Source organism: Neptuniibacter pectenicola (assembly GCF_001597735.1).
Lineage (GTDB): Bacteria > Pseudomonadota > Gammaproteobacteria > Pseudomonadales > Balneatricaceae > Neptuniibacter > Neptuniibacter pectenicola.
Map to the genome: position 1 here is coordinate 1 of NZ_LUTS01000004.1, position 230,686 is coordinate 230,686.

195 protein-coding genes, 6 tRNA genes and 2 pseudogenes (1 of these 203 cut by a window edge) are annotated in these 230,686 nt (G+C 44.8%); 155 read left to right on the plus strand and 48 right to left on the minus strand.

The features are described 5' to 3' along the window. Positions 1-292: 292 nt before the first annotated feature. Positions 293-778, plus strand: coding sequence for a DUF2489 domain-containing protein (locus A3773_RS06330; protein ID WP_067984229.1), 486 nt, complete (start codon positions 293-295; stop codon positions 776-778). 4 nt (positions 779-782) lie between these two features. After that, positions 783-1,151, plus strand: a complete 369-nt coding sequence (locus A3773_RS06335) for a hypothetical protein (RefSeq protein ID WP_067984230.1) — start codon at positions 783-785, stop codon at positions 1,149-1,151. On the opposite strand, the gene A3773_RS06340 is transcribed toward A3773_RS06335, so the two are convergent. Genes A3773_RS06340 through A3773_RS06350 form a run of 3 tightly spaced genes read right to left on the minus strand, consistent with a single transcriptional unit; the run spans position 1,137 to position 6,829 of the window. Next, complete coding sequence (locus A3773_RS06340; RefSeq protein WP_067984232.1) at positions 1,137-3,779, minus strand: ATP-binding protein; 2,643 nt, start codon at positions 3,777-3,779, stop codon at positions 1,137-1,139. The two genes, A3773_RS06335 and A3773_RS06340, sit on opposite strands and share 15 nt — an antisense overlap. Next, positions 3,776-4,729 carry an ABC transporter substrate-binding protein gene (locus A3773_RS06345; RefSeq protein WP_067984235.1) on the minus strand — a complete coding sequence of 318 codons (954 nt, stop codon included), beginning with the start codon at positions 4,727-4,729 and terminating at the stop codon, positions 3,776-3,778. The genes A3773_RS06340 and A3773_RS06345 overlap by 4 nt, the downstream gene beginning before the upstream one ends. A 30-nt stretch (positions 4,730-4,759) precedes the next feature. After that, a complete protein-coding gene (locus A3773_RS06350) occupies positions 4,760-6,829 on the minus strand; it encodes a TonB-dependent receptor plug domain-containing protein (protein ID WP_082800560.1) in 2,070 nt (689 codons plus the stop codon). 375 nt (positions 6,830-7,204) lie between these two features. On the opposite strand from A3773_RS06350, the gene A3773_RS06355 reads away from it, so the two are divergent. The 4 genes and pseudogenes from A3773_RS06355 to A3773_RS06365 all read left to right on the plus strand — a co-directional run bounded on the left by A3773_RS06355 (position 7,205) and on the right by A3773_RS06365 (position 10,305). Next, positions 7,205-7,447: a hypothetical protein gene (locus tag A3773_RS06355; protein ID WP_067984238.1), complete on the plus strand. Its 243-nt coding sequence runs from the start codon at positions 7,205-7,207 to the stop codon at positions 7,445-7,447. A gap of 433 nt (positions 7,448-7,880) precedes the next feature. After that, positions 7,881-8,054: pseudogene (locus tag A3773_RS19020) on the plus strand (DUF6538 domain-containing protein); the annotation flags it as partial. Positions 8,055-8,108: 54 nt separating this feature from the next. After that, complete coding sequence (locus tag A3773_RS06360; protein WP_156473455.1) at positions 8,109-9,434, plus strand: site-specific integrase; 1,326 nt, start codon at positions 8,109-8,111, stop codon at positions 9,432-9,434. 100 nt (positions 9,435-9,534) lie between these two features. Beyond that, positions 9,535-10,305 carry a recombinase family protein gene (locus A3773_RS06365; RefSeq protein ID WP_067984242.1) on the plus strand — a complete coding sequence of 257 codons (771 nt, stop codon included), beginning with the start codon at positions 9,535-9,537 and terminating at the stop codon, positions 10,303-10,305. Here A3773_RS06365 and A3773_RS17535 read toward each other — a convergent pair. Next, a complete protein-coding gene (locus A3773_RS17535; protein ID WP_075109500.1) occupies positions 10,261-10,608 on the minus strand; it encodes a class I SAM-dependent methyltransferase in 348 nt (115 codons plus the stop codon). The genes A3773_RS06365 and A3773_RS17535 overlap by 45 nt on opposite strands. A gap of 666 nt (positions 10,609-11,274) precedes the next feature. Here A3773_RS17535 and A3773_RS06370 point away from each other — a divergent pair. From A3773_RS06370 to A3773_RS06395, 6 genes are all read left to right on the plus strand, one after another. After that, on the plus strand, positions 11,275-13,422 hold the full coding sequence (locus A3773_RS06370; protein ID WP_075109501.1) for a type I restriction-modification system subunit M: 2,148 nt from the start codon (positions 11,275-11,277) through the stop codon (positions 13,420-13,422). Between the two features lies 1 nt (position 13,423). Next, a complete protein-coding gene (locus A3773_RS06375) occupies positions 13,424-14,806 on the plus strand; it encodes an anticodon nuclease (RefSeq protein WP_197462730.1) in 1,383 nt (460 codons plus the stop codon). Further along, positions 14,803-17,910, plus strand: a complete 3,108-nt coding sequence (locus A3773_RS06380; protein WP_067984244.1) for an HsdR family type I site-specific deoxyribonuclease — start codon at positions 14,803-14,805, stop codon at positions 17,908-17,910. The genes A3773_RS06375 and A3773_RS06380 overlap by 4 nt, the downstream gene beginning before the upstream one ends. A gap of 68 nt (positions 17,911-17,978) precedes the next feature. Then, positions 17,979-18,503 (plus strand): hypothetical protein, encoded by a 525-nt coding sequence (locus tag A3773_RS06385; protein WP_156473456.1) that lies wholly within the window; start codon positions 17,979-17,981, stop codon positions 18,501-18,503. A gap of 89 nt (positions 18,504-18,592) precedes the next feature. Further along, complete coding sequence (locus A3773_RS06390) at positions 18,593-19,285, plus strand: recombinase family protein (protein WP_067984247.1); 693 nt, start codon at positions 18,593-18,595, stop codon at positions 19,283-19,285. Positions 19,286-19,304: 19 nt separating this feature from the next. Then, positions 19,305-20,162, plus strand: a complete 858-nt coding sequence (locus tag A3773_RS06395; protein WP_067984249.1) for a toll/interleukin-1 receptor domain-containing protein — start codon at positions 19,305-19,307, stop codon at positions 20,160-20,162. A 252-nt stretch (positions 20,163-20,414) separates the two neighbouring features. On the opposite strand, the gene A3773_RS06400 is transcribed toward A3773_RS06395, so the two are convergent. Beyond that, a tRNA-Leu gene (locus A3773_RS06400) sits at positions 20,415-20,501 on the minus strand. Positions 20,502-20,638: 137 nt separating this feature from the next. On the opposite strand from A3773_RS06400, the gene queA reads away from it, so the two are divergent. The 7 genes from queA (at position 20,639) to serB (ending at position 30,161) form a co-directional block, all read left to right on the plus strand. Continuing rightward, a complete protein-coding gene (gene queA, locus A3773_RS06405) occupies positions 20,639-21,691 on the plus strand; it encodes a tRNA preQ1(34) S-adenosylmethionine ribosyltransferase-isomerase QueA (RefSeq protein WP_067984252.1) in 1,053 nt (350 codons plus the stop codon). 27 nt (positions 21,692-21,718) lie between these two features. Then, positions 21,719-22,840, plus strand: a complete 1,122-nt coding sequence (tgt, locus tag A3773_RS06410; protein ID WP_425461971.1) for a tRNA guanosine(34) transglycosylase Tgt — start codon at positions 21,719-21,721, stop codon at positions 22,838-22,840. A gap of 52 nt (positions 22,841-22,892) precedes the next feature. After that, entirely contained in the window at positions 22,893-23,225 is a 333-nt protein-coding gene (yajC, locus tag A3773_RS06415) for a preprotein translocase subunit YajC (RefSeq protein ID WP_067866595.1), read from the plus strand. A 68-nt stretch (positions 23,226-23,293) separates the two neighbouring features. Further along, the gene (gene secD, locus A3773_RS06420) at positions 23,294-25,147 is read left to right on the plus strand and encodes a protein translocase subunit SecD (RefSeq protein WP_067984255.1); all 1,854 of its coding nucleotides are present in this window, start codon (positions 23,294-23,296) and stop codon (positions 25,145-25,147) included. Between the two features lie 10 nt (positions 25,148-25,157). Beyond that, positions 25,158-26,078 (plus strand): protein translocase subunit SecF, encoded by a 921-nt coding sequence (secF, locus tag A3773_RS06425; RefSeq protein WP_067984257.1) that lies wholly within the window; start codon positions 25,158-25,160, stop codon positions 26,076-26,078. 134 nt (positions 26,079-26,212) lie between these two features. After that, entirely contained in the window at positions 26,213-28,855 is a 2,643-nt protein-coding gene (gene rnr / locus A3773_RS06430) for a ribonuclease R (protein WP_067984259.1), read from the plus strand. A gap of 85 nt (positions 28,856-28,940) precedes the next feature. Then, entirely contained in the window at positions 28,941-30,161 is a 1,221-nt protein-coding gene (serB, locus tag A3773_RS06435; RefSeq protein ID WP_067984261.1) for a phosphoserine phosphatase SerB, read from the plus strand. Positions 30,162-30,232: 71 nt separating this feature from the next. On the opposite strand, the gene A3773_RS06440 is transcribed toward serB, so the two are convergent. From A3773_RS06440 to A3773_RS06490, 11 genes are all read right to left on the minus strand, one after another. Further along, positions 30,233-32,374, minus strand: a complete 2,142-nt coding sequence (locus A3773_RS06440; protein WP_067984263.1) for an EAL domain-containing protein — start codon at positions 32,372-32,374, stop codon at positions 30,233-30,235. A gap of 154 nt (positions 32,375-32,528) precedes the next feature. Further along, positions 32,529-32,603, minus strand: a tRNA-Gln gene (locus A3773_RS06445). 206 nt (positions 32,604-32,809) lie between these two features. Then, positions 32,810-32,884, minus strand: a tRNA-Gln gene (locus A3773_RS06450). A gap of 15 nt (positions 32,885-32,899) precedes the next feature. Next, positions 32,900-32,976, minus strand: a tRNA-Met gene (locus A3773_RS06455). 128 nt (positions 32,977-33,104) lie between these two features. After that, positions 33,105-34,196 (minus strand): redox-regulated ATPase YchF, encoded by a 1,092-nt coding sequence (ychF, locus tag A3773_RS06460; RefSeq protein ID WP_067984265.1) that lies wholly within the window; start codon positions 34,194-34,196, stop codon positions 33,105-33,107. 21 nt (positions 34,197-34,217) lie between these two features. Continuing rightward, a complete protein-coding gene (gene pth / locus A3773_RS06465; RefSeq protein ID WP_067984267.1) occupies positions 34,218-34,808 on the minus strand; it encodes an aminoacyl-tRNA hydrolase in 591 nt (196 codons plus the stop codon). 23 nt (positions 34,809-34,831) lie between these two features. Continuing rightward, positions 34,832-35,422: a 50S ribosomal protein L25/general stress protein Ctc gene (locus A3773_RS06470; RefSeq protein ID WP_067984268.1), complete on the minus strand. Its 591-nt coding sequence runs from the start codon at positions 35,420-35,422 to the stop codon at positions 34,832-34,834. A 127-nt stretch (positions 35,423-35,549) separates the two neighbouring features. Next, positions 35,550-36,491 carry a ribose-phosphate pyrophosphokinase gene (locus A3773_RS06475; protein WP_067984270.1) on the minus strand — a complete coding sequence of 314 codons (942 nt, stop codon included), beginning with the start codon at positions 36,489-36,491 and terminating at the stop codon, positions 35,550-35,552. Between the two features lie 65 nt (positions 36,492-36,556). Then, positions 36,557-36,631, minus strand: a tRNA-Gln gene (locus A3773_RS06480). Positions 36,632-36,756: 125 nt separating this feature from the next. Further along, positions 36,757-37,350, minus strand: a complete 594-nt coding sequence (gene lolB, locus A3773_RS06485; RefSeq protein ID WP_067984272.1) for a lipoprotein insertase outer membrane protein LolB — start codon at positions 37,348-37,350, stop codon at positions 36,757-36,759. Positions 37,351-37,383: 33 nt separating this feature from the next. Beyond that, positions 37,384-39,078: a tetratricopeptide repeat protein gene (locus A3773_RS06490; RefSeq protein WP_067984274.1), complete on the minus strand. Its 1,695-nt coding sequence runs from the start codon at positions 39,076-39,078 to the stop codon at positions 37,384-37,386. Positions 39,079-39,335: 257 nt separating this feature from the next. On the opposite strand from A3773_RS06490, the gene hemA reads away from it, so the two are divergent. The 4 genes from hemA to A3773_RS06510 are packed head-to-tail and all read left to right on the plus strand — an operon-like array spanning position 39,336 to position 43,409. After that, positions 39,336-40,610, plus strand: a complete 1,275-nt coding sequence (hemA, locus tag A3773_RS06495) for a glutamyl-tRNA reductase (protein ID WP_067984700.1) — start codon at positions 39,336-39,338, stop codon at positions 40,608-40,610. Continuing rightward, positions 40,607-41,695 (plus strand): peptide chain release factor 1, encoded by a 1,089-nt coding sequence (prfA, locus tag A3773_RS06500; RefSeq protein WP_067984276.1) that lies wholly within the window; start codon positions 40,607-40,609, stop codon positions 41,693-41,695. The genes hemA and prfA overlap by 4 nt, the downstream gene beginning before the upstream one ends. Before the next feature lie 55 nt (positions 41,696-41,750). After that, on the plus strand, positions 41,751-42,584 hold the full coding sequence (prmC, locus tag A3773_RS06505; RefSeq protein ID WP_067984278.1) for a peptide chain release factor N(5)-glutamine methyltransferase: 834 nt from the start codon (positions 41,751-41,753) through the stop codon (positions 42,582-42,584). Positions 42,585-42,623: 39 nt separating this feature from the next. After that, positions 42,624-43,409 carry a molybdopterin-synthase adenylyltransferase MoeB gene (locus A3773_RS06510; RefSeq protein ID WP_067984280.1) on the plus strand — a complete coding sequence of 262 codons (786 nt, stop codon included), beginning with the start codon at positions 42,624-42,626 and terminating at the stop codon, positions 43,407-43,409. A gap of 95 nt (positions 43,410-43,504) precedes the next feature. Here the strand turns inward: A3773_RS06510 and A3773_RS06515 are convergent, their stop codons facing one another. The 7 genes from A3773_RS06515 to ftnA form a co-directional block, all read right to left on the minus strand. After that, positions 43,505-44,092 carry a hypothetical protein gene (locus A3773_RS06515; protein ID WP_067984281.1) on the minus strand — a complete coding sequence of 196 codons (588 nt, stop codon included), beginning with the start codon at positions 44,090-44,092 and terminating at the stop codon, positions 43,505-43,507. A gap of 35 nt (positions 44,093-44,127) precedes the next feature. Beyond that, a complete protein-coding gene (locus A3773_RS06520) occupies positions 44,128-45,084 on the minus strand; it encodes an AEC family transporter (RefSeq protein WP_067984283.1) in 957 nt (318 codons plus the stop codon). 100 nt (positions 45,085-45,184) lie between these two features. After that, on the minus strand, positions 45,185-45,691 hold the full coding sequence (locus tag A3773_RS06525; RefSeq protein ID WP_067984285.1) for a SixA phosphatase family protein: 507 nt from the start codon (positions 45,689-45,691) through the stop codon (positions 45,185-45,187). A gap of 288 nt (positions 45,692-45,979) precedes the next feature. Continuing rightward, positions 45,980-47,632 carry an acyl CoA:acetate/3-ketoacid CoA transferase gene (locus tag A3773_RS06530; RefSeq protein ID WP_067984287.1) on the minus strand — a complete coding sequence of 551 codons (1,653 nt, stop codon included), beginning with the start codon at positions 47,630-47,632 and terminating at the stop codon, positions 45,980-45,982. Between the two features lie 160 nt (positions 47,633-47,792). After that, positions 47,793-49,166, minus strand: a complete 1,374-nt coding sequence (locus A3773_RS06535; protein ID WP_067984289.1) for a sigma-54 interaction domain-containing protein — start codon at positions 49,164-49,166, stop codon at positions 47,793-47,795. An 88-nt stretch (positions 49,167-49,254) separates the two neighbouring features. Then, positions 49,255-49,464, minus strand: coding sequence for a hypothetical protein (locus A3773_RS17780; protein WP_156473457.1), 210 nt, complete (start codon positions 49,462-49,464; stop codon positions 49,255-49,257). Positions 49,465-49,629: 165 nt separating this feature from the next. Next, entirely contained in the window at positions 49,630-50,166 is a 537-nt protein-coding gene (gene ftnA, locus A3773_RS06540; protein ID WP_067984291.1) for a non-heme ferritin, read from the minus strand. 514 nt (positions 50,167-50,680) lie between these two features. On the opposite strand from ftnA, the gene A3773_RS06545 reads away from it, so the two are divergent. Together A3773_RS06545 and A3773_RS06550 are read left to right on the plus strand one after the other, a co-directional pair. After that, a complete protein-coding gene (locus A3773_RS06545; RefSeq protein ID WP_067984293.1) occupies positions 50,681-51,778 on the plus strand; it encodes a WD40/YVTN/BNR-like repeat-containing protein in 1,098 nt (365 codons plus the stop codon). Next, positions 51,775-54,138, plus strand: a complete 2,364-nt coding sequence (locus A3773_RS06550) for an efflux RND transporter permease subunit (RefSeq protein ID WP_067984294.1) — start codon at positions 51,775-51,777, stop codon at positions 54,136-54,138. Before A3773_RS06545 ends, A3773_RS06550 begins: the two co-directional genes overlap by 4 nt. A gap of 60 nt (positions 54,139-54,198) precedes the next feature. Here the strand turns inward: A3773_RS06550 and fliT are convergent, their stop codons facing one another. Continuing rightward, positions 54,199-54,510 carry a flagellar protein FliT gene (gene fliT / locus A3773_RS06555; RefSeq protein ID WP_067984296.1) on the minus strand — a complete coding sequence of 104 codons (312 nt, stop codon included), beginning with the start codon at positions 54,508-54,510 and terminating at the stop codon, positions 54,199-54,201. 240 nt (positions 54,511-54,750) lie between these two features. Between fliT and A3773_RS06560 the strand changes: the two genes are divergently transcribed. The 17 genes from A3773_RS06560 to A3773_RS06640 all read left to right on the plus strand — a co-directional run bounded on the left by A3773_RS06560 (position 54,751) and on the right by A3773_RS06640 (position 77,294). Further along, entirely contained in the window at positions 54,751-56,502 is a 1,752-nt protein-coding gene (locus tag A3773_RS06560) for a flagellin N-terminal helical domain-containing protein (RefSeq protein WP_067984299.1), read from the plus strand. 106 nt (positions 56,503-56,608) lie between these two features. Further along, positions 56,609-56,977 (plus strand): flagellar protein FlaG, encoded by a 369-nt coding sequence (locus tag A3773_RS06565; protein WP_067984300.1) that lies wholly within the window; start codon positions 56,609-56,611, stop codon positions 56,975-56,977. Positions 56,978-57,024: 47 nt separating this feature from the next. After that, entirely contained in the window at positions 57,025-59,142 is a 2,118-nt protein-coding gene (gene fliD / locus A3773_RS06570) for a flagellar filament capping protein FliD (protein ID WP_067984302.1), read from the plus strand. 55 nt (positions 59,143-59,197) lie between these two features. Beyond that, on the plus strand, positions 59,198-59,596 hold the full coding sequence (gene fliS / locus A3773_RS06575; protein ID WP_067984304.1) for a flagellar export chaperone FliS: 399 nt from the start codon (positions 59,198-59,200) through the stop codon (positions 59,594-59,596). 35 nt (positions 59,597-59,631) lie between these two features. After that, entirely contained in the window at positions 59,632-61,410 is a 1,779-nt protein-coding gene (locus A3773_RS06580; RefSeq protein ID WP_067984306.1) for an O-linked N-acetylglucosamine transferase, SPINDLY family protein, read from the plus strand. Beyond that, on the plus strand, positions 61,407-62,414 hold the full coding sequence (gene rfbB / locus A3773_RS06585; protein WP_067984308.1) for a dTDP-glucose 4,6-dehydratase: 1,008 nt from the start codon (positions 61,407-61,409) through the stop codon (positions 62,412-62,414). Before A3773_RS06580 ends, rfbB (A3773_RS06585) begins: the two co-directional genes overlap by 4 nt. A gap of 26 nt (positions 62,415-62,440) precedes the next feature. Continuing rightward, positions 62,441-63,322 carry a glucose-1-phosphate thymidylyltransferase RfbA gene (rfbA, locus tag A3773_RS06590; RefSeq protein ID WP_067984310.1) on the plus strand — a complete coding sequence of 294 codons (882 nt, stop codon included), beginning with the start codon at positions 62,441-62,443 and terminating at the stop codon, positions 63,320-63,322. Beyond that, positions 63,303-64,439, plus strand: a complete 1,137-nt coding sequence (locus A3773_RS06595) for a DegT/DnrJ/EryC1/StrS family aminotransferase (protein ID WP_067984312.1) — start codon at positions 63,303-63,305, stop codon at positions 64,437-64,439. The genes rfbA (A3773_RS06590) and A3773_RS06595 overlap by 20 nt, the downstream gene beginning before the upstream one ends. 36 nt (positions 64,440-64,475) lie before the next feature. Continuing rightward, complete coding sequence (locus A3773_RS06600; RefSeq protein WP_067984314.1) at positions 64,476-65,528, plus strand: Gfo/Idh/MocA family protein; 1,053 nt, start codon at positions 64,476-64,478, stop codon at positions 65,526-65,528. A gap of 2 nt (positions 65,529-65,530) precedes the next feature. Next, positions 65,531-66,676, plus strand: coding sequence for an ATP-grasp domain-containing protein (locus tag A3773_RS06605; RefSeq protein WP_067984315.1), 1,146 nt, complete (start codon positions 65,531-65,533; stop codon positions 66,674-66,676). Between the two features lie 172 nt (positions 66,677-66,848). Further along, a complete protein-coding gene (locus tag A3773_RS06610; protein WP_067984318.1) occupies positions 66,849-69,131 on the plus strand; it encodes a glycosyltransferase in 2,283 nt (760 codons plus the stop codon). 49 nt (positions 69,132-69,180) lie between these two features. Continuing rightward, positions 69,181-70,230 carry a class I SAM-dependent methyltransferase gene (locus A3773_RS06615; protein ID WP_067984319.1) on the plus strand — a complete coding sequence of 350 codons (1,050 nt, stop codon included), beginning with the start codon at positions 69,181-69,183 and terminating at the stop codon, positions 70,228-70,230. A gap of 112 nt (positions 70,231-70,342) precedes the next feature. Further along, positions 70,343-71,791: a sigma-54 dependent transcriptional regulator gene (locus tag A3773_RS06620; RefSeq protein ID WP_067984321.1), complete on the plus strand. Its 1,449-nt coding sequence runs from the start codon at positions 70,343-70,345 to the stop codon at positions 71,789-71,791. A 1-nt stretch (position 71,792) separates the two neighbouring features. Continuing rightward, positions 71,793-72,893, plus strand: a complete 1,101-nt coding sequence (locus tag A3773_RS06625) for a sensor histidine kinase (protein WP_067984323.1) — start codon at positions 71,793-71,795, stop codon at positions 72,891-72,893. Positions 72,894-72,918: 25 nt separating this feature from the next. After that, positions 72,919-74,289 carry a sigma-54-dependent transcriptional regulator gene (locus tag A3773_RS06630; protein WP_067984325.1) on the plus strand — a complete coding sequence of 457 codons (1,371 nt, stop codon included), beginning with the start codon at positions 72,919-72,921 and terminating at the stop codon, positions 74,287-74,289. A gap of 230 nt (positions 74,290-74,519) precedes the next feature. After that, a complete protein-coding gene (gene acs / locus A3773_RS06635; protein ID WP_067984327.1) occupies positions 74,520-76,472 on the plus strand; it encodes an acetate--CoA ligase in 1,953 nt (650 codons plus the stop codon). A 156-nt stretch (positions 76,473-76,628) separates the two neighbouring features. Next, positions 76,629-77,294 carry a response regulator transcription factor gene (locus tag A3773_RS06640; protein WP_067984329.1) on the plus strand — a complete coding sequence of 222 codons (666 nt, stop codon included), beginning with the start codon at positions 76,629-76,631 and terminating at the stop codon, positions 77,292-77,294. 83 nt (positions 77,295-77,377) lie between these two features. On the opposite strand, the gene A3773_RS06645 is transcribed toward A3773_RS06640, so the two are convergent. Further along, positions 77,378-81,319 carry a NahK/ErcS family hybrid sensor histidine kinase/response regulator gene (locus A3773_RS06645; RefSeq protein ID WP_067984330.1) on the minus strand — a complete coding sequence of 1,314 codons (3,942 nt, stop codon included), beginning with the start codon at positions 81,317-81,319 and terminating at the stop codon, positions 77,378-77,380. 318 nt (positions 81,320-81,637) lie between these two features. On the opposite strand from A3773_RS06645, the gene A3773_RS06650 reads away from it, so the two are divergent. From A3773_RS06650 to A3773_RS06805, 32 genes are all read left to right on the plus strand, one after another. Then, on the plus strand, positions 81,638-81,898 hold the full coding sequence (locus tag A3773_RS06650) for a DUF4212 domain-containing protein (protein ID WP_067984331.1): 261 nt from the start codon (positions 81,638-81,640) through the stop codon (positions 81,896-81,898). A 31-nt stretch (positions 81,899-81,929) separates the two neighbouring features. Further along, positions 81,930-83,747 carry a sodium:solute symporter family protein gene (locus tag A3773_RS06655; RefSeq protein ID WP_067984332.1) on the plus strand — a complete coding sequence of 606 codons (1,818 nt, stop codon included), beginning with the start codon at positions 81,930-81,932 and terminating at the stop codon, positions 83,745-83,747. A gap of 82 nt (positions 83,748-83,829) precedes the next feature. After that, positions 83,830-85,662, plus strand: a complete 1,833-nt coding sequence (locus A3773_RS06660) for a putative nucleotidyltransferase substrate binding domain-containing protein (RefSeq protein WP_067984333.1) — start codon at positions 83,830-83,832, stop codon at positions 85,660-85,662. A gap of 3 nt (positions 85,663-85,665) precedes the next feature. Continuing rightward, positions 85,666-86,295, plus strand: a complete 630-nt coding sequence (locus A3773_RS06665; protein ID WP_067984334.1) for a 3'-5' exonuclease — start codon at positions 85,666-85,668, stop codon at positions 86,293-86,295. A gap of 174 nt (positions 86,296-86,469) precedes the next feature. Then, positions 86,470-86,823 (plus strand): flagellar hook-basal body complex protein FliE, encoded by a 354-nt coding sequence (gene fliE / locus A3773_RS06670; protein WP_067984335.1) that lies wholly within the window; start codon positions 86,470-86,472, stop codon positions 86,821-86,823. A 22-nt stretch (positions 86,824-86,845) separates the two neighbouring features. After that, complete coding sequence (gene fliF / locus A3773_RS06675) at positions 86,846-88,519, plus strand: flagellar basal-body MS-ring/collar protein FliF (RefSeq protein WP_067984336.1); 1,674 nt, start codon at positions 86,846-86,848, stop codon at positions 88,517-88,519. Then, positions 88,512-89,522, plus strand: coding sequence for a flagellar motor switch protein FliG (gene fliG / locus A3773_RS06680; protein ID WP_067984337.1), 1,011 nt, complete (start codon positions 88,512-88,514; stop codon positions 89,520-89,522). Before fliF ends, fliG begins: the two co-directional genes overlap by 8 nt. Positions 89,523-89,529: 7 nt before the next feature. Continuing rightward, entirely contained in the window at positions 89,530-90,303 is a 774-nt protein-coding gene (locus A3773_RS06685; protein ID WP_067984338.1) for a FliH/SctL family protein, read from the plus strand. Next, complete coding sequence (gene fliI / locus A3773_RS06690; RefSeq protein WP_197462731.1) at positions 90,296-91,687, plus strand: flagellar protein export ATPase FliI; 1,392 nt, start codon at positions 90,296-90,298, stop codon at positions 91,685-91,687. The genes A3773_RS06685 and fliI overlap by 8 nt, the downstream gene beginning before the upstream one ends. Continuing rightward, positions 91,684-92,127 (plus strand): flagellar export protein FliJ, encoded by a 444-nt coding sequence (fliJ, locus tag A3773_RS06695; RefSeq protein WP_067984339.1) that lies wholly within the window; start codon positions 91,684-91,686, stop codon positions 92,125-92,127. Before fliI ends, fliJ begins: the two co-directional genes overlap by 4 nt. 53 nt (positions 92,128-92,180) lie before the next feature. Continuing rightward, entirely contained in the window at positions 92,181-93,926 is a 1,746-nt protein-coding gene (locus A3773_RS06700) for a flagellar hook-length control protein FliK (RefSeq protein WP_067984340.1), read from the plus strand. A gap of 209 nt (positions 93,927-94,135) precedes the next feature. Continuing rightward, positions 94,136-94,657: a flagellar basal body-associated FliL family protein gene (locus A3773_RS06705; RefSeq protein ID WP_067984341.1), complete on the plus strand. Its 522-nt coding sequence runs from the start codon at positions 94,136-94,138 to the stop codon at positions 94,655-94,657. A 32-nt stretch (positions 94,658-94,689) separates the two neighbouring features. Continuing rightward, positions 94,690-95,667 (plus strand): flagellar motor switch protein FliM, encoded by a 978-nt coding sequence (fliM, locus tag A3773_RS06710; protein ID WP_067984342.1) that lies wholly within the window; start codon positions 94,690-94,692, stop codon positions 95,665-95,667. Between the two features lie 31 nt (positions 95,668-95,698). Further along, entirely contained in the window at positions 95,699-96,139 is a 441-nt protein-coding gene (fliN, locus tag A3773_RS06715; RefSeq protein WP_067984343.1) for a flagellar motor switch protein FliN, read from the plus strand. 6 nt (positions 96,140-96,145) lie between these two features. Then, on the plus strand, positions 96,146-96,622 hold the full coding sequence (fliO, locus tag A3773_RS06720; RefSeq protein WP_067984344.1) for a flagellar biosynthetic protein FliO: 477 nt from the start codon (positions 96,146-96,148) through the stop codon (positions 96,620-96,622). Then, positions 96,615-97,364: a flagellar type III secretion system pore protein FliP gene (fliP, locus tag A3773_RS06725; RefSeq protein ID WP_067984345.1), complete on the plus strand. Its 750-nt coding sequence runs from the start codon at positions 96,615-96,617 to the stop codon at positions 97,362-97,364. Before fliO ends, fliP begins: the two co-directional genes overlap by 8 nt. 24 nt (positions 97,365-97,388) lie before the next feature. Then, the gene (fliQ, locus tag A3773_RS06730) at positions 97,389-97,658 is read left to right on the plus strand and encodes a flagellar biosynthesis protein FliQ (RefSeq protein WP_067984346.1); all 270 of its coding nucleotides are present in this window, start codon (positions 97,389-97,391) and stop codon (positions 97,656-97,658) included. 4 nt (positions 97,659-97,662) lie between these two features. Further along, positions 97,663-98,436 carry a flagellar biosynthetic protein FliR gene (gene fliR, locus A3773_RS06735; protein WP_067984347.1) on the plus strand — a complete coding sequence of 258 codons (774 nt, stop codon included), beginning with the start codon at positions 97,663-97,665 and terminating at the stop codon, positions 98,434-98,436. A gap of 9 nt (positions 98,437-98,445) precedes the next feature. Next, positions 98,446-99,585 (plus strand): flagellar biosynthesis protein FlhB, encoded by a 1,140-nt coding sequence (flhB, locus tag A3773_RS06740; RefSeq protein ID WP_067984348.1) that lies wholly within the window; start codon positions 98,446-98,448, stop codon positions 99,583-99,585. A 142-nt stretch (positions 99,586-99,727) separates the two neighbouring features. Beyond that, entirely contained in the window at positions 99,728-101,836 is a 2,109-nt protein-coding gene (gene flhA, locus A3773_RS06745; protein ID WP_067984349.1) for a flagellar biosynthesis protein FlhA, read from the plus strand. 42 nt (positions 101,837-101,878) lie between these two features. Then, complete coding sequence (flhF, locus tag A3773_RS06750) at positions 101,879-103,303, plus strand: flagellar biosynthesis GTPase FlhF (protein WP_067984350.1); 1,425 nt, start codon at positions 101,879-101,881, stop codon at positions 103,301-103,303. Between the two features lie 10 nt (positions 103,304-103,313). After that, the gene (locus tag A3773_RS06755; protein ID WP_067984353.1) at positions 103,314-104,144 is read left to right on the plus strand and encodes a MinD/ParA family protein; all 831 of its coding nucleotides are present in this window, start codon (positions 103,314-103,316) and stop codon (positions 104,142-104,144) included. Positions 104,145-104,156: 12 nt separating this feature from the next. Then, positions 104,157-104,867 (plus strand): RNA polymerase sigma factor FliA, encoded by a 711-nt coding sequence (locus A3773_RS06760; RefSeq protein WP_067984355.1) that lies wholly within the window; start codon positions 104,157-104,159, stop codon positions 104,865-104,867. A 91-nt stretch (positions 104,868-104,958) separates the two neighbouring features. Beyond that, the gene (gene cheY / locus A3773_RS06765; protein WP_067984357.1) at positions 104,959-105,330 is read left to right on the plus strand and encodes a chemotaxis response regulator CheY; all 372 of its coding nucleotides are present in this window, start codon (positions 104,959-104,961) and stop codon (positions 105,328-105,330) included. 21 nt (positions 105,331-105,351) lie between these two features. Then, positions 105,352-106,143: a protein phosphatase CheZ gene (locus A3773_RS06770; protein WP_067984358.1), complete on the plus strand. Its 792-nt coding sequence runs from the start codon at positions 105,352-105,354 to the stop codon at positions 106,141-106,143. A 12-nt stretch (positions 106,144-106,155) separates the two neighbouring features. Beyond that, positions 106,156-108,261: a chemotaxis protein CheA gene (locus A3773_RS06775; RefSeq protein ID WP_067984360.1), complete on the plus strand. Its 2,106-nt coding sequence runs from the start codon at positions 106,156-106,158 to the stop codon at positions 108,259-108,261. Positions 108,262-108,285: 24 nt separating this feature from the next. Next, on the plus strand, positions 108,286-109,476 hold the full coding sequence (locus A3773_RS06780) for a protein-glutamate methylesterase/protein-glutamine glutaminase (RefSeq protein WP_067984362.1): 1,191 nt from the start codon (positions 108,286-108,288) through the stop codon (positions 109,474-109,476). 3 nt (positions 109,477-109,479) lie between these two features. Continuing rightward, entirely contained in the window at positions 109,480-110,220 is a 741-nt protein-coding gene (locus A3773_RS06785; RefSeq protein ID WP_067984364.1) for a flagellar motor protein, read from the plus strand. Positions 110,221-110,223: 3 nt separating this feature from the next. Then, positions 110,224-111,159 (plus strand): flagellar motor protein MotD, encoded by a 936-nt coding sequence (gene motD, locus A3773_RS06790; RefSeq protein WP_067984366.1) that lies wholly within the window; start codon positions 110,224-110,226, stop codon positions 111,157-111,159. Next, positions 111,160-111,951: a ParA family protein gene (locus tag A3773_RS06795; RefSeq protein WP_067984368.1), complete on the plus strand. Its 792-nt coding sequence runs from the start codon at positions 111,160-111,162 to the stop codon at positions 111,949-111,951. Further along, complete coding sequence (locus A3773_RS17935; RefSeq protein ID WP_067984370.1) at positions 111,948-112,751, plus strand: chemotaxis protein CheW; 804 nt, start codon at positions 111,948-111,950, stop codon at positions 112,749-112,751. The genes A3773_RS06795 and A3773_RS17935 overlap by 4 nt, the downstream gene beginning before the upstream one ends. A gap of 30 nt (positions 112,752-112,781) precedes the next feature. Beyond that, the gene (locus A3773_RS06805) at positions 112,782-113,189 is read left to right on the plus strand and encodes a DUF2802 domain-containing protein (RefSeq protein WP_067984372.1); all 408 of its coding nucleotides are present in this window, start codon (positions 112,782-112,784) and stop codon (positions 113,187-113,189) included. Positions 113,190-113,199: 10 nt separating this feature from the next. Here A3773_RS06805 and A3773_RS06810 read toward each other — a convergent pair whose 3' ends face one another. Continuing rightward, on the minus strand, positions 113,200-113,532 hold the full coding sequence (locus A3773_RS06810) for an EscU/YscU/HrcU family type III secretion system export apparatus switch protein (RefSeq protein ID WP_067984374.1): 333 nt from the start codon (positions 113,530-113,532) through the stop codon (positions 113,200-113,202). Then, on the minus strand, positions 113,529-115,457 hold the full coding sequence (locus A3773_RS06815; protein ID WP_067984376.1) for a flagellar hook-length control protein FliK: 1,929 nt from the start codon (positions 115,455-115,457) through the stop codon (positions 113,529-113,531). The genes A3773_RS06810 and A3773_RS06815 overlap by 4 nt, the downstream gene beginning before the upstream one ends. 207 nt (positions 115,458-115,664) lie before the next feature. On the opposite strand from A3773_RS06815, the gene ccmA reads away from it, so the two are divergent. The 14 genes from ccmA to A3773_RS06885 all read left to right on the plus strand — a co-directional run bounded on the left by ccmA (position 115,665) and on the right by A3773_RS06885 (position 128,233). Then, entirely contained in the window at positions 115,665-116,324 is a 660-nt protein-coding gene (ccmA, locus tag A3773_RS06820; protein WP_197462732.1) for a cytochrome c biogenesis heme-transporting ATPase CcmA, read from the plus strand. Then, complete coding sequence (gene ccmB / locus A3773_RS06825) at positions 116,324-117,043, plus strand: heme exporter protein CcmB (protein WP_067984378.1); 720 nt, start codon at positions 116,324-116,326, stop codon at positions 117,041-117,043. The genes ccmA and ccmB overlap by 1 nt, the downstream gene beginning before the upstream one ends. Positions 117,044-117,055: 12 nt before the next feature. Next, entirely contained in the window at positions 117,056-117,814 is a 759-nt protein-coding gene (locus tag A3773_RS06830; RefSeq protein ID WP_067984380.1) for a heme ABC transporter permease, read from the plus strand. A gap of 10 nt (positions 117,815-117,824) precedes the next feature. Then, entirely contained in the window at positions 117,825-118,004 is a 180-nt protein-coding gene (ccmD, locus tag A3773_RS06835) for a heme exporter protein CcmD (RefSeq protein WP_067984382.1), read from the plus strand. Then, complete coding sequence (gene ccmE / locus A3773_RS06840) at positions 118,001-118,462, plus strand: cytochrome c maturation protein CcmE (RefSeq protein WP_067984384.1); 462 nt, start codon at positions 118,001-118,003, stop codon at positions 118,460-118,462. Before ccmD ends, ccmE begins: the two co-directional genes overlap by 4 nt. Next, positions 118,459-120,414: a heme lyase CcmF/NrfE family subunit gene (locus A3773_RS06845; RefSeq protein ID WP_067984386.1), complete on the plus strand. Its 1,956-nt coding sequence runs from the start codon at positions 118,459-118,461 to the stop codon at positions 120,412-120,414. Before ccmE ends, A3773_RS06845 begins: the two co-directional genes overlap by 4 nt. A gap of 43 nt (positions 120,415-120,457) precedes the next feature. Next, positions 120,458-121,003, plus strand: coding sequence for a DsbE family thiol:disulfide interchange protein (locus A3773_RS06850; protein WP_067984388.1), 546 nt, complete (start codon positions 120,458-120,460; stop codon positions 121,001-121,003). Beyond that, positions 121,000-121,476 (plus strand): cytochrome c-type biogenesis protein, encoded by a 477-nt coding sequence (locus A3773_RS06855; protein WP_067984390.1) that lies wholly within the window; start codon positions 121,000-121,002, stop codon positions 121,474-121,476. Before A3773_RS06850 ends, A3773_RS06855 begins: the two co-directional genes overlap by 4 nt. Then, the gene (gene ccmI / locus A3773_RS06860) at positions 121,473-122,720 is read left to right on the plus strand and encodes a c-type cytochrome biogenesis protein CcmI (RefSeq protein ID WP_067984391.1); all 1,248 of its coding nucleotides are present in this window, start codon (positions 121,473-121,475) and stop codon (positions 122,718-122,720) included. Before A3773_RS06855 ends, ccmI begins: the two co-directional genes overlap by 4 nt. Before the next feature lie 64 nt (positions 122,721-122,784). Further along, positions 122,785-124,635: a cell division protein ZipA gene (gene zipA / locus A3773_RS17685; protein WP_067984393.1), complete on the plus strand. Its 1,851-nt coding sequence runs from the start codon at positions 122,785-122,787 to the stop codon at positions 124,633-124,635. A 36-nt stretch (positions 124,636-124,671) separates the two neighbouring features. Then, complete coding sequence (gene ligA / locus A3773_RS06870) at positions 124,672-126,711, plus strand: NAD-dependent DNA ligase LigA (protein ID WP_067984394.1); 2,040 nt, start codon at positions 124,672-124,674, stop codon at positions 126,709-126,711. Then, a complete protein-coding gene (locus A3773_RS06875) occupies positions 126,708-127,271 on the plus strand; it encodes a transglycosylase SLT domain-containing protein (protein WP_067984397.1) in 564 nt (187 codons plus the stop codon). The genes ligA and A3773_RS06875 overlap by 4 nt, the downstream gene beginning before the upstream one ends. Before the next feature lie 16 nt (positions 127,272-127,287). Continuing rightward, positions 127,288-127,500, plus strand: coding sequence for a YheU family protein (locus tag A3773_RS06880; RefSeq protein WP_067984398.1), 213 nt, complete (start codon positions 127,288-127,290; stop codon positions 127,498-127,500). 58 nt (positions 127,501-127,558) lie between these two features. Continuing rightward, on the plus strand, positions 127,559-128,233 hold the full coding sequence (locus tag A3773_RS06885) for a DUF4126 domain-containing protein (RefSeq protein WP_067984400.1): 675 nt from the start codon (positions 127,559-127,561) through the stop codon (positions 128,231-128,233). On the opposite strand, the gene A3773_RS06890 is transcribed toward A3773_RS06885, so the two are convergent. Together A3773_RS06890 and mnmC are read right to left on the minus strand one after the other, a co-directional pair. Further along, on the minus strand, positions 128,202-128,843 hold the full coding sequence (locus tag A3773_RS06890; RefSeq protein ID WP_067984402.1) for a CBS domain-containing protein: 642 nt from the start codon (positions 128,841-128,843) through the stop codon (positions 128,202-128,204). The genes A3773_RS06885 and A3773_RS06890 overlap by 32 nt on opposite strands. Positions 128,844-128,915: 72 nt before the next feature. Next, on the minus strand, positions 128,916-130,871 hold the full coding sequence (gene mnmC, locus A3773_RS06895) for a bifunctional tRNA (5-methylaminomethyl-2-thiouridine)(34)-methyltransferase MnmC2/FAD-dependent 5-carboxymethylaminomethyl-2-thiouridine(34) oxidoreductase MnmC1 (protein WP_067984404.1): 1,956 nt from the start codon (positions 130,869-130,871) through the stop codon (positions 128,916-128,918). A gap of 292 nt (positions 130,872-131,163) precedes the next feature. Between mnmC and A3773_RS06900 the strand changes: the two genes are divergently transcribed. The 36 genes from A3773_RS06900 to murJ all read left to right on the plus strand — a co-directional run bounded on the left by A3773_RS06900 (position 131,164) and on the right by murJ (position 168,495). After that, positions 131,164-132,351 carry a UDP-N-acetylglucosamine 4,6-dehydratase gene (locus A3773_RS06900; RefSeq protein WP_067984706.1) on the plus strand — a complete coding sequence of 396 codons (1,188 nt, stop codon included), beginning with the start codon at positions 131,164-131,166 and terminating at the stop codon, positions 132,349-132,351. Between the two features lie 14 nt (positions 132,352-132,365). Continuing rightward, complete coding sequence (locus A3773_RS06905) at positions 132,366-133,526, plus strand: LegC family aminotransferase (protein WP_067984406.1); 1,161 nt, start codon at positions 132,366-132,368, stop codon at positions 133,524-133,526. 14 nt (positions 133,527-133,540) lie between these two features. Beyond that, positions 133,541-134,386 (plus strand): 3-hydroxyacyl-CoA dehydrogenase family protein, encoded by an 846-nt coding sequence (locus A3773_RS06910; protein WP_067984407.1) that lies wholly within the window; start codon positions 133,541-133,543, stop codon positions 134,384-134,386. Beyond that, positions 134,376-135,203 carry a GNAT family N-acetyltransferase gene (locus tag A3773_RS06915; RefSeq protein WP_067984410.1) on the plus strand — a complete coding sequence of 276 codons (828 nt, stop codon included), beginning with the start codon at positions 134,376-134,378 and terminating at the stop codon, positions 135,201-135,203. Before A3773_RS06910 ends, A3773_RS06915 begins: the two co-directional genes overlap by 11 nt. After that, complete coding sequence (neuC, locus tag A3773_RS06920; RefSeq protein ID WP_067984412.1) at positions 135,203-136,360, plus strand: UDP-N-acetylglucosamine 2-epimerase; 1,158 nt, start codon at positions 135,203-135,205, stop codon at positions 136,358-136,360. The genes A3773_RS06915 and neuC overlap by 1 nt, the downstream gene beginning before the upstream one ends. Then, on the plus strand, positions 136,347-137,024 hold the full coding sequence (locus A3773_RS06925; RefSeq protein ID WP_067984414.1) for a PIG-L deacetylase family protein: 678 nt from the start codon (positions 136,347-136,349) through the stop codon (positions 137,022-137,024). The genes neuC and A3773_RS06925 overlap by 14 nt, the downstream gene beginning before the upstream one ends. Position 137,025: 1 nt before the next feature. Further along, the gene (neuB, locus tag A3773_RS06930; protein WP_067984415.1) at positions 137,026-138,099 is read left to right on the plus strand and encodes an N-acetylneuraminate synthase; all 1,074 of its coding nucleotides are present in this window, start codon (positions 137,026-137,028) and stop codon (positions 138,097-138,099) included. Between the two features lie 54 nt (positions 138,100-138,153). Next, the gene (locus tag A3773_RS06935) at positions 138,154-139,209 is read left to right on the plus strand and encodes a nucleotidyltransferase family protein (protein WP_067984417.1); all 1,056 of its coding nucleotides are present in this window, start codon (positions 138,154-138,156) and stop codon (positions 139,207-139,209) included. Beyond that, on the plus strand, positions 139,209-140,186 hold the full coding sequence (locus A3773_RS06940; RefSeq protein ID WP_067984419.1) for a Gfo/Idh/MocA family protein: 978 nt from the start codon (positions 139,209-139,211) through the stop codon (positions 140,184-140,186). The genes A3773_RS06935 and A3773_RS06940 overlap by 1 nt, the downstream gene beginning before the upstream one ends. 1 nt (position 140,187) lies before the next feature. Continuing rightward, positions 140,188-140,877 (plus strand): acylneuraminate cytidylyltransferase family protein, encoded by a 690-nt coding sequence (locus A3773_RS06945; RefSeq protein ID WP_067984421.1) that lies wholly within the window; start codon positions 140,188-140,190, stop codon positions 140,875-140,877. Next, positions 140,874-141,638: an oxidoreductase gene (locus A3773_RS06950; protein ID WP_197462733.1), complete on the plus strand. Its 765-nt coding sequence runs from the start codon at positions 140,874-140,876 to the stop codon at positions 141,636-141,638. Before A3773_RS06945 ends, A3773_RS06950 begins: the two co-directional genes overlap by 4 nt. A gap of 20 nt (positions 141,639-141,658) precedes the next feature. Further along, positions 141,659-142,804 (plus strand): N-acetyl sugar amidotransferase, encoded by a 1,146-nt coding sequence (locus A3773_RS06955; RefSeq protein ID WP_067984422.1) that lies wholly within the window; start codon positions 141,659-141,661, stop codon positions 142,802-142,804. Next, positions 142,801-143,412, plus strand: coding sequence for an imidazole glycerol phosphate synthase subunit HisH (gene hisH / locus A3773_RS06960; protein ID WP_067984424.1), 612 nt, complete (start codon positions 142,801-142,803; stop codon positions 143,410-143,412). The genes A3773_RS06955 and hisH overlap by 4 nt, the downstream gene beginning before the upstream one ends. An 80-nt stretch (positions 143,413-143,492) precedes the next feature. Next, entirely contained in the window at positions 143,493-144,185 is a 693-nt protein-coding gene (locus A3773_RS06965; protein WP_231902159.1) for a HisA/HisF-related TIM barrel protein, read from the plus strand. A gap of 33 nt (positions 144,186-144,218) precedes the next feature. Beyond that, positions 144,219-145,316 (plus strand): dTDP-glucose 4,6-dehydratase, encoded by a 1,098-nt coding sequence (rfbB, locus tag A3773_RS06970; RefSeq protein ID WP_067984427.1) that lies wholly within the window; start codon positions 144,219-144,221, stop codon positions 145,314-145,316. 80 nt (positions 145,317-145,396) lie between these two features. After that, positions 145,397-147,178: a carbamoyltransferase C-terminal domain-containing protein gene (locus A3773_RS06975; RefSeq protein ID WP_082800563.1), complete on the plus strand. Its 1,782-nt coding sequence runs from the start codon at positions 145,397-145,399 to the stop codon at positions 147,176-147,178. Positions 147,179-147,180: 2 nt separating this feature from the next. Further along, on the plus strand, positions 147,181-148,695 hold the full coding sequence (locus tag A3773_RS06980) for an oligosaccharide flippase family protein (protein WP_067984431.1): 1,515 nt from the start codon (positions 147,181-147,183) through the stop codon (positions 148,693-148,695). Beyond that, the gene (locus tag A3773_RS06985) at positions 148,695-150,527 is read left to right on the plus strand and encodes a hypothetical protein (RefSeq protein ID WP_067984433.1); all 1,833 of its coding nucleotides are present in this window, start codon (positions 148,695-148,697) and stop codon (positions 150,525-150,527) included. Before A3773_RS06980 ends, A3773_RS06985 begins: the two co-directional genes overlap by 1 nt. Further along, complete coding sequence (locus A3773_RS06990; RefSeq protein ID WP_067984434.1) at positions 150,508-151,161, plus strand: CatB-related O-acetyltransferase; 654 nt, start codon at positions 150,508-150,510, stop codon at positions 151,159-151,161. Before A3773_RS06985 ends, A3773_RS06990 begins: the two co-directional genes overlap by 20 nt. Beyond that, complete coding sequence (locus tag A3773_RS06995; protein WP_067984436.1) at positions 151,154-151,750, plus strand: acyltransferase; 597 nt, start codon at positions 151,154-151,156, stop codon at positions 151,748-151,750. Before A3773_RS06990 ends, A3773_RS06995 begins: the two co-directional genes overlap by 8 nt. After that, positions 151,732-152,727 (plus strand): WaaS/CpsH family glycosyltransferase, encoded by a 996-nt coding sequence (locus A3773_RS07000; protein WP_067984437.1) that lies wholly within the window; start codon positions 151,732-151,734, stop codon positions 152,725-152,727. Before A3773_RS06995 ends, A3773_RS07000 begins: the two co-directional genes overlap by 19 nt. 12 nt (positions 152,728-152,739) lie before the next feature. Then, positions 152,740-153,636, plus strand: a complete 897-nt coding sequence (rfbA, locus tag A3773_RS07005; protein ID WP_067984439.1) for a glucose-1-phosphate thymidylyltransferase RfbA — start codon at positions 152,740-152,742, stop codon at positions 153,634-153,636. Further along, a complete protein-coding gene (gene rfbC, locus A3773_RS07010) occupies positions 153,626-154,201 on the plus strand; it encodes a dTDP-4-dehydrorhamnose 3,5-epimerase (RefSeq protein ID WP_067984442.1) in 576 nt (191 codons plus the stop codon). Before rfbA (A3773_RS07005) ends, rfbC begins: the two co-directional genes overlap by 11 nt. Continuing rightward, entirely contained in the window at positions 154,194-154,928 is a 735-nt protein-coding gene (locus A3773_RS07015; RefSeq protein ID WP_067984444.1) for an NAD-dependent epimerase/dehydratase family protein, read from the plus strand. Before rfbC ends, A3773_RS07015 begins: the two co-directional genes overlap by 8 nt. A 134-nt stretch (positions 154,929-155,062) precedes the next feature. Further along, the gene (gene rfbF / locus A3773_RS07020) at positions 155,063-155,836 is read left to right on the plus strand and encodes a glucose-1-phosphate cytidylyltransferase (RefSeq protein ID WP_067984445.1); all 774 of its coding nucleotides are present in this window, start codon (positions 155,063-155,065) and stop codon (positions 155,834-155,836) included. Continuing rightward, positions 155,805-156,938 carry a CDP-glucose 4,6-dehydratase gene (rfbG, locus tag A3773_RS07025; protein ID WP_231902160.1) on the plus strand — a complete coding sequence of 378 codons (1,134 nt, stop codon included), beginning with the start codon at positions 155,805-155,807 and terminating at the stop codon, positions 156,936-156,938. The genes rfbF and rfbG overlap by 32 nt, the downstream gene beginning before the upstream one ends. Further along, a complete protein-coding gene (locus tag A3773_RS07030) occupies positions 156,938-157,369 on the plus strand; it encodes a dTDP-4-dehydrorhamnose 3,5-epimerase (protein ID WP_067984448.1) in 432 nt (143 codons plus the stop codon). Before rfbG ends, A3773_RS07030 begins: the two co-directional genes overlap by 1 nt. 3 nt (positions 157,370-157,372) lie before the next feature. Beyond that, on the plus strand, positions 157,373-158,308 hold the full coding sequence (locus tag A3773_RS07035; protein ID WP_067984450.1) for an NAD-dependent epimerase/dehydratase family protein: 936 nt from the start codon (positions 157,373-157,375) through the stop codon (positions 158,306-158,308). Further along, entirely contained in the window at positions 158,298-159,110 is an 813-nt protein-coding gene (locus tag A3773_RS07040) for a glycosyltransferase family 2 protein (protein ID WP_082800564.1), read from the plus strand. The genes A3773_RS07035 and A3773_RS07040 overlap by 11 nt, the downstream gene beginning before the upstream one ends. 3 nt (positions 159,111-159,113) lie before the next feature. Further along, positions 159,114-160,040: an NAD-dependent epimerase/dehydratase family protein gene (locus A3773_RS07045; RefSeq protein WP_067984454.1), complete on the plus strand. Its 927-nt coding sequence runs from the start codon at positions 159,114-159,116 to the stop codon at positions 160,038-160,040. Positions 160,041-160,076: 36 nt separating this feature from the next. Continuing rightward, positions 160,077-161,210 (plus strand): glycosyltransferase family 4 protein, encoded by a 1,134-nt coding sequence (locus tag A3773_RS07050; protein WP_082800565.1) that lies wholly within the window; start codon positions 160,077-160,079, stop codon positions 161,208-161,210. Between the two features lies 1 nt (position 161,211). Then, a complete protein-coding gene (locus A3773_RS07055) occupies positions 161,212-161,823 on the plus strand; it encodes a sugar transferase (protein ID WP_269454489.1) in 612 nt (203 codons plus the stop codon). Beyond that, entirely contained in the window at positions 161,820-162,452 is a 633-nt protein-coding gene (locus tag A3773_RS07060; protein WP_067984458.1) for an acetyltransferase, read from the plus strand. The genes A3773_RS07055 and A3773_RS07060 overlap by 4 nt, the downstream gene beginning before the upstream one ends. After that, on the plus strand, positions 162,453-163,628 hold the full coding sequence (locus tag A3773_RS07065) for a DegT/DnrJ/EryC1/StrS family aminotransferase (RefSeq protein ID WP_067984460.1): 1,176 nt from the start codon (positions 162,453-162,455) through the stop codon (positions 163,626-163,628). A gap of 1 nt (position 163,629) precedes the next feature. After that, entirely contained in the window at positions 163,630-165,540 is a 1,911-nt protein-coding gene (locus A3773_RS07070; RefSeq protein ID WP_067984462.1) for a polysaccharide biosynthesis protein, read from the plus strand. Positions 165,541-165,858: 318 nt separating this feature from the next. Continuing rightward, entirely contained in the window at positions 165,859-168,495 is a 2,637-nt protein-coding gene (murJ, locus tag A3773_RS07075) for a murein biosynthesis integral membrane protein MurJ (protein ID WP_156473460.1), read from the plus strand. A gap of 157 nt (positions 168,496-168,652) precedes the next feature. On the opposite strand, the gene A3773_RS07080 is transcribed toward murJ, so the two are convergent. Beyond that, positions 168,653-170,041 carry a sensor histidine kinase gene (locus tag A3773_RS07080; protein WP_067984466.1) on the minus strand — a complete coding sequence of 463 codons (1,389 nt, stop codon included), beginning with the start codon at positions 170,039-170,041 and terminating at the stop codon, positions 168,653-168,655. Beyond that, positions 170,038-170,697 carry a response regulator transcription factor gene (locus A3773_RS07085; protein ID WP_067984468.1) on the minus strand — a complete coding sequence of 220 codons (660 nt, stop codon included), beginning with the start codon at positions 170,695-170,697 and terminating at the stop codon, positions 170,038-170,040. The genes A3773_RS07080 and A3773_RS07085 overlap by 4 nt, the downstream gene beginning before the upstream one ends. 204 nt (positions 170,698-170,901) lie before the next feature. Here A3773_RS07085 and A3773_RS07090 point away from each other — a divergent pair, with 204 nt between their 5' ends. From A3773_RS07090 to A3773_RS07105, 4 genes are all read left to right on the plus strand, one after another. After that, positions 170,902-172,245: a ferredoxin reductase family protein gene (locus A3773_RS07090; RefSeq protein WP_231902161.1), complete on the plus strand. Its 1,344-nt coding sequence runs from the start codon at positions 170,902-170,904 to the stop codon at positions 172,243-172,245. A 79-nt stretch (positions 172,246-172,324) separates the two neighbouring features. Then, the gene (locus tag A3773_RS07095) at positions 172,325-172,714 is read left to right on the plus strand and encodes a PepSY domain-containing protein (protein WP_075109504.1); all 390 of its coding nucleotides are present in this window, start codon (positions 172,325-172,327) and stop codon (positions 172,712-172,714) included. Between the two features lie 19 nt (positions 172,715-172,733). Then, complete coding sequence (locus tag A3773_RS07100; protein ID WP_067984470.1) at positions 172,734-173,204, plus strand: DUF2271 domain-containing protein; 471 nt, start codon at positions 172,734-172,736, stop codon at positions 173,202-173,204. 22 nt (positions 173,205-173,226) lie between these two features. Next, positions 173,227-175,449, plus strand: a complete 2,223-nt coding sequence (locus A3773_RS07105) for a PepSY domain-containing protein (RefSeq protein WP_067984472.1) — start codon at positions 173,227-173,229, stop codon at positions 175,447-175,449. A 68-nt stretch (positions 175,450-175,517) separates the two neighbouring features. On the opposite strand, the gene A3773_RS07110 is transcribed toward A3773_RS07105, so the two are convergent. From A3773_RS07110 to rpsU, 5 genes are all read right to left on the minus strand, one after another. Then, positions 175,518-175,594: transfer RNA gene (locus tag A3773_RS07110), tRNA-Ile, on the minus strand. 148 nt (positions 175,595-175,742) lie between these two features. Next, a complete protein-coding gene (gene rpoD, locus A3773_RS07115) occupies positions 175,743-177,554 on the minus strand; it encodes an RNA polymerase sigma factor RpoD (RefSeq protein ID WP_067984474.1) in 1,812 nt (603 codons plus the stop codon). Between the two features lie 203 nt (positions 177,555-177,757). After that, entirely contained in the window at positions 177,758-179,725 is a 1,968-nt protein-coding gene (gene dnaG, locus A3773_RS07120) for a DNA primase (RefSeq protein ID WP_067984476.1), read from the minus strand. Between the two features lie 33 nt (positions 179,726-179,758). Next, positions 179,759-180,208, minus strand: coding sequence for a GatB/YqeY domain-containing protein (locus tag A3773_RS07125; RefSeq protein ID WP_067984479.1), 450 nt, complete (start codon positions 180,206-180,208; stop codon positions 179,759-179,761). A 47-nt stretch (positions 180,209-180,255) separates the two neighbouring features. Beyond that, positions 180,256-180,471 (minus strand): 30S ribosomal protein S21, encoded by a 216-nt coding sequence (gene rpsU, locus A3773_RS07130; RefSeq protein ID WP_067865199.1) that lies wholly within the window; start codon positions 180,469-180,471, stop codon positions 180,256-180,258. Between the two features lie 209 nt (positions 180,472-180,680). Between rpsU and tsaD the strand changes: the two genes are divergently transcribed. Further along, positions 180,681-181,709, plus strand: coding sequence for a tRNA (adenosine(37)-N6)-threonylcarbamoyltransferase complex transferase subunit TsaD (gene tsaD, locus A3773_RS07135; protein ID WP_067984481.1), 1,029 nt, complete (start codon positions 180,681-180,683; stop codon positions 181,707-181,709). Between the two features lie 19 nt (positions 181,710-181,728). Here the strand turns inward: tsaD and plsY are convergent, their stop codons facing one another. Then, positions 181,729-182,319: a glycerol-3-phosphate 1-O-acyltransferase PlsY gene (plsY, locus tag A3773_RS07140; protein ID WP_231902162.1), complete on the minus strand. Its 591-nt coding sequence runs from the start codon at positions 182,317-182,319 to the stop codon at positions 181,729-181,731. An 18-nt stretch (positions 182,320-182,337) separates the two neighbouring features. On the opposite strand from plsY, the gene folB reads away from it, so the two are divergent. Then, positions 182,338-182,694, plus strand: coding sequence for a dihydroneopterin aldolase (gene folB, locus A3773_RS07145; protein WP_067984484.1), 357 nt, complete (start codon positions 182,338-182,340; stop codon positions 182,692-182,694). Next, on the plus strand, positions 182,694-183,206 hold the full coding sequence (gene folK, locus A3773_RS07150) for a 2-amino-4-hydroxy-6-hydroxymethyldihydropteridine diphosphokinase (protein ID WP_067984486.1): 513 nt from the start codon (positions 182,694-182,696) through the stop codon (positions 183,204-183,206). Before folB ends, folK begins: the two co-directional genes overlap by 1 nt. 11 nt (positions 183,207-183,217) lie before the next feature. Here folK and A3773_RS07155 read toward each other — a convergent pair whose 3' ends face one another. From A3773_RS07155 to A3773_RS07195, 9 genes are read right to left on the minus strand one after another with little or no spacing between them, the layout of a single operon-like run. Continuing rightward, positions 183,218-183,949 carry a pteridine reductase gene (locus A3773_RS07155; RefSeq protein WP_067984488.1) on the minus strand — a complete coding sequence of 244 codons (732 nt, stop codon included), beginning with the start codon at positions 183,947-183,949 and terminating at the stop codon, positions 183,218-183,220. Further along, complete coding sequence (locus A3773_RS07160) at positions 183,946-185,049, minus strand: tRNA nucleotidyltransferase/poly(A) polymerase-related protein (RefSeq protein WP_067984490.1); 1,104 nt, start codon at positions 185,047-185,049, stop codon at positions 183,946-183,948. Before A3773_RS07160 ends, A3773_RS07155 begins: the two co-directional genes overlap by 4 nt. Beyond that, positions 185,049-185,369: a thiosulfate sulfurtransferase GlpE gene (glpE, locus tag A3773_RS07165; RefSeq protein ID WP_067984492.1), complete on the minus strand. Its 321-nt coding sequence runs from the start codon at positions 185,367-185,369 to the stop codon at positions 185,049-185,051. Before glpE ends, A3773_RS07160 begins: the two co-directional genes overlap by 1 nt. After that, the gene (locus tag A3773_RS07170; protein WP_067984494.1) at positions 185,366-186,229 is read right to left on the minus strand and encodes a symmetrical bis(5'-nucleosyl)-tetraphosphatase; all 864 of its coding nucleotides are present in this window, start codon (positions 186,227-186,229) and stop codon (positions 185,366-185,368) included. The genes glpE and A3773_RS07170 overlap by 4 nt, the downstream gene beginning before the upstream one ends. 21 nt (positions 186,230-186,250) lie before the next feature. After that, positions 186,251-186,637, minus strand: a complete 387-nt coding sequence (gene apaG / locus A3773_RS07175; protein WP_197462734.1) for a Co2+/Mg2+ efflux facilitator ApaG/CorD — start codon at positions 186,635-186,637, stop codon at positions 186,251-186,253. After that, positions 186,637-187,455 carry a 16S rRNA (adenine(1518)-N(6)/adenine(1519)-N(6))-dimethyltransferase RsmA gene (rsmA, locus tag A3773_RS07180; RefSeq protein ID WP_067984495.1) on the minus strand — a complete coding sequence of 273 codons (819 nt, stop codon included), beginning with the start codon at positions 187,453-187,455 and terminating at the stop codon, positions 186,637-186,639. The genes apaG and rsmA overlap by 1 nt, the downstream gene beginning before the upstream one ends. A 3-nt stretch (positions 187,456-187,458) precedes the next feature. Beyond that, positions 187,459-188,457 (minus strand): 4-hydroxythreonine-4-phosphate dehydrogenase PdxA, encoded by a 999-nt coding sequence (gene pdxA, locus A3773_RS07185; RefSeq protein WP_067984497.1) that lies wholly within the window; start codon positions 188,455-188,457, stop codon positions 187,459-187,461. Positions 188,458-188,462: 5 nt separating this feature from the next. After that, positions 188,463-189,755 carry a peptidylprolyl isomerase gene (locus tag A3773_RS07190; RefSeq protein WP_067984499.1) on the minus strand — a complete coding sequence of 431 codons (1,293 nt, stop codon included), beginning with the start codon at positions 189,753-189,755 and terminating at the stop codon, positions 188,463-188,465. Then, entirely contained in the window at positions 189,745-192,636 is a 2,892-nt protein-coding gene (locus A3773_RS07195) for an LPS-assembly protein LptD (RefSeq protein ID WP_067984501.1), read from the minus strand. Before A3773_RS07195 ends, A3773_RS07190 begins: the two co-directional genes overlap by 11 nt. A gap of 241 nt (positions 192,637-192,877) precedes the next feature. On the opposite strand from A3773_RS07195, the gene A3773_RS07200 reads away from it, so the two are divergent. Genes A3773_RS07200 through djlA form a run of 3 tightly spaced genes read left to right on the plus strand, consistent with a single transcriptional unit; the run spans position 192,878 to position 195,430 of the window. Then, entirely contained in the window at positions 192,878-193,930 is a 1,053-nt protein-coding gene (locus A3773_RS07200) for an aminoglycoside phosphotransferase family protein (protein WP_067984503.1), read from the plus strand. Beyond that, a complete protein-coding gene (gene murU / locus A3773_RS07205) occupies positions 193,927-194,616 on the plus strand; it encodes an N-acetylmuramate alpha-1-phosphate uridylyltransferase MurU (protein ID WP_067984505.1) in 690 nt (229 codons plus the stop codon). The genes A3773_RS07200 and murU overlap by 4 nt, the downstream gene beginning before the upstream one ends. Beyond that, entirely contained in the window at positions 194,606-195,430 is an 825-nt protein-coding gene (djlA, locus tag A3773_RS07210) for a co-chaperone DjlA (RefSeq protein WP_067984507.1), read from the plus strand. Before murU ends, djlA begins: the two co-directional genes overlap by 11 nt. Before the next feature lie 31 nt (positions 195,431-195,461). Here the strand turns inward: djlA and A3773_RS07215 are convergent, their stop codons facing one another. After that, on the minus strand, positions 195,462-196,547 hold the full coding sequence (locus A3773_RS07215) for a DUF3530 family protein (protein ID WP_067984508.1): 1,086 nt from the start codon (positions 196,545-196,547) through the stop codon (positions 195,462-195,464). Positions 196,548-196,634: 87 nt separating this feature from the next. Between A3773_RS07215 and rpe the strand changes: the two genes are divergently transcribed. The 13 genes and pseudogenes from rpe to A3773_RS19130 all read left to right on the plus strand — a co-directional run. Next, positions 196,635-197,309, plus strand: coding sequence for a ribulose-phosphate 3-epimerase (rpe, locus tag A3773_RS07220; protein WP_067984510.1), 675 nt, complete (start codon positions 196,635-196,637; stop codon positions 197,307-197,309). 2 nt (positions 197,310-197,311) lie between these two features. After that, positions 197,312-197,986: a phosphoglycolate phosphatase gene (locus tag A3773_RS07225; protein ID WP_231902163.1), complete on the plus strand. Its 675-nt coding sequence runs from the start codon at positions 197,312-197,314 to the stop codon at positions 197,984-197,986. Positions 197,987-198,655: 669 nt separating this feature from the next. Further along, on the plus strand, positions 198,656-200,149 hold the full coding sequence (gene trpE, locus A3773_RS07230) for an anthranilate synthase component I (protein ID WP_067984512.1): 1,494 nt from the start codon (positions 198,656-198,658) through the stop codon (positions 200,147-200,149). A gap of 571 nt (positions 200,150-200,720) precedes the next feature. Then, on the plus strand, positions 200,721-208,883 hold the full coding sequence (locus tag A3773_RS07235) for a type I polyketide synthase (RefSeq protein ID WP_067984514.1): 8,163 nt from the start codon (positions 200,721-200,723) through the stop codon (positions 208,881-208,883). Positions 208,884-208,908: 25 nt separating this feature from the next. After that, on the plus strand, positions 208,909-213,687 hold the full coding sequence (locus A3773_RS07240) for a type I polyketide synthase (RefSeq protein ID WP_067984516.1): 4,779 nt from the start codon (positions 208,909-208,911) through the stop codon (positions 213,685-213,687). 51 nt (positions 213,688-213,738) lie between these two features. Then, the gene (locus A3773_RS07245; protein ID WP_067984518.1) at positions 213,739-214,803 is read left to right on the plus strand and encodes an alpha/beta fold hydrolase; all 1,065 of its coding nucleotides are present in this window, start codon (positions 213,739-213,741) and stop codon (positions 214,801-214,803) included. After that, entirely contained in the window at positions 214,800-216,248 is a 1,449-nt protein-coding gene (locus A3773_RS07250) for a hypothetical protein (RefSeq protein ID WP_067984520.1), read from the plus strand. The genes A3773_RS07245 and A3773_RS07250 overlap by 4 nt, the downstream gene beginning before the upstream one ends. A gap of 55 nt (positions 216,249-216,303) precedes the next feature. Then, on the plus strand, positions 216,304-218,718 hold the full coding sequence (locus tag A3773_RS07255; protein ID WP_067984522.1) for an HlyD family secretion protein: 2,415 nt from the start codon (positions 216,304-216,306) through the stop codon (positions 218,716-218,718). Between the two features lie 111 nt (positions 218,719-218,829). After that, positions 218,830-219,738, plus strand: a complete 909-nt coding sequence (locus A3773_RS07260; protein WP_067984524.1) for a sulfotransferase family protein — start codon at positions 218,830-218,832, stop codon at positions 219,736-219,738. A gap of 25 nt (positions 219,739-219,763) precedes the next feature. Further along, entirely contained in the window at positions 219,764-220,183 is a 420-nt protein-coding gene (locus tag A3773_RS07265; protein ID WP_067984526.1) for a hypothetical protein, read from the plus strand. A gap of 13 nt (positions 220,184-220,196) precedes the next feature. Continuing rightward, positions 220,197-221,075, plus strand: coding sequence for a CE1 family esterase (locus tag A3773_RS07270; protein ID WP_082800568.1), 879 nt, complete (start codon positions 220,197-220,199; stop codon positions 221,073-221,075). Positions 221,076-221,139: 64 nt separating this feature from the next. Beyond that, positions 221,140-222,651 (plus strand): efflux transporter outer membrane subunit, encoded by a 1,512-nt coding sequence (locus A3773_RS07275; protein ID WP_197462735.1) that lies wholly within the window; start codon positions 221,140-221,142, stop codon positions 222,649-222,651. 425 nt (positions 222,652-223,076) lie between these two features. Next, positions 223,077-223,808, plus strand: a pseudogene (locus A3773_RS19130) (sulfotransferase family protein); the annotation flags it as partial. Positions 223,809-223,955: 147 nt separating this feature from the next. Here the strand turns inward: A3773_RS19130 and A3773_RS19135 are convergent. Further along, positions 223,956-224,018: a hypothetical protein gene (locus A3773_RS19135; RefSeq protein ID WP_369094799.1), complete on the minus strand. Its 63-nt coding sequence runs from the start codon at positions 224,016-224,018 to the stop codon at positions 223,956-223,958. 240 nt (positions 224,019-224,258) lie between these two features. Here A3773_RS19135 and A3773_RS07285 point away from each other — a divergent pair, with 240 nt between their 5' ends. From A3773_RS07285 to A3773_RS07320, 8 genes are all read left to right on the plus strand, one after another. Next, on the plus strand, positions 224,259-224,843 hold the full coding sequence (locus A3773_RS07285) for an aminodeoxychorismate/anthranilate synthase component II (protein ID WP_067984535.1): 585 nt from the start codon (positions 224,259-224,261) through the stop codon (positions 224,841-224,843). Between the two features lie 24 nt (positions 224,844-224,867). Continuing rightward, entirely contained in the window at positions 224,868-225,890 is a 1,023-nt protein-coding gene (gene trpD, locus A3773_RS07290; RefSeq protein WP_067984537.1) for an anthranilate phosphoribosyltransferase, read from the plus strand. Positions 225,891-225,893: 3 nt separating this feature from the next. After that, on the plus strand, positions 225,894-226,703 hold the full coding sequence (gene trpC, locus A3773_RS07295) for an indole-3-glycerol phosphate synthase TrpC (RefSeq protein ID WP_067984539.1): 810 nt from the start codon (positions 225,894-225,896) through the stop codon (positions 226,701-226,703). Positions 226,704-226,720: 17 nt separating this feature from the next. After that, positions 226,721-227,128, plus strand: a complete 408-nt coding sequence (locus A3773_RS07300) for an OsmC family protein (protein WP_067984717.1) — start codon at positions 226,721-226,723, stop codon at positions 227,126-227,128. Between the two features lie 202 nt (positions 227,129-227,330). Continuing rightward, positions 227,331-228,974 (plus strand): cache domain-containing protein, encoded by a 1,644-nt coding sequence (locus A3773_RS07305; protein ID WP_067984541.1) that lies wholly within the window; start codon positions 227,331-227,333, stop codon positions 228,972-228,974. A gap of 214 nt (positions 228,975-229,188) precedes the next feature. Continuing rightward, the gene (gene rpsF / locus A3773_RS07310; RefSeq protein WP_067984542.1) at positions 229,189-229,626 is read left to right on the plus strand and encodes a 30S ribosomal protein S6; all 438 of its coding nucleotides are present in this window, start codon (positions 229,189-229,191) and stop codon (positions 229,624-229,626) included. 23 nt (positions 229,627-229,649) lie between these two features. Continuing rightward, positions 229,650-229,877 carry a 30S ribosomal protein S18 gene (gene rpsR, locus A3773_RS07315; protein ID WP_067865336.1) on the plus strand — a complete coding sequence of 76 codons (228 nt, stop codon included), beginning with the start codon at positions 229,650-229,652 and terminating at the stop codon, positions 229,875-229,877. 16 nt (positions 229,878-229,893) lie between these two features. After that, on the plus strand, positions 229,894-230,686 hold the 5' portion of the coding sequence (locus tag A3773_RS07320; RefSeq protein WP_067984544.1) for a hypothetical protein. It continues 59 nt past the right edge of the window; only the first 793 of its 852 coding nucleotides appear in the window; its start codon is at positions 229,894-229,896; its stop codon lies off the right edge, out of view.

Here is a 230,686-nt window from a genome sequence, read left to right on the forward strand (position 1 = left end):
GCCGATGGTAGTGTGGGGTTTCCCCATGTGAGAGTAGGTCATCGCCAAGCATTTATTTAGAGAAACCCCGGTTACTATGTAGCCGGGGTTTTTTGCGTCTGGTGCTTTATTAATGACTGAGTGTTAGATCGGCCATCCTGAAACCCACATTGCTTTGTGATTAAAGACTGTTTTTCGTCAGGGTAGGCGTTTATAGTTGATCTCTTTTATGGTGAAGGGTGAACTGTTTGTTCAGTTTTGACGATACCTTTACAACGATAAATTTTACTTTACGGTAGACGGTTTTAATTTTATGTCTAAAGAATATATCTACTTTCTTACAGCGCTTTTGCTATGTGTGTGTGTGGTTCTGTTGATCTATATCCAGCGGAAATTTAAGCAGATGAAAGCGGTTAAGCGTGAGGAGGAGCTGCAGAAAAAGCGGGTAGCTGAGCGCTACAAGGAGCAACGGGCATACCTTATTGAGAGTATAGGGGTGATTGCTAAAGCGTATGGGAGCGATGAGCGTTTGAGCTGTACTGAAGCATGTATGCGTCTATCGACCTTATTATCTGCATTGTCTCCTACATTATTAGATAAGCCTGAGCTTTCTGTGATTCGTGAAGTGCATCGTAAAACTGAACATATACCGGTTAAGGATAAATGGAAAGCACTCTCAAAGCAGGAGCGCTGGGGCTTTAGTAAGGAGATGGCTAAGGTTGAGTCCGAGCATGAAACTGATGTGATAGCCGCTGCTACATATTTGACGACCTATGACTTCGATTTAATTGTGCACTAGTTGTATGGAGTTTATTTTAGTTTTTGCGATTAGCTTATTTGTTTTGTTAGGTGTGGCGTTAGCTTTGGCGTTTGGCCAGGCACCTACATACCGGCCGAGCAGAGAAAGCGTATTAGCATTGCTTGTCGATGTAATGGAAAAGAAGTCATCGGTAGAGCGTTGGGAGATGTTTTTATCCTTACCGATTAATCATGACCCAGAGTTAGAACAGATTCGACAGCAATGTTTAGTTTTAGCGAGTGGTTGGGAGGGTGAGTTGAAAGAGGGAATCAATGGTGCCTTGTTAAATAAGGCGACAATGGAAGAGCTTAGGGTTATTAGTGCTCGTTTACATCACCTTATTAAAGCCGCACCGACCTCAAGGCTCTTCTGAGAGGTCGCAGGGATCTTGTCCAATTATACGTTTGATTTGCCATAATGCTTTCCAGATATTTCTGTAGTTCTCTTCAAGCAGACTCCCATGTAAATTATGACTAGCCGCTTCCAGTTCTGGCATTTGGTAGAGTCCAGAGAGCCCTAAAAGTTGATGGCAGTGGTGCCGCATTAATTTACTATCCGTGTTGATAAAACCAGACATTAATCCCGATAACTGTTTGGCTAATTCGTCTGTTAAGTCGTCATGTTGTAGCGCGTATTTTTCTAATTCTATGGGGGCTTGTTGGCTTGCGGGCAAGGCGGGGACCGCATGATCGGAGAGAAAGCGTTCTATCGTGTGGCACAGTTCATGGTCATTTATGGGTTTGAGCAAGACATGGTTAACGCCAACATTGATCAGCTTCTGATGTTCACTGGTGATAACATTTGCGGTGAGCGCAATAATGGGTATTTTTCTATCCAGCAGGCGTATTTGTCGGGTTGCTTCTATCCCATCCATGATCGGCATGTGTACATCCATTAAGATTAAATCAGGGTGGTGCAGCAGGGTTTGTTGTAGGGCTGCCTCGCCTGTTACGGCTTCAATCACATTGACGTCGGCTTGCTCAAGAATTTTACGGACGAGTAAACGGTTAAAGTCATTATCTTCAGCGACCAATATGGTGCTTTTCTTTTTGACGGATAAGCATTGTCCCTTATCTTGCTGCGGCAGCTTGTAGGATGCAGGCGAAAGCGCATTAAGTAGTAGTTGAGTTCTCGCTGGTTTTCTCAGTTGTATTACATTATCTCCTACCGATAGGGGGAGGGGGTGTCCGCTCAGTAATATCAGGGTTCCATTGAAGGTGGTCAATAATGTTTGAATGTTATTGAGGCTGTTGATGGATACCTCTTTTGTATTTAATCCCCAGATAATGGAGTGACTCTCTTTCAAATCTTGTCGCTTGAGGAGTTCTTCTTCGCTCGTTACTTCGGTGACCTGCGCATTAAATTGCTTAAGTTGTTGTTTTAGACCGGCTCGAACTAATGGGTTTTGGTCAAACAGAACAACGTTGTCCATTTGCTGGGATGACGTGTATTTTTGACGTGGACTTACCGTGAACGGAATATTTAAGCGTACACGGGTTCCTTGCCCTTCCTGGCTTGTTAGAGTGATTTTTCCTGCCATGAGTTCAGTTAAGCGTTTGGCGATGACTAAGCCTAAGCCCGAGCCCCCAAAGCGCCGTGTTATGGATGTGTCGGCTTGGCTAAACGCTTGGAATAGGCCGTTTATACTCTCTTTTGGAATCCCTTCGCCTGTATCTTCAACGGTTATTTCTAGTTCCGTTTTAATGGCTTTGTGGCTTTTTACTTCGACATGTATGCAGACATATCCTGTGTTTGTGAATTTAACAGCATTACTCACTAAGTTGGATATGATTTGTTTAAGCCTGACGGGGTCGCCAATTACATATTGTGGTGTGTTAGAGGCGAGGTTGGTAATGAGTTCGAGTCCTTTTTCGTGAGCGACAGCGGTTTGCATCTCGAGTACATCGAGTATGCAGGCTTCAAAATCAAAAGGGATCTCTTCCAGTATAACGGCATTAGACTCGAGTTTTGAGTAGTCGAGTATGTCATCGATGATGGATAGCAGTAGACCCGATGTTAAATTAATAATTCGGGTATATTCTTTTTGTTCTAATTTGAGCTCGGTTTGGTCGAGTAGGCGAGCGAAGCCTGAAACCGATGTAAGCGGCGTTCTTAACTCGTGGCTCATGCGTGCTAAAAACTCATCCTTGGCGAGGTTTGCACTATCGGCCCGTTTACGTGCTTTATCTAAGGCTTGGTTCTGTTTTTCAAGATGCACGAGTGTTGATCGGAGCCTTTTTGTGGCTTTATCGACTCTGCTTTCTAAGGTTTGGTTGGATTCTTGTACTCTCTGGGCAAGCCGGTTTATGCCTTGGGCTAAAGAGCGAAGTTCTCCTGTACTGGACAAGCTTGCCCGTGTTTCTAAGTGACCGTGTTGTAGCATTTCAATAACATGTGTCAGGCCGAGAATAGGGTTGGTTATGCGCTGGCCAAAACGTGAGGCTATGAATACGGTAACGAGTAAGCCGATGAAGGCGAGGATAATCCCTTTGATTAGGATCTCGAACTGTCGTGCTTGTGTAGGCTTTTCAGACAGTACGATAACAACCCAGCCGATAAATTCTGGCTCTTGCTCTTCAATAAGAAAGTCGGGGGTATCGGTTATATCAACGCCAGTGGCGACGACAGGGTGGAGAAAATAGACCTGATTATTTTTGCGTAGAGGATAGCCCGCATTTTTATTTAGGGGCTCACCTTCCGTATTGCCTCTAACTAAGGTTTCAAATGTAGGGGTAAGGAAAACAATATCGTCGACCTCATTGGTTTTGGTCGATGATCTTATTAACCCCTGCAATATTTCAGTATTACCAACCAGTAAACCAAACTCGGCTGAGGTAGCCATCATTTGAGCCATTGTTTGGCCCTTTTCAATTAAGGCGCTCTGCGCGTCATCGAGTCGAGTGTTGATGAAGTAGCCGCCGAGTAACAAGGTAATCATTGTTAAAGGCAATAAGGTGATGATGAGGACTCGTTGCCTGATGCCAAATGAATAACGTCTCATTTTTCAAGCTCGATCAGTTGTTTTGTGAGCGTTTCCTCTGAGGGAATATTCAAGTGTAATGAATGAGCGGCGGTTGGATTGGTGGATACATGGAAATATTGTGGATAAGTCGGTTTGGGTAATGGCGCGGTGTTTGTGTACTGGTTAGCGAGTTCTGCTGTTTGTCGGCCTAAGTCGGAGGGTGAAGAATACACCGCCGCTAAAGCACCCGCTTCAACGTATTTTTTAGAAAAGCCTATCAATGGGATACGCTGCTTAAATGATATATATAAGATCCATTTAGCGGTTGTTCGGTTAAAAACTGATTTATCGGGCAGGGATAAAAAGATATCTGCGCTTTTTATTAAGGGTTGTAGCTTATGAATGGGGTTATCTGTTTCTTGCAGGGTTTCATATTTTAATTCTAGGTTGTGACCCTGCGCGGCGCTTCGTAACAGGTTAAGGTCATTGGCCGAATGAGGGCCTAAAGCTGTTGCAACAGACTTTGCTTGCGGTGCTATCAGCTTGGCTAATGCTAGCTGTCGCGAGTAGGGTTGGTCTAGGTAGATGGCTGTGACCGCACCGTTTGCTACGCGTGGGTGGTTTTTGTGTTTGAGTAGCAGTGCATTGTAGGTCTGCCTAGGGATGAAACTGATAATTAAGTGCTTGCCTTCAGGCACGGTCTGAAATAGGGCATCCCCCGCACTTGCACCTAAAGCGATTACTTGCTGATATTTGCTATAGTCATAGTTCTGACGTTTAAGTTCGGATAGGGTTAATATCTTAGAAGGTGTTGTGAGCTTAGATGCCAGTGTATCGGCGACTTCTTGATAGCTTGGGAGTTGGCGACTGAGCACAATGAGATGATCAGCCCTTGATTCAGGTACGGCGAAAACACAAGACAAAACAAAGCCAATCAATAGGGTTAGCCATTGATGAAGGGTGGGCTTTTGCTGATATCTATGGTTCATCTACAATCCATTGTAGTTATAAAAAGATAATTAAAACTCTAGTTGGAACTCAATATAGGCTCTTCGATCAAAAATATTGTATTCATAAAAATCTTCATAGGGATCATCAAAAATGTTTTGTACGATCAACCGTGCATTTAATGATGTATTTTTCAATTTAAATGAATCACTTATAATTAAGTCGGTTCGGCGATATTGTTCTCTATAACTCCCCTCTAGCCAATTTACATTAGACATATAATATTGGGCAGCACTAATTGATAATGTGTTAGTTGCTTGCCACGCCGTAAGCAAGGCTGCGGTATGCATCGGGGTTCTATCATCTAATGAGTCTATGCCCCTACCATCACCGCGGTCACGCTGGCCTTTTGTGTTGATATAACTGTAGTTCGTTAAGATTGAAAAATCAGGGTGGGGCTGAAATTTAAATTGGAACTCGGCCCCGAGGTTTTTCCATTCAGCTGAGTTTGTTAAAACGCGATAGCCGTCATCAACATCATCGACCCCGGATACATTTAGGTAATAGCTGTTAAAGGCGTTATCAATTTTCTCAGTGAATACACGTATATCTATAAAGCTGCCCGTCTCTTTCCATTGTTGAAAGTAACCGAGCTCATATGAGGTGAGCTCTTCGGGTTCTAAATAAGGGTTAGGTAGACTAATAAGGTCATAGTAACCACCACTATCATTAAGGAAGGCCGATCGGCTATTTTTCTCTAACAATGAGGGGGTTCTATAGGCCTTGGTGGCGGAGGCCCGTAGGGTGGAATTTGGGGTCAGTGCATAGTTTACAGCAATGCGTGGTGAGAATACCGATGCCGCAATACTGGTAGATTCGAACATGCCACCAATGTTTAAGGCGAGTCTTTGTGCAGGTTTCCACTGCATGTTGCCAAATAAACGCCATTTATCTTCTGTAACGGTGCCTTGGTTTAAGAGCAGGGTATCACTTTCTGCTGACTCGCTTCTGTAACCTACGCCCCAAATTGTCGAGAGGGTTGAGTTTGGCTTGAAACGGTGTTCTAGCTCTAAATCATAAAGGTTCATCGTCCCATGCTCAGAACCTAACGGCTGTATAGGCGCTAAGCCAAGTCCCGCTGCAATAGCATCAGCATTAGGGTAAAGGTTAGAGGGAATCAGTTGGTTGAAAATTAATGCATCACCCGCTGATGCGAACTCTTCGTTTAAGTCTAAATAGTTGTGTGTAAAGCTAAGCCTTAACTCATTTTTGTCATCTAAAATTCGGTTCCAGCGAAGGTGCTGGAAGTTCGAACTATGTTTGCGTGGCGAGAAGTTATTATCGATATTGTCGCCTTGGCCTAAATAAATAAAACCACTGCTAAAACCCATATTAAAATCGATGGTGTCTGAAAAAGAGGGCGTATAAGTACCTGATAGGTTTACGACACGGTTGAGAAAGCCATCGTCGTAAATGTGGTAGCCATCATTTTCTTCGAAATGTGTTGAGAGTCTATAGGCAACGGAGTCGGATGTTTCGCTGTGCGAAAAATGATATTTCTGTGTATTGAGGGCGCCTTGGGTCGTGCTGAGTTGATTGTTTTGGTCGGCAATGGGGCTTTTCGTTACTATATTGATGGCGCCTAAAAATGCATTAGACCCATAAGCTGGCGCGTTAGAGCCGCGAACAACCTCGATATAGTCTATGTCTTGTATGGTTATACCTATCGTTTCCCACGCAACGGTAGATAACAGTGGTAGGTAAACCGAGTGGCCATTGATCATGACTTCCATACGGCCGGGGTGATCATCGGACATGCCGTGATAGGTTGCTGCAGAGCGATTAGCGACTACGTTGTAACTCTGCATTCCTGGCACCATGCGTAGTACGTCAGTAATCTGCATAGCGCCCATTGCGCGTATATCTTTTTGCGAGAGGATAGTAATAGAAGCGGGCGCTTCCGTTAATTTTTGTGTCTGTCTTGTTGCAGAAAACACCTGTGGGATATCAATGAAAATATCCTCTTCGGTAAAGCCGGGAAATGGGCTCTCTTCAGCCGCGACCACAATGGATGATGACATGATAAAAAGAGGCAGTAACGCGCTGTATCGAGCCTTTCTTACTATCCAGTCTTGATTCATTTTTTGCTTTTCCAATTCGCTTAAGCGGATTTATGGGGCCAGTGGTTTGGTTGTGTGCCCATCTTTTTTTATTGTTTTTATATTTTACGACCGATGTAAATAATGATGATGCCCATGATGATCGCCTCAAGGATAAAACCATTGTTTTCTAGTATCCAGGTCATAATAGTTATGCTTTGTGAACAAACGAGTTACCTATAATAACGAATTCTTACCCCTAATTGTATATGGGTTTGTTTGATTAGCCGAATGGAGCGTTAGGAGCTGTAAATGAAGTGAATAATTGGCTGTTTTAACGCCGAAGGTTAATAGAGAGATCGCTAGGATCGATGTATATTGTAGATATAGTGAGTAGTCAATCATTTGGAGTGTTTTATGTGGTCGTTACAGGGGCGGCAAGTTGTTCATCAGTCGGGGCTCGTGGTCGAGGTCACGGAGGGTAGTTTTAGCAACCCGATGGATCTGGCGATAAAAGGGGGTAATGGGTTTGCCGCGAGAGAGTTGGCGCTATTGATTCGGGAAGGGATCGATTTTGCTACGCGGCGTGAAGAAGATAGACGTTGTGTGCGACCCCAAACACCTAAGCGGCCTATATTGAAATTGAAAAGAGACTCGTAGTTAGTAAGCAGTAAACTACATTATTACTTAAAAGGATTTATAGAGCTCAAAGTTATTCTCGGGCATGCTCTTGATTGTGAGTTATATCGATCACTGCTTCCGTAGCCATTCGTATCTGCTTCACTGTGCACTGAACTCTGTGGGAACTCTTCCTGCAAGTGCATCACCCCAGCAATATGTTTGACCGTGATATGAAGGTCACCCTTCCAAACGCAAAAGTTGTATAAGCGAATAGAGTCAGGTTTATAAGGATAAAGTTGGTTGGACAGATACAAAAAAGCCCCGTTGTAAAACGAGACTTCTTAGTAATGGTACCAGCGGCCGGAACTGGTACTAAACATGCTCAGAGGCCTTCTGAGGCGCTCGATGCCACTAAATCAATAGGTTAGGTCTATTAAAGTCTGACACTCAGCTCTGTCACCAGAGGCTGAAAATGAGTATTCCATTCACCTATAAAGACTCGCATGGAACATACTATGTACGGTATGTTATTCCATCTCGTATACGTAGACAGCTGCCGGGGTTACGGCGGGATTTACGTAAATCACTCAGGACAAAAGATCGACACCAGGCCCGCCTGATAAGTCGCAGGTTTATTGTCGAGATCGATCGTCTTATAGGAGAGTTTGAATTGCAGGGGTTCCGGGACAAAGCATATTACATGGCTTTAATCACAACCATTGATCCGTTTGGGAATGAGATAAAAATTGAAGGCAAGGATCTTCAGGAAGAAACGCAGGCTTACATCGAGCTACAAGCGGCTTGGGCTAATATGAGCCAGAGTCACAAAGATGCGGTTCAGAATGCTGATTACTTTCGTGCCTACCCAGAGTGCCAGAGGGGAGCTCAGTCCATCGACGATATGATTGATGTTTTCTTTAGGGATAAGAAGGGGAAATTGAAAGAGAACTCTCTGACAGAGCTATTTGGTTCATTGGAATTATTTCGCAAATTTGTTGGTAACAGACCGATTAGGTCGTTAACTAAAGACGATATGCGCGATTATCGTGAAAGTGTGCCGAAGGTACCTTCGCGTTACTATCAAAACAAAGGCCTGGCACAAATGACATTCGAGGAACTGGTCGATAAAACTGAGAAAGATGGCCTTCCAAAGCTCAGTGCTCGCACTGTCGGGAAAAAGATAGAGGCTGTGCGTCAGCTCCTTACATGGGCCTATGAATCTGCAGATTTCTTGGCTGAAGACCTTTCTGGCCCCCTTAAGTGGAAGTATGTTGATACTACTCAAAATGCTGAGTCAGGTACCTACATAGCATTTACTGACCAGCATCTCGAGAATCTTATAGGAAGCTACCTTTACAAGGGTGAAATTCCGAAAAGGCTGCATCAGATGTCAGCGTTTAAGTTTTGGCTGCCATTGATTGGTATGTATTCAGGAGCTCGTTTAGAAGAAATATGTCAGTTGTATCTTCAAGATATAGTAGTAAAAGATGGCCTATATATGATCCGTATATCCCCTGACGACGATGAAGGTGTAGGCAAAGAAGTTAATATCAAAAATAAAGCTTCGCACCGTAATATTCCGGTTCATAGCGATCTCATCAGAATTGGCTTTCTCGATTATGTTAATGAGTTGCGAGCTGATGGTGAGATCCGCCTGTTTCCTGATCTCAATAAGGACAATCCGAAAAAGCGCTTTGGATACTCTGTGTCAAAGTGGTTCGGAGATACGATGCGTAAAACTATTGAGTATGAGAAGAGTTGTGGCTACGGTATTCATAGCTTCCGGAAGCTGTTTGTTCAACGGCTTCAGAACGTTACTGATGTCCCCCGAGAAGTGCGGATGGCCTTAGTTGGGCACTCGGTTGGCAAAGGTGATTCACATGAGATCTACGAAGGTGAATACAGCGCAGAAGTTTTGAAGCGCAATATTGAAATGCTTACTTATGATGAGCTTGATATGAGTTCGGTCAGTTGGCAGGATTTTAAGTCGCGAGTAGATGATTGGTGTAATCGTAGACGCAAATAGTTTTTGTTAAAATGCGAATGTTAATTGTGCTTGTATTCTTGACTCAGTGGAGGTTTATACGGATGATAATAACCAATAGTTCCTAATCTAGATTATTATTATGTTTAAACAACTCAACAGACCTCTCGTGTACATTCGTGTTTCTTCAAAAGAGCAGGAAGGTAATACTTCTATCGAGTCTCAGACTTCACGAATTGATGAGTTCGCGAGTGTTCATCAATTGCAGATTGAACCCGATGATCGCTACATCGAAATTGCATCAGGTATTCGTCAGAATCAGCTTACAAGGGTTGGAGAGCTTCGACAGGTAGTTAAGCGTGCTATTGAGGAGAAGCGACCAATAATCGTTACTCACATAGATCGCTTGACTAGATCTATTGATGTTGTGAATGAGATTTTTGATGCCGGTATCACAATTATTGAAGCGAAATGTAATGATACTATCAATCGGGAGCGGGCAATTTCTTACCTGAATGGAACCGTTATTGAGCGCGAGAAGAAGACGGAGAACCAGCAGATAGCGTATGACCGGAAGCGTGCGGCAGGTGAGCCAATGGGAAACCCTGATATAGATAGTGTTCAAAAGCTTGGAGCCGCTTCTGTAAGGAGCAAAGCCGATCTGTTCATGCAAGAGATGATACCGCTAATTCAGCCCCTGTTGGATCAGGGTATGAACCCCAATCGCATTGCTGCTGAACTTAACAACCAGGACGTACCCACACTTCGCGGAGCCCCATGGAGCCGTAATGCAGTTGTTAACATCATCAAACGTCACGAGAAGGCGCTGCAGGATAGTCAGCCGGATAAGTATACTCATGATTTGGATTCAGCTGATTACGCAGATCATCCTGAATATGGATTGTTCTCGTAACTCTTCTAGTTCAACTAGTTTGAGGTAGCAATACATCATCCCATCCGGCTTAAGAGATCGAATCAGAGCAGACATCGAGTCTGCAGGCTCGCTTCTAGGAATATGTAAAAGAGAGGCGCACGCCCAAGCAGCATCAAACTCTCCCTGCCGCTTTATCTCATTGAAACGCATAACATTTGCGGCTTGAGTAAGCGCCTCTGAGGCAAGCTTACAGAGCGTTTCAGACGCATCAAATGCAGTGACTTTATAGCCTTTGTTTCTAAAGAAAAGAGCATCACGCCCTGACCCACATCCGGCATCCATTTTGGCGATTCTTCTGCACAACTAACAGACAACACCATCTGTCATAGTCTTAGATGAGATGAAAGAGGTAAGACCCGGGTGAGCCCTGTCTGCATGGAGGTTACAGAGCAACCCTTATAGTAATGAATCGAGGAATAAGTTGATAAAAGGTTGTCGAAAGTTGTCGGGTTTTTGCGTTTTTATCAACATTCCCCTAAGAGCCAAGTATAAAAAATTACCCAGATCAGGGTTGTTTTCTTCTGGCTGATGTCAGCCATGATTTTACCCTTATATTTACTAAGTATGTGGTCTGAACCCTCATGGTTAAAGGGAAGATAGGTGGCCAGCCCGTACGTTTAGCTGTTTTAGGCGCCCTTTTAGCAAACTTAAAACAACTTCACATCAACTGCGTAGACAGAAGTTGGTGACTGAGCAGAGTAGATAAAGGTATAGTTTGATCCTGATTTAAGTCTTCATTTGAGCATAGTGGAACGATAACGGCGCTATGTTTTTCACCAGTATAGGAAGCTCGTTAACAAGGATTGGCATGTCATTATCGCTTTATCAACTCGAAAGCTATCTATATAAACGGATTTCCACAAGCAGGGCTGTTGCGTGTTTAGCTTTAAAGCCGCTTTGGCAACGCAGGGTAACGGATTGTAACTGGACAGATAACAGGAAAAAAGTATGACAAGCTCACAACAACGCGCTGCCCTGCAACGTCAGATTTGGGCCATTGCCAACGATGTACGCGGTGCGGTAGACGGCTGGGATTTTAAACAATACGTTCTGGGTACTCTGTTTTATCGTTTTATCAGCGAAAACTTTGCCGCTTACATTGAGGGCGGCGACGACAGCGTCAACTATGCCGAATTGCCCGATAGCGTGATCACGCCCGACATCAAAGACGACGCCATTAAAACCAAGGGCTACTTTATCTACCCCAGCCAGCTGTTCGCCAACGTGGCGAAAGATGCCAACAACAATGAAAGCCTGAATACCGATCTGGCGGCCATCTTTGCGGCTATCGAGGCTTCGGCCAGTGGTTACCCTTCCGAGCAGGATATTAAAGGCCTATTTGCCGATTTCGATACTACCAGTAACCGCCTGGGCAATACCGTAATAGATAAAAACAAACGCTTAGCTGATGTACTCAAAGGCGTGGCCGGGCTAGAGTTCGGTGACTTTGAGGGCAGCCATATCGACCTGTTTGGCGATGCCTACGAATTCCTTATCTCCAACTATGCTGCCAATGCCGGTAAATCCGGTGGTGAGTTCTTCACCCCGCAGCATGTGTCTAAACTCATTGCGCAACTGGCCATGCATAAGCAAGCCAGCGTCAATAAAATTTATGACCCGGCGGCGGGTTCTGGCTCGCTGTTGCTGCAAGCCAAAAAACACTTCGACGCCCACGTCATTGAAGAAGGTTTCTTCGGCCAGGAGATTAACCACACCACCTACAACCTCGCTCGTATGAACATGTTTTTGCATAACATCAACTACGACAAATTCAATATGCAGCTGGGTAATACCTTAACAGGCCCGCACTTTCTGGATGACAAGCCTTTTGATGCCATCGTCTCTAACCCGCCGTATTCGGTGAAATGGATAGGCAGTGACGACCCAACCCTGATTAACGATGATCGTTTTGCCCCCGCCGGCGTGCTCGCGCCTAAATCCAAAGCCGACTTTGCCTTTGTGCTGCATGCGCTCAGTTATCTTTCCAGCAAAGGCCGCGCCGCCATTGTCTGCTTCCCCGGTATTTTTTACCGAGGCGGTACTGAGCAGAAAATCAGAAAATATCTGGTGGATAATAACTACGTGGAAACGGTGATTTCGCTCGCACCCAACCTGTTTTTTGGCACCACCATCGCCGTTAATATTCTTGTGCTCTCTAAACACAAAACCGATACCACTACCCAGTTTATTGATGCCAACGGTGAGGCCTACTTCAAAAAAGAAACCAACACCAACGTACTCACCGATAAACACATTGAAGACATCATGAAGGTGTTTGATAGTAAAAAGAACGTTGAACACTTTGCTCTTTCCGTGCCCTATGAGCAGATTGCCGCCAACGATTACAACCTGTCAGTCAGCAGCTATGTAGAAGCTAAAGACACCCGCGAAGTGGTGGATATCAAACAGCTGAATGCCGAACTGGAAACCACCGTCGCAAGGATTACCCAGCTGCGCAACGACATCGATGCGATTGTGGCGGAAATTGAGGGTGAGGAGCCCCGCGACCAGCTACTGAGTTTTGACGAAGGGGAAGTGGAATGGAAGACGTTGGGAGAGTTATCTGAGAACCTCGACTCAAAAAGAAAGCCAATCAAGAGTGGCTTGAGGGAAGCAGGAGACATTCCTTATTACGGAGCTTCAGGAGTCGTTGATTACGTTAAAGACTACATTTTCGATGGAAACTTTTTACTCGTTTCTGAAGATGGTGCTAATCTATTGGCGAGAAATACACCGATAGCGTTCAGTATCAGTGGCAAAACTTGGGTTAATAATCATGCTCATGTGCTTAAATTCGATACCTATGCGGAGAGAAAGTACGTTGAGTACTACCTGAATAGTATTGATTTGACGCCCTATATTTCCGGTGCGGCACAACCGAAACTGAACAAGAAAAACTTGGAGAGCATCCGCATTCCAAACCCGTCACTTATCGAGAAAGAAGGAATCGTCGAAATTCTCGATAAATTCGACGCTCTGACCAATTCCATCAGCGAAGGCTTACCCCGCGAAATCGAGCTGCGCCAGAAGCAATACGAGTATTACCGAGATTTGCTGTTGAGCTCCCCTAAACCGGATGCAGAGGTGGTGGCCTGATATGAGCATGACGCTAACGGATATAGCTAAGCAGTTGAGTGAGCCAGTAACCGTCACTAAGAGGGTTAAAGCGAAAGGAAAGAAAGGCAAGGTTCAAGTGAAAGAAACAAAGCCTCTCCCTAAAGTGCAGCTCATTTATGCATTTAATGGATCAGGTAAAACCCGCCTTTCGCGTGAGTTTAAACAGTTAGTTGCGCCGAAAAACGCTTATGAAAAAGATGGTGGCGAGGCAGAAAAAACGGAGCTGTCGCGTAACAAAATACTCTATTACAACGCCTTCACCGAAGATCTCTTTTACTGGGATAACGATTTAGAGGCTGACTCAGAGCCTAAGCTAAAAATACAGCCAAATACGTTTACAGGCTGGCTAATTGAGCTGCTCCAGGAATTGGGTGAAGACGGCAATATCGTTACGAACTTTCAGAGATATACAGGCAGCAAAGCCACTCCGACCTTTAATGAAATGTATAAGCACAAGACTAAATACTTCAGTGAGAAAGAAGTGGAAATCACTATCCCTGCTTTTTCTGAAGTTACCTTCCAAGTAGCGGCTAACCAACCTATTGAATCTGATAACCCAAATGTAACAACCGGCGACGATAATGGAATTGTTCAAGGGCAATACGAAAGAATAAAAATCTCTAAGGGTGAGGAAAGTAATTTTGTTTGGAGTGTTATATACACTCTTTTAGAACAGGTAATATCTACGCTTAATGAGTCTGATAAAACAAACAGAATAACTGATAAGTTTGATGGCCTAGAATACGTGTTTATTGATGACCCGGTGAGCTCTCTGGATGATAGTCATCTAATTGAGTTGGCGGTCGATCTGGCTGGATTGGTCAAGTCGAGCAAATCTGATCTTAAATTCGTCATCACAACTCATAGCCCACTATTTTACAACGTGCTGTTCAATGAGCTGAGCAACAAAGCTTATGAACAGCAGGCTGATGGAACATACAAGCTTTCTTACAACGCGAATAAGGAATTTAAGAAGCACCGGTTAGAAAAGCAGGCGGATGGTAGTTTTGAACTGTTAGAGCAGCGAACAGATTCGCCTTTCTCTTATCACTTGTTTCTGCTATCCGAACTTCAGAAAGCCATTCAGAACGGGCAGGTTAGGAAATATCACTTCAGTTTTGTTAGGAATGTTTTGGAGAAAATGGCAACTTTCCTTGGTTATAACCACTGGCCTGCTCTGCTACCGAAAACAGCTGAAGATAAGCCCGATCCATTTGCCAATAGAATTATAAATCTATCCAGTCACTCTGCTCATGCTGGAGAGGAGGTCGCAGATGTTGAAGATGAGGACAAAGAAAAGCTGAATGAGTTAGTGAACCATCTGATCGACACATATGGTTTCAACAAGCAGGGTGCACTATGACCAAGTACAAAACCATCGCCGAATCGAACAACTTCATCGTTCTGGATAAATACAAAAAAGAGTGGAAAGTGGCCGAGAGCTACCAGAGCGAAGATGCGCTGGAGCGCGAGCTGATTCAGGATTTGGTGAATCAAGGCTATGAATACCTGCCTGCGCTAAATAACCCCGAGGCGATGCTGGTCAATGTACGGGCTCAACTGCAACATCTCAACAACGTCGAGTTCTTAGAGGGTGAGTGGAAGCGCTTCGTAGAGACCTATCTAGACAAGCCCAGCGATACTATCGTCGATAAAACACGCAAGATTCACGACGACTATATCCATGATTTTGTTTTTGACGATGGCCGCATCAAGAATATCTACCTGGTGGATAAAAAGAACATTGCCCGCAACAAAGTGCAGGTGATCAAACAATTTGAGCAAACCGGCAGCCATGCCAATCGCTACGATGTAACCATTCTGGTGAATGGTTTGCCCTTGGTGCAGATCGAACTGAAAAAGCGTGGCGTTGCCATTCGCGAAGCCTTTAATCAGGTGCATCGCTACAGCAAAGAGAGCTTCAACAGCGAGCATTCGCTATATAAGTACTTACAGCTGTTTGTGATTTCTAACGGTACGGATAGCCGCTATTTCGCTAATACTACCCAGCGCAATAAGAACAGCTTCGACTTCACCATGAACTGGGCAAAGGCCGATAACAGTCTGATTAAAGACTTAAAAGACTTTGCCGCCACCTTCTTCCAGAAGAATACCTTGCTGAATGTACTACTGCACTATTCGGTGTTTGATGTCAGCGATACCTCGCTGGTGATGCGCCCCTATCAGATAGCGGCCACGGAGCGCATTTTGTGGAAGGTGAAAAGCGCGTTTGAGGCCAAGAATTGGAGTAACCCCGAAAGCGGCGGTTTTATCTGGCATACCACAGGGTCGGGCAAGACCTTAACTAGCTTTAAAGCGGCACGCCTGGCGACGGAGTTGGAGTTTGTCGACAAGGTGTTCTTTGTGGTCGATCGTAAAGATCTAGACTATCAGACCATGAAGGAATACCAACGCTTCTCCCCCGATAGCGTGAACGGTTCGGACAGTACGGCAGGCCTCAAACGCAATCTGGATAAAGACGATAATAAAATTGTTGTTACCACCATTCAGAAGCTCAACAACCTAATGAAGAGTGAAGGCGACCTGTCTATCTACAGTAAGCAGGTCGTGTTTATCTTTGACGAATGCCACCGCAGCCAGTTTGGTGAGGCGCAGAAAAACCTGAAGAGGAAGTTCAAACGCTTTTACCAGTTTGGTTTTACCGGTACGCCCATCTTCCCGCAGAATGCCTTGGGTGCGGAAACAACCGCCAGCGTGTTTGGTAGGGAATTGCATTCTTATGTCATCACCGACGCCATCCGTGATGAAAAGGTGCTCAAGTTCAAGGTGGACTACAACGATGTGCGTCCGCAATTCAAGGCAGTTGAAACCGAGCTGGATGAGAAAAAGCTCAATGCTACGGAAAACAAGCAAGCACTGTTACACCCTGAGCGTATCGGGGAAATATCTCAGTACATTCTGCATAATTTCCGTCAGAAGACGCACCGATTACAAGCTAATGCTAAGGGCTTTAACGCCATGTTCGCGGTCAGTAGTGTGGATGCCGCCAAGCTGTATTATGAGTCTCTGAACAAGTTGCAGGCCGGCAGTGATAAGCCGCTGAAGATTGCGACCATTTTCTCTTTTGCCGCCAATGAAGAGCAGGATGCGGTGGGTGATATTCTGGATGAAAGCTTTGATGTCTCTGCTATGAACTCAAGCGCCAAGGAGTTTTTAGACGCGGCTATCACTGACTATAATGCTTTCTTTAAGACCAACTTCAGCGTGGACAGCAACGGCTTCCAGAACTACTATCGCGACTTGGCCAAGCGGGTAAAGTCCAAGGATATTGATCTGTTAATCGTAGTGGGTATGTTCCTTACCGGCTTTGATGCGCCAACTCTGAACACCTTGTTTGTAGACAAAAACCTGCGTTACCACGGTTTGATGCAGGCTTATTCGCGCACTAATCGCATTTACGACGCCACTAAGACCTTTGGCAACATCGTCACCTTCCGTGATCTGGAGAAGGCTACAGTGGATGCCATCACCCTGTTTGGTGATAAAAACACCAAGAACGTGGTGCTTGAGAAGAGCTACAAGGAATACATGGAAGGCTTTACCGATGTCGTTACGGGTGAGGCGCGTCGTGGCTTTATGGATGTGGTAAGTGAGCTGGAACAGCGCTTTCCTGATCCTTCGGCTGTTGAAAAAGAGTCAGATAAAAAAGCCTTTGCAAAACTCTTTGGCGAATATCTGCGTGTAGAGAACGTGCTACAAAACTATGATGAGTTTGCCAGCCTTAAAGCCTTGCAAAGCGTGGATATTAGCGACCCAGAGGCGCTGGAAGTATTCAAAGCCGAACACTATCTGGATGATGAAAAACTGGCAGACCTGCAAACCATACGCTTGCCCGCTGAGCGCAAGATTCAGGATTACCGTTCATCCTACAATGACATCCGCGACTGGCAGCGTCGCCAAAAATCTGCTGAAGAAAAAGAGCAGTCCACCATCGACTGGGATGACGTGGTATTCGAAGTCGACCTTCTTAAATCACAAGAGATCAATCTTGATTACATTCTAGAGCTGATCTTTGAGCACAACAAAAAGAACAAGAGCAAGGCTGATCTGGTGGATGAAGTCCGTCGCGTAATTCGTGCAAGTCTTGGGAACCGTGCTAAAGAAAGTCTGGTGGTCGACTTTATCAATCAAACTGACCTTGATCAGATTGGAGATAAGGCCAGTGTCATCGAGGTCTTTTTTGCCTTTGCACAAACTGAGCAGCAGCGCGAGGCGGAAGAGCTGATCAATGCAGAGAACCTCAATGCGGAAGAAGCCCGTCGCTACATCACTACTTCGCTCAAGCGTGAGTATGCCAGTGACGCAGGCACAGAACTGAACGCCCTGCTGCCTAAGATGAGCCCTTTAAACCCGCAATACCTTACCAAGAAGCATAGCGTGTTCCAGAAGATCGCAGCGTTTGTTGAGAAATTCAAAGGAGTGGGCGGAAGCGTTAAGCAGCAGTAAGTCACTGAATACTTAGTTGTTTTTTTGTTGTTCTGATCTATCGTAATCCATGGGTTAATAATGGAGTTATGATGGATTCACTTTATCAGTCAGGTCTAAAGGTAGTTGTTACTGCGCAAGTGCGTTTTCTTGAAGCGTTGCTTCGTCGGTGGCTAATCGGCCAGGGAGACCTGTACGGCCATATAAAGTTTCTTTATCGGATTGAGTTCGAAAAGGATGCGGCGGTTTATGTCGGTACTGGTTCAGCAGCTCGTCTGGCTAGTCGGGTATCTGGCAAGGTGCTGCAGTACGATAACCCAGATCTGGAAGCCCACACTATTGCGGTGCTTGAAGCTGGGAAAGAACGGCAGCTTGTATGTGCAGGGTTATTTCAGGTTCGATACCCGAGCGATGTTGGCTCAGACATAGAGCGGTTAGAAAAAAGTAGACTTCGGGATGCCGGATTAACTTTATTGAACAGGTATGACCTGTTCAAGCCTATTGACGACTATCAGTTAATCAGTAGACAGGTCTGGATGAGCGAATCTGAAATGTATCTATACCGCCGACTTGGAACAGGTGAAATAAAGCTTCGTGATGCTCTTCGGATGTAAACCGAAAAAGCCCGCATTCCTTCTGGCGGTGCTGTATCGTTCTGTTAAATGTTCGTTTAACTGTTTGATACACACGCCGGAGGCCAGGAATGAATGACGATAAATTGATCGCCTACTACAGGGTTTCAACGTCTAGGCAGGGCAAAAGCGGTCTGGGTCTTGAAGCGCAGCGTCGTGATGTTGAAGCGTTCGCTGAAATGACCGGTCAGACTGTCAGTGCCGAATACACTGAAGTAGAATCAGGTGGCAACAGTGATCGTCATGAATTACTGGCAGCAATTGAACGGTGTCAGTTGATTCGAGGCCGCTTAGTTATTGCGAAGCTGGATCGTTTATCTCGCTCTGTTGGATTTATCGCACAACTTCAAGATTCCGGAGTTCCGTTTGTAGCCTGTGATATGCCAGAGGCTAACGAAACGATGGTTCAGTTGATGTCTGTAATGGCTCAGGCCGAGAGAAAGGCTATCTCGATCCGAACTAAAGCTGCATTGCAGGCTGCGAAGGCGAGGGGAGTGAAGTTAGGTAACCCTAAACTGTCAGAGGCTCGAGCAGCGCGAATAGGCGACGTAACTCTGAAAGCTCGTACAGTTCGTTCAGAGAATGCGGAGAAGCATGCTTCGCTGGTGATGCGTGAAATTCAGCGAGCACGAGCGGGAGGGATTTCGAGTTTGGGGCAGTTATCAGACTGGCTCAACCAGCAGCAAATCACTACGCCCAGAGGGTGTTTATGGACAAGAACTGCAGTAAGTCGAATATTAAAACGGTCTTCGAAACTAAGTTGATTAGGAGAAACTAATACGTATGCCAATTTTTATAAGCTACTCACACGAAAATAAGGAGTTTGTGGACCAGTTGGCGATGCAGCTGGTGCAAAGGAATGTAAATGTGTGGCTTGATCGCTGGGAGTTAAGCATCGGTGATTCGATTATCGATAAGGTGCAAGAAGCGGTTGATGGGGCAAGCGCGCTTCTAGTTGTCCTATCCAAGGCTTCGATTGCATCTGAATGGTGTAAAAGAGAGCTATCATCTGGTTTTTTGAGAGAGCTGGAAGAGAAGCGTGTTGTTGTCATGCCTGTACTGCTTGAAGACTGCGACATACCTCTCTTTGCCCGAGGTAAAATGTATGCGGATTTTCGAACGGATTTTGATGAGGGGCTAGGTACCGTAGTGGCGGGTATCGCGAAAGTTACCAGCCCTTTTCTCGCTAGGGCAAAAGAGCCGGATTACCATGTGGATTGGTCTGTTGATTGGGGTGATGTAGATGGATTGTTTGCCGTAGTGTTGAACTTTGTTGAGCAGGCCCAGAATCAGCCATACTCATGTCTTACCAATATTGAGATCCTGTGTTCCCCGGCGGCAACACAGAAATATGAAGCTAATAAAGAATTAATGGGTGAGGAGTTTGCTCGAGCCTATATCGTTAAAGTGATTAATGATCATTTTCAAAGTCGTTCAGATTTTCGCCCGTTGCTAGTATCTGAAAGAGAGAAAGTTGAGATAGTCCTGGTTGATGGGGATGGTTTGGGTGAGGAATATAGCCTTAGAATTGGTGCTCGCAGGCTTGGAGAAGATACTGGGCGCGATGTGTTAGTAAATACGACTACTTTAATTGCACAATCATACGAACATATAAGTGCTGTTTTAAAACAGAAGGGCTGAAAGTTGGCATGGTACGGGTGGGCGTTATATCCCTCCGCCATGTGCTAGAGGTAAATGTCACAAAGTATGAAACTAGGTTTAAGAGGGTGATGAAAGGAACCTTGCACTGGTACCAAACATCTATAAAGATAATAAGACGAATTTCTAACTAAAGGCTGAGTGCCGGAGACTGACATAAACGTCTGACACTGTTGATATATGGGGTATTCTGAAACGCCACAGAACTCGCTGTCTGGGACGTTTAGAATTTTATGGTACCAGCGGCCGGACTCGAACCGGCACGTCCTTGCGGACAAGGGATTTTGAATCCCTCATGTCTACCAATTTCATCACGCTGGCACTAAGGAGAGGCGTATTATAGAAATCTGAGCGCTTTCGTCAATCAATACCGACGAAAAACTGAAAAAAAGTCTTCTTTCCGTTACAATCCGCGCCCTCTGGTTACATTTTAAACTTTATTGTGAAGAATTCTCCGCATGCAGGTAAAAGATTTTTATTTTGAGCTTCCTGAAGAGCTTATTGCAAGCTTTCCGCTAAAGGAACGCAGTGCTAGTCGTTTATTATCCTTAAATGGGGAGAGTGGCGAGTTAATACATGGTGTCTTTCGCGATGTTCTGCAATTTATACAGCCTGGGGACCTGATGGTTTTCAACGATACCCGTGTCATACCCGCGCGCTTATTTGGTCAGAAAGCGTCCGGTGGTCGGGTGGAAGTGTTGATTGAGCGGGTTTTGGATCGTCAGCGGGCATTAGCGCATATTCGCTCGAGTCGTTCGCCTAAGCCTGGAACCCGGTTGACCCTTGATGGGGGAATCAACGCTGAGATGGTTGCACGCCATGACAATCTGTTTGAACTCAAGTTTTTTATTGATGGCAATATTGTCGATCTATTGGAAGAGCACGGGCATATGCCTTTGCCTCCCTATATGAAACGAGAAGATCAGCTATCAGACCGAGAACGCTACCAAACGGTTTATAACAAGAAGCCCGGCGCGGTTGCTGCACCTACGGCAGGATTGCATTTTGATGATCAGCTATTGGCTGATTTGGATGCTAAAGGCGTCAAACGTGCCTTTGTTACGTTGCATGTTGGCGCGGGGACCTTTCAGCCGGTTAAAGTGGATAACATCGATGAGCATGTTATGCACTCTGAGTATATTGAAGTGAGTCCCGACGTTTGTCAGCTTGTGCGTGAAACGCGCGCAAACGGAGGCCGCGTTATTGCGGTAGGGACAACGAGCGTACGTAGTTTAGAAAGTGCTAGCCAAGGGGGTGAGATTGAACCTTTCTTTGGTGACAGTGATATTTTTATTTTTCCCGGATACAGGTTCAAATCCGTTGATGCCATGATCACTAATTTTCATCTGTCTGAATCAACGTTACTGATGTTAGTGAGTGCTTTCTCCGGCTATGAGCATATTAAAGCGGCGTATAAAGAAGCGGTTGAACAGCGATATCGCTTTTTTAGTTATGGCGATGCTATGTATTTAACACGAAAATTAGATTCGCAATCGGAACTGCAAGGTTAAGAGGTAATGATGACTAGACAATGTTTTATGCAGTTTGAAAAGATTGCGGAAGATGGTAAAGCGCGACGCGCACGTTTGACGTTTCCCCGTGGTACGGTTGAAACGCCTGCATTTATGCCAGTAGGTACTTACGGTACCGTAAAAGGTATGACTCCACGGGATATTGAGGCGACGGGTGCTCAGATTCTTTTAGGTAATACCTTCCACTTGATGCTGCGTCCAGGTACAGAGATCATTAAGCAGCACGGTGACCTACATGATTTTATGCAGTGGAAAGGTCCAATCTTGACTGACTCTGGTGGCTTTCAAGTTTTCAGTTTAGGCAAAATGCGTAAAATTACAGAAGCAGGGGTTACGTTTCAGTCTCCTGTTAATGGCTCTAAAGTGTTTATGGGGCCGGAAGAGTCAATGCAGGTACAGCGTGATTTGGGTTCCGATATCGTTATGATATTTGATGAATGTACGCCGTATCCTGCGACAGAATTGGAGGCGGCAGAGTCCATGCGCCTTTCTATGCGTTGGGCTAAACGGTCAAAAGATGCGCATGGCGATAACCCTTCCGCGTTGTTTGGCATTGTTCAAGGTGGTATGTATCCCCATTTGCGTGATGAGTCGATGCAGGGCTTGGAGGCGATTGGTTTTGATGGCTACGCGATCGGTGGCCTTTCCGTCGGTGAGCCTAAAGATGAGATGGTCAAAGTGCTGGACCATCTTGCACATAAGATGCCGACAGATAAGCCGCGTTATTTGATGGGTGTTGGTAAGCCAGAGGATATTGTTGAAGCGGTACGCCGTGGTGTTGATATGTTTGATTGTGTCATGCCTACGCGTAATGCTCGAAATGGGTTCTTATTTATCGATACCGGTGTGGTAAAAATACGAAATTCAGTCCATAAAACGGACACGAGCCCGCTCGATAGTACGTGCGATTGTTATACCTGTAAGAATTTCAGTCGGGCTTACTTGCACCATTTAGATAAGTGTAAGGAGATTTTAGGCGCCCAATTAAATACTATCCACAACCTGCATTATTATCAGGTACTTATGGCTGGATTGCGTCAGGCCATTGAACAGGGTAAATTGGGCGACTTTGTGGATGAATTTTATAGCAAGCGAGGGCTTGAAACTCCTCAGCTTGACTCCATATAGATTTAATAGTTTATAACGATAATATTTATATTTTACTTTTTAGGAGTAACGAATGAGCTTCTTTATCTCTCCAGCTTTTGCTGAAGGTGCTGCCGGTGCCCCAATGGAATCTGGTATGTTCAATATTTTGTTTTTAGTGGGCTTTGGTCTTATTTTTTACTTCTTTATGTGGCGCCCTCAGGCTAAACGTGCCAAAGAGCACAAAGAGCTATTGAATGGCATTAGCAAAGGCGATGAAGTGATCACAGCTGGCGGTGTTTTAGGCAAAGTGGTTAACCTGAACGATGATTATGTTGTCCTTGAAGTGTGTGAAGGTACGGAATTAACGTTCCAGAAATCACATGTATCAGCGGCTCTGCCAAAAGGCACTCTTAAGAGCATTTAAGCTAATTCACAGGCACCGCCCACCTAAAGGTTGGCGGTGTGTCTGTTTCTAATTGGGAAAGGGCACCCATGCTCAATCGATACCCCCTCTGGAAAAATCTTCTTATTCTATTTGTTTTGGTTTTTGGCGGTTTATATGCAGCGCCTAACCTATACCCTGATGACTATGCGGTACAGTTAACAGGTAGCCGAGATGTTTTCCAAGTTGATCAAGTTTTATTAGATAAAGTTACGGCTTCACTGCAACGTGAAGGTGTTACTGTTAAGTCTTCAGAGCTTAGCAAAAATGCTGGTTTAATCCGTTTTCCTACAGGCGATGACCAGTTAAAAGCTAAAGATATTATAAGTAAGACTGTTGGCGACGATTATATTGTCGCGTTGAACTTGGCACCCACAACACCTAGCTGGTTAACAGCGATAGGTGCAGGTCCTATGAAATTAGGCTTGGACTTACGTGGTGGTGTGCATTTCTTGCTTGAAGTGGACCTACCTAAAGCGGTCGCGCAAAAATTGGAAAATTATGCATCTGAGATTAAGGGGCGTTTTCGTGAAGAAAAGCTTCGTTATCGCAAGATGGATAGCTTAGATAATGGTGCTTTAGCTGTTAAATTTACAACAGCAGAATATCGAGATAAATCGATTGAGTTGCTGCGTAAAGAGTATCAAGAATTTACGGTTTCAGGTGAAGATCGCGATGGCGATTTCTACACGATCATTAATCTGACCGAACAAGCTGTACGTGATATCGAAACCTATGCGATCAAGCAGAACTTAACCACACTGCGTAACCGTGTGAATGAGTTAGGTGTGGCCGAGCCGTTAGTACAACGTCAAGGGCGTAACCGTATTGTTGTTCAGCTACCCGGTATTCAAGATACAGCCGCAGCAAAACGTATTATTGGTAAAACCGCAACGCTTGAGTTTCGTTTAGAAGCTAAAACCGCTGCAAGTTCGGCCAGAACCGAGGTCTATGAGTTTCGTAATGACCTAGGGCGTAAAGCAACGCTAGAAAAAGATATCATCATCAAAGGTGATAACGTTGCTAATGCGCAGTCATCGTTTGATGAAAATGGTCAGCCTCAAGTTAATATTACCTTGGACTCTAAAGGTGGTGAGCTTATGGCTCGAACCACTAAAAATGCCGTTCAGCGTCGTATGGCCGTTCTCTTTGTCGAAGATAAAGAGCGGACAGTTTACAAAAATGTCGGTGGGGAGCAGGTTGCTGAAACGATTCGCTACCAAGAGAAAGGCATTATTTCTTTAGCGACGATTCAATCAGTACTGGGAAACCAGTTCAGAATCACAGGGCTTGATGGTGCGGGCGAGTCGTCAGAGTTGGCGCTTTTACTCCGCGCGGGTGCACTTGCAGCGCCGATCTACTTTGTAGAAGAAAGAACCGTTGGTCCTAGCTTAGGTGCTCAAAATATCGAGATGGGTGTCATGTCCGTTCAGATTGGTTTAGCACTTGTGCTTATCTTTATGATTCTTTACTACCGAGTGTTTGGTCTGTTGGCTAATATCGCGTTGGCTTTTAACTTGATGTTATTGATTGCCGTTATGTCGATGTTATCAGCCACACTGACGTTGCCCGGTATCGCAGGTATTGTGCTGACCGTGGGTATGGCCGTTGATGCTAATGTGTTGATTTTTGCGCGTATCAAAGAGGAGCTGGCGAATGGCTTGCCGCCTCAGTCAGCAATAAATTCGGGCTTTGGTCGTGCATTTACAACCATATTGGATGCCAATATCACCACGTTACTGGCTGCGGTTATCTTATTTGCGATGGGCACAGGGCCAGTTAAGGGCTTTGCGATCACTCTATCCGTAGGTATTTTAACCTCTATGTTTACGGCCATTTTGGTTACCCGTGGTTTGGTTAACCTTACTTATGGCAATCGTCAGCTCACTAAGCTGTCTATTTGAGGGTCTGATGATGTCTACATATAAAATATATAACTTCATGGGGCTGCGTAAGGTAGCCGTGTTGTTTTCCATTATTATGCTAGTGGTGTCTATCGGCGCCTTAGCGGTTAACGGTCTTAAGTTTGGCTTAGACTTTACCGGTGGTAGTTTGGTGGAAATTGGTTATGAGCAATCGGCTGATCTGAATAAAATTCGTGATCAACTAAAAGTGGTTGGTTATAACGATGCGGTTGTACAAACCTTTGGTTCACCTACCGATATATTGATTCGTTTAGGGCAGGATCATGATCCTAAGCTGGGCGATAAAGTACTTGCCGCACTGCAAGATGGCGAAACACAAACGCTAACATTACGTCGTAATGAATTTGTTGGTGCTCAAGTAGGTGAAGAACTGCGTGAACAGGGTGGTTTAGGCATGTTGCTTGCCTTGTTCATGATCATGCTTTACGTCGCTTTCCGTTTTCAGCTTAAGTTCTCTATCGGTGCTGTTGCGGCGTTGGCCCATGACGTATTGATCGTGCTGGGTTTCTTTGCCCTCTTTAAGCTTGATTTTGATTTAACTGTATTAGCCGCAATTCTTGCGGTTATTGGTTACTCGCTTAATGACACTATCGTTGTGTCCGACCGTATCCGCGAAAACTTTCGCAAGATGCGTAAGGAAAGCGCGATCGAGATCATGAACGCCTCATTAAGTCAGACGCTTGGGCGTACCGTGGTTACCTCATTAACCACATTGTTAGTGCTTGTTGCGTTGGCTGTGTTTGGTGGTGAGATGATACATGGCTTTGCGGTTGCCTTGCTCGTAGGTGTGTTTGTGGGTACTTATTCATCGATTTATGTCGCAGCCAATGTGCTGATGGCTATGAATGTATGTAGGGAAGACCTTATGCCGCCGGAGGAAAAAGAGCAGGAGATCGATGATCGTCCTTAACCCTTTAAAAAAGCCGGCAAAATAGCCGGCTTTTTTAATTTCTGCTATTTTATAACCATAGTGATTGCTTTTAATACAGCATGCTATGCTGCAATGATTAGAGCCCTTTTGATTCTATTTGCTTTGAGACTTTTATGAGTAACGATTGGACTAAGAATGATCCCCAGGCCGCATCCGAAGCGGAAAAATACAGTAACCCGGTGCCAAGTCGGGATTTTATTTTGCAGTTTATGCAAGAGAGAGGTGCGCCGCTAGGGCATGCTCAGCTGTGTGATGGGATGGGGATTAAAGAAGAGGAAAGTCGTGATGCTGTTTTTTTCCGTCTGAAGGCAATGTGTCGAGATGGGCAGTTGATGACCAATCGACGCAATGAATTTGCGTTAATGGATAAGATGTCTTTTATCAAAGGGCGCGTGATCGGCCACCGGGATGGGTTTGGTTTTGTGAAGCCCGAAGATGGTAGTGACGATTTAAAACTGAGCCCTCGGCAGATGCGCCAAGTTTTCGATGGGGACCAGGTCCTAGTGCAAGAAACAAACGTGGACTTCAAAGGGCGAAGGGAAGGTAAAATTATAGAGGTGTTGGCGCGTAATACCCGTAAGCTCGTTGGGCGCTTTAGTGGGCAAGAGGGGTTTGGTTATCTGCGGCCAGAAAACCAGCGCATTACGCAAGAGATCATGATTGTGCCTGATCCAGAAACGCCTGTGACTTATAAAGACGGCCAGTTAGTGGTTGCAGAGTTGTTGAGACAGCCGGGCAAAAGAGATCTGCCTCAGGCGAAAGTAGTGGAAGTGTTAGGTGACCACCTTGCGCCGGGGATGGAAATCACTGTTGCTATCCATAATTATGAAATACCGCATGAATGGACAGATCAAGTTCGTCAAGAGATCGGGGAGCTTTCCGCTGAGGTGGAAGAGAGCGCTAAAACAAACCGAGTAGACTTGCGTGACCTGCCTCTCGTAACGATTGATGGCGAAGATGCAAAAGATTTTGATGATGCGGTGTACGCAGAGAAAAAAGCCGGCGGTGGATGGCGTTTATGGGTCGCGATTGCTGACGTATCTTGGTATGTGAGACCTGGCACAGAGTTGGATAACGAAGCGTTTCAACGCGCGAATTCAACTTACTTCCCCGAATTTGTTGTACCTATGCTGCCGGAACTGCTCTCTAATGGCCTATGCTCGCTCAATCCTGCGGTGGATCGCTTAGCGATGGTCTGTGAGATGACGATTAGCGAGAAGGGGGTTCTATCAGGGTATAAGTTTTATGAAGCTGTTATCTGCTCCCATGCACGTTTGACCTATACAAAAGTGGGCAAAATGTTGATGGAGCCTGATGAGGGCGAATCTAAACAGCTGCGCGCAGAGTACGCCCATGTTGTCCCTCACCTTGAAGATCTGTATAGCTTATATTTTGCCTTACGTAAGGCGCGGGAGATCCGCGGCGCGATTGATTTTGAGACCACTGAAACGCGCATGGTCTTTGGTGAAAACCGTAAGATAGAGCAGATCATTCCGGTTCATCGTAACGATGCGCATAAATTAATAGAGGAGTGTATGTTATGTGCCAATGTGGCAACCGCACGCTTCTTAAGTAAATTAGATATCCCTGCAATTTACCGTGTACATGAGGGGCCAAAAGAGCAAAAGCTAGAAAATCTAAGAGCTTACCTAGGCGAGCTGGGGTTGAATTTGGCGGGTGGGGATAAACCAGAGCCTAAGCATTACCAGGAGCTGGCAGAATGGATTGAGGGGCGCCCTGATCGTCATCTAATTCAAACGATGATGCTGCGTTCCATGCGGCAAGCGGTTTATAGTCCAGATAACCAAGGCCATTTTGGTTTGGCTTACCCAGCCTATACACATTTCACTTCACCTATTCGCCGTTACCCTGATCTGCTTGTACATCGCTTGATTCGATCAGCGATACATTCGAATAAAGCAGATAGCTCTATCCAGCGACCAGCAGACTTTGTCGCTAATGCTGACTTTGTTTGTTCTTATAGCATGGAGCAACTGTTAGCCTTAGGTGAGCATTGCTCTATGACTGAACGCCGCTCGGATGATGCAACGAGAGATGTGGTTGCATGGCTTAAGTGTGAATACATGCAAGAACATGTTGGCGATGAGTATGAAGGTGTTATTGCTGCGGTAACCGGCTTTGGTGTCTTTGTTGAGCTGGATGAGCTATTTGTTGAAGGGCTGGTGCATATTACTGCCTTACCGGGCGATTATTATGTGTTTGACCAAGCGAAGCAGCGTTTAGTGGGTGAGCGCACACGTAAAACGTTTAAGCTAGGTGATCGTCTAAGCGTTAAAGTGGTTCGTGTCGACCTTGATGAACGTAAGATCGATTTTGAGCTTGCAGATCAGCAGCGGGAAAAGAAAAAGACGACCCGTGAGCTTTTGGCTGAAGGAAAAATAGGGGATCAGAACGGGAAAGGAAAATTACCTGGGCAGCGAAATGAATGGGGTAATCGTCCGATGAAAAGCGGTGATGATAAGTCCCATCCACGCAAAGGTTCTCAGCGTGAGGCGCTGGCGAAGTCACGTCGTAAAAGCGCCGCGTCTGATGATAACGGCCCGAAAAAACGTATAGCGCCGACTAAAACGAAACCTTCGGCTAAAAATGCGCTATCGCCTGCAGAACAAGAGTTGATGGCGTTTAATGCAGGAGAAAAAGGGCGCAGTAATAAAGCGAAAAAAAGAAAAGTCGCCGCTAAGCCTAAGTTGAAAGGTAAGCAAAAAGGGCTAAAGGTTAAACAAGAAAAAAGATAAAGACGTTATTACGGATGTAATAGGCCCTGCATAAGGGCTTTGATATAATCAGCGCCAATATAAGCTTCCACTGGAACCGCTTTTGATGAAAGAGATTATTCTGCTTAATATCTCGGGTGACGATAAGCCCGGGGTTACCTCTGCTATTACCAATATACTTGCGCAATTTCAGATCAATATCTTAGATATAGGTCAGGCGGTTATTCATGACACGCTGTCGTTAGGCATTTTGATCGAAGTGCCTAAAGCCGCCGAGTCTTCACCGTTGCTGAGAGATATTCTTTTCAAAGCGCATGAGTTGAATATGAATATCCGTTTTCAGCCAGTTGATGAGCGTAATTATGAGGCGTGGGTTGCGGGCCAAGGTAAGTCACGTCATATCATCACCTTGTTGTCACGCAAGCTAAGTTCGGTTCAAATTGCACGGGTCACCGAAATTGCGGCGCTCCATAGTTTGAATATCGATAATATTAGTCGTTTGTCCGGTCGTATTAGTTTAAGTGATAGCTGTGAACAAACGAAAGCCTGTGTCGAGTTTTCAGTACGCGGTGCCCCGGCTGATGCGGCTAAATTACGATCAGAATTTTTGACAGCGGCGAGCGATCTTGATGTGGATATCGCCTTCCAAGAAGATAATATCTACCGTCGTAATCGCCGCTTAGTTGTGTTTGATATGGACTCTACGCTGATCGAAGCGGAAGTGATTGATGAGCTAGCCAAAGAGGCGGGTGTCGGTACTCAGGTTGCTGAGATTACGGAAGCAGCCATGCGTGGAGAGATTGATTTTAATGAAAGCTTCCGCCGTCGTATGGCGCTTCTAAAGGGCTTAGACGTCTCTGTACTGGAACGTATTGCTGAGCGGTTGCCGATGACTGAAGGGGCCGAGGAGTTGGTTTCCAACTTGAAGGCGTTAGGCTTTAAAACAGCGATCCTATCGGGCGGTTTTACCTATTTTGCATCCCGTTTGCAAGATAAGCTAGGGTTTGATTATGTGTATGCGAATAAGCTTGATATCGATGCGGATGGTAAAGTAACCGGCGAAGTCAAAGGCGTGATTGTGAATGGCGAACGTAAAGCTGAACTGCTACGTGAGATCGCGCAGAAAGAGGGGATTCGCTTAGAGCAAACAATTGCGGTCGGTGATGGTGCTAATGATCTACCTATGCTCTCTATTGCGGGGTTAGGGATCGCGTTTCGTGCTAAACCTTTAGTGCGTGAGAGTGCGAAGCAAGCAATTTCCACATTAGGTTTAGACGGCATTCTCTATCTTATTGGTTTTCGTGACCGAGATACGCTGCAAGAGTAAGACGTATATCTATTAAAAAAAACAGCCCTTCATAGGGCTGTTTTTTTATGGGCGCGCACCCGTTTAGCGGGTTACTGCTCGGCGAAAAAATCATAATCCATTTTTTCTTTGGGCGGCTGTAAATAGTTACCCTGTACGTAATCGACGCCGGCTTTCCACAATGATGCCATTGTTTTTGTATCTTCTACCTGTGGGGCTATAGATACTTTCTCAAGGCTGGATAGCTGTTGAATGAGGCTATAAAACTGCTCATCCAGTTCGGGTGTGTTGTTCAGATCTTGTATATAAGATGCGTCTAGTTTTACAAAGTTAGAGCGAACCATTGAGAGTATGTCGTTGGCATTGAGGGCGTTACCAAAATGCTTAATACAGACTCGGCAGTGGATCTTATGTAGCTTCTCAGTAAATGCCTGTGCTTGGCGTGGTGAGATCGCTATGTCCGATTCGCTAATTTGGAAAACAAGTCGGTCGGCGGGGATCTTATTCTTCCGTAACACACCAGAGAGCCAAGTGAGGAGTTTCGCATCACTTAAGGCTTGGGCCGAGATGTTGAGAAAGAGTGTGTTTTTGACCTTACTGTTAAGGGATCGTTTTAATTGTATCAGGCTATGTTCAATCACCCAGCGGTCAACTTTTATCGCTGTCTCTGAGTCTTCTACTGTATTCATGAAGTCACAAGGTGCAACGAGGCTTTGGTCTTCATTGAGAAGGCGTAGTAGAACTTCGTAATACTGCTCATTATGGTCATCCGACGTAAGGTTCACGATCGGTTGATAGAGCAGCTTAAAGTTTAGGTTTTCTACCGCGCAGCGAATCGCATCAAGCTCATCATCTTTCTCTTCAGTGATGGCTGCTTGAGGTATATGGAGTTTTACGCCATTTCCGTTGCCGGTTTCTTTTCTTAGGTCACTAATGGCTGCCCTCGCACGGTTTAACAGCTCGTCCTGGGGCGGTGTGCTGTCGTTAATAATAGTGATGCCTATTGAGCAGGTAGACTGTACTTCGACGCCAGCGACCGTTGAGCAGGTGTTTGCGATGCATTGGCACAGCTTTTTAGCAAAGGCTTCTGCCTTCTCTACGTGGGGGTCTTTGAAAACGATAACAAATGCATTTTCTTCTGGGTGGGTTAGTAGATGGGCTTTATTTACTTTCTTATGTAACAGCGCCGAAACATCACGTATCAGTTGGTCACTGCCTTCGTGGCCCCGTTTCTCTTTTATTTGTTCAAGCTGGTCCAGCTCAATGTAAAGTAAAGAGCAGTCATTGCCGCCCCGTTGCGCCCGTTGGGTTATCTGTTCAAGCTGTTTATGGAGGTGGTGTTTGTTAAATAGACCTGAAATATAGTCTAGGTCTTCGTTTAATAGTCCGCCTACATGATGGTCATCGACTCGGAACAGCACACGAATAAGCGGCTTCTCGTTTCGCTCGATAACGGAAAGCTCTACGTTTGCTGTAAATTCTGTGCGATCGCTTCTCTGCACATTGAGCTGTAACTCTGATTCGTTTAGATGCTGCGCATCCATTTTATTCAGTTGCTCTGTAAATTTTTTCCGGTCCTCAAAGTTGAGGAGGTCAATCAGAGGTTTTCCTTCTACTTGTTCATTGCTTTCAAAGCCAAAAAGATCAAGAAAGCTTTCGTTAATACAGATAAGTGTGCCTTGGTCGCAACATGCAATCGCGTTTTTCGAGCTGAGCATCAGTTGCTCAGCACGCTTTTCTGCTTCAGCTAATGCCACTTCGGCGACCCTTAAGCGGCGGCGGTTATCGAGATGGTCAAGCTCTCGTCTAATGTTGATTAGCACAAGCTCTTTTTCATCTAATGGGACGACCGCCTGAATATGGTTCTTTAATCCTTGCAGCAATAAATGGCTATCTGAGCTAGGAATGATCTGTATAACGGGGATGTCTTTGTCTAAGCGCTTCAAATGGCTGATCGCTTGTTTAGAGGTGAACTCGCCTCGATCTATAGTGCATAGAATTAAATCCCAAGAACGCTCGCTGAGGGCGCTGAGGAACTCTTGTTCATTATTGATCTGCTTGCCGCGGGGAGAGATTCTGGATGTTCTTAATAAGGTAATGAGTGGCGCGGTCTCTTCAGCGGATAACCCGAGGAAAAGGAGCTGTACGTTTCTTCTTAGGCGCTGTTTGCGGGGCTGATTGCTACTATATTTTTCCAGCAAGGTGCTGTCATCAACTTCAATAACCTGAGACATGTGTACATAAGCTCCAGAATTTAATTCCTTTAAAATCTACCAGCCCATTAATCATATGAGCAATGTTAAATATATCCGGTTTATTGGTTGTTGTCAGGTTTCTAAAGCAGATAGAGGGGTCAAATTGTCGATGCTGTTTGAGGTGGGCGATAAATGGCTGGGGTAGGAGGATTCGAACCTCCGCATACTGGTATCAGAAACCAGTGCCTTACCGCTTGGCGATACCCCAACAAAGACTACGTAGAACAGCAGATGATAAGTTTATAATCACGTTAGATTTAAAACCTATATCTATTTTAGGCTGAGAAGGTCTACACATCGAAGGTGTTAGTGTAAACACTAACAGAAGATTTCACGTCGGTTGTTAATCATAAGATTGTAACCAGTTGAGTGTCTTGCCACTCAGATTAACTCTTAGAGTTAATGTATAAATAGTGGCTGGGGTAGGAGGATTCGAACCTCCGCATGACGAGATCAAAACCCGTTGCCTTACCGCTTGGCTATACCCCAGCATTATCTGAAACATGGTGGCAATAGCGGGACTCGAACCTGCGACCCTCGCATTATGAATGCGATGCTCTAACCAACTGAGCTATATTGCCAACGCTTCAGAGGCGCGCATTATTCGCTTTTTCGGTTTATCTGTCAATAGGTTATCTAGGAAAAAATAAGAAAAAAATGAATAAAAAAAACCGGCAATCAATGCCGGCTTTTTTTGGATGTTTTTTGTTCAGACATTAAAGCGGAAATGAACAACGTCGCCATCTTGGATGATGTAGTCCTTACCTTCGAGACGCCATTTACCGGCATCTTTTGCGCCGTTTTCGCCATTGAATTCAATAAAATGTTCATAGCTCACAACTTCGGCACGGATAAAGCCTTTTTCAAAGTCGGTATGGATAACACCGGCGGCTTGTGGGGCTGTTGCGCCAACTTTAACCGTCCATGCGCGAACCTCTTTTACGCCCGCGGTGAAGTAGGTTTGTAGGCCTAATAAGTTGTAGCCTTCACGGATAACACGATCTAATCCAGGCTCTTCCATGCCAAGGTCTTCAAGAAACTCGTTACGCTCTTCGTCATCTAGCTCTGAAATCTCAGCCTCAAGCTTGTTGCACACCACGACTACACCTGCTTGCTCTGTCGCGGCTAGTTCACGTACTTTATCTAGATGAGGGTTGTTTTCAAAACCGTCTTCATCAACATTGGCAATATACATGGTGGGTTTAACGGTTAGCATATGGAACGTCTTGGCGATGGCCATTTCGTCATCGTTAAGGCCGAGCGCACGAACCGGTAGCCCTTCCTCTAGATGAGGAATTAGGCGCTCTAAAATAGCTTTTTGTGCGACGGCTTCTTTGTCGCCACCTTTCGCTGCTTTTTGGATACGCTGTAGTTGCTTCTCTGCTGAGTCTAAGTCAGCTAAAGCGAGCTCTAAGTTAATGATTTCTATGTCAGCTAGGGGGTCGATACGGTTGGCAACATGGATAACATTGTCGTCTTCAAAGCAGCGTACCACGTGTGCAATAGCATCGGTTTCGCGGATGTTAGCCAAGAATTTATTGCCTAGCCCTTCACCTTTTGATGCGCCCGCTACGAGGCCTGCGATATCGACAAACTCCATCGTTGTGGGTAAAACGCGTTCAGGGTTAACGATGAGCGCTAATTTATCTAAACGGGGATCAGGCATTGCAACCGTGCCTGCATTCGGCTCGATGGTGCAAAATGGGAAGTTCTCAGCGGCAATGCCGTTTTTGGTTAGCGCATTAAAAAGTGTAGATTTGCCTACATTAGGCAGGCCAACAATACCGCATTTAAAACCCATGATTGATTCCTGTAATTGAAACTAGCTGGCTGAAAAACTGTGTAACTGGTTCATTGCTTTGGCCCAGTCGCCAGTAATGGCTAACTCCAAGTGACGCTCCGCTTCATCTATGGCTATCAGAGTGGCATCGCGTTCTTTTGCTGGAGCTCTATTTAATACAAATCCACTCACTTGGCTGCTGTGACCTGGGTGGCCAATACCAATACGTAAGCGGTAAAAATTCTTGTTGTTGCCTAGTTTACTGATGATATCCCGTAAACCATTGTGTCCACCGTGTCCGCCGCCTAGTTTAAAACGGGCAACACCTGGGGGCAGGTCAAGTTCATCGTGTGCGACTAAAATTGATTCGGGTGGGATCTTAAAAAAGTTAGCTAATGCTGAAACGGACTGGCCGCTCAGGTTCATAAAAGTCGTAGGTACAAGTAGGTGTACAATGGAACCCTTAATATTAGCTTTAGCGTAAAGCCCATGGTATTTCTTTTCGGGCTTTAGGGGGGCGAGATGTCGAGCAGCAAGCTGCTCGACAAACTCTGCACCAGCATTGTGACGAGTTTGTGCATATTTATCGCCCGGATTACCGAGGCCAACAATTAGCTGGATCTTGTCTTTCATGCTAGTGCATTGTTACCGGTAAATTACTTGTTGCCGCGAGGCGCGTAAATGTAACCGATACCTTGATCATGGTCACCGCCACGACGAAGAGATACGATCTCAACACCTGCAGGCAAAGTGATGTCTGATAGGTGAAGTACTTTGTCTGTTTCGCAATCAGATAGGTCAACAACCAACGTATCTGGAAGGTCTGTTGCTAGGCAAAGGATTTCAACTGTGTTTTTCTCAGATGCAAATTTGCAAGCAGCTTTAGATGCAGGTGATTTTTCAAAGTTGATAAATTCAACCGGAACAGTAATTTTGATCGGGCTGGATTTAGTTACACGTTGAAAGTCAGCGTGTAGTACAACAGGTTTAGCTGGGTGACGCTGTAGATCTTTTAGGATCACTTGCTCATCTTTACCATCTAGTTTTAGTGTAACAATAGATGAGTAGAAAGCATCGTCTGCTAGTAGTTTGATTAGCTCGTTGTTTGGCATAGCGATGGCAGTTGGCTTTTTGCGCTTATCACCACCGTAAACGATACCAGGAACAAGACCTGTGCGACGTAGGCGGCGGCTCGCACCTTTCCCTTCATCTTCACGTGCTACTGCATTTACTTCAAAGTTAGACATTTTAATACCTTTAAATAAACAAACTGCAAAACCTTGCGACCAAGTTTTGCAGTATTTGGCCCTTTGTGGGCAATATGCTCGTCAGTGTGTGGCGAGCGCTGTATCAGCGATTGTTGTAAGTGTTACCTTAGCGGAACATTGCGCTGATAGATTCTTCGTTGCAAACACGGCGAACGGCTTCTGCAAGCAGTGGCGCGAGTGTTAGCTGGCGAATTTTATTGCAGCCTGCAGCTGCTTCAGAAAGAGGAATTGTGTCAGTGACAACAAATTCATCTAAATCTGAATTAGTGATGTTGCTAACAGCAGGGCCCGAAAGAACCGCGTGAGTCGCGTAAGCAACAACGCGTGCTGCGCCGTTTGCCTTCAGCGCTTTGGCGGCTTTACATAGGGTGCCTGCGGTATCACACATGTCATCGACAAGGACGCAGGTACGGCCTTCAACATCACCTATAATATTCATAACTTGTGATTCATTTGCCCGTTCGCGACGTTTGTCGATAATGGCAAGATCACAATCAAGTTGTTTAGCAACCGCTCTGGCACGGACTACGCCGCCCACATCTGGCGAAACAACCATGATATTGTCGTATTCTTGGTCAACGATATCATCCAGCAGTACGGGTGAACCGTACACGTTATCCACAGGAACACTAAAGAACCCTTGGATCTGGTCTGCATGCAGGTCAACCGTAAGCACGCGGTCGATTCCAATAGCATCCATCATGTCGGCAACCACTTTTGCCGTGATAGGTACACGAGCAGAACGGGGACGACGATCTTGGCGAGCGTAACCAAAGTAAGGTACAACCGCTGTAATACGTGAAGCTGATGCCCGGCGAAGAGCATCCGCAAGTACAATCAGTTCCATTAGATTGTCGTTCGTTGGCGCGCAGGTAGATTGTATAATGAAAACATCTTTTCCTCGGACGTTTTCTTGAATCTCGACGCTTACTTCGCCATCACTAAAACGACCAACATTTGCTTTACCCATAGGGATATCAAGGCGATCAACTACTTTTCGCGCAAGTTCCGGGTTAGCATTGCCGGTGAAGACCATCATCTTGGACACGGCGTGCACCTTTTCGAATATAATTTGTTCGGAATCTATAGATTGGGAACCGTTCATAGGCTTTTTGGCTGGGGTAGGAGGATTCGAACCTCCGCATACTGGTATCAGAAACCAGTGCCTTACCGCTTGGCGATACCCCAACATATTCCTCTTGGAGGACCGGCCTCCCATTGAAAGAGGCGCAGATTATCTAGGATTGGCTTTTTAATGTCAAACCTTAGGCGGCACTGAAGGATGAATATTCTTTATCTAAGGGGGTTGTGCCTTACTGTTTAATCCAACTATTAATAACGACCGTTATTTTTAGGTCGTTTCTGGATAGGCTTAGTTTGTTCGGTAAGGCGGGGGTTAGGCTGTTATAGCGCAGATATTGAATCTCCCAACCATCTTGCTGTAGGTTTTTTAGTCGATTGTTTTCAAGGCTATGTGTATAAGGCTTTGCTGGTGAGGGTAGGCCGCGTATCCACCAGTAAATGTCGCTGATGGGAAGGTCCCAGCCGAGCTTCTCATATAAAATTTGCTCAGGGCTGACCCCTGTATACTGTTTGTCACCGGATACGTTAACGGTCACTTCACCTGGCATACCCGCAATCGATGCGCCACCTTGTCCCCAAGGGCCATGAATATCAATTTGGTAGGTCTGCTTTATTTGTAGCCATTTAAGGCTAGCGGTTTGGTTGTCTTCGGGGGTGCGAATGCCAACCTTTCCGCTGAGTTCCCAGCTCGCGTACTGTTTTAGTAGGGCTTGGTGATCTTGCCAGGATAAGGTTGGACCAAGCGGTAAAGCGGGTTGTGTCTTTTGTAGGCTACAGCCCGCTAAATAAAGGCAACCGAGTGCTATGAATAGGTGTTTCAACATATATGTTTAATATCTGTTTGGTTAAGTAATGGGCTATTGCGTGTTAATAGCTTGCATTGCTTCATCTAAAAAAGGGTTGTCGGGGTTATCTTTATGCGCTGCTTCCAGTAGAGATTTTGCTTTCTCTTCGTGGCCGGTTGCCCAGTACACTTGGATGAGGTGGCTAGATACTTCTGGATCTGAGTATAGCCCGTGCGCTTTTTCAAGATAGGGAAGTGCTTCGTGTGAACGGCCCATTTTGTGTAATACCCACCCCATAGAATCTAAAATGGCAGGGTCTTCGGGCTCCGTGTTCAGTGCAGATTGAATCAGCTGGTGCGCTTCGTTAAAGCGATCAGTATGAAGGAGTAAGGTATAGCCTAATGCGTTTTGGACTGTCGCATTGTCGGGCTCGAGTGCTAAGACTTGGCGTAAATCTTTTTCGGCCTGTGGGAAGTCGGTTGACTCGATCATCATCGCACGAGTATAGAGCAGTGTCGTATCGTTTGGCGTGATGCTTAACGCATCTTCAATTAAGGTAAACGCTTCATCACTATAGTCATGAAGGTTTAGCCACTCGGCTTCTATGGTAAATATTTGAGTAGCTTGCATTGGTAACGAAGCACGGGCATCACTCAGTATTTGTTGGACGCGCGCTTTGTCGTCAGCATTTTTTAATAATGCGATTGCGCGGGTTAAGGCCTGTAATACATTCGGGCCATCTTCAACGGCTATATAGTGCTCAATGGCTAATTCGTGCTCTTTTTTGGCTTGTGCGATGTGGCCAAGATAGAAATGGGGTGAGCTATCACTCTCTTCTAAGGTAAGTAGGTGTTCAAACGCGCGCTGGGCACCGTTTAATTGCTCATTCTCCAGCAGTAGTAGTGCTAGATAGTAGGTGAGCTGCTGGTCTTGAATGTTGTGCACTAACAGGCTCTTTGCTTGTTTTGTGGCGTCTTCAGTATGATTTGTTTGGAAGAGCAGCTGTGTATAGAGAATATGAAGCTGTCTGTTTTCTGGTTGTTGTTCAAAGGCTGATTGGATCAGCGCAAGTGCACCCGTTAAGTCTTGCTCTAAACGTAGGAGCTCGGCTTTTTGTATTAACGCTTCAGGGTTCTCTGGGTTGATCAGTAGGGCGCGATTAAATGCAGCCAGTGCCTGCTCTGTTTGATTCGATGTTCTATAAAGTAGCGCCAGTGTCAGCTCAAGGTCGGACCGTGGTGCGTGGTTTTTTTTGTAAGCTTCTAGCATTGAGATGTAATCGGAACCGACCTGTGTGTCGATCTTTTCACTTTGGCCGCGAATAAGCGCTAAGGTGCGCAATGCATCGTATTCGAGCGCTTTTTCGATTAAAGGTAGCGCGGCTTCATATTGGCCTTTATGCAGCAGCATATTGGCTTCGATCTGGTAGGGCTCAGGATTTTCGGGTGAAATTTCACGCCACAGGCGGGCGCTACTGATAATTGTGTCACTGTCTCTAACGTACTGCGCGATGCGAGTGGCTCGCTCGGCAACACCGGGATCTTGTGTCTTTTGGGCTTGTACTGAATAGTTTTCGAGGGCGACAGGAAAAAGTCGACGCTGTCCTGCGATCTCTGCAAGTAGAAGGTCATACAGAGACTCTTGATTGAATTCCCCTGTGACGTAGGGTGTAGGTTCTGGCGCCACGGTTTGTTGCGGCGTCGGATTGCTCTGGCAGCCGGGCAAAATTAGCAGCGTTAAAATAATAAATATAAAAGATCTATTCATTGAGAAATACACTTAATGTCTATGCCATCCCTGTAATTGTTAGGTCACTATAGTTGAATCAGCAACTGCTTGTCAGCTACTTGAGTCGCTTTTACCTAGTATTAAGGGGCTATTTCTTACAATAAGTTCCCATAAATGTTCTGTGGTGTTTTAACCTTTGGGGTAAAGCGTTGTATCATAGCGCGCTTATTTGGGTTAGTTACCATCAGCCTGTTGTAATTGCGTCTTTATGGCTATGGGTAGTAGTGGCGGAAAAAATGGCTTTATTAGCATTAGGCATCAATCATAAAACTGCACCGGTTGAAGTGCGTGAGCGCGTAGCGTTTGCGCCTGAACTCTTATCGGATGCGATGCTGGCTGCTCGGGATTTTGCAAGTCTTAAAGAGATCGCTATTCTTTCAACTTGTAATCGAACCGAGCTGTATTGCTCTTCGGGTATTGAGGGGAGCCGTGCTTTATTAGAATGGTTAGGTGAGTATCATAACCTGGACGCTAATGAGTTACAGAAATGCTCCTACGCACTTTGGGATGAAGATGCGGCACGGCATATGATGAGAGTGGCCAGTGGGCTGGATTCTCTGGTGTTGGGTGAGCCTCAAATACTAGGGCAATTGAAATCGGCCTATAGTCTGTCTCAAGAGCATGGTCATGTCGGTGCGGAACTCGGGCGCTTATTTCAACAAACGTTTTCTATTGCTAAGCAAGTACGTACTGATACCGCGATCGGTGAAAACCCTGTGTCAGTCGCTTATGCTGCGGTGAGCTTGGCTCAGCATATCTTTGCAAATTTAAGTGAGAGTAAAGCGTTACTGATCGGTGCGGGCGAAACGATTGAGCTGGTGGCTCGTCACTTATCTCAAGCGGGTGTTAAAGAGCTTACGGTGGCCAATAGAACATTGAGCCGTGCGTTATCGTTAGCGGAAGAGTTTGATGGTCAGGCGATTCTGCTCGGTGATATACCTGATGCTTTAGCTAAAGCGGATATCGTGATCTCTTCTACCGCGAGCCAGTTGCCGATTTTAGGTAAAGGTGCGGTTGAGGCGGCGCTTAAAAAACGTAAGCACCGGCCTATCTTTATGGTTGATATTGCCGTGCCTAGAGATATTGAAACCCAAGTCTCTGAATTAGACGACGTATATTTATATACGGTGGATGACCTCAAAGAGGTGATCGAAGAGAATCAGCGCAGCCGAGAACATGCGGCGCGTCAAGCTGAAGAGATTGTTGAGAGTGGTGCCCATGAATTTATGCGCCAACTGCGCTCTTTAGATGCTGTTGATCTGTTAACCGCTTTTCGCAGTCAGGCCGAGGCGGTACGTGATCAGGAAATGGAAAAAGCGCTTAAGCAACTCGCGAATGGTAAACCCGCTGATGATGTAATACAGATGTTAGCGCGCGGATTAACCAATAAGTTGCTCCACCATCCGACAATTCAGATGCGTAAAGCAAGTGCTGAAGGTCGTACTGATCTATTGGATCTCGTGCAGGAATTGCATCAGATCAGTGATCCCTTTAAAAATGAGAAACAATGAAAGAATCAATCGTAAGTAAGCTCGAAAAACTCAGCGATCGTTATGAAGAGCTTGCGGCTTTGCTGTCAGATGCTGACGTGATTACAGATCAAAATAAATTTCGTGATTATTCGAAAGAGTACTCCGAGCTTGAGCCCGTTGTTCAGGCGTTCTCTGCGTATAACCAAGCCGCTGACGATATGGTTGAAGCGGAAGCTATGATGAATGATAGCGACCCTGATATGCGTGAGATGGCGAAGGAAGAGTACCCAGAAGTTAAAGCGCGCATTGAGCAGCTTGAGGCTGAGCTGGAAGTCTTGTTGCTGCCAAAAGATCCAAACGATTCGCGCAACGTGTTTTTAGAAGTGCGAGCGGGTACGGGAGGAGACGAGGCTGCTATCTTTGCGGGAGACCTGTTCCGTATGTATTCTCGTTTTGCCGAGGTGCAAGGCTGGCGTGTTGAGATCGTAAGCGTCAATGAAGGTGACCATGGTGGTTACAAAGAGGTGATCTCGCGTATTGTCGGCACCGATGTTTATTCTAAGCTGAAATTTGAGTCAGGTGCTCACCGTGTACAGCGGGTACCTGAAACGGAGTCTCAAGGGCGGGTTCATACCTCTGCTTGTACGGTTGCGGTGATGCCAGAAATGGATGAGTCAGCTGAGATTGAAATTAATAAAGGTGATCTGCGTGTTGATACATTCCGCGCCTCAGGTGCCGGTGGTCAGCACGTCAACAAAACAGACTCTGCTATACGTTTAACTCATATCCCTACAGGGGTGGTCGTGGAGTGTCAGGAAGAGCGTTCGCAACATAAAAACCGTGCGAAGGCGATGTCTTTGCTGGCGTCCCGGTTGCAGGCGGCTGAAGATGAGCGTAACGCGGCAGAGATGGCGAGTACACGTAAAGGTTTAGTGGGTAGCGGAGATCGTTCTGAACGTATCCGTACTTATAATTATCCACAGGGCCGAGTAACGGACCACCGTATAAACCTGACACTGTATAAGCTACAAGAGATTATCGGTGGTGAATTACAGCATGTGGTTGATCCGTTACTGCAAGAATATCAGGCCGAGCAGTTAGGGGCTTTGTCGGAAGAAAGTTAAATGTTAAGGGCCATTATGGCCCTTTTCGTTATCTGGGTTAATTAGGTGTGATGTTATGCAGATCCAGCAAGCACTTGCGTTGCATACGCAGTTAGCGCATCAGTCAGAATCCGCTGCACTCGATATTGAATTGATGCTGTGTGCTTTATTGGATAAGCCCCGTAGTTATCTTTTTACTTGGCCAGACAAAGTACTGCCTGAACCTGTTGTTACTCAATTAAACCGAATGATTCAGCGCCGTTTAAAAGGTGAGCCTGTTGCCCATATTTTGGGTACGCGCGGTTTCTGGGATTTTGACCTAGACGTTTCGCCTCACACTTTGATTCCTCGTCCAGATACGGAGTGCTTGGTAGAACATGCATTGACGCTTGCGTTGCCGTCCTCTGCGCGCGTGGCAGATTTAGGTACAGGGAGCGGCGCGATTGCATTGGCGTTGGGTTGGGAACGACCTGAGTGGGAGGTTGTGGCCTCGGATTATATCGCTGATGCAGCGGCTCTTGCCGAACGAAACCGTTCCAAGCTCCAGCTCGATAATGTCAGGGTGCTGCAAGGGAGTTGGTTTGAACCTCATGTAGGTACTTATGACCTGATCGTTAGTAATCCTCCTTATATTGATCCCGATGACCCGCATTTGACGCAAGGTGATGTGCGTTTTGAACCGTTGTCTGCATTAGTGGCGGATAACAAAGGCATGGCGGATATTGAGTTGATCAGTGATCAGGCGCGTGCCTTTCTTCGATCAGGCGGCTTTTTGTTGTTTGAGCATGGTTATGACCAAGGTGACATGAGTCGAACGCTTTTAACTGAATTAGGTTACGAAAAAGTGGAAACGCTTCGAGACTATGGCAATAATGAACGGATAACTTTTGGGCAATGGCTTAAAAGTTAAGCCCTAAATGTAAATAAAAAGCATTGTTGGAGAGCCTTAATGCTGAGTGATGAGCAGTTACTGCGTTACAGTCGTCAAATTATGTTGCCTGATGTGGATATTAACGGTCAGGAAACATGGCTGAATTCAACTGTTTTGATTGTTGGCTTAGGTGGGCTAGGTAGTCCAGTTGCGATGTATCTGGCAGCGGCAGGCGTTGGCGAGCTGGTTTTGCTCGATGATGATGATGTCGAACTGTCTAATCTCCAGCGTCAGGTTATACACAATACTAAACGTATTGGTCAGCCTAAGGTTGATTCTGCACGGAATACGATTGCCGCGTTAAATCCTGATATTCGTGTTAAAACTATCTATGAGCGTTTAGATGAGAGTGCGCTTCAGCGTCTCATTGCGACAGTCGATCTTGTGGTGGATTGTACGGATAATTTTAGTACGCGCTTTGCGATTAATCGGGCCTGTTTTCAGCACAAAAAACCGTTAGTGTCCGGTGCGGCTATTCGTATGGAGGGACAGGTCGCTGTGTATGACCCGCTAACGTTAGGCTCACCTTGCTACCAATGCCTGTATAAAGAGGGAAGTGATGAGGCGCTGACCTGTTCTGAATCGGGTGTGCTGTCTCCGCTGGTGGGTATTATTGGATCGATTCAAGCAATGGAGGCGTTGAAGGTGCTGGCCTCTGTGGGTGAAAGCCTAGCGGGACGATTAATGCTCTTGGATGCTAAGTCTATGGAGTGGCGAACGCTAAAATTGCGTAAAGACCCGCACTGTACGGTGTGCTCCCATGCCGCGATGGCTGTTCATGAGCATAAGCAAGGAGATGACTAGGCCCTCCTGTCTAGTTTGAAAAGTAAATGACCCGTGAGCCTAGGGCAGTGAGCCCTATCTTGAGGTTAAGGTTTTATCGGCCGTACGGGTTTCTTCTACAGAAACATCTGTCTGATTTTCAAGTCATCTACACATTTTTTCGCGTACGTTAGTATATCCTCACTTACGTTGTTTTCATCATACTGCGTGGGTAATGTCGCGCCAGAATTAAGTAGAAAATGTATGAGGGCTTGCTCGCCTAACTCTAAGGCTTTGATGACAATACTGTCGCTTATTTCAGCACCGTATTGCGTCAATAACGCGATATGCAGCATCAGCTGGTTGGTTGGACAGTATTCGAAACAGGCCGTCATTAATTGGTTTTTATCTTCGCTGTTTCCGGCCGCTAAGAGTGCGGTAAGGAGCGGCAAGCTCTGTTCCTGTTGGAGTGAGAGTAAGCCGAAAGGTTGTGCGTGAGCATTATGGCCGGATGCTGAAGCGCCATAGTCGAGGACGAGTGACAAGTGTTTAGGCTGTTGCTGGAGAATACAGGTTTCGACTAAGCTCGGCGCTGTGCTAGAGGCTGGCTTATCAATATCGGATGGCTTTATTCTCTTTAGTTGTTTAATGAGCTTGTCGCGGTCATCACTCAAAATAGCATTGTGGGCTTGAGCTAAGGGGTCGCTTCTAAATAGATTTAGCACGGATATTAGGCCTGTTTTTATCAAGTAAGTTTAGCTTAAATAATAGCAGTGACTCTGAGAAGGTAGATACCTGCACTGAGTGTAAGTACCGCCCCTAATGTGGTCATCAAAATGATATTGGCTGCAAGTTCAGCATTACCTCCCATACCTTTTGCCATAACAAAACTCGCGGCGGCCGTTGGGCAGCCGAATAGTATCATCATCATGGCCAGATCTTGTCCTTTAAACCCGTAAACCCATGCGGCAAGGGTGAGCACAAGTGGGATAAAAACCAGCTTGCTAAGTGTGGCCCATGTGGCTTGTGATGAGGTGTTTCTTAGGCTGGTGAGGTTGAGTGAACCACCGATAGCTAAGAGTGCTAAAGGTAAGGTTAAATTAGCAAAGTAACGGCCTGTGTTTTGTGCGATTTCAGGTAGTTGAAAGCCAAAATAAGAGAATGGCAGCGCAAGCAATACGGCAATGATTAATGGGTTTTTGATGATCTCATAAAGGGTGCTGCCTAAGCTTGAGGCACCGCTTCTTTTAGCGGGAATACTTAAGGCAACAATAGATAATACATTGTAAAGCGGGATGACTAAGGCAAGTAGCAGAGAGGCTTGCGCCAACCCTGAGTCTGAAAATAGGTTGTAGCTTACCGCGAGTCCGATGATGCCGTAGTTGCTACGAAATGCCCCTTGAATAAAAACCCCAAGATCTTCTGGTCGCTTAATCCAATATTTACCCGCCCCCCACAGTGCGACAAACGATGCAAAGGTACCCATTAAAACAAACCCTAGTTGCTGCGGGTTGAATACCGCATGGAAGTCGGTACGTGCGATCGACATAAATACGAGAGTGGGCAGGGTGATGACAAAGACGAGCTTTGACGCGGTATGGATAAAGGCCTCGTCGATTACTCCCATACGTTTGAGTAAGTAACCTAAGAATACAATAAAGAAGATAGGTGCAACGATGTTGGCAGTAAAGCTAAGGGAGTGAAGATAAAGTTCCACTGTGGGCTACCTTATGAGTAAAAAGTGCCGCTATTTTAGCATAAGTGATTAATGCTAAGGGATAGGTTTTCGTGATTTGCCCCAGTGTGTAGGGGCTATTTTACTCGTGTGTGTGTTGATGTTTTTTAGGGTAATCGAACAGGGTTAGTGTGGCACAGCCATCCGCGAGTTCGTGCCAGTTTTTAATGCTTAAATGTAAGTGAATCACTGCTGCGGTCGGAAACTTAGTGATCGATTGTTGGCATAAGAGAGAGGCGAGTCGCTCTAAGCCGGGGCTGTGACCTACGAGCATGATATGTTTGTAAGACTCAGACATGTTTTGTAATACGAGTAGGAGTGTTTCGGCGCATGACTCGTAGAGTTCAGGTATTTCAAGGATATGATGCTGAGGTATCGCCAGTCGGCTGCTAATCGCTTTTGTGGTAAGGATTGCACGCGTTGCACCACTACTTAGCAAGGTGTCGGGTATCAATTGGTGGTTCGCCAAGCGTTCAACCATGGCGGGAAGGTCCCGTTTTCCTCGTTTGTTGAGTGGTCGCTCGAAATCAGTTAGTTCAGGATGCTTCCAGCTGGATTTTGCATGGCGAACTAACGTGAGCTTTTTCATTTAAAGGTACTCAAAGGTTCAATAAACGTGTCTTGTTAAATCTTAATTGATATTTGTGTAAATGCGAGCCTTCTTCGATTTATTTAGTGGGCTATGCTGATTTTTCTGGATTGATACCATCCAGAAAACAGGGGGGTAGTTAGGCAGGCCGTTTAGTCTGCCTGGTAAGTGCCCCTGTTTTCTTTTGATAGGTGTGGTAATGCTTACCCTCTGCACAATAGCGCGGCACAAGCGTTATATAGATAAGCAGTTTATTGACACCTAAATGGATGGACGGTTCAGCATCGCTTAGTTGGCGGTTTTTATGGCCAAGGGTGATGGGTAAGGTCGTTCTAAAACCTTTTTCATCAGCGAGCGCATCTGCTTCATGGAGCGGCTGCCGGGGTGCTCTAGGTGCATCGGTTTTTCTTGGAAAAGCCGCGCATCCATCAAGGTTAAATCATCATCAATTAACGGCACAAACTCCATGTGATCTAAAATATCGGTTTGTAGGTCTACTCCGGGTGCTATTTCAGTGAGTAATAGGCCTTTTTCGGTGAGTTTGAAAACTGCTCTTTCGGTGATGAAAGTGACTTTTTGCTGGCACTCAATAGCGTAGTGGCCATTAAACGTGATCTGCTGCACGGCTGTTTTGAACTTTTTCAAAGGGCCGTTAGTGATAATGTTGAGTTCGCCATTAATAACGTCTAACTGCTGTTTGCCGGAGGTGAATGTGCCTAAAAAATAGATGTCGTTTGTGTTCTGGGTTATGTTTATAAACCCTCCTGCTCCTGCTAATTTAGTGCCAAAACGACTGACGTTTACGTGACCTTCTTGGCAGGTTTCCGCAAGTCCAAGGAACGCTTGATCTAGCCCGCCGCCGTCGTAAAAATCAAATTGAGCGGGTTGGTCGATAATCGCTTGGGCATTGCTGACGGCACCAAAACTTAGCCCGCTTGCGGGTTGCCCGCCAATGCCGCCGGGCTCTACCGTTAAGGTAAAGTCGTTAATTTTTCCCTCTTCGGCTGCAACTGTCGCAAGCATTTCAGGCATGCCTATACCTAAGTTAACAATCGCATCTTTTTTTAATTCGATTAAGGCGCGACGGGCGATGATTTTACGGGCGTCTAAAGGCGCATGTGCAGATTGTTGTGCGGTTGTGCGGGTTTGCCCAGAATAGGCAGGATTAAAGGCCTCGGCAAAGGTTTGCGGGTGATCTTCAGGTGTTGATAGTACAACATGGTCAACAAGGATGCCTGGAATACGCACGCGATCAGGTGTGAGTAGGTGTTCGTCGGTGATCTGTTCTACTTGTACTAAGACGGTACCGCCGCAATTTTTAACGGCTTGAGCGATGGCTAAAGAGTCGAGGGGGAGTGCTTCCCGTTCCATCGAGATGTTGCCATTTTTATCAGCGGTGGTTCCGCGAAGGAGTGCAATGTTGAGGGGGACGTGTTTATAAAGCAGGCACTCTTTGCCGTTTATATCGAGAAGTTGAACCATCTCTTCTGTTGAGCGGGCATTGATTTTTCCGCCTTCAATACGGGGGTCTACGAAGGTATGGAGTCCAACCGTTGTTAATGTGCCCGGCTTGCCTGCCGCAATATCTCTAAACATGTGGCATATGACGCCTTGGGGTAGGTTGTAGGCTTCAATTTTATTCTCTATAGCGAGCTTTCCAAGGGTGGGCGCCAGTCCCCAATGGCCGCCGATCACGCGTTTTACCATGCCGGGGTGGCCAAAATGGTTTAGCCCTCGGTGCTTAGTATCTCCCTGTCCTGCGGCATAGAGAAGCTGTAAGTCATTGGGTTGCCCTTCATCTAAAAAGCGCTTTTCAATAGCGGTGGCTAAGGTTTCAGCGAAGCCAATGCCGATAAATCCACCGGTCACGATCATGTCATTAGATTTTATAAGGCGGGCGGCTTGTTGAGCGGTAATTAGCTTATTTTTGCTTTGATGCATAGGAGAACCTAAGGTGTTTATTATTATTTTTAAGAGTGTGTATAGAGCAAATGCAAGGCCAGTAATTTAAAGTGTTTTAAAAACAGTAGGTTAATGTTTTTGTGAAGGGTGTTATATATCGGATATGTCTATTTTTGTATACAGTGTCTGTTTTTGTGTCTTATTTTATAGACGCTTTTTGTTTGAGGTGTAAATAGAGGCTAGCCCTTGAGATGCCAAGCAGTTTTGCGGCGGCTGTTTTGTTGCCGTGGCAGGTTTGAATTGCCTGTTCGATCGCATCGATCTCTAGTTGTGCTCTTTTGCTTTTTAGGTCAGTGGCTTGGGTTGTGGGTGTGTGTGGTAGATCGTCCAGTGCACCAAGGTCTTTGGCTTCTATACAGGCACCCTCAGCCATGACGCAGCCGCGCTCAATTCTATTTCTTAACTCTCTAATGTTGCCGGGCCAATGGTAGGTGTGTAGCCATTGAAGGGCCTCTGGTGAAAGGGAAAGTTCGGGCAGCTGTGATTGGTGTTGAATCTGTTGCAGCATATGTTGAGAGAGCTCATTTATGTCATCGAGCCGGTCGCGTAAAGGGGGGAGCTTGATAGGTAATACATTAAGTCGGTAATAAAGGTCCTCTCGGAAGGTGCCTTGATCTACGAGTTCGCGCAGGTTTTTGGCGGTGGCGGCAATGATGCGGACATCGACTTTTTCTAACCGATTGGAGCCGAGTGCTTCTACTTCTCTTTCTTGGAGGACCCGTAATAATTTTGCCTGCATGGCGAGTGGCATCTCGGCGATTTCATCAAGGAAGAGGGTGCCGCCATCGGCGAGTTGTACTTTGCCTATTCGGCCTTTGCTATTGGCACCCGTATAGGCGCCGGGTGCGCTGCCGAATAATTCCGCTTCAGCCAGTGCTTCAGGCAATGCACCCATGTTAATGCCAACGAAAGGTGCGCTTCGTCGGGTGGATGCGTGATGGATGCCCTGTGCTAGGAGTTCTTTTCCTGTGCCGGTTTCTCCAAGCAGTAGAAGGGTTGTGTCTAATTGTGCTGCGCGTAGTGCTTGTCTTCGTAACAGTTCGGTGGGATGGGAGTGGCCGAGCATATCATCTAAAGCATACCGGCTGGGTCTGAGGATTTTTTCATCCTCAAATTTACGGCGTAAGCGTGCAAATTTGTCGAATAGGGGTTGTAGGCTATCTAAGTCATCATAAAAGACAAAGCCGATTGCACCGATGGTTTGTTGGTGTTCATTTTTGATGGGTAGGCGTGTAACGACGCACCAGCGCTGTTTAATCTGCATTAGGTCAACAAAGCTGGGTTTGCCGCTTTTTATAACACGTGGCAGTTTGGTCGTTGGGAGGACTTGCTCGACGTGGCAGCCAGTAGGATCCGTATCTTGCGGTAGGTCGATCAGCTCTTTATAGGCATCGCTCATCCATAGGATGTTGCATTGCTCATCTACAGCAATAGACCCTTGGCATAGGCTCGACAATAGATCTAAAAGATTATGGTTGTTATCTTGATCGATCAGTTCGCGTAGAGAATCCATAAGTAGCGCAGTTTTATCCTGTTTCAAATAGGGATAAAACTACGCGTAGAGATGCTCGCTGCCAAGCTGTTTTTGCAAAAAGTAATGATTAAGCGGCGTTTCTTTTATTCAGCTTTTGGCGGCGAGAAACAGAACCTTTAAGTACTATTTCCCATTCGCCAGCGGTGCTCATGACTAAAGAGCCGCATTCACCACACTTGCATATTTGTGAGTGGCCAAGGTCGCTGACGGTTTTTAATGAAGGGTGTTCTTTCCCTGTTTTAACTAACTCAAAACAATGTACACAATCAGTATTCACGCTTTATTCTCCTTCCCTGTATTAGGCATGAGAGGCTGCTTTGAAAGTAATTATCGGACAGACTATCAAAATCTTTAGAATAAAATCCATAAAAAACAGAAAGTTTTTGATAAAACTTGTTGTTATTTATAGGGTTGTCGTGTAACTAATTGATAATTAATGTTTTTATATTTTGTCTGATGCGCCATCCATGATGCTGCCACCTGAACCATTTTTAGCCAGTTCGCCAATCTCTTTATCAATAAAGAATAAGCCTTTGCCATCTTCGCCAATAATTTTGATTTTATCCAAAATGCCATTGAAGAGTTTTTCCTCTTCATGCTGTTCTGCAACATACCATTGAAGGAAGCTGAAGGTAGAATAGTCGTGGTGTGTAAATGCGGTATGGGCTAACTCATTAATTTTTCCAGTAATAAAGCACTCATGCTCATAGACTTTATCGAATAGGTCTTTAATTGAGTTGTATTCAGCACTGGGGGCGTCAATTGCGCCGATCATCGCAGTCGCGCCGGTTTCATTCACATAAGTGAATAAGCGCTTCATGTGCGACATCTCTTCGTCGGCATGCTTATATAAAAATGCGGAGCAACCTTCAAAACCTTTAGATTCAGCCCAAGCACCCATCTGAAGATAGAGGTTGGAAGAGAAAAACTCTAAATTAATCTGTTCATTCAGTTTTTCAAGCATTGCTGGGCTTAGCATAATAGTTGGATCCTTTTGAATAAGCTTTAGCGGATTTTAAATCATTTCTGGCTTGCATAACCACTTTTTAGCGTTAGCAGAGCGTGCGCATTTCTTGCATAAGTAGCAGCTTGAACGAGTATAGCTTGCGAGCGTCTTAAATTGCTCTTCTATATCGGCCTTTTTAAATTTACATAAGGTTTTTGGTTTTGACATAGAAAGCTCTACCTAATTTTTGTTAATGATAATCAATCTCAAGCAGTATGTGAAACACTATTTGTTAATAGGTCGTTAGGGGTGTTGTTGTGAAAGTGAGGTTGAACCCTATTGCTAATACACTTGGGTTTTATTGTATGGCAAGGCGTGTAAGTGTTTGCTGTGAGGGCATGAATAGCGCGATTCATTAGCGGATATTGTTATAGTGACCTATATTGTTAGTCATTATGGGAAAGAATGTTATTGCTGTGTTTACGTTAAAGGTGGATGCTTTTTAGCTATTAAAACTCCCGACAAAAAAATAATAACTGGGCTTTAGATGAGCAATATAACGTTTTCTTACAGTGTAATCTTTGGCTGCCTCTTAACATTATCTCAATGGATATGGGCGGATCGTCTTTTTCAGCCTGCGATAGAGCAGGCGGCACCGGAGCGTTCGCTCTTACTTGCTATTTCGCGGGCGGGTGATCGATTGGTTGCGGCGGGTGAGCAGGGTGTCATTATTTATTCCGATGATGAGGCCTTAACATGGCAACAAGCCCGTGTGCCGAGTAGTACCCTGCTTACGGCAGTGCACTTTTTTGGTAAGCAAACAGGGTGGGCTGTTGGTCACGATGGTGTGGTGTTGCATACGCAGGACGGCGGGCAGTCTTGGGTGATGCAGTTGGATGGCGCTAAGGTTAATCAGCTTAGAGTTGATGCTGTTACTGCGGAATTACAATATCAGAGGAGCCTGGAAACGGTCGATCCTGAACGGCTTGAGAATCTTGGTTATCAGTTAGATGATGCAAAAGCCGCGTTAGATGGAGTGCCAAGTACTCCGCTACTGGATCTGTTTTTTGTCGATGCGCAGACAGGGTATGCGGTAGGTGCTTACGGTTTGTTTCTGGTAACCCATGATGGTGGACAGCATTGGCGTTATAAAGGGCAGATATTGCCGAATCCTGATAGCTTGCACCTCAATCGCATTATTAAAACAAAACAGGGACGCTTACTGATACTGGGTGAGGCTGGGTTGTTAATGCAGAGTGAGGATAAGGGCGAAAATTGGCAAGCGATCGATCTACCTTATCAAGGGTCGTTCTTTTCGACCGTGGAGGCGGACGATGGTTTGTATCTAATGGGGTTGCGAGGAACTGTTTTGAAACGCTCAGTGGATAATGAGGGTGTGACGGTTTGGGATTATGTGGATAGTGGTTTAACGGCGACGATTAATGATTCCGTTATTATTGGTCACCATGCCTACCTTGTGGGTCAAGGTGGCGCGTTATTAAAAAAACAAGGTGATTCGTTCGAGCCCTTTTTGCAAAGGGGGCTGAGAAGTTACAGTGCGGTTGAGTCGGTCGGGCATTATCTCGTTGTCGTCGGTGAAGGTGGTGTGTCCCGCATCGATGTAAGTGGAGGGGCAGGCAAATGAAACGTCTTTCCTCTATCTTGTTATGGCCAATTAATACCAGTGAGAAATTGGCAGAATATTTCCTGTTTACTTACCGAAAAATGTTGTTGATCTTTTTTCTGCTCGCCACGGTGTTTTTTACGTGGCAAGCATCACACATTCGTCCCGATGCGAGTTTTGTGAAAATGATACCTGCACAGCACCCGTTTGTTGAGAATTACATACGTTATAAAGATGACTTGGCGGGTTTAGGTAACAGTATTCGTGTTGTTGTTGCTGCAAAGGATGGCGATATCTTTAGTGCAGAGTTTCAGTCGACCTTAAAGCAGGTGACCGATGAGCTGTTTTTTATTCCTGGGGTCGACCGTTCTGCGTTGAAATCTATCTGGACGCCTAATGTTCGTTGGACGGAAGTGACTGAGGATGGTTTTGTCGGTGGTCCCGTGATTCCGGCTAAATATGATGGTTCAAAAGAAAGTTTAGAGTGGGTGCGTACCAACATACTACGCTCGGGTCAGGTGGGGATATTAGTCGGTAATGATTTTCGCTCGGCGATGGTGCAGGTGCCCCTTTTTGATAAAGACCCAGAAACAGGGGAGAAACTTAATTACAAAGCGTTTTCAGCTCTGTTGGAAACGTTGGTCAGGGATAAGTACAGCTCTGATACGGTTAGTATTCATATTACTGGGTTTGCAAAAATTGTAGGCGATTTGATTGATGGTGCGTTTGAGGTTGCCCTGTTTTTTGCTATCGCGTTTGTTATTACTATGGTTCTGCTCTACCTCTACTCAGGTAGTGTGATGGGGACTATTATTCCTTTAGTGTGCTCCCTTGCAGCGGTGATTTGGCAGTTAGGCATATTGAACTTACTGGGTTATGGCATTGATCCTTATTCCATGCTTGTGCCGTTTTTGGTGTTTGCCATTGCCGTCAGTCACGGTGTTCAGATTGTAAATACTATCACGCTTGAATCGGCCATTAATGGCGCTGAAAAGCTGCCGGCGGCAAAGCATGCGTTCAAAACCATCTATATTCCGGGTTTAACCGCACTGATTTCAGACGGCATTGGTTTTATTACGTTAATGGTTATCGAAATCCAAGTGATACAAGATCTTGCTGTCGCTGCTTCTATTGGTGTTGCGGTGATTATCTTGACCAATTTAATGTTGCTTCCTTTGTTGATGAGCTATGTGGGCGTGGGTCGTAACGCTATCGCTAAAGCGAAGCGGGGGATTGAAAAGAAAAATTCCCATTGGCACCTGCTGAGTGTCTTTGCGACCAAAAAGGGCGCTATCGTAGCGGTTCTGGTCGCGATTGGTTTGGCGGTGTTGGGGCTGTATGGCAGCAAAGGGCTGCAGATCGGTGACTTGGATGTGGGGGCGCCCGAGTTGCGCGCTGATTCCCGTTATAATATTGATAATCATTTTATTACCTCTAATTACTCTACGTCGAGTGATGTCTTTGTTGTGATGGTGTCTACGCCCGAGGAGCACTGTAGCCGCTACGAGACCTTGGCCTTGGTTGATCGTTTTCAGTTTTACTTGCGAAATGTCTCCGGGGTGCAATCCAGTATTTCGCTGGTGGATGTGTCGGAACGTGTAACAGCTGGATTAAATGAAGGAAGTCTTAAGTGGCGTTCGGTGATACGAAATCAGTATGTGATCAATGCCTCGCTTTCATATGTGCCTGCAGGGTTGATGAACAGTAGTTGTTCGTTGTTACCCGTGATTATTTTTCTTGATGATCATAAGGCGGAAACACTAAAAGCAGTGACGGTGGCTGTCGATCGCTTTGCCGCAGAATATGAGACCGATGAAATAACGTTCAATATGGCGGCGGGGAAAGCGGGTTTTGAAGCGGCAACGAACGAAGTGATTGAGATGGCCCAGTATGAGATGTTGATTTGGGTTTACTCTGTCGTGAGCTTTTTATGTTTACTGACGTTTAGGTCTCTGCGTACGGTGGTCTGCATTATCGCGCCATTGGTCTTAACATCCATCTTGTGTCAGGCATTAATGGCGAAGTTAGGTATTGGCGTGAAGGTGGCAACATTGCCGGTTATTGCGTTAGGTGTAGGTATAGGTGTGGATTACGGTATTTATATCTATTCCAAGATGCAGACTTACTTGCAGCAAGGGCATAGCTTACCAGCTGCTTATCTTGAAACGCTACAAAGTACAGGTAAATCGGTTGCGTTTACTGGTCTGACGTTGGCTATAGGGGTTATTCTTTGGACATTATCCCCTATTAAATTTCAGGCGGATATGGGGGTTCTTCTGACCTTTATGTTTATCTGGAATATGCTAGGTGCGTTGATTCTGTTGCCTGCAATTGCCTGCCTATTACACCCCAAAGAAGCGGTTATAGAGACTGCTGATTAATGCGTCGCTAGTGTCTTAGTCGCGATAATAGATAGGGGCGTCACGATGCTGGGTCCCTGTCTATTTAAGTGCATTTAACATTTTTTGCATTTTTGCGCCCTGTCCCAAGGTCTTTTTCTCTTTCACCAAGGTTTTTTTGAAGTCGTTCGCTAAGCTTATTGTGCGGTTGTTGGTTGCTTTGATCTCTAATAGCAGTGTGCGTAGTTGTGCTTTTATATCCTCTTCAGCTTCGGTGAGCATGATGGTTTCAACCGTTTTCGTGTGAACCGCCTGCACGTCAGTTAATTCATCCCATTTCCCCTGTTGCGCACAGGTTTCCATATGCGTGGATTGTTCTAGCGCTTCTTCTGCGAGCTTTATTAAAGGGTTCATGCTTTTCTCCAAAAAATATTAATGATCAGTGTGAGGGTGCCGATAACAAAAATCAACGAGGCATTGAAACACTTCAAAAAATGCTTGGGAAAAAAGTGAATATTTTTTCTAAAGGGTTTTTGTAAGCGGTCGATAACCTACACAAGCTTGGATTTCCTCTCTCTTGAAAGTGGATGTTCAAAAAGAAAATATTTTTATTACGGTCGGTCAAATTCGGCTGAGTATGAGGAGAATAAACTCATGTCAATGGTAATTAATTCAAACATCATGTCGCTGAACGCTCAGCGTAACCTAACGCTTTCACAGAACGATCAGAACCAGGCAATGGAGCGTTTATCCAGTGGTAAACGTATCAACTCTGCAGCAGATGATGCGGCGGGCTTGGCAATCACTAACCGTATGACCTCACAGGTTCGTGGTTTGGATCAGGCTGTACGAAATGCAAACGACGGTATCTCTCTAATTCAGACGGCTGAGGGTGCGTTGGACGAAACAACTAACATTCTACAGCGTATGCGTGAGCTATCTATCCAGTCTGCCAACGGTACATACGATGATGGTAACCGTTCTACATTGGATGCAGAGGTTCAGCAGTTGATTGCTGAGATCGATCGTATCTCTGAAACAACTAAATTTAACGGCCTTAATATTCTTGACGGCACGTTAGGTCAAGTTGATCTGCAAGCCGGTGCTGATGCCAACGAAACTATCGCGCTAAACATTGGTGCGACAGATACTCAATCTTTAGGTAACGGTACTGGCGCATCGATCATTGGTGCAACAGATTCGGGCAATGATCTATTGACTCAGCTGCAGACATTCGATGGTACAGAGACAATGTCTATTAACGGTATCGATATCGGCGACTTGTCTGCTGAAACAGTTCTGCAGGATGCTATTGATACAGTTAACTCGAACGTTGCTGGCGTGACTGTGGGTACATTGGCTGAAGCTACAGCGACGACATCGGGTGATGGTATTGTTGCTTCAGGTGAATACATTCAGTTTGCAGTAACGATGGCGAATGGTGATGTGCAGACGTTCCAGGTATCTGAGACGGGTTCTCTTCAAGAGCTAGCAGATAAAGCTAACGAAGTATCTAACGGCCTTATACAGGCTGAGATCAATGATGATGGTTACCTGACTGTATCGGTAGAAGGTGCTGATAATGTTGCGCTTACGGCAAATGGTGCAACGTTAAATGATGCGATCGGTACATTTACGAATGCAACGTTTGAAGCTGCGCTTACCATCTCTGCAGATTCTGGCGATGCTGTAACCATTGAATATAATGATGCCGCTCATGCCGATACTGTTGGTTTAGATACACGTTTAGAAGCTGGCACTGTAACAGGCTACCAAGCACAAGCGCAGGCTGATGTTGATGCGGGCCAGGTAACTATAAACGGTGTTACGCTGGGTGAGTATGACTCAAGTGTTGATTATGACGGTAACAGCACTGCTGGTGAAGAAAGTGACTTGGTTGCTTGGTTGAACTCGTACACAGGTGAAACGGGTGTGACAGCATCTCTAGATGGTGCTAATGGCATAACTGATGCATTAAAACTGACCTCCGTTGATGGTGGTGATATCTCTATCTCATACAAAGATGGCGATGAAGCTGCAATGGAGACTATATTTGGTCTTAATGAAACAAATGCTGCAGCGGGTGCAGGTGGTAGTGTCTCTAGCATCGATATTTCGACGGCTAATGGTGCACAGGAAGCTATCGACATTATTGACTCCGCACTTGAGCAGATTAACGCTACCCGAGGTGATTTAGGTGCGGTAAGTAACCGTCTAGACTTTACTGTGAATAACTTGTCAAACGTATCTGAAAACGTATCGGCTGCCCGTTCACGTATCGAAGATGCTGACTTTGCTTCAGAATCTGCTGCCCTATCAAGAGCTCAGGTTCTACAGCAGGCAGGTACTGCAATGTTGGCTCAGGCTAACGCTGCACCACAGCAAGTACTATCTCTACTTCAGTAAGATAGCAGCTATACTATTAAATAAAGTACCTAGTAGAACATGGATCCCCCTGAGTCTGTAAAGATGACGGGGGTGTTCTCAAAGGGTTAATTAAGAGGATTGAGTTATGGCTATTGAGTCAATAGGAGCAGCCGCTGCTAATGTAATTCAGCCGACACAGCAGACTCAACAAACCGGAAGTCAGGTAGCTAAACCCCAGCCCGTTGAAGCACCGCAAAAGAATGAGCAGTTTCAGCAGACTCAAGAGGTTTCAGCAGAGAAGTTAGATGCGGCTATTAACCGTCTTAATGAGATGATGGAAAGTAGTCAGCGCTCTTTAAGTTTTTCCGTTGATAAAGCGTCAGATCAAGTTGTTGTTGAGGTACGTGACCTAACAACGGATAAAGTAATACGTCAGATTCCAAATGAAGAAGCCTTAGCGTTTGCCGAATCATTGGATCGGATGATAGGATTCCTTTTTGACAAGAAAGCCTAAACGTTAAGGGCTTTCTTCCACCCACTTAAAAACCAGAGGCAAAGGCCATGAGTGATAGTATTATTAGCTCACTGGGAGCCGGTTCTGGTATCAATACCTCCAGCCTTGTTTCCCAGCTTGTAGATATCGAGAAGGCTCCTAGAGAGGAGCGTTTAGATGCCACAGAAGAGAAACTGGAAGCGCAGATATCAGCGTACGGAACGTTACAGAGCAGTTTATCTGAGTTAGCCGCAGTACTTGATCCCCTATCGGATAACGACACCTTTAATGCGCGCACCGTTTCATTTCCTGATACCGATGTGATTACCCCTAACTCGGTCGACCCCGGTGCCCAGACAGGTACCTATCAAATAGAGGTGGTCGAAGTCGCACAAGCACAGTCTTTAGCGACGGGTGCGTACTCAGATAAAGATCAGGCGTTGAATGAATCCGGAACACTGACCATTAGTTTTGGGACATGGACTTATGATGAAGATGCCGACCCTGGTGCGGATGCCGATGCTGATCAAGACCCTTACTCTTTTGCGACCAACGATGAACGCGCTTCGCTAAACATTACCGTTGATGCTGGAGATTCTTTACAAGATATTGCCGATAAAATTAATGATGAAGATGCAGATGTTCAGGCATCGGTATTATTGGTTGATGGGCAGTATCAGCTGTTATTAACCGCCCCATCGGGCGCCGATAATGCGCTTCGAGTGACCAGCGATGATGCCACTAAAGGTGACACCACGGGGTTGAGCGTTTTTGAATTTAATGAAACTGAGTCATCACAAGTCACTGAAACTCAGCAGGCAAAAGATGCCGAACTAAAGGTAAATGGCCTTAGTGTTTTCCGTGAAACAAACGAAATTGATGATGTGATTCAGGGGTTTAGCTTTTCATTAAATAAAGCTGAGCCGGGTAGTAGTTTTACGTTTACCGTGAGTGAAGATACCTCTATAGCAGAACAAGCCATAAGAGATTTTGTTGAAGCGTATAACCTGTTTTATGAAACGGCACAAAATTTAACCGGCTATAGTACGGATGAGGATAACCAGACTGTAAAAGGTGACTTATCCACTGACGGTACAGCCAAAGCACTGCTTAATCAGATTCGATCAACAATCGGATCCTTAGTGCCAGGGATTGATGAAGGTTTTACTGCGTTAACGAATGTTGGCATACGTACCGAGCTCGATGGGACACTGTCTATTGATGAAGATGACTTTAGTCGCGCAATGGATGAGAATTTTGACTTGGTTGAAACCCTATTTGCCACTAATACAGGGTCATCTAATGGTGAAGTGTCTGTTTCGGTTGGGAGTTATGCTTCTGGCACCGTTCCAGGTAGCTACGATGTTGTTATAACCACGGATCCAGAAAAAGCATCGGTGAGCGCTGACGCGATGGCTGATGGCGGTGCAATTGGTTTTGACAGCGCAGCTGATACGGTTGCTATAGCCGATGCAAGTTTGTTGGATCTATCCTTTAAGGTGACGGTTGATGGTGTTAAGTCGGATACGATTACACTGACGGGTAGTTATACTAGCGCAGACGAAATTAGAGCGGATTTACAGTCATTGATAAACGGTGATAGTAATCTTAGCGGAGCTAACGTTGCAGTTGATGTAGCCTATGATGAGGCGACTGATCAATTCTCTTTTACCTCTAGAAGTTATGGTATCGCGTCTAGCGTCGTTTTTGATGCGACGGATTTCGGTGCGGATATTGCGGAACTCGGATTTATTACACAGTCGGACAATGGTGTCGATGTTGTCGGTACTATTGACGGTGTGGCGGGGTTTGGTTCAGGTAATGTTTTATTGCCAGCGATCGATTCCGACCCTTATGGGTTGAACTTTACGATCGGTGAAAATGCGGTTGCTGCGGGCACAACGACAATTGATTTTTCCCGTGGGTTTGCCGGAGAGCTTGATAAGCTTATCGCAAGTTTTCTGTCGTCCTCAGGGAGTATTCAGCTACGTGAAGACAATATTAATCAAGCCTTAGAAGACGTTGCTGATGATCGCATTGAATTAGATCGTAAAATGGAAACACTTGAGTTACGTTTATCGGCACAATTTTTAGCGATGGAACAAATTGTAAGTAGTTTTCAAAGTACAGGTAACCAATTAGACGGTATACTTGATCGCTTACCATTTACCTCTACAAGTGGTTAACACGCGTTTATTGTTAAGCACGTTTTTAGAATATTTTATTAGATAGGTAGGTTTTATGAGCGTCAATTTAAACGCCCTAAAAGAGTATAAAAGTGTGGATCTTAGGGCAACCGTAGAAACAGCGAGCCCACATAAACTTATTTCCATGTTGCTAGAAGGCGCATTAACTTCTTTAGCTAAAGCGAAAGGCTCTATCGAACGTCAACAGATTGAAGAGCGAACTACGCACCTTAATAAAGCGTCAGATATTATTGTTGGCCTGAAAGGCTCGCTAGACCTTGAACAGGGTGGCGAGGTTGCGCTTAACCTTGATGAGCTTTACAACTATATGATACGTCAGATAGTGCTTGCGAATCGTGAAAATAGCGCTGATAAGGTTCAAGAAGTTATGAGCTTGATTCTAGAGATAAGACAGGGCTGGTCGAGTATGCCGGTTGAGCTTCAGAACGATTAATTTTCAGTTTGTAACATGATGTGTAGTAATTGCCTGTGAATCAGAAAAATGATCTTGTAAAGAAGGCTCTCGCGCTTGGGGTTTCAAGTTACCAGAGTGCAAATTTCCCGCAGGCAAAATCGTTATTTCAAAAAGTACTTCAGCTTGATGATAATAATTTTTATGCACTTCACTTCCTCGGCATCATTCTTCTTCAAGAGCATAATTATAAAATAGCGCATCTACTGTTGGTAAAAGCCCAGAGCTTGAAACCAAAGGATGCCGAGGTTGCTCACCACTTAGGTTTAGCATTTAAAGGCCTAGGTGATGCAAATAAAGCGAGTTATTGCTTTGCCAAAGCGGTGAAGTTGCAGCCCTCTTTAGCGGTAGCGCATCTAGGTTATGCGGATGTCGTATCGAGTATGGGGCGATATGAAGAGGCGATTAAGGCTTATCTCGCGGCCTTAAAACACGATTCAACGCTTATTAAGGCCCATAATAACCTCGGTACTGTCTACCGCAAAAAGGCGGACTTGGCTTCAGCAATAGCCTTTTACAAATCTGCATTAGTCTTAGATTCTTCGCGACTGGATATTCATAGTAATTTACTCATGTGTATGGCTTCTAGCGATGGTGTTTCTCCGAGTGAGTACTTGAAGGAAGCGCTTTGTTATGGCACTCAAGCACAGAAAACAGCGGATTCTTATACTGATTGGCCTTTATTGGATAAGTCGTCGGGTAAAACATTAAATGTGGGCTTTGTCTCAGGCGATCTTCGTAATCATCCGGTGGCAGCGTTTATTGAAAGCTTTATTGGCTGTTTTGATGACGGAAAAATATCTCTTACTGCTTTTTCAACAACATCTCAAGTTGATAAGGTTAGTGAGAGGCTTAAAGGCTATTTCAAGGATTGGCATTGCATAGAAGCATTAACGGATAAGGACGCAGCTACGCTTATCTATCAAAGTAAGGTGGATATTCTTATTGATCTATCGGGTCATACGGCTGGAAATCGGTTGTCTCTTTTTGCTTGGAAGCCCGCGCCAATACAGGTGAGTTGGATTGGCTATTTTGCCAGTACAGGGGTGTCCGAAATAGACTATATACTTACAAGTAACGCGCTATCTCCTCCAGAATATGAGTCGCATTATATTGAGCAGCAGTGGCATATTGATTCTGCTGGTTGCTTGAAGGTTCCTAGTGTTGATGTAGTGGTTGAGTCATTGCCTGCACTGAAGAACGGTTATGTAACGTTTGGTAGCTTTCATAGTTTGGCTAAACTCTCAGATGCGGTTATTGAAACATGGTGCGAAATTTTACACAGAGTACCTAATTCAAAGCTGTTTTTTAAATGTAAAGAATTAGTTGATAGTGCTTTTAGAGAGCGCTTAATTGCGAAATGTGAAGGCTTTGGTATTGACGGTAATCGTTTGCTTTTAGAGGAAGCATCTCCGCTACCTGAGTATTTCGAAGCATATAATTCTATCGATATTGGTTTGGATCCATTTCCTTATAACTCGGGTACTGTCAGCTACCATAGTTTGTGGATGGGTGTGCCTTATATTGCCTTGAAAGGGGATAGAATTTTGTCTCGGATAGGTTTTGCAAACCTTTCTCAAGTTGGGTTGGGGGCCTTGGTTGCTAATGACCGTGAGGGCTATGTGGAGCGTGCAGTTCAGTTCGCATCAAATATTGAAGAGCTTGCCTCTATAAGGGCTGGCTTGCGTGAAAAAGCGGTTCGTTCTGGGCTGTTTGATGGTCTAAAAATAGCCAATGAACTCGAGCATGTCTTCAGGGATATGTGGCAATGTCATTTACAGAAAGATAATAAATGAAGATACTTGTGACAGGTGGTTCAGGCTTCATTGGTTCTGCATTTATTCGTTATTTAATGATGCAAACCCAGCATGTTGTAATTAATGTAGACAAATTAACTTATGCTGCTAATAGTGCTTGTTCAGTTTATGAAGCTAATCTTCAACGTTATCGCTTTTATCAGGCAGATTTGACTAACCTCTCAATCATCACGCAGGTCATTGAGTCAGAAGCACCTGATCTGATTATTAATTTTGCCGCAGAAACTCATGTTGATAGATCTATTCATGGTCCTAATGCTTTTTTTCAGTCCAATATCGTAGGGACATATAATCTATTGCAGGCTGCTTTAGCCTACTGGCAAAGCTTATCAGTCACCAAACAGGCTAGCTTTCGGTTCCATCAAGTTTCAACTGATGAAGTCTACGGTGAGTTGATTAATGAGTTTGATCCCCCATTTACGGAGTTATCACCGATTAAACCAAGCTCTCCTTATTCCGCTTCTAAAGCAAGTGCGGATAATTTAGTACAGGCTTGGGGAAAGACGTATGCTATGCCTACTTTAATTACACGTTCATCTAATAATTACGGCCCATGGCAATATATGGAGAAGCTTATTCCCGTTGTTATTAACTGCATAGTAAAGCAAGAGCCTATTCCTATTTATGGAAAAGGAGACCAGCAACGTAATTGGTTACATGTGGATGATCATGTCAGTGCGCTTTATTGCGTGCTTACACAAGGCGATGTGGGACAAATTTATAATATAGGTTCAGAGGATGAACTGAAGAACATAGACCTTGTAAAACGCGTGTGTCGAATATCTGCATCACTGTTGAAGGCAGAGATCGACGATGTCCTTAAATTAATTACACATGTTGATGATCGCCAAGGGCATGATTTCCGTTATGCTTTGTCCAGTGAAAAAATAAAAAATGCGTTAGGCTGGGAGCCCACCATTAGTTTTGATGCAGGCCTTGCTCAAACCATTGAGTGGTATCTTGCATATTATGATGAGCGATAAGGCTTAGTGCCACAAAGGGTCTAGTTATGAAGGCTATTTTATTGGCAGGGGGGTTAGGATCGCGTTTATTTCCTGCAACTAAAAATATATCAAAGCAGTTACTACCCATCTATGATAAACCGATGGTTTATTACCCGCTATCGTTGCTCATGTTGGCGGAAATTCGCGACGTTCTTATTATTACCTCACCTGAGGATAAGCATAGTTTTGTGAGTATGCTTGGCGATGGTAGTCATTTAGGTATGCGATTGGAATATGCGGTTCAAGAAACCCCAAACGGTATAGCTAAAGCCTTTGAGATCGGAGCCGATTTTATAGGCAATAGTAATGTATGCTTAGTGCTAGGCGATAATTTATTTTATGGTCATACGCTCAAGCCTTTAATGCTGCAAGCTAAAACTGTTCAGCATGGCGCGACTGTATTTGGTTATAAAGTACCAGATCCAGAAAGGTATGGGGTTGTGGCATTTGATCAGTCCTGTAATGCAGTGTCGATTGAGGAAAAGCCGATTGATCCTAAATCAAACTTTGCAGTGACGGGGTTATATTTTTACGATCAAAATGTTGTCAGTATTGCTCAACAAATAAGCCCTTCTGCTCGAGGGGAATATGAAATAACGTCTATTAATCAAGCTTACTTACAGGCAGGTGCATTACGAGTAGAGTTATTAGGCGACGATGTGTCTTGGTTTGATGCGGGTACCCATGAAAGTTTACTCGCGGCAACTAATTTTGTGGCAGACGAACAGCGTGATGAATGTAAAATCATAGCAAGCCTTGAAACGATAGCTTTCCAAAATAATTGGATAACAAGAGGTGACTTGCTATCCCTTGCTGATAGTTATCCCCAGAGTACTTATAGTCAGTACCTCAAAGAAATTGCCTTGAATGAAATATCAGTATTATAAGCCTGCGATTCTTAATCACACGAAGCTTATTCAATATATTGAAGGCATCAACGATCGTCGATGTTTTACTAATAACGGCCCGCTTGTTCGAGAATTAAAAGAGCGCCTCGAAGCATACTTAGGTGTAAAAAATCTATTACTTGTTTCAAGTGGGACGGTTGCATTACAGGTCGCTTATAAAGCGTTAGGGTTAAAAGGTAAGATTATTACAACGCCTCTTAGCTTTGTTGCAACAGCTAGCGCATATAAATGGCTGAATCAAAACCTTTGTTTTGCCGATATAGATCTAGATACGCTTAATCTAGATCCTAGCGGTGTTACCAAGCATACCTTTCTTAGCTGTGATGATGCTGTTGTTGCCACTCACTTGTACGGTAACCCTTGTGATATTGCTTCTTTTAAGCGACTTTCTCTGCGTTTTGAGAATAAAACCATTTATGATGCTTCTCATGCGTTTGCAACACGTTATGGCGGGAAAAGTGTGCTATCTGAAGGCGATGCTTCAGTGATTAGTTTTCATGCCACAAAGCTCTTTCATACCATTGAAGGTGGGGGAATTGTTTTTGCATCCAATGAAGATTACAAACGTGCCGAAAAGATGGTTAATTTTGGTTTTGACCATCAAGGTCAGGTAATGGAGGTTGGCATTAATGCAAAAATGAGTGAGCTCCATGCTGCTGTTGGCCTCACGGTGTTAGATGATATTGAATTAATGGTTGATCAGCGTTGTGAAATGGTGGAGCACTATTTAACGTGCTTGGCGTCCTATGGTATAGCGTTTCCAAAACGGCAAGAAGGCGTTGATCGATATTCGCCTAGTTATATGCCTCTGATATTGGAGAGTCCAAAAGAGCGTGACCTTTTATGTAATATGTTGCGTGCGGAGGGTATTGAGACACGCAAGTATTTTGAGGGTTTACTCCATAAACAGACCGCTTTTACCCGTTTGTCGGTTAACTTGCCTAAGGCTGAGATAATCGAGAATAGGCTGCTTTGCTTGCCGTTGTATATGGACCTCAAAAAAGCTGATATTACTTATATATGTGAACAGGTTGTGGTGATACTAAATAAAATTAGGCAAAAACGGCTAGCCGAGAAAACGTGTAAGGGCCTTTGATGAGGGTTATTTTGTTATCGATTAGAGTAACTACTTATGCTTAATATAGTTGTTGTCGGCCCCGGCTTGATGGGAAAACAGCATATAGAAAGGATTGAGGCGACATCGGGTATGGTGTTGTCTGCGGTGGTTGCTCCAGCGTCCTCAGTGAATCGCGATTATGTGGCTAGGCTGAACGTTCCTATGTTTAGTGACTTAGGCCGTTGTATCGAATTTCAGAAGCCTGACGGGGTTATTATTGCTAGCCCGAATAAGTTTCACACAGAGCAAGCAATCGTATGTATAAAACATGACATTCCGGTATTGATAGAGAAACCTTTATCGACCTGCCTTAAAGAGGGTAGGCGTATTGTGGATTTTGCTAAAGAAAGGGACTTTGTTCATAAAGTGATGGTTGGGCATCACCGTGCTTATAGTCCATTGATTCAACATGCGTGTCGAATTATTGAAAGCGGACGTGTAGGTAGTCTTGTGACTGTGCAAGGTAGTGCTCAGTTTTATAAGCCTGAGTATTACTTTGTAGAAGGGGAGTGGCGTACACGTCTTGGTGGCGGTCCAATATTGATCAATATGATCCATGAGGTTGGTAACCTACGTAAACTCATTGGTGAAATAGAATCGGTTCAAGTCATTAGCTCTTCAGAAAGAAGAGGTTATGAGGTCGAAGATACAGCAGTGATGAATTTCCGTTTTGAAAATGGAGTCCTTGGGTCATTTGTACTATCTGATACGGCGGCGTCAACTCAAAGCTGGGAATTAACATCAGCCGAAAATCCAAGTTATCCACATTATGCGGAAGAGAATTGTTACTCAATATCAGGGACATTAGGGACACTTGATATCCCTACTATGAATATTAAAGCTTATGCCTCTTCTGATACGGCTTCTTGGATGGAAGCTTTTGATGAATATGATGCTCCTGTGGATCGACAAGATCCCTTGTTACTACAGTTAGAACATTTTAAACAGATGCTAAATGGCGATGAAGGTCCAGTCGTTTCTGTTTGGGATGGCTATTGTAATTTAGCGGTTGTTGAGGCGATCAAACAGGCTGAAGAAAGTGGTTGTCTTGAGCGAGTGGTATATTAAATATGTCTCAGAAAGTACTTTTAGTTGATACGGGGTTTTCTTCGCAGCCAATTTACCAATCAATACTTGATTTAGGTTATGACGTTCACGTGGTGGGTGGGCGACCCGATGATGCGTTGGCTAGAATTGCAGAGCAATATTGGTGTCTAGACTATTCCGATACCGATAAGCTATCAGAGCTAATCAAGCAAGAAAATTATCAATATATAGTGCCTGGGTGTACTGATCGTTCTTATACTTCATGTTCTGTGGTCGGGGGGGATGGCGCTTCTCAAGGCATCGAACCACCAGAAAATGACGCAACGATTAATTTAAAACACTGCTTTAGACGTTTGTGTAAAGATTTGCGTATATCAATTCCGGAGGTGGTTACCCAATTTCAGCACCACGTCTTTCCACTAATAGTGAAACCAGTAGATGGCTATAGCGGAAACGGTATTTCTATTGTCGACAGAACAGAGAAAATGGAAGAGGCAATTGCGCTAGCTACATTGGCGTCTCCCACCCAGCGCTATGTATGCGAACAATACATAAAGGGGCAGCTCTTCAGTCATTCTGCTTTTTTAGGACAGGGGCGGGTCGTACAGGACTTTATTGTTCAGGAAGACTCCACGGTTTCCCCTTTTGCTGTTGATCTGAGTTTTGTGATTCATGATTATCCTAAAAAATATTTAGACCACCTGAGAGAATCGGTAGAAAAAATAGCAGAATATCTTGGTTTGCAGGATGGTTTGGTACATACACAGTTTATTCAATCAGGTGATCAGCTCTATCTGATTGAAATGACACGACGTTGCCCTGGGGACTTGTATAGCCAGTTAATTGAACTTCAGACTGGATTTCCTTATGTGGAAAATTATGTAAGGCCTTTTCTTGGCATGGAGCTTAATATTGCCCCTTTGAGTAGTGAGCCGCATTTTGTAATAAGGCATACAGTCTCTGCTAGCCAAGGGCAGGTTTTTACTGGGTTAAAGTTTAGTGATGATTTTAATCTCGATCGGTGGGTGCCATTGGCTGTTGCGGGGGATTGGTTAGATGAAGGGCCTCGAGGTCGAGCGGGTATTGTGTTTATTGGTTGTAAAGATAATGATGACCTGAAAAGTACCTATAGCAAGTTTAGTGAACGAAAGGCGTATCAAATGCTCTGATTCATGCGTTCTTGATTGATTTATATAGAGCATATAAATGTTTGCTGGTTTTTTTAAATAGAAATGACTTAACGTTAGACTTTAAAAGCGATCATTTAGTACTGTCCGTAAAGCTCCGTTTGAGCGTGCGTTTTTAACATAATTGATAAACCGGCTGTGGTGGTTTCTTGTAATGTTACTCTCCATTATTGTTCCAACATATAATCGTGCTGATCGCTTGTGTGCCGTAATTCAAGCTTACTTGAATCATATCGCCGATGCCTTGGGGGGTGAACAGTGTTTTGAGTTGATTCTGGTGAATGATGGATCAACGGATAGTACCGCTTCTCGAATAGAGCAGTTGAGTGAATATGAATCAGCGATTATTTCAGTCAATTTATCGACTAATCAAGGTCCTGGATTAGCAAGAGACCAGGGTTTAAAGGTAGCTAGCGGTAAATGGGTTTGGTTTTTAGATGATGATGATCAGCTTCTCAAAGGTTCGCTCCATGCCTTGCTAGACCTCCTTTTAAACGTATCTGAAAGCACCACAACCATTGCACACTCTCTGAAGCAAAATTATTCAAAAAATAAATGTGGAGGCAATATAAGCTTTGGGCTTATATCAAATGTTCTGAACTATCAGGAGCAGCAAGAAGTTTTTAACTTTGTTATTAAGCGCCAGATAATATTGGATAATAATATAAAGTTTAGTTCGGGAGTACATGAAGATATTCGTTATGTTTTTGATGTGCTTCGGTTCAGCTCTTCGATTACCGTTCTGGAAGAAAAGGTTGTTGAGAAAAAGTGCTCGGATGATTCTATAACATTGGGGATGAGCACTCGGCGTATATCCGGGTATTTGAATGCGGTAGCAGAGGTGGTTCTCAATCTTGAGCTGTTGCATTTAAAAAGTGGTATGGAGTCATTAAGCCTTAACTCTATTTTGACCCAAACCATAGGTGTTATTCTCTATCAAATTGATAAAGAAAAGACTCAAAATGTAAGGGTTAGCTTATATCGATTTCTGGGAAAGGCTCTAAGGTCCAAAAATTTTTCTGCCTTGATGCTAGACGAATTGAGTCTAATCCGAGATGAGCCTCGAAGGGCTAGTACAACTAACTTCAAATTAGCAACGTGCATTTTTTTGGAGTATATAAATACTCTGTCGCCACAATGGAGTAAGGTCGATACCTCGATTAAAGATGTTTATGCGAGTAGGTTATCGTGTCGTGATTTGGACAAGTCTATCTTCCTTGGGCCTAATGAAATTCGGGCTTGCTGTAAGCGCTTTTATTTTCGGGGTAAAAGGGAGGGGGATGTTGTACTTCTTAAGTCAAACTCGGATGTTACGTTTGAAGATGTCCAAAATGCTAAGTCGGATCTGCTGTCAAAGATTAATAGTGGTGAGCCTAATTCCTGTGATGGATGCCCATACCTTGAGCGTAGAACGGTTGAGAACGAGCGCATTAATTACATTTCATTAGAGAACTTTTCATATTGCAACATGCGCTGTGATTACTGCTCTCCAAAGTATTATGGTGGCAGCGAATCGAGCTACTCAGCGTTGGGTATGGTTAAAAATCTTATGCGTGATGAATCTTTATTAGATGAGCGCTGTCAGGTGGTTTGGGGGGGCGGTGAGCCAACGCTTAGTCCTATCTTTAAAGATGTAAACAGACAGTTAGTTAGTAGCGATAAAATACAAAAAATCCGAGTTTTGACAAATAGCCTGAAATTCTCAGAAGAGTTATTTAGCCTTTTGGAAGATCCCCGCGTTCATATTGTGACAAGTATTGATGCTGGCAGTGAAGCAATATTCCGTAGTATACGAGGGCGCGGAACGATTAATGCTGTCTTGGATAATTTGCAAAAATATCAACAGGCAATGAGTGATATTCGTCGCCTCACCATAAAATATATAGTCCGCTCTGATAACTGTAGTAGTAGTGAGCTTGAAAATTTTGTTGCAAAAATAGTGAGTCAAAATCTGATTGGGTCCGTTTTTCAGATTAGTTGTGATTTTCAGCTTAATCGGGCAGGCATGGATGTGATTAAGGGGATTTATGAACTTTCAACACGCCTGTTGAGTGCTGAAGCTCATGTGGTCGTTTTTGATGATTTAATAAGAGACCGGGTTTCAGTGAATAAAGCCCAGCTGCACGAAATAACGCGGCATTTGGATTCCTTAGGTTTGAATAACCGTTTTTTAGTGAGCGCGGATCATCCTCAAGAGGTTGTACTGTGGGGAGTAGGTCTACAGTCTGAATGGTATCAGAATCATACGACAGCGGGCGACGCAGGGCTGTTGGATGCTGCTGTATATAATCAAGATGATCTGACAAAACTAGGAAGTGAATTTCTTAAGAACGAAGCGCTAATCCTCCCCTGTGGAGTGCAAAGCTTATATGAAATCCTTCAGAATATTGAGACAGGAGGACTTTCATCAAGACTGGCGCGAGTCGTTATTGCATGATAGTTAATATATTATTTTTTAGCCGTGACTTTTCAGGTACGCATCACTCATGAAGTTATTAGTATTTCCAACAGACTGTGAAGCAAATACTGAGTTATATGTACTCCTGGAGAGGCTAGGTATACCTGTGGTGGGGGCGAGCTCAACCAAAGGGCAGAATTTTCTAGGGAAGCATACATTCCCGCTTCCATACATTACCGCTGATGGATTTCTGGAAAAAATTAAGCTTTTAGTCTGTGAACATGAAATTACGCATTTCCACACATCTCATGCGGGAGTTTGGGGGGTGTTAAAGGGGCTTGTAGAGAGCAATGAACTTTCTCAAGAGGTTACTCTTTGCTCAGAGTTTCCTTTTGATGCTGAGTGGTTAAGATTCGAGAAATATGCGTTTTGGGCTAAAGCATTTTTACGGCATCAACATCTTTCCGGTAGTCACTGCACCTTGAGAGAGGATGAGTTGGCGGCTTTATGTAAACAATATAATGAAATCCCTGGACAGTGTGACAATCATAAATTGGAATCATTAATTTCAATTGCACCAAAAGTCCCAGTAGGGGATTGGGTTGAAATTGGCTCCCTGTATGGGCGTTCATCTTTTGCTCTGGGCTTTCTTGCCCAGCATTTCTGTCAAGCCAGCCTTATCTGTGTTGACCCATGGGACTCAGTTGAGGTTTTAGGGCAGAAGGGGAAGGCTGAAATATTGGATAAGCAAGGGGCCCAGATTGATTACAGTAAGATTTTTAAAATTTTTCAATCGTCAATCGGGTTGTTGAGAAATGTAAGTTATATAAAAGCGTTGTCAAAGGACGGAATTAAACGCTACTTGAAATCTGATTTGGATGGGTCGCCCGTAAATATTGATAAGGAGATTGCATTTTTACATATAGATGGTAACCACCACTTCGATGAGGTGAGTAAAGACATTGCTCTGTGGGAACCTCACGTATGTGTAGAGGGTTGGGTCGCAATCGATGATTACCTTTGGGCTTTTGGGGATGGGCCTAAGAGGGCTGGAGACCTGCTTCTAGCAAGTAAGCGCTTTGACCTAGCTTTTGTTATGGGTGACACCTTATATATGAGGAAGTCACAAAAAGAGTAAGTGACAAAAAACAGGCGCGTATGTTTTTTTGTGGTCTTTGTGCCATTTATTTGACATTTTGTCGTGCGGTTGCCACTATTGCTCTATCTAAAGCAGACAGAGATATGCAGGAATGGCTGCCCAGCCCCAACTATTAATTATTGATGATGACCTAAGCCGCAGGGAGTTGATCTCCGCTGCGCTTTCCTTCTTAGGTCGCCCTTTCAAATTTTATGGCTTTGTTGACTGGTTGCAGTCGGATGATCAAGCGTTGAGTGGCGATATCGTTTCTTTGGTGTTGCTTGGGCAGAGTCAATTACCGATCTCGTTGGAAAAGTTATTACGGAACCTACAGCAGAAGACCCCTTATGCGGCGGTGGTGACGTTGGGGGAATGGTCAGAAGTTGCTGAACTATCAGATGATTTGAAAAACTGCGTAACCGGGCAGCTAACGGTTCCGTTTAGCTATCAACAGCTGCTTGATCAGCTGCACAAAGCGCAGTTGTATACCCAGCACTCGCTGGGTGGCGAAAACGCAAGTCAAGTGAATTCACGGTTATTCTCTAGTTTAGTGGGCACCAGTAGGCCGATGAGGCTTGTTCGCCAAGCGATGTCCCAAGTCGCAGGGCGTGATGTTAATGTGTTGATTACCGGTGAATCGGGGACGGGCAAAGAGGTCGTTGCCCGTAATTTGCATGATTATTCTGTGCGTAAGGGCGGGCCATTTGTGCCTATTAACTGCGGTGCAATCCCTGCGGACCTTTTGGAAAGTGAACTGTTCGGCCATGAGCGGGGTGCGTTTACGGGGGCGATTTCTAGTCGTGCTGGACGATTTGAGTTGGCCCAAGGGGGAACGCTTTTTCTTGATGAGATAGGGGATATGCCTTTATCTATGCAGGTTAAGTTGCTGCGTGTCCTTCAGGAACGAAAGTTTGAGCGCATCGGGGGGACCAAAACCCTTGATGCGGATATTCGTGTGATTGCCGCTACACATAAAAATCTTGAGGATATGATAGAGGCGGGCACTTTTCGTGAGGATCTCTACTATCGACTCAACGTTTTCCCTATTGAAATGCCACCGTTAAGGGAACGCACAGAAGATATTCCATTATTACTTGAGGAGTTATTGGGTCGTTTAAAAACTCAGGGCTTTGACTCCGTACGATTTCAAGCCAGTGCTCTAGACTCGTTGAAGGCCCACCCTTGGCCGGGCAATGTACGTGAACTCTCAAACCTTACTGAGCGACTTGCGATTCTCTTCCCTAATGGGATTGTGGGTGTATCAGAGCTGCCCAAACGTTTTCAGCATATCGAGGAACCTGATCCAGCACGATACAGTGATGCCAAGGCCGTTGAAGAGCAAACTAATCAAAATAGTATGGCGGCTGGGCTCGCCCCGCTTGATCGCTTACCCGAAGAGGGGTTAGACCTTAAAGCTCACTTAGAGGCGATTGAACGGGCATTGATTGAGCAGTCATTGGCGGTACATGACGGGGTTGTTGCTAGAGCGGCTGAACTGTTAAATATTCGGCGAACGACGCTCGTAGAAAAAATGCGTAAATATGGGATGCAGCGTAAGTAATATGAATGATATTGAACCTTATAAGGCCCGTATTGCGGAACTAGAAGAGGCGCTGAACCAAGCGCAAGAATCGTTGTTAAATGAGTCTCTTCAGCGGCAAAAAAATGAAGATAAAAATGTTGGGCTGAGCGATCGTTTCCAGAACCTATTATCAATTTTGCCCGCCGGGGTTGTCCTAATTAATGGGGCAGGCAAAGTGGCGGAAGCGAATCCAGCGGCTGAGAACTTTCTGGGTACGCCTTTGATTGGTCAGCCTTGGTTTGAAATCATCAGTCGCAGCTTTGCCCCGCGTGGTGATGATGGTCATGAGGTGTCGTTAAAGGATGGTCGCCGCGTGAGCTTAATGACACGAGCGATGGATAGCGAACCTGGTCAGTTAGTGTTACTGACGGATCAAACCGAGACACGGTTGCTACAAGGGCGTGTTTCACATTATCAGCGTCTTTCGGAGATGGGGCGGATGATGGCGTCGCTCGCACATCAGATACGAACGCCGCTATCGGCAGCGCTGCTCTACGTTGATCACTTAATGCGTCCCGATTTAGTGCTTGAGCAACGCCAGAAATTTGCCCGTAAAGCCAAATCACGATTAACCAACCTTGAGCAGCAAGTCCGAGATATGCTGATCTTTGCGCGGGGCGAGATGCGGTTAGATGACGTGGTTTCCTCCGCTGCATTTATGCGAGAGCTAGAGGATATGCTTGACCTGCCTCTGGTGAACTATGATGCCGATTGCGATTGTATTAACGAAGTGCCCCATTATGAGTTTCAGTGTAATAAAGAAGCGTTACTAGGGGTATGCATAAACTTGGTAGAAAACGCCTTGCAAGCCAGCGGTAAAGGCGGGGAGTTAACGATTCGTTTTACTGATGAAGCGGGGCGTATAGGTCTTCATATTATCGATTATGGTCAAGGTATGGAGCCTGCACAGATTCAGCGTGCGTTGGAGCCGTTTTATACCACTAAGTCACATGGTACTGGGCTTGGCTTAGCTGTTGCTCAGGTGGTTGCTCATGCTCATCACGGTGAATTTAAAATACAGTCGGTTCTGGGGGAGGGCACAGTGGCAACGATTCTGCTGCCCTGTCTGTCAGCTAACTAAGGTTAATGTCTAAGCGATAAACAACATGCCTAATAAAATAATGATTGTTGAAGATGATAATGAGTTGCGCGAAGCGTTGTGTGACACATTAGAGCTGGCAGGTTTTGCATATATAGAGGCACCTGATGCTGAAGAAGCGTTGGTGCTGCTGGCGAACCATCAGGTGGATATGGTGATCACCGATGTCAATATGCCCGGTATGGATGGTCATCAACTCTTAGATGAGATTCGCAAACTACACCCCGGGCTCCCTGTGATGTTGATAACGGCATTTGGTCAAGTGAGCAAAGCGGTTGATGCGATTAAAGCGGGTGCGGTGGATTACTTGATGAAGCCTTTTGATTCCGAGGCGCTTATCTCGGCTGTGCGTCGTTTTGCCTCGGGGACGGTTGTCGCACCGGAAGCGCAGCAGCCTATTGCGGAAGACAGTAGTAGTAAGCAGTTACTACAGTTAGCAAGACGCGTTGCCGCCTCCGACTCGACGGTGCTGATTTCAGGCGAGTCAGGTACAGGTAAAGAGGTGTTGGCGCAGTATATACATAATCATTCGTCACGCTCTGATAAACCGTTTATCGCGATCAACTGTGCGGCTATCCCAGAAAACATGCTAGAAGCAACGCTGTTTGGTCATGAAAAAGGCGCATTTACGGGGGCCTACGCGAGCTCTCCCGGTAAGTTTGAGCAGGCAGACGGAGGAACATTGCTGTTAGATGAAATCTCCGAGATGGATCTGGGTTTGCAGGCGAAACTATTACGTGTTCTGCAGGAGCAAGAGGTTGAACGTATTGGCGGGCGTAAAGTGATCTCGCTTAATGTACGTGTTGTTGCCACGACAAACCGCCAGTTAGATGCCTATGTCTCTGAAGGTAAATTTCGTGAGGACCTTTATTATCGACTCAATGTGTTTCCGCTGCAGTGGCGGCCATTAAGGGAGCGGCCTGCGGATATTGTGCCATTAGCGGAGCTGTTATTTAGTAAGTACTGCCAAAAAATGCAACGCTCCCCAGTGAGTTTGTCGGTTGAGGTGGTGAATGCTTTGGTTGACTATTCGTGGCCGGGTAACGTGCGTGAGTTAGATAATGTTGTGCAACGTGCGTTGATTTTGCAGGCGGGCTCTGAGATTAGAATGGCCGACCTTATGCTGAACCCGTCCGATATTTCTGCGTGTGAGATATCAGAGACCGAGGCTTCACTGGACGAGGACGATTTAGTGGGGCAGTTAGGTGAAGGTATGCGCCAGCATGAATTCCAATTAATAATCGATGCCTTAAAGGCAACCCATGGAAGTCGTAAAGATGCAGCCGAAAACTTAGGGATTAGTCCACGAACATTACGTTATAAATTAGCAAAAATGAGAGAGTTGGGTCTAGACTTGGACAAATTACTTGGTCGTTAGGCTATAAAGCGCAGATAATAAAATTCTTTTAAATCAATTGGTTGGGTGTTCGGCGAGACTAAGGTCTTATCTTGGATATACCAAGGTCTAATTCAGGGTATTGCTCTCCCTTCTGTATAAACCTATAACAGATATTTAACCTCGTTTGCGTCTGATAATAAAAAAATACGGAAAACATAGACGATCTGAGGGTATTTGATAATTACAACAATCAAGCTAAGGGCATCACGATGAGTGAAAAAATATATCCAGTTAGTCCGGAGATTGCGGCGCAGGCGCACATTGATAATGATAAATATTTAGCAATGTATGAGCAGTCTGTAACTGATCCCGACACATTCTGGGGTGAAGCAGGTAAACGCCTAGATTGGTTCAAACCATATACTAAAGTAAAAAATACATCGTTCGATCCACATAATGTTGATATTCGTTGGTTCGAAGACGGTACATTGAATGCATCTTATAACTGCCTAGATCGTCATCTTGAAACACGCGGTGATCAGGTTGCTATCATTTGGGAAGGCGACGACCCAAGTGAGTCCGAAAATATCACGTATCGCCAATTACATGAACGTGTTTGTAAATTCTCAAATGCGCTAAAAGCACGCGGTGTTAAAAAAGGCGATGTTGTAACGCTTTACATGCCAATGATCCCTGAAGCTGCTGTTGCTATGCTTGCATGTACGCGTATTGGTGCGGTGCACTCAATCGTATTTGGTGGCTTCTCACCAGAAGCACTTGCAGCGCGTATCGAAGGTGCGGATTCCCGCGTTGTTGTTACGTCAAACTATTCACTACGTGCAGGTAAATCTGTACCGCTTAAAGCCAATGTTGATAAAGCATTAGAGCATGAAGCAGCGAAAGAGCGCGTTGAAAGCGTTATCGTTGTTAATCGTGTCGATAAAGACGTTGCTTGGAATGACAAAGTCGACGTTTGGTATGAAGACCTTGTAGCGGATGCGTCTGCTGAGTGTGCACCTGAAGAGATGGAAGCCGAAGCGCCCATGTTTATCCTTTACACATCAGGTTCTACTGGTGCGCCAAAAGGTCTTGAGCATACAACAGGCGGTTACATGGTTTACGCGTCTATGACGCATGAGTATGCCTTTGACTATAAAGATGGCGATATCTACTGGTGTACTGCCGATGTAGGTTGGGTTACAGGCCACAGTTACATCGTGTATGGACCGCTTGCTAACGGCGGCACATCCTTGATGTTTGAAGGTGTTCCAAGCTACCCAGATAACAGCCGTTTTGGTCGTGTTATTGAAAAGCATAAAGTTAACCAGTTCTACACTGCGCCAACCGCTATTCGTGCGTTGATGCAGCAAGGTGAAGATGTTCTGGGTGATTCAGACCTATCTTCATTGCGTATTTTAGGGTCTGTAGGTGAGCCAATTAACCCAGAAGCGTGGGAATGGTATTACCGTGTTATCGGTCAGAGCCGTTGCCCTATCGTTGATACATGGTGGCAGACTGAAACGGGTGGCATGATGATCTTGCCTCTACCTGGTGCGACTGCGGCTAAGCCGGGTGCTGCTTCTCGTCCATTCTTTGGTGTTCAGCCTGCATTGCTTGATGCGGATGGTAAAGAGCTTGATGGTGCTACAGATGGTAACTTGGTCATTAAAGATTCATGGCCGGGTCAGAGTCGTTCTATCTGGGGCGATCATGAGCGCTTTATTCAGACCTACTTCACTACGTATAAAGGCTACTACACTACGGGTGATGGCGCGCGTCGTGATGAAGATGGCTATTACTGGATTACGGGTCGTGTAGATGACGTGATTAACGTATCGGGTCACCGTATGGGTACAGCTGAGGTTGAATCAGCACTTGTGGCGCACCCTGCTGTAGCTGAAGCTGCGGTTGTAGGTTATCCGCATGAAGTTAAAGGCCAAGGTATCTACGTATACGTGACGTTACAGTCCGGCTTTGAGCAGTCTGATGAACTACTAAAAGAACTGCGTATGCATGTTCGTTCAGAGATTGGTCCGATTGCGTCTCCTGACTTGATTCAGTTTGCACCTGGTATGCCTAAAACACGTTCAGGTAAAATCATGCGTCGTATCTTGCGTAAGATTGCCGAAGACGATTTTGATGCACTAGGTGATACGTCAACGCTTGCTGATCCATCTGTTGTAGATGATCTAATCAACAACCGTATGAACCGTTCTAAATAATATATTTTTAATATTTAGTCTAAAAACTCCCGTAGGACTCGGAATACCCGAGACTTGCGGGAGTTTTTTGTTTTATAGTAGTAGCTACATCACTGGAAAACCGTTCCATTTGCGGTCGGCGTTCGAGTAACAGTTTCTTAAGGGGGAATTGAACGCATGCAGTTAGCTCAAAAAATTATTATTGCAGATGATCATCCACTATTTCGTGCGGCCTTAAAGCAGGCCGTGGCTCAAGCGTTACCTGGTGTCGAGACTATCGAGGCTGATTCGTTACCGGCGGTGCAAGAGGCTGTTGATCAGCACTCTGATGCTGATCTTGTTTTGCTTGATATTCATATGCCGGGAACAAATGGTTTCTCGGGCTTAGTTTTTCTTCGTGGTCAGAACCCAGGTATTCCTGTGGTTGTGGTTTCTGGGAGCGAACAGCCGCATATTATGAAACGCGCGATAGATTATGGTGCGTCTGGCTTTATTCCAAAATCGTCTTCTCTTGAAACAATTGCTGACGCTATTGTTGCTGTACTTAAAGGGGAAGAGTGGCTGCCACAGGAGGTTGCGGATAACCTACCTGATGTCAGTGAAGATGATCAAAAATTTGCTGTTGCCTTGGCGGCGTTGACGCCACAGCAGTTTCGCGTGTTAACCATGTTAACTGAAGGTTTGTTGAATAAGCAGATTGCGTATGAACTGAGCGTTTCAGAAGCCACAATAAAAGCGCATGTGACAGCTATTTTACGTAAGTTGGGTGTTCATAGTCGTACGCAGGCAGTCATCGCGGCACAGCGTTTAGGTGTAGAACCACCAAAAACGGATCTTGAATGATCTTATTTTCTAAATAATGTTAGATTGAAAAGGCGCTCTGAGCGCCTTTTTTATGGCAAAAATAAGTTATGCCGTGGGGTGTACTAACTTTCACTGGCCCGTGCTGTTGCAATGGTTTTGTTAATCATTGCGCGGAGTGCCGCAGGCCTTATGGGTTTAGTGAGTAGTTGTGCGCTGTGGGATGCAATCTCTTCTTTCACCTCTTCTGTGCGATCCGCGGTAATGATAATGGCGGGTACTTTTCTGCTTAACAGTGGCTGGATCTCTTCGAGTGCCATAATGCCAGTGAGGGTTTCTGAAAGGTGGTAATCCGCTAAGATGATTTCGGGCTCGAGCCCTTGGTTAATTTGCGCTACCGCATCGATCGTTGATAGGGCGGTATGGACCTCGCACTCCCAGCCATTAAGGAGCGCTGACATCCCTTCAAGGATTTTCGGTTCGTTATCGATCACTAATGCTTTGATGCCTTTGAGCCCTTTACTGTGTATCCAGCCGCGCTTTTCAGGTTTAGGCTTGATTGCCTTTTCGGGATCGCCTAAGGGTATCTCAACGCTAAAGACGGTGCCTTTGGTAGGCCATGAGCGAACATTTAATCGATGACCTAGCATGTTAGCTATACGCTCGGTGATGGCTAAGCCAAGCCCTAAGCCCTGCACTTGGGAGTGGCGTGGATTATCAATCCGTTTGAACTCTTCAAACACTTCATTGAGCTTGTCTTCAGCAATACCGACACCGGTATCCCAGACCTCAACCCTAAGCATGTTGTTGTCCCTACGGCAGCCCAGCAGTATCTTGCCCTCTTGGGTATAGCGAATGGCGTTAGAGAGAAAGTTTTGTATTATGCGTCGTAAAAGTTGTTGGTCGGAGTGAACCACTTTCTTACAAGGAACAAAGCGAAAAGTGAGGTTTTTCTTCTCTGCAACGGCAGTGAATTCAGTGTTTAACGCGTTAAACATGTCACTCAAACTGAAGTCGCTGACCGATGGAACTAAGGCGCCTGCATCAAGCTTAGAGATGTCTAAGAGTGCAGTGATAAGCTCTTCTGCTGCGGTGAGTGAGCCGTTTAGGTTCTCTACAAGCTGACTTGTTTCTTCGCTGTTATGGCTCTGTTGCGCTAACGCTGATGTAAAGAGACGTGCGGCATTGAGAGGCTGAAGTAAATCATGGCTTGCTGATGCTAAAAACCGTGTTTTACCGATGTTGGCATCATCTGCATCGGACTTGGCTTGGCGAAGCTCATCTTCCATCAATGAACGAATGGTGTTTTCTTTCCGTAGCTCTTTGTTGACAACGGAGAGGGCGTGGGTTCGTTCTCTTACCCGCTGCTCTAGGGTTTCATTGGTTTCTTTAAGTGCTATCTCGGCGGTTCTGCGCTCTGTAATATCTTGGTACAGAGAAAAATAACCTAACACATCGCCATAATCGCCAATATGCGGTATGTATTTGACCTCTGCATAGCGTTTGCTGCCGTCGCTGGTGGGTAGGGTTGTTTCAAACCGCTGCTGCTTACCTTTCAGTGCTTCAGTGATATAGGGGCTTCTTAGTTCATACTCAGCGTCAGACATAATTTCATAACAGGGCGTGCCTGAGATGGACTTGCGATCTAAATGGAACGTTTCCGCATAGGCTTTGTTGATAAAGAGATAGCGTCTTTCTGGGTCTAAGTAGGCGATGAGGACCGGTACATTGTCAGTATAAATACGAATGTTCTGTTCGCTTTCTCTGAGTGCTTCTTCAACATGTTTGTAGGTCGTGATATCCATATAGGTATTAACATAGCCGCCGTTGGGCATAGGATTGCCGCGGACTTCGAGTACGGTGCCATTAGGGCGGAAACGTTCATAGCTATGACGCTGGCTTGATTTGAGCAGTGATAAGCGTTTTTTGACTTGCTGCTCGTTGTTGCCGGGGCCGTACTCCCCTTGTGCGGCATTAAAGCGGAAGACCTCTTCTATTGGGCGTCCAACACAGATAAGCCCTTCCGGGTAATCAAACATTTCGACATAAACCCGGTTCCATGCAACAAGTCTCATCTGCTGGTCGACTACGCTGATACCTAAGCTAATATTTTCGATGGTGGATTGTAGGAGTGAACGGTTAAAGCGTAAGGCCTGTGACGCTTCATCAACGATGGTGACCACGTCACCGATATGCATATCTTTCCCGCGCAGGGTGGAGACTAATACAATGCGGGCAGACGAGGCACCAATAACGCCGGCCAGTAATCGTTCTGTAAATTGGATGAGCTCGGGTGTCGCCTTATCATCGGATAAGGGTGGATCCTCGTCCCGCTGTAGCGCAAATCCGGTAAATGCGTGCTGGGTACGGCTAATGCCGAGAAAGCGTTCAGTAAGCATTTGGAGGTCGCCGACTGTGACCTGCCCGTACTGTCGTGAGCTTTCGGTTAAATCTTTGTTGTAGACGTCAACAAACGCGCTGGCTTGTATGCGGTCCACAAGGCGGGGGGTTGCATAGCGCGAGATGAGCACATAGAGGCTCGTGTTGACGAACAGTGACCAGAAAACACCATGGGATAAGGCATCGAGGCTGTCGACGCCGAATAGGCGGGTTGGGGTTAGCCAGTCGATATTGAAAATACCACTATTCAGATACTCAGGGCCTAAGAGTCCGGCTTCACTGAATGAGGGTAAGACAAGGGTATAGAGCCATAGGATAAAGCCGCCAATTAATCCTGCTAATACGCCATTTCGGGATCCAGCTTTCCAGTAAATACCGCCAATGATGGCGGGTAGGAACTGTGCCGCAGCGACGAAGGCGAGTAGGCCGAATGAGGCGAGTGGTGATTGATCACCAAGAATACGATAGTAAAAGTACGCAAGAATCATCAGGCATAAAATGGTGATGCGTCTTACGCGAAGCAGCAGGGAACCGACATCTTTATTGTCGGAGAGTCGAAGCCAAGAGATTCGGAAGAGCAATGGCATGATGATGTCATTGCACACCATCGTAGCTAAGGTGATGCTGGCAACGATCACCATGCTGGTGGATGCGGATAAGCCACCAATAAACGCGAACGTTGCGAGCTGTTTGTAGTCAGCGGCTAGGGGCAGCATGAGTACGAATGTATCCGCATCCACATTAGTGCCATCAAAGTAGAGCACCCCGGCGGTGGAAATGGGGAGGACAAAAGCGGACAGCAGAATGAGATAGAGGGGAAATAACCAGCGGGCGAGCTTTAGGTGGCCGGCATTGGTGTTTTCCACGATAGTGACGTGAAATTGACGCGGCAGGCAGATGACGGCCGCGCAAGCCAGCAGTGTTTCTGTCAAAAAACTGCCTTCAAGGAGCGAGGTTGTGTAATTGTTGTTGTTATTGAGCTGTAGGGCGATATTGTAGGCTAGGTCATCAAACCCGTTAAACACTTCAAATGTCACGAACAAGCCGACCGCGATAAATGCGGCAAGTTTTACAATAGATTCGAAAGCCACTGCGAGCACTAAGCCTTCGTGATGCTCGGTGGCGTCTATCTGTCGCGTACCAAAAAGGATGGCGAAGATAGCCATGACAATGGCGACAAAGAGCGCCGTGTCGCTCCCTTTACTGATGACCTCCTCTGTTCCAGGGGTTAAGGCGTTGTAGCTTATCGCTACCGCCTTAAGCTGCATAGCAATGTAGGGCATAGTGCCAGTGACAGCGATGATGGTTACAAGTACGGCTAAGGCCTGACTCTTACCGTAACGGGATGAGATGAAATCGGAGATGGTTGTTATATTTTGCTGCTTACTGATCAACACCATCTTTTCAATCAGCTGCCAGCCAAAAATAAATACGATAACGGGGCCGAGGTAGGTGGCCAGAAATTCCCAACCGTTTGTGCTGGCTCGGCCTACCGCGCCATAAAAAGTCCAAGAGGAGCAGTAGACGGCAAGGGAGAGTGAGTAGATGACAGGTCTACTGACAGATCGGATGTTGCTGTGGGCTTTTTTGTCACCGTAGTAAGCGATGGCAAACAGCAAGCCTAGGTAGGCAAGCGATATAAGAATTATCGACCAACCTGAAAGCATAAACGAAATTCCTTGGTGAAATTATCAAGTGGTTAGTTTACTTGTTTTTGGCAGGAACCCAATATTTACCTGATTTTTGCAGAATAACTCAGATATATGTATCTAATTGACTAATACTTTTGTATAGGTGGTTGTTGTTAATAGGTTTTTCTGTTCTGGGCTGGACTCGGCGGAAAACGGTTAATCGGGGGTGATTGATGGGGAATAAGGTTATATCGAGTCGACTAAAGTTTAGCTTTGTTTGGCGGCGCTGTCTGATAGTCTCTACCTGTCTTAAATTTTCACCAATTTTTCAATAACAAAAATAAGGATGGTGTTATGTCAATTAGTAATGAGCAGGCGCAAGCCTACTGGCGCGAAAATTTGCGCATCATTATGACTCACCTTGCGATCTGGTTCGTAGTTTCCTACGGCTGCGCAATCCTGTTCGTTGAACAGCTTAACGAAATTCCGTTCTTCGGTTTTCCATTAGGTTTTTGGTTCGGCCAACAGGGGTCAATCTTCGTATTCGTCGTCTTGATCTGGACTTATGTGTTCAGTATGAACAAGCTTGACGAGAAGTATGACGTTCACGAATAACAATAATAATTTCAATTAGGACGGCATTGCTATGAGTCTCGACGTTTTAACTTTTCTCTTTGTAGGTGGCTCCTTTGCGCTATATATCGGTATTGCGATATGGGCGCGTGCAGGATCAACCAAAGAATTCTACGTGGCAGGCGGTGGTGTACCACCAATTGCAAACGGTATGGCGACAGCCGCTGACTGGATGTCTGCAGCTTCGTTTATCTCTCTAGCCGGTTTAGTTTCCTTTATCGGTCGTGATGGTTCAGCTTATTTGATGGGTTGGACTGGCGGTTATGTACTGCTAGCGCTTTTGTTAGCGCCTTACCTACGTAAGTTTGGTAAGTTCACAGTGCCTGACTTTATCGGTGATCGTTACTATTCACAGACTGCTCGCGTAATTGCAGTAGCATGTACAATTGTAATCTCTTTCACCTACGTTGCTGGTCAGATGCGTGGTGTTGGTATCGTGTTCTCTCGTTACCTACACGTTGATATCAACACGGGTGTCATTATCGGTATGGCGATCGTATTCTTCTACGCCGTATTAGGTGGTATGAAGGGTATTACTTATACTCAGGTAGCGCAGTACTGCGTACTTATCCTTGCATTCACCGTACCTGCACTTTTCCTATCTGCACAGGTTACAGGACATATCCTGCCTCAGATCGGTTTGGGCGCAACACTCGATAATGGTATGTCTGTATTGGCGACGTTGGATCAGCTTTCAGTTGATTTAGGCTTTAGTCAGTATACTAGCGGTAAGAAGTCTACGATTGATATCTTCTGCTTAACGGTTGCACTAATGTGCGGTACTGCAGGTCTTCCTCATGTAATCGTACGTTTCTTCACTGTACCTCGTGTTAAAGATGCACGTATCTCTGCAGGTTATGCATTGATCTTCATTGCACTTCTTTATACTGCGATTCCTGGTGTAGCGGGTTTTGGTCGTGTAAACCTTATTCAAACACTGAATGGTCCTGATGGTTCTGGTGCGTCTTATGAAGCGCTAAAAACCGATGCTAAGTGGTTCCAGCAGTGGGAAAATACAGGTCTGATCGGTTGGAATGACCGTAACGGTGATGGCAAAGTTCAGTATGCTGCTGGCGATGCGTTTAATGGCGCTAAAGGTAAGCCTGCGTTCCTTGAAGAGCGTGGCGAACACGGCCAGCGTCTAGCAACTAACGCTAAAGATGATGCTAACTTTGATCCAGCTAAACAGCCGTTTGCTAACGAAGTATATGTCGACCGAGACATTATGGTGTTGGCTAACCCTGATATTGCGCAGCTTCCTAACTGGGTAATTGCGTTAGTAGCAGCGGGTGCGGTTGCGGCAGCACTCTCTACTGCAGCGGGCTTGTTGTTGGTAATCTCAACAGCTATCTCCCATGACTTGATGAAGAAAACTATCAATCCGAATATCAGTGATAAGCAGGAGCTTCTTTATGCTCGTCTAGCTGCGATTGTTGCGATTTGTATTGCCGGTTACTTCGGTATTAACCCTCCAGGCTTTGTGGCTCAGGTTGTTGCCTTGGCATTTGGTTTGGCGTGTGCATCAGTATTCCCTGCAATTATTATGGGTATTTTCTGGACGCGTCATAACTCACAAGGTGCGATTGCCGGTATGCTTGTAGGTCTGGTATCTACAATGTGCTACATGTACTACTTCGCATTCGGTAGTGGTACGCCTGACCAGTACTTCTTGGGTATCTCCCCAGGTGGTTTCGGTACGGTAGGTGCGGTGCTTCATATCGTTGTTGGTTTCGTAGTATCTAGTATGACTGCGGCGCCACCAAAAGAAATTCAGGAGATTGTAGCGGATCTACGTATTCCACGTGGCGCTACTGAGGCTCATGATCATTAAGATCGAGTAATCACCTTACTGAAAGGGCGCCCAGCGTAGAGTTGGAGCGCCTTTTTTTGTGAATAAAATAAGGATTATAGATATGCCTGATTCTTTCAAAATGACAAATCTACCGTTTAGTTTGTTGGATGAAAAAGAGGAGCAAACCCTGCGCTCAAGTCTGGATATAAGTTACTACCAGAAGGGCGAAGTGATTATGGCGGCCGGTGAGGAGCCAGAAGGTGTGTTCATCATTTTGAAAGGAAGGGTGGGTGAAAGTGAGGTTGTTGAAGAGGGTGAGACGAGCCGTGAACAGATCTTTGTATATTACACAAATGAGGATTATTTTGGCGGATGGTCAGCCATTCGTGGGAAGGCGATTCACAATTTTATAGCGGAAGAGGAAACGATCTGCCATATCCTACCCACGAAAACATTATTGGATTTAATGTCCACAAACAGCCTGTTTGCTGATTATTTTCAGCAAAACCTTTCCGCTAAAACTGAAATCATGCAGCAGCATGGTAGTAAAGATCAGGATATGGCTGAGTTTATGCTGGCTAAGGTGTCTGATGGCTTAGTACGTGAGCCGTTAGTGATTGTGGAAGGCACCTCTATTCGCGAAGCAACGCTGATTATGCGAGAGCATAAATCTGACTGTTTGCTGGTTAGGCGTGGAAGTCGATATGGCATGGTGACCGGCACCGACTTGCTGGATGCGGTGATTGTCAATGAGATGCCGATGGACACAGACCTTGCCGAGATTGCCAGTTACCGTCTGATAACAGTTGAGCCGGATGACTATCTTTTTAATGCCCTAATTATTATGACTCAACAGCGTATCGAACGTGTTGTGGTGATGGCGGGGGCGGAGATGAGTGGGATTGTAGAGCTCACTGATGTATTGAGTTATTTCTCTAGTCACTCCCACGTTATTGGTTTGCGAATCGAGCGAGCACAAACGGTTGAGGATCTTAAAGAGGCCGCGCAAGGTTTAGATGATTTAATCAAGGCCTTAGTTTCACATGGTGTTAAAACGCGTTTTGCTATGGATCTATTAGCCGCCATGAATGGTCGGATCATCGCTAAATTATTTAATATCATTATGCCTGCGGATATGCAGCCTCACGTCTGTCTTTTGGTCATGGGATCGGAGGGGCGTGGTGAGCAGATAATGAAAACGGATCAGGATAATGCTGTCATCTATCGTGATGGGTTAGTTTGGCCCAAGATGCAGGATACATTAAATCGCTTTAGTGAGACTTTGATCGGGTTCGGTTTTCCTCCCTGTCCGGGTAATATTATGGTGTCAAACCCAGCTTGGGTTCGCTCCTTAGGTGAGTGGACGCAGATGTTGCGAGAGTGGGCTGATAAATGTGATAGTGAGTCGCAGATGAACTTGGCGATAGCGATTGATGCTAAGCCGGTAGCGGGTAACCCTGCTATATTTAAAGCGAGCCGAAATTGGTTTATGCGTCACCTGCGTAACAATGATGTTTTTTTCTCTCATTTTGCAAAAGCGTCGTTAGAGTTTGATACGCCGCTAACATTCTTTGGTAATTTAAAAGATAAAGGCCATTTAGATATTAAAAAAGGCGGCATATTTCCTATTGTGCATGGCATTCGCACAATTGCGCTTGAGTACCGTATTAAGGCAACCAATACCTTTGAACGGATAGAGGCGTTAGTTGAGCAAGAGCAGTTACAGCAAAAGCATGGTAGTGAACTGGCTGAGGCGTTAAGTTTGTTTATTAGTTTACGGTTGAGGCAGCAAATTAAGCGAATAGAGTGTAGTGATACGGGGCATGATCAGACACCTAACTTAATTGAGTTGCAGTCGTTAGATAAAATGGAGCGTGATCTGTTGCGAGATGCTTTGCATATAGTGAAAGGTTTTAAAAAGCATCTTGAGCTTAGATATCACCTCGGGGGTTAGTTGATGATAATACCCAGAGCGGTTAGACGAATAAAAGAGAAATATGACCATAAATCAGGCCCGTTTGCGCACCTGTTTGAGTCTTATAATGGTGATGAAGTTGTATCGCTGGATTGCGAGACGACTAGCTTAGATGTAAAGCAGGGCGAGATCGTATCTATAGGTGCGGTTAAAATTAGGGGACGCAAGGTACTCACCAGTGATCGGCTTGATATTAAATTAAAACCGCCAAAATCACTGACGGGCGATTCAATAAAGATCCATAAAATCCGTGAAAGCGATTTGGCTGAAGGGATTGATATCCAAGATGCTTTGCAGCAAGTGCTGGAGTTTGTCGGTAATCGCCCTATTTTAGGTTACTACGTAAATTACGATATTAGGATGCTAGACAAATTCATCAGGCCGTTGTACGGGTTTGGTTTGCCGAACAAGGCGGTTGAGTTGTCTCATGTCTATCACGATATTATTAAATGGAAGTCTGTCGGCGGAAATGTTGATTTACGTTTTGACACTATATCCAAAAAATTAGACATACCAATGCTTGAGCGCCATACCGCTATTGGGGATGCGTTAACCGTGGCGCTGATGTATGTGCGGTTAAAATACGGTGATCCGCCTGAGGCGCATTACTAACAGATTGATATGTCAAAAGATTAACGGGCCTAATGGCCCGTTTTTTGCTTTATTTGTACCATAAGTGCTCATTAATGGATTAAATAGACAAAATAATGACATTAATTTGTTATCCTCTATTGATGAAGCGCTAAGTGTGATTATAATGTCAATAAATTGCCGCTTGGTGTTGGTATGATCGAAAGAGCAGATATAAACAGCGTTCTTATGCAGATGCGGACGATTAAAGCGCAAGTTCAGGCTACATCTTCAGACGTTTCGCATGTGGCGCCCCAAGGCTTGAAAGAAAGTAATGGTATTGGGCGTACATCGTTTGGCGATATCTTAAAAACAGCGGTTGATGGTGTTAATGATGCGCAGGCAGATGCCAAAAAGTTGGCGGTCGCATATGAGCAAGGTGATTCGAGTATTGATTTACCGCAAGTAATGATTGCGGCCGAGAAGGCTTCTGTGTCTTTTCAAGCTATGACTCAAGTAAGAAATCGCTTGGTGTCGGCTTATGAAGATATTATGAAAATGCCTATCTAATAAAAATAGAAATTCAAGGTGAATGGCTGTGGCTGGTGGTCCTGAAACGTTAAGTGGAAACCCAATGCAAGGTTTTAATAAACTGGGCATTGTACGTCAAATTGGTTTGATGGTTGGGTTGGCTGCCAGTGTTGCTATCGGTTTTGCTGTGGTTCTTTGGTCACAAAAACCGGAACAGCGTGTTCTCTTTAGTAACCTTTCTTTTTCTGATGCGAATCAGATCATCGAACAACTTCGTTTATATAATGTACCTTATAATTTTGATGCGGATGGTCGAGCCATACTGGTCCCTGATGAGTATGTTCACCAAGCGCGTTTAAAGCTAGCCGCTGAAGGTTTTACCGCCGATAAAACGGTTGGCTTTGAAATTATGGATAAAGAACAAAGTCTAGGTACGAGTCAGTTTATGGAAACGACACGTTATAGACGAGGTTTAGAAGGTGAGTTGGCGCGTACTATATCCAGTATGACCTCAATTCGTAATGCGCGTGTTCATCTCGCTATACCTAAAGATACCGTGTTTATTCGCGATACCCGTAAGCCTACGGCTTCTGTTTTTCTAGAGCTTTTTTCCGGTCGAGCACTAGAGCGTGATCAAGTTGCCTCGATTGCTAACCTTGTGGCCTCCAGTATTCCTTCGCTTAATGTTAAAGACGTGACCGTTGTTGATCAGCGTGGTCGCCTGCTTAATATGCGTGATAAAGATGTGAATGTGGTTTTAGCGGCAAAGCAGCTTGAATATACGCGCAGTCTTGAAGGTACGTTGCTAAATAGAGTTAACAGTATTCTGCAGCCGGTTGTAGGTATGGGGCGCTTTCGTGCAGAAGTGTCAGCAGATGTCGACTTTACAGCCGTTGAGCAGACCGATGAACTTTATAACCCTGATCTGCCTGCGCTGCGTAGTGAGCAAACCATGGATGAGTCGCGTGTAGGCGGTAATGCTGCGGTGGGCGTGCCTGGTGCGCTTTCTAATCAGCCGCCGGGGCCAAGTAGTGTGCCTGAGCAAGCGGGAGCGGGTGAAGGTGGTGCTGACGCGGTTGGTGCACCGGGCTCTGCGCGTAAACAAGCGACGCGTAACTATGAATTAGATCGCACGATTAGCTACACAAAACACCAGCAAGGGCGTGTAAGGCGCCTAACGGTAGCAGTAGTGGTCGATGATCTCTCCAGTATTAATCCAGAGAGTGGCGAAGCGGTTAGAACGCCATGGGATCAGAATGAGCTTCAGCGGTTACGTATTCTTGTCCAGGATGCGGTTGGATTCTCTGCGTTACGTGGTGATAGCGTGAATGTCGTTAATACCCCGTTTGTTGCTGAAGAGCCGATAGTGACTGAAGATACGCCCATTTGGAAACAGGATTGGATTTGGGATATTGTTAAGCAAGCGATGGCTGTTATTTTTGTTCTAGTGTTGGTTTTTGGTATTTTAAGGCCGATTCTACGGAACTTAGCAACGGCAGGTACCGCTGGAAATGTTGCAGGTTTGGGTGCGGCGGGTGATGTGAGTGCCGAGCTTGCTGGTTTAGATGGCGCTGATTTTTCTTCCGATTCAGTGACCTTTGGTAGTGATGATGAGCTGTTGCCTACGCCCAATGAAAGTTTTGATTATCAGTTAAATGCAATTCGCAGTATGGTCGCTGAAGACCCTGCAAGAGTGGCGCAGGCTGTTAAACAGTGGGTAGGTGATAATGAGTGATGGAGCAGATCAGGGCGGAGGTGAAATTGATAAAGCCGCCATTCTGCTGATTAGCTTGGGTGAAACCGATGCTGCAGAAATCCTCAAGCATATGGGGCCGAAAGAGGTCCAAATGATTGGGGAGGCTATGGCTCAGTTAAACAACGTCCCCCAAACCAAAGTGGAGTCTGTTATTGGTGACTTTATGGGGTTGGTGAGTGATCAAACGGGTATAGGTATTAATAATGATATCTATATTCGTTCTATGCTTAACCAAGCACTGGGTGAAGAGAAAGCGAAAACCCTTCTTGATCGTATTCTTATGAGCACAAACACATCTGGCCTTGATACGCTACGCTGGATGGAGCCTCGACAAATTGCAGAAATTATTCGTTATGAACATCCCCAGATACAAGCGGTTGTTGTGGCGTATCTTGAGCCGGATGCGGCAGCGGGTGTTTTAGGTTGTTTCGATGAAAAGCAGCGCCTTGATATTTTAATGCGTGTGGCCGCGCTAGATCGTATTCAGCCTCAGGCATTGCAAGAGTTAAACGATATTTTAGAGCGCCAATTTGCGGGTGCCGGTGGTTCAAGTACTGCCACTTTAGGGGGCGTTAAATCCGCCGCTAATATCATGAACTTTATTGACTCAAGTATTGAAGTTGAGCTGATGGAGAGCATAAAAGAATCGGATGAGTACCTTGCGTCGAGTATCTCTGATTTGATGTTTGTTTTTGATAACCTGCTTGATGTTGAAGATATGGGTATTCAGGCGATCTTGCGTGAAGTATCGACCGATGTCTTAGTGGTCGCACTGAAAGGGGCAGATGTCGCCTTGCAGGATAAGGTCTTTAAGAACATGTCTAAACGTGCAGCTGAGTTGCTGAAAGATGACCTTGAAGCGAAAGGGCCTGTGCGTGTAAGTGACGTGGAAGGGGCACAAAAAGAGGTGCTTACCATTGCTCGCAAGCTGGCTGATGATGGTGAAATTATCCTTGGCGGCGGTGGCGAGGCAATGGTGTAATTAATGTATGTCTAACGAAACAAAGGCGTATAAGCGTATTAGGGCTGAAGATGTCCATAACGCTCAAAGTTGGACCCTCCCTCAGATGGGGCGGACTACCTCAACCCAGTCGACAGCGCTTCAGCATAAAAAAATTACTGAAGTTACCGTCGTGGATGAGGTTATCGCCGCCGAAAAAATCACGGTCGCTGAGCTCGAAGCCATTAGAGAAACTGCTCGTATTGAAGGGCTGGCTGCTGGGTTGGAAGAGGGGCGAAGCCAAGGTCGAGATAAGGGGCATGCCGAAGGTTTGCTGGCTGGGCGGGAGCTCGGTTATAAAGAAGGGTTTCAGCAGGGCGAAACCGAAGTGGCTCGTCTTCAAGCGCTGCTTCAGGATCTGTTGGCCGAGTTACAGACGCCGCTAGAAAAATCGACGAGTGCTGTCGAGGACGCGTTGGTTAAGTTGGTTGTTTTATTGGCAGAAAAAACGGTAGGCGTTGAGCTGGAAACGCGGAAAGATCTCTTGCTCGCCTCTATTCAAGAAGGGATGCAGCAACTACCTGAACCCATAACGACCGTGCTTGTAAAGGTGAGCGAAGATGATGTTGAATTTGTCCGGCAGTCTCTCGTTGTGCCAGGTGCCTCTCTTGTTGTTGAGTCCGCAGCAGATATGACTTCAGGTGGGTTCCGTCTTGAAACTGAAAATACCTTGATTCAGGATGAGGTGGAAACACGTTTTTCCAATGTTGTAGAGCAATTCTATAATAATCTTAGCCATGAAGTCGCTGGCGATCATGAGTAAGCTCCTAGAAAAACTATCCCGTTATTCCCAATACCGAATAGATCCTCCCTGCCCACGTGTCGAAGGGCGCATCACCCGTATGATCGGCTTGACGATTGAGGCTGTCGGTATTAAGTGTGCTGTGGGGGCATGCTGTTTTATTGAGTTATCCAAAACAAATAAAGTTGAGGCTGAGGTGGTGGGGTTTTCGGGCGATCGTATCTACCTAATGCCGTTGTATCCGATTGATGGGTTGCAATCAGGCACCCGTGTGATTGCCTCATCTGAGTCCGGTAAAGTCCCCGTTGGAATGAATCTGCTAGGCCGTATCCTTAATGGGGTAGGTAAACCTATTGACGGTAAGGGGCCTTTGCAGCCAGAAGCTGAAACCGGCTTGGCTGGGGAGATTATTAACCCGCTGATGCGTGAGCCAATAAAGCAGCCACTTGATGTGGGTATTCGTACGATCAATGGCTTACTGACCGTGGGTCGGGGGCAGCGAATGGGACTGTTTGCTGGTAGTGGGGTCGGTAAGTCGGTTTTACTGGGGATGATGACACGCTTTACCGAGGCGGAGATCATTGTTGTTGGTTTGATTGGTGAACGAGGCAGGGAAGTAAAAGAGTTTATTGAACACAGCTTAGGTGAAGAGGGGCTCAAGCGTTCCGTTGTTGTTGCCTCCCCGGCGGATGACTCGCCGTTGATGAGATTGCGTGCTTCACAGTTATCTACGCGTATCGCAGAATATTTTCGTGATCAAGGTAAAAATGTACTGCTGTTAATGGACTCCTTAACCCGTTATGCCCAAGCTCAGCGTGAAATAGCCTTGGCCGTCGGGGAGCCGCCCGCAACGAAAGGTTATCCACCATCGGTATTTGCTAAGATCCCTAAATTAGTTGAACGAGCAGGTAATGGTGAGGAGGGCAGTGGTTCTATTACTGCGTTCTATACTGTATTGACCGAGGGTGATGATCAGCAAGACCCAGTCGCAGACTCGGCGCGTGCAATTTTAGATGGGCACATTGTTTTGTCACGCCGTTTAGCGGAGCAGGGGCATTATCCAGCAATCGATATTGAAGCCTCGATCAGTCGTGCGATGCCGCAAATTGTAGAGCCCGACCATCTTCAGATGGCTATGCGATTTAAGCAGCTATACTCAAAGTATCGTCAAAATGAAGACCTGATCAATGTGGGTGCTTATGTTAAAGGGAGTGATCCTGATACGGATTTTGTGATGGAGAACTTACCGTCCATTGGTGCTTACTTGCGTCAGGGTATGAATGAGTCCTTCACGCTGAAAGAGTCGATGCAGCAGATGATCATGGTTATTTCGGCACCGCCGACACCGCAAGCTGAATTAAATCAGCAGATTCGTCGACCCGTTAGTAATGGTTTACAAAAATGAGCAAGCGTTCGAAAAGACTACAGTTGGTGCTTGATCTTGCTGAGCGTAAAAAGAAGCAGGCGGATCAGTTTCTTGCGGCCAGTCGTCAGAGGGTTGAGCAAGATAAGAAAACGATGGGTCAGCTTGATCAATACTTATCTGAATACCATCAAAATTATCTGGGCGTCAATGCCGAAGGCTGTACGGGTGCACAGCTGCATGCGCAGCAAGCTTTTATGCAGAAAATACAAGATGCGAAGGATACTCAAGTGAACGCAATGGCTCAAAACTTGAAAGAGTTGGAGGCGGTTGAGAAGCACTGGAAAACATCATATGCCCGCATGAAGGGTATGCAAAAGTTGACCGATAAAGCGCTTGAAACAGAGATGCAGGCGGAAGAAAAAGCGCTGCAAAAACAGATTGATGAGCGCGCTCAAACAATGATTAACCCCTTTCTATAGTATTGGCCCTTTTTTTGCTTTTATTGTTTTAGGCATATTCATAGGAGCCTAGAATGAGCGAGCAAATTTCAATGCCTGCCGGTGGTGGGCTATTAACGTTAAACCTTTCTATATCTTCACAAGCGGGTCCTCCTCTAGGCTCCAGCGGTGCGTTTTTTGGCGGTTTTGGTGCGGTGCTGGGTCAGCAGTCTGGGCAAGGGACCGAGTTAGCTGCCGGCGCTTTCTTGCCGCAATCGGGTATCTCTTTGCCGCAATCTGTTGAAGACGGGGTCCTTCCTGACGTAACGATGCAGCAAAAAATGCTCTATATTGCTCAAATGTTAGAGCAGCAGTATGGCGACGGAGCTGAGCTTCCATCTGAGATTACCGCTGAACTTGCTCATGCGCTCAAGCAGTTCGCAGAACAGCAGTCTCCGTTATCCTCTGATGAGATTGATGGCGCGGTCTCTGCTGATGGTGTGCAGGATGATATGGCGACGGCAACGGTCGTTGGTCCGCCTATATTGTTATCAGACCTAGAAGCGCGTTTTGGCAGTAGTGCTCTATCAGACGCCATTAAAGCAACGTATAGCGAGATGGCGAGTGCTGATGCGGATGGATCAGATTCGTCTGAGGTGCTTGAGTTTTTTAAGGGTATTATGGGGCAGGCCGGTGCTGCGCGTGGCACGTTGGCTGAAGAGGGCTTCAATCCAGCACCTAATGCTGGTTTGCTTGATGCTCAGGTGTCCCAACGTTCAGGTGTTGAATCTGCGCTGTTAGATGCTGAGCAGTTAGCTCGTTTAAAGGGTGATGAGGGTGAGCGTGCGGCTCAGATTCAAGCGCAGCGGACGGTAACTGACACATCTGATGTTGCTGTGCAACCTCTGCAACCTCTGCAACGTTCGATTGATGAGGCGAATAAAGCTAACAAACCTGTCACTCCGTTTGTCGCTCAGCAAGCGTCGACTCAGTCTAATAATGAAAAAACACCGAGTACAGTCGTTTCTCCGTCGATCAGTGACGGTGTTGAAGGTGTCGTTGATGTACAGGCTAAAAAAGAACCCCCTATTGCTGGACGCATGCCTGAAACGGTTGACTTGATGGCGGCTAATCGTCAAAAAGAGATCGCGGCAGAATTGAATGCTAAATCGGACACAGCGGTGAAATCGACCGCTAGCAATCTGCTGCCTGAACGGTTTGAATCTGCTTTAGAGTTATCTAAACAGTTGTTGCAAAAAGTAACCGCGAACGAAAAGGCCTCAGACAGTAGTTTTAGTCAGCGTATGGAAACATTAGCGCTGGCCCAGAATCAGACCCAGCAGTCAGTGGCTATGGCTCAGCCGAGCCCAACGCAAAAGGTGGTGGCGGACGCTCAGAACCTTATGATGCCGCAGCAGGTCCAGATTAATACGCCTGCGTGGAAAAATGCATTAGGTGAGCGGGCGATAATGGTGTCTGCGCAAAACGTAAATGTTGCTCATATTCAATTAGATCCTCCTGAACTTGGTTCTTTGAGTATTAGGGTTCATATCAATCAGGATCAAGTTAGCCTTAGTTTTACATCACCCCATGCACATGTCCGTGACGCAGTAGAGCAAAGTTTGCCGCGATTACGTGAGATGTTTGAGGAGCAAGGGTTGTCTTTGCAGGACTCATCAGTAGATGATCAATCGGCGGATCAGCAGCGAAGAGAACAGCTTGCTGAGCAGAATGGTGATGCTGCGGGAGGGTCATATATGGGAGCCGGTGAGGTTGGTGATGACACAGGGGTATCCCCGTCTGCGTCTAAACCACTCTCGTTAGTTGATTATTACGCCTAGTTGCTTTGTTAAAGGACGGGAGCTGCCCCGTTCGGTACATGACTTGCCGAGGATCTCAGCTACCTAGGTAGGTCGTTTAATGTAAAAACAGTAGTTTTTGTTGTTCTTGATCTTCAGCCTTAAAATCAGTGTGTTATATTAGGCATAATACTATTTTTACCATAGGGCAGTGGTTAACAGTTTGCCTAGATGTTGTTGAGGATCTATAGATGGCTGAAGAGCAAGGACCAAGTGCAGAAGAGGGCGAAAAGCAGAAACCGTCTAAGTTGAAACTGATTATTATTGTTGTACTTGCGCTCGTTGTTGTCGGTGGCGGTGGCGCTGCTGGTGCTTGGTTTTTCCTGAGTGGGGATGACGCCCAAGAAGAGGTTGCGCCAGCTGAAACGGTTAAGGCTGAGGCTATTTATACGAAAATTAGAACCATGAATGGGAAACCCATGTTTGTGGTGACGCTCCAGTCCGATGATAATCGCCCCCATTACATGCAGCTTTATGTTGAAGCGAAAAGTCGTGAACAGGACGTGGCTGACGCATTGACGCTTCATATGCCCTTGATTGTGTCTAGACTTAATAACTTGTTTAGTACGCAGGATTTTAGAGTTTTGCAAACGTTAGAAGGTAAGCAGGCCTTGAGAGAGAGCGCAACCGATTTAGTGCGTGAACTTATGCAAGAAAAAATAGCTAAACCCGGTGTTGAAGCCATTCTCTTTACTAATATGGTTATGCAGTAATGGGATTGTGTGTGATTGAGGAATCTTGCTAGATGTCAGTCAAAGACCTACTTTCACAGGATGAGATCGACGCCCTTTTACATGGGGTGGATGATGGTGATGTTGAAACGTCGGAAGAGGTTGAAGTTGAAGAGGGTGATGTTCGCCTTTATGACTTGGCAAGCCATGAGCGTATCGTTCGTGGCAGGATGCCTACCCTTGAGATGGTTAACGAGCGTTTTGCCCGCTATACCCGTTTAAGTCTTTTTAACCTGTTACGCCGCGCGGCGGATGTCACTGTAGGTGGTGTACAGGTTATGAAATATGGCGATTATATTCATACGCTATATGTGCCTACCAGTATGAACCTTGTGCGCGTTACTCCTTTGCGTGGCACCGCGCTTTTTATCATGGATGCTAAGTTAGTCTTTAAATTAGTGGATAACTTTTTTGGAGGGGATGGCCGCCATGCCAAAATTGAAGGGCGAGAGTTTACACCAACAGAAACCCGTCTTATTCATAAAGTATTAGAACAGTTCTTTTTGGATTTAGAAGAGGCGTGGCATCCTGTTAAAGAATTAAGCTTCGAGCACCTCGGTCATGAAATGAACCCTGCGATGGCTAACGTGATTAATCCGACTGAAGTTGTGGTTGTCAGTACGTTTCAAGTTGACCTTGAAGGGGGCTCTGGCGAATTTCATGTGGCGATGCCTTACTCAATGCTTGAGCCGATTAGAGATCTGTTGGTCTCTGGTTTCCAAAATAACGAAGATGAAAAAGATGAACGCTGGCAGATCGCCCTTCAACGCGACATTTTGATGGCTAAATTGCCATTAGATATGGTTGTGGCGCAGCAAGAGATGACCTTGCGTGATGTGTTGGAGTTGGAAGCTGGCGATGTGATCCCTATAGAGTTGCCGTCTACGTTTGAGTTAAAAGCTAACAAGGTTCCCGTATATCATTGTACTATGGGCGTTGCTCGGGGTAACTTGGCTGTAAAAATTGTTGATCAAATAATACGCCCTAAATAAACGGCTGATAAGATCATTAGAGAGCAAATAGATGAGTGATGAAACTGAAGACCAGCAAGCGTTAGCTGATGAATGGGCTGCCGCGATGGAAGAACAAGTCACCGAAGAGGGTGGTGACACGGTTGATCCGGATGCCTTGCTTGCTGCAACAGGTGTTGTTGGAACATCGGTTGAACTTGATGAATTAAAGGATGAAGGTACGCCCGTATCTGACCCTAAATTGGATGTAATTCTTGATATTCCAGTGACCTTGTCAATGGAAGTAGGTCAGACTGATATTCCAATTAGTAATTTATTACAGTTAAACCAAGGGTCTGTTATTGAACTTGATCGCGTTGCGGGAGAGCCCCTAGACGTCATGGTCAATGGAACCTTGATTGCGCATGGTGAGGTTGTTGTCGTCAATGACCGCTACGGCATCAGACTTACGGATGTTATTAGTCCGCAAGAACGTATCAAGCGACTGAAATAGCAGGCTATGCGTTCACTATTTTTTCTAGCGTTCTTAGCGATATCGCAACAGATTTGTGCAGAGGGGAGCGCCTCCTCTGCTCAAATGTCTACGCAAACAGCTATCCCGCCTGCATTTAAAGAACCCTTCTCTGGAGAAGCCCTCATCCAATTGGTGATAGGGTTGCTTGTCGTTGTTGTTATTATCTTTGTTTTATCGTGGGTGGTGAAGCGTTTTTCTGGTATATCACCTCTCACAAAGAATATGCGTGTTGTGGGTGTCTTGCCGTTGAGTGCGCGAGAAAAGGCGGTACTGGTCAAAGTGGGTCAACAGCATTTGTTGCTGGGTGTTGCCCCTGGTCGGGTGTCACGTCTTCACGCTTTTGAAGCGGGTGATATTGAAGAGTCGAGTGATAAAAAAGCAGACAGTTTTTCCCATCGCCTTGCTGATGTGATGAAGCAACGTCGAGCATCAGAACATAAAGCTGGGGGCGAAGATGAGTAAGCTATTTTCTGCTCTTATTGTGCTTGTTTTTGGCTCGATGGCTTTTACAGCTGAAGCTGCAGATGTCGGTATCCCTGCCTTAACACTAACAACGGGTGAAAACGGCGAAACCAATTACAGCGTAACACTGCAAGTGCTTGCGTTGATGACCATGCTGACGTTCTTGCCAGCGATGGTGATGATGATGACGTCATTTGCACGAATCATTATTGTTTTTTCAATTTTACGGCAAGCGCTGGGTCTGCAACAAACGCCTTCTAACCAAATTATGGTGGGTATGGCGATGTTTTTGACGTTGTTTATTATGACGCCTGTTTTAGACAAAGTGTATGTGGACGCGGTACAGCCTTACGCTAATGAAGGGATGCCGCTGCTGGAAGCATTTCAGAAGGCCAGTGTTCCGTTTCGTGAGTTTATGATGTTACAAACCCGAGAGAGTGATCTTGGGTTGTTTATGAAGATATCAGACACACCTGAAGTGAATAGTGCGGATGAGATTCCGTTTACCGTGCTGGTACCTGCGTTTGTCACCAGTGAGTTAAAAACAGCATTTCAGATAGGTTTTATGCTGTTTATTCCTTTTTTGGTGATTGACCTTGTGGTGGCGAGTGTCTTAATGGCAATGGGTATGATGATGCTCTCGCCGGTAATTATTTCCCTTCCGTTCAAGATAATGCTATTTGTACTTATAGATGGCTGGGCGCTAGTGATCGGTACCTTGGCGGCGAGTTTTGGAATTTAAAAGCGTAAAATCAGGACGTCTACTATGACCCCAGAAGTTGTCCTTGGCATATTTGGTGACGCTTTTTGGCTAATTGTTTTGTTGGTCTCGGTTATTATTGTGCCGAGTTTGATTGTTGGTTTGATTGTTTCAACGTTTCAGGCGGCAACACAGATCAATGAGCAAACGTTAAGTTTCTTGCCGCGCTTATTGATGACCATCCTTGTTATTATGTGGGCGGGTCCTTGGATCCTGAATACCTTGATGGAACATTTTTCAGGGTTGATCAAAAACATTCCTTATCTTATAGGTTAGCCTCTTGTTTGAACTCGATGTTCTACAGATTGAACAATGGGTCTCAGCCTTACTTCTGCCTTTTTTCCGTGTGGCTTCATTTTTCATGGCGGTTCCTTTGCTGGGTAGCCAGTTGATTAATGCCCGTGTCCGCTTAATGCTTGCGTTAGCTGTATCCTTTGTTGTTGCGCCATTGCTGCCTGCTATGCCAGCGATTGATGGGTTGAGTATCAATACCTACCTAGTGATCGGTCAGCAGATTTTAGTTGGTGCGATGTTAGGCTTTCTGTTTCAGGTTTTTTATCAAGTATTCGTCCTAGGTGGACAGATTATTGCCATGCAGATGGGGTTAGGTTTTGCATCGATGACCGACCCTACTAACGGTATTTCTGTTGTTATGCTTGGGCAATTTTATCTCACCTTAATTATGATGATATTTATCTCGCTTAATGGTCATTTGGTGATGGTTGAGATTTTAGTGCGAAGTTTTGATGTTGTGCCTGTGAGTTTGTCCGCTTTAGATCGTGAAAGTTATTGGAAGATAGCGATGGCGGGGAGCTGGATGTTCTCTGCTGCCATGTTGATGGCGCTTCCTGCGGTGACCGCGTTATTAGTGGTTAATATGGCGTTTGGTATTATGTCCCGTGCGGCGCCGCAGTTGAATATTTTGGCGGTTGGCTTTCCCTTTACGATGGTATTGGGGTTGTTTATTAACTGGGTGAACTTGGGAGGCTTTCTCGATCAATATATGAGAATCTCTAGTTTTGTATTAGATTATATTGAGCATTTGTTTCTTTAAGAGGTCTTCATGGCAGAAGATTCCGGCCAAGAGAAAACAGAAGATCCCACCCCCAAGCGAATACGTGAAGCTCGGGAAAAGGGCGATGTTCCGCGATCAAAAGAGCTGGCGACGACGCTGGTTTTAATGGCGGCTGTGTTCTCCGTCATTATTTTCGGTGCCCAGCTTGCTGAGCATCTTCTGGGGATGATAGAAAGCAACTTTGTATTGGATCGCCAAGCCATTTTTGATCCGAATAAGATGCTTTCGCATTTTGAAGTGTCGGTTTGGGAGGCGCTGTTAGGGTTGGCTGGCGTGTTTTTCTCTTTAGTTGTCGCTTCTATCGTTGGGCCTATCGCCTTAGGGGGGTGGAACTTTAGCGGCGATTCCATTCTGCCGAAAGGTAGCCGTATTGACCCGCTTGCGGGGATAAAGCGGATGTTCTCACTTAAATCCCTTGTTGAGTTGTTCAAGGCCATTGCAAAGTTCTCCTTAGTGGGTGGGTTTGCCATTCTTATATTGTGGAATATCCGAGGGGATATTTTGGCCTTAGCGACATTTGAGCCGCGACCGGCAATCGACTCCGCACTAGAGATCATTATCTGGGTGTTTATGGCCTTGAGTGCGGTGCTTATATTGGTCGCGTTGGTTGATGTGCCTTATCAGCTTTATGAATACACAGAAAAAATGAAAATGACCCTTCAAGAGGTCAAGGATGAGTTAAAAAATACGGAAGGTAAGCCTGAGGTTAAAGGGCGTATTCGACAGTTGCAGCGTGAAATAGCGCAAAGACAGATGATGACAGCGGTGCCTGATGCTGATGTTGTCATTACCAACCCGACCCATTATGCCGTCGCTCTGAAATATGAAGGCGATGATCGTAATGCGCCGATTATGGTGGCTAAAGGCGTAGATTTTGTTGCCCTGAAGATTAGAGAGATAGCGGAAGCGAACGACGTGCCTATACTCTCAGCGCCCCCCTTGGCGCGTGCGATCTACAACTCTACTGAAATTAATGATGAGATCCCTTCTGGGTTGTACATGGCTGTCGCTCAAGTGTTGGCTTATGTCTTCCAGCTTAAGCGATTTAAGAGTCGCCAAGCGGAGCGGCCTACCGAAGTTAAGGTTGATGAATTGCCCATTCCTGATGAGTTCAAAGATAACCTCTAAGTGGCTCGAAAATTGCATTTTCTAGCCATTGTTTAGTCATTCGTCAAAAAAACAGCGTATTTTTCCTTTGTCTGTGTAAGTATGTGCTGTATTGGTCGAGTGGTCTCTTTTTGTGATGTTTTTTTGACGGTCTGGAGTTTGGGTGGATAAAGCGGTAATTCTCGATAATGTTCGCGGATTAAGTAAAGGCAATATAGGTGTGCCTTTGCTGCTGCTTGTTATCTTGGCAATGGTAACGCTGCCTGTCCCGCCTTTTTTATTAGATGTGTTATTTACGTTTAATATCGCCCTTTCTATTGTTGTTCTGCTGGTCTGTGTTTACTCCGATCGCCCCCTCGATTTCGCTATTTTCCCAACCATTATTCTGATTGCAACCTTGATGCGGCTCTCGTTGAATGTGGCGTCAACGCGTGTGGTGCTATTGGCGGGGCATGAAGGGGGTGATGCGGCTGGTAAAGTGATTGAAGCCTTTGGTGAGGTGGTTGTTGGCGGTAACTATGTTGTTGGTTTTGTTGTTTTCCTTATCCTGATTATTATCAACTTTGTGGTAGTGACGAAAGGTGCTGGCCGTATATCAGAAGTAAGCGCTCGATTTACGTTGGATGCGATGCCGGGTAAACAGATGGCTATTGATGCCGATTTAAATGCAGGGCTTATTGGTCAAGAAGAGGCGCGTGCGCGTCGTCAAGATGTAACCCAAGAGGCTGACTTTTACGGTTCAATGGATGGTGCTTCAAAATTTGTTCGTGGCGATGCTGTAGCGGGTATTTTGATTTTGGTCATCAACTTGCTGGGCGGTTTGGGTATAGGGATGCTTCAGCATGACCTAGATTTTGAAACCGCTATGCGTTTCTACTCGTTGCTGACCATCGGTGATGGCCTGGTCGCACAGATCCCATCATTGTTACTGTCTACTGCTGCTGCGATCATGGTAACTCGACAAAATGTTTCCCATGATATGGGTAAACAGGTTATCTCGCAGATGTTTGCTTCGCCTAAAGCGCTTGCCGTTTCTGCGGGGATTATGACCATTATGGGTATTATTCCGGGTATGCCCCATGTGGCTTTTTTGTCATTAGCAGCGGCGTCGGGTGGTGGTGCATGGTGGATTATTCAGAAGGAAAAACAGAAAGTTTCTGATGAGGCGCAGTTGGCGCAAGAGCAAGCAGAACTGCCGCTGGATGATGAGGCTGAGAAGAAAGACCTGGATTGGGACGATGTGATGCCGGTTGATATGATCGGCCTTGAGGTGGGTTATCGTTTGATCCCTATGGTCGACAAAATGCAGGGCGGACAGCTGCTGAGTCGTATTAAGGGTGTGCGTAAAAAACTATCCCAAGACCTTGGCTTTTTGGTCCCATCTGTCCATATACGGGATAACCTTGATCTGTTGCCCGGCGCTTATCGTATCACTTTGATGGGTGTGGTTGTCGGTGAATCAGAGGTCTACCCTGACAGGGAACTGGCGATAAACCCCGGTCAGGTTTTTGGTAAATTACAAGGTGTTGAAGTTAAAGACCCTGCTTTTGGGCTTGATGCCATCTGGATCGAACAGTCGCAAAAAGAACAGGCTCAGTCGCTAGGTTATACCGTTGTTGATGCATCTACCGTTGTAGCTACCCACCTTAATCAACTACTTCAGGTTCATGCCCATGAGTTGCTGGGCCATGAAGAGGTACAGCAACTGCTTGATATGTTGACTAAGACGTCACCTAAGTTGGTTGAAGAGCTGGTGCCAGGGAAGGTGTCTTTCAGTGTGTTATTGAAGGTGCTGCAGAACCTGTTGATGGAACAGGTTCCGTTAAAAGATTTCAGAACGATCGCAGAGTCGTTAGCCGATGCAGTGAACCGTACACAGGACCCGCTTGGATTGACGGCCGCGGTGAGGATCTCCCTTGCACGTTTGATCGTGCAGAATATCAATGGATCAGAAGCGGAACTGCCTGTTATTACATTGGCGCCGCAGTTAGAACAGTTGCTATTAAACTCTGTTCAGCAGGGGCAGGATAACGGTTTAGTGTTAGAGCCGGGCATGGCTGAACGGTTGCAATCGTCCCTTTCTGAAACCGCGACGCAGCAAGAGATGATGGGACGCCCATCCGTGTTGTTGGTGGCGGCTCCGGTACGGCCGTTAATGTCTAAATTTGTTCGTTATGGGGAGCATCATATCCACGTGCTTTCCTATCAGGAAATTCCTGAAAATAAAAAGGTCACTATCGTTGCGACGGTGGGAGGTGAAGTTAATGGTTGAGTATAGTTTAGCTACGCCTTATGTGGCCGATAAGGAATTGATATGAAAGTAAAACGTTACTTCGCGCCAGATATGCGACAAGCCATGCGTAGGGTTAGGGATGAGATAGGTCCTGACGCTGTGATCGTATCGAACCACCGTGTCGCCGGTGGGGTTGAGGTTGTTGCTGCCCATGAGAATGATTACGAAGCGGCGCAACAAGCGTTCTCGCGTAAGAAAAAGACTGAGCAAAAGCGTCAAAGCCAAATTGATGTTTTAACTCAGGGGCAAAACAGTAACCTTGCCAGTGAGTTGCAGAAAGCGCGTATGCAGATTGCTGAAGCAGAGATGGGAGGGAGTCAAAATTATGACACCTCAGGCAAGGTCAATCGGCAGCTGGATAATGATGATGAAGAGCTGCGTGCCATTCTGACATCGCTTAAACAGCGACAGAAAGAAAAAGCAGATGCAGCCCACCGAAATTTTATGACCAGCTCTGTGCTTGATGATGCTGATCTGGGGCTTGATTTACGTGAAGAGCTATCCATGCCACCGCCTCAAGAGGAGGTGGGGGATAACTTGATTCGTTCTATGCAGAATGAGATCGAACAGCTAAAAAATCTTTTAAATCAGCAAGTGTTAGCGACAAAAAATGTCGCGCCTTCCGACACTAAGCCGCCGTTGCAACGAAAATTAGAGATGCTAGGTGTGAGTGAGAAGTTATCAGCTCACCTACTAGGCTCTATGGAAGTGGGGCTTCCGCCGAATAAAGCATGGAAAAATGCCCTGTCTCGCCTGTCGGATTCAATACCTGTTTTGGGCGAAGACTTTATTGAACGCGGCGGAATGATCGCGTTCGTTGGGCCTACCGGTGTGGGTAAAACAACCACTATAGGTAAGCTGGCGGCGCGCTATGTGTTGAAATATGGCAGCTCAAGTTTAGCCTTAGTGACGACGGATACGTTTCGTATAGCGGCCCATGAGCAATTACGTACATTTGGGCGCATTTTAGATGTTCCGGTTAGGGTTGTTGATGCGGCGAACAGTTTAGATGATGTGCTGCACTCGTTGAAAAATAAACGTTTGGTCTTAATCGATACAGCAGGGCTGAATGCCCAGGAGCCGCACAGCGAAGCGCAGTTAGAGATGCTTGAAAGTGTGACGTTGCGGTTGAAAAAGTTGTTAGTGGTTTCTTGTAGTAGCCAGCGGCGGGTTGTAGAACAGGCCTTCAATGTTTATAAAAGCTTGGGTCTTAATGGGTGTGTTTTAAGCAAGATGGATGAGTCGGGTAGTTTGGGTGAGGCGATTTCGCTTATTGTTGAAAAACGTCTTCCTGTGACCTATGTCACCGACGGTCAGCGTATACCGGATGATATCGATATTGCCCAAAAACATGAACTCGTCAGTCGAGCTGTAATTACGGCGCAAAGAGCAATTGAGGCTGAAAAAAATACAGTAGCGTTAGATTCAGCTTATAAAATGGGTTAGTGGTGAAATAATGATAGATCAACATAGGCCCGTTAAGGTAATTGCTGTAACTGGCGGTAAAGGCGGGGTTGGTAAAACGAACGTCTCTGTTAATTTAGCGATCGCATTAAGTGACTTAGGGCACCGTACGGTTTTGATGGATGCCGATTTAGGCTTGGCCAATGTTGATGTGTTGCTGGGTTTGCGTCCCAAAAAGAATATTTCAGATGTGTTGAGTGGTGAGTGTGGCTTAAAAGAGGTCATGCTGGATGTCTGTGAAAATTTAAAGATCGTTCCTGCGTGCTCCGGTACGCAAGAGATGACGGCTCTTTCACCCCATGAGCATGCTGAGCTAGTGCATGCGTTTAGTGAAGTTTCTGATGATATTGATGCGTTAATCATTGACACTGCGGCAGGTATTTCGGATTCTGTGGTTAGTTTTGTTAAAGCGGCTCAAGAAGTGTTGGTGGTTGTGTGCGATGAACCTACGTCAATTACAGATGCTTATGCTTTAATTAAACTGTTAAATCGTGATTATAAGATGACCCGCTTTCGTGTTCTGGCCAATATGGTAAGAACGGATACCGAAGGTAGAAACATGTTTGGTAAGTTATTAACGGTTACTGATCGGTTTCTTGATGTCACGCTTCAATATGTGGGTTCAATCCCTTATGATGAAAATGTTCGTAAAGCGGTACAACGCCAAGTAGCTGTTTTAAAAGCTTTTCCAAAGAGCAAAGTATCCTTGGCATATCGTCAATTAGCGAATAAGGTAAACGGGTGGCCAGTGCAGACTGTGCCCCGGGGACATTTAGAGTTTTTTGTTGAGCGGCTTGTACAGGGAGCGCGCCCATCGGATTGATAAAGAGGCAGTATGTACAACCAGCTGCAATTACAATCGAGTGATGAGTTAATTCAGCAGTATGCGCCGCTAGTTAAACGTATCGCCCATCACTTACTGGCAAGGCTGCCAGCGACAGTGCTGCTCGATGATTTAATACAAGCCGGTATGATTGGCCTGCTTGAAGCGGCTAAGCGATATGATGCTGCGAAAGGTGCTAGCTTTGAAACTTATGCAGGGATCCGCATTCGTGGCTCCATCATTGATGAAGTGCGTCGGGGTGATTGGACTCCGCGGTCAGTGCACCGGAATAGTCGAAGGGTAACTGAAGCTATTCAGCAAGTAGAATCACGTACAGGCCGAGATGCCAATGACGCTTCTGTTGCAAAAGAGCTTGGGATATCTGTGGATGAATACCATAATCTTTTAAAAGATACCCTCGACAGTCGTTTATTTAGTTTTGAGGAGATGATTAACCCTCAAAACGAAGGCCCAGGGGAGTCATTTGCTAATGACGATCCGGGACCTAATCAGCTTTTTGAGCGAGAATCGTTTCTCAAGGCACTTAGTGGCGCTATAAATAACCTACCTGAACGGGAAAAGTTAGTATTAGCACTCTATTATGATGAAGAGCTTAATTTAAAAGAGATTGGTCAGATTTTAGGGGTTAGTGAATCTCGGGTAAGCCAGATTCACAGTCAAGCAGCATTGAGATTGCGTTCGCGATTAAGCGAATGGCAATGATTGCTTGCGAAGACTCAACGTAATTGCGGTAATTTAGTGTAGACTCAATGGGTTGCGCAGTGTTAATTGGAGGCTGGTCTTGAATAAAGACATGAAAATTCTTGTGGTGGATGACTTCTCCACGATGAGACGAATTATAAAAAATCTATTACGTGACTTGGGCATGACTAATGTTCTTGAAGCGGATGATGGGCAGACTGCTCTACCAATTCTGAAACAGGGTGGTATTGATTTCTTAGTGACTGACTGGAATATGCCGGGTATGACTGGAATTGACCTTCTGAAAGAAGTGCGTTCTGATCCTAACCTAGCTGCTATGCCTGTGCTCATGGTTACGGCCGAAGCTAAAAAAGAACAAATCATTGCTGCTGCTCAGGCTGGGGTGAATGGTTATGTTGTTAAACCGTTTACAGCTGCAGTACTGAAAGAGAAGATCGATAAAATCTTTCAGCGCCTGGGTTAAATAACAAGAAGGTCAGTTTTAATGATTTCAGATACAGGCAGTGGATTGAGTCACTTCGAAATGGAATTGCAGTTGAAGGCACAGGAACTTGTTTCTGTCCTCAACGAAGGCAAGCTATCTGATGCGATGGAAATTATTCGCGAACTTCATGAATTTCGTCACCAAACTTTTTTTAGTGAAGTTGGGCATCTTACCCGCGGACTCCATGAAGCGATAAAATCCTTTTCAAGTGAGCTAGGACGTAGTCTTGATGTTGATGGCACACCTCAAACTGAGACTGATGCTGCCGAACGCTTGAATTATGTTATAGAAATGACAGAAAAAAATGCCCACGAAACGATGGATCGTGTTGATAGAGCCCTGACATTTGTTGATAAATTAGATAAACAGAGTGAGCGCTTTAAAGATCTATTGTTACTCGTTGGCCAGTTAGAAAAAGAACATGACTCCCTCAATGGCGTTTATGATCGAACATGTGCTTTAAAAGAAGAATCAGAACAAACAATTAGCACCCTACGTGAAGAACTAACGGATATTGTTGTATCTCAGAGCTATCAAGATATTACCGGCCAGCTAATTCGTCGTGTCATTAACCTCGTTACCAATGTTGAAGACCATCTTGTTGCTTTAATGGGCATGGCGGCGCAGGTTGAAAGAATATCAGGCGTCGAAATGTCGGCAGAATCTGAAGATGAGCAAACCAATAATAAGAATCCTATTCAGGCTGAAGGGCCACAAATCAAGAAAGAACGCGCTGATGTAGTCAGTGACCAAGATGAAGTTGATGATTTGTTATCCAGTCTGGGTTTTTAAGAGGAGCGCCATATGAGTTTGGAAGTGGATCAGGAAATTCTTGAAGACTTTCTTGTCGAAGCAGGAGAGATCCTCGAGCAATTATCCGAACAGTTAGTCGATCTGGAACAGCGTCCAGACGACAGTGATCTGCTCAATGCAATTTTCCGAGGTTTCCATACGGTAAAAGGCGGCGCAGGTTTCTTGCAGCTAGAGCCGATGGTAGATTGCTGTCACAATGCTGAAAACTTGTTTGATATGCTGCGTAACGGCGATATCAAAGTTACCTCTGAACTCATGGACGTAGTGCTTCAAGCGTTAGATAGCGTCAATGTTATGTTTGAAGCTGTACGTAATGGGGAGGTTCTCGCACCCGCTGACCCACAATTGATTCAGGCCTTGATCGCTTGCACGAAAGGTAGTGCCCCTCAAGCAGCACCTGCTGCTGAAACCGTTGCGGCGGTCCCTGAGCCTATTGCGCAAGAAACACCCTCAGTGGCAACAGATTTACTTGATCCAACGATTGATGAATTTGATATGTTGTTAGAGGATATTGGTGATGTGCCTGAGCTTAACGAGCCACTTATTGACGATTCCCCTGTAGATGATGGTCTAATTACCGATGATGAGTTTGATGCCTTGTTGGACGAACTGCATGGCCCCGGTAAAGGCCCTAATGTACAGGTAGAGACCAAACAGCCTACGGTTGAAGCAGAGAGTGCTGAACCTGAACTGATTACTGATGATGAGTTTGAAGCACTGCTTGATGAACTTCAAGCGCAAGGAAAAGGTGCGTTTGTCGAAGCGCCTGTAGCGGATAGTCCCGTGGCGCCAGCATCGACCCCAGCACCGACCCCGGCCCCTGTTGTTGCTCAACCCGCTCCCGCCCCAATTGCACCTGCCCCGGTGGTTGCGAAAAAAGAAAGCGGAGTGGCAGCGGCGGTTAAAGCGGCGCATCAACAAGCCAAACCTCAACCGGAGAGTAATGTACGTGTAGATACGCGGTTGCTCGATGAAATTATGAATATGGTTGGGGAACTCGTACTTGTCAGAAACCGACTCGTTCGGCTTGGGGTGAGTAGTGAAGACGAGGATATGGCAAAAGCGCTAGGCACCTTGGATATGGTGACGGCTGATTTGCAAATGTCGGTGATGAAAACCCGAATGCAGCCGGTGAAAAAAGTATTTGGTCGCTTCCCTCGTTTAATTAGGGACCTTTCTCGTAACCTGAAGAAAGAGATCAGCCTTGAGCTTCGTGGTGAAGAAACCGATTTAGATAAAAACCTAGTGGAAGCGCTGGCAGACCCGTTAATTCACTTAGTACGTAACGCGGTTGACCATGGTATTGAAGCACCCGATGTCAGGGCGGCGGCCGGCAAACCTCGAGAGGGGCATGTACTGCTCTCTGCGGAACAAGAAGGCGACCATATTCTGTTAATTATACAGGATGATGGTGCGGGCATGGATGCAGAAAAACTGCGGCAATTGGCGATAGATCGCGGCATGATGGATGCTGAAGCCGCTCGTCGATTAACGGAGCAGGAGTGCTTTAATCTAATCTTTGCTGCGGGCTTCTCAACCAAGACAGAGATTTCAGATGTGTCAGGCCGTGGCGTCGGCATGGATGTGGTCAAAACGAAGATTACTCAGCTTAACGGTACATTGAGTATTGATTCTGTTATCGGCCAAGGCTCACGTATTGCGATTCAGGTTCCATTGACCTTGGCGATTATGCCAACGCTGATGGTTATCTTAGAGGAGCAAGCTTTTGCGTTGCCGTTAGTGAATGTAAACGAAATATTTAACCTTGATCTAACGAAAACCAATGTGGTTGATGGTCAGCAAGTGATCATTGTGCGTGACCAAGCGTTACCGCTGTTCCACCTTAAACGATGGTTAATCGAAGGGCAGAAAGGCGCAGACCTCCCAGAGCAAGGCCATGTGGTGATTGTCACTGTCGGTACTCAACGGGTTGGCTTTGTGGTCGATCAGTTGGTAGGTCAAGAAGAGGTCGTGATTAAACCATTAGGTACGATTTTACATGGTACGCCTGGTTTATCAGGCGCCACGATTACCGGGGATGGTCGTATTGCATTGATTATTGATATTCCTAACTTACTTAAACATTACGCTTCTTGATAATTTCCGATAGGAGCGTGATTTATGCCGGTTAGAGTGTTAATTGTTGATGATTCTGGGTTTTTTAGGCATCGCATCAGTGATTTGCTATCTGGAGATAGTCGTATCGAGGTTGTGGGTACGGCTCAAAACGGTAAAGAAGCGGTAGAGCAAGCGAAAAAATTACGTCCTAGTCTTATTACCATGGACGTTGAAATGCCTCAGATGAACGGCATTGAAGCTGTCGGCATCATCATGCGTGAATGCCCAACCAATATACTCATGCTTTCCTCACTAACGTCCGAGGGAGCGAGGGTTACCTTGCAAGCACTTGAGGCAGGAGCGCTTGATTACCTGCCGAAAGATATGCGTGCTTGGATGGCGCATTCAGGTTCACTAGAAAAGCAGTTACGGGATAAAGTAGTGGCGCTCGGTCGCTCTACGCATGCTCGCTTACGGGGTACGTTTACTGATCAGTCTTCATTAGCACAGGCGAATAAGTCTAGAGTCTTTAGTGCTGAAGCCTTATCAACATCAAAAGCTACGTCCACTGCGTCGACACCTGCATCGACACCCGGCCGAGTCAGTTCAACGGATCCACAGCGCTTGCCGGCCACGGGTGGGCTCCGTAAACCTTCAGAGCGTTCGCTCAGTAACATAAAAATTCCTGACTGTAAGGTGGTGGTTATTGGTGCATCTACCGGTGGGCCTGCCGCTTTGCAGCAAATTTTGACGCAAATTCCCGCTAACTTTCCCCATCCGATCTTATTGGTACAACATATGCCGAAAGCGTTCACAACGGTTTTTGCAGCGCGCTTGAATCAGCAATGTAATATTGAGGTGAAAGAAGCCGAGGACGGCGATAAATTAATACCGGGCCGAGCTTTGCTTGCGCCGGGTGGGCATCAGATGATCATCGATCCGCGTAGTACGGATAAAATTAGAATTATGCCTGGAGATGAACGACTTACCTATAAGCCCAGTGTTGATGTGACTTATGCATCAGTGGGGAAAAGCTTTGGGAAAAAAGTATTGGCGGTCATTTTGACCGGTATGGGGGCTGATGGTTGTGATGGCGCGGGGATATTGCGCCAGCAAGGTGCAACCATTTGGGCTCAAAATCAAGACAGTTGCACTATCTACGGTATGCCTAAAGCGATCGTTAATGCAGGACTGGCTGATGCGGTTCTGGACCTCAATGAATTGACTTCTATTTTTAGTGGTAAAAGGCCTTAAACGATGGATTTTACAGCAATACTCGGTGTGCTAATTGCCTTAGGCGCTGTTCTTGGTGGTAATTTCCTAGAAGGGGGACAATTACAAGAGTTACTGAACGTGCCTGCTGCCGTGATTGTTATTGGCGGTACGTTGGCTGCGGCAATCATTCAATCGCCTCGTAAAGATGTTGTTAGGGCGTGTAAGCTTTTAGGGTGGGCTTTTGGTCGTAATCAGCCTGACCTTAGTAAGAATGTGGACAATCTTGTTAGCTGGTGTGTAATCGCGCGCCGCAAAGGTTTGCTTGCATTAGAGGCAGAGGCGGAGAAAGAGAAAGACCCTTTTGTTCGGGTTGGACTTTTTTTGCTTGCGGATGGTAAAGGTCCTGACATTATTCGCAGTACCTTAGAGGTTGAGCTTGTAACGCAAGAGCAACGAGACCTTCAAGGCGCTAAAGTGATCGAAAGCATGGGCGGCTATGCGCCGACCTTGGGTATCATTGGTGCGGTACTGGGATTAATTCATGTGATGAGTAATCTTTCCGACCCTGCAGGGCTCGGTGCCGGTATTGCAACGGCGTTTGTTGCTACAATATACGGCATAGGTATTGCGAACCTGTTTTTGATTCCGGTCGCTAATAAAATTAAAAGCTTAGTGTTAATGCGTTATCAACACCAAGAGATGGTTTTAGATGGATTGATGTCTATCGCAGAGGGGCAGAATCCAAAAGCAATTCAGCAGCGTTTACAAGGGTATTTGGATTAACCTATGCCACGTCGACAACAGATAGATAGCGGCCCAAGAAATGACCGATGGGTTATCTCCTATGCGGATTTTATTACTCTGCTGTTTGCGTTTTTTGTTGTCATGTATGCGATCTCATCGGTAAATGAAGAAAAATATAAGCACTTAACGGAAGCGCTATCCGGTGTTTTTGTCGGCGTAGATCAAGGAAAAAAAGAGAACCAAACCTCTACGGATGGAAGTAGTAATAGTGGGTTTGGGGTGTTTACGGGTGGAAAAACAACGGTTGATGCCCCTGAAATAACCATTTCTCGACCTGATCAGAAAGAAACAGATGCGTTAAAAGCTTTGCGCGAGGAGATGGAAGTTAATTTTGCCTCGTTGATTGATGAGGGGCGGATTAAAGTCACCGGTAATGATCTTTGGCTTTCCATTGAATTGCGCTCAAACTATCTCTTTCCGTCCGGTGGCGCATTGCCAGATGCGGCGGCAGATAGCTTGTTAGATGCGATCGCTCAAATGTTGAAGGGCAAGCAAAACCCGATTCATGTTGAAGGTTTTACGGATAACCAAAAAATATCGACCGATGCGTTTCCGTCCAATTGGGAGTTATCATCCGCGCGTGCTGCTGCGGTGGTGAGGTTGCTTGCCTATTTTGGCGTAGAGCCTGAACGTATGGCTGCTGTAGGTTACGGTGAGTATCAGCCGGCTTACAGTAATAGGACAAGAGAGGGGCAACGATTAAATCGCCGAGTGCTTATTGTCGTTTCCCGAGATGAAAAAGTGCGACGAACAGTCTCTTCATTTGGTAGTCAGCAAGTAAGTGCTGATGCCGTCTCAACTGTTTTCGCCAATCCAGATAAAAAAGAGATGCCTGCTATCGAACAAGTTGAAACCGATGGCGGAGATGTTTTATTCAGACAAGCTGAACCCGATGCTTCACAGCAGGAAGAAAGATAAATGCATGTATGGTCTGTCGCCAATCAGAAAGGTGGGGTCGGTAAAACAACGACCGTCGTAACAGTAGCTGGACTACTGGCCGAGGTCGGTTATCGTGTTTTATTGGTTGACCTTGATCCTCATGGTTCGTTAACCAGTTATTTTGGCTACGACCCTGATGAACTAGAGCATAGCGTGTATGACCTGTTTGCCACTAAACATAAAATCAATCGGGAAGGGGTTGAGCGTTTGCTGCTCAACAGTAGCCACGACCGTATTGATCTCATCCCTGCATCAACCGCCATGGCAACCTTGGAACGAAAAGCGATAGGCGAAGAAGGCATGGGGTTGCAAGTGGCGAAGGCATTGGCACAGGTCCGTGATAGCTATGATTATGTTTTAATTGATAGTCCCCCCGTGTTGGGTGTGCTGATGGTTAATGCGTTAGCGGCCTGTCAGCATCTATTAGTGCCTGTACAGACGGAATTTTTAGCGTTAAAAGGTTTAGAGCGAATGGTACGCACCATTAGCATGATCAACCGAGCGCGTAGCAAAAGTAAAAAGTTATCCTTTACGATTATTCCCACGTTCTATGATCGGCGCACGCAGGCTTCTGTTAGCAGTTTGCGCGAATTACATAATAAATACCCTAATGAAATATCGAACGCTGTTATACCGGTTGATACTAAATTTCGTAATGCCAGTATCCGCGGGCTGGTTCCCTCGGTCATGGATTCTAGTAGTCGCGGAGTTCACTCATATGCGCGCTTACTTCGTTCGTTGCTTGAGCGTCAAAAGCAGGAGGTTCTATGAGCAAGTCTAAAAAGAACCTAGAGGCATTGGATGAAGTGCACGGCGTTCAGAAACTGGTTTTTGATTATTTAGAGTCGCTTCTTTCTGATCCCGACGCGGGCATTGATACTGAGGCTGAAATTGCGGCAATCAATGCGCAAATGGCGGCGGACAATGACGAAATTATCGATATTGCAGAAGAAATACCTGTTGTTATGGCCGCACGGGACAATACTCTTGTAGAGCCAGAGCCAGAGCCAGAGCCAGAGCCAGAGCCAGAGCCAGAGCCAGAGCCAGAGCCAGAGCCAGAGCCAGAGCCAGAGCCAGAGCCAGAGCCAGAGCTGATATTGGAACCGGATCCACCTGAGCATGCGGGTTTCTCAGGTGCGACGAGTCGAGAGATTAACTGCGTGTTGATAAAAATGCATGGGCTTAATTTGGCCATACCTTTTGATCATATCGAAGGGGCCGTGCATTTAAATTCAGTGGCGCTTACGTTAGATGGAACCCATGATTGGTGTTTAGGGCGCGTGGCTGGAGGTATGGCTGCGGAGACGAATGTGATTGATACCGCGTTATGGTTAATTCCTGAGCGTTATAAGCCAGAGCTGGCGAAATATAATGAACTGATTATTTTACGTGGCCGTCATTGGGCCTTAGCATGTGATGAGCTCGTAAAGTCAGTGCGTATACCAGCAGATAAAGTATCTTGGGCGAGCAGTGACAATCCTCGCGCATGGTTATGGGGAACGTACATGGAAGAGCGTTGTGCGATCCTTGATATTCCAGAACTTATGAAACAGTTTGATCAGTCTTTCTGATTAAGTAGCTAAAACAACGTTAGGGAAATAATGACAGTGTCTTGGTTGAGTGTGGCGTCATTGATTATAGCTTTGGGAGCGAGCGCTGCCTGTTTCGTTTTATTTCGTCGTTTACAGCAGCATGAGCGCCGTCACCAAGCACTGATTAATGTGCTTAGGAATGAAATACAGGCGATGACAAATAGCTCAATTGGTATGGGGCGCCGTTTAATCGGCGTGGAGCAGAAGCTAAACCTTACCGCAGATAAGCAGTTAGAATTAGAAAATCGTGATCCATCAGCGCTGGCCTATAATCAAGCAACACGTTTGATGGAGATGGGGGCTGATGTCGACGATTTAGTACAAAATTGTGGCATTGGTCGTCCCGAAGCGGAGTTGATGGCGTTGTTACATAAAGAGCTGCATGCACCCCATCAGTCGTTAGGACGAGATAATTAAGCAGATTCGCTTACTTCTTTGAGTTTTGTTCTATCACTTTGTTTATCATCTCTTGGCTATCATGTTTTAGACTGTAAGCAAATGCGATAACTTCGGCGATAGCGCGGTAGAGTGATTCAGGGATCTCATCGCCTAGCTCAAGCCTAATTAATACTTCAACGAGCTCAGGACTTTCGTGGATATGGATATCATTTTCGTCGGCTAGCTTAATGATCTGTTCCGCAATCTCCCCCATCCCTTTGGCTACAATCAGTGGCGCTTTACCCGCACCTTGATCGTATTTAAGCGCAATTGCTTTTTTGCGATTGGCTTCAGATGCTTGATCCGCTTTAGAAAACTTCATGTATGTAGGTCAACAAGTTGTTTATGGATGGTTTGCTTCTGTTCGGGGGCCGTTCCTTCGTGCCAGTTTACCTCAGTGCTATCAAAACCACATTGGCGTAAACGCGCAGAAAACTCATCCGAACGTTCGCGCAGCTTATCTGCGGTCTCCTTTAGCTCGCACCAAAAAAGCGCACTGATCTCATGACCATCTGTCAGGCGGATCTCTGCATCGACACCCCCTTGATCTTCTAAATCGAAATGTAAGCGAACGCGCCACACTGAGATCATCTCACCTGCCGCGTTGGTCCCGCCCTCTCGGCTTAAGCGTAGTTCAAGGTTATCCCAGTGTTCGCCATTTTTAATGGGTAGATCAAGTTGAAATACACGTTCAAAGCCGCCGTCAGGCATCTCCCTCCATTGTTGTAGCGAGGTAAGTTGCTGGCTTGTTACACGTGAGTGGACGCCTTGTAGTAGCTGTTCTAAACGCTCTTTCTGTTCGGCCGGTAGCGTGTCAGCGAGCTTCTGCAGTTGCTGTAACTGGTGCTTCATATCTTGCGGGTGTGGGGCTAAGCCTTTGCTTAAATTATGTTCTGTGGATAAGCCGCCTAACTCAATGTTCTGTTTGATCTGTGCGGGCGCCTCTGGGCTGCCGGGACGAACACCAAATAACTGGAGCATGGTTTTTACGACACTACTAATTTGAGATGCTTGTGGCCCTTGCGCCTGCGAAGCCACTTGAGAGAGTTGGCTAAATGCATCTGCAGTAGGTAGTTGAGAGGGCAGGGCGTTACGTAGGGTTGCTTGTATTGCCGGTTTTTCGAGGGCTGAGGCGGGCGTGCTTTCTGGTGTTCTTATTTGCAGAACATGCACCTCATTGCTTGCTGTTTTTAACAACTGAAGCTGCGTACCTTGTACTAATGGGCGTGGTGACGCGAGTTCTACTTTACTGCCATCGGGGAGTGCGAGCGTCAGCATGTGGTGTGATGGCGGACCTATAGGGCGGCTTGTCGCATTGTTGGTTGGGTTCGCTATATTTTTGCCATCACTGATTAGGGGCGCGGGCGCGAGGCCCTTCGCCGCTGTGTCGGTGTTGGCTGATTGTGCGTTGGGCATGCTTAGCGTGTTTTTAAGGGATGAATCGGTCGCTAAGGGGGTTTTGCCTTGTATCGTTAACTCAGGAGTACTTGCGGTGGTGGCTACCTTAGCTGTACTGGATGGAAGCGGTAGCGGTGTGTGTGTGGCTGCGGTTGTCTGCATCGCCGCGGCTAAACTGTTTAATGATGTACCCGCTGCGGTGGTTGTACGGTTTGTTGATGGCTCTGCAACGGTGGTTAGCGGGCCTGTTGTTTGGGCGGGTACAGTATCCGCCGAACGTGTGAGCGGGCCTGTTGTTTGGGCGGGTACAGTATCCGCCGAACGTGTGAGCGGGACGCTTGTGTTGGTGGGTGGGCTTGGGTTGTTGCTGGTGTAGATCGGGCGGCTGCTAATCACTGCGGCCAAGGTTTTTATGTCTATTGGCAGCTTGGCGCTATTGTCTGTGGTTTGTAGGTTGAGCTTAAGGATCGGATCGCTCGGGCCCTTTGCTTGGAGGGCTGCTGCGCTAGGGTTGTTCGGTGCCGCCGCTGTTGTTGCTGTGGCAGCCGGCGCTTGCTTGCCCGATGAGTTTTGGGGTGTAGGGAGTGTTATCTGAATTTGACCGTCGCTTTGACGGTTAACGTTAATCTTTTGCCCGACAGGGAGTGCTTGAAAAACACCCATTTGGATTAAGCGATTATTGACCTCCAGCTTTAAGCGGAAAATCTCAGGTTGCGTTTGATCGCGACTCACCGCAACGACAGTCGCGCTTACATTTCGACCAACGGGCAGCAGGGTGTTCAGATTGCGTGACGAATCTGAGCTGGCATCAGTTGTTTGTAGCGGAATACCTGATAATTGAGGCAGCAAATTAGAACCTATGTAAGTAATGTACAGTCACACAATAAGCGTTAGGGCATCAGACTAGATCTAAATGAGGAGATGTTTCCTGCTTTTAGAAAGCAATACAACAGTGCAGAGCTATCTGATATTCGTATATAATCACTCGTTTATTAATCGGCCGATGTCAGTAAAAGTATAGTTTACGGTAAAACGTGCTTTGGAACTAAGCCGCAGATGATTCTGTTTTTGGAGAACGGTTTGAGTACAGCGCTGTTACAGGTCGAGCAACTTTATTGCGAGCGCGATGACCGTATTTTATTTGAAGACCTTAGCTTCACTGTTAATGCGGGTGAAGTGATTCAAGTAGAAGGCCAAAATGGGAGTGGTAAAACCACACTCTTAAGAATCCTTAGTGGCCTCTCTAGCCATTATGAAGGGGCGATTTATTGGAAAGGGTCGCCGCTCTCGGATGTTCAAGACGATTTTAGACGTGAGCTGCTTTATTTTGGTCATCATCCCGGTGTTAAAGCGGTTCTGACACCGGAAGAAAACCTACAGTGGTATGCGGCTATGCATCCTGCAATTAACGGTGAAAATATTGCCATGGCCTTAGATAAGGTCGGTTTGCGCGGTTTCGAAGATTCACCTTGTCATACCTTATCTGCTGGGCAGAACCGCCGTGTGAGTCTGGCGCGTCTCTATCTAACCCATGCGAAATTATGGATTTTAGATGAGCCTTTTACCGCAATTGATAAAAAAGGTGTCGCGCAGAAAGAACAATTGATCTTGGACCATGCAGCGAAAGGTGGATCTGTTATTTTAACCACACATCATGAATTGGCGATTAGCGAAAAAGTTCGTCGTTTCAATCTTGACGAATTAGCAGGAACTTAATGGAAAAAATAGTGACAAACGAACAGTCCGGCTCTGAGGGTAGTTCTGTCTCGGGTCTTTTTGGGGCTGTTTTAAAGCGGGATTTAATGTTGGCTTATCGCAAAAAAAGCGATTTGTTTAACCCGTTGATATTTTTTCTAATGGTGGCGACTTTATTTCCTCTGGGGGTAAGTCCGGAACCTGAATTTTTGGCCGAAATTGCCCCCGGTGTTGTCTGGGTGGCGGCTTTGTTAGCGACGTTATTGTCGATGGATGGGTTATTCAAATCCGATTTTGAGGATGGCACGTTAGAGCAAACGCTTTTAAGCCCACAACCTTTATTTGTTGTTGTATTAGCTAAAGTGTTAGCCCATTGGATGATGAGTGGCTTACCATTGGCTTTATTAGCGCCTTTATTGGCGGTGATGTTGTTTTTGCCCGCCGAGGGGATGTCGGGCTTGATGTTAAGTTTGTTGCTAGGTACGCCCACGTTGAGCTTAGTCGGCGCTATTGGCGCTGCGTTGACGGTGGGATTACGCAAAGGCGGCGTACTGATATCCTTGTTGGTTTTACCGCTTTATATTCCGGTGCTTATTTTTGGTACAAGTGCGGTTCAAGCGGCGGTGACAGGTTTGCCCTTAGCCGGCTTTTTTGCTTTGTTGGGCGCCATATTGGCATTGGGCTTGGTTTTAGCGCCGTTGGCGATCGGTGCTGCATTACGAATTTCCGTCAGTGGATGAGTTAAGGTTCTTATGAGTGAGAAAAAGAATTGGATGCCGCGTTGGTTCTATCAGCTCGCATCTCCCCGTTGGTCTTATGACATTATGGGTAAGCTGCTGCCTGGTTTTACGGTGGCTGCACTGTTGTTTCTTGTTGTTGGTACAGTGTGGGCATTAGCCTTTGCTCCATCCGATTATCAGCAGGGTAATAGTTTTCGTATCATTTATATTCATGTGCCGTCCGCTGTTTTAGCTCAATCCTGCTATATGATGATGGCAATTGCGGGCGCTATAGGCTTGATTTGGAAAATGAAAGTGGCCGATATGGTTGCGAAATCCTGTGCTCCTATAGGCGCTACTATGGCGCTGTTGGCGTTAGCGACAGGCGCAATATGGGGCAAGCCTACCTGGGGGTCTTGGTGGGTATGGGATGCGCGTTTAACATCGATGTTGATCCTTCTCTTTCTCTATTTGGGGGTGATTGCACTCTATTCTGCTATTGAAAATGAAGCGATGGCTGCTAAATCAGCCGCCGTTTTAGCGTTGGTTGGATTAGTGAATATCCCTATCATTAAATACTCAGTGGATTGGTGGAACACGCTTCATCAGCCCGCCACTTTTAAATTAACAGAGCGTCCCGCAATGGCCACGGAGATGTGGCTACCGTTGTTGGTGATGGTTATCGGTTTTTATTGTTTTTTTGCTGTTTCGCTAATGATGCGAACACGGAATGAGATTCTTGTGCGTGAGCGCCGTGCAAGCTGGGTGAAAGAGTTAGTCGGAAAGCAGTGAGGCAAATTAAGTGAGTTTTGAAAGCTTTTCAGAGTTTATTGCGATGGGCGGGCATGGTTTCTATGTCTGGCTGAGTTATGCCATCGCACTGATCGTAATTGTAATTAATATTGTTAATCCGGCACGACAAAAGAAGAAAATCGTTTCTGATCTTGTTCGTCGCCTGCGCAGGGAGAATAAATCTTCATGAACCCTAAACGCAAACAACGTTTGATCATTGTTTTGTTTATTGTATTTGGTGTGGGTATTGCTGTTGGGCTAACCATGTTTGCCCTCAGTCAAAATATAAATCTATTTTATTCACCCACCCAGATAGCATCCGGCGAAGCGCCGCATAATACGCGTATTCGCGCCGGCGGCATGGTTGTCGATGGGAGTGTCGTGCGTGATCAACAGAGTTTAAATGTTACCTTTGATATTACTGATTACGATCAAACGGTAACGGTTCATTATGATGGCATTTTGCCAGACCTGTTTCGTGAAGGTCAGGGGATTGTTGCGCAGGGTGAGCTTGATTCTAATAATGTATTTCAGGCGTCAGAAGTGTTAGCGAAACATGATGAAAATTATATGCCGCCTGAAGTGGCGGATGCTTTAGAGAAAAGTGGAAATATGCCGAAGCCTGAAGCTGAGGTGTATAACAAATGATCCCTGAATTAGGTCAATATGCACTTATTCTTGCGTTATGCATGTCTGCGCTGCTTGCCGTAGTCCCTATTGCTGGAACGTATAGTAAAAATACATTATGGATGGGCTATGCTCGGCCGTTAGCTACCGGAATGTTCGCATTTTTATTAGTGAGCATTATTTGTTTGGGTTATGCCTTTGTAACGGATGACTTTTCGGTTGTGTACGTTGCGACTAACTCAAATACCGCCTTACCTATGTATTATAAAATTAGTGCGATATGGGGTGGCCATGAAGGCTCCCTATTGTTGTGGGTCTTTATTCTTGGTGGCTGGACATGGGCTGTTGCGTTAAAGAGTGACAATTTACCACAGGATATTGTTGCACGCGTACTGGGTATTATGGGGATTATTGGTGTTGGTTTTATCCTCTTTACCTTAGTTACCTCAAGTCCATTTGAACGTCATCTACCGCGCTTCCCTATGGAAGGTGGTGACCTCAATCCTTTATTACAAGATATTGGTCTTATTATTCATCCACCTATGCTTTATATGGGATATGTGGGTTTTTCAGTTGCGTTTGCTTTCGCTATCGCCGCGTTGCTTAGTGGTCGTTTAGATGCGGCATGGGCACGTTGGTCTAGACCTTGGACAATTGTGGCTTGGGCTTTTTTGACGTTAGGTATCGCCTTAGGCAGCTGGTGGGCATACTACGAGCTTGGCTGGGGCGGCTGGTGGTTTTGGGATCCCGTTGAAAATGCTTCTTTCATGCCTTGGTTAGTGGGGACTGCGCTTATTCATAGTTTGGCCGTCACTGAAAAGCGTGGTGTCTTTAAAAGCTGGACCGTTCTCTTAGCTATTTTTGCTTTTTCCTTAAGTTTGTTAGGGACGTTCTTAGTACGTTCGGGTGTTTTGACATCGGTTCATGCGTTTGCGACTGATCCTGAACGTGGTTACTTCATCTTAGCGTTGTTGGCGATCACTATTGGTGGGTCTCTTTTGCTTTATGCAATTAAAGCCGCACATGTCAAAAGTGAATCACGTTTTGAGCTAATTTCTCGAGAAACATTGTTGTTAGGTAATAATATCCTATTGGTTATTGTTGCTCTGATGGTATTGCTTGGGACGCTCTACCCATTGCTGATTGATGCATTAGGTAAGGGAAAAATATCTGTAGGACCTCCTTATTTTAACGCTTTATTTGTTCCGTTAATGTCTGCTTTAGTGGTGTTAATGGGCGCAGGTATCGTGTCTCGCTGGAGGCAAACTAAAGGCAGCTATATTGCTAAGCAGCTATTAATTCCAATGGTGTTCAGCCTGGTATTAGGTGCGAGTTTTTCTGTTGTCTATGGCGATCAGTTTGATTGGAGTGTCACCCTTGGAATGGTGTTAGCCTTCTGGATTGTGTGCGTTTCAATAAAAGATATTTGGAATAAAGTCGCGAATAAGTCTAATCCTTTTAAAGGGTTGAAAAAGCTCTCTAGAAGTTATTATGCGATGGTTTTGGCGCATGTCGGTGTGGCTGTAACGATTGTTGGTATGACGTTGGTGACGGTTTACAACGAGGAACGTGATTTAAGGATGGCGCCGGGCGATACCCTAACCTTTAAACAGTACGAATTTATTTTTGATGGTATTAGTGTGGTTCAGGGGGCTAATTTTGAGGCTGATCAAGCGCAAATTCGGGTATTGAAAGATGGCGAACCTTACGGTTCACTGCATCCAGAAAAACGTTTCTACAAAGCGCGTGGCAATGTGATGACGGAAGCCGATATAGACCCAGGTTTAACACGAGATCTATATGTGGCATTGGGTGAGCCTCTCGATGGCGGTGCATGGGCTGTCCGCATTCAGCATAAACCTTTTGTCCGTTGGTTGTGGTTAGGAGGCTTGCTGATGACGTTAGGTGGCTTGTTAGCCGCTACAGACCCTCGATACCGTAAACAAGCTAAACGTGAAGTGAAGACGGTTTAATCGTTAGCTCGAGCTATTGTATCTACGTTGTTGGAGATTTGTTGTGCGTCGATTTATTTTATTTATTCCCCTCGTTATTTTTATCGGGATGGGAGCATTTTTATGGAAAGGGCTAGCGCTAGACCCTACTGAGCTACCTTCGGCGTTGCTTGATAAGCCCTTGCCCGCCTTTGAGCTTCCTTCGCTTTTAGATCCTGAGCGTCAAGTGACGGAGGCCGACTTAAAAGGTGAAGTGGCATTAGTGAATGTGTGGGCGACATGGTGCCCCTCTTGTAAAGAGGAACATGCACAGTTAAACCGCATTAAGGCGGAAGGCTATAAAGTTATAGGTATTAATTACAAGGATGATCGGGAAAAAGCGGATATATGGCTCAAAAAATATCTGAACCCATACGCGTTTAACATCTTTGATGATAAAGGTAGCCTAGGCTTAGATCTTGGGGTTTATGGTGCGCCTGAAACGTACGTGATCGATGCTGAAGGTATTATTAGATATAAGCATGTCGGCGTTGTTGATCAGCGTGTTTGGGAAACATTAAGAACCGTAATGGATCAGCTCAAACAGAGTGGAAAGGTGTCAGCAGAATGAGATATTTAGTGGCGCTTATGTTGGTTTTTATCCCGCTTAGTGTTTTTGCGGCGATAGATACTTATGAGTTTAAGGATGAGGCAACACGCGCACGTTTCCATACGTTAACCTTTGAGTTGCGTTGCCCTAAATGCCAAAACCAAAATCTTCAAGACTCTAACTCCCCGATCGCTGCCGATCTTCGAAATGAAGTGTATAAGATGGTGCAGGCTGGCAATGATGATGCTGAAATTAAAGCGTTTATGGTGGCTCGTTATGGCGAATTTGTACTGTATAAACCGCCGGTAAATGAGACCACGTATATATTGTGGTATGGCCCATTTGGTTTGGTGGTTATCGGTATTATTGTGTTGGTAGCCGTTTCTAGGAAGCGTAAACGTCACGAAAGTGAAGTGGATGACTTGGAAACTCACCTAAATAAAGACGAGACGGATCGATTGAACGATATTTTGGGTAAAGGTGAGCATAAATGATCGAGTTATGGATTGGCATTGCGGGCTTAACGTTGCTTGCAGTCGCGTTTGTTTTTCTTCCTTTTGTGCGCGCTAAACGTGTTGCTGAGAGTGTGTCGGCAGAAGACCGTGGGCAGCAAAATATTGAGATATTTCGTGAGCGTTTGTCTGAACTCGAGCGTGAAAAGGCGGCAGGCAATTTAGATGAAACGGATTTCGTTACACTAAAAACGGAATTAGAGCGAAATTTACTGTCTGATGTTGAAAGCTCAGGGCCTGCATCTGGCAGTGTTCAGCTGACAAAACAGGCCTTAGTGACGGTAACGCTTTTAGCTATGCTAATTCCTGCATCAGGTATTGGTTTGTATTCTGTTTTTGGGCGTTCAGCTGATTTAGAGATCGCCTTACATCAGCCAAAAGATCCGTTTAATGGCCAAAAACCAACACTTGAACAAGCCATTGCTCAGCTTGAGAAAGAGTTACAGTTGAATCCGGATAACCCTGAAGGTTGGTTCCTGTTATCGACAACATATATGAATCAAGGGCGCTACGCTGAAGGTGCCGAAGGGTTTAAGCGAATATTAGATATCCTACCGGTTGATGCACCTCAATATGCCAGTGTTAATGGGCAGTATGCGCAAGCGCTGTTTTTTGCCGCGGATAGCAAAATGACGGATGACGTGCGTGCGCAGATAGAGAAGACATTAGCGATTGAGCCTCTCGAGATTACTGCACTAGGGTTGTTAGGTATCGAAGCTTATGAAAAGCAAGATTTTGAAGCCGCTTTAGAGCATTGGTTGTTAGCGCTGAGAAATGCAGAGGGTCCAACAGCAGACTCACTGCGTTCAGGTGTGCGTAAAGCTCGGGATGAGTTGATCGCGCAGGGCAAAAATGTGCCTGATATTCCTGAGCTAGATATTGCATCAGTCGCTTTAAATGTTGACCTAAGTCCCGAATTAAAAGCAAAGGCAACGCCCGAACAAGCGGTTTTTGTATTTGCTAGAGAGGTTGGGGGTAAGATGCCATTAGCAGCGGTTAAGCTTAGTGTATCCGATCTACCAACTCAGGTCGTGTTAGATGATACAATGGCAATGAATCCCCAAGCGACACTCTCGTCAGTCGCTCAAGTTGAAGTCTCGGCTCGAATTTCTTTATCGGGCCAGCCTCAAGCGCAAAAGGGTGATTTCTACGGTATTATCTCGCCTGTAGAGGTGAGAGGGGCGAAAATACCTTTGATGTTGGTTATCGATAAGGTTGTCGAATAAAACCAGCTCTTTTATAGTTGTATGATTATCGATAATCACAAGAGAAAGGGGCGCGACTAGGCACATGGAAATCGGTCTGCGTGAATGGCTGATTGTTGGCGGTGTAATATTAATACTGCTAATAATTATAGACGGATGGCGACGCATGCAAAGCGGGCGTAACCGTCTTAAAATGAACATTGATAAGAACTTTGTTGATGCGCCTCCCCCTGTTGATAATCAAGCCTTTAATCCAGAGTTACCGGGTGGTGGTGCGCGCCGCGTTGCGTTAGACAGCGACCCGCTTTTTTCTGACCACCGCCCAGAGCTAGCACCTGATAAAGATGCTATGTTTACGCCCCATTCTGAAACGCTTCAGCAGCCTGACAAGCATGATTGGGACGATAACCTATCCCTCGATGACGGAATTGTCAGTCCTGTGAGGACAGTTACCTCCGCATCGGCTGATGACGATATCAGTTTGCCCAATGACTTTATGGCTTCAGGCGCGCCTGAAACCATGCCAGATACTCAGGCGACACCCGCGCCCTTCGGTTTTTCTGAAGATGGTATCTTAGGTCCTGCGCGGGTTGTTCCTACTCCAGCTGTAGAACCAGAACCGCCATTAGTAGAGATAGAGCAAGAGCCTTCTGATATGACACTTGGGTCATCGGTCGATACGGTGCAAGATGCTATAGAGGAACATGATCCTATTGACGAGGCTGAGTCAGCAACAAAATCTGAGATGCTTGATGTTATTGACCAGTTAGTCGAAGGCATGAAAGATGTTGAGCCAGAGCCAGAGCCAGAGCCAGAGCCAGAGCCAGAGCCAGAGCCAGAGCCAGAGCCAGAGCCAGAGCCAGAGCCAGAGCCAGAGCCAGAGCCAGAGCCAGAACCAGAACCAGAACCAGAACCAGAACCAGAACCAGAACCAGAACCAGAACCAGAACCAGAACCAGAGGTCCGCGCCGCTGAGTGGCAGCCTACGCTGATTCCTGACGAGCCTGCTGCAGAGGATATGGATTTCGAAAAACCGATCACTGTACTTATGACAGAGATGGGTGACGAGACTGGTTTTGACGAAGAGGAGCATCAGACACCTGATGCCTTCCCTGAGCTTGATTTAGCCGGGGTGGAAGCAACAACGCCTGTGGAGGTCGATGCAGGTGAACAAGCAACGCTTGCTTTTGATTTTCCTGAAGAGGCACCTGAACCGCCATATGATCCGTTTGCCGGGTTAACATTGGGCTCTGCGTTAGATGAGGGTTTGAATGAATCGACAACGGCGCGAGTTAAGGCTGAAGACGTGTCCTCTAACATCTCCGCCCTTGATGAAACGCCGGTTGAAAGGACCTGGTCTGAAGAGCCCCCATTTGATGATGGCTTTGCGGCAGAAAATCATGATGTTATGGATGAGGCTCCATTAGAACCAGCCCCCGTAGTGGGTGCGTCCGTTGCTGATGCGCCTTCACGGCGTAAAGTGTTGGAAAAAGAGCCCGATCCCGAAAACGTATTAATCATATCGGTTATCGCTAAGTCGACTGACCAGTTTGATGGCGCGGTATTACAAAAAATCATTGATGCTTGTGGTATGAGCTTTGGTGATATGTCTATCTATCATCGCTTTGAAGATGAAGAGGGGCCGAGCGCAGTTCAATTTAGTATGGCTAATGCTTTACCTCCGGGGACCTTTGAACCGGATGATGCTCAGAGCTTAACGACTAAGGCCGTTATGTTCTTTATGTCCATGGAAGAGCCTCGTGATGTGATGGATGCGTTTGAGTGCATGTTGGCAACCGCTGAGACCGTAGCCAAGCATTTAGGCGGGGAGATGCTCGACGAAAACCGATCGGTCTTGCGCACCCAAACCATGGAGCATTACCGCCAACGCGTGCGTGATTTCGAAATGAAAAACCTTAAAAAACGCGGCCGTTAAGCCGCGTTTTCTTCTTTATTAAGTCGAGCTTTCATAGTGTCTATTGAACAACAGATTCAGCAGTTGCGAGAGCAGCTAAATAAACATAACTATCGTTACTATGTGCTGGATGATCCTGAAGTACCGGATGCTGAATATGACCGTCTGTTTCAACAGCTTAAATCACTAGAAGCGGAACATCCGAGTTTGATTACGCCTGAATCACCTACCCAACGGGTGGGCGGTGCGCCTTTAGCCGCGTTTAAGCAAGTTCAGCATGAGCTACCCATGCTGTCCTTAGATAATGCATTTAACGCTGAGGATATGCAGGAGTTTAATCGTCGTATTGTTGATCGGTTAGCGTATCCCGCGGATACTGAGATCGGTTACGCCTGTGAGCCGAAGTTGGATGGTATTGCTATCAGCTTACTTTATGAAAACGGCGTGCTTATTAGGGGCTTAACGCGTGGTGATGGTTCAACGGGCGAAGATATCACGCTCAATGTTCGAACCATCCCTACGATTCCTCTCAAGCTTTCAGGCAGTGACTATCCAGAGCGGTTAGAGGTGCGTGGTGAAATATACATGCCGAAAGCCGGCTTTAATGCGCTCAATAAGCGAGCTGAGCAGCGGGGAGAGAAACCTTTTGTGAACCCTCGCAACGCAGCCGCGGGAAGCTTACGTCAGCTGGACCCCAAAGTAACCGCCTCTCGTCCTTTAGAGATGTGTAGTTACAGTGTAGGGGTTGTTGAAGGGGGGGAACTTGCCGATGGTCATGCTGCTATTTTACGGCAGTTAAAAAACTGGGGGTTTAAATTGAACCCACTGCTTGAAGAGGTGAGTGGTGTTCAGGGATGTCTAGATTACTACACGCGGGTAGCGGCGTTGCGCGACACGCTACCTTATGAGATAGATGGCGTCGTTTTTAAAGTTAATAACTTAGCATTACAGAAAATCTTAGGCTTTGTCTCTCGCGCGCCTCGTTGGGCGATAGCCCATAAGTTTCCGGCTCAAGAAGAGATGACCGTCGTTAGAGCGATTGAGTTTCAGGTCGGTCGAACGGGTGCGGTGACGCCTGTGGCACGTCTTGAACCGGTTTTTGTCGGTGGTGTAACGGTGTCTAATGCGACCTTGCACAATATGGATGAAGTCGAGCGTTTGGATGTGCGTGTAGGCGACAGTGTCGTTATTCGACGTGCAGGAGATGTTATCCCTCAAGTGGTGCGTGTCATCATTGAGAGGCGACCTGATGCCGCTACGCCGGTTGTTGCACCACTAACATGCCCTGTTTGTGACTCTGATGTTGAACGCCTTGAAGGTGAGGCGGTGGCGCGTTGTACCGGTGGACTTTACTGCGCAGCACAGCGGAAGGAGGCGTTAAAGCATTTTGCCTCCCGTAAAGCGATGGATATTGATGGCTTAGGTGATAAGTTGATCGAGATGTTGATTGATCTCGACCTTGTACATAACCCTGCAGGTCTCTATCAATTAAGAGTCGAACAGCTGGAAAAACTTGAACGCATGGGGCCTAAATCGGCAGAGAATTTAGTGAACGCAATCCGCGTGAGTAAGGCAACGCAATTTCCTCGTTTTCTTTATTCACTCGGTATTCGTGAGGTAGGTGAGGCGACGGCCCGGGCATTAGCCCTGCACTTTGGTGATTTAGATCCATTGATGGCTGCAACGGAAGAAGCCCTATTAGAGGTGCCTGATGTGGGGCCGATTGTTGCTAAACATATTATCCGCTTTTTTGCAGAACCCCATAATCGTGAGGTTATAGCGGACCTGCTTGATAAAGATAAAGCGGGCGTGCATTGGGATATTATTCAGCCTGTAGAGCGTGAAGCGCTCCCTTTAGCGGGTAAAACATGGGTGTTGACCGGTAAGCTTGAGCAGATGGGGCGGAGTGATGCGAAAAACCATTTATTGGCCCTAGGTGCTAAGGTTGCAGGCAGTGTCTCTGCAAAAACGGATTGTGTCGTTGCGGGACCTGGTGCAGGGTCGAAATTAAAAAAAGCGGCCGAATTGGGCATTGAAACAATGGATGAAATGCAATTTATTGCGTTTCTTCAACAACATGGAATGGCTGACGTATGATGATTCTGAGTAAAAAAGTATTTTTTCTACCTGTTATTGTATTGATGTTGAGTGGTTGCTTTGGTTCCTCTACTAGGCCGGCGTTGCTGATTTGTGAGGAACTTGATGATAATGAGGAGTGGGTTGAACCAGCGGTATTGGCGCAGCAAAAATATGGTACGCCTATCTCATTGTCCTTAGTCCTGCTGGAACTGCCTTTATCGGACCTAGATAAAAAACATGTTAGGCCGCGGAGTGCCGATTGGGATGAGTACCGTATTCGCAGTGAACGTTGGGATGCTTCACCACAGGTCCCAGCCGATGCGGTTGATTTCATCGGTTGGTTTACCCAGCAGAGTGTGAAGCGAAATAATATTGCTTGGCAGGATGCGGGTGAGCATTATCTTGCTTTGCGTTTAGGTCACGGTGGTTATCATCGTTTTGAAGCAGATAAATACCCAGAGCTAGCGCAGCAAGCCAAAGGTGTTGAGCTTAGAGCGCAGCGCTGGTCAAACGAGTTACAGGCTTGTAAAGGGCAGTGGCAAGGTGAAAGCTGGTTTAATAAGTTAAAGCTTTGGTAGCTGTGGATACGCCTAAATGATCATTCCTTATGAACAACTTCATCCTGATACGCTTAATGCGCTTATCGAAGAGTTTGTTAGCCGAGATGGCACCGATTATGGCACGAGCGAGATCTCGCTTGCCGCGAAAGTTGAGCAGGTTCGATGCAAGCTGGCTGCCGGTGAGGCGGTGATCTTGTTCAGCGAGAGTAAAGGCCTTTGTAATATAGTCCATAAAGATATGTTATGAATCGGGCTGGCCTGTAACATCGTTTGTCGCTGAGCCCAATTGAAAAGAGGTAGTTCAAATGGATCAGCTTGAGCAGACTATCAGTGTTATTGCACTGACGATGGGTGTGGGTTGGGCAAGCGGTATTAACCTTTACGCCACTATCTTTATGCTTGGGTTACTTAACAATATGGGCCACATTGCACTGCCTGAAGAGCTTCAAGTGGTGGGTGATCCTTTAGTTTTGATGGCCGCGGGCTTTATGTATTTTGTCGAGTTTTTTGCCGATAAAATCCCAGGTGTCGATAGTGGGTGGGATGGTTTACACACCTTTATTCGTATTCCTGCGGGGGCTGTTTTAGCCGCGGGGGCTGTGGGTGACATGTCGATTGCCGTTGAACTGGCGGCAGCGCTGGTTGGTGGATCCTTAGCGGCGGGGAGTCATGCTGCTAAAGCGGGGAGTCGGGTGTTGATCAATACCTCCCCTGAGCCAGTGACAAACTGGACGGCATCGATCAGTGAGGACCTGCTTGTGATCGGCGGCTTATGGGCTGCGTTAAATCACCCTGTTTGGTTTTTAGCGGGTTTAGTGTTGTTTCTTCTCTTGCTTGTGTGGTTGTTACCCAAACTATGGCGAGGGATTAAAAAAGTCTTTCATTTTATTGCAGGGCTATTTGGCGGCGCACAAGATGAGCCGAAAGGGCCTTTGCCGACACTCTCAACTAAACCCAGCGCTCCAAATGAGGTCCGCTAACCAGTAATCGTAGTAGATCGGTACGGCAGACGATACCGACTACTTGATCTTCATTATTGACGACCGGTATTGAGTTAATATCGTTCTCGATAAAATTGATGGCAACGCTTTGGATTAATGTTTCGGGTGTTGCTGCAATTAATTTCTTTGAATAAATCTCACTAATAAGCGAAATTGAATCGGTACCTGCTTGGACTAAATCGGCTTTAGATATGAGTCCGAGCGGCCGCTTATCCTCATCGGCAACCACTAAATGGCTGATCTCTAAGCTGAGCATCCTTTTCCATGCAGTGCTCACAGTTACCGTCGGTGGAATCGTGTGCACGGGGGAGACCATAATGGTTGATACCGTTAGCTGGGCGCTTTCGTTCTCAGTTTCAATGCCCTCTTCATGTGCTGTGTATGCAAGGGTTGCCGCATCATGGTTGGTATGGGGTTTCCCGGGGCCTGGGATAATAAACTTTTCACCGTCCGAATGAAGTTTATCTTCTGTGTCAGCGCTTCTGTGTGTATGACGACTTTTTAATACCGAATCTACACCCCGTTTAGGAAACAGCGCTTCCTTCGGTGTCTGTATGCGATAACCGTGGTCGTATACGTAAAGGGCCATAACAGCTCCATCTTCGTTTTTGTTTAAGTATCAATCGATACATGTGTTTAACCTAACACACATACTCTTTACTTATATCGCCCGCTTTATCAAGTTCTTAATAATAAACCGCGCAGGGTTAATCGAATCTATTAGAGTCTTAGGTAGGGGTAAAGGTTCATTACAGATCATAGAGGCAAGCAATTCTGCGGAGATTGGGCAGGTTATGAGCCCTTTAGATCCGTGACCTGAGTTTACATAGAGATTGGGGTAGTGTTGGGCTGTTGCACCCTCAAATCGCCAATTTTTGTCCTTTCTTAAACGGGCATATGTGTCTATGTAATCAGAAAAAACAGGGGCTGGGCCGACGACGGGCATGTAATCGGGTGTGCTGCAGCGGAAAGCGGTTCTTCCTGAAAGTTGCGCTTTTTTCTTGAGTAGCGCGTGATGAAATTCTGGAAGCGCGTCGGCTAGTTTTGTTAGGTTTTTATCGTGGTCATGTTGAGTGACATCGCGTTGTTTGCCTTTAAGATCAAAGGTTGCGCCAAAGCAGAAGATCCCTTCTTGTGCCGGGGAAATATAGCCCTCACCACAAACGACAGTGTCAAGTTTGGGGAGGTCTGCATTATCCGCAGTGAGGGACACTTGTCCGCGTATCGCTTTGAGTGGCAGGTGCTTTGTTTGTTCAAACTGGCTTGCCAGTTCGGCATTACAGATGACCAAATGAGAGCAATGTAAGCGCTCACTACGGTTGTTAGTCAATGTCCATTGCTGATCAGTGTACTCAATTAGCTTGATGTCATGTTGCACAATATTGATATTTGGGTGGTTGGCTAGAGCATGACAAAAGTCTACCGGTGATACCCAGCCCGCGTCAGGGAAAAATAGCCCACTACTGGACACAGCGGTGCCACTAATGGCGGATAACTCGGCGGCGGATTTCTGTTGTACCAGTGAGGTCGGGTAGTGTTGGTTATCGATTAACTCTTGCTGTCTGATCTTTTCGTTTTCTTTTGTCGCTAGCTGAGCAACGCCACATTGAGACCAAAAGGATTGTGTTGGGTCTGTTTGTTTAAGTAGATTAGTCGTATGCAAAAAACCGGTTAGATGTAGCTCACCCTGTTTGGTGGGAGTAACCGGAAGCTTGGCATAAAGAGCGCCCTGTCGATTACCCGATCCCGCTGTGGCGAGGCGCTTCTCTTTTTCAATGATTGTGACCTTAATGCCCCGCTGCGCAAGCGAATAGGCGGTCGAACAGCCTGATAGTCCCCCTCCAATAATGGTGACATGTGTTGGCCGCGCCGATTTAGGGAGTGAGAACCAAGGTTTTGTATCTAGAGTTGGCGTTTTATGTTCGATGAAAGTGCCCGCTATTATTTCTCGTTTAAGCCCAAAACCTGAGCGCTTTTTTATATCAAAGCCAACAGCCTGTAATGATTTTCGTATTTTGCTCGCAGATGTAAATGTAGCCAGCGTCGTTGAATGAGGAGTGCTAAGTGATGCTATTTTCTCAAATAGTTCACTTGTCCACATGTCAGAGTTTCTGGAGGGGGTGAATCCATCTAAATACCATGCATCCACACTAGCAATCAGCTTTGAAAGACATTCTGTTGCATCACCTAGCAGTAGAGTGAGTTGTATATTTTTGTCCAAAAAGCTTATGCGATGAAAGCCTGTAGTGTGGATGGGATATTGAGCTAAAAGTTGTTCTGTGAAAACATTGAATTGTGGCCATTTCACATAAATTCTTTGTAAGTCACGTTTTGTAAGCGGGTATTTTTCAGCAGAAATAAAATGTAACTTGGTTTGAATATTTTTATGTTGAATAATACGGTGCGCTGTATTTAAAAAGTTAAGTCCGGTTCCAAATCCTGTTTCCGCAATGACTAAAGGTGAGCTTCCTGATAAGCGTGCATCAATATTATTTCCTTCTACAAATACGTAGTTTGCTTCCTCTACGCCATCGATCGTATTGAAATAAATATCATCAAATTCTGTAGATTTTGGACTACCGTCAATCCAGTCAAGTATAGCGTTTTGAATAAGCAATGTTGTTAATCTCAGATGTTTTTGGGTCTAAAGAGTCGATATAGAGACGGGTTAATCTAAAGCTTTGGAGGCTAATAAGTTATGAATATTATAGAGCTTAAGTGGGGATTGGGCTAGAATTGGCCAGTATATAGGAAGGTTTTTTCTTTGAGCTGTATATCAAAGTGTTTCATTTAATTTCCGCACATCGAAATCCCTTATCGTCAATGCAATCCTTGAATAGATTGCATCCGCTTTTTGTTTTTTTATTAAGCATTATTAATTTCATTACTCACATTAGATGTTACTGGCCATGAATATTTTAGAACTTATAGGAAGAAGTAAAGCGCTATTTAGTGAAGATTTAGCAGTTTGCGAAGAAGAGCTTTGCCGAATTGTTAGCCAGTCATCTTTTCTTGTCTTAGGTGGGGCAGGTTCTATTGGCCAGGCAGTGTCTAAAGAAATCTTCAAAAGAGACCCTCGTAAGCTTCATGTCGTTGATATTAGTGAAAATAATTTAGTTGAGCTTGTGCGGGATGTTAGAAGCTCACTTGGTTATATTGATGGGGATTTTCAAACATTTGCGCTAGATATCGGTTCAATTGAGTACGATGTTTTTTTTGCTGCTGACGGTAAATACGACTATGTATTGAATTTATCTGCATTGAAACATGTACGAAGTGAAAAGGATCCGTATACATTGATGCGTATGATTGATGTTAATGTTTTCAATACCGATAAAACAATAGCTCAGGCGATCAGCGCTGGGGCGAAAAAGTACTTTTGTGTATCCACAGATAAGGCTGCTAACCCCGTGAATATGATGGGTGCATCGAAGCGGATTATGGAGATGTTTTTAATGCGGCGTAGTGAAGACATTAACATCTCTACTGCTCGTTTTGCTAATGTGGCCTTTTCTGATGGGTCTTTACTTCATGGATTTAATCAACGCATTCAGAAGTCGCAGCCATTGGTTGCACCTAGTGATATTAAACGCTACTTCGTAACACCAGAAGAGTCAGGGATACTTTGTTTAATGTCATGTGTCTTTGGCAATAATCGTGATGTTTTTTTTCCAAAATTGAGTGATTCTTTACATTTGACGACGTTTTCTGATATTGCAGTAAAATATCTTGCGCAGCAAGGGTATGAAACGTATGAATGCGATAATGAAGATGAAGCTCGAGCGTTAGTGCATACGCTTCCGCTGGAAGGGAAATGGCCTTGTTTATTTACAACCAGTGATACTACAGGTGAAAAGGACTTCGAGGAGTTTTTTACTGAAAATGAAGTATTGGATATGGAACGCTTTGAAAATCTTGGCGTTATTGAAAATACACCTGGGTTTGATGCTAGCCTGATTAATAAATTTGAGGTTGCTATTGCCGCTATGAAGGCTAAGAAGGCCTGGACGAAGGGCGAGATAATAGAGCTATTTTTTGACATGATTCCAGGTTTTGGACATAAGGAAACAGGTAAATACCTTGATGGAAAAATGTAAAGGCGCTTTGTTGCATGGCTATTAATTTATCGTTTGGCGACAACCTAGTGGGTTTTGTGCGTGATATCTATCACACTGATGAGTTTATCCCCCTTCATGAGCCTACTTTCAGTGGCAATGAAAAAAAATATGTTCTAGATACGATTGAAAGCACTTTTGTTTCGAGCGTTGGTAAGTATGTTGATGATTTTGAACGCAGAATAGAAGCCTATACAGGTTGTGGTAAGGCTGTGGCTACTGTAAATGGTAGTGCCGCCCTGCACGTTGCTATGCATATGGCGGGTGTTCGCGCGGGAGACTTGGTTTTAACTCAGGCGCTAACTTTTGTGGCAACATGTAATGCTATTTATCACATGGGTGCGAATCCAGTATTTATTGATGTTTCTAAAGTGAGCCTTGGTTTGTGCCCTGTCGCGATGGAAGCGTGGTTGTGTGAAAATGCTTTTTTGAAAGATAATGGTGGATGTTTTTATAAAGATGGAAAGCAGCGTATTAAAGCGGTTGTTCCAATGCACACATTTGGTCATCCTGTTCAAATGGATGAGTTGCTGGCTGTTTGTTTAAAATGGAATATTACAGTAATAGAAGATGCAGCAGAGAGCTTAGGGTCTTTGTATAAAGGAAAGCATACAGGGACGCTTGGGGAATTTGGCGCTATCAGTTTTAATGGCAATAAAATTATTACTGCTGGCGGAGGCGGTATGGCTTTATGCAAAGATGTAAACGTGGGTTTGCATGCTAAGCATATTACAACAACAGCAAAAGCCCCGCACCCTTATGAGTTTTATCATGATGAACCAGGGTTTAATTATAGAATGCCGAATTTGAATGCGGCCCTTGGTTGTGCTCAAATGGAGGTTTTGCCTGCATTTCTTCAACAAAAAAGGGGACTTGCGGGCATGTATGAGGAGTTCTTTGCGGGTACTGAGTACCGCTTTGTATCTGAACCTTCTTACGGCCATTCGAATTACTGGTTGAACGCAATTATGTGCCCTGATCAGGAAGCACGTAATAATCTGCTGGAACTGACGAATAGCAAGGGTGTTATGACTCGTCCTGTTTGGGCATTAATGCACAGGTTACCCATGTTTGCGAAAGCATATCGTGACGATTTAATTAATTCTCAATGGCTAGAACGCATTATTGTTAATCTACCGAGTAGCCCAAAGAGCTAAGGAGTTAAGTGTTCATGCAGATTGCAGTAGTGGGCAGCGGGACGATGGGTTTAGGTATAGTCTCAGTTTTTGCTCAATATTCTGAAGTCTCAAGCATCCTGTGGTGGGGTAGAGAGAGTGGAGCTATTTGTTCTCGAAAGGAATCCTTGGTTCGAGAAATTAAGAAGATATGCCGTAAAAACGGGTTTGCAAAAAGTGATGCAGATACTTTGTTATCAAAAGTCGAAGTAATTCACTCTTTTGACTCTATCGGCGCTGCAGACTTTGTGATCGAAGCGGTTGCTGAAGATATGGATGTAAAGAAAACTCTGCTAAGCGATTTGTCTAATTATGTTTCTGATAATGCTGTTGTCGTAACAAATACATCTTCTTTATCTATTACTGAGTTGTCGATGTGTTTTCGTAATCCGGAACGTTTTTTGGGTATTCACTTTTTTAACCCTGCCAATATTATGAAATTGGTTGAAGTTGTTGCCGGTTTAGCAACATCGAGAGATGCTGTTGATCGAGCTGTAGAGGTTATCGAGGGTCTAGGGAAGGAGGCTGTTATTGTAAATGACTCTCCAGGGTTTGTTGTGAACCGGATGCTTATTCCAATGATAAATGAAGGGATATCAGTTATGGCTGAGGGCGTAGCGACAAGGGAAGATATTGATAAGGCGATGAAACTCGGGGCTAATCATCCAATTGGGCCTATATCTCTTGCTGACTTTATTGGTACAGACGTTTGCTTATCTATTATGGATACACTGCATAAAGAAACTGGAGACCCTAAATATCGTGCACACCCACTACTTAGAAAGTATGTGCGTGCAGGGAGATTGGGGCGTAAAGTAAAACGAGGTTTCTATGACTATTGAAAATAGATTAGAGATTCTCGATATAGATGATTCTGAACTGTTGAAAGCTTACTTTCCGGCGATACAGAAATTGTTTATTGATGCTTTTGGAAAGCCAATAAGTAAAGAACTTTGGGAATGGGCTTATGTGGAAAACCCGTTCGGCTCACCTAAGGTCTCTTTGGCTTTTGATGGTGAGCGATTAGTTGCTCATTATGCGGTAATCCCTATGAATCTTTCCTCTCTTGAAACAGAATTGCAGGGGTTCTTGTCAATGACAACAATGGTTGCTAGTGACTATAGGCGCCATCAGCTTTTCCAAAAAACGGCTGAGCGAGTGTATGCTCGCATCGAACGTAGTCAAAAACCAGCTGTTGTCTTTGGTTTTCCTAATGATCAGTCTGCACCGGGTTTTCGGAAAAGGTTAGGCTGGGATATTTTAGATGATTTTACGGTTGTAACGTTGACACCCGAAGATATTCCTAAGGCTCAGGATGTTTTAAATATCATATCAGCTAGAAGTTATTTTCTTAATCTGAGTGCGAAAGGGGTTGCTGATTGGAGGTGTGCTAAACCAGGTCAAGAGTGGATTTTTAGGGAAGATATTAGCATTAAATCTCATGGGCAGGAGCATGATGTTATGTATATTGCTCCAGGTTGTACTCTTTCAGGGTTAGATGACTTAAATAGCTTTAATATGATACTGCCAATCTCTCGATCTCAGGCTATTGATGCTGGTTGGGATAATGCTTTTACCTATCGTTTTGGTTATAGGCAATTTAATATGGCTGATAAGTTAGAATTTAATGTGCAAATGTGTATGTCGGACGTTTTTTGATGAAAATAATAGCGTTAACATCGATACGTTCTGAATATGACCTATTAAGTGAGTTATACCGATCTCTGGATAGGGATAAGGATATTGATTTTCGACTCGTTGTTGGTGGGGCGCATAACTCATTGCGTCATGGCAATACATATGAAGATATAGTTAAAGATGGTTTCCCTATCCTTTGTAAAATTGAAAGTTTACTTGACTCTGATAGTGCTACATCAAGGATTAAAAGTGCATCTATATTATTGCTTTCGATTATTGATATAGTAAATGGTTTTTGTCCGGATTTGATTGTTTATGCTGGCGATAGAGAAGAGGCCCTCATTGGTGCCATGCTAGGTGCTTATTTAGGTGTTCCTACCATGCACTTTTTCGGAGGGGATCATGCTGCCGATGGCCATGTTGATAACCCTGTACGTCATGCAGCGTCAAAATTATCTACTTGCCATTTAGTTAGCACTTCTGAGCATAAAAAAAGACTTCAAGCTATAGGAGAGCCTGACTCTAGGATTTTTAATATAGGTAGTGTAGCCCTAGATAAATTTGTTAATACGAAGGTAATTCACAACGTTGCAGATAGCATTCATGGGGCTCCAATTAAGAAAAAAATTGCACTATTTATTTTCCATCCAGTGAGTGGCGAGTTGGCTTGCGTTCGGCAGATTATCAATGATGCGCTAAGAGCTCTTTTTGATTCTGACTATCATGTATTTATAGGCTTCCCTAATAGTGATCTAGGTAGTTCTGATATATCTAAGGCAATAGAGCAAGCGCTTGTTGATAAGCATGATTATACTTTTTATGGGAACCTTGATAGAGAGAGATTTATTAATCTATTTCGTTCCTCCTCCCTTATTGCGGGTAACTCTTCTGCTGGAATACTCGAAGCTGCCAGTATTCCAATACCATGTATTAATATAGGGCAGCGACAGAGAGGGCGGTGCTCGGGTAATAATGTTGTTTTTGTTGATGCAGATTACTGTTCAATTAAGCAAGGGATTGACGAAGTGAATTCTGTTGCTTTTATCGAGCAACTCTCAGGTGTGAAGAATCCATATGGTGATGGCAAAGCGGTAGATAAAGCTATGGCGATTATCAAGGGAAGTGATTTTAGAACGATGTTCGAAAAAAAAGAGGATCCGCTTAGTGTCCAATCGTGAAACTGTTTTGGTAATAGCCCCGCACCCTGATGACGAAACATTAGGATGTGGAGGAGCTCTTTTACGGCATCAATTTGAAAATCATGAGGTTCATTGGTTAATTGTTACCGGTATGAGCTCTGAAGCCGGGTTTAGTTTAGATCGTATAAAGCAACGCTGTCAGGAAATTAATCAAGTTGCTGATTGTTATGGCTTTCATTCGGTACATGAACTAAATATGCCTCCTGCAGGGCTTGATGATATTCCGTTAGGGGAGATGATTACCAGAATTAGTCACGTTGTTGGCTTGGTGGAGCCTACGCAGGTTTATGTTCCATTCCGTAATGATGTGCATAGCGATCATAGGATGGTCTTTGATGCGGTTATGTCGGCTACAAAAAGCTTCCGTTATCCGTTTATAAAGCGCATTCTTGCTTATGAAACTATTTCGGAAACCGATTTTGATCTGAAGCCTGGGGCGGCGGTTTTTAGACCAAATTACTTTGTAGCTATTGATGATTTCCTTGCACGCAAGCTAGACGTTTTATCTATTTATCAGTCGGAGTTAGGTCCATTCCCGTTTCCTCGCAGTATTGAGGCAGTAGAGGCATTGTCTAAAGTTAGGGGTGTTCAATGTAATAGTCGTGCAGCCGAAGCGTTTATGCTACTTAAGGAGATTGTTTAGGATGTCTGTATTCGTAATAGCAGAGGCTGGTGTTAACCATAATGGTGATATTGATATTGCTAAGCGTTTAATTGACTGTGCTGCATCTTCTGGTGCCGATGCGGTGAAGTTTCAGACCTTTGTAGCTGACCTACTTGTGACTAAAACGGCCAAACAGGCTAGTTATCAAGAAAAAAATACGAATAGACAAATTAGTCAGCACCAAATGTTAAAAGAACTTGAACTAAGTTTTGATGCATATCAGAGGCTATCTGAATACTGCAAAGAGGTTGGTATTGAGTTTATGTCAACCGCATTTGATAGTTTGAGTTTGAAGTTTTTAACTCAGGATATTGGGCTTAATCGATTAAAAGTACCTTCTGGCGATATTACGAATGCTCCATTTTTGTTTGAGCATGCTAGAACTGGAGCTGATTTAATTTTATCGACAGGCATGAGTACTATTAGTGAGATACGATCAGCGTTAAGTGTAATCGCACTTGGTTATGCTGGGTCAGGTATTTTAACGGGTCGTGGGGAAATACCGATTCTTGATCGTAATGATATTCAGGCCCAGTTAGCGGAAAAAGTTGTCTTGCTTCACTGTACTACCGAATATCCAGCACCGTTGGAAACAATTAATTTAAAAGCTATTGGAACACTCTCTGCGGAATTTGGTTTGTCTGTAGGTTACTCTGATCATAGTGAAGGGGATCTTGTTTCTATTGCCGCTGTTGCGCAGGGTGCGCAAGTAATAGAGAAACACTTTACATTGGATCGCGAAATGGAGGGGCCCGACCATAAGGCATCAATGGAGCCTCAAGCTTTACGCAAATTAATTACATCTATTCGTGAAGTTGAAATCGCGTTAGGTGACGGTATTAAAGCTCCTCTAGGTATTGAGAATCAAAATAAGAAAGTGGCAAGGAAAAGTCTTGTTGCTGCTGCAACTATTAAAAAAGGTGAACCGCTCACAGAAGATAACATGGCGGTTAAAAGGCCGGGAACAGGGGTAAGCCCTTTTGAGTATTGGTCTATGTTAAGTATGCAAGCTCATAGGGATTATGCCGAAGGGGACTTGCTTGAAAAAGAGTAATTGTGCGTTTCTTTGGTTAGCATCGTTATATGAGTATTGAGCGATACAGTGAATATGAATACAAAGTGGAAAAAAGTAGCAATTGCTCAAAATGATACGGTTTTATCTGCCCTAAAGTTGATTAATGATGAGCCTCTTAAAGTGGTGCTTGTGGTTGATGAGAATGATGGGTTGCTGGGTGTAGTGACGGATGGTGATATACGGAGAGGACTTTTAAATAATTTACAGTTATCGGACCCTGTTTCATTGGTAATGAATGCCGAGCCAATTATTGCTTCTTTAAATGCTTCAAGTGATGAATTAAGAAACTTGATGGAGTCTAGCGGCGTTCTAATGATTCCTATCATTGACGATGGAAAGGTTGTCGGCTTAGAAACGCTTCATCACTTATTGGCTAAACCTAAATATGACAACCCCGTATTTATTATGGCAGGAGGCTTTGGTACACGTCTTAAACCGCTAACTGATGATTGCCCGAAACCTATGCTGAAGGTCGGTAAGAAACCTATCCTTGAAACGGTATTAGAGAGCTTTATCAAAGCAGGATTTGTTAATTTCTATATATCTACTCATTATATGCCTGAGAAAATTCATCAACATTTTGGTAAAGGCGAAAAGTGGGGTATTAATATTGAGTACATACATGAAGAGTCCCCCTTAGGCACAGGTGGAGCGCTTGGCTTGTTACCTCCGGACCTTCCAGATTTGCCTATTATTATGATGAATGGCGATGTGCTAACTAAAGTGGACTTTGGGCACTTACTTGCATTTCATAATGAGTCAACAGGTGATGCGACGATGTGTGTACGGGAGTATGAATACCAAATTCCTTACGGTGTTGTCAAAGGCGAAAAAAATCGAGTTGTTAGTATGGTAGAAAAGCCAATACAGCGTTTTTTCGTTAATGCAGGTATCTATGTTGTTAGCGCTAACATTGTAAAGTCTATACCTAGGGATTATGTAATTGATATGCCTACTCTGCTGGAAAATAAAATGGCCGAAGGGGGAGATGTTCTGATGTTTCCTGTACATGAGTACTGGTTAGATATTGGTCAAATGGATGACTTTAAAAGGGCTCAAAGTGATATATTGTCATTAGGATTTGATTGATGGACGTAGCTGCGGTTATTGGACTGGGTAATATTGCTAAGCGTCATCGAGCCAATATAAGGAAAATATTTCCTGGGTGTCAGATTGTTGCCATGCCGTCCAGCAATCGGCATGTGCCGGAAGATGTTCCTGATGCTGATATTGTAGTGAAAGATATAAATGAGTTATTAGCTTATACCCCAGAGCTGGTCATTGTCGCCTCTCCAGCAACTTTTCATCAGCAGCATGCCTTGCCATTTATTGGGCTGAATGTGCCTATCATCATTGAAAAGCCGCTGAGTCACAGCTCCTCCGAGGCCGAGCAGATTGTTATGGCTACCAATGAGTACTCTTCCGATATAATTGTTGGTTATTGTCTTCGCTTTTTACCTTCCACTCAAGTTGTCCGAAAACTAATAGATACTGGGAAAATCGGTAAAATTTATAACGTGTATGCTGAAGTAGGGCAGTATTTACCTGATTGGCGACCCAGTATTGATTTTAGAAACTCCGTTTCTGCAAAAAAAAACTTGGGTGGGGGGGCATTGTTAGAATTGAGCCATGAACTTGATTACTTAGCTTTTCTTTTTGGTTCTGAGTTTGAATTCAAGCATGCGATTTTAAGAAAAAGTGCAGAGCTTGGTTTGGATGTAGAGGATCTCGTTGATGTTGTTTTTTGCTTTAATGAGGAGGTTGTTTGTAACCTTCATATGGATTTTTTACAGAAAAAGCCTCAACGATTTTGCAGATTGATTGGGAGCGATGGACGTATCGAATGGGATCTTATTGAAAATAAAGTTGTTTCTTATACATCTGAAGGGGAATGCGTAGAGTATAATTCGCCTTCATGGGATAAAAATGAAATGTATATCGCGTTGATTGATAGCTTAATGAATAAAGAGCTATTGAGTGAGGTGAGCCCTGCAACTGTGGCGGAAGCGAGCAGAGTAGTGAGTTTCATTGAGATTATTAAAGATAAAGCAATATGGATGAGTTGAAATGAAAGTCTTTGGCTTTATTTTTGCGCGTGGGGGGTCGAAGGGGCTACCAGGGAAAAATGTTAAAATGCTTGCTGGCAAGCCAATGATTTGTTATTCGATAGAGGCAGCTCTCGCGTGCGCTTGTATCGATCAAGTTTTTGTATCCACGGATGATAATGAAATAGCTGAAGTTGCCAAGAATACAGGGGCCGAGGTCATCCATAGACCTTCTACTCTTGCGCAAGATAATAGTGATGAATGGCTGGCTTGGCGCCATGCTATTCAATGGGTGAAAGATAAATATGGGGATTTCTCTATATTTGTCAGTTTACCTGTAACTAGTCCTTTGCGCAGTGTTGATGATATACAAAGTGCAGTAGAGCAGTTAATACAGTCTGGAGCTGATATATGTATATCGGTTACAGCTGCCTCGCGAAGTCCTTTCTTTAATATGGTGACGAAGCATGATGGCAACGTTTCTTTAGTAATAGAGCCCAGTACAGATGTATATCGTCGTCAGGATGCTCCAGAAGTGTTTGATATTACGACTGTTGTATATGCGACAACTCCTCATTATGTGATGACTCAAGATCGCTTGTTTAGCGGGAAAGTAACCGCTATAGAGGTTCCTAAAGAAAGAGCTGTAGATATTGATGATATCTATGATTTTAAATTCGCAGAAATGTTGATAAATGAGATGCGTTTATGATGTTGAATGGTAAGACAATCCTTGTTGTAGGCGCTGCCGGACTACTTGGGGGGGAAGTGGTTAAGGGGTTATTAAATAGTGGAGCGCACGTTATTGCTACAGACATCTCCATTGATGCTATGGACGATCGTTTCAGTAAGTTAGATATTGACTATGATGACGAGGTACTCACATTACATCAGTTGAATATTCTGTGTGAGCAAAGTGTTAAGGAATTTTTTCAATCATTAGACGTGCTTGATGGTGCCGTCAATGCGGTTTATCCACGTAATAGTAATTACGGAGCTTCATTTTTTGATGTTAATTTAGCTGACTTTAATGACAATGTGAACTTGCAGTTAGGTGCAATGTTCCTTTTTTCACAGCAATGCGCTGCATTTTTCATGCGCACGAAAAAACCATTCTCGCTTGTGAATTTTTCTTCTATATATGGTGTAGTTGCTCCTGATTTTGATATCTATAATAACACTCAAATGACCATGCCAGTTGAATATGCAGCGGTAAAATCAGCTATGTTACATTTAAATAAATATATCGTTAGTTTTGTGCATGACTCAGATTTTAGAATAAATAGTGTAAGCCCTGGTGGGATCTACGATTGGCAGCCTGAAGGTTTTGTTGAAAATTACCGAGCTAAAACTTTGGGTGCAGGTATGTTAAACCCTTCAGATATGAATGGCTGTGTGGTGTTTCTTCTATCGGAAGCATCTAAATATATTAATGGACAGAATATCGTCGTGGATGATGGTTTCACCCTTTAGGTCAGTCCGGAGAGAAAGAAATGACAGAGAAAGTTTTTTGGTGTAATTCATGTCTTAATATGTCTACGCGTCCCAGAATAGAATTTGACGAAAACGGCATTTGTAATGCATGTAATTGGGCCAAGCAAAAGAAAAGCATGGATTGGTCTAGCAGGCAAGAAGAACTTCAAGGTTTGTTGAACAAGTACCGCTCAAAAAACGGAGATGGTTTTGATTGTATTGTGCCAGTGAGCGGTGGTAAAGATGGTTCTTATGTTGCTTATATGCTGAAACATAAATATGGGATGAACCCGTTGGCTGTTACGGTGCGTCCTGCTCTGAGCTTGGAAGTAGGTGACCAGAACTTAGTTAATTTCATTGAGTCGGGTTATAACCATATACACATATCTCCAGATACAAGAATCATGCAAAAGCTTAATAAGCATGGTTTTATAGAAAAAGGTTTTCCTTATTATGGCTGGTTAATTGCTATCACTACGGCAGTGATTCAAACCGCCCATAATTTTAAAATACCATTAATTTTTTATGGTGAGGATGGGGAAGTTGAATATGGGGGGTCTACGGAGAGTAAGAGTAAAGCACTTTATAATATTGAGTATATGAAGCGGGTTTATTTTGAAGGTGGTTATGACAAAGTACTAGAAAAAGTGTTGGCAGAAGATGATGTTGAAGATAAAGATTTAGCATTTTGGCGGTTTCCTTCAGATCAAGAGGTGGAAGATAGTGAGCTTGCCTTTACTCATTGGTCTTACTACGAAAGCTGGGATTCATATCGTAACTATCTTGTCGCAAAAGAACATTGTGGGTTAAAGGAAAAAGAAGAAGGTACTGCAGGTACATTCACGAATTTTTCCCAAAATGATCAGGCTTTATACGCTCTACATGCATACTTGATGTATCTTAAGTTTGGTTTTGGTCGTGCGACCCAAGATGCGGGTATTGAAATTAGAAGGGGAGCTATGACCCGTGAGCAGGCTCTGAATTTAGTAATGGCTTATGATAATCAATATCCGCATGAGTTTCTCGACTTGTATTTAGACTATTACCAGATGACAAAAGACGAGTTCGATGAGGTGCTTGATAGATACGCGAATAAATCACTATTCGAAAAAATAGATGGAATTTGGCAGCCAAAATTTTTAGTGGGTGAAGACTTCCAAATATGAAGCTAGCAATCGTTGACTATGGGATGGGTAATCTTCATTCATTGGTTGGTGCATTAGATTATGTATCGAATATTGACGTGCTTGTCTCTTCAAATATAAAAGACCTTCGTCAAGCGGATAAATTGATTTTGCCGGGGGTAGGACATTTTTTGAGTGCAATGGCATGTATTAAAGATCTTGGCTTGGATGCTGTACTTAAAGAGTTGGTGATAGAAGAAAAAACACCCATATTAGGCATCTGTCTGGGTATGCAATTATTGACTGACTCTAGCGATGAGGGTGGCTATAGTGATGGCTTAGGTTTTATTAATGGTCGAGCCACTAGGTTTAACTCTAATGAACTACCTGTTCCCCATGTAGGGTATAACCAAGTAAACGCAGCCGTTAATTCGCGATTATATGACGGTTTTGGGCCTTCGCCTGATTTTTATTTTACACATAGCCATCAGCTTCAAAGCGACTGCTCGATAGGTCAATCTACATGTCATTATGGGAATGATTTTATAGCTAGTTTTGAGTATGAGAATATAGCCGGTGTGCAGTTTCATCCTGAACTAAGTCAAACAAATGGCTTGAAATTGTTAAAAAACTTTGTCGAGTTATTTTAATGTTAAGAAATCGACTGATATTTAGCCTGATCTACTCGGATGGCTTTTTCATGCAAAGTAGAAATTTTAGGCTCCAGCGAGTGGGTGATATAAATTGGCTAGAGAAAAACTATCGTTTTCATGAAATAGCATTCTCTTTAGATGAGTTAATTATATTAAATGCGTCTCGTACGGGGAAAGATATTACAGAGTTCAGCAAAATTGTTTCTAGGCTGGCCTGTAAGGTTTTTCTGCCGATTACCGCGGGAGGCGGGATTCGTCAAATTGGGGATGCTGAGCAATTGTTTAATAGTGGTGCGGATAAGCTCTCACTAAATACAGTATTGTATTCAGACCCCGTATTAGTTGATTCAATTGCAAAAAAATATGGTCAACAGAGTATTGTTGCAATTGTTGACTATAAAATCGAAGGCGACACGCCTGTAGTATATATAGATAATGGTACTCAAAAGCTTAATATTACGTTGCTTGAGTATATTAAAAATATTGAAAATATGGGTGCTGGTGAAGTTGTTTTAAATAGCATAGATAAAGATGGCACTGGCTTTGGTTATGACTTAGACATAATTGAACGATACAAGTCACATATAAATGTTCCTTTAGTGGTATCAGGTGGTGCTGGAAATGAGCATCATTTAGCTGTTGGTTTGAATGTAAACGGTGTTTCGGCGGTGTCCACGGCTAATTTATTTAACTTTATAGGAAATGGGTTACCTAATGCTAGATCTTACTTGATTAAGAACGGCTTCAATCTAGCGGATTGGCGTAAGTGAGTCTATGACGTTGCTACATTTGATTGGATTAGTATGAAAATTTTGATTACAGGTGGAGCTGGTTTTATTGGCTCGAACGTCATTCATTATATGATTGGCCAGACTGACAATAGTGTTATTAATGTTGATAGCCTTACTTATGCAGGGAACCTTGAATCCCTTTCAGGTATTTCCGGGTCTAGTCGTTATGATTTTGAGAATGTTGATGTATGCGACAAACAGTCGCTTAGGGATGTTTTTGATACATATCAGCCTGATGCCGTAATGCACTTGGCAGCCGAAAGCCATGTTGACCGGTCAATAGATGGGCCTAGTGTTTTTATTCAAACTAACATTGTAGGTACGTATAACTTATTAGATGTCAGTCTGTCATATTGGCAGCAGTTGGATGCAAAAGAAAAATCGGCTTTCCGGTTTCACCATATATCTACAGATGAAGTTTATGGGGATTTAGATTTCGGTGATGCGTTGTTTTCTGAGAAAACACCTTATGATCCAAGTAGTCCATACTCTGCTTCGAAGGCAGCTAGCGACCATTTGGTAAGGGCATGGCATCGAACTTATGGATTGCCTGTGCTGGTAACCAATTGTTCAAACAATTACGGCCCCTACCATTTTCCAGAAAAGTTAATTCCCTTAATTATTATGAACGCCCTAGAAGGAAAAGAGCTTCCTGTATATGGGAAAGGTGAACAAGTTAGGGATTGGTTATACGTAGAAGATCATGCAAGAGCATTATTTACTGTTTTGACACAAGGGCGTGCAGGAGAAACATACAATATTGGCGGCCATAATGAAAAACAGAATATTGAGGTTGTTCTTGCTATCTGTGCTTTACTAGAAGAATTGGTTACAGATAACTTACAAGAGCAATTGAAGAACAAGTATGGGCTTAATGTTCTATCAACAGGATATGAATCACTGATTAGATTTGTTGCGGATAGGCCTGGGCATGATAAGCGATATGCTATAGATGCTAGTAAAATGAGTCGCGAGCTTGATTGGCATCCAGTGGAGTCTTTCGAGTCAGGGCTTAGAAAAACAGTGAAGTGGTATTTGCAAAATATGGATTGGTGTTTACGTGTACGAGACGGAAGTTATCAACGATTGGGTTTAAACCGTTCAGAGTAAGGGCTACAAATCTACAGTGTTAAAGAGCTTCTATATAAGATAGTGAATTGATTAAGCTTCTCACAGCATATTTGGAATGAATGATGAAAATAATTGGTATTTATGATGGACATAACTCTTCTGTAGCTTTGTCAGTTGATGGGGAAATAGTTTGTGCGGTACAGGAAGAGCGTTTTACAAAAAGAAAGAATGAAACAGGATTTCCTAAGAATGCATTAAAGTATTTACTTGATAAGTATGAGTTGACTAATCAGGATATTGATTTGGTTGCGATGTCTACGATAGAACGAACAGATATAAATAATTTTCAGTACCCTATTGATGCTGTTTTTAGTGTGGAAAATTATATAGATCTGATGGAATATTATTGGAAGCCGAAACTATCAGGTAAAGAGTATACAAAAGACTACGCTAAACAGTTTTTTGAAGAACATTTCCCAAATGAAGATACATTTTATAGTATTCCTGATTCTTTCTATGAATTAGATACAGATACACTGCAAAAGAAAATGATTGCAGTAACGACCAGTGATGTTGCTCGCTTTATTGGTGTAGATGAACAAAAAATAAAATTTTATGATCACCATACATGCCATGCTATGTATGCTTATTTTGCTAATCCGAACAAAAAAAATAATACAGTAGCTATTACTGTGGATGCGTATGGGGATAAGCGAAATCAGACTGTATGGCGTATTGTTGATAATAAGTTCGAATTAGTAGTCGATAGTGCTCAATGTGAAATTGCTCGTTTATATCGAATGGTTACTCTTTATTTACGCATGAAGCCTTTGGAGCATGAGTTTAAAGTGATGGGGTTAGCTCCCTATGCAAAAACTCACTACTTTAAGGAAATTGAAGCTGTATTTGAGGAGTTAATGGTCTTTGATGGCTTGAAGATCGTACATAAGAACCGACCAGATAATATGTATGAATACTTGTCAGAAAAGTTAAAGTATTTCAGGTTTGATAATATCGCTGGAGCGATTCAGTCTTATACTGAGAAAATGCTAATTTCATTGTTTGAAAGGTCTTCGAAAGAGATTGGTTTTAACAACTTTGTCTTCAGCGGCGGAGTAGCAATGAATGTTAAAGCAAACAAAGCATTAGGGGAGTTAGATTGTGTGGACGATTTGTTTGTTGCAGGCTCCTCATCCGATGAATCTCAAAGTATAGGTGCTTGTTATTATGCTAATTATGAAAATAACATCAAGAACCAACCATTACATGATTTATATCTAGGCACCGAAAACACAGATGCCGAAGTTTTAGCTTTTATTGAAAAATCTGGGCTTGATACGAAATATAGAGTCAAAGAAGTAGAAAATGCCGAATTAGCAAAATTACTAGCGGATGGCGAAGTTCTCGCTCGTGTTGTCGGAAAAATGGAATTTGGATCTAGAGCCTTAGGTAATAGAAGTATTTTAGCTAACCCTTCCAACCCTGGTATTATTCAGCATATAAATGAGCTTATTAAGGGGCGAGATTTTTGGATGCCTTTTGCAGCTACAGTCTTAGATTCATATCAGGAAAGGTATTTGGAAAATCCGAAAGGCTTCGAATCGAGATATATGGCTGTCGCAATGGATACCAAGAAGGAATTCTTAGGCGAAATTAAAGCAGGTACGCATCCTTACGATGAAACTATTCGGCCACAGATTTTAACAAAGGATCAAAATCCAGGTTATTATGATTTAATTGAGAAGTTTTCAAAGTTAACAGGCATTGGTTCACTTCTGAATACCAGTTATAACTTGCACGGGCTTCCTGTGGTAAATGATATTGCAGATGCCGTGCATGTATTTGAGAATTCTGGATTAAAGTACTTAGTGCTTAATAACTATCTGTTATCTAAGATTTAGTTTTGAGCGCCGATAGCCTTAATAAACGTTATAGCGTAAAACTTGTATCAAGTATTATCTCCGGTATTGTGAATGCTATAATTGTTGCGCTGGTCCCCTCGGCTATGGGACCAGTGGCTTATGGGCAATTAACTTATTTACAGCAGATCTTTAATCAAATTACTTCTTTTGCTGACGCAGGGACGTCAACAGCTTTTTTTACTAAATTATCAGCGAATAATAATAGAAAAGAACTGATATCTCACTATTTTTTCTTTTCTATGCTGCTTCTAATGCTGTTGTCCTCTGCTCTTGGGGGAGTAGTTTTTTTTGGGTTTTCTGATCTACTGTCCAAGGAGATATCAGCACTATCTTTTTATTTAGGACTGTTTTTGGGATTTGTTGTCTGGTTTACTCAGGTTGCAATTAAAATATCAGATGCGTATGCCCTAACTGTTACAGTTGAAGTCTTGAAGATAGTTTATAAGATTGTTTTTTTACTGTTTTTAATTCTTGTTATTTATAGTCTCACGCTAACTCTAGATGTTTTCTTGTTTTTTCAAATCGTGGCGGGAGTGTTTTTTTTAGCCATATTGTTTTTTTATTTTTATAAAGAAAATATATTGTCAGGTTGTTTTGAACGAGGCTTTTCCGGGATTAAGGCGACGATTGATGAGTTTTTTGTTTATGTGTCGCCTTTGTTTGTATTTAATGCGGTTAGTATTGTTATCGCGTTCTTTGAAATATGGCTTCTTCAGTATTTTGGTGGTGCAGAGTCAGTAGGGTTTTATGGGCTTGCATATTCGATTGCTGCCATGTGTTTTGTTTTTACAAGTGCGATGACGCCTGTATTAACTCGTGAGTTTTCTCGTCTCTATGAGATAGGTAGAAATGATAAAATTCTGAAGCTATTTTATACATATTTGCCTTTGTTATATTTTATTGCTGCTTATTTTGGATTGTTTATTGCCTATAATAGTGAATATGTATTGTCCGTTTTCGCCGACGAGCGATTTAGCAGCGCGGCTTTAACATTATCAATCATGTCGCTTTACCCTTTGCATCAAACGTATGGCCAAATTACGAGTTCACTTTTTTTTGCTTCAGGGGAAACGAAAGCGTATAGAAATATAGGGCTGCTCTCAGCCTTGATAGGCCTAGTGCTAGTTTTATTATTTGTTTTCTTGTTTGATATGAAAGATGTCGGTTTTGCAATAAAAATGCTGGCGGCCCAGTTCATAGGAGTAAATATCCAACTGTATTACAATTGTCGAATGCTAAAAGGTAACTTTCCTAAACTTTTCTACGCTCAGTTAAAACCGCTGTTTAGTGTTTATTTAATAGTATTGATTTCTGACTGCTTGAACCCCTTCGGTAGTGAAACCTTTTTTGGTTTTTTTGTTTTTGGCATTATATATTCATTGTTGGTTGTTTTTGTTGTCGTTTATAGGGGCGATGCCTTCGGTCTCTGTCCAAATGCAGTATCGGCTCTTGTTCGAAAAATAAGGAATAAAGTTTTGGGTGGTAGATTCTTTTGATGGAAAATAGTTTATCTTTTAAAAGTTCTTATAGATTTGTATATATAGTTGACACACTTGGTATCTGGTGTGCGTTAGATTTTAGTTATGATCCAAGTCTTGACTTGGTATTGACCTATGACTTTTCTTTAAAGTGTCATATTCGCTCGATGGGCGGTGATGTTTTCTATGTAGATCATCTTGTTGGTCAAGAAGAAATGCATGAAAATAATTTCATTGTCTATAATTTCTTCAAAGAATGGCATTTAGATAAAAATGGTAATGACCTTTTCTCTTATCGGGGTGTGCCTTTTGGTTTTTCGTTCAGGTTGGAATTTTGGAATGATTATGTATCTTTTATGCGATTGTATTTTTCTATTTCAAAATTAAAAAATATTTCGTATCAGTCTTTAATTGTTTCAACCTTAGATAATAATATACATGATGTTGTGAATGCTCTTGAGCTTCGTGCTGAAGTGGTAGAGAGTCATGATAAGCGAGAGGAGGGGTTTTATTTTCCTATCCATAAATGGATGGATGAACAAATACGACCTAGTAAGATTAGAGGGCTGCTTTACAAAATTAGAGCTGTCGTGACTGCGTTATATGGTGGGATAGGTCTTTTTTTAGATGGTTTTTTTGTAGATAAAAATAAACATACTGTTTTTTTGCAAGAATACCATCCAACTAAAGATATTTTAAACACTCTCCGCGCTAATAAAAAGGTCAGATTAGTATTGTGTAACTTTTCGCGCGGTTCTAGTCTTAGCTTAAAACTAAAAGAAAGACTCTTACCTATATATAATGTTAAGTCTAATTCTGAAAACTGCGCAGTAATATTCGAGCACTACAAAATAAACAAATATCATAAATTAGTTGTTGATGGTAAAGATGTTAGCTCTATTGCGTATAGGATTATAGAAAATCGCGTACAGGCCTGTTTGCCAAAAACAGTGTCTACATTGGATTCATGCATAAACTATTTAGAAAAAACAACAGTAGATTTGGAAGTTCTTATTGCGAATATTGGTTTTACTGCCACTTTATTTGATTGTGCATGTAAAGCTAAAGGAGTCCCTAGCTTTCTGATTATTAATGGTTTGTTAGGTGCTGAATATGTTGATGATAGTAAATATGCTGATTTTATAAATTCATATTCTAAGAGCATTCGAGATAACTATTTTAGAGGAACTGAAGATGTTTACCCTTTAGGGGATCCTCGGATGGATATGTATTCAGTACAGGATGTGAAGAAAATCGTTCGAGATTTTCCTACTATTGTGATCGGGGCTTCAGGTTTTAATTCAGTTGATCTGAATTCATTTGTTGCTGTTGAGTTCGAATTTTTATCATCGGTGCTCTGTTCTTTTCAAAAACTTCGCTCTAATGGCTATCACTTCAAAATAATTGTAAAAGTTAGACCCAACGGCTATCTGGCTCAGTATGAGCGATTTGTGGCTAAGTACTACCCAGATATTGTTGATGAAATTATCGATTCAGCGCCGATGAGGGATGTGCTTTTAAAGGCCGATTTTTATATTTCTATATATTCTCAGACCCTATTTGAAGCTTCTTGCTTAGGAATTCCTGTTGTTTATTATCGAGCAGATAATGAAATAAATTTTCCCCCATTTGATATGAAATCTGAATTAGTAACGGTATGTACGGAAGATGAGTTAGTTGCTGCTTACCAAGATTTTATAAATGGTTCTGCTCGATTTTCAGCATTTCTTGATCGTAAAGTCATGGAAAAGTATGTTGGGCCTTTGGATGGCCAGAACTTAGAACGAAATATGGCATTTATTTATAGTCTTCTTGAGAGCAGGGGAAGTAATGATAAAAAAAATAATTAAATATTTTTCATATAAATATAAATATGCTCAAGCGGTTATCTATTTTGGTGCAACGGTTAGTAAATCCGTCTTAGAGAGAGGCGCTGTGCTTTTTTCTCGCGCCCAAGTGATCGATTGTGAAGTTGGTGCTTATAGTTACATACAATCCAGATCAGTAGTTGTGAATACTCGCATAGGTCCATATTGCTCAATAGCATCGGACGTCACTATAGGGCTTGCTACGCATCCTATTGATTTTATTAGCACTAATCCTGTTTTTTACGATAATACTCAACCGTTACCAGAGAGCTTTATCGCTACACCTAAATATGAGAACCACATAGCTCCTACAGTAATTGGGGCTGATGTATGGATTGGTCAGAGAGTATTAATTAAGGCCGGTCTTAATATAGGGGTGGGAGCCATCATCGGGGCGGGTGCTATAGTTACAAAAGATGTAGAGCCTTATTCAGTTGTAGCTGGAGTGCCTGCTACATTCTTAAAATGGAGGTTTACTCCAAAACTCTGTTCGTTACTGCATGAGTCTAAGTGGTGGAATACTGATACGACTGTACTTCGAAAACTCTCAAAATACTTTGATGACCCCGAAGTGTTTGTGGCTAAGCTTCAAGAGGTTAAGCTGAAAGATGTTTAAACATAGCTTTTATAAGCGTTGCTTTAATTTTTTGAATCGCCAAATATTTCGGTTGTTGTTCGGTCGCTCATTTCAATTTTTTGGACGTAAAGTATCTCTTGTAAAGCCTGATATTATTTTTGGAGAGGAATACATATCTCTGGGAGATAATGTCAAAATTGGTTCAATGTGTTGGTTGCTTGCGCTTCATGACGAGCGAGAGCAAGGCGGACCTATTCTTAAAATTGATAGAAATACCACTATTGGGCGTTTTGCGCATATCGTTTCTGTGAGATCAGTTGTTATAGAGCAAAATGTTTTAATTGCTGACAAGGTTTATATTGCTGATAATTCGCACGATTTTGAATCGGTGGATACTCCTATTATCAGTCAAAGAGTTCTATTTAAAGGTGATACATTGATCCGAGAGGGGGCTTGGATTGGTGAAAATGTTTCTATTATAGGGGTTGTTATAGGGCGAAATTCAGTTGTAGCGGCTAATTCAGTTGTGCTAACAGATGTGCCTGACTATTCTGTTGTCGCAGGGATTCCCGCTAAGGTGATTAAACGGTATGACTCTGAACTTAAAAAATGGATGAAAGTAACGTGAATCTCGCTGGTAAGCGTATTTTATATATAGGGCCTGAGTTTTATAATTACCATGTTAGCGTAAACGAAGCGCTAGTTCGCTTGGGAGCAACGACTCGCTTTCATTCAGAAATGGAATATGGCCTCTTATTTCGCCTTTTAGCTAAGTTGTGTAGGCCTTTAGCTGCAAAGTTAGTTCGACAGCACTTGGATATGATTTTGAGAGGTGAATCATCATCTAACTATGATGTTGTTTTTGTTATTCGAGGTGGGTTTTGTGATAGTGAATTTGTGCAAAAACTAAAGAGCTGCTTACCCGATGCCCGTTTTTATATGTATCAATGGGATTCTCTTAAGCAAAATGACTATTCACATTTGATAGCTATGTTTGACAAGGTAATGACCTTTGATAGCCTTGATGCAGCTAAATTGAATATACCCTACGAACCTCTTTTTTATACTTCCGAGTATTCGAACTTACTTAATGAGCGGTTAGAGCCTCTAAAATACGATCTGGCTTTTGTTGGTGCCTATCATAGTGATCGTTTAGAGGTGGTCAAAAAAGTAGCCGCATTCTGTGACCGAGAGGGCCTTGCTTTTAGATTCCACCTATTTATCAAACGATTACCGTTAATGAGAATGTTACTAACGGGCCGGCTTAAAGTAGCTGACCTTAGGTATCTGTCAACCAAATCATTATCTTTACCGGAAGTGTTAGATATTTACCGGGAGTCGCGTGCAGTTTTAGATATTGAGCTGAATATTCAGAGTGGTTTAAGTATCAGAACATTTGAGGCACTTGGCGCTGATCTCAATCTTGTCACAACTAATAAACATGTTATGTCGGAGCCATTTTATGACCCGAAACGTATTCTTGTAATTGATCGTGATAAGGTTGATTTGAATGTGGCTTTTTTCACCGATAAGACGGTTAAAAAGCCGTATAATGATATTGATAGATATTCGCTCGATAAATGGCTTTGTCGTATTTTTGAATAAGTTGAGGTGAACATGAAAGGCATCGTTTTAGCGGGTGGTAGCGGCACAAGGCTATACCCAATTACTAAAGGCGTCAGTAAACAACTTGTGCCTATCTACGATAAGCCGATGATCTATTATTCGTTGTCTGTGCTAATGCTGGCAGGAATACGCGAAGTTTTGATTATATCCACGCCGCAAGATTTACCAAGTTTTAAGTCCTTGTTAGGTGATGGCTCTTCAATCGGGATGCGCTTTGAGTACAAAGAACAGCCTTCACCAGATGGACTGGCACAGGCCTTTACGCTGGGTGAAGAGTTTATTGGTAGTGATCCTGTTTGCTTAGTACTAGGTGATAATATTTTTTACGGGCATGGCTTAACAAACTTGTTAGCTAACTCTGTAAGAGCAGTGTCAGAAGATAATAAGGCAACCGTGTTTGGTTACTACGTGAAAGACCCAGAACGGTATGGTGTAGTTGACTTTAATAAGCAGGGCGTTGCTCAAAGCATTGAAGAAAAACCTGACAGCCCAAAATCAAATTATGCTGTTGTTGGGTTGTACTTTTACCCTAATTCTGTGATCGATGTAGCTAAAAGCGTCAAGCCGAGCTCGCGTGGAGAGCTTGAAATAACCAGTGTTAACCAACACTACTTAGCCCAAGGTGATCTGAAGGTCGAAGTAATGGGTAGAGGGTATGCCTGGTTGGATACAGGTACCCATGAAAGTCTTTTAGAGGCAGGGCAGTTTATCCAAACTATCGAAAATAGGCAAAGTTTGAAGGTTGCTTGTCTTGAGGAAATCGCTTTCGAAATGGGCTATATCGATGCTGAGCAATTAAGAGCACTGGCAGCACCTTTAAGTAAAAATCAGTATGGTCAATACTTATTAACAAGGGCCAATCAAGGGCGAGTTTACAATGAAGTTTGAACGAGCTGAGATAGCGGATGTTGTTGTATGTGAACCCGTGGTGCATGGCGATGATAGAGGCTATTTCTTTGAATCATTTCGAATAGATAAACTGGCAGATTTTCTGGGGTTTAAGCCTGAATTTGTTCAAGATAATGAGTCTAAAAGCTCACGAGGTGTTTTAAGAGGATTGCATTTTCAGCTACCCCCTCATGCGCAAAGTAAATTGGTGAGGGTAATTGAGGGGGAAGTTCTAGATGTGGCTGTAGATATGAGAAAAGGCTCTCCTACATTTGGGCAATCCGTGTCTTTACTGCTAAGCGCTGAAAACAAAAAGCAGCTATTTATTCCTCGTGGTTTTGCTCATGGCTTTATCGTATTGTCTGAAAAAGCTATTTTTTCTTATAAGGTTGATAATTACTATAACCAATCATCAGAAAGAGGGGTCGCTTATAACGATCCCTCTATCAATATAGATTGGCATTTGATGAAAGATGAGTTTTTAATGTCCACAAAAGATCAAAGGCTTCCTTTACTTGAAGATGTGACAGAGTTGTTCTCATCAACGGTTAACTACTATGACTAATATTTTAGTGACAGGCGCTGCTGGGTTTATTGGTTCAGCTTTAGTCAGCGCGCTGATCTCTCATGGTTACAATGTACTGTCTTTTGGGCGTAGTAATACTGCTGAAGAACTGGATGGTTGTCTTAAAAAAGCAGATTTTATTTTTCATTTGGCTGGTGAAGTAAGGCCTGACAGTAGTGAAGAAAGTTTCATTGAGTCAAACACAGGGCTAACCGCTTTGATTGTAAACCGTTTAATGGAACTAAATTTAAGCACACCTGTAGTTTTTTCTTCAACTGTTCATGCGATTCAACCTAAAAATGCATATGGACAGACAAAGCGGCAATCAGAAGAGTCGCTAGAGCACTATGCTCGCTCAACTAATGCTTCCGTTATTATCTTTCGGTTACCTCATATGTTTGGTGAAGGGTGTAAGCCTAATTATAACTCGGTTATCTCTACATGGATTTATAACCTTGTGCATGATTTGGATGTTGTCATCTATGATAGAAAAGTAATGATGAATTACTGCTATATAGGTGACTTTATTCAGGATTGTTTGGCTTTATTATCAAGTAAACCAACAGGCTGTCAGTTTCTTGCGCCATCGGTGGTATTTCCCATCAGTTTAGGGGATGTGTTTGATTTATTACACAAAATACATATCGAAGCGCCAGATAGAGGGGTGATTTCGGATGCTTTTAGTGAAAGGCTGTTTTCTACTTACCTATCTTATCAGAAGGATTAATGCCCCATCTGCCTCGTCTAAATAGATATATGTATCATATCTGGATAGAATTAGGCATATATTTGGTGCTTTTTAGTTCATAAATAGCCCGTATAAATTAATGGGGCTGTTCTGGAAACTTATTGGAATTTAATATGAAAGTTTTGTTGTTAGCAGGTGGGTTCGGGACGCGTTTAAGTGAAGAAACTGATATTCGGCCAAAACCTATGGTTGAAGTCGGCGGTAAGCCTATCTTGTGGCACATCATGAAGATGTATTCTCAGCATGGTTATAATGACTTCGTCATTCTGCTGGGCTACAAGGGTTATTACATCAAAGAATATTTTGCAAATTACTTTCTTCATCAAAGTGATGTGACAATCGATTTATCTACTAATGAAATGCAGATTCATAAAAATTCATCAGAGCCTTGGACGGTAACGCTGTTAGATACAGGCTTGCACAGTATGACTGGTGGGCGAGTCAAGCGTGCGAAAGAGGTGGTAGGGGATAACCCCTTTATGTTGACTTATGGTGATGGCGTTTCAGATGTCGATATTACTAAGCTAGTCGATTTTCATAAGGCTCATGGTAAAGCTATCACAATGACGTCGGTGCAGCCTGACGGCCGTTTTGGTGCAATCGAAATTGAAGGCGATAAAATAACTAATTTCCTAGAAAAACCTAAAGGCGATGGGGCTTGGATCAATGGAGGCTTCTTTGTTTGCCAGCCGGAGGTTTTTGATTATATAACCGAAGGTGATGGGACTGTTTTTGAGCAAGGGCCTTTGCAGAACCTTGCAAGAGATGGTGAACTTTACTCATATAAGCATGATGGTTTTTGGAAGTGTATGGATTCATTGAAGGATAAACAAGACTTGAATGCAATGGTAGAAAGTGGACAAGCTAAGTGGAAAAGTTGGGATTAATATGTTCGCTGATATCTATAGAAATAAAAAAGTGCTGGTTACTGGGCATACGGGTTTTAAAGGTAGTTGGTTGACGACATGGTTACTTGAATTAGGAGCAGAGGTGTGTGGTGTTTCTAAGGATATCCCTACCTCCCCTTCTATGTTCGAAGAGCTAGAGTTGGAATCAAAAATTGAACATAATTTTGTAGATGTTAGGGATTTTGAGAAGCTAAAAGAAATTGTTCAACATTATCAGCCCGATTTTTTGTTTCATCTCGCTGCACAGCCGATTGTGTCAGCTTCATATCAAGATCCACTTGAAACAATTTCGACCAATGTTATGGGTACTGCGAATGTGCTTGAGACCCTTAGAGGACTTGATAAACCTTGCTATGCGGTCGTTATCACCAGTGATAAATGTTATGAAAATGTAGAGTGGCTTTGGGGTTATAAAGAAACTGATTCGCTAGGCGGCAAGGATATTTACAGTGGTTCTAAGGGAGCTGCTGAAATCATTTTCCATGCTTATCAACAGTCCTTTTTTGCAGATCAAGATGGCTCTGTTTTGATGGCTACTGGGCGAGCAGGTAATGTGATTGGTGGTGGAGATTGGGCTCAAGATCGTATTGTTGCTGATTGCATGAGGGCTTGGAGCAAAGGAAACCGAGTTGAAATTAGGTGTCCTGATGCGACCAGGCCTTGGCAGCATGTATTGGAACCACTAAGTGGTTATTTATTATTAGGCCAAATGCTGTCTCAGCAGTCATCATTACATGGTGAGCAGTTTAACTTTGGGCCTAGGGCCGAGCAAAATCACACAGTTAAAAATTTATTGCATGATTTAAGCCGCTATTGGGACTTTGATCATTCAGACCAAGCCTATGTTGTTACTGATAATGTTCCATTCCATGAAGCGGGTTTGTTAAAATTAAATTGCGATAAAGCGTTATTTAAGCTGAAGTGGGAATCTAATTTAAGCTATCCCGAATGTATCGAGTTTGTGAGTGAGTGGTATTATAAGTTTTATGACGAAGAGCCGGATATGTATAGCGTAACGACCTCTCAAATTGCTCAATATCATCAGTATGCAGTAAATAAGTCGTTGATTTGGTGTAATTGATGATTGACGGTGTTCAAATATCTTCTTTGAAAAAAATCAGCCACCCTAAGGGTGATATTTTTCATGCTTTGAAGCAAACCGATAACAGTTATAACGGCTTCGGTGAAGCATACTTTTCATTTGTAAATGAAGGTGCCATAAAGGGTTGGAAAAAACATACGAAGATGGTGTTGAACTTAATTGTGCCACAAGGTGCGGTTAAGTTTGTTATATATGATGATCGTGAAGACTCCCGAACAAAGGGAGTGTTTATGGATGTTGAGTTGTCACCTATGAATTATCAACGGCTTACTGTGCAGCCAAACCTTTGGGTTGCCTTTCAGGGTAAAGGGCCTGGGCATAACATGTTGTTGAATGTCGCTAGTATTGCTCATGACCCAAGTGAAAGCTGTAATGCGGAGCTTGGTGTATTCAATTACTGCTGGAGCTAGGTAGTGAAGATCTTAGTGACCGGTGGGTTGGGTAATTTAGGATTATGGTTTGTAGAATATTTTTTATCGATTGGTTATGACGTTACAGTTATAGGGCGAGTTGAGAAGGTTCTTATTAAGCATGAGCGTTATACATTCCTCAAAGCTGATGTTACTGATTTGGACTGTTTGCAAAGCGTGATAGGTTGTTATTACGATTGTTGTGTCCATACGGCCAGTTTAAATGAACATTTTTTAGATAACTACTCGAAAAACGCTTTGTTAGTTAATGCATTAGGGACAGATAATCTGTGTCATGCGCTGTCTAGATTCGGTGTTGGCAAGTTAGTTTATTTGAGTACGTTCCATGTTTATGGCGTGGTATCTGGACGAGTTACAGAGCAAACACCTGTTAGGCCCCTTAATGACTATGGCCTCACACATTTTTTTGCTGAAAAGTATATAGAGAAACATCATCGTAACTCGGGACTTAATTATTGTATTTTCCGGTTAACTAATAGTTACGGTTGCCCAAAAGATAAAAATACAGATAAGTGGTATTTACTGTTAAATGATTTGTGCCGCGCGGCTGTAGAACATGAAAAGTTGGTATTAAATACTGATGGTAGTGCGCGAAGAGATTTTATTTGGATGGATGATGTAGCGCGTGTCGTTCATGAAGCTTTGTCACCAGAGCGTTTTTTGAGCGATTGTTATAATCTCAGTTTTGGGGAATCGTTACAGATTGCTGACGTAGCAAAAGCAGTTGTGTCTGCTTATGTAAGTGAGTATTCAAAATTGTTACCTATTAATATAGATCTCGCTAGCGTCCCTGAAACGGATTCCTTAGTCGTTGATAATAGTAAGTTATTATCTGAAATTAATTTTGTTTTTTCAGATAGGCTAGAGAGAGAAGCACGACTTATTATGACGATGCTAAAAGGAGCGAATGATGGGTAAGGCGCCTCTCGTTAGTGTTATCATCCCTTTATACAATGCCGAAAATTATATTTTAGAAACGCTTGAGTCTGTAGCTAATCAAACGTATACGAATATCGAAATCATTATTGTTGATAATGCGTCTACGGATAATAGCACGATGCTGGCCAAGCAATTTTGCATGTCTCATCCTCAAGCTAGGTATTACTCTACGCCGGTTAACTCGGGCGGCCCTGCGGTGCCTAGAAATTTAGGTATTAATGTAGCAAAAGGTCGTTATATAGCTTTTCTCGATTCTGATGATGTCTGGAGCCCCGATAAATTGGCATGCCAGGTGAATTTGATGGAGGATAGTAGCGTCAATTTTACATGCACAGCGTCTTCTCTTATTGATGAGAACTCTGTTCGAATCGGAAAAGTAGCAAAACAGGGGACAAAAAAAACGCGGGCCTATGGGATCAAATCACTTTTGTTTAGAAACACAATAACAACTTCTTCTGTTGTATTAAGTGCGGACCTGCTAGGGGACCGTCGTTTTAATGAAAGCGCAGAGTTTGTAACTGTTGAAGATTATCACTTGTGGATGACATTGATTGCTTTGCCTGAGTGCCAGTTTCAACATATCGATCGCACGTTGTTGGACTATCGCTATATGTCGGCATCGTTAGGTCAAAAAGAGGGGAGGTACCGCTTTTTAGCAAGGTCTCTGCTAGCTAGTTCTATGTTCTTAGTGCAAAGTAAACAGTACACTTTAATGCCAATTTCGTTGCTTTCTCACTTAATTAGAGCGGTGTTGCTAAAGCTTAAAGGCTTGGATAGTTAATTAATGAAAGTTTTAGTGACGGGTGCTACGGGCTTTATAGGTGCGGTTTTAGTTAAGGCGCTGCTTAAAGAAGGTCATGCTGTTTCGGTTATTAGCCGGCGAGACTGTGATTTTGATCCCCAGGTTACGGTCTATCAAATGGATCTATTAGAGAGTGATTTCGGTGATCTAGGTTTAGCGAGTTTCGACGTGATCTTTAATTGTGCAGGGGAGCTTAAAGTTAGTAGTAGGATGAAGTCTCTACATATAGATATGCCTCTGAAAATGCTTTCTTTTTTGAGGGGAAGTTCATGTCGTTGGGTGCAGTTAAGTAGTGTAGGTGTTTATGGTAAGCAGATGGATGGTGAGGTTGATGAGACTACACCATTTAACCCTTCAGGTGATTATGAGGTAACAAAGGCTGATGCTGAGCATCAAATTGTTTCTTATTGTCGTGCTAATGATATAAGTTATTCAATTTTACGTCCGTCTAATGTTTTTGGTGAAAATATGCCGAACAATTGGATGAGGAGCTTAGTCAAAACTATTGTGAATGATCGTTTTTTTTATATGGCTTCACCTTCTGAGGTACAGATGAACTTTGTGCATATTGATAATGTCGTTGCCGCATTATTGCTATGTGGATTTCACTCTAGGGCGATTGGGCAAGCCTTTAATATTTCAGATCATTTATCACAGAATGTATTTGTAGAGTGTATTTGTCTGGGGTTAGATAAGCCCATTCCTAATAAAAATGTACCTGCGATTGTTGTTAAAATAGGTGTGCACTTATTGGGCTGGCTGCCTAAGTTCCCTTTCGGTATCGGAGCTATTAATGCTTTGACGACTAGAGCTGTTTATTCAACGTTAAAAATTGAAAAAGAGTTAGGGTTTAGGAAAATAAAACCTCTTTATTTCGCTTTAGATGAGTTTGTTAAGTCGTATAAGTGAAGAATGGATTGATATTAATGAGGGAGCAGTATTCTTTTGAACAAAAATATCTGTTTTGTGACTGCAACGTCAGCAACGGTTGATGCTTTTTTAAAAGGGCATATTAACCAGTTAGCTAAGCATAACAATGTTACTGTGGTAACTTCTTTAGGTGAAACACCGCTAGCCCTCCCAGAAAATGTTGAGCAAATTAATATTCATATATCTAGAAAAATTTCCATTTGGTCTGATATAAAATCACTGATATGCCTTTGGAAACTTTTTTTTAACTCAGATTTTGAGCTTGTAGTGTCTGTTACCCCGAAAGCTGGATTACTTAGTATGATGGCAGCCTTTTTATGTCGTGTTCCAGTACGGATCCATTGGTTTACTGGTCAGGTTTGGGTTACTCAGTCGGGTTGGATGAGGTCACTGCTTAAGTGGTGCGATAAGATTACAGCGCTGGCTGCGACAAATATACTGACGGATAGCCAAAGTCAGATGGAGTTTATTATAAAGGAGGGGGTAACGTCCGAAGATAAGCTTCAAATTATTCATCAAGGCTCAATTTCGGGGGTGGATCTTGATAAGTTTAGCCCTGATGCACAGCAACGCTGTGTTGCCCGTGAAGAAATAGGAGTGGGAAGCAATGATACTCTTTTTCTTTTTTTGGGTCGTTTGACGCAAGATAAAGGGGTGTTAGATTTAGCTGTAGCCTTTCAGCAGTTAGCCAAAGTTGAAAATGATGTATTTCTTGCCTTTATTGGCCCTGATGAAGATGGATTGCAACAGGAAATCCTTTCAATCTGCAACGACTGTTCAGACAAAATCTACTTTAAAGGATTCACCGATAAGCCTCAATATTATTTTTCTGCTGCAGATGTGTTTGTGTTACCTAGTTATAGAGAAGGTTTTGGTACCTCAGTAATAGAGGCAGCGGCAATGTCTGTTCCCTGTATAGGGAGTAATATTTATGGGCTGTCTGATGCGATAATTGATAAAGAGACAGGTGTTTTATTTCCTTGTCAGGATACAGCTGAGCTGCAGCATGCAATGAGCCGCTTAGCGCAAAATCCGGATTTACGAAAAACGATGGGGCGTGAGGCTCGGTTGAGAGTTCAAGCTGAGTTTAGCTCAGAGTTGGTTACAGAAAAATTTGTTAGTTATATACATAGTAAAATGGGTCAATAGCGTGAAGGTATACTGTTTTTTTCGTAGATTTTTAGATGTTGTTATAGCACTGTCTTTAATGGTTTTGCTGGCACCTGTGCTCATGGTTACAGCGCTTTTTATTAGAGTGAAACTGGGTTCCCCCATATTGTTTTGCCAGCTTCGCCCCGGATTGAAGGGGAGCCCTTTTAAAATGTATAAGTTTCGCACTATGTTGGATCAATGCGATGAAGCTGGGGTGGCGCTGTCAGATGATCAACGCCTTACACAATTTGGTAAAACGCTCCGTTCAACGAGTCTTGATGAACTGCCTGAGTTATATAATGTTTTGAAAGGGGATATGTCTCTTATTGGGCCTCGACCGTTATTAATGGAATATTTACCGCTTTATAATGAGAAGCAAAAACGGCGTCATGATGTAAGGCCCGGTATTACAGGTTGGGCTCAAGTTCATGGTCGTAACAACCTGAGTTGGGAGGAAAAGTTTAACTATGATGTTTGGTATGTGGACAATTACTCCTTCAAAGTTGATATAAAAATTATTTTGTTATCAATCAAGGCCGTATTATCACGAGAAGGTGTAAGTGCCGAGGGACATGTTACAGTAAAAAAATTTATGGGTAATGAAAAGTGAAACTGGCGATATATGGGGCTGGAGGACATGGGCGAGTGGTCGCAGATGCTGCTGATTTAAGCGGTATTTGGTCTGAAATAATTTTTTTTGATGATGCCTATCCGGACTTCAAATGTAGTGGTCGTTGGCCTGTTATAGGTAGGTTGGTTGATTTAATGTCTATAGTGTCAACCTATGATGGTATTGTTGTTGCTGTGGGTGCGTGTGATGAGCGGCTCCGTTTATTGGAACTCATTCAAGCCGGTGGGGGGAATATTGTGTCTGTCGTCCACCCTAGTGCGGTTATTGCTTCGGACTGCTCGTTGGGTGATGGTGTCGTTGTTTGTGCTCTTTCGGTTATTAATACGGGCTCATCTATCGGTAATGGCGTTATTATCAATACGTCAGCAACTATTGATCATGATACGCACCTCGCTGATGGGGTTCATATCAGCCCAGGTGCTCATCTGGCTGGGGGGGTAACTGTGGGGTTGTCTTCTTGGATAGGCATTGGCGCAATAATTAAACAGCAAGTAATTATCGGTGATCAAGTTGTGGTTGGCGCTGGAGCTGTTGTTCTTAAAAATGTACAGTCGGGGCTTACGGTTGTAGGTGTCCCTTCGACTCCAATTTATAGTGGTTTAGAATAAATGTTAAATACTCCGTTCTCCCCTTGGCCGTGTTATACCGTAGAAGAAGCTAACGCTGTTTCATCGGTACTTTTGTCTAATAAAGTGAACTATTGGACAGGTGAAGAAGGGCGAGCTTTTGAAAAAGAGTTTGCTCAATGGTGTAATTCTAATTATGCCGTTGCTGTTTCAAACGGTACGGTTGCACTTGATTTAGCCCTGATGGCACTGGATTTGCCTCCAGGTGGAGAAGTGATTGTAACTTCTCGAACATTTATTGCATCAGTGTCAGCTATTGTCAATGCTGGCCTCAGGCCTGTTTTTGCGGATGTAGATACAGATACACAAAATATCTCAGCTGACACTATTGCTAATGTTTTATCTTCCGATACTTGCGCAGTTCTTTGTGTCCATCTCGCAGGGCTGGCTTGTGATATGGATCCTATTTTAGAGTTAGCAAAAGAATGCAAACTGGCCGTTATTGAAGATTGTGCTCAAGCGCATGGTGCAGAATATAAAGGTCATTCAGTTGGTTCATTTGGTGATGTGGCGTGTTGGTCGTTTTGCCAAGACAAAATCATGACAACGGGCGGTGAAGGAGGGATGGTCACTACAAATAGTGAATCTGTTTGGCGTCGAGTCTGGTCCTTGAAAGATCATGGTAAAAATTGGGATAAAGTTTACTTGCCTCAAAAAAAACAAGCCTTTCGTTGGGTACATGATTCTTTTGGAACAAATGGGCGTATGACAGAGATGCAGGCAGCTATAGGGCGACTACAGTTGTTGAAAATGCCGAACTGGCATCGAGCACGGACGAATAATGCTAATCGAATTATATCTGTATGCAGGAAGTTAAAAGGTCTCTATGTTCCTGAAATAAAACCTGATTTTAGGCATGCTTGGTATAAATGTTATGTATATGTCTGCCCCGAAGAGCTTTCGGAGGGGTGGAGTCGAGATAGAATTGTCAGTGCAATCGTTTCTGCCGGGGTGCCTTGTTATAGTGGTTCGTGCTCTGAGGTTTACTTGGAGGAGGCGTTTACTGATTATGATTTTACCCCTTCTCCTCGGTTATGTGGTGCTAAAAAGTTGGGCGAAACAAGTTTGATGTTCTTAGTGCACCCGACATTAAAGCCCGAAGAGATAGAGAAGACAGTTAACGTTATATCAAGTGTTATGTGTGAGGCGACGATTTAGCATGCTGCCCTCAATATTAAATTTGTCTCGTAATAAAAAAAGAACGCTGTTTGTTGTTTTTGATATCGTAGCCTTAATTATGTGCTGTTGGCTTAGTTTCGCACTGCGCTACGAAGATTGGGGGGCAAATAACTTTGCTCACTGGCCTTCTTATTTGTTGGCCCCAATTGTATCGATTCCCATTTTTGTTCGTTTAGGCTTATATCGCGCAGTTATTCGCTATATAGGCTATAAAGCTTTATGGACTGCGGTAAAGGCGATTACTCTTGCGTTACTAGTATGGGCAGTTGCAACTTATATTTTGGGGCTAAGTGTTACGGTTCCACGTTCTGTTATTTTTATTTTTTGGTTTATTTCGATTGTCGTTGTTGGCGGCGCGAGAATGGTTGCACGGTGGGTTATCCTTCATCAGTTTCCTGGGGGTGAGCAGAAAGCAAAATTAGATTCTGAAAGAGTAATAATTTATGGTGCTGGCGCATCTGGGCGTCAATTAGCAGAAGCCTTGTATCACTCTAAAGAGTTTATAGCGGTCGCCTATGTAGATGATAATTCCAAGCTGCAAGGGCTGGATGTGAACGGTATTTGTGTGTATAGCCCAGATGAAATAGATTTATTAGTTGAAAAATATGGTGTAAAAACTGTGCTTTTAGCAATTCCATCGGCTTCTCGACAGCGGCGTAGAAATGTTGTGGATAAGTTGTCTGTCATTGCAGTTAAGGTATTAACTCTGCCGGGGTTGACTGATTTGGCCGGCGGAAAGGTTAGTGTATCTGATGTTCGAGAAGTGGACATAGCTGATTTGCTTGGGAGAGAAGAGGTTCGTCCTAATCAAGAGTTACTTGACGCTTGTATTCAAGGCAAAAGCGTTTTGGTGACCGGAGCTGGCGGCTCAATAGGGTCAGAACTTTGTCGTCAGGTCTTGAAGCAAGGTCCTTCGGTTTTAGTGCTGTATGAGATGTCTGAGTTTGCTCTTTATAGTATCGATAAAGAGCTTTCAAGTCTTGGGTTGGATGTTGAGATTATTTCGATTTTAGGGAATGTTTTAGATGGTCAGCACCTTACTATGGTTTTGCGTGAATATAATGTTAATACTATTTATCATGCCGCTGCGTATAAACATGTTCCGTTAGTTGAAAACAACAATGTAGCAGGTATTAGGAATAATCTTATAGGGACTTGGAGAACGGCTGAAGCGGCTCTAGAGTCTAAGGTGAATAATTTCGTACTTGTTTCTACGGATAAAGCTGTGCGGCCGACTAATGTAATGGGGGCAAGTAAACGGTTTTCAGAACTGGTGCTGCAAGCGATAAGTGATAGGGAACACGGTAGCTCTAATACACGTTTCACTATGGTTCGATTTGGCAATGTTTTGGGTTCTTCTGGCTCAGTTATTCCTTTATTTAAGGAGCAAATTAAACAAGGTGGCCCGGTCACTGTTACGCATCGAGATATCACTCGTTATTTTATGACAATACCTGAGGCTGCTTCGTTAGTTATTCAAGCGGGTTCAATGGGGGCTACCGGTGATGTATATGTTTTGGATATGGGGGAGCCTGTTAAAATTGAGAACTTAGCAAAGCAGATGGTCAATTTGACAGGTTTGTCTGTGAAAGATGCTGATAACCCTAATGGTGATATCGAAATCCAATATACAGGCTTACGGGATGGTGAAAAATTATATGAGGAACTGTTGATCGGAGATAACGTTCTTAGTACTGACCATCCAATGATAATGCGAGCACAAGAAGAAATGATAGAATGGAATGAATTATCTATAATATTGGTGCAGTTGCAGCAGGCGCTAGATCGATATGATCATCAAGAAATTAGGGATATCTTATTAGACAATGTATCTGGTTATCGTCCCCAGCATGGCATTAAAGATATTCTTTATAGTCAGCGAACGCCTTAGCAAATAATCTGATTTGCGTATTTTTATGGGGATGTAATGTGCCCCGGACCGGCTTTTTTATCGGCTGTATTTTTATGGCTGTATATTGTTGTTTTGCCTTTCTAGTTTTTTATTGGTTTATACGAGTAAATTCACTTGGATTTAAAATTTGACTCTCTAAATATACGAAAGTTCCCACTATATTTATGGCTTTTGTTTTTTATATATTCTGTTCTTCTGGCTTCGTTGTTCCAGAATTATATAGTGCCTACCTTTCTGAACCCTGGCAATCAGTTATTAAGTGGTGATGCGGTCCTATTTGATCAAGTTGCGTGGTCTATGGCTGAAAGGATAAAGTTACATGGTTGGTCGGAAATTTCTCTGTTTAGTAACTCTTTGGAAACTGGAAATGTTGTCGTAGCGGCGATTGTCTATTCTATTTTTGGTAGAGATCCTTCTTTTATTATTCCTGTTAACGCAATATTACATGCAACCTCTGGTCTTATGATGTTCGTGTTAGCTTTTGAATTAACAAATCAAAGAAAAATTGGCCTAGTTGCAGGGCTAATGGTTAGTATTTTATTTGTTGTTTTTCCTTCAGCACTTAATTGGTATGGCCAACTACATAAAGATGGATATGCCATATTAGGAACGTTATTTATTATTTATGTATGGGTGAAAATATTTTCTAGAGATTTTGATTTTAGTTTATCTCTTGTCATTATGAGTGTGTTAGGGATCTTTCTTATTGGTTTTGTTCGCCCCTATGCCTTATTGCTGACATTTGTAGTTCTAGTTACATCGGTTACTTGTGTTTTATTAGTACAGCTGTGTTCTAAAAGAATCACGATTGATCGAAAAAGATCTGCGTTTGGCGTTGTTTTTATAGTCTTTCTGTTAGCTTCATATTTTACAATTAGTGATAGTGCTGTTCAGGTTAAAAAAACAATTGGTGATGCAGGTGTAAATCAGGTAGAAGATTGGAGTTGGCAGGATACGGAGTGGGTTCCAAATAAAATTGAAAGGTATGTTCAGGGAGCCGCGACCGTAAGAGCTATTTTAGCTACGAGTAATGTTGAACAGGGGGCGAAATCAGGTATTGATTTAGATGTATTGCCAAATGATATTTTGGGTGTCATTGCTTACCTGCCGCGCGCGACTCAGATTGGTATGTTCTCGCCATTTCCATCTGATTGGTTAGATAGTTTGAGTTTAATGCGATTAGTTTCAATTGCTGAAATGTTGATCTATTACAGTTGTGCTGCTGGTTTATTTCTCTTATTTGTATATAACCGCAGTCCTAGTATTTTATTTGTTGCTATTTTTTCTGTTTTCTTTCTTAGTATTTTAGGTTTTAGTGTTGTAAATGTAGGATCACTATATCGAGTGAGATGTGCCTATGTTTTTTTAATAATGATGTTAGGTTTAATTGGTTGGTTTATTTATTTGAGCCGCAGGCAGCACGTTATTAACTTAGCTAGGTACTTTAGTAGATTAAAAGAAAATGGCTCAGAACGGTTGCGGTTAGTTTTTCTTAGCTGTTCGATAATGTCAATCACATTGCTGTCGTTTATCCTTTTCTTTTTTCGTGACCTTTACATGGCAACAACATATGGTTTGGTCGGAGAGCTGGATGTCTTTTTTTTAGCCTTAATGATACCGATGACTGTAGTTTCGATTGGTTGTATCCCATTTGGGGCCTCTTTTATACCAGTGTTTATTGAACTGCTGCGTACAAAAGATGAAAGTGAAGTAAGAGAATATGTTAAGGGGCTAATCTCTGTTGTGCTCGTCGTGCTGGCTGTTGTATCCATGTTCGTATGGTATGCCTCAGTCCACCTGATTCCAGTTATCTCTTCTGCTCATACGTCAATGTTGGATGACTTTCTTTTGTGGGGTATGGTTTTACTTGTTGTGAGTGGTCCAGTTGTAATTGGAAACTCTATACTTAATGCTAAAGGCAAGGTTGCTTTTGCAGGTGTTTCACAATTGGCAGTTCCTGTTATTGCTTTATTTATTTTGTATTTTTGGGGCGAAAATAATATAAAAGCAGGCATGATTGGTATGGTTGTGGGACAATTTGTGAATTTAGTATTAGTGCAGCTATATTTGTCAAAATTTGGTTTTACTTTATTTCCTCGTATGCATTGGAAAGCGCTTAATTTTAATAACATGTTTTTTTCAATGCAGTATTACTCCCTAGTTAGTTCTTCTTTTTTTCTTGCCTTATCAGTATTTGTTGGTAGCTTATTGGCAGTGTCCTTGTCTGAAGGTGCAGTTACGTTATTGAACTTAGGTAATAAAGTTGTGCTTTTGATGACTGGGTTGGTTGGTAGTGCAATCACATCGGTATTGTTGCCTCATTTCTCAACTATTATAGCTAAAGGTGAAATGGAGAAGGCGCGTCAGGATCTTCTGTTTTTTATGATGTTGCTTATATTACTGGTTCTCCCCGTTTCTGGCATTCTCATGTCTTTTCCTGATTTTTTTGTAAACATGATATTTGGCGTTGCAGAATTAACGGCTGATGACTTATCGGACCTGTCTAGAATCATGGTGTTTTCGGCTATTCAGCTACCTTTTTTCACATCTTTAATCTTGATGATTAGGTTTTTGGTTGCAGTTAAAAGAGTTTCGATTGTTTTACTTGTTGCTTTTGTTGGTTTAGTAGCAAATATTTTATTAAGTCAAATATTGATGCCTCATTTGGGTGTGTCAGGTATTGCCTTAGGTGGGGCTTTATCGGTTGTTGTTGCTACTATTTTATTAGCATGTTTTTTTGTGGTTCATGGTTACTTTTCGAAGTCATCTTTTCTTATGTTTGTGCTTATTTCTTCGGCGTGTATGTTAGTTTTTTCGAGTATTATTATCCATAAATTTCAAGGTTTATTGTTTGTCGTTTTTATTTCCTGTCCGTTGATTATTTATTTTATTAAGAATTCGGCTATGCGAGCTGATAGTAATAATGTTGAGTAATTTTATTTTTACAGTTTTTTGGTTATTAACAATATCTGTATGTAATTTTTTAGTGTCATTACGGCCTATTAGTTAGAAAATACTCTAATCACTTACGTGAGTAATTAGGATTTTAGCTCTGTATCAAGAGTCCCCTACATCACTGTACGTAGTCTTCTTAACTCGCCTGATTTGTGTGATTGTCTCGGTTTTGAGCATTACTGCCGATGATCGAAAAATCGACGCTGACTTCAAAACCATCGTTTCGCCCCGTCGCGGGGGAGTTAAATGTCATCGTTGCTCCCACGCCCGTGACGATGGCATCGGCAATCGCTAAGCCGAGCCCTAAGCCTTGCGCCTTGGTCTCTGATCTAACAAAACGGTGCTGTAGTCGTGCTAGTGTGTCGGCAGGGATCACCCGGGCAGCATTCACAATATTTAATATCCCGTTGGCAGAAAAGCTAACCTCGATCGGTTGGTCTGAGTCCCCATGTTTGATGGCATTGTCGATTAAATTGCGCACTAAAATAGCAAACGCATCGGGATTTATCGCCGATTTAAATTCGCTGGGCGGTAGCGTTAACCGAATACTTTCCGTCGGAGCTGATCGCTGGCTGTCATCAACAATCAGCTGCAAGAGGCCTGTGAGGTCATTCTGCTGCGTTGCTAACAGACCGCCGCCCTCCGCCTTGGCTAACTGCATCAGTTTTTCTGACAATGCAGATAAACCTCGTATGGTCGTTTCAACTTTCTGCATCTTCTCTTTAAGTGGGCGATCTGAAACCCCATGCTGCAAACGTTGCATCTGAGCTAGCGCCGTTGCAATAGGCGTGCGCAACTCATGGGCACTATTGGCGGTAAAGGATCGTTCCGATTCTAAGGCTCGGCGTAAGCGTTCCAATAAGTCATTTACCGAGGTAGCGATTGTGTGAAGCTCGGTTGGCAGGTCTTTGGTTTCGATCGGTGAAAGATCGCCACTACCACGGGATTCAATCGCTTTTCTATAAACCAGCACGTGACGCAAACTGTAACGCACAAAGGCCCAGGTCCCGATAAAGCAGAGAGGGATCAACAAGAGGAGTGGCCAGAGTAAGCTAGCGGCCATTGCGAAGATGGCTTTTCGCCTTTGAGTTAGAGGCTCGGCAACCTCGATGTGTAATGTATTTTGCACCGCCCACGCCCCATAGAATCGGTAATTTTCCGATGAACTAAAACCTTTTAATAACGTTTTATTGAACATCAGCGGATCCGCATTATGGGATTTTAATAAAATCGCACCTGACGCATCACGTACAAGGTATACCAGCGGTTCATCGTGAGTTTCGAATGACATGATTTGTTGTAATTGGCCAGGCTCCTCTCGGTTGGTTATCTCAACCACTGCGAGGGGCATGATGCGTTGAGCCGTTTCGGCCAGTGCACTATCGAAGAGGGTATTCAGCTTATTCTGTGAAACATAGACGGTGCTCAATAGTGCCAATAACCAGAGTAACGTCACACCCACGGTTAAGCCAATACCTAAGGTTTTTTGGAGGCTTTTTGGTGCCTTTACCTGCGTTGATCTCATGAGGACCTCATGCGATAACCTAGCCCGCGCACGGTTTCTAACTGGCCTTTATCCAGTTTTTTCCGTAGCCGACTAACATAAACTTCAATGGTATTGCTTTCGATCTCGGCGCCAAAAGCATAAAGGTGATCCTCCAGTTGCAACTTTGAAAGGACGTTACCCGGATGTTGAATAAAGGCTTCAAGCAGCGCCCACTCACGGGCCGTTAAATTGATGGCCACACCCTCACGAGAAATACTGTGCTTGTTAAGATCAACATCTAATGTGCCGACCTTAATGATAGGGTTTGGGTTGCCACTGTAACGCCGAGACACTGCCGCGATGCGAGCGGAGAGCTCTGATAGGTCAAAGGGCTTTACCAGATAATCATCCGCGCCGGCATTTAACCCTGCGATGCGATCAGATAGCTGATCTCTGGCGGTTAGAATAATCACGGGCGTTGTTTCACCGGCCCTGCGTATCTTTTTTAACAAATCGATACCGTTGCCGTCCGGCAACATGAGATCAAGCAGAATCAAATCATATTGGGTGATCTGTAAGCTGGCGTCCGCATGGGAAAGATTGTTAACCCAATCGACCGCGTGACCTTCATCGGTTATCTGATCTCGTATCACTTCCCCTAAACCCTCGGCATCCTCTACCAGTAACAATCGCATCTCTTATCCTTAGATCTTTGCAGTCAGGCTGATCATAACCAAAATTCCTGACAATAAACTGAAAGCGCCGTGATTAATAATATCAACACATAAACTCTCTTACAGTTTACGCCTCACTGATTGATTAGGCTCGATTAATCCAGCTAATGCCTTCAGCTGATTGTCAGGAATAGGCGATAACATATGCGCTAAATGCAGTACTGGATGGCTAAGATGAAACCGAAAAAACTCAATATTACGCTGGCATTGATTACCGCCGGCATTCTGATTATCTGGGGCTGGAGCTACCAGATGAGCACGACGGTAAAGGCTTCGCTACCTTGGGAGATTTATGACAACGGCCTCTATCTGAGCGGCTTGTTATCCCTCGTATTTATGTCAGTGACTATGATGCGGGCTACTCGTCCAGTTTGGTTAGAAACATCCTTTAATGGTCTCGATCAAATTTATCGCCTGCATAAATGGGCCGGTATTCTAGCGGTTATTTTTGCCCTATCTCACTGGTTAATTGAGATGGGTGACGATCTAGTTAAAGCGCTCTTTGGCCGAGCGGGACGTTTGCCTGATCAAGACGTTTCAGGTTTTACCCACATGATGAGAGAGGCGGCAGAAGGGATTGGCGAATGGGGCGTCTATCTGGTGTTTGTCATGCTGATACTGACGCTCTGGAAACGCTTTCCTTACAACCTCTGGCACTCTGTACACCGAGCGATGCCGCTGATTTATCTAGCACTCGTATTCCATGCTGCCTGGCTAGCGCCTTTGGTTTGGTGGCAACAACCCATTGGCTGGCTGATGGGGTTATTACTCGCAGGCGGAAGTTTCGCGAGCGTCTTATCGATCAAAGGGCTAATAGGGAAATCACGGCAGGTGCAGGGCAGCATTACCTCGATCTCAACATCAACCATGGGTATCACCGAAGTGAAGTGTCAGTTGGAGCACCCATGGAAAGGTCACCGTGCTGGCCAGTTTGCATTTGTAACCTTTGAGCCTAGCGAAGGCGCGCACCCTTTTACCATTGCCAGTGCGGATCATGGTAATGGTCAGATCACCTTTCACATTAAAGGGCTGGGTGACTATACGCGGCAGTTGGGTTATCGGTTAACAATCGGCGATCCCGTCACCGTTGAAGGGCCTTATGGTCAGTTCAACTTCAAACAGCGTAAGCACAATGCGGCACAAGTTTGGATCGCCGGCGGGATTGGCGTCACACCTTTCTTAGCATGGCTTGAAGCACTGCAAAACCAGCGGGAAGACTCTGTCGAAGCTGAGCTGCATTATTCCACCCATGATGGTGCGACAGATCCTTTTGTTAAGCGATTACAGGCAGCCTGTATCGGTTTAAGCGGCATCCAGCTGCAGATACATGACAGCAGTCAGGGCCACAAACTCACGGCTGAGCAACTCCTCACACAACACCCTAAGGCAAAAGTGATGGAGGTCTGGTTTTGTGGCCCCTCAAGCTGGGCCAATACCTTAGAAAAAGAGCTACGTGAAAATTTACAAGGATCTCTGTCGTTCCGACAGGAAGCGTTTGAACTGCGCTAAACCTATAACACTGACCGCCTTCAGCTGAATGTCAGCAAAGAGGTTTAGGATAAACACTGAAGCCATTAGGAGGTACAACATGAAAAATACACTAATTACTGCCTTTTTAAGCACCTGCTTGATCAGTGGTGCCGCGCTAGCCAGCGATGATTGCACCGACCCAACCGTCGATTGGCAACCTAAAGAACGTCTCCGTCAGATGATGGTAGACAATGGCTGGGAGGTAAAGCGCATCAAAGTGGACGATGGCTGTTATGAGCTCAAAGGACGCGATCGCAAAGGTCATCGAGTTGAAGCGAAATTCTCACCCGCTTCGCTGAAGATTATGGAACTTGAAATCAAGTTTGATGGTTCAGATGACGCATCTGATTACCTTAACTTAGGTAACCAAACCCGACAAACGTCTGCTGATGACTTAAACAGCGGCAGTAACACGCCAACAAACAAACCAAAAGCCACGATCGAATAAATGTAAGGGAGATAAAATCATGAAACGTTTAGCAATAACCCTGTGTTTGATGGCTGCAGCTTTACTATCTTCACAATCTTATGCACGTGACGTCACCCTCACTACCGAACTAAAAAACTACGGCGGTGACGGTGCTTACCTAGCTATTTATTTAACCAATGCCCAAGGTCAGTATCAAAAAACGCTATGGGTCGCAGGTAAGAAATTAAAATATTACAAGCACTTGAGCGGCTGGGCACGGGGGAGTGGTCAACGTAAAAGTGAATACGATGGACTGTCTGGTGCCAGCGTTACCGAGGGTAAGACATTAACGGTCACCCTTGATCTGCCCGACACCTATATTGATGCAGGGTTTCAGCTCCACGTTGATACCGCTGTCGAAGATATGCGAGACAACCGTAATGATGTTGTCGTGCCCTTCACCAGCGAAGGGGTCGATAAACCCAATAATGGCCGTGGTTATATCAAAACGTTCACCTATTCGTTTTAAATAACTGCCTAGGAACCCCGTCATGTTACGTCAGTTTCACTCCCTGTCCGGCTTGATAGCAACACTGTTCGTTGTGCTGCTCACCATCTCCGGTGCAGTGCTCTCGCTTGATCCGCTTCTAGAGCGATCGCAGGCTAAAATAGCGGGCACATCGTCAATCAGCGTGGCGGAGTTAGCGGGTAAGCTTATCACTCGCTACCCTGGCACCGAGCAAATACAACGACATCCGTCAGGCAGTATCATTGTTTACTTTACTGACGGCGACCAAACAGGAGCGGACCTAATCAACCCGCTAACGGGGGCAACGATTGGCGCCTATTCCAGCTCACCCATTATGGTGTGGATAAAAAACCTGCACCGTTCTTATCTGTTAGGGACTCCTGGACGAGTTGTAGCTGGGGTTGCCGCTTTCTTTATGCTGCTGTTAACCTTTTCCGGTGCCGTCATGTTGATCAATCGCCTCGGCGGTTGGCGCCATATTTTTCGACCGATCCAAGGGCCCTTTAAGCAACGACTACATACCGAGGTCGGTCGAGTGGCGGTACTGGGCCTGATATTATCAGCTTCTACCGGCCTGTATATGTCAGCCATGACTTTTGAGTTGATACCCGACTACTCATCGGCTGAGCCCGGTTTCCCAACCCATGTCGATGGCGGCGTACCTGCATCTATTGATACCCTGTCAGCATTAAAAGTGATTCCTATCACCGAATTCAGAGAGCTGGTTTATCCCTATCCAGACGACCCAATGGGTGTTTATTCCATTACCACTGATCAAGGAAGTGGCTTCGTTGATCAAGCAACCGGTCAGTTGCTCTCTTATCAAGCTTACGGTAACCCACAAAAACTCTATGAGTTTATCTACATGTTACACACCGGCGAAGGGCTATGGTGGCTTGGTCTATTGCTTGGTTTGAGTGCGCTCGCTGTGCCATTGATGGCATGGACCGGTATCCAGATTTGGTGGAGCCGTAAACAATCCGCCACAACCATAAACCATAATAGCGCTGCTCGCCTTGCCGATACCATCATTCTGGTTGGCAGTGAAAGTAACAGTACGTGGGGCTTTGCCAAAACCTTGCATGACGCTCTTCATCGCTTAGGATTTCAGGTTCACACCGCCCCCATGAATCAGCTTGGCCATCATTATCCACAGGCAAAACGGATGTTTATGCTGACCGCCACCTATGGTGATGGTGACGCACCGGCATCGGCAAATCATTTTCTGACACGACTGGCGAAAATGACGAAGACACCCGATGTTCCTGTTGCCGTCTTAGGTTTTGGCGACCGTCAGTTCCCTGAATTCTGCCAGTTTGCCAAAGAGGTTGAGGCCGCGCTCATCACCAAGGGCTGGCCACAGCTACTACCATTCGAAACCATCCATCGACAATCGCCACAGGAATTTTCCCGCTGGGGGCAGGCGGTGAGTAGCGTTCTAGATAAGGAATTAACACTCGTCCATATCCCGGCTCATCCCGCTAGCACGACGTTGACGCTTGTCGAACGCGTCGATTACGGTACAGCGGTGCAGGCACCAACGGCGGTATTACGCTTCAAGTCACCGGAAGGGAGTCATAAAGGTCTATTAAATCGTTTACTGAGACGCTCCGGCTTACCGCATTTTGATGCAGGCGACCTTGTGGGTATCTTACCGCCAGGCAGCAGTGTGCCGCGATTCTACTCGCTGGCATCCGCATCGAAGAATGGCGTGCTCGAGATCTGCGTTCGTCATCACCCTGACGGGGTATGCTCCGGCTTTCTTCATGGGCTAGCTATCGGCGACACCGTTGAGGCTTTCATTAAGCTTAATCCGAGCTTTCGCCCAGCATCGGGCAAGGCACCGATAATACTGATCGGCGCGGGCACCGGCATTGGACCGTTAGTCGGTTTTATCCGTAATAATAAAGCGCATCACCCGATACATCTTTATTGGGGCGGTCGCTCTCCACAGTCTGATTTTCTCTATGAGACCGAACTCAAACGCTACCTAGAAGATCAGCGGCTAACTAAATTGAATCCGGTTTTCTCCCGTATCAGCCAAGGTGCATATGTGCAGAATAAAATTACTGAAGATGATGTGGAGCTACGTCAATTGATCGGAGAAGGCGCACAGTTCTTAATATGTGGCGGTCGTAACATGGCGAGTAGCGTAGCGGTTGCAGTGGATAAGGTTATCGCTCCTCTAGGGGGCGATGTGGCGACACTGAAAGCTCAGGGACGCTACCGTGAAGATGTTTATTAGCTGATCCATTGGATGAGTCACTTAGAATCGGGGCTTAACGGCTAAGGAATGGCTGTAACTGAATAAAGTGGTGGGCCTAGCAGGACTCGAACCTGCGACCGATCGATTATGAGTCGAGCGCTCTAACCAACTGAGCTATAGGCCCTCAGATGCAAGAGTTCTCTTGCGAAACCAATACGATATTTATCAAAGCTGAGTTTGTATCGTTTAGTTTGAGGTTCTCCTAAAAGGAGAGGGCGCCAATAATACCTAGTCAGAATCATTGGCGCAATAGTTTGATTTAAAAGAATTTACTAGTCGTCAATAAAGCCGCGTAGATGTTCTGAGCGGCTTGGGTGACGGAGCTTGCGGAGCGCTTTTGCTTCGATCTGACGAATACGTTCACGGGTTACATCAAACTGTTTACCAACCTCTTCGAGGGTGTGATCGGTATTCATTTCAATGCCGAAACGCATGCGTAGTACTTTAGATTCGCGTACTGTCAGCCCTGCTAGCACTTCACGTGTCGCTTCGCGTAGGCCTTCACCGGTTGCGGAGTCTACGGGTGAAGAGATGGTAATATCTTCAATGAAATCACCAAGGCTCGAATCTTCGTCATCACCGATCGGTGTTTCCATTGAGATCGGCTCTTTAGCAATCTTCAATACTTTGCGTACTTTATCTTCAGGCATCTCCATGCGTTCAGCTAGCTCTTCTGGTGTCGCTTCACGACCCATCTCTTGTAGCATTTGGCGGGAAATACGGTTCAGTTTATTGATCGTTTCGATCATATGAACTGGAATACGAATAGTACGTGCTTGGTCGGCAATAGAGCGCGTAATCGCCTGACGAATCCACCAAGTGGCGTAGGTCGAGAACTTGTAACCGCGGCGATATTCAAATTTATCAACCGCTTTCATAAGGCCGATGTTACCTTCTTGAATGAGATCCAAGAACTGTAAACCACGGTTAGTGTATTTTTTAGCGATAGAGATCACGAGACGAAGGTTAGCTTCAACCATCTCTTTTTTCGCGCGGCGCGCACGGGCTTCGCCGATTGACATTGCGCGGTTGATCTCTTTAATCTCGGTTAAACTGATACCTGTTTCGTTTTCAGTTTGAATGAGTTTGCGTTGCGCGCGTTTAAGCTCAATCAAGTTTGTTTTGATTGCGCGTGCATAGTCATGTGATGACTCAATAACAGAGGTGAACCATTCAGGGTTCGTCTCGTTACCTGGGAATTCTTTAATAAACGTTTTACGTGGCATTTTTGCGCGTTGAGTACAGATGCGCATAATTGTACGTTCTTGGCGACGAATATTCTCGATGGTTGAGCGCACTCGGTTAACCAGTGCTTCGTAGTAGCGAGGCGAAAGCTTGATAGGAGAGAAATACTCGCCTAATGCGTCTTGGGCTTTACGGTATTCTTTGCTGTCGCGGCCATGTTTTTCTACTACGTCTTTTAATGCAATCAGATGATCGCGAACGAGACCGAAGCGACGTGCTGCTTCTTCTGGATCAGGCCCTTTCTCTTTTTCTTCTTCATCGTCATCATCATCGTCATCACTGGATGCAACAGGGCCAGGAGGTGGGATAACATCGTCATCATCAGCATCGATGTAACCACTGAAGATGTCGCTTAGGCGGCCTTCTTCGGCAATGGTTAAGTCATAGGCTTCGATAATTGCATCAACAGTACCAGGGAAACATGCGACAGCAGACATAACTTCACGCAGGCCTTCTTCAATGCGCTTAGCAATGCTGATTTCACCTTCTCGTGTCAGTAGCTCAACGGTACCCATTTCGCGCATATACATGCGTACGGGGTCGGTTGTGCGACCGGCATCGGATTCCACAGCAGCTAAGGCCGCGACGGCTTCTTCGTCGGCTTCAACTTCGGCGGAGTCGCCTTCGGTCATTAGAAGTGTTTCTGCATCCGGGGCTTCTTCTGACACGGAGATACCCATGTCATTAATCATACGGATGATATCTTCTACTTGATCCGGATCGGCAATGTCCTGAGGTAGGTGGTCATTGACTTCAGAGTAGGTAAGGTAGCCTTGTTCCTTACCACGCGCGATCAATTCCTTGAGGCGAGACTGCTGTTGCTGAGAAGTATCGGACATAAGACCCTGTGACTTGAAAAAAATGGATGAAAATTTGAGCAGGCCATTATAACGATGAAGTATCTAATTTGCTAGGGAAAAGGCCGTGCCAGTTTTTTTGAATTACCTGTTAAAAATAGACTATATTCAGCGACTTGCTGTAAAAATCCTGTAATTCGTTAAGTTATATGGTGTCTGCGCGGGTGTTTTTCAAGTGGGTGGGGTTAATCTTTTACTATATCTTTGAGGCGGTGAAGTTTTTGTAGTTTTTGTGCCAAAGATATTTTTTCTTCTTTGCTTAATTGGTGCTTTTTCTGAATAGCCGAGATCTCAAGTTCCAGTGCTTTTAGCTCTAACCCGTGTTGAGAGTCTTTTAGGTATAGGCGCGCATCGGCTTCTGAATGTATCTCTAGAGAGGTCGAGATTTCGTAAAGGTTAATAATTGTTTGTGATAATTTTTCATCTTCTCGCCAATCGACCGCTAGTTGTCCAAGGGTTGCATTGGGGTTGGAGGAGTAATAATTAATCAGTTGAATCAGCAGTTTTATATCTTGCTCTTCAGATAGGCTTAGCCCTTCTGGGAACTGATGAGCCGTTGCGAGTTGTGGGTAATGCAGGAGTAGGGCAATCAGTTTTGCTGCAAATGATAGTTCGGTGTTTTGAGTGCGTCGTTGTTGGGGTCTTGGCTCTTTTCGGAACGTGTTCTTGCTTCGGTTGTCCCGATCTCTGCTGGGGGCTGGGTCTGAGGGTGTTGATGGGTAATCTTGACTGCCCGCGTCTGAATAGTGGTTGTTGTCGCTAGGGTAGTAGTCATAGTCAGCGTAGGCGTTGTCCGGTTGTGCGGTTTCAGTAGGGCGCACTGTATTCGTAGGGGTAATGGCTTCGTGAAAGTTAACCGTCGTTTGTAACTGCTCAAGTGATAGGTTGGTTAACTCACATATCCGGTCGAGCATCATCTGTTGCAGAAGGCTCGGTCGCATTGAGTTGATGGCTGGCAAAACATCGGTGCTAAATCGTGCGCGCCCATCCATGCTGTCTAGATCCGCATTTTCTGAATAACTTTTAAAGAAGAACTCTGATAGTGGTTGTGCTTTGGCGAGTCGTTCGCTAAAGGCTATCTCGCCCTCTTGTCGGACTAAACTGTCAGGGTCTTCACCATCGGGTAAGAAAAGGAAACGGGCTTCTTTTCCATCTTCGATGACCGGCATGGTTGTTTTAAGTGCGCGTATGGCGGCTTCGCGCCCTGCATTATCCCCATCAAAGCAAAAAATAATCTCAGGGACAATTTTAAACAGGCGTTCTAAGTGTTGATCGGTTGTGGCTGTGCCTAATGTTGCTACGGCATAGTGGATACCGTATTGGGCTAAGCCAACAACGTCCATATAACCTTCGACGATGATAAGTTTGTCGAGCTTGCTATTATGCTTTCGGGCTTCATACAGGCCGTAGAGCTCTCGGCTTTTATGGAATGTCGGTGTTTCGGGGGAGTTGAGGTATTTGGGTTTATCATCCCCGAGTACACGGCCTCCAAACGCGATGGTTCTGCCTCGTTGATCCCTAATAGGGAACATGATGCGGTTGCGGAAGCGATCATATCGGCTATCTCTGTTTTCATTGTGGATGAGTAGCCCGGCTTCTTCTAAGCGTTTTGCCTTTTCTGGATCGTTGCCAGCTAAGTGGGTCAGTAGGTTGTCCCACCCTGAAGGCGCAAAACCGATAGAAAATGCTTTTGCTGCTTGTCCGCTGAGTCCACGAGATTTGAGGTAGTTAACGGCGTCAGAGCGAGTATCGTTAGTACGCAGTTGATCTTCATAGTAGGTTGTTGCCGCCTCAAGGAGTTCATACAGTGTTTTAAGCTGCTGATCTTTTTCCCGTTGTTGCGGGGAGTCGTCGCGGGGAACTTCCATGCCTGCGGTTTTTGCGAGTTCTTCAACGGCTTCAGGAAAGCTGATGTTCTCGTATTCCATCAAAAATCCGAGTGCATTTCCGCCAGCGCCACAGCCAAAGCAGTAATAAAATTGTTTTTCTTGGTTGGCTGAAAAGGAAGGGGTTTTCTCTTTATGGAAGGGACATAGCCCTGAGTAGTTTTTTCCCGCGCGCTTAAGTTTTTGGACGCGACCATCCAGCACATCAATAATGTTGATGCGTGCTAAGAGATCATCAATGAAGTTCTGCGGGATGCGTCCGGCCATAGTATCTGCTGCGGGTTAATGTTCAGCGGCAGTTTAGCTAGATAATTCTGATTTTACGAGTTTAGAGATAATGCCCATGTCGGCGCGGCCTTGTACCTGAGGTTTTATTAGCCCCATTACTTTACCCATGTCTTGCATGGATTGTGCGCCGGATTCCTCTGCAGCTTTTTTAACAATCGCTGCTACTTCTTCTTCGGTTAGCGGTTGCGGCAGGAAAGTTTTAATCACCTCCAACTCCCGTCGCTCAGCATCAGCAAGATCCATACGTGCCGCTTCTTCAAATTGTGAGATAGAGTCTCGGCGTTGTTTAGACATTTTGTCTAGTACCGTAAGGACTCGTGTATCATCCAGCTCAATGCGCTCGTCAATTTCGATGCGTTTGAGTTCGGCTAACATCATGCGAATAGTGCTTAAGCGTTCCTTATCTTTGGCACGCATTGCAGCTTTCATCTCTGTAGTGATTTGCTGCTTAAGCTCTGACATGACTTACCTCTAATTATCTGAATGGGATCTAATGTATATCTCGTTTATTAGTACAAGCGTACGCGACGTGCGTTTTCGCGAGATACTTTCTTCGCGTGACGTTTTACAGCTGCTGCTGCTTTACGCTTACGTACAGATGTTGGCTTCTCGTAGAATTCACGACGACGAACTTCAGCCAAAACACCGGCTTTTTCGCAAGAACGTTTGAAACGACGTAGAGCTACATCAAATGGCTCGTTTTCTTTAACTTTTACAGCTGGCATGTTTTAACAAACCCTATAATTGTTGAGTTAAATACAATAAAACTTACTATAAAACGGACGGTTTTATGGCAAGGCGCAAAATTCTATTCCTTTCCCTAAGTTAAGTAAAGCAGTTAATGGTGCGATGCGCTATTTTATGTGCAGGTCGTTAAGGGCAAGGGTATAATGCGCGCAAACCTCGAATGAGTCTGTAAGGTGGTAGGTCAAGAATGCGTGTATTGGGAATTGAAACATCTTGTGATGAAACGGGTGTTGCTATCTACGATAGTGAGCAGGGGTTGCTAGGGGATGTCTTATATAGCCAAGTTAAAATGCATGCTGAGTATGGTGGTGTGGTACCTGAATTAGCCTCCCGTGATCATGTGCGTAAGCTGTTACCCCTACTGGATGAGGTGTTTCAGAACGCGGGTTTAGAAAAGGGTGATGTGGATGCGCTTGCTTATACCTCGGGCCCCGGTCTTATTGGTGCATTAATGGTGGGTGCGTCTACTGGGCGTGCCTTAGCATTGGCGTGGGATAAACCGGCAATAGGTGTTCATCACATGGAAGGGCACCTTTTAGCACCGATGCTTGAAGAACATCCGCCGTCATTTCCTTTTGTGGCACTGCTGGTTTCAGGAGGCCATACCCAGTTGGTTCAAGTGGATGGTATAGGTCAATATGCCCTGCTCGGCGAGTCGCTAGATGATGCCGCCGGTGAAGCGTTTGATAAAGCAGCAAAAATGTTAGGGCTTGATTACCCTGGAGGACCTTTGGTGGCCCAACATGCTTTACAGGGTGACCGTACGCGTTTTCGTTTTCCCCGCCCAATGGTTGATCGCCCCGGTATGGATATGAGCTTTTCTGGGCTTAAAACCTATACGTTAAATACGGCTAATGACCATCGCGATAACGATGGTCGAATTGATGATCAAACGATGTGTGATATCGCTGCTGCGTTTGAAGAGGCGGTTGTTGATACTTTGGCGATTAAGTGCAAGCGTGCATTACAGCATACCGGCTTTAAGCAGTTAATTATTGCTGGGGGGGTGAGTGCTAACCAGCGATTACGTGAACGTCTCGAGGAGATGGTCGTTAAAGAGCGGGCTGAGTTATTTTATGCACGTCCTGAGTTTTGTACAGATAATGGGGCAATGATTGCCTATGCGGGTTGTCAGCGTTTAATGGCGGGGCAGCATAGTGGCCTTGAAATTGTAACAAAGCCCCGTTGGCCTTTGGATACATTAGCGCCGTTGTAAACGGGGTCAGGAGCTAAGGTTAAAAACGAGGCTCTTTACCTTGTAGTAAGTTACTTATATTTACGCGGTGGCTGAGTAATAAAAGTGCCGAAATAATAAGTATTGCCGGCAGATAAGTGGGTTCTGTTAACCCGACAATAATCGGTGTAATTAAGACGGTTGCTATAGATGCCAGTGAGGCTGTTCGGCTGACAGCAAAAACCAGGCACCAGATGCATGATTGCAGCACAGTGATGGGCCAGAATAAGCTAACACATACCCCAAAGGTTGTGGCTATACCTTTACCGCCTCGAAAAGAGGAAAATAGCGGGAATAGGTGCCCAATAATAGCCGCTAAAGCGCAGAATGACTGTTCGGTACTTGAAAGCTGTAAAAGAGAGCAGGGTAAAAGTGCTAATATGCCTTTTCCTGCGTCGCCGACAAGGGTGAATAGGGCGCCTTTGCGCGAGCCGATGCGTAGCACATTGGTTGTTCCTGGGTTGCCAGAGCCTTTTTTTCGAGGGTCGGGGATGTTCAGCGCGTGGCAAACGAGTACGGCTGTGGGGATTGAGCCCCAAAGGTAAGCTAGAAAAACCAGTCCAATGGTGATTAAGCCAGTATCGGTCATCATCAATCCAAGAGTAGAGTTATGGATTTAGTGTACATTCGAGAGCTAGAAGTGGAAACAGTCATCGGTATTTATGACTGGGAACGCGAGATTCGTCAACGGATTAATCTTGATTTAGAGATGGGGACCGATATCCGCCAAGCAGCGAATACTGAGGATGTTGATAATACGCTTAACTATAAGTCGGTTTCTGATCGTTTAATCGAGTTTATTGAACAGAGTGAATTTTTGCTGATTGAGACAATGGCTGAACAGATTGCAGAGATTGTATTAAATGAGTTCTCTGTAAAATGGCTGCGGTTACGTTTAGGTAAGCCGGGAGCGATTCCGCAGGCGGCAGATGTGGGTGTGATTATAGAGCGTGGAGAGCGGTTTTAATGGCTCAGGTTTTTGTGAGTGTAGGGAGTAATACCGATAAAGAGCGCTATACCCGCTCAGCACTTGATGCGCTGCAAGAGCACTTTGGTTCGTTACTGATCTCTTCTGTGTATGAAAGTGAAGCGGTTGGTTTTGACGGCGATAACTTCCTTAATCTAGTTGCCGAATTTGAGACAGAGCTATCGATCGCTGAATTATCAAAGCGCTTGAAAGGTATTGAAGATGAGAATGGTCGTTGCCGCAAAGGGCCTAAATTCAGTGGCCGTACGTTGGATATTGATATTCTGACGTATGATCAATGTGTGGGGGTGTTTTCGGGGGTTCAATTGCCCAGAGGTGAAGTGACAAAGAATGCGTTTGTGTTACAGCCGTTAGCGGAGATTGCGCCAGATGTTAAACACCCTGAATTAGATATGACCTATGCCGAGTTGTGGTGCTCTTCTCAAAATCAGCAAAAGCTGTGGACCGTCGAGTTTGAGTGGGCTGGGCACCGTTTGCCTTGTCGCACTTGAGCTCAACAGGGTTAATGGCTATAGAGTGACTTACCGCCGTCTACTGCGAGTATTTGGCCGGTAATATAATCGGCGTTCGCTAAAAAGTAGACTGCCTCCGCTAGATCTTCTGCCTCTCCTGTTCTTCCTAGCAATGTTTTGTCCAAAATGGCTGTTTGCTGTGCATCAGATAAACCTGCATCGGGCCATAAGATGGCTCCGGGTGATACGCCGTTTACACGGACCTCAGGCCCTAATTCTTTCGCAAGACTCTTTGTCATCATTTCTAGTCCCGCTTTAGCTATGGAGTAAATAGGGTGTCCTGGAAGCCCCCGCTGTGCGTGTATATCAATCATGTTGATGATAGAGCCGCGGTGTAGGCTCAGGGTGTTGCTTAACGCCGCGCTTAGAAAGTAGGGGGCACGTAAATTAGAATTTATAAGGCCGTCCCACTGTGCTTGTGTACTTTCATTGAGGGGTGTGGGGTAAAAGGAGGATGCGTTGTTGACCAGTAGGTCAATACGTCCCCAGTGCTTTAGGCTATTTTGCGCAAGTTGTTCAACTTCGTTCATGTTATTAAGGTCAGCTTGAAATGCGTGCGCGCTGTTCGGACGTACGCTATTTAGCGTGTCTGCGAGGGTCTGGGCTTCAGTTGTTGATCTGTTGTAATGAATAAGTACGGAATAGCCCTGTCTATGAAGGTGTGTGGCGATTATTGCGCCAACCCTTTTAGCGGCCCCGGTTATTAAGGCTATTTTATTCATTCAATGCCTCGATCATATTGCTGGCAGATGGATAAGCGCTGGTGGTTGATCGCTTCCCCTAACGCGGGCCCCGTAAAGCCTTCAGCCATCAGTTGCTTAGGTTGAATCAGGGCTATCTGCTCTAAAATAGGGGGTAAGCTGTCGAGCTGTACGGTATCGTGGAGTGTATCTAAGCATAGACGTAACTGCGGCAGACGCTGTGGACGTCGAATAAGATCTAATTGCAGCAAGGTGTCTAGCTTTGTTTGTGCATCTAGGTGATCGAATTGGGCGAGCTGCTGGTGGTGTTTATTGCATTGCAGAGCAAGCTCTTTGTAGCTGTTGGGTGCGCGTAAGCGGTCACAAAAACGTAGGATGTCGATGTTTTTTGCTAAGGACAGTAGACCGGCGAAACGAACAATAGCGCTCTCGTTTTTATGGCAGAGGATCGCAAAGTGCTTGCTAAAATCAGGGTCGTTAAGGGTGTCTGTTAGCTCAGGCAGTACTTTTTTTATGGCGCCCGATTGATGCAGAACCTGCAAAAAAATTTCCGGTGATCGTTCAGTTAATGCGCGCTCAAACTCTTTCCACACCCGCTCAGCGGTCAGGTGCTCTAATTCATCCGTTTGTGATAACTGCTGCATAAGTGTCAGGGTTTCATCCGCGACACTGAAGCCTAAGTGGGCGTACCGTGCGGCAAAGCGGGCAACACGTAAAACCCTGAGTGGGTCTTCCGAGAATGCGGGTGACACATGGCGTAAGCGTTTTCTCTTTAAATCATCTTGGCCGTGGTAAGGGTCGATTATCTGTTGCTGTTGATCCATCGCCATGGCGTTGATTGTTAGGTCTCGCCGGAGTAAGTCTTCCTCTAGTGTAACAGAGGGGTCTGCATGGTAGTTGAAGCCTGTATAGCCTTTGCCTGACTTACGTTCTGTTCTAGCAAGTGCGTATTCTTCTCCGGTGTCGGGGTGGATGAATACAGGAAAATCTTGACCTACCCGCTGATAGCCGTTGGCGAGCATTTCATCGGCTGTTGCGCCGACAACGACCCAGTCCTTGTCGTAAGCCGGATAGTTTAAAAGCTGATCCCTAACCGCACCACCAACAAGATAGATTTCCATTAGATCTTCTCACAATAGTTGGATTGTTCTGCCCGCCATGCCTCATAACCGCCGTTGATACTGTACACGCGGTCAAACCCTTGTTCAGCTAGGAATTGGGCAGCGGATTGGCTGCTGATACCATGGTAGCAGCAGACTAATAAAGGTTTGTCCATGTCGGCGTCATGCATGAACTGGTGCATGTTTTCATTGCTAAGGTTGAACGAGCCTGAAATGTGGCCTTGTGAAAAGCTTTGTGGGTCACGTATGTCAACGACTCCGGCACCGTCTTCTAGCAGAGCGACTGCTTGGGTGGAGTCTATACATTGAAATTCACTCATTCGGTTACCTTTATATCGTTATTAGTTTCAGGTGAAAGTGGTTTTGGCATGATGGACGGTGTGCTAAATAATTGCATATCATCTAAACGTAATGCCGTGAGTTTTCCGCCCCATACGCACCCTGTATCTAATGCAAATACATTGTGTGCATTTGCATCTCCCTCTAAAGCGGCCCAGTGACCAAAAAGAATACGTATACCCTGTTCACTTGGGTCTTTGCGTGGAAATTGGAACCAAGGTTTGTGATCTTTAGGTTGGGAGCCTAAGTTGCCTTTAGCGGAAAAGTCGAGTTTGCCATCTGAGGTGCAGAACCGCATGCGGGTGAGGTAATTGGTGATTAACCTTAAACGATTCCAGCCTTTGTGGTGTGAGGACCAGAGGTCAGGTTGATTGCCGTACATATGGTTAAAAAATTCACCCGCGAGTGTGCTTTTTAGAACCTTTTCTACCTCTTTTGCGCGTTTCTGCGCTTTATGGATACTCCAGCATGGTGGGATACCTGCGTGTACCATGGCGATTCTTGCGCTTCTATCGTACACCATCAATTTTTGCTTACACAGCCAGGTTAGCAATTCGTGTTTGTCGGGTGCTTGTAGAATGGGCGTCAACGTATCACTACGCTTGTGCTGAGTGGCCCCAAAATAGATTGCTAGGAGGTGTAGGTCGTGATTACCTAGGACGCAGGTCGCCCGGGAGCCTAGTGATTTAATAAACCGTAAGGTTTCTAGTGAATGGGGGCCTCGGTTTACTAAATCGCCTGCTACCCAGAGTTGGTCGTTTTCGGAAAATTCAATTTGTTGTAAAAGAAGTTTAAGCTCCTCATAGCAACCTTGAATATCACCAACTGCATATATAGCCATAAGGCGCGACTCTGTTTTTTATTAGTGTAGTGCGTTTGGGCTAGCAAGTGTAAATGGGCTAATAGGGGCTTTGAATAGCTCCCCTTCATTGGTGCTCATTTCGTAATGTCCTTGCATGCTGCCAACACTGGTTGTTAGTACGGCACCGCTGGTGTAAGTGTAACTGGTATTAGGTTCGATAACGGGTTGTTCGCCAACGACGCCTTCACCTTGGACCTCTTGGATATGCTGGTTTCCATCCGTAATTAGCCAATGTCTATTAAGCAGTTGCACTGGGATGCTGTTGTTGTTTGTGATGGTAATACTGTATGAGAAAACAAAACGCTTACTATCTGGATCTGATTGTTTGTCCAGATAGGCGGTTTGTACATCAATTGTAATTTGTTCCCCAAGCGACATGTTATCCATTAATCTGTTTCTTTGCCTTTATGTTGAGTAAGGAAGTTGCTTATGCTGACAAAATCCGCAACTGATAATCGTTCTGGGCGTAATGTTGGATCAATTCCAATGCTTTCGAGTGATTCGGCGCTCAGCAGAGGTTTTAGGTTGTTACGTAGGGTTTTTCGGCGCATGTTAAACGCGGTTCTAACGACTGTTTTAAATTGTTCTACATCTTCTGCAACATAAGGTAAATCATGGTAAGGCGTTAGCCTTATAATCGCTGAGTCGACTTTGGGTGCAGGGTTGAAGGCGCCAGGAGGCACTTTAAATAAGGCTTCAACGTTACAGTAATATTGCGCCATAATGCCTAGTCTGCCGTAGTTGTTTTCACCCGGACCGGCAGCCATTCTATCGACCACTTCTTTTTGTAGCATAAAATGCATATCTTCCACATTGTCTGAATGGCTAAGCAGGTGAAAGATAAGCTGTGTTGATATGTTATATGGCAGATTTCCAACGATACGTAGACGTTTTTCGCCTTTTCGTAGCTGAGAAAAATCGAACTTCATGGCATCGGCTTCATGAATACGGAATTTATCCCCATACATGAAAAACTTAGCACGTAAGATTGGTGGGAGATCCCGGTCGAGTTCTACCGCATCAAGTTCGCCTGCTTCAGATAGCAGTTCCTCCGTTAAGGCGCCTAAGCCCGGTCCAATCTCAACCATTTGATCCGATTCATGTGGTGAGATAGCACGAATAATTCGACGAATAACGCCGTGATCATGTAGAAAGTTTTGCCCAAAACGTTTTCGGGCCTTGTGTGCTACTGGTTTTTTGCTCATGAATTAGTTCGCGAGTTGGTTGCGATGGCGAGACATTTCGCCAGCATAGTCTATTGCTGTTAGTAAGCTACCGGAATCAGCTTTGCCTGTGCCTGCCAGGTCAAGGGCGGTTCCGTGGTCTACCGATGTGCGTATGATTGGCATACCTAGTGTAATGTTGACGGCTTTGCCAAAACCTTTGTATTTTAATACGGGTAGGCCTTGGTCGTGATACATGGCCAGTACAGCGTCGGCATTCTGTAGGTATTTTTCGGTGAATAAAGTATCGGCTGGAAGAGGGCCCGTCAGGTTAATTCCTTGGCTTCTTAAGCGGGCAAGTGTTGGCTCTATAATCTCAAGCTCTTCCATGCCCAAGTGACCGTTTTCGCCGGCGTGAGGATTTAGGCCTGTCACCAAAATTCGAGGTGACTTAATGCCAAAACTCAGTTTTAAGTCGTGATCGAGAACGTTGATGACCTCGGTGAGTAACGCCGGCGTTATGGCATCAGCAATATCACGCAGCGGTAGGTGTGTCGTGGCCAGCGCGACACGTAGTCCTTCGGTCGCGAGCATCATGACAACTTTTGATGTGTTCGTTAGTGCTTCAAGGAATTCAGTATGGCCGCTAAAAGGGATGCCTGCATCGTTAATGATGCCTTTGTGAACAGGGGCTGTAACTAATGCGGAGAATGTTCCATCTAAGCAGCCTTGAGTTGCGAGGGTCAGCGTTGATAACACATAGTTTGCATTTGCTGTATTGAGCTCTCCTGCGATGACCTCTGCTTGAAGCGGAACGGGCATCACTAATAATGTTTTTTCTGGTGTGGGTGCAGCCGGCTTAGTGGGGTCAAATTGCTTTAAGGTAAGCGGGAGCTGTAATTGCTCGGCCCGTTGTTTAAGCAGGTTGGGATCAGCAATGATTACCAACTCATCAGCATGCCCTAACTGTGCAATTTGGATGCACAGGTCAGGGCCGATACCTGAAGGTTCGCCGGGTGTAATCGCAAGACGGTTTATTGCCAAACGACTTACTCCTTAATGTCTACATAAGCTTGTGAGCGTATTTCGCGCAACCAGTTGGTTAGCTCTTCATTAAACTTACGTTTTTGGATAACGGCGCGGGCGCGGTTCTCCTGCATCTCTTCCCCTAAGTCTTGTGTGCGTTTGTCAACGACGGTCAGTATATGCCAGCCGAAGCGGGACTCAAATGGGGCGGACACTTGACCAACGGGGGTGGTTTTCATAACTTCTTCAAACTCTGGCACCATTTGTCCATCTTGAGTCCATCCAAGGGAGCCCCCTTCTGAACCGCTTGCCGGATCATCGCTGTATTCTTTTGCTAGCGAAGCAAATGATTCACCTTTGTCTATTCTTTGTTTAATGGCGGTGATTTGGGCTTGCGCTTGAGCGGAGGTTCTAATTTCGCTCGGTTTAAGCAGGATATGGCTAACTAAGCGCTGTTCAACTAATTGTACGCTGCCACCTCGTTTATCTTTCATTAAAATAATGTGGAATCCACTTGAGGAGCGTATTGGCTTGCTGAACTCTGATGGTGAGAGTTGGCGTGCGGCGTTACCCAAAGTTTCAGGAAGTTCTGCTGCTTTTCTCCAGCCTAAGTCGCCGCCATTAAGCGCATTGGGAGCATTGGAGAATTCGACAGCCAGTTTCGAAAAGTCTTCGCCGTTTTTTAGTTTTTCATAGATATCTTTTGCCGTTCTTTCAGCTTGTTGGATGATTTCTGGCGATGCTTGGGATGGGGTAGCGATCAGTATATGCCCCAATGAATATTCTGCCGAGAGGTGGCTTTGGCCTACTTCGGATTGTAAAAAATTATCAAGCTCTTGCTCGGAAACACGAATACGGCGGTTAACCATGTTCTGTTGTACGCCGTTAAGCAAAAGCTCGCCACGAATCTGTTCCCTAACTTGGGTGTAGTTACGGCCTTCGGCGATGAGTGCGTCGCGGAACTGTTCAAGTGATAAGCCGTTCTGGGATGCAATACTGCTTAGTGTGTTATTGAGTTGGCTGTCGGAGATGCGAATCCCTTGTTGCACGGCCAACTGTTTTTGAATGCTCTCTAAGATCAAACGATCTAAAACCTGTTTTTTAAACACATTTTCAGGCGGTAGTTTTGTATTACGAGCAGAGAGTTGCTCTCGTGTGATCGCAATGCGCTGATCAAGCTCGCTTTGCATCACAATGCCGTCATTAACAACCGCGACAACGCGGTCGAGTGGCACTGGATCTGCAAGTGCTGAGTGAGTAGGTACTAGCAGTGTTAAGGCTGCTACAGATAAAATTTTTCGGAGCCTAGTTTTCATTGTACTCTTCACGCTCTTCATAGCCGATTATGTCATCCATAAAGCTGCTATCGCCGCTTCCGAATGAACCAAGTCCTTTAAGGGTAAATTTAAGGAAAATACCTGTATCAAATTCGTCTGTATCATCTAGCCAGCGTCGTCCAGCAACGCTCACTTTCCAACAGCAGCTCTCATATTCGAGTCCGAGTGAGGTCTCAAGGCTGTCACTGTCTTGGATGTCATATAACCACCGTCCCATACCGGTCCAATTATTGGCGAGAGGCCAAATGAATGATAGATCGGTTTGCTCTCGTGTGGTGTCTTTAAAGCGATAGCTAAAGTTAACTCTGTGGTTAGTATCGCTGTTATAGCGTAGTCGTGCATTAGATTCCGAAGCTTCGAAATCGCTATTATCTAAAATTGTATCAAGGCTTGCGCGGAAGTTACGCGAAATATTCCATGTCGCTTGGGTCGCAATATCACTTTGTCCGCTCGTTTCATCCGGGTCAGTGCTGTCTAATTGAACCTTTCGGTCGGCAAAGTAATAAGCTTGCCCAATACTGAAGCTGGCTTGCTCAAAACCGCTTTTTGTAAAGATTCGTGTACTGATGCCTAATGATACTTGTTCTGCATCCCCGAGCCTATCTGAGCCACTAAAACGGTTGGTTCGGAACAGCGAGTTGTAATTAAAGGTCGGTTCTGATGTATCAAAGTCCGGGATGCTATCTTGGTTCTTTTCGGGGACATATAATGTGAATAATCGAGGCTCTAAGGTCTGCGTACCACCATTGGACATGGCGCGTTCAAAGAATAGTCCGCTATCCATGCTGAGTATAGGGGCGTTGATGCTTGGGTTTGAGTTTAACCCTGCCGTTTGATTTTCAAGTGAATAGGATGAACTCCAAAGCCCTAGCTGAGGTTTTAGGTATCCCCACGGTGTTTGCCATCTATAGCTTATATTGGGTTGGGCAAAACGTCGATCGCCGATAACTCTATCACTGCCTGTTAGCCCTGATAGGTTTCGGTCAAACTGGGTATATTCCGCTAGATAATGTAACTCTCCGCCTTCGCCAAAGCTTTCTTCCCCGGTCAGTCTTAGTTGAGGTAAGCGTTTGTAAGGCGCGGTAGAGTCTTGATCTATTGTTTGGAAGTCATGGACGCGTGCTCTGAGTTGCCAGTTCTCTTTAACATAAGAGAGGTCAGCTCGCTTATCTAAATGGCTTTCGCGTGATATATCTAAGTTAGTATCGAGGTCATCGAAGTAGTCTTCATCACTTACCGCGGTGTAATCGATTGCGGTATGCCAGTTAGTGCCGAGTCGACCTTTGTGTTCGATACCTAAGAGCCAGCGGTTATCGTCGATTACATCATCGTTGTTGATATAGGCTGTGTTGAGTGTATTTGTTGACCACTCATTCATGTAGCGGAATTCGTTCTCTAGCATGAGTCCGCGATCGGTGATGATACGTGCTCGCAGTGTATCGTCCATATTTGGAGCAATATTGAAATAATAAGGCACGGAGAGATCGGTGCCGCTGTCTTTGCTATAGCCTATGCTTGGCTGTAAAAAACCAGACTTCCGACGATCATCTATTGGGAATGTAAAATAGGGGGTATAGAAAACCGGAATGCCGGCTACGCGTAAAACAGCATCTTCTGCTTCGCCATACCCTTCTTGTTTATTGATGGTGATGCTGTCTGCATGCAATTGCCACGCCTCACTATACGGAGGACAGTAAGTGTAGTCACCATTTTCAAGTCGTAAACGTTCATCTTCTAAACGGATAATTCTATCTGCGGTGCCTCGAAACCCTTCCGCATGTAAGACATATTGGGTGTTATTAAAGATCGCTTCAGAGGTGACAGTATCAACTTGTGCATTATCACTGAGTAAGAGTAGTCCGGGTTCCCGGTATTGTACATTGCCATCAAAACGGGCTTTGTTCGTGACTTGGTCTAGCTCAGCGCTGCTGGAGTTTAAGCGCCGCTTGCCTTGGCGCATGTTAACACCGCCGGCCAGTTGGCTGAGGCCGCCTATAACGGTAGAGGATTGGTCAGCCTCTAAGTATAGTGGCGGGTTGGCCAGTTGTTCATCGCCAGTTAGGGCATACTCAGGTTCTAAGTAGCGTCCGGCGCACTGCTGGCCAACGGGGTTTCTATAATAAGCCCAGTCTAAGTGAGAATAGGGGTTTTCAGTGATATATGCAGGCGCTGATGGTGTTGAACTAGCTGGGCCGCCAGGCACTGAAAGGGCATGAATATTTACTTTGTTACAGTCCCACGCGCCACTGGCTGAGGTGCTACATTGCCATTCGCTGCCTATGACCTCTGCGGTTGTGATGGGCTGAGAGCTGGTCGAGGGTGTGGCTGTTTGCGTCGGTTGGCTTTGTTGCGCTCGTGGTTGAACAACGGGTTGGGCTGCGACCTGATGAACACTTTCGTTGCCCTCACCATTACATACCCATTCACCCGCTTTATTTGCTACACAGTCCCAAGTGCCGTTAGAAGAGGCTTTGGCTGTAACTTTAGGTGGTGCTGTTACTACGGCGCTAGCACTGCTGTTATTTGGGGCTTGGGGTTGAGGTTTGTCTGAGCCGACGGTTTGAATTGGTGCTGCAACAGCGGCTGGCGCGGGCTGGATAACAACCGGCTCAGTGGTTTGGTTTGTGCTTTGAGGTTCTTTAGGGGCTGTTTCGGCCGTCTGTTGTGCTTGATCTGCGTTTTCAACAGCGTCGACAATATCCTCATTAACGGAGCAGTCCCATTCGCCATTGTCAGTCATACTGCAGCTCCAAGCCATTTCTTGGTCGGTAGGTGCAGCGTCTGCAGCAGCATAGCTAGAAAATAATGCTGCGCTGATAGCAAGTGTTAGCGTGTATGTTGAGCGTTTGGCGAAGGGCATCTATTGACTAAATCCGTTTCAGCAGTTTCCGGAGAATCCGGTAATTGCCCGAACCTCTGTTAAACAAAGTGTAAAGCGGAGAATAATAAATCATTCTCTGCGGCGAGTGTAGCATTCGGTTGCTTTTTATGCGGATTGTTGTGTTGTTTGAACTTATCCTAGGTGAGGTTGTACCCATTTACGGGTGCGGAATGTCATAATAGGCGAAAAATTAGCTTAAAACATAGAGCGAAGTAGTTTAATGGATCAAAGGTACGGGCAATTAAAAGACTGGGTGGGGCAGGCGTTATTAGCATTTGATAGGTTTGATGCGAATAATTGGCAGCTGTTACCTGTATCTGGCGATGCCAGTTTTCGCCGTTATTTTCGTGCTAATTCTGGTGGGAAGAGCTGGATTGCGGTTGATGCGCCACCGGACAAAGAAGATAGTCGTCCTTTTGTGTCAATGGCGGACGCGTTAGAAAGTGTAGGTGTTTCCGTACCTCATATACATCAGCATGATCTGCAGCAAGGATTTATGTTGTTGGAGGATTTTGGTGATGATCTTTACCTCGCTAAGTTAAATGAGACCACAGTAAATGAGCTTTATTCTGATGCATTAGAGACTTTGCTTGTAATACAGAGCTGTAGACCCGCTGCCGGTAGCGCGTTCCCCCTTTACGATCGCACGCTTTTGGATAGGGAAGTGGCGTTATTTAGTGAATGGTTTTTGCAAAAGCTTCTTGGTATCGAATTGGACGAAGACGAGCTGCAAATGGTCGGGCTTTTATTTAATTATGTGATTGATTCAGCGTTAGAGCAGCCGTTAGTGTTTGTTCATAGGGATTTTCATTCAAGAAACTTAATGTATAGGCCGGGCCAAGCGCCGGGTGTTATTGATTTTCAAGATGCAGTTGAAGGGCCGGTGACTTACGATCTCGCTTCTATATTGCGGGATTGTTATGTTAGTTGGCCTGATGAGCAGGTATATGGTTGGGTGGAAGGGTATCGTTTGAAACTTATTGAACGAGGCAGTGCGATGCCAGATGCTGTTCATTTTCGTCGTTGGTTTGACTTGATGGGCGCACAGCGACATTTAAAAGCAATAGGTATTTTTGCCCGTCTAAATATTCGTGATGGTAAGTCTGGTTATTTAGCGGATATTCCTCGAACTATGAATTATTTGATTTCGGTAGCGGCGAAGACGGAAGAGCTTAAACCTGTTGCTGGTTGGTTGGTGCAGAAAGTGCTGCCTTGCATGCGAAAGAGCCAATACTTTGAAACTGATGTCTTAGATGACTGGATTGTTGAATGAAAGCGATGATTTTGGCTGCGGGGTTGGGCGCGCGTATGAGGCCGCTGACGTTAACGACGCCTAAACCTTTACTCAAGGTGGCAGGGGTTCCGTTGATTGAATACCATGTTCAGCGTTTAGTGGATGCCGGTTTTAATGAGATTGTTATTAATCATGCATGGCTGGGCGAGCAGATTGAGGCGTATTTGGGTGATGGTGCTCGTTTTGGGGCGAGGATTGACTACTCGCGTGAGGGGGCGCCGTTAGAAACAGCGGGTGGTATTCGAAAAGCATTACCTTTGCTTGGGTCTGCGCAGGAATCCTCATTTGTATTGATTAACGGTGATGTATTTACCAACTATCCCTACTCTGACCTTACCCGGTTAGAAAAAATGGCGCCTTATTTGGTTTTAGTGCCTAATCCAAGCCATAACCCTCAGGGCGATTTTTGCTTGAATGGCGATCGTTTGCATCCCGTTGATGGTGATCGGTATACGTTTAGTGGAATTAGCGTGCTGCCTATCGCTATGTTTGATAAGTTACATGAAAATGAATCGGCTCCTTTGGGCCCTCTGCTTCATGAAGCTATCGCTACGGGTGATGTGAAAGGGGTGTTGTATCAAGGGTATTGGGCGGATATAGGTACACCAGAACGTTTACAGCAGGTAGATATGTTAGTACGGGAGCAAAAAATAGATGGCATTTGATGCACAACAAAAAGGCGCTGAGTTGGGCGCTAGCGTTAAGAAACATTCGACATCGATACTCTTGTGCGCGGTTATTGGGTTGTTCTGGGGTGGTTTTGCTGGATTGATCTTTGGTGGTTTTGTCGGCTTTTTAATCGGTCGCGGATTAAAAGGTGCGGCTGCCGCTGTTAATCCTCAAGAGGCCTTTTTTAAAGCAACGTTTATTGTCATGGGGCGGGTCGCTAAAGCGGATGGCCGGGTGACTGAAGACGAAATTCAATATGCGCGTAATGTGATGGCTCAAATGCGCTTGGATGAGCCGCGTAAGCGCCAAGCGATGTCGTTTTTTTCTGAGGGTAAGGATCCTGGGTTTGATTTAGCTGGTGTGCTTAAGCCGTTGTCGATTATGTTGAGGTCGCGCCCTACCGTAAAGTTAATGTTTGTTGAAATTCAGTTGCAAGCGGCAATGGCGGATGGTGAGGTGAGTGAGGCTGAGCTTAGTGTCATTGATGCAGTTTGCCGGTTACTTGATTTTGGTGTCGATTCTGTCGAAGAGGTGATTGCCCGAGTTAAAGGGGAGCGTGATTTTTATCGGCATGGGCATGACGGTGTTGATAGCGGTGTAATGCTGAAAGATGCGTATGCGGTTTTGGGCGTGAGTAGTGATGCAAGTGATGCGGAGCTTAAAAAGGCGTATCGCCGTCAAATGAGTCAGCATCATCCTGATAAGCTCGTCTCTAAAGGTTTGCCTGAAGAGATGATTGAGATTGCTAAAGAAAAGTGTCAAGAGATTCAGGCGGCTTATGAGCGTATTAAGCACGCGCGGGAATCATAATGTTTTTCTCCGTATGTGGGGCGCCGGCGGATTATTGACCCGGCGCGTTTTCCTTTGTGGGTGCTTTGTTGTTGAGCTTGAGTTCACGCTCTATACGTTCCGCTTTAACAATATAAGTGTTGATGACGCCCCTGACGTGTTTTAGCAGCCAAGAGTTATTGCGTTTCCAGTTATCTGTCGTGGCGGGCAGTCTACCTTGGTGGAAGTTATCCATTTTCTTGTGTCGAGCGAGTCGTAACCGGTTGGCGGTGGCGTTTGATATGCTATTGGTTGCCGACGATATGGGGGAGCTTTGATGCAGGTCGATGATGGTGTCTTTGATCTCAGGGAGTATCTCCGTCAGTGCTAAGCTACCGTTGGGTTGCTTTGCATTAATCATAAGCAACCTCAGATCTTGTTCCTCTTGGTATTTCTTTACGTATTGAGCAGCCCAGCTGGCGCCGGTCCCTATGCCTATCACGATAAAACGGTCTAGGTCGTCACGGGTCGTCATATAGCTAATAGCTGTTTTTCCTAGTCTAAAAACGGCTTCTTCGTAGGGCTCTTCGGGTGTGTCAGTTGCTGTGTTTTCTTTTATATCTGTGCTTGTTGGTGTTTCGTCGGGTGCCGCAGGTGGCGTGTCATTTGGGGCGTCGGTGTCTTCAGTGGCGGCCGCTGCGGGTGTGAAGCTTGATAACGTGGGTAATGTTCTTTCGGGAATGGGCTGTACTGGTGGTTGTGGTAGGTAGATAGCAAGTGTGTACCAGCCAAAATCAGCCAGCCCGTTGCTGAGAACGCTAATATCTTCTGGCCATGCTATATGCGTGCTTTGATCAGGAAAGATAATAATCCCCCCTTGAGATGTTCCGCTACCTTCGCTGCGGTAAAAGCCGATGAGTTTTTCGTTCTCTTTGCCTGTATCAAGCTGCAGCAGTTCGGTTTCTTGCGGTGTGTTTTTTATCAGCTCCTGAATGCGGTTGCTATCTAAGTTTGGCTCGGTCCGAGGTGTTTCGGGAGGCGATGGTTGCGATGTGGTTGCCTCGGGTTGATCGGGCGTGGCAGCGTTTTCGTTGTCGGCCGCGTAGCTGAACGAACTCAGTGTAAAAATAATAATGGAAATAATCGGAATAAGTTTCATATTTCTGATTATGGGTAAGATGTAGGCTGACAGCAAGATGCTTGCTCCGTTAAAATAGGTTAACTCTATACTTTGTGGATCAAAAATATGTCTGATTTTAAGATCGCTCCTTCGATACTGTCTGCTGATTTTGCGCGTTTGGGTGAGGAGGTTGAGAGCGTGTTGACTGCGGGGGCGGATATTGTCCATTTTGATGTTATGGATAATCACTACGTTCCTAATCTTACCATTGGTCCAATGGTGTGTAGTGCCTTGCGTAAGCATGGTATTACTGCGCCGATTGATGTGCACCTTATGGTGAAGCCTGTCGATCGATTGATTGGTGACTTCATTGAAGCGGGTGCAAGCTATATTACGTTTCATCCTGAAGGTTCAGAACATGTAGATCGCTCCTTGCAGATGATTAGGGATGCAGGGTGTAAATCGGGTCTTGTTTTTAACCCTGCAACACCGTTAAGTCATTTGGAATATGTTTTGGATAAGGTGGATATGGTGTTGTTGATGTCTGTGAATCCGGGGTTTGGTGGTCAAAAATTCATCCCAAGAACATTGGATAAGCTGCGTCAAGCGCGTGATATTATTGATCGGAGTGGTTTCGATATCCGTTTAGAAGTTGATGGCGGTGTTGGTGTGGGAAATATTAGAGAGATCGCTGAAGCGGGTGCGGATACGTTTGTCGCAGGGTCAGCCATATTTAATACGGATGACTATGCTGCAACGATTGAGAAGATGCGTGAGCAGTTGGCATTGGTTGGTCGTTGATCGTGCGTCAGCTTTTTTCTGGTCAGTTGCCTGAGCTTATTATGTTTGATTTGGATGGTACGCTTGTTGATAGTGTGCCTGATTTGGCTAGCGCCATTGATAAAATGTTAGTCGCTTTAGGTCGGGATGAAGCCGGTGTGGATAAAGTGGTTCGCTGGGTAGGGAATGGCGCTACTGCTCTTGTTCGGCGAGCGCTGGTCGATGCCTTTGGTGCTGTGCCGGTTGATGATGGCCTGTTCGATCATGGTTATGAGTTGTTCTTGCGTTTTTATGGTGAGGCTACGGCGGATCAGAGTCAGCTCTATTCGGGTGCTCTTGCATGCTTGGAAGGGTTGAAAGGGCAGGGTATCAAATTAGCATTGGTTACTAATAAGCCGCTAGCGTTTACACAAACTATGTTGGCAGGCTTTGGTCTAGATGGCTTTTTTAGTGTGGTTTTAGGGGGGGATAGTTTGCCCAAAAAAAAACCAGACCCTTCGCCGTTACTAGAGGCGATGCGTCAATGCGGAGTAAAGGCTGAGCATTCATTAATGGTGGGGGACTCTGTTAATGATGTGCGTGCGGCTCGAGCAGCGGGTTGCCCTGTTGTGTGCGTGCCTTACGGCTACAATCATGGTGACGCGATCTCGTTATCTAAACCTGACTTGATCGTTGATCGATTGGATCAGCTTTTATAATGTGTTTTGCGTCACTGATCGTAAAAAATGATAATTTCCGGCATTAAACTCGACTTTTTAGTTTTTATCTGGCTGTTAGGATTGGAGTAGCTCACAAGCCAGATCTTGTTTAGTTGGTTTGCACTGTTAAGTTTTAATTGTTCGAGACGAAGCAGTATCTTATCACAGCACTTACTTATGCCCTGGCTTGCCGGGGCTTTTTTTTGGTACAAGGTTTGTGCGTGCTTTTGTCGCCAAGGCCGTTCTTTGTATTGGATAGTGTTTCTGTGTCTAGGTTGTTGCTTTTTATAGCGGATTGCAATTTTAGCCTAAAGATTGATTATCACATCATATTTCTCTTGTCGGCAGTTGATTGAAATGAATTGCTGCTATATGGTTTAGGTTACTTAATTTAAATGTAAGCCTGACGTAATGTTATTTATTACAGCTATGCTAATCAAAACTTTTGCACCTATTCGTTTATCCACCCTAGGTGGATGTTGGCGATGGCGTGTCTGATATTTTATTTAAGCAGACGTTAATTTAGGCAGGCTTGCTATCTTTTAATCCGAACTCGTATGTAAATATGGGTTGTAGATTGCCAATATCCCTTGTGGGTATGTCTTCCTCTATATTGTGCTGCCCAGTACGCCTTAAAATACAGTTTATCGGCATTGTGAGAGACCCATCATGACACCAGAACAGTTCGCGGAACTGTCCGCACAGAATTTCAATCGTATCCCTGTCACGCGTGAAGTATTAGCTGACTTAGATACGCCTTTATCGACGTACAAAAAATTAGCGAATGCGCCTTATAGTTACCTGCTTGAGTCTGTGGAAGGGGGGGAGACTTGGGGGCGTTATTCCATAATTGGATTGCCGAGCCGAACGATCTTAAAAGTTTTTGGTAATAAGGTATCTATATTTGAAGAGGGGGTTTTGGTTGAAAGCCATGATGTAGAAGACCCGCTGGACTTCGTTGAACGCTTTCAGGCGCGTTACCGTGTTCCCGAAATTGAGGGGCTTCCTCGTTTTAATGGCGGGCTCGTTGGTTATTTTGGTTACGATTGTGTTCGTTATGTAGAAAAGCGCTTAAAAGATAGCTGTCCTGAAGATGTGCTTGGTACGCCTGATATTCTGTTGATGGTTTCGGATGAGGTGGTTGTATTTGATAACCTTGCTGGCAAATTGGTGTTGATTTGTCATGGTGATCCTGCAGATGCTGATGCATATGAAAAAGCGCAAAAACGCCTTGATACACTTGTGCTCCAGTTAAGGTCTACAACGCCTTATGATGAAAAGCCTGTTGAGCAGCAAAGGGTTGTCAGCGAAGCTGAATTTAAATCGAGCTTTGGTGAGCAAGCGTTTATCGAAGCGGTGGATAAAATTAAAGAGTATGTTTTAGATGGCGACATTATGCAATGTGTCATCTCCCAGCGTATGTCGATTCCCTTTAGTAGCAAGCCGCTTGATCTGTATCGCGCATTGCGTTGCCTTAACCCCTCTCCTTATATGTATGTGCTCAACCTGGATGATTTTCATGTGGTTGGGTCATCACCTGAAATCCTTGCGCGTGTAGAGGATGGTCAGGTAAGCGTACGCCCTATTGCTGGGACACGTAAACGTGGTTTGACGCCAGAAGAAGACCTAGCGATGGAAAAAGAGCTGCTGGCTGATCCAAAAGAGATTGCTGAACACTTGATGCTCATTGATTTAGGGCGAAATGATGTGGGGCGTGTTGCTGAAATTGGGGCTGTAGAGCTGACCGATAAAATGGTGGTTGAGCGTTACTCCCATGTGATGCATATCGTATCTAACGTGAACGCAAAGCTGAAGCCTGATGTGTCTGCTATGGATGTTTTGCGTGCAACTTTACCGGCTGGTACGTTGAGCGGAGCACCTAAAGTGCGTGCTATGGAGATCATTGATGAGATGGAATCGGTTAAGCGCGGGGTCTACGGCGGTGCGGTAGGTTACCTTTCTTGGAATGGCAATATGGATACGGCTATCGCGATTAGAACGGCGGTTATCAAAGATAATATATTGCATATTCAAGCGGGTGCTGGCGTTGTGGCTGATTCGATTCCTCGTTTGGAGTGGAAGGAGACGATGAATAAGGGGCGCGCGATCTTTAGTGCTGTTGCCATGGTTGAGCGAGGGCTGGATAATTTGGCCAGTTCGTAAATAGTTTAAAGGCCTTTCTATCAAAGCACTCGATAGGTTTTATTGAGTGTTTTGTGCTTTAAACTGACGTGCAGTATTGTTTGATTGTTGATCCCCCCTCCTTCCTCTTTTGTTTATTTGACTGTACCTATGTGTACTTAAGGTAAGCCTTTAATTTTAAGGGCGATTATATGGCGGTAATAGGTTCGGTTGCTCGCATTCAGTGCATTATTTAGTTTATTGTTCTGTCCTTTTGTTGTCACATTTATATGTCATTATTTTTCTAGTACGCTGCAAAAGGCTTATTGTGTATATCTCTTGTTTTCATTAGACTGACGATGGCTATAGTTTTTTGTTGTTTTTTGTCTTTTTTTCATGAGTTTATGCTTTTTTTGGGAACAAAATAAGGTGTAATGACTTTATTTGATAAAATTTTAATAAAATTTAACAAGGGTGTGCGGGTTGTCATGATGCATTGCCTTGTGTAGTTATGATCTATAGTAAAATATAGGTTAAGCATTGTGCTTTGATGGCATTGATTTTGCTGTTTGATTTAGGTTGTTAGCTTAATTTTTGAGGCAGGGATGGTTGCATGAACGAATTCAAGAAATTTGTATACACTCCAGCGGGCTATAATGATGCTTCGTTGGCGATTGCGGCATGCAGAGCTGGAGGTATAGGGATATTAAACGCAGAATTAAGTGCTGATTCTGACAAATTACTTGAGCAGTTCGCGCTTCTCTCTGTTCATGCGCGAAACCCCTTCGGTATCAAAGTTGATACCCCTCAAAAAGCGCTTCTTAGTGCTGCTGCAGCTAGCGTAGACCAAGGCTTTAGTTACCTTATTGTTGATGAGTTAGTACTCGCTTCGCTTGCAACCGAGATTAAGCGGCTGCGTAAATTAGGTGTAACCGTTTTAGTTGAGGTAACTAACGCTCATACCGATGCCGCTACGCTTGAGAAACAAGTAGATGGCTTGATGGTTAAAGGTCATGAAGCTGGTGGCTTTGTTGGTGAAGGCAGTAGCTTTATCTTGCTGCAAAAATGGTCTGCAAAAACGGGCCTTCCGCTTTTTGTTCGCGGTGGTATTACTCCCCATGTTGCGGCTGCCTGTAGTGCTGTTGGTGCAAAAGGCGGCGTGCTAGAAAGCCAAGTCTTACTGTTAAAGGATTCACCGCTATCTGAACGCTTATCCTCGTTTATTGGTAATTTGTCGGGTAATGAGACAATAGCAGTAGGTGATGAAGAGCTGGGCGCCTATTTTAGAGTATTGGTTCGTCCCGGTTATCGAGAAGCACAAGTATTTAACAACAACGTGTCAGGACGCTTAGTTAATCCAGAAGATGTATTAGGTAAAATAGATTGGGATGCACCTCAAAAAGGTTTGTTGCCTTTGGGACAAGATGTCTGTTTTGCTAAAGCTTGGCGTGAAAAGTATGGATATCTCTCCAATGTTTTTGCTGCTATAGATCAGACCATTCATGACTCTATGCAAGCTGCTATTCAATATAAACCGCTTGCTGAGAATGCGCCCTTAGCTGAAGCGTTAGGTGTTCGCTTTCCGCTTGTTCAGGGGCCGATGAGCCGTGTATCTGATAGTGCAGAATTTGCTGGGGCTGTGGCCGATGGCGGGGCACTGCCTATGCTGGCTTTTGCTCTGTTGAAAGGCGCTGCCTTAGATAAGTTGTTGGCTGAAACGGATAAGCGCCTAGGTGATAAGCCTTGGGGGATTGGGTTGTTGGGTTTTGCGCCACAGTCTTTATTGGATGAACAGATTGAGCTTGCGCAAAAGTACAAGCCTCAGTACGCCATTATTGCGGGTGGTCGACCTGACCAGGCAGTCAAATTGGAGCAGGAAGGTATTCAGTCTTTCTTGCATGTGCCATCGGCGAATCTTATACCGCTTTTCCTACAAGAAGGCGCACGCCGCTTTATCTTTGAAGGGCGCGAGTGTGGTGGGCATATCGGGCCTTTGAGTAGCTTTGTTTTATGGAGCTCAATGGTTGATCGGCTGCTTGAGGAGTTGGAGTCGGGTAAAACTAAAGGCGAAGGTATTCAGCTGTTATTCGCCGGTGGGATTCATGATGCGGCGTCTGCTGCGATGGTTCAGGTGTTAGCTGCCCCCTTGTTGGATAAAGGTGTCCAGGTGGGCGCATTAATGGGCAGTAGTTATCTTTTCACCAAAGAGATCGTTGAGTCCGGCGCAATTGTTCCGGCGTTCCAGAAAGAAGTGGTTGAGTGTGAACACACGGTAAGCTTGGAGTCAGGTCCAGGCCATGCGAGTCGCTGTGCTTATACGCCTTTTGCTAAGATGTTTTTTGATAAACGTCGCGAAATGATAGAGCAAGGCGTGCCAGTAGATGAGGCGCGCGCTACCTTAGATGACCTGATTATGGGGCGTCTCCGTATCGCCTCTAAAGGGTGTGCTCGCCTTGGTGAAAATGCCAAATTGACGGCGTTAGATGAGGCAACGCAGCATGCTGATGGTATGTATATGTTGGGTCAAGTTGCCACTTTGCGTACTGAGCTGATTGATGTTGAAACGCTGCACGCTCAAGTAACCGAAGACAGTCATGCATTATTGGTCGCTAACTCAATGGATTCCGCTCAGGAAGATGAGGCTGATTCGTCGCCTGTCGATATAGCCATTGTTGGTATTTCTGGCTTATTTCCGGGTGCAAATTCTACCGAAGAGTACTGGTCTAATATTTTAGACAAAGTTGATGCGATTACTGAGATTCCATCCCATCGTTGGGATTGGCGTTTATATTTTGATGAAGATCGTTACTCTAAAGATAAAATCTACTCTCGCTGGGGTGGATTTATTGATGACTTAGCATTTGATCCAACTAAATATGGTATGCCGCCTAAATCTGTAGAAGCTGTAGATCCAATGCAGTTGATGGCGTTGGAAGTGGCATCGAGAACGCTGGCGGATGCCGGCTATGATAAACGGGATTTTGATCGTGAAAATGCCTCTGTCATTATTGGGGCTAGTGGGGGTGCCGGTGACGTGGGCATGCAGTATGGTTTGCGTGCTGAAATGCCACGTTTCAAAGGTGACTTGCCTGATCATATAGCGGATATTTTGCCGGAATGGACGGAAGACTCATTCGCTGGGATATTGATCAATGTTATGGCAGGTCGTATCGCTAATAGGTTGAATTTTGGTGGCGTTAATTTCACGACAGATGCGGCCTGTGCCTCCTCTTTAGCTGCTATTTATCAAGGCATTTCTGAGCTTTCTGCTGGACGTAGCAATATGGTGTTGGCGGGTGGTGTAGATACCGTTCAAGGCCCATTCGGTTATCTTTGTTTTAGTAAAACTCAGGCCCTTTCTCCGCGTGGTCGTTGCAGCACCTTTGATGTGTCAGGGGATGGCATTGTGATTTCAGAGGGGATTGCGATGGTCGCTATGAAACGCCTTGCTGATGCAGAGCGGGATGGTGATCAGGTCTATGCTGTTATAAAAGGCGTGGGTGGTAGTAGTGATGGTAAGGCTAAAGGTTTAACCGCACCATTACCTCAAGGTCAGCTTAGGGCTATGCGTCGTGCTTATAAACAAGCAGGCTTTGGTCCTGAAACAGTAGGTTTATTTGAGGCGCATGGTACAGGGACTGTGGCGGGTGATACTGCTGAGCTGGAAAGTACCATTAGTCTACTAAAAGAGGCTGGCGCTGGGACGCATCAAGCGGTGGTAGGCTCTGTTAAAACAATGATTGGTCACACGAAAGCTGCGGCGGGTGTGGCGGGTCTTATTAAAGCCTGTTTAGCGTTAAAGCATCAGACTCTTCCGCCTCATTATGGGGTAACTCAGCCGAATAATGTATTAATGGGCGAAGATTGCCCACTTTACCTTGTGGATGAAGCTCAGCCTTGGATAAAGAAAGAGCAACCACGACGTGCGGCCTGTAGTGCTTTTGGTTTTGGCGGCACAAACTTTCATGTGGTTATGGAAGAGTATCAGGGTGAATATAGACCGTGGATGAAGAAGGCTGTACGCACCCAAGGGCCTGCTGAACTCCTTATTTGGAGTGAAGATACGACAGAGGCGTTAATTGCTACATTGTCGAATGTGGCAAAAGAGTTAACATCAGTTGCTGCGTTAGACCTTAAAAAACTCTCATTCAATCTGATTAATAAGCATAAATCGGGTCTTGAAACCGTTACTCTGGTTGTTAGAGATCAAGCAGATTTTGCTGAAAAGGTGGTTGCAACATTGGGCTACCTGAAAGATGAAATTTCCGCGTTACCTGAAGGTGCATATTACGGGAATGGGCAGAAAGCCGACGGTAAGGTTGCTGCTATTTTTCCCGGACAAGGTGCGCAGTATCCACAAATGGGGCGTGAGTTAGCTTACACCTATTCTACTGTGGGTAATGCTCTGTCAGACGCAGATAAGTTATTGAAAGCCCCTTTCGAGAAAAGGTTTGCTGGACGTTCACTAAGCGACTTCATCTATCCGCGAGGTGCTTATACGCCTGAACAGAAAACTGCGGCGACTCAAGCGTTAACAAGTACAGATGTGACTCAACCCGCATTGGGCGCAGTGGAAACGGGTTTGTGGCGTATGCTGAAAACCTTAGGTTTTAAAGCGGATATGTTTGCGGGTCACAGTTATGGTGAGTTTGTAGCTTTACATGCAGCTGGGGCATTTGATTATGAAACCTTAGTCTCTTTGTCGGAGGCACGAGGCCGCTTTATTGTTGATGAAGCGAAGCGTGCCGGTGATGAGCTAGGTACAATGGCCGCAGTGCAAGCGACGCGGGATAAAGTTGAAACTGCTATTAAGCAGATCGACGGTGTCATCGTTGCAAATCATAATGCGCCTACGCAGTGTATTATTTCTGGTTCTAAGGCGGGCATCGCTCAAGCGATCGAAGCGTTGTCTCAAGCCGATATAATGGCGACTCCAATTCCGGTTGCAGCGGCGTTTCATTCCTCATTCGTCAAACCCGCTCAATCTCATTTAGCTAAATTGATCGAGAGCACTAAGTGGATATCACCTGAACTGCCTGTTTATTCTAACAGTACGGGCGATGTGCATGATGCAAGCGTTGCAAAGCTGAAATCATCGATGGCTGCTCACTTGGTCAACCCAGTTGAATTTGTGGCTGAAATTGAAGCTATGTACCGTGACGGTGCGCGCATATTTGTTGAAGTAGGGCCTAAATCCATACTATCTCGCTTAACCAAGCAAATACTGGGTGATCGTCCGCATACAACTATTACTTTGGATAACGATCAGGAAGGTGTTTACGGGCTATTAAGCGCGCTTGCTAATTTAGTTTGCGAAGGTGTAGAGCTTGATTTGCAGCCGTTGTTAGCCGGGATTCAGAGTGAATTAGTCTCGTCGAATGGGCTTGAAAATTATGACAGTGCCGCGCCCATTTCTAAACAGACCTGGATGCTTAATGGCAGTGGTGCGAGGCGTGCGACTGAAGCAGTTCGACAGATTGGGGTAACGCTTGAGCAAGTGTTAGCGCAAAACAGTGTAGCCGCTGAGGCTTCAAGTGCAGGAAGCGTTATGACGACGGTTCCTTCTCCGCAAATAAACGAAAATATTTCTTACGATAGACATCATTTTAAGCATAACAAGGAGCGAAAGATGGATGGGCGCAGGCAAGCACCAAATGCTGGTGGTCCGGCAGTAATGGCAGAATACTTTGATATGATGCGTCAATTCCTGGAAAGTCAGGAAAGTGTTATGTCAATGTATTTAAGTGGTACTCCGGTACCGCGTTCAGGTGAAACGCGACCACAGCGTCTCCCTAAAACGGCCCCTCAAATGGCTGAGTTATCAATGGGAGTTCCTGTTGTTGCGGCACCCGTCGCTGCGCCTGTAGTAGCCCCAGTCGCTGCTCCAGCCCCAGCGCCCGTTGCTGTTGCTCCTGTTGCGGCTCCCGCGCCAGCACCAGTGGCTGCTCCAGTAGCTGAAGCTAAACCGGCCACAGATGATGCATTTGATCGTGAAAAAATCACGCAGATGTTGTTGGACATCGTGGAAGACAAAACCGGCTACCCGAGCGATATGGTCGGCTTAGATCAGAAGTTAGAAGCCGATTTGGGTATCGATTCGATAAAACGTATCGAGATTGTTGGTTCCTTATTAAAGGCACTTCCAGCGGCTTACGGTGATGCATTAGGCGAAAATCGAGGTCAGTTGAATACACAAGAAAATCTGACAGGTATGTTAGATCTTTTATGTGATTTGCCAGTAGGAGCGGCGACAAGCCCTTTTAAAGTAGCCGGGGTGAGAGCAGAGGTTTCGAGTACATTATCGGACTCCTCATTCCGGCATGTAGTAGTACCTTCGCCTGCTCCTATAGAGGTGAATGCTAAACGTGCGCTGAATATTGGGCACTATGTTATTACTCGAGATGCAGCAGATATCGCAGGTAAATTAGCGGCGCTGCTGACTGATCGAGGATGTACCGTACAGATTGTTGAGCCGTCGGTTCTTGAGGATGAAGAACAGATTCTCAAATTTTCTGCTGCGGTTTGCGCAGAAAAAGCCGATCTCGCCGGTGTTATTCACTTGGCTGAGATCGGCAGCCCTGCCTTGATGAGTGAAAGCTCAGTTGTGGATTTTAAAGCGGTACTGAATAGTAATGAGAAGTCATTTTTTCTCTTACTTAAAGGACTAAGTCCCGCGTTCTCTGATGCTGCACATATTGTTGCTGCCAGTGGGCTCGGGGGAGCATTTGGCCGTACAAATGCGGTTTTTAATGGCTTATCTCTACAGTCCGGTTTCGTCGGTTGCTTAAAATCAGTATCGGAAGAGCGTCCTGCTCTAAGAGTTAAAGCTATTGACCTAGATGCTGAACAGTCTGTAGGTGATTTGGCAAATATTTTACTCGAAGAGATGATGCTGTGCGGCGGCCGTCAAGAGGTAGGCTACCCTGCAGGTAAGCGTACAATATTTAAAACGGTTGCCGAAGTGGCTCCGCAGCCGGCAGAAAATGCGACATTGGACGGTTTGACTGTACTGGCTACAGGCGGCCTACGAGGCATTACGGCTGAAGTTCTACGCGAAGTGGCGTTACCCGGTAATACATTGCTGTTAACGGGGCGCAGTCCTTTGCCAGAACCTGAAACGGCTGAAACGGCCGCACTGAAAACTGAAGCAGAGCTGAGACAGTTCTTTATAGCTCAAGTACGTGATGGCATTTTGTCACTGACACCGGCTGAAGTTATGAAAAAAGTCGCAGGTGTGATCGGTGCTCGCGAGATGTTGAGTAATCTTCAGGATTTCCAACAGCGGGGTGCGAAGGTTGAGTATTTTGCTGTTGATGTAACTGATGAAAGCTCCATGAAAGGGCTTTTGGATACGATCTACGATAAATACGGTGCGCTACATGGCGTTGTTCATGGCGCGGGTATTATTGAAGATAAACTTTTACAAGATAAAACAAGTGAGAGCTGGTCTCGTGTTGTGGAGACTAAAGTACTTGGGCTTTTTCATATTCAAAAGTATGTGCGCCCTGAGTCTTTACGCTTTTTGACAGTCTTTAGCTCAGTGGCTGGCCGATACGGCAATAGTGGACAGTTGGATTACGCTACAGCGAATGAGTTACTAAATCGTTTGTGTAGTCAGCTTAATCAGCTATGGAAAAATAAAGTGGTTGTCCGTTCGCTTTGCTGGGGGCCTTGGGGGCCTACACAGTTTGGTGAGGGTATGGTAACCGCTGAGACCGAAGCAAAATTTGCAGAAAAAGGCGTTGCGTTGGTAACCGCAAAAGCGGGCCGAGATGTATTCCGTGAAGAGATATTACAACAGCCATCTGAAAATATTGAAGTGATCTGCGGTATTGGTCCTTGGGAGAAGCATGAAGCAACGATTGGTCGTGTTGAGTTTGATGAAAGTATCCCACGTATAACCGGTGCGCTACTCGATAATGCACGTGTGACTGCGATGCCAAAAGGTGATCAGGTTGTTGAATTTTATCTGAGCGATCGGCATGAATACCTACAACAGCACCGTATCGATAATATCCCTGTGTTACCTGCTGCGGTTGCGTTGGAGATAATGTCCGAAACAGTGACAGCGCTTTGGCCAGGATGGCATGTGGTAGAAGCGCGGGATAGTCGTTTACTTAAAGGTTTGCAACTGGATGACCTTAATCAGAAGTTAAAAGTAGTTGTAAACCCACCGCCTTATGGTAGCAGTGACGGTTTTGATGTGACTGTGAGCCTGCAGTCCGAAAAACGGATGCACTACAAAGCGGTGTTACGTTTAGAACAAACGTATCCTGAAAGCTTCACGTATGAGCCTGAAAAACATTCAGATAAGCAGCTTTCTGTTGAGACGGCTTATAACGAATGGCTGTTTCATGGGCCTTGTTTTCAGGTGATAAAGAAAATTGCTGGTTTATCTCAGCAGGGTTCGGTTTCTGATGTTGAAACGAGCACCCCAGCGGGATGGTTAAGCACAGTAATGGTCGACGATGGTTGGGTGTTTGATCCTGCTATGACCGATGCGGCTGCCCAAATGGCTCTTCTTTGGGGTCGCACGTTTAATGATCAGTCTGCTTTGCCAGCGCGTTTTGGGAAAGTGATGAAATTCCAAGAGAAACTACCTGAAAAGCTCAGGATGTGCTTTGCACGTAAAGAAAGTGAACAACCCAACACGATTGTCTCTGATGTTTATTTTGTTGATGAGAAAAATAATGTTGCACTGTTAATTGAAGACCTTGAATGTATTTCTAGCATGGAACTGAACCGTTTAGGCGGAACAGAAAAACTTGCCCTTTGAGTGGTAGTTAAGGACGGAATCAGTAGTGAAGAGTAAAAGTGAAAGCTCAGAACCTATTGCTATAATAGGTATGGCCTGTGTGTTTCCAGAAGCGCCGGATCTTAAAACGTTTTGGCAAAATATAATCCAGTGCGTTGATGCTGTTGGTGAGCCTCAAGCCGCATGGGAAGCTGAACGTTATTTAGAATCAGGTCGTATTAATACTCCCTATGGTGGTTACTTAAAGGACCTCTTCCGTTTTGACCCCCGAGAGTTTGGTATTATGCCAAACTCAGTCGATGGCGGAGAGCCAGACCAGTTCTTGGCGTTACGTGTTGCTCGAGACGCGTTGCTTGATGCAGGGTATTTGGGTGATGAGCATGATCATACTGATACGGGTATTATTCTAGGGCATAGTACGTACCTTCATAGAGGACAAGGAAACCATGTACAGCACCATATTGTGCTGGATCAAACCATGGAAATTCTTGCTGCGGTTTCGCCATCCTTATCGGACGACAAACTTGCTCAAATCCGTAAACTACTGACCGACAAATTGCCACAATCCAATGCGGATATTGCTGCAGGCCTTGTGCCTAACGTGATGACTGGGCGCATAGCAAATCGCTTAAATCTCAGAGGGCCGAATTATATTCTTGATGCGGCCTGTTCTTCTTCCTTACTTGCGGTAGGTGCCGCAATGGATGAGTTACGTAATCATCGCAGTAACCTCATGCTTGCTGGCGGTGTTAATGCATCATTACCGGCTGAAGTGTCTGTTATTTTTACACAGCTAGGTGCATTGAGTGAGCGGGGTAAAGTCCGTCCATTTTCTAAAGGCAGTGATGGAACGCTATTGGGCGAGGGCTTGGGTACGGTTGTACTTAAACGCTTATCTGATGCTGAAGCCGACGGCGATAAAATTTATGCCGTTATTCGAGGTATTGGGCAAGCGAGTGATGGCCGTGGACATGGACTATTAGCACCGAGTGTGGAAGGTGAAGCGTTAGCTATTCAGCGCGCGTATCAAGACAGTGGTGTAGACCCTTCAACTATAGGCCTTATCGAAGCGCATGGTACAGGTATTCCGCTTGGGGATCAGACTGAAGTATCGGCTTTGGGTTCAGTGCTCGGTGAGCGCAAAGGCCCATTAGGCAGTGTTGCTTTGGGTTCTGTGAAATCGATGATTAGTCATTGTATTCCCGCTGCAGGCATTGCTGGCTTAATAAAAACGTCATTGGCGTTACATCATAAAGTATTACCGCCAACGCTATGTGACGAAGTTAATCCAGATTTGGCGATCGAGAAAACGCCGCTTTATGTGAATACCGCTTTGCGCCCTTGGTTTACCTCAAAAGAAAACCCTCGTCGTGCGGGAGTTAACTCGTTTGGTTTTGGTGGTATTAATACCCACGCGATTTTGGAAGAAGCGCCGTCACAAGCCAATAAACCTTTATATTACAGTACGCGCCCAGCCGAGCTTTTTGCATTGTCAGCGGCCTCTAAGGACGCCTTGGTTGATAAAATTCGTCAATTACAGCCGCTCGCTGATGCTCAAAATTACACAATTGCAGAAATAGCCGCTGAAGTTTGTCGTCAAGATACTGCAGAAGCCCAGCGTATTGCTTTTGTTGTAAAAGATCATGCTGATCTGACGAAGAAACTGGCTCAAGCGCTTAAAAAGTTAGAAACGGATAAAAAGGGGCGCTGGTCCACACGTAATGGTGTAGTTTTTAGTGATCAGCCTTTATCAGGGAAATTGGCCTTTATCTTTCCGGGAGAAGGCTCGCAATACCTGAGTATGCTCGAAGAGTTATCTTTAAACTTCCCAGAAGTGCGTGGTTGGTTTGATTTTTGGCGTGGCCTATATGGTGATGATCAGCAAGGCAGTAGCCGAACCGATTTGGTTTTTCCGCCAGAAATAGAATTAACGCCAGAGATTAAAAAGGCTTTAGAGCTACGGTTACATGATATGGATATTGGCTCTGAAGCCGTATTTGTTGGTAGCCAAGCGATGAATGGTTTACTCAAAGCCTTTGGTGTAGAGCCTGATGCAATGTTAGGCCATAGCACCGGAGAGTCCTCGGCACTCGTCGCATCTGGAGCTATTGATAATACCGATCTTGATCAGTTAGCTAAGTTTATTCGTGAACTTAATTTAGTGTATCAGCAAGTATTGGAAAGCGGCGGTATTCATACAGGCGCGTTGTTGACGGTTGGGGCATTGGAACCTGCTGTTATTGATCAGCATATTGCGAAGCTCTCATCTACTGTTTATGTGGCGATGGATAATTGCGCTAACCAGAAAGTTCTATTTGGTGATAAAGAAGCGATCGCGAGCCTACAAAAATCTTTAAGTGAGGCGGGTGGTATTTGTGTGCCATTACCGTTCGACCGTGGCTACCACACACCTTTCTTTTCGGCCGTGACGGACGCATTTCAGCAGTACTATGCGGATGTGGGTGTTAAAGCGCCTAAACTGCCACTTTACTCTTGTGCATCGGCGGGTCTTTTTCCAACGAAGCAAGCAGACGTTGTTAATTTGGCCGCAAGTCAGTGGTCAAAAACCGTTCGTTTTGCTGAGACAGTTACTGCGATGCATGATGATGGGATCCAATATTTTATCGAAGTTGGGCCTTCAGGGAACCTTACTGCGTTTGTAAATGAAATATTGGCGGATAAAGAGTATCTCTCTGTCGCAAGTAATATTCGTAAGAAAAGCAGTGTCGAGCAGTTTTTACTCGTGCTTGGACAGTTATATGTAAACCAGAAAACGGTTGATATCGAACGGTTATTTGTTGATAGAGCGTTAGACTCGGTTGATTTGAATAGTAATGTGCATCGTCGGGCATCGGGTATGCTGCTCGATAATACGATGCCGGTCTTGCATTTAACGGATGACGATCGAACACTTTTACAGACAATGGCGCCTGTTAATTATGATGCAGCGCCTGTTGTCAGGAATGATGCGCCGGTTCAGCCAGCAGGTTCAGAACCTGCTGTTCAAGAATCAGCCGTGCTTGATGCTGAGATGGAAAGTACGAATGCTGCCAGTGATGCTGTCATGGCCGATTATTTTGATTTGATGCGTGGCTTTTTGTCGCAACAAGAAACATTATTCTCCTCGTCTGTTCTGTCTGAATCTCAGGTGGAGGCAGACACTGAATACGCTGAAGCAACGCCTTTCCCGTTTCTGAGTGACATCCTTGAACATACGGAGCAGCACTTACGTGCCCGTTGTGAGCTGAATGTCTATCAAGACAAATTTTTACAAGATCACATTTTATCGGGTACTGTCTCAGAGCATGACTCAGCGCGTATGGGTTTATCCTGTGTGCCGATGATGGTCAGCCTTGAAATTATGGCTGAAGCTGTTGCTGCACTGACAGGTAATGTTGCGATAACAACGATTGAAAATGTTAAATCATACGATTGGATTGCATTGGATGATATGTCTATTGAATTGGATGTATCCGCGCAGGCCCTTGATGGCGATAACGGGCGCTTTAGTGCCGCTATTCATAGTCAGGGCGCGTTGATTGTTGAAGCTGAGCTTACCTTAGGGGCCGCAATGACTCAGCCTCGCCTACCTGATTTAGGCGCGGCTAATGGGTACCGTTGGGGTAATGATGAGCTTTACAGTACGGGCATGTTCCATGGCCCTATTTTTCAAAGCATGCAAGGCATCGATGGCTGGAATGATCAAGGTATTGATGCATCGCTCAGTACTGTTAGTTTGCAAGGCTTTTTTACTGAGGGCGAACGTGCCAACCTAGTGCTCAATCCGGTTTTATTGGATGCCCTAGGTCAGTTAGCGGCGTATTGGATTGCGCAACAAGTTGGTACCGATTTCAATAGTTTCCCTTCTGCTATAGAAAAAATAGAGTTTCCCGTTACCTGTCCACAGGCCCTACCGGAACTGCGGTTACGTGGGCGTCAGCACCCCGTTGATCCGAAAACGACCTCTGTTGAGAGTCCTCGCGCATGGCAGTTTGAGTGTGTTGATGGCAACGGACAGGTGTTATTAAGTGCCCGTAACTTAGTGAATATCTTTTTCCCGGTTCCTAACCGTTTTTACAATGTTAGGCGGGACCCTTTGAATGGCTGGTTAGGGGCGGGATCGGTCATCTCGGATACGGATGTACTCTTATGGCAGGTTCCACACTTTGATGAAGCATTCTGCGCTCAGTCAGGTGGTGTATTTATGCGAATATTAGCTCACATCTTACTCAGCTATGATGAGCTAAATGAGTGGCGCGCACTGACAGGAAACGTTCGTCATAAACGTCAGTGGTTACTTGGGCGGGGAGCGTTGAAAGAAGCGGTGCGTTACTGGATTTATCAACAAACCTCCACCTTATTATACCCAGCTGACATTGAGATTGTTCATGATGAGCTAGGGGCTCCTTATGTGACCGGTTGGTGGGTTGATAGCTTGATTCCTGCACCTGCTGTGTCGTTAAGCCATGATAATCAACAGTGTGTTGCGGCGGTGTCAGCAAGCTATGCATCGATTGGTTTAGATATAGAACAGCAAGTCAGTGATAAAGATTATGACTTTTTACTCGGGGCTTTATCCACGACAGAAACGGCTGTATTACAGCAGATGCCGGCACAAACTAAACATGATTATTTACTCCGTACTTGGTGCGCTAAAGAGGCAGCCGCTAAGTGCTTGCGCACAGGCCTGCAAGGCCAACCGGAACTGTTTGAAGTCTCATTTCTTGATCAGAGCTTAGTACAGGCGACTGTCAATTATCAGGGGCATATAGTCGCGATTAAGTTGTTGACCAATGATGGTCTGATTACGGCATTGGCTGTTTAATGTGTATGAGAAGAATGGATAGGGTTTTAGTGAGTAGTATGGAGATCGGTAATGCCAGCAGTTGAGGTAAATGGCACTAAGATAAACTACCTGCAGTTGGATAGTGATGCAGGGCCAGATGCTGAGCATTTGGTAATGGTACATGGCCTCGCTACAAATATGGCCTTTTGGTATATCCGCCATGCGCCTGAATTTGCCAAACGTTATAAAGTTACGTTATTTGATTTGCGCGGTCATGGCCGTTCGCGTGTAACTGAGGATGGTTATACGCCGGCAAATATGGCTGCTGATATGTTGGGTTTGATGGACCATCTGGCTATACCTAAAGCGCATGTAATGGCACACAGTTTTGGTGGTGTTGTCGCCTTGAACTTTGCTTGTAATGCGCCTGAACGGGTTGAAAGCTTAATGCTGATTGACTCGCACATTAGCGCAATACGGAAGCTAGAGACTGTAGAAGGTTGGGATTATGGCGATAAATTACAAGTGTTGCTTCATGATCAGGGTATCGATATTAATGTAAAAGAGCCCTATTTTGGCTATCGCCTTTTAGCGGAAGTCGCCCTGTTACAAGAGCAAAAAATTGAGATATCACCCGAACTAAAAGAAATTGTTACGCCGATTGTTGGTAACTATGGAAATCGTACCGCTAAATTGTGGTTGAAGTTACTGAACACTACCGCTGCTGAAAAAGAGTTGATGGGGGATGATGGTTTGGCACTTGATATGCTAAAACAGCTTAAGTTTCCTATTTTGGCGGTTTATGGTGAGCACTCTCAGTCGATGTTAACGGGCCGGCATTTGCTGGAAGTATGGCCCCATGCGGATTTCAGAAAAATGCTACGTGCAGGACATTTTTTTCCTACGACGCGCCCAGATGAACTAATTTCAACATGTGAGCAATTTTGGCATGGTGCAATGGTGTCCGGCGTGAGTATAAGAGATGGTGATAATAAGCGCCATTTCCGTAGTGAGCGTTTTGAACAACGGGACGATGGTTGGTATTTTTCTACTAGGGATGGTGAAGAGGGACCTTTTGAAACAGTTGAATCTGCTCAGGAAATGTTGTCTTTTTATATTACTCAAGTCAAAGATAGTAAGGTGGCTCAAGCGTGAAAGCTAACCGGTTGGGTATTCATAAAGGCAACAAAGCAACCGATTTTAAATTAATCGCTAAAGGTGGCTTTGGCGATGGGGTGAATGCGTATGCTCATTCGATGGCATGGTTTAATGGCTATTTATATGTTGCGACTACGCGGGGTAACTTCCCCTTAATGAAGGCGCGCTTGCCTATAGGTTTAAATCCGTGGCCAGTTGAATGTCCTGAAAACCCATTTGATCTTGATCTTCATGCTGAGATTTGGCGTTTCGATCCTCGTGAAGAGAGTTGGGAGCGTGTCTTTAAGGCGCCAAGTATTATTGGCAGTCATGGAAAACCTATACCGCGCGAGTTGGGGTATAGGGGTATGTTGGTTTACCGGCCTGAGAACGGTGATGATCCTGTTTTATTAGTCAGTACATGGTCGCCGGCCAAAGGTCCAGGTCCTCTTATTTTAATGTCCCGTGACGGTCGGACGTTCGAGCCTTCATGTGAACCCGGTTTGATCGGTCTTCCTGTAACGACTATTAGAACGATGGCTCAGTTTAAAGGACGTTTATATACCACGCCTGCAGGTTCAAGGGGCGGTAACCCAAACGTTTCAGCCCACTCCATCGTGTATGAAAGCAAAGACCCAACCAAAGGTGGCTGGGAGCCTGTCAGTGATTTTGGTTTTGGCGACCCTGGTAATAAAACGGTTTTTGAAATGGCCGCTTTTGGCGATCATTTATATGTAGGTACTTTCAATTTGGAAGGGTTTCAAATTTGGCGTACCGATGCTGAAGGTGAAGCCCCATATCACTGGGAACGGGTGATTGAGAAAGGCGCTTATCGTGGTGCTTTTAATCAGAGCGTATTAAGCATGTACCCTTTTAAAGGGGCGCTTTATGTCGGTGGTGCGATTCAAGGTGGCGGTATTGATAGGCAAAATAAAATAGGCCCTGCGCCACCAGAGCTGATTCGTATCTTCCCAGACGGTGATTGGGATCTCTTAGTGGGTGAAGCAAGGGATACGCCTGATGGCTTTAAAGCGCCGTTATCAGGTTACTTGCCGGGCTTTGATAACTTTTTTAACGGTTATTTTTGGCGCATGTGTGAACATGATGGTTGGTTATATGTCTCCACGTTTGATTGGAGTACCATCATTGGGTATGCGCAACAGAGTACTTGGCCTGAGGCATTTAAAAATATTGTCGGTGAACTTGGTGCTCAATTTGTTATGGACCATCATGGAGGTTGCGACCTATATCGAAGTTATGATGGCGAGAACTGGGTACCTGTTACAACGAGTGGGATGGGTAATCCATATAATATTGGTATGCGTACCATGGCGTCTACGCCTTATGGCTTTTTCATTGGTACCGCTAACCCATTTGGTCCAAAAGTAATACCAATCGGTGGGGATCGTTATATCCCTAACCCCAGAGGCGGCTGTGAAGTCTTTTTCGCGCCTGATGTTTAACAGTTTGTCGTTTGTATAGCATTAGTTAAATCAAACGAACATTAGAATACTATGGATGGAGAAGACCACAGTGAGTAATGAGGCCCAGAAGGTTGCGCTACCTGCATTTTTAAAGAAGAGGCTGCATGCATTTCGTATTGGGCAGGGCGCTGAGCAGTCCTATCTGATTAAAGATCCTCAAGAGGATCAAGTTCATCAGCTGGAGACTTGGCAGTTTTTCCTGCTTGAAGTGCTTCCTGGCTGTGAAGATATGCCTAAGCTTAAAGGTGTTTTTGAAGATCGCTTCGGTCATGCTATTACAGATGAGCAGATTGAAGAGTTATTCACGTTAATTGCCGATAAAAGTTTATTTGGTATTACAGCGCTCTCCAACCCTATTCTTAAAGCTTTCCAGAAAAAACGTGCGGCAGAAGGAAAAGGGCGTGCGGCACCTGGTGCGAAGGCAGAAGCAGCAGTCGAAGAAAAAGCGACTGTTAAAGAGCCGTTACCCCCCGGTATTGAAGATGTTATTGGGCTGGATACGTCGATTAAACAGGCAGGGTTAAAGCTATTTAATCCTAAGCGATTAATTAAGCTTACCAGCCCTATTGTTAAACCGATTAGTTACTTAATGTATGCGATACCGCTGATGCTTATCGCGGCGTTATTTCTTTTGGGTCGCTACTTTACTGTTATGGAAGAGGATATAACGCTTCTATTATCAGGTGTGAGCATTATTGAGCACGCGTTGTTCAGTATGTTAACGGTTAACCTATCGGTTACCTTCCTTATTATGTATGTAGCCCATTCGTTTAGGGCCAGCGTTAATGGGTTAGGTATTGTGTTTTATCTAGGTTTCTTCCCTAGATTCTGCCCTTTCATTGGTAACCTAGATCAACTATCTCGCCGTGAGCGGATGTGGCTGCATGCTGCACCACTTATCTTTAGGTTGGGCTTGTTTAGTACTGCGATTCTAATGTGGTTTAACACGCGAGATATGGGGGGTGTGATTGCGCCATTTTCTCTTGTTGTGGCAGTAGCGAGCGCATTGTCGTTTCTTATTACGGTGAACCCATTAGTTAAAAGTAGTGGCTATCATCTTGTTGCAACGATATTGGACGAACCCCAACTGCGTAAGAAAGCTTACGGCGCGTTGATGAACAAGCTGAAAGGGGATACGTACAAAGAAGCGAATGGCCGTCTTTTAGCTGCGTATGCATTAGCTTCAACTGTATTCATGATTGTTCTTTTTGGATTGATCTTGCTGCTATTGGGTAAGTTTCTAAAAATCCATTTGGGTGGTGCGGGTGTCATTCTGACATTTTTTGTGGCGGCAATCTTTGCATATCGTATGTTCGTCAGTTTTGCCCGAATTAATCAATCTTATGATCGTGCATCTCAGTTTAAAAAGTGGCGCGATCGTACGCTAGTTTCCAAGGAAACTGAAAGTCAGGGATCAGAGGCTGCACCTAAAAAAGGCAGCTATGTTCGCCGTGCCCTTTTAATCATGTTATTGGGTTGTCTATTTTTACCTTATGCTTATGAACCAGGTGGTTCGTTTGTCTTATTGCCAAACCAGCAACAGGAGATAACGTCTGATCTATCAGGACTTGTTGATTGGGTTAAATATGATGGCGGTGAAGAACTTAAAAAAGGTGAAGCGATTGCTGCCTTATGGCAGGGTGATTACAGCGCTAAAGTAAAAGTTTATGAAGCGTTAATGAAAGAGCAGCAAGCGGTTATTGATGAGCTAAAATCAAGACCGAGAAAAGAAGATGTACTGCTAGCTGAACGCGCACTTGAAACGGAAGAAACACGGACACAATTTAGCTTGTCTAAATTGAGCCGTTTAGAAAAGCTTTATAAATCACGCACAGTGTCATATGAAGAGTTAGATGATGCTCGTCGTGAGTATCGTATTGATCTTGCCCAAGTGGCAGAGAGCAAAGCTGACCTCGAGGTGACTAAGCTAGGAGCAACGCCTGATCAGATAGCCGCAGCGCAAGCAAAACTTGAAGGCTATGAAGAAGAGTATAAGTACTATAACGAGAAGGTTAAATTATCAACCTTACACATGCCATTTGATGGTCGTTTAGTCTCTATGCATCTACGCCAGAAGGTCGGTAGTTACCTTGCACCAGGTGAGCCGTTTGCAATTGCAGAAAATACATCCAAGGTACTCGCAGAGATCGAGATCCCTGAAGCGGATATTCCTTATGTTAAAAAAGGAGCGTCAGTTAGGGTGCGTCCGCAAGCGTATCACTCAGCCGATTTTATAGGCACCGTGTTATCGATTGATTCTAATGTAACGGAAGAGCGTTACGGACGTGTTGTCAAAGTTATCACTATTTTAGAGAACAGTGACCAGCGTTTGAAAACGGGCATGACGGGCTATGCAAAAATTGAAAGTGAAACGTTGCCTGTATGGGAAGTGCTTTCAATGGCAATAATTCGTTTTGTTGAAGTCGAAGTGTGGTCATGGTTGCCTTAATTTGTTAATGCTTTATTAGCCTGATGTGGTATTTGTTGTGATCAGGTCGGGCTGATAAAGGTACAAATTAAAGTGTATTTTCTTGAAATATTGAAAATCAGATAGTGATATATGGCAGCTCCACTGTTTTTATTAGCACCACCGAGATCGTATACATCACTGATCAATGCAATGATTGGTCAGCACCCCGAAGCGTTCGGTTTGCCGGAATTGAATCTGTTCAATGTTCAGCAGACCAAGGACCTTTGGCGAAATGTATCTGATGATATCGGAGACGATAACAACCGCAGACAAGGTTTGCTTCGTGCTGTAGCAGAGATATATGCCGGCGAGCAAACCCGTGATGCAGTTGTTATGGCTCAACACTGGGCATCGGCCCGTGAAAACATGATGACGGGTGATGTGTTTGTTGAGCTTGTGAACAAAATTGATCCATTGATCGCCGTGGAAAAAAGCCCTGCTTATACGATCTCAGTCGATCGTATGAAGCGTATTTATGAGGCCTTTCCAGATGCTAAGTTTATCCACTTAGTGCGGCACCCTATACCGCAAAGTAAATCGGTTATGGGTTTGAATGATGGTATCTTTGCGCTGTTTGTTAATGCGATTGATTTCCAAGCGGAGCGAGCCATTCTAGACCCACAGATTGCGTGGCATGATATTAATATCAACATTTTAAACTTTTTAGATATTGTGCCTGCTGAAAACCAAATGCGTATTCGTGGTGAATTAATAATGGAGAATCCCCGTGAAGAGCTAGCCGGAATTTGTCGTTGGTTAGGTATACGCGATGATGAAGAAGCGGTGGATGATATGATGCATCCAGAAGCCTCCCCATTCGCCTGTTTTGGTCCGGTTAATGCCCTGTTTGGGAATGATCCTAACTTTCTTCGTGGCTCCAAATTTCGCCCACATAAGCCAAGGCTTCCTGCGATGGATGCAGAACTACCTTGGCGAGATGACGGTAAGCGATTACGGCCTGAAGTTGTTGCTCTGGCGAGAGAGTTTGGGTACGAATGAGTATGAATTTAATTGAGGTATTTCTGTGAGCCAAGATAGCGAAACGAATAAACCGGGAAGCAGAAAAGGTATTGGCCAAGTTACGACTGAACCCAAAAGTATAAAGTCTGAACCACCAGAGCTTACGCCACAACAGCAGGCGTTACGTCAGGCGGTAATTACTGAGTTCAGATCGAAAAAAATTAAAGCATTTGTTGCGAAGCAAGTTAAGCACATTAATGCGAATCGGCAAGTAGCTGATGGTATTCGCTTTCTATTTGATGAAAATGGACTGCCACCGGCAAACGCGCCTTTGGAAGATATTATTTCAGAGCGCAAAAAAATCGAGTCTGAAATCCGCTGGTTTGAAGCGATGGCAAACGAGATGCGTGGCCGTTTAGTGCAGATTAAAGAGATTGAAGAACTTGCGTTAGAAATGATTGAAAATCCACCGGCAGATGAATAGGTAGGGTTAACAGATGAACATAGCTAGATGTCTTAAAAATCGGTTGTTTTGGGCTATGTTGTCGACTGTTTTATCGACGTTCCTGTATGCAGGGAATGAAGAGGAGGTCGAGCATCAGATTGTTATGGATAAGGGGGATGCGCGGACAGCGTTAATCCATTTTCCCTTAATGCGTGACGCCGAGACGTTGCCAGTGTTAATTGTTTTACACGGGGGCTTAGGTAATGCTGAGCACGTTCAGGAAACGACTGGGCTGGATAAATTGGGGGAAACCGAAGGTTTTTTAACGGTCTACCCTAATGGTACGGGATTACGGTTTTTGAAAAATCGTCGAACCTGGAATGCAGGGCGTTGCTGTGGACCGGCTGTTAAAAAATCGATTAATGATGTGGGCTTTTTAAGTCGTTTGATTGATGATCTGGTATCAGATTACCAGGCCGACCCGAAAAAGATTTATATAACAGGTTTTTCAAATGGGGCCATGATGGCGTACCGTTTGGCTTGTGAAATACCTGACAAGATAGCAGCCATTGTACCCGTGTCCGGTACGCTAGCGGTCGACAACTGCCAAGCTGCTATAGGCGTGCCTATATTACATATACATGGGGAAACGGATGATAACGTTCCTGTTTTAGGCGGGGAAGGGTCACGGAGTGTTGCCGGTGTGAAACATCGCTCGGTACAAGATTCACTCAATATAATGATGAGGGATCGAGGGTGTGGCACCGCGCAGACAGAGTCGTTTACTCATTATGAAAGAGTGAAGTATGACTGCACAAAAGGTGCAAATGTACAGCTAATCATGGTTAAAAATAGCGGCCATGTTTGGCCAGAAAAAATTCAGGCTAATCGCACAGTTTGGGATTTTGTGAGCCAGTTTATAAAGAAATAAGGGGATGGAGATTGAGCTTCGGTGATAACTCCAATTAATTTTTTAAAATCACAGGTCAATGGATGTGATAGTTTCTAAACGAAAAATTCAGTATACAGCCAGTTTGCGGAAAGTATCCCAAAAGGCAACACTCGTCGCTTGCTTGTTGGGCTTAGCGGGGTGCTCCACTGTTGAAATTTTTAGCCCCCCAGAGGTTGAAATTAAGCAGAATTGGCGTGTGGATTATGAATCATCCGCAGAGCTTGCTAATACGGCGTGGTGGGAATCATTTAATGACCCTGTACTGAATAGCCTTATTGAAACAGCGCTTCAGAACAATAATGACCTGATGTTGGCTGCTGCCCGTATTGATGAGGTTGCTGGCCGCTATAAAAGTCAGCGCTCAAACCTTTACCCTCAAATTGGTTATGGTGCTAATGCAGGTGGATCTCAGCGTAGCTATGAACAACCCCTATCATTCCCAAATCTTGGTGAGAGAACCAATGAGGATTATAGTGTTGGGTTGAATATAGGTTGGGAATTGGACCTATGGGGACGTTTAGCACAGGCGAACGATGCGGCGCGAGCTGATTTAATGGCGGCTGAAGAAAACCGTCAAGCGGTGATTATGTCACTGGTATCGGCAGTCGCTGTTGAATATATCGAATTGCTCAACTTAGATAAGAAGCTTCATATTGCGGTGCTTACGCTCGAAGATAGAAAAGAATCTGTTGATCTATTTGAGAAGAAATTTAAAGGTGGACAGATCTCTGAATTAGAGCTCGCTCAGGTGCGTTCAGCGTATCAGCAGGCAGCATCGCAAATACCTGTGATTGAGCTGGATGTGTTGTTACAGGAAAACCGACTTTCTTTGTTATTAGGTAAAAACCCAGGGCCGATTGAACGTACTGCAAACATTGAGTCGTTAACGATGTTGGAGCTACCCTCGGGTTTACCTGCGGACCTTTTAGTGCGCAGACCTGATATTCGTCAAGCGGTACAAAAGTTGGCATCGGCTAATGCGCGGGTGAATATTGCTGAAACTCAGTATTTACCGAGTATCTCTTTAACGGGTTTACTTGGCTATGCTAGCGATAATATATCAAATCTATTTAATGGCTCTGCAGGGCTTTGGGAAGCGGCGCTAGGCGCTGCGGGACCTATCTTTACTGGCGGTAAAATCGAAGGTAACGAACAGCAAGCAGAAGCGGTTAGGCAACAGTTGGTTTTTGAGTATAAAAATACGGTTCAACGGGCGCTTAAAGAAGTTGATGATGGCTTAGTTACGTTGGAAAAATTACGTGTGTTGCAGAAGATACAAGCACGACATGTGACGGTATTGGAAGACTATGTTGAATATGCAATGAGCAGACATGATGCGGGCTATTCTCGTTATATGGAAGTCTTAGACGCACAACGTAATCTGTATGCGACTCAAATTAATTTAGCAGCCACTGAAAAAAGTATTTTTACCACTTTGGTTAATATATACAAAGCAATGGGCGGTGGTTGGGTCCAGTTAGCTGACGAAAAATATGCTAAGCCTCTGATTCAGGTCGAGCCAGCGGAATCGTCAACTGCAGTAGATGAATCGTAACTATTCGTTAAAAATTTAAATTGTAATCCGGTCATGGAATATTGAAGGTTTTTCAGATGCCTATAGAACAAACGGAAGTCCAAGCTAAGATTATGCAGGTTTTAGACACCATTATGGAAGAATGGGACGACGACCTGGATGAAGAAGTAACGTTAACGTCTAAGCTCGTTGAAGATGTGGGGTTTGCTTCAATAGACTTTGTGCAGTTTGCAGTGGCAATTGAGTCTGAATTTAAACAAAAACTGGGTTTCCAGGCTTTGTTGATGCAGGATGGCGCCTACGTAGATGATCTAAGTTTGCAGCAAGTGGTTGATTTTGTTTTTGCTCGTCTTAATGCAGATCCTGTCGCACCAACATCTACAGCTCCGCCTAAGGAGAGTAATGTCCAGCGTATTGAATCTGTTGACGATAAAGTCACTGCTGAAATGGTTGAAGAGTTTCGCAAAATTATTCGACCGTGTGCCCCTCATAGCGTGCCGAGTAAGAAGAATAAGCCCGCTGTTTTTATTCTTTCCCCGCCACGGTCAGGATCAACATTGCTACGTATAATGTTGGCGGGTTGTCCTGAGCTGTTCGTGCCACCGGAATTACACTTACTGTCATATGTCGATATGAAAGAGCGTTTGGCTGCATTAGATGATGAGCATAACCGTCATCTTCTTGAAGGCACGATTCGCGCCTTGATGCAGTTGAAAAACTGGTCAGGAGAAGAGGCGAGAAAATTCTCTATAGCTTGTGAAGCGAACGGTATGAGTTGTCAGGCCTTTTATAATATCTTACAGCTTGCGGCGGGTGACCGTTTGCTGGTTGATAAAACACCGACCTATGCGGTGAACTTAGATATTCTTAAAAATGCTGAAACTGATTTTGAGAATGCGAAGTATATCCACTTGCAACGTCACCCATGTGGCACTATCCGTTCATACGAAGAATCAAAACTAACGCGTATGATGCCGTTGATGAAAGATAGCGAATTTTCGAGCCGTGCCTTGGCCGAAATGACATGGCTAACTTGCCATCAAAATACATTGGAATTTGCCGAACAGGTGCCTTCAGATCGAATCCTTGCGGTTCAGTATGAAAACTTAGTGAAGCAGCCTGAAATTGAGATGCGTCGTGTGTGCGACTTCTTAGGTGTCGATTTCAACCCAGAAATGCTGAATCCTTATAAAGATCAGGATCAGCGTATGACTGATGGAGTGGATGTGGCGTCTAAAATGAGTGGCGACCTTAAGTTTCACCTACATCAGAATATTGACCCAACGGCTGCTGATCGTTGGCGCCAGTTCTATTCTGAAGAGATTTTAGGTGATGTGACTAAAGACGTTGCTAAGCGTTGTGGTTACGACATCTGATTTGTGAAAGATAGCTTAATAAAACGGAGGCTGTGTTTCACGCCTCCGTTTTTTTATGTCTAAATTATGTTGATGCGTATCTATTTACGGTCTACTCGCCTATCGAACTGAAGATTTCTTCTATCGTACCGATTTCAGCTATGGGGTGGGTTTAGAAAAGTATGGTAGGATCACAAGCTTATATTGTTGTGCTATTCCGGTATGCGCAGAGTGAATATTCGGTAAGAAAATCAGGAATGGAACGGACGTTTTATGTTACTAATGATCGATAACTACGACTCTTTTACCTACAACGTAGTGCAGTACTTCGGTGAGTTGGGTGCAGATGTTCAAGTCTATCGTAATGATGAAATTACGGTTGAAGAGATTGAAGCGCTTAACCCTGACCATCTGGTGATATCCCCGGGTCCCTGTACGCCGAATGAAGCAGGTGTGTCGGTCGCGGCTATTAAATATTTTACTGGTAAGTTGCCGATCTTGGGTATCTGCTTGGGGCATCAAAGTATTGGGCAAGCCTTTGGCGGTACTATTGTCCGTGCGAAGCAGGTGATGCACGGTAAGACCTCACCGGTTTATCACAATGATAATGGTGTGTTTAGCGGGTTAAATAACCCGGTGGAAGTCACCCGTTATCACTCTCTAGTTATTGACCAAAAAACACTGCCCGATTGTTTAGAAATAACATCATGGACCCAAGATGAAGCGGGGCAGTTGGATGAGATTATGGGTGTTCGCCATAAAACCTATGATATTGAAGGCGTGCAGTTCCACCCAGAATCAATCTTGACCGATCAGGGCCATGAGCTTTTAGCTAACTTTCTGAAACGAACTAAATAAACTGGTGCTATTAAGGATACTCTTATGGATATAACACAAGCATTGGCTGCAACGGTTGGGCGCCAGAACTTATTAGAATCAGAAATGAAGTCAGTGATGATGCAGATCATGACAGGCAACGCGACGGATGCACAAATTGGTGGGTTATTGGTTGCCTTGCGCATGAAAGGGGAGAGTGTTGCTGAGATTATTGGTGCTGCCAATGTCATGCGTGAATTAGCGATCCCTGTATCTATCTCAATACCTAATGCGGTAGATATTGTGGGTACAGGGGGGGATAGCGCGAACCTCTTTAACGTTTCAAGTGCTAGCTCGTTTGTGGTTGCTGCCGCTGGTGGTCGTGTTGCAAAGCACGGTAATCGCTCGGTTTCTTCCAACTCAGGGTCTGCTGATTTACTCGAGATTGCAGGTATTAATTTAGAGCTGAATCCCGAGCAGATTGCACAATGTATTGAGCAGGTCGGACTTGGTTTTATGTTTGCCCCTCAGCATCATACGGCGATGAAACATGCCGTTGGGCCCCGTAAAGAGATGGGGTTACGAACATTATTTAATATTTTAGGGCCTCTCACTAACCCAGCAGGTGTGAAACACTACCTGTTAGGCGTATTCGATAAAACGTTGTGTAAACCGATGGCTGAAGCACTTAAATCGTTGGGGGCTGTTCATGCCATGGTTGTCCATGCAGCGGAAGGTCTAGATGAAATTAGCTTAGCAGGCGATACCTTTGTCGCTGAGCTGAAAAATGGCGAAATTTCAGAATATATTATGACAGCGGAAGATGCGGGTTTAAGTATTCAGTCTCTCGATGGCTTACAGGTTGATGGTTCTGCTGAAAGTTTAGCGTTAATTCAAGCCGCCTTTAGCGGTCAGAATATGAAAGCAATAGATATGATCTCTCTGAATGCGGGGGCTGCGCTCTATGTTGCTGGAGAAGCGTCAGACCTTAAGGACGGCGTGCGTAAGGCTAAAGAGGCTATTTTAAGTGGCGCTGCGGCGGCTAAAGTTAAAGAATTGGCCGATTTTAGCCAAGGGTTTAAAGGTTAATAGATGTCTGATACACCAACAATTTTAAAGAAAATACTGGCGCGTAAAGCTGAAGAAGTCGCTGAACGTCAACCTAAGGTTTCTATTGCTGACCTACAGCAGCGGATTGCCGATCAGAAAGGTTCTGCGTTTGACCCTCGTGGTTTTGCCGACAGTATGGCAAAAAGTATTGCTGCTGGTCGTTCAGCGGTTATTGCGGAAGCTAAAAAGCATAGTCCCTCTAAAGGTCTGTTACGTGACCCTTTTATCCCTGCGGATATCGCCCAATCATATGAGCGTGGTGGAGCCAGCTGTTTATCTGTTTTAACGGATAAAGACTACTTTCATGGGAGTGAGGACTATTTGATGCAAGCGCGGGCTGCCTGTGGGTTGCCGGTGATCCGTAAAGATTTTATTGTGGACCCTTACCAAGTTTATGAAGCAAGAGCGATTGGCGCTGACTGTATTTTGTTGATTGCTGCAGCGTTAAGCGACCAACAGATGGCTGACCTGAATAGCTTAGCGAATGAGCTCGGAATGGATGTACTGATTGAAGTGCATGGCGCGGACGAGTTAGCGAGAACGCTGCCGCTTAACACCCGATTGGTTGGTATTAATAACCGTAACCTGCATACTTTCGAAGTGTCGTTGAACAATACCTATGACCTGTTGGCTTCAATTCCAGATGATAGAATTGTTGTGACAGAGAGTGGTATCCATAGCATTGAAGATGTACATGCTATGCGTGAGCATAATGTGCATGCTTTCCTTGTGGGGGAAGCATTTATGCGTGCTGAGAACCCAGGTCAAAAACTTAAAGAATTATTTGCATAAGGTCGTATCTGATGAGCATGAGCGCCAAAGTTAAATGGGACGGTGATGTACGCTTTCAAGGTACAACCGGCTCTGGTTTTGATGTAATGATTGATGGAGAGCTTCAGAAAGGGCCACGCCCAATGGAGTTGATCCTTTTAGGGTTGGGCGGTTGTACGAGTTATGATGTTGTCGGTATCTTAAAGAAAACACGACAAGATGTAGTGGATTGCGTGGCTGAAATTGAAGCGGAGCGAGCGGATACAGTCCCATCCGTTTTTACTAAAATTCACGTTAAGTTCGTGGTCAGTGGTCGGGGGCTTAATGCGAAGAAAGTAGAGCGTGCCGTGAGCCTGTCCGCAGAACAGTATTGTTCAGCTTCAATTATGTTAGAAAAGGGTGGTGTTGAGATTACCCACAGCTTTGAGATTGTTGAAGTCGCGTAAATAATAGAACGTTCTGGTTAGACTGATAACGAGCTGCCTGATAAGGCCGCTCGTTTTTTTGTTTAAGCGTGGAGTAATGTAAAATATACGATATAGTATGTGCGCTTTAATGTTACTTACTCTTTGATTTTATTGAATGTTTATTCAGGATTGAATGGTTTTTCTTTTAGAAAATGAAAAACAAATAAGGATAATCAGATAGATGCGCTTATCAATATCAAAAGCATTGGCACTTGGGATTGTCTCGCTACAAGTGATTACTGTGTGCGTTATTTTAGCGTCCTCGTACCTCAGTACTGAGCAGGTGCTCATCGGCCATGCTCAGCAGCTTATGCGTAATTTATCGCGAGAAGTGATCGACCGCTCTGAAGAGTTTTTGGCGCCGGCTCGCTCGGCGGTAAGCTTAACAGGCCGCTTGGCGCATCATCAGGTTGTGAGTTCTGAAAAACCTGATGAAATGGAACAATACTTCTTTGATCAGTTGATTTTGCATCCCCATATTGCAGGTATCTATTACGGTAATTTAGCGGGGGAGTTTCACTTTGTTCGCCGCTCCATCGAGGATGCCGCCTTCCACATTAAGCGAGTTAAAGAGGACTCGAAAGGGCGTTCTGTTTTGAATCGTTGGTTTGGGGAGGATCACAGCCTAATCAAAAGTGAAACGGATCCAAATGATGCTTACGATCCGCGTACGCGTCCTTGGTTTAAAAAGGCGCTGATGGAGCGGAAGCAGATCTGGACCGATCCATACCTTTTCTTCACGTCAAATACCCCAGGTATTACTGTGGCTAGCCCCGTCTTTTCTAAGGGAGGGGACGTGCTAGGGGTTGTTGGCGTTGATATTGACCTTTCATCCCTGTCTGATTTTTTAGGCTTTCTTGAGCTTAGTGAACATGCCTCGGCGTTAATTTTAAATAATAACGGTGATGTTATTGCTCATAGAAGTAATGGGCCACTTTATACCGAAGACGCGAACACCGGTGTGCGTAGGTTGATGCACATTGATGAAGTTAAAAGTAATGCTGCTCGTGCAGCGGTTAAATCCTTAGGCAAAAAGCCGGGTTGGTATGTATTAAACACGGCCATGAACACCAGTTTTGAGCATGATGGCAAAACATATCAGACTGTCTTTACCCCCTTTTCGGATAACTGGCCTTGGTTGTTGGGTATCTATGTGCCGGAGGATGATTTTTTAACGGAGATCAAAGCGAACCGTAAGCTAAATATTCTGCTTGCCTTAGCCATCACATTTGTCAGTGTAATTATTGGCGTTATGTTTGCGCGCTCCCTCTCAAGACCCATACTCTCCTTACAGAAAAGCGTGAACGCTGTAAAAAATGGTGAGTTAGAAGTTGATATAGACAAATCGGGCAGTGTGTTTAGTGATATAGACGAAACCACGACGGCTTTCTCTAATATGATCGCCTTTCTAAAAGATAATCGGACAAAAAACCAAGATTTAAAAAAGCAGCTGTCACATCAAGCGCATTTCATGGAGGCCGTATTGGCCGCCATTGATGACGGCGTTGTGGTATGCGATATCGATGGGAAGCTGATCTACTCAAGCCGTGTTGTCATGCGCTTGAGAGGATTGCCTGAAGATGAACGGTTAGATCGGTTTGATGATGTGCCGTTTAAATTATTTGCCGCTGATGGCAAAACCTTACTCTCAAAAGCTCAATGGCCTATCTATCGTGCGTTATCGGAAGAGATGATTACCGAAGAGGACGTGATTATTGAATCTGCGCTTGGGGTGCGTAAACACCTATTGATCAGTGGTAAGGCAATATTTGATACTAATGGTGAAAAACTTGGCGCATATATTTCGATGCGTCCCTATGCCTAAATAGACAGCTAGCCGCACCATATTCTCCGTTTTAAGGCGGTGTTACGGGTGAATATGGGCAGTTAATAACCGTTGATCTGAGCTCTATAATCAGTGCTTGCATAAGGCTTGCAAGGTGCGTAATATTACGCGTCCTTTGGAGAACTATTTCCAATCTCCTTGCTGCCGGTCCACATGGTGTGTTCCGGGGGCTATTAACCCGAAAGGAGCTAAAATGCGTCATTATGAAATCGTATTTCTGGTTCACCCGAACCAGAGTGAGCAGGTTTCTGCGATGGTTGAGCGTTACACCTCTCTTATTGAAGGTGCTGAAGGCACAATCCATCGTTTAGAAGACTGGGGCCGTCGTCAGTTGGCTTACCCAATCAACAATGCTCATAAAGCACACTACATCCTGATGAACATCGAATGTAATCAGGAAACACTAGACGAGCTGGAAAATCTTTTCCGTTACAACGATGCAGTTCTGCGTAACATGATTATCCGTCGTAAAGAAGCGATCACTGAGATCTCTCCAATCAAAGCTGCAGAATCTCGCGAAGAGCGTAAGCCTCGTCGTGATGACAAACCAGCTGAAAAGCCAGCTGAAGAAGCTGCTCCGGCACCAGCACCTGTTGCTGAAGCTGAAGCATCTGAAGAAGCAGCTGAGTAATTTAATTTCTGAGGAGAGATACAATGGCTCGTTTTTTCCGCCGTCGTAAGTTCTGCCGTTTTACGGCTGAAGGTGTTCAAGAGATCGATTATAAAGATCTGGACACACTAAAAGGTTATGTAACCGAAACTGGTAAGATCGTACCTAGCCGCATCACAGGTACTAAAGCTCGTTACCAGCGTCAGTTGGCAACTGCTATTAAGCGCGCACGTTTTGTTGCGTTACTACCTTACACTGATAGTCATCAGTAAACGGTAGGAGAGTCGCATGCGAGCCTTGGCCGAACTGGTCATGAAAGGCCGTAAACAAGCGGCTTTTGTGGCAGTTATTGCCGCCTTGCTACCACTGCTCTATTGGGTAAGTGCAGCAGCCGTCGCTTTGGTCACTTTAAGACAGGGACCAAAAGATGGAGCCAAAGTGCTTGTTTGGGCTTTTTTGCCCGCAGGCGCTTGGGCATACAGTGGGGACCCGACACCACTGGCCGTGATACTAGGTGTATTTCTTCTAGCTATCGCATTAAGACGTACAGCAAGTTGGCCGCAGGTGCTTATGTTAGCACTGCCGGTTGGCGTTATTGCTGGTTTAGCTCTGGAAACAGTACTAGATGGTCTTTTAGGTCAAGTTGTAGAAGCAACTGAACAGTTTCTTTTGCAGTCGGCAAGTCAGTCAACCGAGAGCGTAACGCTCGATAAAGAGCGCTTAAAGCTGCTTTTGTTAGGTGGATTGGCATCAGTGCATACAGCAACAATGTTGCTGTGCTTGATACTGGCGCGTTCGTGGCAATCAGGATTGTTTAATCCTGGGGGCTTTCAGACGGAGTTTCATCAATTGAGACTGCCTCTGAAATATACAGGCGTGTTAGTAGCTGTGTTATTAGTTTTTGCTCAGTTTGAGCTCGACTTTATGCGCTGGTTACCCTTGTTACTGCTTCCTTGGATCTTTGCGGGTTTCGCATTGGTGCATGGTAGTTTGGCTAAACGTGATTTAGGCAGGTCCTGGCTGATAGTGTTTTATCTATCAGTTATTTTTATGGGACCTTATGTGATTACGCTGCTGGTTT

Bases quoted from the DNA above. Each gene is read 5' to 3' on its own strand.
- A3773_RS06330 (WP_067984229.1), top strand. From the start codon at position 293: ATGTCTAAAGAATATATCTACTTTCTTACAGCGCTTTTGCTATGTGTG.
- A3773_RS06335 (WP_067984230.1), top strand. From the start codon at position 783: ATGGAGTTTATTTTAGTTTTTGCGATTAGCTTATTTGTTTTGTTAGGT.
- A3773_RS06340 (WP_067984232.1), bottom strand. From the start codon at position 3,779: ATGAGACGTTATTCATTTGGCATCAGGCAACGAGTCCTCATCATCACC.
- A3773_RS06345 (WP_067984235.1), bottom strand. From the start codon at position 4,729: ATGAACCATAGATATCAGCAAAAGCCCACCCTTCATCAATGGCTAACC.
- A3773_RS06350 (WP_082800560.1), bottom strand. From the start codon at position 6,829: ATGAATCAAGACTGGATAGTAAGAAAGGCTCGATACAGCGCGTTACTG.
- A3773_RS06355 (WP_067984238.1), top strand. From the start codon at position 7,205: ATGTGGTCGTTACAGGGGCGGCAAGTTGTTCATCAGTCGGGGCTCGTG.
- A3773_RS06360 (WP_156473455.1), top strand. From the start codon at position 8,109: ATGGCTTTAATCACAACCATTGATCCGTTTGGGAATGAGATAAAAATT.
- A3773_RS06365 (WP_067984242.1), top strand. From the start codon at position 9,535: ATGTTTAAACAACTCAACAGACCTCTCGTGTACATTCGTGTTTCTTCA.
- A3773_RS17535 (WP_075109500.1), bottom strand. From the start codon at position 10,608: ATGGATGCCGGATGTGGGTCAGGGCGTGATGCTCTTTTCTTTAGAAAC.
- A3773_RS06370 (WP_075109501.1), top strand. From the start codon at position 11,275: ATGACAAGCTCACAACAACGCGCTGCCCTGCAACGTCAGATTTGGGCC.
- A3773_RS06375 (WP_197462730.1), top strand. From the start codon at position 13,424: ATGAGCATGACGCTAACGGATATAGCTAAGCAGTTGAGTGAGCCAGTA.
- A3773_RS06380 (WP_067984244.1), top strand. From the start codon at position 14,803: ATGACCAAGTACAAAACCATCGCCGAATCGAACAACTTCATCGTTCTG.
- A3773_RS06385 (WP_156473456.1), top strand. From the start codon at position 17,979: ATGATGGATTCACTTTATCAGTCAGGTCTAAAGGTAGTTGTTACTGCG.
- A3773_RS06390 (WP_067984247.1), top strand. From the start codon at position 18,593: ATGAATGACGATAAATTGATCGCCTACTACAGGGTTTCAACGTCTAGG.
- A3773_RS06395 (WP_067984249.1), top strand. From the start codon at position 19,305: ATGCCAATTTTTATAAGCTACTCACACGAAAATAAGGAGTTTGTGGAC.
- queA (WP_067984252.1), top strand. From the start codon at position 20,639: ATGCAGGTAAAAGATTTTTATTTTGAGCTTCCTGAAGAGCTTATTGCA.
- tgt (WP_425461971.1), top strand. From the start codon at position 21,719: ATGCAGTTTGAAAAGATTGCGGAAGATGGTAAAGCGCGACGCGCACGT.
- yajC (WP_067866595.1), top strand. From the start codon at position 22,893: ATGAGCTTCTTTATCTCTCCAGCTTTTGCTGAAGGTGCTGCCGGTGCC.
- secD (WP_067984255.1), top strand. From the start codon at position 23,294: ATGCTCAATCGATACCCCCTCTGGAAAAATCTTCTTATTCTATTTGTT.
- secF (WP_067984257.1), top strand. From the start codon at position 25,158: ATGTCTACATATAAAATATATAACTTCATGGGGCTGCGTAAGGTAGCC.
- rnr (WP_067984259.1), top strand. From the start codon at position 26,213: ATGAGTAACGATTGGACTAAGAATGATCCCCAGGCCGCATCCGAAGCG.
- serB (WP_067984261.1), top strand. From the start codon at position 28,941: ATGAAAGAGATTATTCTGCTTAATATCTCGGGTGACGATAAGCCCGGG.
- A3773_RS06440 (WP_067984263.1), bottom strand. From the start codon at position 32,374: ATGTCTCAGGTTATTGAAGTTGATGACAGCACCTTGCTGGAAAAATAT.
- ychF (WP_067984265.1), bottom strand. From the start codon at position 34,196: ATGGGTTTTAAATGCGGTATTGTTGGCCTGCCTAATGTAGGCAAATCT.
- pth (WP_067984267.1), bottom strand. From the start codon at position 34,808: ATGAAAGACAAGATCCAGCTAATTGTTGGCCTCGGTAATCCGGGCGAT.
- A3773_RS06470 (WP_067984268.1), bottom strand. From the start codon at position 35,422: ATGTCTAACTTTGAAGTAAATGCAGTAGCACGTGAAGATGAAGGGAAA.
- lolB (WP_067984272.1), bottom strand. From the start codon at position 37,350: ATGTTGAAACACCTATTCATAGCACTCGGTTGCCTTTATTTAGCGGGC.
- A3773_RS06490 (WP_067984274.1), bottom strand. From the start codon at position 39,078: ATGAATAGATCTTTTATATTTATTATTTTAACGCTGCTAATTTTGCCC.
- hemA (WP_067984700.1), top strand. From the start codon at position 39,336: ATGGCTTTATTAGCATTAGGCATCAATCATAAAACTGCACCGGTTGAA.
- prfA (WP_067984276.1), top strand. From the start codon at position 40,607: ATGAAAGAATCAATCGTAAGTAAGCTCGAAAAACTCAGCGATCGTTAT.
- prmC (WP_067984278.1), top strand. From the start codon at position 41,751: ATGCAGATCCAGCAAGCACTTGCGTTGCATACGCAGTTAGCGCATCAG.
- A3773_RS06510 (WP_067984280.1), top strand. From the start codon at position 42,624: ATGCTGAGTGATGAGCAGTTACTGCGTTACAGTCGTCAAATTATGTTG.
- A3773_RS06525 (WP_067984285.1), bottom strand. From the start codon at position 45,691: ATGAAAAAGCTCACGTTAGTTCGCCATGCAAAATCCAGCTGGAAGCAT.
- A3773_RS06530 (WP_067984287.1), bottom strand. From the start codon at position 47,632: ATGCATCAAAGCAAAAATAAGCTAATTACCGCTCAACAAGCCGCCCGC.
- A3773_RS06535 (WP_067984289.1), bottom strand. From the start codon at position 49,166: ATGGATTCTCTACGCGAACTGATCGATCAAGATAACAACCATAATCTT.
- ftnA (WP_067984291.1), bottom strand. From the start codon at position 50,166: ATGCTAAGCCCAGCAATGCTTGAAAAACTGAATGAACAGATTAATTTA.
- A3773_RS06545 (WP_067984293.1), top strand. From the start codon at position 50,681: ATGAGCAATATAACGTTTTCTTACAGTGTAATCTTTGGCTGCCTCTTA.
- A3773_RS06550 (WP_067984294.1), top strand. From the start codon at position 51,775: ATGAAACGTCTTTCCTCTATCTTGTTATGGCCAATTAATACCAGTGAG.
- fliT (WP_067984296.1), bottom strand. From the start codon at position 54,510: ATGAACCCTTTAATAAAGCTCGCAGAAGAAGCGCTAGAACAATCCACG.
- A3773_RS06560 (WP_067984299.1), top strand. From the start codon at position 54,751: ATGTCAATGGTAATTAATTCAAACATCATGTCGCTGAACGCTCAGCGT.
- A3773_RS06565 (WP_067984300.1), top strand. From the start codon at position 56,609: ATGGCTATTGAGTCAATAGGAGCAGCCGCTGCTAATGTAATTCAGCCG.
- fliD (WP_067984302.1), top strand. From the start codon at position 57,025: ATGAGTGATAGTATTATTAGCTCACTGGGAGCCGGTTCTGGTATCAAT.
- fliS (WP_067984304.1), top strand. From the start codon at position 59,198: ATGAGCGTCAATTTAAACGCCCTAAAAGAGTATAAAAGTGTGGATCTT.
- rfbB (WP_067984308.1), top strand. From the start codon at position 61,407: ATGAAGATACTTGTGACAGGTGGTTCAGGCTTCATTGGTTCTGCATTT.
- rfbA (WP_067984310.1), top strand. From the start codon at position 62,441: ATGAAGGCTATTTTATTGGCAGGGGGGTTAGGATCGCGTTTATTTCCT.
- A3773_RS06595 (WP_067984312.1), top strand. From the start codon at position 63,303: ATGAAATATCAGTATTATAAGCCTGCGATTCTTAATCACACGAAGCTT.
- A3773_RS06600 (WP_067984314.1), top strand. From the start codon at position 64,476: ATGCTTAATATAGTTGTTGTCGGCCCCGGCTTGATGGGAAAACAGCAT.
- A3773_RS06605 (WP_067984315.1), top strand. From the start codon at position 65,531: ATGTCTCAGAAAGTACTTTTAGTTGATACGGGGTTTTCTTCGCAGCCA.
- A3773_RS06610 (WP_067984318.1), top strand. From the start codon at position 66,849: ATGTTACTCTCCATTATTGTTCCAACATATAATCGTGCTGATCGCTTG.
- A3773_RS06615 (WP_067984319.1), top strand. From the start codon at position 69,181: ATGAAGTTATTAGTATTTCCAACAGACTGTGAAGCAAATACTGAGTTA.
- A3773_RS06620 (WP_067984321.1), top strand. From the start codon at position 70,343: ATGGCTGCCCAGCCCCAACTATTAATTATTGATGATGACCTAAGCCGC.
- A3773_RS06625 (WP_067984323.1), top strand. From the start codon at position 71,793: ATGAATGATATTGAACCTTATAAGGCCCGTATTGCGGAACTAGAAGAG.
- A3773_RS06630 (WP_067984325.1), top strand. From the start codon at position 72,919: ATGCCTAATAAAATAATGATTGTTGAAGATGATAATGAGTTGCGCGAA.
- acs (WP_067984327.1), top strand. From the start codon at position 74,520: ATGAGTGAAAAAATATATCCAGTTAGTCCGGAGATTGCGGCGCAGGCG.
- A3773_RS06640 (WP_067984329.1), top strand. From the start codon at position 76,629: ATGCAGTTAGCTCAAAAAATTATTATTGCAGATGATCATCCACTATTT.
- A3773_RS06645 (WP_067984330.1), bottom strand. From the start codon at position 81,319: ATGCTTTCAGGTTGGTCGATAATTCTTATATCGCTTGCCTACCTAGGC.
- A3773_RS06650 (WP_067984331.1), top strand. From the start codon at position 81,638: ATGTCAATTAGTAATGAGCAGGCGCAAGCCTACTGGCGCGAAAATTTG.
- A3773_RS06655 (WP_067984332.1), top strand. From the start codon at position 81,930: ATGAGTCTCGACGTTTTAACTTTTCTCTTTGTAGGTGGCTCCTTTGCG.
- A3773_RS06660 (WP_067984333.1), top strand. From the start codon at position 83,830: ATGCCTGATTCTTTCAAAATGACAAATCTACCGTTTAGTTTGTTGGAT.
- A3773_RS06665 (WP_067984334.1), top strand. From the start codon at position 85,666: ATGATAATACCCAGAGCGGTTAGACGAATAAAAGAGAAATATGACCAT.
- fliE (WP_067984335.1), top strand. From the start codon at position 86,470: ATGATCGAAAGAGCAGATATAAACAGCGTTCTTATGCAGATGCGGACG.
- fliF (WP_067984336.1), top strand. From the start codon at position 86,846: ATGGCTGTGGCTGGTGGTCCTGAAACGTTAAGTGGAAACCCAATGCAA.
- fliG (WP_067984337.1), top strand. From the start codon at position 88,512: ATGAGTGATGGAGCAGATCAGGGCGGAGGTGAAATTGATAAAGCCGCC.
- A3773_RS06685 (WP_067984338.1), top strand. From the start codon at position 89,530: ATGTCTAACGAAACAAAGGCGTATAAGCGTATTAGGGCTGAAGATGTC.
- fliI (WP_197462731.1), top strand. From the start codon at position 90,296: ATGAGTAAGCTCCTAGAAAAACTATCCCGTTATTCCCAATACCGAATA.
- fliJ (WP_067984339.1), top strand. From the start codon at position 91,684: ATGAGCAAGCGTTCGAAAAGACTACAGTTGGTGCTTGATCTTGCTGAG.
- A3773_RS06700 (WP_067984340.1), top strand. From the start codon at position 92,181: ATGAGCGAGCAAATTTCAATGCCTGCCGGTGGTGGGCTATTAACGTTA.
- A3773_RS06705 (WP_067984341.1), top strand. From the start codon at position 94,136: ATGGCTGAAGAGCAAGGACCAAGTGCAGAAGAGGGCGAAAAGCAGAAA.
- fliM (WP_067984342.1), top strand. From the start codon at position 94,690: ATGTCAGTCAAAGACCTACTTTCACAGGATGAGATCGACGCCCTTTTA.
- fliN (WP_067984343.1), top strand. From the start codon at position 95,699: ATGAGTGATGAAACTGAAGACCAGCAAGCGTTAGCTGATGAATGGGCT.
- fliO (WP_067984344.1), top strand. From the start codon at position 96,146: ATGCGTTCACTATTTTTTCTAGCGTTCTTAGCGATATCGCAACAGATT.
- fliP (WP_067984345.1), top strand. From the start codon at position 96,615: ATGAGTAAGCTATTTTCTGCTCTTATTGTGCTTGTTTTTGGCTCGATG.
- fliQ (WP_067984346.1), top strand. From the start codon at position 97,389: ATGACCCCAGAAGTTGTCCTTGGCATATTTGGTGACGCTTTTTGGCTA.
- flhB (WP_067984348.1), top strand. From the start codon at position 98,446: ATGGCAGAAGATTCCGGCCAAGAGAAAACAGAAGATCCCACCCCCAAG.
- flhF (WP_067984350.1), top strand. From the start codon at position 101,879: ATGAAAGTAAAACGTTACTTCGCGCCAGATATGCGACAAGCCATGCGT.
- A3773_RS06755 (WP_067984353.1), top strand. From the start codon at position 103,314: ATGATAGATCAACATAGGCCCGTTAAGGTAATTGCTGTAACTGGCGGT.
- A3773_RS06760 (WP_067984355.1), top strand. From the start codon at position 104,157: ATGTACAACCAGCTGCAATTACAATCGAGTGATGAGTTAATTCAGCAG.
- cheY (WP_067984357.1), top strand. From the start codon at position 104,959: ATGAAAATTCTTGTGGTGGATGACTTCTCCACGATGAGACGAATTATA.
- A3773_RS06770 (WP_067984358.1), top strand. From the start codon at position 105,352: ATGATTTCAGATACAGGCAGTGGATTGAGTCACTTCGAAATGGAATTG.
- A3773_RS06775 (WP_067984360.1), top strand. From the start codon at position 106,156: ATGAGTTTGGAAGTGGATCAGGAAATTCTTGAAGACTTTCTTGTCGAA.
- A3773_RS06780 (WP_067984362.1), top strand. From the start codon at position 108,286: ATGCCGGTTAGAGTGTTAATTGTTGATGATTCTGGGTTTTTTAGGCAT.
- A3773_RS06785 (WP_067984364.1), top strand. From the start codon at position 109,480: ATGGATTTTACAGCAATACTCGGTGTGCTAATTGCCTTAGGCGCTGTT.
- motD (WP_067984366.1), top strand. From the start codon at position 110,224: ATGCCACGTCGACAACAGATAGATAGCGGCCCAAGAAATGACCGATGG.
- A3773_RS06795 (WP_067984368.1), top strand. From the start codon at position 111,160: ATGCATGTATGGTCTGTCGCCAATCAGAAAGGTGGGGTCGGTAAAACA.
- A3773_RS17935 (WP_067984370.1), top strand. From the start codon at position 111,948: ATGAGCAAGTCTAAAAAGAACCTAGAGGCATTGGATGAAGTGCACGGC.
- A3773_RS06805 (WP_067984372.1), top strand. From the start codon at position 112,782: ATGACAGTGTCTTGGTTGAGTGTGGCGTCATTGATTATAGCTTTGGGA.
- A3773_RS06810 (WP_067984374.1), bottom strand. From the start codon at position 113,532: ATGAAGTTTTCTAAAGCGGATCAAGCATCTGAAGCCAATCGCAAAAAA.
- ccmA (WP_197462732.1), top strand. From the start codon at position 115,665: ATGATTCTGTTTTTGGAGAACGGTTTGAGTACAGCGCTGTTACAGGTC.
- ccmB (WP_067984378.1), top strand. From the start codon at position 116,324: ATGGAAAAAATAGTGACAAACGAACAGTCCGGCTCTGAGGGTAGTTCT.
- A3773_RS06830 (WP_067984380.1), top strand. From the start codon at position 117,056: ATGAGTGAGAAAAAGAATTGGATGCCGCGTTGGTTCTATCAGCTCGCA.
- ccmE (WP_067984384.1), top strand. From the start codon at position 118,001: ATGAACCCTAAACGCAAACAACGTTTGATCATTGTTTTGTTTATTGTA.
- A3773_RS06845 (WP_067984386.1), top strand. From the start codon at position 118,459: ATGATCCCTGAATTAGGTCAATATGCACTTATTCTTGCGTTATGCATG.
- A3773_RS06855 (WP_067984390.1), top strand. From the start codon at position 121,000: ATGAGATATTTAGTGGCGCTTATGTTGGTTTTTATCCCGCTTAGTGTT.
- ccmI (WP_067984391.1), top strand. From the start codon at position 121,473: ATGATCGAGTTATGGATTGGCATTGCGGGCTTAACGTTGCTTGCAGTC.
- zipA (WP_067984393.1), top strand. From the start codon at position 122,785: ATGGAAATCGGTCTGCGTGAATGGCTGATTGTTGGCGGTGTAATATTA.
- A3773_RS06875 (WP_067984397.1), top strand. From the start codon at position 126,708: ATGATGATTCTGAGTAAAAAAGTATTTTTTCTACCTGTTATTGTATTG.
- A3773_RS06880 (WP_067984398.1), top strand. From the start codon at position 127,288: ATGATCATTCCTTATGAACAACTTCATCCTGATACGCTTAATGCGCTT.
- A3773_RS06885 (WP_067984400.1), top strand. From the start codon at position 127,559: ATGGATCAGCTTGAGCAGACTATCAGTGTTATTGCACTGACGATGGGT.
- A3773_RS06890 (WP_067984402.1), bottom strand. From the start codon at position 128,843: ATGGCCCTTTACGTATACGACCACGGTTATCGCATACAGACACCGAAG.
- A3773_RS06900 (WP_067984706.1), top strand. From the start codon at position 131,164: ATGAATATTTTAGAACTTATAGGAAGAAGTAAAGCGCTATTTAGTGAA.
- A3773_RS06905 (WP_067984406.1), top strand. From the start codon at position 132,366: ATGGCTATTAATTTATCGTTTGGCGACAACCTAGTGGGTTTTGTGCGT.
- A3773_RS06910 (WP_067984407.1), top strand. From the start codon at position 133,541: ATGCAGATTGCAGTAGTGGGCAGCGGGACGATGGGTTTAGGTATAGTC.
- A3773_RS06915 (WP_067984410.1), top strand. From the start codon at position 134,376: ATGACTATTGAAAATAGATTAGAGATTCTCGATATAGATGATTCTGAA.
- neuC (WP_067984412.1), top strand. From the start codon at position 135,203: ATGAAAATAATAGCGTTAACATCGATACGTTCTGAATATGACCTATTA.
- neuB (WP_067984415.1), top strand. From the start codon at position 137,026: ATGTCTGTATTCGTAATAGCAGAGGCTGGTGTTAACCATAATGGTGAT.
- A3773_RS06935 (WP_067984417.1), top strand. From the start codon at position 138,154: ATGAATACAAAGTGGAAAAAAGTAGCAATTGCTCAAAATGATACGGTT.
- A3773_RS06940 (WP_067984419.1), top strand. From the start codon at position 139,209: ATGGACGTAGCTGCGGTTATTGGACTGGGTAATATTGCTAAGCGTCAT.
- A3773_RS06945 (WP_067984421.1), top strand. From the start codon at position 140,188: ATGAAAGTCTTTGGCTTTATTTTTGCGCGTGGGGGGTCGAAGGGGCTA.
- A3773_RS06950 (WP_197462733.1), top strand. From the start codon at position 140,874: ATGATGTTGAATGGTAAGACAATCCTTGTTGTAGGCGCTGCCGGACTA.
- A3773_RS06955 (WP_067984422.1), top strand. From the start codon at position 141,659: ATGACAGAGAAAGTTTTTTGGTGTAATTCATGTCTTAATATGTCTACG.
- hisH (WP_067984424.1), top strand. From the start codon at position 142,801: ATGAAGCTAGCAATCGTTGACTATGGGATGGGTAATCTTCATTCATTG.
- rfbB (WP_067984427.1), top strand. From the start codon at position 144,219: ATGAAAATTTTGATTACAGGTGGAGCTGGTTTTATTGGCTCGAACGTC.
- A3773_RS06975 (WP_082800563.1), top strand. From the start codon at position 145,397: ATGATGAAAATAATTGGTATTTATGATGGACATAACTCTTCTGTAGCT.
- A3773_RS06985 (WP_067984433.1), top strand. From the start codon at position 148,695: ATGGAAAATAGTTTATCTTTTAAAAGTTCTTATAGATTTGTATATATA.
- A3773_RS06990 (WP_067984434.1), top strand. From the start codon at position 150,508: ATGATAAAAAAAATAATTAAATATTTTTCATATAAATATAAATATGCT.
- A3773_RS06995 (WP_067984436.1), top strand. From the start codon at position 151,154: ATGTTTAAACATAGCTTTTATAAGCGTTGCTTTAATTTTTTGAATCGC.
- A3773_RS07000 (WP_067984437.1), top strand. From the start codon at position 151,732: ATGGATGAAAGTAACGTGAATCTCGCTGGTAAGCGTATTTTATATATA.
- rfbA (WP_067984439.1), top strand. From the start codon at position 152,740: ATGAAAGGCATCGTTTTAGCGGGTGGTAGCGGCACAAGGCTATACCCA.
- rfbC (WP_067984442.1), top strand. From the start codon at position 153,626: ATGAAGTTTGAACGAGCTGAGATAGCGGATGTTGTTGTATGTGAACCC.
- A3773_RS07015 (WP_067984444.1), top strand. From the start codon at position 154,194: ATGACTAATATTTTAGTGACAGGCGCTGCTGGGTTTATTGGTTCAGCT.
- rfbF (WP_067984445.1), top strand. From the start codon at position 155,063: ATGAAAGTTTTGTTGTTAGCAGGTGGGTTCGGGACGCGTTTAAGTGAA.
- A3773_RS07030 (WP_067984448.1), top strand. From the start codon at position 156,938: ATGATTGACGGTGTTCAAATATCTTCTTTGAAAAAAATCAGCCACCCT.
- A3773_RS07040 (WP_082800564.1), top strand. From the start codon at position 158,298: ATGATGGGTAAGGCGCCTCTCGTTAGTGTTATCATCCCTTTATACAAT.
- A3773_RS07045 (WP_067984454.1), top strand. From the start codon at position 159,114: ATGAAAGTTTTAGTGACGGGTGCTACGGGCTTTATAGGTGCGGTTTTA.
- A3773_RS07065 (WP_067984460.1), top strand. From the start codon at position 162,453: ATGTTAAATACTCCGTTCTCCCCTTGGCCGTGTTATACCGTAGAAGAA.
- A3773_RS07070 (WP_067984462.1), top strand. From the start codon at position 163,630: ATGCTGCCCTCAATATTAAATTTGTCTCGTAATAAAAAAAGAACGCTG.
- murJ (WP_156473460.1), top strand. From the start codon at position 165,859: ATGGCTGAAAGGATAAAGTTACATGGTTGGTCGGAAATTTCTCTGTTT.
- A3773_RS07080 (WP_067984466.1), bottom strand. From the start codon at position 170,041: ATGAGATCAACGCAGGTAAAGGCACCAAAAAGCCTCCAAAAAACCTTA.
- A3773_RS07085 (WP_067984468.1), bottom strand. From the start codon at position 170,697: ATGCGATTGTTACTGGTAGAGGATGCCGAGGGTTTAGGGGAAGTGATA.
- A3773_RS07090 (WP_231902161.1), top strand. From the start codon at position 170,902: ATGGCTAAGATGAAACCGAAAAAACTCAATATTACGCTGGCATTGATT.
- A3773_RS07095 (WP_075109504.1), top strand. From the start codon at position 172,325: ATGAAAAATACACTAATTACTGCCTTTTTAAGCACCTGCTTGATCAGT.
- A3773_RS07100 (WP_067984470.1), top strand. From the start codon at position 172,734: ATGAAACGTTTAGCAATAACCCTGTGTTTGATGGCTGCAGCTTTACTA.
- A3773_RS07105 (WP_067984472.1), top strand. From the start codon at position 173,227: ATGTTACGTCAGTTTCACTCCCTGTCCGGCTTGATAGCAACACTGTTC.
- rpoD (WP_067984474.1), bottom strand. From the start codon at position 177,554: ATGTCCGATACTTCTCAGCAACAGCAGTCTCGCCTCAAGGAATTGATC.
- dnaG (WP_067984476.1), bottom strand. From the start codon at position 179,725: ATGGCCGGACGCATCCCGCAGAACTTCATTGATGATCTCTTAGCACGC.
- A3773_RS07125 (WP_067984479.1), bottom strand. From the start codon at position 180,208: ATGTCAGAGCTTAAGCAGCAAATCACTACAGAGATGAAAGCTGCAATG.
- rpsU (WP_067865199.1), bottom strand. From the start codon at position 180,471: ATGCCAGCTGTAAAAGTTAAAGAAAACGAGCCATTTGATGTAGCTCTA.
- tsaD (WP_067984481.1), top strand. From the start codon at position 180,681: ATGCGTGTATTGGGAATTGAAACATCTTGTGATGAAACGGGTGTTGCT.
- plsY (WP_231902162.1), bottom strand. From the start codon at position 182,319: ATGATGACCGATACTGGCTTAATCACCATTGGACTGGTTTTTCTAGCT.
- folB (WP_067984484.1), top strand. From the start codon at position 182,338: ATGGATTTAGTGTACATTCGAGAGCTAGAAGTGGAAACAGTCATCGGT.
- folK (WP_067984486.1), top strand. From the start codon at position 182,694: ATGGCTCAGGTTTTTGTGAGTGTAGGGAGTAATACCGATAAAGAGCGC.
- A3773_RS07155 (WP_067984488.1), bottom strand. From the start codon at position 183,949: ATGAATAAAATAGCCTTAATAACCGGGGCCGCTAAAAGGGTTGGCGCA.
- A3773_RS07160 (WP_067984490.1), bottom strand. From the start codon at position 185,049: ATGGAAATCTATCTTGTTGGTGGTGCGGTTAGGGATCAGCTTTTAAAC.
- glpE (WP_067984492.1), bottom strand. From the start codon at position 185,369: ATGAGTGAATTTCAATGTATAGACTCCACCCAAGCAGTCGCTCTGCTA.
- A3773_RS07170 (WP_067984494.1), bottom strand. From the start codon at position 186,229: ATGGCTATATATGCAGTTGGTGATATTCAAGGTTGCTATGAGGAGCTT.
- apaG (WP_197462734.1), bottom strand. From the start codon at position 186,637: ATGGATAACATGTCGCTTGGGGAACAAATTACAATTGATGTACAAACC.
- rsmA (WP_067984495.1), bottom strand. From the start codon at position 187,455: ATGAGCAAAAAACCAGTAGCACACAAGGCCCGAAAACGTTTTGGGCAA.
- A3773_RS07190 (WP_067984499.1), bottom strand. From the start codon at position 189,755: ATGAAAACTAGGCTCCGAAAAATTTTATCTGTAGCAGCCTTAACACTG.
- A3773_RS07195 (WP_067984501.1), bottom strand. From the start codon at position 192,636: ATGCCCTTCGCCAAACGCTCAACATACACGCTAACACTTGCTATCAGC.
- A3773_RS07200 (WP_067984503.1), top strand. From the start codon at position 192,878: ATGGATCAAAGGTACGGGCAATTAAAAGACTGGGTGGGGCAGGCGTTA.
- murU (WP_067984505.1), top strand. From the start codon at position 193,927: ATGAAAGCGATGATTTTGGCTGCGGGGTTGGGCGCGCGTATGAGGCCG.
- djlA (WP_067984507.1), top strand. From the start codon at position 194,606: ATGGCATTTGATGCACAACAAAAAGGCGCTGAGTTGGGCGCTAGCGTT.
- A3773_RS07215 (WP_067984508.1), bottom strand. From the start codon at position 196,547: ATGAAACTTATTCCGATTATTTCCATTATTATTTTTACACTGAGTTCG.
- rpe (WP_067984510.1), top strand. From the start codon at position 196,635: ATGTCTGATTTTAAGATCGCTCCTTCGATACTGTCTGCTGATTTTGCG.
- trpE (WP_067984512.1), top strand. From the start codon at position 198,656: ATGACACCAGAACAGTTCGCGGAACTGTCCGCACAGAATTTCAATCGT.
- A3773_RS07235 (WP_067984514.1), top strand. From the start codon at position 200,721: ATGAACGAATTCAAGAAATTTGTATACACTCCAGCGGGCTATAATGAT.
- A3773_RS07245 (WP_067984518.1), top strand. From the start codon at position 213,739: ATGCCAGCAGTTGAGGTAAATGGCACTAAGATAAACTACCTGCAGTTG.
- A3773_RS07255 (WP_067984522.1), top strand. From the start codon at position 216,304: ATGGAGAAGACCACAGTGAGTAATGAGGCCCAGAAGGTTGCGCTACCT.
- A3773_RS07260 (WP_067984524.1), top strand. From the start codon at position 218,830: ATGGCAGCTCCACTGTTTTTATTAGCACCACCGAGATCGTATACATCA.
- A3773_RS07270 (WP_082800568.1), top strand. From the start codon at position 220,197: ATGAACATAGCTAGATGTCTTAAAAATCGGTTGTTTTGGGCTATGTTG.
- A3773_RS07285 (WP_067984535.1), top strand. From the start codon at position 224,259: ATGTTACTAATGATCGATAACTACGACTCTTTTACCTACAACGTAGTG.
- trpD (WP_067984537.1), top strand. From the start codon at position 224,868: ATGGATATAACACAAGCATTGGCTGCAACGGTTGGGCGCCAGAACTTA.
- trpC (WP_067984539.1), top strand. From the start codon at position 225,894: ATGTCTGATACACCAACAATTTTAAAGAAAATACTGGCGCGTAAAGCT.
- A3773_RS07300 (WP_067984717.1), top strand. From the start codon at position 226,721: ATGAGCGCCAAAGTTAAATGGGACGGTGATGTACGCTTTCAAGGTACA.
- A3773_RS07305 (WP_067984541.1), top strand. From the start codon at position 227,331: ATGCGCTTATCAATATCAAAAGCATTGGCACTTGGGATTGTCTCGCTA.
- rpsF (WP_067984542.1), top strand. From the start codon at position 229,189: ATGCGTCATTATGAAATCGTATTTCTGGTTCACCCGAACCAGAGTGAG.
- rpsR (WP_067865336.1), top strand. From the start codon at position 229,650: ATGGCTCGTTTTTTCCGCCGTCGTAAGTTCTGCCGTTTTACGGCTGAA.